This window comes from Citrobacter sp. 172116965, assembly GCF_013458095.1.
GTDB classification, from domain to species: domain Bacteria; phylum Pseudomonadota; class Gammaproteobacteria; order Enterobacterales; family Enterobacteriaceae; genus Citrobacter; species Citrobacter braakii.
On record NZ_CP046673.1, the window covers coordinates 628,799 to 859,484 of the forward strand.

Annotated in this window: 210 protein-coding genes, 3 tRNA genes, 13 pseudogenes and 1 other annotated feature (1 of these 227 only partly in view); of the genes and pseudogenes, 134 read left to right on the forward strand and 92 right to left on the reverse strand. The window is 50.7% G+C overall.

Going from position 1 to position 230,686, the window contains the following annotated elements; genetic code table 11:
- Window positions 1-260 precede the first annotated feature (260 nt).
- From arcA (GPJ68_RS03080) to GPJ68_RS03100, 5 genes are all read left to right on the forward strand, one after another.
- Window positions 261-1,481 carry an arginine deiminase gene (arcA, locus tag GPJ68_RS03080; protein WP_016151497.1) on the forward strand — a complete coding sequence of 407 codons (1,221 nt, stop codon included), beginning with the start codon at window positions 261-263 and terminating at the stop codon, window positions 1,479-1,481.
- Window positions 1,482-1,490: 9 nt separating this feature from the next.
- On the forward strand, window positions 1,491-2,423 hold the full coding sequence (arcC, locus tag GPJ68_RS03085; protein ID WP_019078251.1) for a carbamate kinase: 933 nt from the start codon (window positions 1,491-1,493) through the stop codon (window positions 2,421-2,423).
- A 55-nt stretch (window positions 2,424-2,478) separates the two neighbouring features.
- The gene (gene argF, locus GPJ68_RS03090) at window positions 2,479-3,483 is read left to right on the forward strand and encodes an ornithine carbamoyltransferase (RefSeq protein ID WP_046275811.1); all 1,005 of its coding nucleotides are present in this window, start codon (window positions 2,479-2,481) and stop codon (window positions 3,481-3,483) included.
- A 55-nt stretch (window positions 3,484-3,538) separates the two neighbouring features.
- On the forward strand, window positions 3,539-4,942 hold the full coding sequence (locus tag GPJ68_RS03095) for a YfcC family protein (protein WP_180837111.1): 1,404 nt from the start codon (window positions 3,539-3,541) through the stop codon (window positions 4,940-4,942).
- Between the two features lie 144 nt (window positions 4,943-5,086).
- The gene (locus GPJ68_RS03100) at window positions 5,087-5,566 is read left to right on the forward strand and encodes an arginine repressor (protein ID WP_003839609.1); all 480 of its coding nucleotides are present in this window, start codon (window positions 5,087-5,089) and stop codon (window positions 5,564-5,566) included.
- Here the strand turns inward: GPJ68_RS03100 and GPJ68_RS03105 are convergent.
- Window positions 5,563-5,685, reverse strand: a complete 123-nt coding sequence (locus tag GPJ68_RS03105; RefSeq protein WP_085951096.1) for a hypothetical protein — start codon at window positions 5,683-5,685, stop codon at window positions 5,563-5,565. The genes GPJ68_RS03100 and GPJ68_RS03105 overlap by 4 nt on opposite strands.
- Between GPJ68_RS03105 and pyrL the strand changes: the two genes are divergently transcribed.
- The 4 genes from pyrL (at window position 5,665) to ridA (ending at window position 7,676) form a co-directional block, all read left to right on the forward strand.
- Window positions 5,665-5,766 (forward strand): pyr operon leader peptide, encoded by a 102-nt coding sequence (gene pyrL, locus GPJ68_RS03110; RefSeq protein WP_003025819.1) that lies wholly within the window; start codon window positions 5,665-5,667, stop codon window positions 5,764-5,766. The genes GPJ68_RS03105 and pyrL overlap by 21 nt on opposite strands.
- Before the next feature lie 36 nt (window positions 5,767-5,802).
- On the forward strand, window positions 5,803-6,738 hold the full coding sequence (gene pyrB, locus GPJ68_RS03120; protein ID WP_016151493.1) for an aspartate carbamoyltransferase: 936 nt from the start codon (window positions 5,803-5,805) through the stop codon (window positions 6,736-6,738).
- Window positions 6,739-6,751: 13 nt separating this feature from the next.
- Entirely contained in the window at window positions 6,752-7,213 is a 462-nt protein-coding gene (pyrI, locus tag GPJ68_RS03125; RefSeq protein WP_016151492.1) for an aspartate carbamoyltransferase regulatory subunit, read from the forward strand.
- A 76-nt stretch (window positions 7,214-7,289) separates the two neighbouring features.
- Window positions 7,290-7,676: a 2-iminobutanoate/2-iminopropanoate deaminase gene (ridA, locus tag GPJ68_RS03130; protein ID WP_016151491.1), complete on the forward strand. Its 387-nt coding sequence runs from the start codon at window positions 7,290-7,292 to the stop codon at window positions 7,674-7,676.
- A gap of 60 nt (window positions 7,677-7,736) precedes the next feature.
- On the opposite strand, the gene GPJ68_RS03135 is transcribed toward ridA, so the two are convergent.
- The 3 genes from GPJ68_RS03135 to mgtL all read right to left on the reverse strand — a co-directional run bounded on the left by GPJ68_RS03135 (window position 7,737) and on the right by mgtL (window position 16,181).
- A complete protein-coding gene (locus GPJ68_RS03135) occupies window positions 7,737-12,716 on the reverse strand; it encodes a hypothetical protein (protein ID WP_180837113.1) in 4,980 nt (1,659 codons plus the stop codon).
- A gap of 558 nt (window positions 12,717-13,274) precedes the next feature.
- Entirely contained in the window at window positions 13,275-15,983 is a 2,709-nt protein-coding gene (gene mgtA, locus GPJ68_RS03140; protein WP_180837115.1) for a magnesium-translocating P-type ATPase, read from the reverse strand.
- 144 nt (window positions 15,984-16,127) lie between these two features.
- The gene (gene mgtL / locus GPJ68_RS25320) at window positions 16,128-16,181 is read right to left on the reverse strand and encodes a mgtA regulatory leader peptide MgtL (RefSeq protein WP_223870169.1); all 54 of its coding nucleotides are present in this window, start codon (window positions 16,179-16,181) and stop codon (window positions 16,128-16,130) included.
- 191 nt (window positions 16,182-16,372) lie between these two features.
- On the opposite strand from mgtL, the gene treR reads away from it, so the two are divergent.
- From treR to nrdG, 5 genes are all read left to right on the forward strand, one after another.
- The gene (gene treR, locus GPJ68_RS03145; protein ID WP_047414711.1) at window positions 16,373-17,320 is read left to right on the forward strand and encodes a trehalose operon repressor TreR; all 948 of its coding nucleotides are present in this window, start codon (window positions 16,373-16,375) and stop codon (window positions 17,318-17,320) included.
- A gap of 110 nt (window positions 17,321-17,430) precedes the next feature.
- Window positions 17,431-18,849, forward strand: coding sequence for a PTS trehalose transporter subunit IIBC (gene treB, locus GPJ68_RS03150; RefSeq protein ID WP_104651642.1), 1,419 nt, complete (start codon window positions 17,431-17,433; stop codon window positions 18,847-18,849).
- 49 nt (window positions 18,850-18,898) lie between these two features.
- On the forward strand, window positions 18,899-20,551 hold the full coding sequence (treC, locus tag GPJ68_RS03155; RefSeq protein ID WP_104651643.1) for an alpha,alpha-phosphotrehalase: 1,653 nt from the start codon (window positions 18,899-18,901) through the stop codon (window positions 20,549-20,551).
- Window positions 20,552-20,960: 409 nt separating this feature from the next.
- The gene (nrdD, locus tag GPJ68_RS03160) at window positions 20,961-23,099 is read left to right on the forward strand and encodes an anaerobic ribonucleoside-triphosphate reductase (protein ID WP_016151477.1); all 2,139 of its coding nucleotides are present in this window, start codon (window positions 20,961-20,963) and stop codon (window positions 23,097-23,099) included.
- Window positions 23,100-23,274: 175 nt separating this feature from the next.
- Complete coding sequence (nrdG, locus tag GPJ68_RS03165; protein WP_016151476.1) at window positions 23,275-23,739, forward strand: anaerobic ribonucleoside-triphosphate reductase-activating protein; 465 nt, start codon at window positions 23,275-23,277, stop codon at window positions 23,737-23,739.
- Window positions 23,740-23,760: 21 nt separating this feature from the next.
- On the opposite strand, the gene GPJ68_RS03170 is transcribed toward nrdG, so the two are convergent.
- From GPJ68_RS03170 to tssH, 7 genes are all read right to left on the reverse strand, one after another.
- Window positions 23,761-24,282: a toxin-antitoxin system YwqK family antitoxin gene (locus GPJ68_RS03170; RefSeq protein WP_104651644.1), complete on the reverse strand. Its 522-nt coding sequence runs from the start codon at window positions 24,280-24,282 to the stop codon at window positions 23,761-23,763.
- Window positions 24,282-26,246: a type VI secretion system Vgr family protein gene (locus tag GPJ68_RS03175; RefSeq protein ID WP_104651645.1), complete on the reverse strand. Its 1,965-nt coding sequence runs from the start codon at window positions 26,244-26,246 to the stop codon at window positions 24,282-24,284. Before GPJ68_RS03175 ends, GPJ68_RS03170 begins: the two co-directional genes overlap by 1 nt.
- A 26-nt stretch (window positions 26,247-26,272) precedes the next feature.
- Window positions 26,273-26,554 carry a type II toxin-antitoxin system RelE/ParE family toxin gene (locus tag GPJ68_RS03180; protein WP_016155559.1) on the reverse strand — a complete coding sequence of 94 codons (282 nt, stop codon included), beginning with the start codon at window positions 26,552-26,554 and terminating at the stop codon, window positions 26,273-26,275.
- Window positions 26,544-26,792, reverse strand: a complete 249-nt coding sequence (locus tag GPJ68_RS03185; protein ID WP_016155558.1) for a type II toxin-antitoxin system Phd/YefM family antitoxin — start codon at window positions 26,790-26,792, stop codon at window positions 26,544-26,546. Before GPJ68_RS03185 ends, GPJ68_RS03180 begins: the two co-directional genes overlap by 11 nt.
- A gap of 72 nt (window positions 26,793-26,864) precedes the next feature.
- On the reverse strand, window positions 26,865-27,044 hold the full coding sequence (locus GPJ68_RS03190; RefSeq protein WP_049043256.1) for a hypothetical protein: 180 nt from the start codon (window positions 27,042-27,044) through the stop codon (window positions 26,865-26,867).
- Between the two features lie 125 nt (window positions 27,045-27,169).
- Window positions 27,170-27,682: a hypothetical protein gene (locus GPJ68_RS03195; protein ID WP_180837117.1), complete on the reverse strand. Its 513-nt coding sequence runs from the start codon at window positions 27,680-27,682 to the stop codon at window positions 27,170-27,172.
- A gap of 28 nt (window positions 27,683-27,710) precedes the next feature.
- On the reverse strand, window positions 27,711-29,636 hold the full coding sequence (gene tssH, locus GPJ68_RS03200) for a type VI secretion system ATPase TssH (protein ID WP_304653861.1): 1,926 nt from the start codon (window positions 29,634-29,636) through the stop codon (window positions 27,711-27,713).
- A 98-nt stretch (window positions 29,637-29,734) separates the two neighbouring features.
- Here tssH and GPJ68_RS03205 point away from each other — a divergent pair, with 98 nt between their 5' ends.
- The gene (locus tag GPJ68_RS03205; RefSeq protein ID WP_001339175.1) at window positions 29,735-30,943 is read left to right on the forward strand and encodes an IS4-like element ISVsa5 family transposase; all 1,209 of its coding nucleotides are present in this window, start codon (window positions 29,735-29,737) and stop codon (window positions 30,941-30,943) included.
- Between the two features lie 15 nt (window positions 30,944-30,958).
- Here the strand turns inward: GPJ68_RS03205 and GPJ68_RS03210 are convergent.
- Together GPJ68_RS03210 and gltS are read right to left on the reverse strand one after the other, a co-directional pair.
- Window positions 30,959-31,078, reverse strand: a pseudogene (locus GPJ68_RS03210) (LysR family transcriptional regulator); the annotation flags it as partial.
- A gap of 230 nt (window positions 31,079-31,308) precedes the next feature.
- Window positions 31,309-32,514, reverse strand: coding sequence for a sodium/glutamate symporter (gene gltS, locus GPJ68_RS03215; protein ID WP_000599533.1), 1,206 nt, complete (start codon window positions 32,512-32,514; stop codon window positions 31,309-31,311).
- Window positions 32,515-32,957: 443 nt separating this feature from the next.
- On the opposite strand from gltS, the gene GPJ68_RS03220 reads away from it, so the two are divergent.
- The 3 genes from GPJ68_RS03220 to GPJ68_RS03230 are packed head-to-tail and all read left to right on the forward strand — an operon-like array spanning window position 32,958 to window position 34,351.
- The gene (locus tag GPJ68_RS03220; protein ID WP_000562370.1) at window positions 32,958-33,278 is read left to right on the forward strand and encodes an antibiotic biosynthesis monooxygenase; all 321 of its coding nucleotides are present in this window, start codon (window positions 32,958-32,960) and stop codon (window positions 33,276-33,278) included.
- Window positions 33,271-33,657 carry a hypothetical protein gene (locus tag GPJ68_RS03225; RefSeq protein ID WP_000460651.1) on the forward strand — a complete coding sequence of 129 codons (387 nt, stop codon included), beginning with the start codon at window positions 33,271-33,273 and terminating at the stop codon, window positions 33,655-33,657. Before GPJ68_RS03220 ends, GPJ68_RS03225 begins: the two co-directional genes overlap by 8 nt.
- Before the next feature lie 7 nt (window positions 33,658-33,664).
- Window positions 33,665-34,351, forward strand: coding sequence for a helix-turn-helix transcriptional regulator (locus tag GPJ68_RS03230; RefSeq protein ID WP_001284954.1), 687 nt, complete (start codon window positions 33,665-33,667; stop codon window positions 34,349-34,351).
- Here the strand turns inward: GPJ68_RS03230 and tetR(B) are convergent.
- The gene (gene tetR(B), locus GPJ68_RS03235) at window positions 34,329-34,952 is read right to left on the reverse strand and encodes a tetracycline resistance transcriptional repressor TetR(B) (RefSeq protein ID WP_000088605.1); all 624 of its coding nucleotides are present in this window, start codon (window positions 34,950-34,952) and stop codon (window positions 34,329-34,331) included. The genes GPJ68_RS03230 and tetR(B) overlap by 23 nt on opposite strands.
- Before the next feature lie 81 nt (window positions 34,953-35,033).
- Here tetR(B) and tet(B) point away from each other — a divergent pair, with 81 nt between their 5' ends.
- On the forward strand, window positions 35,034-36,239 hold the full coding sequence (gene tet(B) / locus GPJ68_RS03240) for a tetracycline efflux MFS transporter Tet(B) (protein ID WP_001089072.1): 1,206 nt from the start codon (window positions 35,034-35,036) through the stop codon (window positions 36,237-36,239).
- 112 nt (window positions 36,240-36,351) lie between these two features.
- On the opposite strand, the gene tetC is transcribed toward tet(B), so the two are convergent.
- Entirely contained in the window at window positions 36,352-36,945 is a 594-nt protein-coding gene (tetC, locus tag GPJ68_RS03245; protein WP_000428546.1) for a tetracyline resistance-associated transcriptional repressor TetC, read from the reverse strand.
- A gap of 87 nt (window positions 36,946-37,032) precedes the next feature.
- On the opposite strand from tetC, the pseudogene GPJ68_RS03250 reads away from it, so the two are divergent.
- Window positions 37,033-37,428: pseudogene (locus GPJ68_RS03250) on the forward strand (helix-turn-helix domain-containing protein); the annotation flags it as partial.
- Between the two features lie 30 nt (window positions 37,429-37,458).
- Here GPJ68_RS03250 and GPJ68_RS03255 read toward each other — a convergent pair.
- On the reverse strand, window positions 37,459-38,667 hold the full coding sequence (locus tag GPJ68_RS03255) for an IS4-like element ISVsa5 family transposase (protein ID WP_001339197.1): 1,209 nt from the start codon (window positions 38,665-38,667) through the stop codon (window positions 37,459-37,461).
- A 72-nt stretch (window positions 38,668-38,739) separates the two neighbouring features.
- Here GPJ68_RS03255 and GPJ68_RS03260 point away from each other — a divergent pair, with 72 nt between their 5' ends.
- The 8 genes from GPJ68_RS03260 to GPJ68_RS03290 all read left to right on the forward strand — a co-directional run bounded on the left by GPJ68_RS03260 (window position 38,740) and on the right by GPJ68_RS03290 (window position 45,775).
- Window positions 38,740-39,492: a DUF6387 family protein gene (locus GPJ68_RS03260; protein ID WP_370461185.1), complete on the forward strand. Its 753-nt coding sequence runs from the start codon at window positions 38,740-38,742 to the stop codon at window positions 39,490-39,492.
- Window positions 39,493-39,658: 166 nt separating this feature from the next.
- Window positions 39,659-39,865 carry an AlpA family transcriptional regulator gene (locus GPJ68_RS03265; RefSeq protein WP_024170865.1) on the forward strand — a complete coding sequence of 69 codons (207 nt, stop codon included), beginning with the start codon at window positions 39,659-39,661 and terminating at the stop codon, window positions 39,863-39,865.
- A 21-nt stretch (window positions 39,866-39,886) separates the two neighbouring features.
- Window positions 39,887-40,186, forward strand: a complete 300-nt coding sequence (locus GPJ68_RS25050; RefSeq protein WP_024170864.1) for a hypothetical protein — start codon at window positions 39,887-39,889, stop codon at window positions 40,184-40,186.
- A 295-nt stretch (window positions 40,187-40,481) separates the two neighbouring features.
- Complete coding sequence (locus tag GPJ68_RS03270; RefSeq protein ID WP_180837119.1) at window positions 40,482-41,648, forward strand: site-specific integrase; 1,167 nt, start codon at window positions 40,482-40,484, stop codon at window positions 41,646-41,648.
- A gap of 28 nt (window positions 41,649-41,676) precedes the next feature.
- Window positions 41,677-42,981 carry a site-specific integrase gene (locus GPJ68_RS03275; RefSeq protein ID WP_071562464.1) on the forward strand — a complete coding sequence of 435 codons (1,305 nt, stop codon included), beginning with the start codon at window positions 41,677-41,679 and terminating at the stop codon, window positions 42,979-42,981.
- Window positions 42,978-44,852, forward strand: a complete 1,875-nt coding sequence (locus tag GPJ68_RS03280; RefSeq protein WP_024623157.1) for a DNA-binding protein — start codon at window positions 42,978-42,980, stop codon at window positions 44,850-44,852. Before GPJ68_RS03275 ends, GPJ68_RS03280 begins: the two co-directional genes overlap by 4 nt.
- 14 nt (window positions 44,853-44,866) lie before the next feature.
- Window positions 44,867-45,253, forward strand: coding sequence for a hypothetical protein (locus GPJ68_RS03285; protein ID WP_024623158.1), 387 nt, complete (start codon window positions 44,867-44,869; stop codon window positions 45,251-45,253).
- Between the two features lie 96 nt (window positions 45,254-45,349).
- The gene (locus GPJ68_RS03290) at window positions 45,350-45,775 is read left to right on the forward strand and encodes a hypothetical protein (RefSeq protein ID WP_024623159.1); all 426 of its coding nucleotides are present in this window, start codon (window positions 45,350-45,352) and stop codon (window positions 45,773-45,775) included.
- 53 nt (window positions 45,776-45,828) lie between these two features.
- Here the strand turns inward: GPJ68_RS03290 and GPJ68_RS03295 are convergent, their stop codons facing one another.
- The 5 genes from GPJ68_RS03295 to GPJ68_RS03310 form a co-directional block, all read right to left on the reverse strand.
- On the reverse strand, window positions 45,829-46,143 hold the full coding sequence (locus GPJ68_RS03295) for a hypothetical protein (protein ID WP_032709744.1): 315 nt from the start codon (window positions 46,141-46,143) through the stop codon (window positions 45,829-45,831).
- An 18-nt stretch (window positions 46,144-46,161) separates the two neighbouring features.
- The gene (locus tag GPJ68_RS03300) at window positions 46,162-46,548 is read right to left on the reverse strand and encodes a hypothetical protein (RefSeq protein ID WP_001078959.1); all 387 of its coding nucleotides are present in this window, start codon (window positions 46,546-46,548) and stop codon (window positions 46,162-46,164) included.
- Window positions 46,549-46,589: 41 nt separating this feature from the next.
- The gene (locus GPJ68_RS25055; protein ID WP_007666384.1) at window positions 46,590-46,862 is read right to left on the reverse strand and encodes a hypothetical protein; all 273 of its coding nucleotides are present in this window, start codon (window positions 46,860-46,862) and stop codon (window positions 46,590-46,592) included.
- Window positions 46,863-47,086: 224 nt separating this feature from the next.
- Entirely contained in the window at window positions 47,087-48,316 is a 1,230-nt protein-coding gene (locus GPJ68_RS03305) for a relaxase/mobilization nuclease domain-containing protein (protein ID WP_180837120.1), read from the reverse strand.
- Window positions 48,285-48,722: a hypothetical protein gene (locus GPJ68_RS03310; protein WP_153926992.1), complete on the reverse strand. Its 438-nt coding sequence runs from the start codon at window positions 48,720-48,722 to the stop codon at window positions 48,285-48,287. Before GPJ68_RS03310 ends, GPJ68_RS03305 begins: the two co-directional genes overlap by 32 nt.
- A 357-nt stretch (window positions 48,723-49,079) precedes the next feature.
- Between GPJ68_RS03310 and GPJ68_RS03315 the strand changes: the two genes are divergently transcribed.
- A complete protein-coding gene (locus GPJ68_RS03315; RefSeq protein ID WP_024623163.1) occupies window positions 49,080-49,988 on the forward strand; it encodes a hypothetical protein in 909 nt (302 codons plus the stop codon).
- 12 nt (window positions 49,989-50,000) lie between these two features.
- Window positions 50,001-50,609, forward strand: a complete 609-nt coding sequence (locus GPJ68_RS03320; RefSeq protein ID WP_049102081.1) for a hypothetical protein — start codon at window positions 50,001-50,003, stop codon at window positions 50,607-50,609.
- Between the two features lie 162 nt (window positions 50,610-50,771).
- Here GPJ68_RS03320 and GPJ68_RS24950 read toward each other — a convergent pair whose 3' ends face one another.
- The 3 genes from GPJ68_RS24950 to GPJ68_RS03335 form a co-directional block, all read right to left on the reverse strand.
- Window positions 50,772-51,761 (reverse strand): TOPRIM nucleotidyl transferase/hydrolase domain-containing protein, encoded by a 990-nt coding sequence (locus GPJ68_RS24950; RefSeq protein ID WP_219633471.1) that lies wholly within the window; start codon window positions 51,759-51,761, stop codon window positions 50,772-50,774.
- 91 nt (window positions 51,762-51,852) lie between these two features.
- A complete protein-coding gene (locus GPJ68_RS03330; RefSeq protein ID WP_180837122.1) occupies window positions 51,853-52,347 on the reverse strand; it encodes a hypothetical protein in 495 nt (164 codons plus the stop codon).
- Window positions 52,348-52,359: 12 nt separating this feature from the next.
- Window positions 52,360-53,358 (reverse strand): Abi family protein, encoded by a 999-nt coding sequence (locus GPJ68_RS03335; protein WP_032709747.1) that lies wholly within the window; start codon window positions 53,356-53,358, stop codon window positions 52,360-52,362.
- Window positions 53,359-54,159: 801 nt separating this feature from the next.
- Between GPJ68_RS03335 and hxsD the strand changes: the two genes are divergently transcribed.
- From hxsD to hxsA, 4 genes are read left to right on the forward strand one after another with little or no spacing between them, the layout of a single operon-like run.
- Window positions 54,160-54,435 (forward strand): His-Xaa-Ser system protein HxsD, encoded by a 276-nt coding sequence (hxsD, locus tag GPJ68_RS03340; protein ID WP_023339487.1) that lies wholly within the window; start codon window positions 54,160-54,162, stop codon window positions 54,433-54,435.
- Window positions 54,432-55,820, forward strand: coding sequence for a His-Xaa-Ser system radical SAM maturase HxsB (gene hxsB / locus GPJ68_RS03345; protein WP_180837123.1), 1,389 nt, complete (start codon window positions 54,432-54,434; stop codon window positions 55,818-55,820). The genes hxsD and hxsB overlap by 4 nt, the downstream gene beginning before the upstream one ends.
- Window positions 55,813-56,925 (forward strand): His-Xaa-Ser system radical SAM maturase HxsC, encoded by a 1,113-nt coding sequence (gene hxsC / locus GPJ68_RS03350; protein WP_024623166.1) that lies wholly within the window; start codon window positions 55,813-55,815, stop codon window positions 56,923-56,925. The genes hxsB and hxsC overlap by 8 nt, the downstream gene beginning before the upstream one ends.
- The gene (gene hxsA / locus GPJ68_RS03355) at window positions 56,922-57,602 is read left to right on the forward strand and encodes a His-Xaa-Ser repeat protein HxsA (protein ID WP_074442377.1); all 681 of its coding nucleotides are present in this window, start codon (window positions 56,922-56,924) and stop codon (window positions 57,600-57,602) included. The genes hxsC and hxsA overlap by 4 nt, the downstream gene beginning before the upstream one ends.
- A 127-nt stretch (window positions 57,603-57,729) precedes the next feature.
- Here the strand turns inward: hxsA and GPJ68_RS03360 are convergent.
- Window positions 57,730-58,461, reverse strand: a pseudogene (locus tag GPJ68_RS03360) (IS3 family transposase); the annotation flags it as partial.
- 82 nt (window positions 58,462-58,543) lie between these two features.
- Here GPJ68_RS03360 and GPJ68_RS03365 point away from each other — a divergent pair.
- The 3 genes from GPJ68_RS03365 to GPJ68_RS03375 are packed head-to-tail and all read left to right on the forward strand — an operon-like array spanning window position 58,544 to window position 60,879.
- Window positions 58,544-58,948, forward strand: coding sequence for a transposase (locus GPJ68_RS03365; protein ID WP_003031976.1), 405 nt, complete (start codon window positions 58,544-58,546; stop codon window positions 58,946-58,948).
- Window positions 58,945-59,292 carry an IS66 family insertion sequence element accessory protein TnpB gene (gene tnpB / locus GPJ68_RS03370; RefSeq protein ID WP_021563201.1) on the forward strand — a complete coding sequence of 116 codons (348 nt, stop codon included), beginning with the start codon at window positions 58,945-58,947 and terminating at the stop codon, window positions 59,290-59,292. The genes GPJ68_RS03365 and tnpB overlap by 4 nt, the downstream gene beginning before the upstream one ends.
- Before the next feature lie 48 nt (window positions 59,293-59,340).
- Window positions 59,341-60,879, forward strand: a complete 1,539-nt coding sequence (locus GPJ68_RS03375) for an IS66-like element ISKpn24 family transposase (protein ID WP_004201219.1) — start codon at window positions 59,341-59,343, stop codon at window positions 60,877-60,879.
- Between the two features lie 32 nt (window positions 60,880-60,911).
- Here the strand turns inward: GPJ68_RS03375 and GPJ68_RS03380 are convergent.
- Window positions 60,912-61,303, reverse strand: a pseudogene (locus GPJ68_RS03380) (transposase); the annotation flags it as partial.
- Window positions 61,304-61,380: 77 nt separating this feature from the next.
- Window positions 61,381-62,109: pseudogene (locus GPJ68_RS03385) on the reverse strand (phosphorothioated DNA-binding restriction endonuclease); the annotation flags it as partial.
- Between the two features lie 258 nt (window positions 62,110-62,367).
- Between GPJ68_RS03385 and GPJ68_RS03390 the strand changes: the two are divergent.
- The 3 genes from GPJ68_RS03390 to GPJ68_RS03400 are packed head-to-tail and all read left to right on the forward strand — an operon-like array spanning window position 62,368 to window position 63,641.
- Window positions 62,368-62,817 (forward strand): STM2901 family protein, encoded by a 450-nt coding sequence (locus GPJ68_RS03390; RefSeq protein ID WP_172860604.1) that lies wholly within the window; start codon window positions 62,368-62,370, stop codon window positions 62,815-62,817.
- On the forward strand, window positions 62,811-63,137 hold the full coding sequence (locus GPJ68_RS03395; RefSeq protein ID WP_016155588.1) for a DUF1493 family protein: 327 nt from the start codon (window positions 62,811-62,813) through the stop codon (window positions 63,135-63,137). The genes GPJ68_RS03390 and GPJ68_RS03395 overlap by 7 nt, the downstream gene beginning before the upstream one ends.
- 18 nt (window positions 63,138-63,155) lie before the next feature.
- Window positions 63,156-63,641 (forward strand): type VI secretion system tube protein TssD, encoded by a 486-nt coding sequence (locus GPJ68_RS03400; protein WP_016151545.1) that lies wholly within the window; start codon window positions 63,156-63,158, stop codon window positions 63,639-63,641.
- A 57-nt stretch (window positions 63,642-63,698) separates the two neighbouring features.
- Here the strand turns inward: GPJ68_RS03400 and symE are convergent, their stop codons facing one another.
- A complete protein-coding gene (symE, locus tag GPJ68_RS03405; protein ID WP_104652360.1) occupies window positions 63,699-64,061 on the reverse strand; it encodes an endoribonuclease SymE in 363 nt (120 codons plus the stop codon).
- Between the two features lie 778 nt (window positions 64,062-64,839).
- Between symE and GPJ68_RS03410 the strand changes: the two genes are divergently transcribed.
- The 3 genes from GPJ68_RS03410 to pdxY all read left to right on the forward strand — a co-directional run bounded on the left by GPJ68_RS03410 (window position 64,840) and on the right by pdxY (window position 68,533).
- Complete coding sequence (locus tag GPJ68_RS03410; RefSeq protein ID WP_016155590.1) at window positions 64,840-66,210, forward strand: tyrosine phenol-lyase; 1,371 nt, start codon at window positions 64,840-64,842, stop codon at window positions 66,208-66,210.
- A 188-nt stretch (window positions 66,211-66,398) separates the two neighbouring features.
- Complete coding sequence (locus tag GPJ68_RS03415) at window positions 66,399-67,664, forward strand: aromatic amino acid transporter (protein WP_016151548.1); 1,266 nt, start codon at window positions 66,399-66,401, stop codon at window positions 67,662-67,664.
- Between the two features lie 11 nt (window positions 67,665-67,675).
- Window positions 67,676-68,533: a pyridoxal kinase PdxY gene (gene pdxY, locus GPJ68_RS03420; RefSeq protein ID WP_180837125.1), complete on the forward strand. Its 858-nt coding sequence runs from the start codon at window positions 67,676-67,678 to the stop codon at window positions 68,531-68,533.
- Window positions 68,534-69,004: 471 nt separating this feature from the next.
- Here pdxY and GPJ68_RS03425 read toward each other — a convergent pair whose 3' ends face one another.
- Entirely contained in the window at window positions 69,005-70,558 is a 1,554-nt protein-coding gene (locus GPJ68_RS03425; protein WP_016151550.1) for an L-lactate permease, read from the reverse strand.
- Window positions 70,559-71,138: 580 nt separating this feature from the next.
- Between GPJ68_RS03425 and GPJ68_RS03430 the strand changes: the two genes are divergently transcribed.
- From GPJ68_RS03430 to GPJ68_RS03440, 3 genes are read left to right on the forward strand one after another with little or no spacing between them, the layout of a single operon-like run.
- A complete protein-coding gene (locus tag GPJ68_RS03430) occupies window positions 71,139-71,858 on the forward strand; it encodes a (Fe-S)-binding protein (RefSeq protein ID WP_016155592.1) in 720 nt (239 codons plus the stop codon).
- Window positions 71,859-71,868: 10 nt separating this feature from the next.
- On the forward strand, window positions 71,869-73,296 hold the full coding sequence (locus tag GPJ68_RS03435) for a LutB/LldF family L-lactate oxidation iron-sulfur protein (RefSeq protein WP_016151552.1): 1,428 nt from the start codon (window positions 71,869-71,871) through the stop codon (window positions 73,294-73,296).
- Window positions 73,289-73,981 (forward strand): lactate utilization protein C, encoded by a 693-nt coding sequence (locus GPJ68_RS03440; protein WP_016151553.1) that lies wholly within the window; start codon window positions 73,289-73,291, stop codon window positions 73,979-73,981. Before GPJ68_RS03435 ends, GPJ68_RS03440 begins: the two co-directional genes overlap by 8 nt.
- A gap of 48 nt (window positions 73,982-74,029) precedes the next feature.
- On the opposite strand, the pseudogene gntP reads toward GPJ68_RS03440, so the two are convergent.
- A pseudogene (gene gntP, locus GPJ68_RS03445) lies at window positions 74,030-75,372 on the reverse strand (gluconate permease GntP).
- Between the two features lie 260 nt (window positions 75,373-75,632).
- Here gntP and uxuA point away from each other — a divergent pair.
- The 5 genes from uxuA to GPJ68_RS03470 all read left to right on the forward strand — a co-directional run bounded on the left by uxuA (window position 75,633) and on the right by GPJ68_RS03470 (window position 81,437).
- Window positions 75,633-76,817: a mannonate dehydratase gene (uxuA, locus tag GPJ68_RS03450; protein ID WP_016151555.1), complete on the forward strand. Its 1,185-nt coding sequence runs from the start codon at window positions 75,633-75,635 to the stop codon at window positions 76,815-76,817.
- Window positions 76,818-76,895: 78 nt separating this feature from the next.
- On the forward strand, window positions 76,896-78,371 hold the full coding sequence (locus GPJ68_RS03455; protein ID WP_049269976.1) for a fructuronate reductase: 1,476 nt from the start codon (window positions 76,896-76,898) through the stop codon (window positions 78,369-78,371).
- 221 nt (window positions 78,372-78,592) lie between these two features.
- Window positions 78,593-79,366 (forward strand): Uxu operon transcriptional regulator, encoded by a 774-nt coding sequence (uxuR, locus tag GPJ68_RS03460; protein ID WP_029139754.1) that lies wholly within the window; start codon window positions 78,593-78,595, stop codon window positions 79,364-79,366.
- A gap of 647 nt (window positions 79,367-80,013) precedes the next feature.
- Window positions 80,014-80,223, forward strand: coding sequence for a hypothetical protein (locus tag GPJ68_RS03465; RefSeq protein WP_047358398.1), 210 nt, complete (start codon window positions 80,014-80,016; stop codon window positions 80,221-80,223).
- A gap of 176 nt (window positions 80,224-80,399) precedes the next feature.
- Window positions 80,400-81,437 carry a porin gene (locus tag GPJ68_RS03470; protein WP_172860606.1) on the forward strand — a complete coding sequence of 346 codons (1,038 nt, stop codon included), beginning with the start codon at window positions 80,400-80,402 and terminating at the stop codon, window positions 81,435-81,437.
- A gap of 59 nt (window positions 81,438-81,496) precedes the next feature.
- On the opposite strand, the gene GPJ68_RS03475 is transcribed toward GPJ68_RS03470, so the two are convergent.
- The 4 genes from GPJ68_RS03475 to GPJ68_RS03490 form a co-directional block, all read right to left on the reverse strand.
- Entirely contained in the window at window positions 81,497-81,898 is a 402-nt protein-coding gene (locus tag GPJ68_RS03475; protein ID WP_049269974.1) for a hypothetical protein, read from the reverse strand.
- Window positions 81,899-82,088: 190 nt separating this feature from the next.
- Window positions 82,089-83,276 (reverse strand): MFS transporter, encoded by a 1,188-nt coding sequence (locus GPJ68_RS03480; RefSeq protein WP_115191032.1) that lies wholly within the window; start codon window positions 83,274-83,276, stop codon window positions 82,089-82,091.
- Window positions 83,277-83,373: 97 nt separating this feature from the next.
- Window positions 83,374-84,654: a DUF445 domain-containing protein gene (locus GPJ68_RS03485; protein WP_172860607.1), complete on the reverse strand. Its 1,281-nt coding sequence runs from the start codon at window positions 84,652-84,654 to the stop codon at window positions 83,374-83,376.
- Between the two features lie 75 nt (window positions 84,655-84,729).
- The gene (locus GPJ68_RS03490) at window positions 84,730-85,656 is read right to left on the reverse strand and encodes a LysR family transcriptional regulator (RefSeq protein WP_016151563.1); all 927 of its coding nucleotides are present in this window, start codon (window positions 85,654-85,656) and stop codon (window positions 84,730-84,732) included.
- 219 nt (window positions 85,657-85,875) lie between these two features.
- Here GPJ68_RS03490 and GPJ68_RS03495 point away from each other — a divergent pair, with 219 nt between their 5' ends.
- Together GPJ68_RS03495 and metC are read left to right on the forward strand one after the other, a co-directional pair.
- A complete protein-coding gene (locus tag GPJ68_RS03495) occupies window positions 85,876-87,108 on the forward strand; it encodes a dicarboxylate/amino acid:cation symporter (protein WP_003019196.1) in 1,233 nt (410 codons plus the stop codon).
- A gap of 30 nt (window positions 87,109-87,138) precedes the next feature.
- Window positions 87,139-88,329, forward strand: a complete 1,191-nt coding sequence (gene metC, locus GPJ68_RS03500; protein ID WP_016155600.1) for a cystathionine beta-lyase — start codon at window positions 87,139-87,141, stop codon at window positions 88,327-88,329.
- Window positions 88,330-88,421: 92 nt separating this feature from the next.
- Here the strand turns inward: metC and mdtM are convergent, their stop codons facing one another.
- The 3 genes from mdtM to GPJ68_RS03515 all read right to left on the reverse strand — a co-directional run bounded on the left by mdtM (window position 88,422) and on the right by GPJ68_RS03515 (window position 91,501).
- Window positions 88,422-89,663: a multidrug efflux MFS transporter MdtM gene (gene mdtM, locus GPJ68_RS03505; RefSeq protein ID WP_172860609.1), complete on the reverse strand. Its 1,242-nt coding sequence runs from the start codon at window positions 89,661-89,663 to the stop codon at window positions 88,422-88,424.
- Between the two features lie 323 nt (window positions 89,664-89,986).
- Entirely contained in the window at window positions 89,987-90,637 is a 651-nt protein-coding gene (locus tag GPJ68_RS03510) for a LysE family translocator (RefSeq protein ID WP_047358393.1), read from the reverse strand.
- A 48-nt stretch (window positions 90,638-90,685) separates the two neighbouring features.
- Window positions 90,686-91,501 (reverse strand): AraC family transcriptional regulator, encoded by an 816-nt coding sequence (locus tag GPJ68_RS03515; RefSeq protein ID WP_172860610.1) that lies wholly within the window; start codon window positions 91,499-91,501, stop codon window positions 90,686-90,688.
- Between the two features lie 230 nt (window positions 91,502-91,731).
- Here GPJ68_RS03515 and GPJ68_RS03520 point away from each other — a divergent pair, with 230 nt between their 5' ends.
- Window positions 91,732-92,670, forward strand: a complete 939-nt coding sequence (locus tag GPJ68_RS03520; RefSeq protein ID WP_172860611.1) for an Rpn family recombination-promoting nuclease/putative transposase — start codon at window positions 91,732-91,734, stop codon at window positions 92,668-92,670.
- Between the two features lie 51 nt (window positions 92,671-92,721).
- Here GPJ68_RS03520 and GPJ68_RS03525 read toward each other — a convergent pair whose 3' ends face one another.
- Window positions 92,722-94,134: a PLP-dependent aminotransferase family protein gene (locus GPJ68_RS03525; protein ID WP_172860613.1), complete on the reverse strand. Its 1,413-nt coding sequence runs from the start codon at window positions 94,132-94,134 to the stop codon at window positions 92,722-92,724.
- A gap of 177 nt (window positions 94,135-94,311) precedes the next feature.
- On the opposite strand from GPJ68_RS03525, the gene GPJ68_RS03530 reads away from it, so the two are divergent.
- From GPJ68_RS03530 to tssD, 6 genes and pseudogenes are all read left to right on the forward strand, one after another.
- Window positions 94,312-94,476 carry a DUF1127 domain-containing protein gene (locus tag GPJ68_RS03530; protein WP_064484482.1) on the forward strand — a complete coding sequence of 55 codons (165 nt, stop codon included), beginning with the start codon at window positions 94,312-94,314 and terminating at the stop codon, window positions 94,474-94,476.
- 148 nt (window positions 94,477-94,624) lie between these two features.
- The gene (locus GPJ68_RS03535; protein ID WP_159137116.1) at window positions 94,625-95,089 is read left to right on the forward strand and encodes a MarR family winged helix-turn-helix transcriptional regulator; all 465 of its coding nucleotides are present in this window, start codon (window positions 94,625-94,627) and stop codon (window positions 95,087-95,089) included.
- Window positions 95,090-95,094: 5 nt separating this feature from the next.
- Window positions 95,095-95,271, forward strand: a pseudogene (locus GPJ68_RS25060) (hypothetical protein); the annotation flags it as partial.
- Between the two features lie 151 nt (window positions 95,272-95,422).
- Window positions 95,423-95,854, forward strand: coding sequence for a tlde1 domain-containing protein (locus tag GPJ68_RS03545; protein WP_223870143.1), 432 nt, complete (start codon window positions 95,423-95,425; stop codon window positions 95,852-95,854).
- Window positions 95,854-96,360 carry a hypothetical protein gene (locus GPJ68_RS03550; protein WP_180837127.1) on the forward strand — a complete coding sequence of 169 codons (507 nt, stop codon included), beginning with the start codon at window positions 95,854-95,856 and terminating at the stop codon, window positions 96,358-96,360. Before GPJ68_RS03545 ends, GPJ68_RS03550 begins: the two co-directional genes overlap by 1 nt.
- Window positions 96,361-96,852: a type VI secretion system tube protein TssD gene (gene tssD / locus GPJ68_RS03555; protein WP_016151575.1), complete on the forward strand. Its 492-nt coding sequence runs from the start codon at window positions 96,361-96,363 to the stop codon at window positions 96,850-96,852.
- Window positions 96,853-96,946: 94 nt separating this feature from the next.
- Here the strand turns inward: tssD and GPJ68_RS03560 are convergent.
- Window positions 96,947-97,260 (reverse strand): annotated as a pseudogene (locus GPJ68_RS03560) (SymE family type I addiction module toxin); the annotation flags it as partial.
- Window positions 97,241-97,396: pseudogene (locus GPJ68_RS03565) on the reverse strand (type I restriction endonuclease subunit R); the annotation flags it as partial. The pseudogenes GPJ68_RS03560 and GPJ68_RS03565, both read right to left, overlap by 20 nt.
- 269 nt (window positions 97,397-97,665) lie before the next feature.
- Between GPJ68_RS03565 and GPJ68_RS03570 the strand changes: the two are divergent.
- Window positions 97,666-97,890: pseudogene (locus GPJ68_RS03570) on the forward strand (IS4 family transposase); the annotation flags it as partial.
- A 118-nt stretch (window positions 97,891-98,008) separates the two neighbouring features.
- Here GPJ68_RS03570 and GPJ68_RS03575 read toward each other — a convergent pair.
- Window positions 98,009-98,988: pseudogene (locus GPJ68_RS03575) on the reverse strand (IS5 family transposase).
- A gap of 25 nt (window positions 98,989-99,013) precedes the next feature.
- Between GPJ68_RS03575 and GPJ68_RS03580 the strand changes: the two are divergent.
- Window positions 99,014-100,255 (forward strand): HNH endonuclease family protein, encoded by a 1,242-nt coding sequence (locus GPJ68_RS03580; protein ID WP_255489360.1) that lies wholly within the window; start codon window positions 99,014-99,016, stop codon window positions 100,253-100,255.
- 69 nt (window positions 100,256-100,324) lie between these two features.
- On the opposite strand, the gene yjiA is transcribed toward GPJ68_RS03580, so the two are convergent.
- The 4 genes from yjiA to GPJ68_RS03600 all read right to left on the reverse strand — a co-directional run bounded on the left by yjiA (window position 100,325) and on the right by GPJ68_RS03600 (window position 104,520).
- Complete coding sequence (gene yjiA / locus GPJ68_RS03585; RefSeq protein ID WP_104651993.1) at window positions 100,325-101,281, reverse strand: GTPase; 957 nt, start codon at window positions 101,279-101,281, stop codon at window positions 100,325-100,327.
- Between the two features lie 12 nt (window positions 101,282-101,293).
- Window positions 101,294-101,488, reverse strand: a complete 195-nt coding sequence (locus GPJ68_RS03590) for a YbdD/YjiX family protein (RefSeq protein WP_003830038.1) — start codon at window positions 101,486-101,488, stop codon at window positions 101,294-101,296.
- A gap of 49 nt (window positions 101,489-101,537) precedes the next feature.
- Complete coding sequence (btsT, locus tag GPJ68_RS03595; protein WP_180837129.1) at window positions 101,538-103,688, reverse strand: pyruvate/proton symporter BtsT; 2,151 nt, start codon at window positions 103,686-103,688, stop codon at window positions 101,538-101,540.
- 289 nt (window positions 103,689-103,977) lie between these two features.
- Entirely contained in the window at window positions 103,978-104,520 is a 543-nt protein-coding gene (locus GPJ68_RS03600) for a hypothetical protein (RefSeq protein ID WP_016151578.1), read from the reverse strand.
- Window positions 104,521-104,711: 191 nt separating this feature from the next.
- Between GPJ68_RS03600 and tsr the strand changes: the two genes are divergently transcribed.
- Entirely contained in the window at window positions 104,712-106,373 is a 1,662-nt protein-coding gene (tsr, locus tag GPJ68_RS03605; RefSeq protein WP_016155617.1) for a methyl-accepting chemotaxis protein, read from the forward strand.
- Window positions 106,374-106,412: 39 nt separating this feature from the next.
- Here tsr and GPJ68_RS03610 read toward each other — a convergent pair whose 3' ends face one another.
- The 3 genes from GPJ68_RS03610 to GPJ68_RS03620 all read right to left on the reverse strand — a co-directional run bounded on the left by GPJ68_RS03610 (window position 106,413) and on the right by GPJ68_RS03620 (window position 109,468).
- The gene (locus GPJ68_RS03610; RefSeq protein ID WP_104651994.1) at window positions 106,413-106,928 is read right to left on the reverse strand and encodes a GNAT family N-acetyltransferase; all 516 of its coding nucleotides are present in this window, start codon (window positions 106,926-106,928) and stop codon (window positions 106,413-106,415) included.
- 52 nt (window positions 106,929-106,980) lie between these two features.
- Window positions 106,981-108,342, reverse strand: coding sequence for an MFS transporter (locus GPJ68_RS03615; RefSeq protein ID WP_016155619.1), 1,362 nt, complete (start codon window positions 108,340-108,342; stop codon window positions 106,981-106,983).
- A 211-nt stretch (window positions 108,343-108,553) separates the two neighbouring features.
- Window positions 108,554-109,468, reverse strand: coding sequence for a GntR family transcriptional regulator (locus GPJ68_RS03620; RefSeq protein WP_016151582.1), 915 nt, complete (start codon window positions 109,466-109,468; stop codon window positions 108,554-108,556).
- Between the two features lie 137 nt (window positions 109,469-109,605).
- Between GPJ68_RS03620 and GPJ68_RS03625 the strand changes: the two genes are divergently transcribed.
- A complete protein-coding gene (locus GPJ68_RS03625) occupies window positions 109,606-110,628 on the forward strand; it encodes a zinc-binding alcohol dehydrogenase family protein (RefSeq protein ID WP_019078308.1) in 1,023 nt (340 codons plus the stop codon).
- A gap of 13 nt (window positions 110,629-110,641) precedes the next feature.
- Entirely contained in the window at window positions 110,642-112,087 is a 1,446-nt protein-coding gene (locus GPJ68_RS03630; RefSeq protein WP_019078309.1) for a tagaturonate reductase, read from the forward strand.
- A gap of 106 nt (window positions 112,088-112,193) precedes the next feature.
- Here the strand turns inward: GPJ68_RS03630 and opgB are convergent, their stop codons facing one another.
- From opgB to GPJ68_RS03660, 6 genes are all read right to left on the reverse strand, one after another.
- Window positions 112,194-114,485: a phosphatidylglycerol--membrane-oligosaccharide glycerophosphotransferase gene (gene opgB, locus GPJ68_RS03635; protein WP_104651995.1), complete on the reverse strand. Its 2,292-nt coding sequence runs from the start codon at window positions 114,483-114,485 to the stop codon at window positions 112,194-112,196.
- A gap of 229 nt (window positions 114,486-114,714) precedes the next feature.
- Window positions 114,715-115,206 carry a DUF2501 domain-containing protein gene (locus GPJ68_RS03640; RefSeq protein ID WP_137352594.1) on the reverse strand — a complete coding sequence of 164 codons (492 nt, stop codon included), beginning with the start codon at window positions 115,204-115,206 and terminating at the stop codon, window positions 114,715-114,717.
- A gap of 70 nt (window positions 115,207-115,276) precedes the next feature.
- Complete coding sequence (gene dnaC, locus GPJ68_RS03645; RefSeq protein WP_016155623.1) at window positions 115,277-116,014, reverse strand: DNA replication protein DnaC; 738 nt, start codon at window positions 116,012-116,014, stop codon at window positions 115,277-115,279.
- A gap of 2 nt (window positions 116,015-116,016) precedes the next feature.
- The gene (dnaT, locus tag GPJ68_RS03650; RefSeq protein WP_016151588.1) at window positions 116,017-116,556 is read right to left on the reverse strand and encodes a primosomal protein DnaT; all 540 of its coding nucleotides are present in this window, start codon (window positions 116,554-116,556) and stop codon (window positions 116,017-116,019) included.
- Between the two features lie 123 nt (window positions 116,557-116,679).
- On the reverse strand, window positions 116,680-117,153 hold the full coding sequence (locus GPJ68_RS03655; RefSeq protein ID WP_016151589.1) for a threonine/serine exporter: 474 nt from the start codon (window positions 117,151-117,153) through the stop codon (window positions 116,680-116,682).
- Window positions 117,144-117,920, reverse strand: a complete 777-nt coding sequence (locus GPJ68_RS03660; RefSeq protein ID WP_016155624.1) for a threonine/serine exporter ThrE family protein — start codon at window positions 117,918-117,920, stop codon at window positions 117,144-117,146. Before GPJ68_RS03660 ends, GPJ68_RS03655 begins: the two co-directional genes overlap by 10 nt.
- 458 nt (window positions 117,921-118,378) lie before the next feature.
- Between GPJ68_RS03660 and GPJ68_RS03665 the strand changes: the two genes are divergently transcribed.
- Both GPJ68_RS03665 and bglJ read left to right on the forward strand, forming a co-directional pair.
- Window positions 118,379-119,104, forward strand: coding sequence for a response regulator transcription factor (locus tag GPJ68_RS03665; protein WP_075847910.1), 726 nt, complete (start codon window positions 118,379-118,381; stop codon window positions 119,102-119,104).
- Window positions 119,065-119,742, forward strand: coding sequence for a DNA-binding transcriptional activator BglJ (gene bglJ / locus GPJ68_RS03670; protein WP_029139757.1), 678 nt, complete (start codon window positions 119,065-119,067; stop codon window positions 119,740-119,742). Before GPJ68_RS03665 ends, bglJ begins: the two co-directional genes overlap by 40 nt.
- A gap of 54 nt (window positions 119,743-119,796) precedes the next feature.
- Here the strand turns inward: bglJ and GPJ68_RS03675 are convergent, their stop codons facing one another.
- Window positions 119,797-120,258: a YbaK/EbsC family protein gene (locus GPJ68_RS03675; protein WP_016151593.1), complete on the reverse strand. Its 462-nt coding sequence runs from the start codon at window positions 120,256-120,258 to the stop codon at window positions 119,797-119,799.
- Between the two features lie 365 nt (window positions 120,259-120,623).
- On the opposite strand from GPJ68_RS03675, the gene GPJ68_RS03680 reads away from it, so the two are divergent.
- Window positions 120,624-121,967: a PTS sugar transporter subunit IIC gene (locus tag GPJ68_RS03680; protein ID WP_104651997.1), complete on the forward strand. Its 1,344-nt coding sequence runs from the start codon at window positions 120,624-120,626 to the stop codon at window positions 121,965-121,967.
- A 29-nt stretch (window positions 121,968-121,996) separates the two neighbouring features.
- Here the strand turns inward: GPJ68_RS03680 and fhuF are convergent, their stop codons facing one another.
- Window positions 121,997-122,785, reverse strand: coding sequence for a siderophore-iron reductase FhuF (gene fhuF, locus GPJ68_RS03685; RefSeq protein WP_104651998.1), 789 nt, complete (start codon window positions 122,783-122,785; stop codon window positions 121,997-121,999).
- A gap of 108 nt (window positions 122,786-122,893) precedes the next feature.
- Window positions 122,894-123,970, reverse strand: coding sequence for a GGDEF domain-containing protein (locus GPJ68_RS03690; RefSeq protein WP_104651999.1), 1,077 nt, complete (start codon window positions 123,968-123,970; stop codon window positions 122,894-122,896).
- Window positions 123,971-124,186: 216 nt separating this feature from the next.
- On the opposite strand from GPJ68_RS03690, the gene GPJ68_RS03695 reads away from it, so the two are divergent.
- Window positions 124,187-124,462, forward strand: a complete 276-nt coding sequence (locus GPJ68_RS03695) for a DUF1435 domain-containing protein (RefSeq protein WP_019078313.1) — start codon at window positions 124,187-124,189, stop codon at window positions 124,460-124,462.
- A 39-nt stretch (window positions 124,463-124,501) separates the two neighbouring features.
- Here GPJ68_RS03695 and GPJ68_RS03700 read toward each other — a convergent pair.
- From GPJ68_RS03700 to rsmC, 4 genes are all read right to left on the reverse strand, one after another.
- Window positions 124,502-124,587 (reverse strand) — tRNA-Leu (locus GPJ68_RS03700).
- Window positions 124,588-124,618: 31 nt separating this feature from the next.
- Window positions 124,619-124,704, reverse strand: a tRNA-Leu gene (locus tag GPJ68_RS03705).
- Window positions 124,705-124,732: 28 nt separating this feature from the next.
- A tRNA-Leu gene (locus GPJ68_RS03710) sits at window positions 124,733-124,819 on the reverse strand.
- A gap of 209 nt (window positions 124,820-125,028) precedes the next feature.
- Entirely contained in the window at window positions 125,029-126,057 is a 1,029-nt protein-coding gene (gene rsmC, locus GPJ68_RS03715) for a 16S rRNA (guanine(1207)-N(2))-methyltransferase RsmC (protein WP_016151599.1), read from the reverse strand.
- Window positions 126,058-126,160: 103 nt separating this feature from the next.
- Here rsmC and holD point away from each other — a divergent pair, with 103 nt between their 5' ends.
- The 8 genes from holD (at window position 126,161) to GPJ68_RS03755 (ending at window position 132,671) form a co-directional block, all read left to right on the forward strand.
- Window positions 126,161-126,574 (forward strand): DNA polymerase III subunit psi, encoded by a 414-nt coding sequence (gene holD, locus GPJ68_RS03720; protein WP_003837254.1) that lies wholly within the window; start codon window positions 126,161-126,163, stop codon window positions 126,572-126,574.
- Window positions 126,543-126,989, forward strand: a complete 447-nt coding sequence (gene rimI, locus GPJ68_RS03725; RefSeq protein ID WP_005123887.1) for a ribosomal protein S18-alanine N-acetyltransferase — start codon at window positions 126,543-126,545, stop codon at window positions 126,987-126,989. Before holD ends, rimI begins: the two co-directional genes overlap by 32 nt.
- 14 nt (window positions 126,990-127,003) lie before the next feature.
- Window positions 127,004-127,684: a pyrimidine 5'-nucleotidase gene (gene yjjG / locus GPJ68_RS03730; RefSeq protein ID WP_016151600.1), complete on the forward strand. Its 681-nt coding sequence runs from the start codon at window positions 127,004-127,006 to the stop codon at window positions 127,682-127,684.
- Window positions 127,685-127,776: 92 nt separating this feature from the next.
- Entirely contained in the window at window positions 127,777-129,366 is a 1,590-nt protein-coding gene (gene prfC / locus GPJ68_RS03735; RefSeq protein WP_016151601.1) for a peptide chain release factor 3, read from the forward strand.
- A 306-nt stretch (window positions 129,367-129,672) separates the two neighbouring features.
- Window positions 129,673-130,290: a molecular chaperone OsmY gene (gene osmY / locus GPJ68_RS03740; protein WP_016151602.1), complete on the forward strand. Its 618-nt coding sequence runs from the start codon at window positions 129,673-129,675 to the stop codon at window positions 130,288-130,290.
- A 127-nt stretch (window positions 130,291-130,417) separates the two neighbouring features.
- Window positions 130,418-130,579: a DUF1328 domain-containing protein gene (locus tag GPJ68_RS03745; protein WP_003019081.1), complete on the forward strand. Its 162-nt coding sequence runs from the start codon at window positions 130,418-130,420 to the stop codon at window positions 130,577-130,579.
- 245 nt (window positions 130,580-130,824) lie between these two features.
- Entirely contained in the window at window positions 130,825-131,898 is a 1,074-nt protein-coding gene (locus tag GPJ68_RS03750) for a patatin family protein (protein WP_049040450.1), read from the forward strand.
- Entirely contained in the window at window positions 131,895-132,671 is a 777-nt protein-coding gene (locus GPJ68_RS03755; protein WP_016155630.1) for a metal-dependent hydrolase, read from the forward strand. The genes GPJ68_RS03750 and GPJ68_RS03755 overlap by 4 nt, the downstream gene beginning before the upstream one ends.
- A gap of 32 nt (window positions 132,672-132,703) precedes the next feature.
- On the opposite strand, the gene GPJ68_RS03760 is transcribed toward GPJ68_RS03755, so the two are convergent.
- Complete coding sequence (locus GPJ68_RS03760) at window positions 132,704-133,567, reverse strand: YjjW family glycine radical enzyme activase (RefSeq protein ID WP_180837131.1); 864 nt, start codon at window positions 133,565-133,567, stop codon at window positions 132,704-132,706.
- Entirely contained in the window at window positions 133,539-135,089 is a 1,551-nt protein-coding gene (locus tag GPJ68_RS03765) for a YjjI family glycine radical enzyme (protein ID WP_019078317.1), read from the reverse strand. Before GPJ68_RS03765 ends, GPJ68_RS03760 begins: the two co-directional genes overlap by 29 nt.
- Window positions 135,090-135,350: 261 nt before the next feature.
- On the opposite strand from GPJ68_RS03765, the gene deoC reads away from it, so the two are divergent.
- The 4 genes from deoC to deoD all read left to right on the forward strand — a co-directional run bounded on the left by deoC (window position 135,351) and on the right by deoD (window position 139,825).
- Window positions 135,351-136,130: a deoxyribose-phosphate aldolase gene (gene deoC, locus GPJ68_RS03770; RefSeq protein WP_016155634.1), complete on the forward strand. Its 780-nt coding sequence runs from the start codon at window positions 135,351-135,353 to the stop codon at window positions 136,128-136,130.
- Between the two features lie 179 nt (window positions 136,131-136,309).
- Window positions 136,310-137,632 carry a thymidine phosphorylase gene (deoA, locus tag GPJ68_RS03775; RefSeq protein WP_104652002.1) on the forward strand — a complete coding sequence of 441 codons (1,323 nt, stop codon included), beginning with the start codon at window positions 136,310-136,312 and terminating at the stop codon, window positions 137,630-137,632.
- 50 nt (window positions 137,633-137,682) lie between these two features.
- A complete protein-coding gene (gene deoB, locus GPJ68_RS03780; RefSeq protein WP_016151610.1) occupies window positions 137,683-138,906 on the forward strand; it encodes a phosphopentomutase in 1,224 nt (407 codons plus the stop codon).
- Window positions 138,907-139,105: 199 nt separating this feature from the next.
- Window positions 139,106-139,825, forward strand: coding sequence for a purine-nucleoside phosphorylase (deoD, locus tag GPJ68_RS03785; protein ID WP_000224864.1), 720 nt, complete (start codon window positions 139,106-139,108; stop codon window positions 139,823-139,825).
- A gap of 84 nt (window positions 139,826-139,909) precedes the next feature.
- On the opposite strand, the gene lplA is transcribed toward deoD, so the two are convergent.
- Together lplA and GPJ68_RS03795 are read right to left on the reverse strand one after the other, a co-directional pair.
- Window positions 139,910-140,926, reverse strand: coding sequence for a lipoate--protein ligase LplA (lplA, locus tag GPJ68_RS03790; RefSeq protein WP_104652003.1), 1,017 nt, complete (start codon window positions 140,924-140,926; stop codon window positions 139,910-139,912).
- Between the two features lie 20 nt (window positions 140,927-140,946).
- On the reverse strand, window positions 140,947-141,588 hold the full coding sequence (locus GPJ68_RS03795; RefSeq protein WP_016151612.1) for a YtjB family periplasmic protein: 642 nt from the start codon (window positions 141,586-141,588) through the stop codon (window positions 140,947-140,949).
- A 115-nt stretch (window positions 141,589-141,703) separates the two neighbouring features.
- Here GPJ68_RS03795 and serB point away from each other — a divergent pair, with 115 nt between their 5' ends.
- The 3 genes from serB (at window position 141,704) to nadR (ending at window position 145,433) form a co-directional block, all read left to right on the forward strand.
- Window positions 141,704-142,672: a phosphoserine phosphatase gene (gene serB / locus GPJ68_RS03800; protein ID WP_003829946.1), complete on the forward strand. Its 969-nt coding sequence runs from the start codon at window positions 141,704-141,706 to the stop codon at window positions 142,670-142,672.
- An 83-nt stretch (window positions 142,673-142,755) separates the two neighbouring features.
- On the forward strand, window positions 142,756-144,138 hold the full coding sequence (radA, locus tag GPJ68_RS03805) for a DNA repair protein RadA (protein WP_016151613.1): 1,383 nt from the start codon (window positions 142,756-142,758) through the stop codon (window positions 144,136-144,138).
- Window positions 144,139-144,203: 65 nt separating this feature from the next.
- The gene (nadR, locus tag GPJ68_RS03810) at window positions 144,204-145,433 is read left to right on the forward strand and encodes a multifunctional transcriptional regulator/nicotinamide-nucleotide adenylyltransferase/ribosylnicotinamide kinase NadR (protein WP_016151614.1); all 1,230 of its coding nucleotides are present in this window, start codon (window positions 144,204-144,206) and stop codon (window positions 145,431-145,433) included.
- 99 nt (window positions 145,434-145,532) lie between these two features.
- On the opposite strand, the gene ettA is transcribed toward nadR, so the two are convergent.
- On the reverse strand, window positions 145,533-147,200 hold the full coding sequence (gene ettA, locus GPJ68_RS03815) for an energy-dependent translational throttle protein EttA (RefSeq protein ID WP_003019019.1): 1,668 nt from the start codon (window positions 147,198-147,200) through the stop codon (window positions 145,533-145,535).
- 408 nt (window positions 147,201-147,608) lie between these two features.
- On the opposite strand from ettA, the gene sltY reads away from it, so the two are divergent.
- Window positions 147,609-149,546 (forward strand): murein transglycosylase, encoded by a 1,938-nt coding sequence (gene sltY / locus GPJ68_RS03820; RefSeq protein WP_016155637.1) that lies wholly within the window; start codon window positions 147,609-147,611, stop codon window positions 149,544-149,546.
- Window positions 149,547-149,635: 89 nt separating this feature from the next.
- Window positions 149,636-149,962 carry a trp operon repressor gene (gene trpR / locus GPJ68_RS03825; RefSeq protein ID WP_019078321.1) on the forward strand — a complete coding sequence of 109 codons (327 nt, stop codon included), beginning with the start codon at window positions 149,636-149,638 and terminating at the stop codon, window positions 149,960-149,962.
- A 76-nt stretch (window positions 149,963-150,038) separates the two neighbouring features.
- Here trpR and yjjX read toward each other — a convergent pair whose 3' ends face one another.
- A complete protein-coding gene (gene yjjX, locus GPJ68_RS03830) occupies window positions 150,039-150,554 on the reverse strand; it encodes an inosine/xanthosine triphosphatase (protein ID WP_016151618.1) in 516 nt (171 codons plus the stop codon).
- A 52-nt stretch (window positions 150,555-150,606) separates the two neighbouring features.
- Between yjjX and gpmB the strand changes: the two genes are divergently transcribed.
- On the forward strand, window positions 150,607-151,254 hold the full coding sequence (gene gpmB, locus GPJ68_RS03835) for a 2,3-diphosphoglycerate-dependent phosphoglycerate mutase GpmB (protein ID WP_016151619.1): 648 nt from the start codon (window positions 150,607-150,609) through the stop codon (window positions 151,252-151,254).
- Here gpmB and robA read toward each other — a convergent pair.
- The gene (gene robA, locus GPJ68_RS03840) at window positions 151,251-152,120 is read right to left on the reverse strand and encodes an MDR efflux pump AcrAB transcriptional activator RobA (protein ID WP_104652004.1); all 870 of its coding nucleotides are present in this window, start codon (window positions 152,118-152,120) and stop codon (window positions 151,251-151,253) included. The genes gpmB and robA overlap by 4 nt on opposite strands.
- A 211-nt stretch (window positions 152,121-152,331) precedes the next feature.
- Here robA and creA point away from each other — a divergent pair, with 211 nt between their 5' ends.
- Genes creA through creD form a run of 4 tightly spaced genes read left to right on the forward strand, consistent with a single transcriptional unit; the run spans window position 152,332 to window position 156,356 of the window.
- Window positions 152,332-152,805 carry a protein CreA gene (gene creA / locus GPJ68_RS03845; protein WP_104652005.1) on the forward strand — a complete coding sequence of 158 codons (474 nt, stop codon included), beginning with the start codon at window positions 152,332-152,334 and terminating at the stop codon, window positions 152,803-152,805.
- A gap of 12 nt (window positions 152,806-152,817) precedes the next feature.
- Window positions 152,818-153,507: a two-component system response regulator CreB gene (creB, locus tag GPJ68_RS03850; RefSeq protein WP_104652006.1), complete on the forward strand. Its 690-nt coding sequence runs from the start codon at window positions 152,818-152,820 to the stop codon at window positions 153,505-153,507.
- The gene (creC, locus tag GPJ68_RS03855) at window positions 153,507-154,931 is read left to right on the forward strand and encodes a two-component system sensor histidine kinase CreC (RefSeq protein ID WP_049268612.1); all 1,425 of its coding nucleotides are present in this window, start codon (window positions 153,507-153,509) and stop codon (window positions 154,929-154,931) included. Before creB ends, creC begins: the two co-directional genes overlap by 1 nt.
- Before the next feature lie 57 nt (window positions 154,932-154,988).
- Complete coding sequence (gene creD / locus GPJ68_RS03860; RefSeq protein ID WP_104652007.1) at window positions 154,989-156,356, forward strand: cell envelope integrity protein CreD; 1,368 nt, start codon at window positions 154,989-154,991, stop codon at window positions 156,354-156,356.
- Between the two features lie 60 nt (window positions 156,357-156,416).
- On the opposite strand, the gene arcA (GPJ68_RS03865) is transcribed toward creD, so the two are convergent.
- Window positions 156,417-157,133, reverse strand: coding sequence for a two-component system response regulator ArcA (arcA, locus tag GPJ68_RS03865; protein ID WP_001194359.1), 717 nt, complete (start codon window positions 157,131-157,133; stop codon window positions 156,417-156,419).
- A gap of 95 nt (window positions 157,134-157,228) precedes the next feature.
- Here arcA (GPJ68_RS03865) and yjjY point away from each other — a divergent pair, with 95 nt between their 5' ends.
- The 6 genes from yjjY (at window position 157,229) to thrC (ending at window position 163,495) form a co-directional block, all read left to right on the forward strand.
- A complete protein-coding gene (gene yjjY / locus GPJ68_RS03870) occupies window positions 157,229-157,369 on the forward strand; it encodes a protein YjjY (protein WP_042998021.1) in 141 nt (46 codons plus the stop codon).
- 399 nt (window positions 157,370-157,768) lie between these two features.
- On the forward strand, window positions 157,769-158,455 hold the full coding sequence (locus GPJ68_RS03875; protein WP_075847924.1) for a tRNA/rRNA methyltransferase: 687 nt from the start codon (window positions 157,769-157,771) through the stop codon (window positions 158,453-158,455).
- A gap of 206 nt (window positions 158,456-158,661) precedes the next feature.
- Window positions 158,662-158,788, forward strand: a sequence feature (Thr leader region).
- Window positions 158,667-158,732, forward strand: coding sequence for a thr operon leader peptide (gene thrL / locus GPJ68_RS03880; protein WP_032337689.1), 66 nt, complete (start codon window positions 158,667-158,669; stop codon window positions 158,730-158,732). (Overlaps the previous feature by 66 nt.)
- Window positions 158,789-158,811: 23 nt before the next feature.
- Window positions 158,812-161,274 (forward strand): bifunctional aspartate kinase/homoserine dehydrogenase I, encoded by a 2,463-nt coding sequence (gene thrA / locus GPJ68_RS03885; protein WP_075847926.1) that lies wholly within the window; start codon window positions 158,812-158,814, stop codon window positions 161,272-161,274.
- A 1-nt stretch (window position 161,275) separates the two neighbouring features.
- On the forward strand, window positions 161,276-162,205 hold the full coding sequence (gene thrB / locus GPJ68_RS03890) for a homoserine kinase (RefSeq protein ID WP_016155645.1): 930 nt from the start codon (window positions 161,276-161,278) through the stop codon (window positions 162,203-162,205).
- A 3-nt stretch (window positions 162,206-162,208) separates the two neighbouring features.
- Window positions 162,209-163,495 (forward strand): threonine synthase, encoded by a 1,287-nt coding sequence (gene thrC / locus GPJ68_RS03895; RefSeq protein WP_075847928.1) that lies wholly within the window; start codon window positions 162,209-162,211, stop codon window positions 163,493-163,495.
- Window positions 163,496-163,579: 84 nt separating this feature from the next.
- On the opposite strand, the gene yaaA is transcribed toward thrC, so the two are convergent.
- Together yaaA and GPJ68_RS03905 are read right to left on the reverse strand one after the other, a co-directional pair.
- Window positions 163,580-164,353 carry a peroxide stress protein YaaA gene (gene yaaA / locus GPJ68_RS03900; protein WP_016155647.1) on the reverse strand — a complete coding sequence of 258 codons (774 nt, stop codon included), beginning with the start codon at window positions 164,351-164,353 and terminating at the stop codon, window positions 163,580-163,582.
- Window positions 164,354-164,430: 77 nt separating this feature from the next.
- Window positions 164,431-165,861, reverse strand: coding sequence for a sodium:alanine symporter family protein (locus tag GPJ68_RS03905; protein ID WP_104652008.1), 1,431 nt, complete (start codon window positions 165,859-165,861; stop codon window positions 164,431-164,433).
- Window positions 165,862-166,135: 274 nt separating this feature from the next.
- Here GPJ68_RS03905 and tal point away from each other — a divergent pair, with 274 nt between their 5' ends.
- From tal to GPJ68_RS03920, 3 genes are all read left to right on the forward strand, one after another.
- Window positions 166,136-167,089, forward strand: a complete 954-nt coding sequence (gene tal / locus GPJ68_RS03910) for a transaldolase (RefSeq protein ID WP_016151631.1) — start codon at window positions 166,136-166,138, stop codon at window positions 167,087-167,089.
- A gap of 110 nt (window positions 167,090-167,199) precedes the next feature.
- Window positions 167,200-167,787 (forward strand): molybdopterin adenylyltransferase, encoded by a 588-nt coding sequence (gene mog, locus GPJ68_RS03915; RefSeq protein ID WP_016155649.1) that lies wholly within the window; start codon window positions 167,200-167,202, stop codon window positions 167,785-167,787.
- A 124-nt stretch (window positions 167,788-167,911) separates the two neighbouring features.
- Complete coding sequence (locus GPJ68_RS03920) at window positions 167,912-169,219, forward strand: MFS transporter (protein ID WP_094760794.1); 1,308 nt, start codon at window positions 167,912-167,914, stop codon at window positions 169,217-169,219.
- Window positions 169,220-169,253: 34 nt separating this feature from the next.
- Here the strand turns inward: GPJ68_RS03920 and satP are convergent, their stop codons facing one another.
- Window positions 169,254-169,820, reverse strand: a complete 567-nt coding sequence (satP, locus tag GPJ68_RS03925) for an acetate uptake transporter (protein WP_003018969.1) — start codon at window positions 169,818-169,820, stop codon at window positions 169,254-169,256.
- A 611-nt stretch (window positions 169,821-170,431) separates the two neighbouring features.
- On the opposite strand from satP, the gene dnaK reads away from it, so the two are divergent.
- From dnaK to GPJ68_RS03975, 10 genes and pseudogenes are all read left to right on the forward strand, one after another.
- On the forward strand, window positions 170,432-172,354 hold the full coding sequence (gene dnaK / locus GPJ68_RS03930; RefSeq protein ID WP_016151634.1) for a molecular chaperone DnaK: 1,923 nt from the start codon (window positions 170,432-170,434) through the stop codon (window positions 172,352-172,354).
- A gap of 85 nt (window positions 172,355-172,439) precedes the next feature.
- Window positions 172,440-173,573, forward strand: coding sequence for a molecular chaperone DnaJ (gene dnaJ, locus GPJ68_RS03935; RefSeq protein WP_008786151.1), 1,134 nt, complete (start codon window positions 172,440-172,442; stop codon window positions 173,571-173,573).
- Between the two features lie 190 nt (window positions 173,574-173,763).
- The gene (locus tag GPJ68_RS03940) at window positions 173,764-174,030 is read left to right on the forward strand and encodes a LysR family transcriptional regulator (protein ID WP_180837133.1); all 267 of its coding nucleotides are present in this window, start codon (window positions 173,764-173,766) and stop codon (window positions 174,028-174,030) included.
- A 28-nt stretch (window positions 174,031-174,058) separates the two neighbouring features.
- Window positions 174,059-174,756 (forward strand): IS1-like element IS1B family transposase gene (locus tag GPJ68_RS03945; RefSeq protein ID WP_235611130.1). Its coding sequence is split into 2 segments (ribosomal slippage): window positions 174,059-174,308 and window positions 174,308-174,756, totalling 699 coding nucleotides; the frame shifts between segments, so codons are not numbered across the junction.
- A gap of 15 nt (window positions 174,757-174,771) precedes the next feature.
- Window positions 174,772-175,908 (forward strand): annotated as a pseudogene (locus GPJ68_RS03950) (cytoplasmic protein); the annotation flags it as partial.
- A 118-nt stretch (window positions 175,909-176,026) separates the two neighbouring features.
- The gene (locus tag GPJ68_RS03955; protein WP_046274470.1) at window positions 176,027-177,742 is read left to right on the forward strand and encodes an aryl-sulfate sulfotransferase; all 1,716 of its coding nucleotides are present in this window, start codon (window positions 176,027-176,029) and stop codon (window positions 177,740-177,742) included.
- A 156-nt stretch (window positions 177,743-177,898) separates the two neighbouring features.
- Window positions 177,899-179,065, forward strand: a complete 1,167-nt coding sequence (nhaA, locus tag GPJ68_RS03960; protein ID WP_049042495.1) for a Na+/H+ antiporter NhaA — start codon at window positions 177,899-177,901, stop codon at window positions 179,063-179,065.
- A gap of 38 nt (window positions 179,066-179,103) precedes the next feature.
- Window positions 179,104-180,003 (forward strand): transcriptional activator NhaR, encoded by a 900-nt coding sequence (gene nhaR / locus GPJ68_RS03965; RefSeq protein ID WP_016155652.1) that lies wholly within the window; start codon window positions 179,104-179,106, stop codon window positions 180,001-180,003.
- A gap of 353 nt (window positions 180,004-180,356) precedes the next feature.
- Window positions 180,357-181,838 (forward strand): glycoside hydrolase family 18 protein, encoded by a 1,482-nt coding sequence (locus GPJ68_RS03970; protein WP_019078334.1) that lies wholly within the window; start codon window positions 180,357-180,359, stop codon window positions 181,836-181,838.
- Window positions 181,839-182,096: 258 nt separating this feature from the next.
- On the forward strand, window positions 182,097-182,822 hold the full coding sequence (locus tag GPJ68_RS03975) for a winged helix-turn-helix domain-containing protein (RefSeq protein ID WP_180837138.1): 726 nt from the start codon (window positions 182,097-182,099) through the stop codon (window positions 182,820-182,822).
- Window positions 182,823-183,342: 520 nt separating this feature from the next.
- Here the strand turns inward: GPJ68_RS03975 and rpsT are convergent.
- On the reverse strand, window positions 183,343-183,606 hold the full coding sequence (rpsT, locus tag GPJ68_RS03985) for a 30S ribosomal protein S20 (RefSeq protein ID WP_003018940.1): 264 nt from the start codon (window positions 183,604-183,606) through the stop codon (window positions 183,343-183,345).
- 105 nt (window positions 183,607-183,711) lie between these two features.
- Between rpsT and GPJ68_RS25065 the strand changes: the two are divergent.
- From GPJ68_RS25065 to GPJ68_RS04025, 9 genes and pseudogenes are all read left to right on the forward strand, one after another.
- Window positions 183,712-183,927 (forward strand): annotated as a pseudogene (locus tag GPJ68_RS25065) (DUF2575 domain-containing protein).
- Window positions 183,928-183,934: 7 nt separating this feature from the next.
- Window positions 183,935-184,873, forward strand: coding sequence for a bifunctional riboflavin kinase/FAD synthetase (gene ribF / locus GPJ68_RS03990; protein WP_016155656.1), 939 nt, complete (start codon window positions 183,935-183,937; stop codon window positions 184,871-184,873).
- Between the two features lie 37 nt (window positions 184,874-184,910).
- Window positions 184,911-187,727 carry an isoleucine--tRNA ligase gene (ileS, locus tag GPJ68_RS03995; protein WP_016151638.1) on the forward strand — a complete coding sequence of 939 codons (2,817 nt, stop codon included), beginning with the start codon at window positions 184,911-184,913 and terminating at the stop codon, window positions 187,725-187,727.
- Entirely contained in the window at window positions 187,727-188,224 is a 498-nt protein-coding gene (gene lspA / locus GPJ68_RS04000) for a signal peptidase II (protein WP_003018932.1), read from the forward strand. Before ileS ends, lspA begins: the two co-directional genes overlap by 1 nt.
- Before the next feature lie 117 nt (window positions 188,225-188,341).
- A complete protein-coding gene (fkpB, locus tag GPJ68_RS04005; RefSeq protein WP_003018929.1) occupies window positions 188,342-188,791 on the forward strand; it encodes an FKBP-type peptidyl-prolyl cis-trans isomerase in 450 nt (149 codons plus the stop codon).
- 1 nt (window position 188,792) lies between these two features.
- Complete coding sequence (gene ispH, locus GPJ68_RS04010) at window positions 188,793-189,743, forward strand: 4-hydroxy-3-methylbut-2-enyl diphosphate reductase (protein ID WP_047500149.1); 951 nt, start codon at window positions 188,793-188,795, stop codon at window positions 189,741-189,743.
- Window positions 189,744-189,809: 66 nt separating this feature from the next.
- Window positions 189,810-190,724 carry a ribonucleoside hydrolase RihC gene (gene rihC / locus GPJ68_RS04015; RefSeq protein ID WP_180837140.1) on the forward strand — a complete coding sequence of 305 codons (915 nt, stop codon included), beginning with the start codon at window positions 189,810-189,812 and terminating at the stop codon, window positions 190,722-190,724.
- A 97-nt stretch (window positions 190,725-190,821) separates the two neighbouring features.
- Entirely contained in the window at window positions 190,822-191,385 is a 564-nt protein-coding gene (locus GPJ68_RS04020; protein WP_016151641.1) for a glucose-6-phosphate isomerase family protein, read from the forward strand.
- Window positions 191,378-192,160: a glucose-6-phosphate isomerase family protein gene (locus GPJ68_RS04025; protein WP_047414458.1), complete on the forward strand. Its 783-nt coding sequence runs from the start codon at window positions 191,378-191,380 to the stop codon at window positions 192,158-192,160. The genes GPJ68_RS04020 and GPJ68_RS04025 overlap by 8 nt, the downstream gene beginning before the upstream one ends.
- 41 nt (window positions 192,161-192,201) lie before the next feature.
- Here the strand turns inward: GPJ68_RS04025 and GPJ68_RS04030 are convergent, their stop codons facing one another.
- Genes GPJ68_RS04030 through GPJ68_RS04050 form a run of 5 tightly spaced genes read right to left on the reverse strand, consistent with a single transcriptional unit; the run spans window position 192,202 to window position 196,515 of the window.
- Window positions 192,202-193,020, reverse strand: coding sequence for a PTS system mannose/fructose/sorbose family transporter subunit IID (locus GPJ68_RS04030; protein ID WP_016151643.1), 819 nt, complete (start codon window positions 193,018-193,020; stop codon window positions 192,202-192,204).
- Complete coding sequence (locus tag GPJ68_RS04035; protein ID WP_016151644.1) at window positions 193,020-193,820, reverse strand: PTS sugar transporter subunit IIC; 801 nt, start codon at window positions 193,818-193,820, stop codon at window positions 193,020-193,022. Before GPJ68_RS04035 ends, GPJ68_RS04030 begins: the two co-directional genes overlap by 1 nt.
- 10 nt (window positions 193,821-193,830) lie before the next feature.
- Entirely contained in the window at window positions 193,831-194,325 is a 495-nt protein-coding gene (locus GPJ68_RS04040) for a PTS sugar transporter subunit IIB (protein ID WP_003837349.1), read from the reverse strand.
- An 11-nt stretch (window positions 194,326-194,336) separates the two neighbouring features.
- Window positions 194,337-194,765 carry a PTS sugar transporter subunit IIA gene (locus GPJ68_RS04045; protein ID WP_180837142.1) on the reverse strand — a complete coding sequence of 143 codons (429 nt, stop codon included), beginning with the start codon at window positions 194,763-194,765 and terminating at the stop codon, window positions 194,337-194,339.
- Window positions 194,766-194,769: 4 nt separating this feature from the next.
- Complete coding sequence (locus GPJ68_RS04050; RefSeq protein ID WP_049042500.1) at window positions 194,770-196,515, reverse strand: class I mannose-6-phosphate isomerase; 1,746 nt, start codon at window positions 196,513-196,515, stop codon at window positions 194,770-194,772.
- Between the two features lie 187 nt (window positions 196,516-196,702).
- Here GPJ68_RS04050 and GPJ68_RS04055 point away from each other — a divergent pair, with 187 nt between their 5' ends.
- The 5 genes from GPJ68_RS04055 (at window position 196,703) to caiF (ending at window position 204,183) form a co-directional block, all read left to right on the forward strand.
- The gene (locus GPJ68_RS04055; RefSeq protein WP_016151647.1) at window positions 196,703-197,710 is read left to right on the forward strand and encodes a LacI family DNA-binding transcriptional regulator; all 1,008 of its coding nucleotides are present in this window, start codon (window positions 196,703-196,705) and stop codon (window positions 197,708-197,710) included.
- 133 nt (window positions 197,711-197,843) lie between these two features.
- Entirely contained in the window at window positions 197,844-198,665 is an 822-nt protein-coding gene (gene dapB, locus GPJ68_RS04060) for a 4-hydroxy-tetrahydrodipicolinate reductase (protein ID WP_047358348.1), read from the forward strand.
- 455 nt (window positions 198,666-199,120) lie between these two features.
- Window positions 199,121-200,269 (forward strand): glutamine-hydrolyzing carbamoyl-phosphate synthase small subunit, encoded by a 1,149-nt coding sequence (gene carA / locus GPJ68_RS04065; RefSeq protein WP_003018918.1) that lies wholly within the window; start codon window positions 199,121-199,123, stop codon window positions 200,267-200,269.
- A 17-nt stretch (window positions 200,270-200,286) separates the two neighbouring features.
- Window positions 200,287-203,514, forward strand: coding sequence for a carbamoyl-phosphate synthase large subunit (gene carB, locus GPJ68_RS04070; protein ID WP_016151650.1), 3,228 nt, complete (start codon window positions 200,287-200,289; stop codon window positions 203,512-203,514).
- Window positions 203,515-203,787: 273 nt separating this feature from the next.
- Window positions 203,788-204,183 carry a carnitine metabolism transcriptional regulator CaiF gene (caiF, locus tag GPJ68_RS04075; RefSeq protein ID WP_016151651.1) on the forward strand — a complete coding sequence of 132 codons (396 nt, stop codon included), beginning with the start codon at window positions 203,788-203,790 and terminating at the stop codon, window positions 204,181-204,183.
- A gap of 42 nt (window positions 204,184-204,225) precedes the next feature.
- Here caiF and caiE read toward each other — a convergent pair whose 3' ends face one another.
- The 6 genes from caiE to caiT all read right to left on the reverse strand — a co-directional run bounded on the left by caiE (window position 204,226) and on the right by caiT (window position 211,356).
- Window positions 204,226-204,822 carry a carnitine operon protein CaiE gene (gene caiE / locus GPJ68_RS04080; RefSeq protein WP_104651544.1) on the reverse strand — a complete coding sequence of 199 codons (597 nt, stop codon included), beginning with the start codon at window positions 204,820-204,822 and terminating at the stop codon, window positions 204,226-204,228.
- A 60-nt stretch (window positions 204,823-204,882) separates the two neighbouring features.
- Window positions 204,883-205,668, reverse strand: a complete 786-nt coding sequence (gene caiD / locus GPJ68_RS04085) for a crotonobetainyl-CoA hydratase (protein ID WP_000004376.1) — start codon at window positions 205,666-205,668, stop codon at window positions 204,883-204,885.
- Window positions 205,669-205,722: 54 nt separating this feature from the next.
- Window positions 205,723-207,276 carry a crotonobetaine/carnitine-CoA ligase gene (caiC, locus tag GPJ68_RS04090; protein WP_016151653.1) on the reverse strand — a complete coding sequence of 518 codons (1,554 nt, stop codon included), beginning with the start codon at window positions 207,274-207,276 and terminating at the stop codon, window positions 205,723-205,725.
- Window positions 207,277-207,338: 62 nt separating this feature from the next.
- Window positions 207,339-208,556: an L-carnitine CoA-transferase gene (gene caiB / locus GPJ68_RS04095; protein ID WP_016155668.1), complete on the reverse strand. Its 1,218-nt coding sequence runs from the start codon at window positions 208,554-208,556 to the stop codon at window positions 207,339-207,341.
- 105 nt (window positions 208,557-208,661) lie between these two features.
- Window positions 208,662-209,804 (reverse strand): crotonobetainyl-CoA dehydrogenase, encoded by a 1,143-nt coding sequence (gene caiA, locus GPJ68_RS04100; protein ID WP_003018898.1) that lies wholly within the window; start codon window positions 209,802-209,804, stop codon window positions 208,662-208,664.
- Window positions 209,805-209,838: 34 nt separating this feature from the next.
- On the reverse strand, window positions 209,839-211,356 hold the full coding sequence (caiT, locus tag GPJ68_RS04105; protein WP_016151655.1) for an L-carnitine/gamma-butyrobetaine antiporter: 1,518 nt from the start codon (window positions 211,354-211,356) through the stop codon (window positions 209,839-209,841).
- A 481-nt stretch (window positions 211,357-211,837) separates the two neighbouring features.
- Here caiT and GPJ68_RS04110 point away from each other — a divergent pair, with 481 nt between their 5' ends.
- From GPJ68_RS04110 to folA, 9 genes are all read left to right on the forward strand, one after another.
- Window positions 211,838-212,608, forward strand: a complete 771-nt coding sequence (locus tag GPJ68_RS04110; protein ID WP_104651542.1) for an electron transfer flavoprotein FixA — start codon at window positions 211,838-211,840, stop codon at window positions 212,606-212,608.
- Between the two features lie 15 nt (window positions 212,609-212,623).
- The gene (locus GPJ68_RS04115) at window positions 212,624-213,565 is read left to right on the forward strand and encodes an electron transfer flavoprotein subunit alpha/FixB family protein (protein ID WP_104651541.1); all 942 of its coding nucleotides are present in this window, start codon (window positions 212,624-212,626) and stop codon (window positions 213,563-213,565) included.
- Between the two features lie 49 nt (window positions 213,566-213,614).
- Window positions 213,615-214,901 carry an FAD-dependent oxidoreductase gene (locus GPJ68_RS04120; RefSeq protein ID WP_016151658.1) on the forward strand — a complete coding sequence of 429 codons (1,287 nt, stop codon included), beginning with the start codon at window positions 213,615-213,617 and terminating at the stop codon, window positions 214,899-214,901.
- Window positions 214,898-215,185, forward strand: a complete 288-nt coding sequence (gene fixX / locus GPJ68_RS04125) for a ferredoxin-like protein FixX (RefSeq protein WP_000203736.1) — start codon at window positions 214,898-214,900, stop codon at window positions 215,183-215,185. Before GPJ68_RS04120 ends, fixX begins: the two co-directional genes overlap by 4 nt.
- Window positions 215,186-215,294: 109 nt before the next feature.
- Window positions 215,295-216,638, forward strand: coding sequence for an MFS transporter (locus GPJ68_RS04130; RefSeq protein WP_104651540.1), 1,344 nt, complete (start codon window positions 215,295-215,297; stop codon window positions 216,636-216,638).
- Between the two features lie 90 nt (window positions 216,639-216,728).
- Entirely contained in the window at window positions 216,729-216,962 is a 234-nt protein-coding gene (locus GPJ68_RS04135) for a YgdI/YgdR family lipoprotein (RefSeq protein ID WP_003018880.1), read from the forward strand.
- A 103-nt stretch (window positions 216,963-217,065) separates the two neighbouring features.
- Window positions 217,066-217,596, forward strand: a complete 531-nt coding sequence (kefF, locus tag GPJ68_RS04140; RefSeq protein ID WP_104651539.1) for a glutathione-regulated potassium-efflux system oxidoreductase KefF — start codon at window positions 217,066-217,068, stop codon at window positions 217,594-217,596.
- Window positions 217,589-219,451, forward strand: coding sequence for a glutathione-regulated potassium-efflux system protein KefC (kefC, locus tag GPJ68_RS04145; RefSeq protein ID WP_016151661.1), 1,863 nt, complete (start codon window positions 217,589-217,591; stop codon window positions 219,449-219,451). Before kefF ends, kefC begins: the two co-directional genes overlap by 8 nt.
- A 198-nt stretch (window positions 219,452-219,649) precedes the next feature.
- Window positions 219,650-220,129, forward strand: a complete 480-nt coding sequence (gene folA / locus GPJ68_RS04150; RefSeq protein ID WP_016151662.1) for a type 3 dihydrofolate reductase — start codon at window positions 219,650-219,652, stop codon at window positions 220,127-220,129.
- Window positions 220,130-220,223: 94 nt separating this feature from the next.
- On the opposite strand, the gene apaH is transcribed toward folA, so the two are convergent.
- The 6 genes from apaH to lptD are packed head-to-tail and all read right to left on the reverse strand — an operon-like array spanning window position 220,224 to window position 226,975.
- Window positions 220,224-221,072, reverse strand: coding sequence for a bis(5'-nucleosyl)-tetraphosphatase (symmetrical) ApaH (gene apaH, locus GPJ68_RS04155; RefSeq protein ID WP_016151663.1), 849 nt, complete (start codon window positions 221,070-221,072; stop codon window positions 220,224-220,226).
- Between the two features lie 10 nt (window positions 221,073-221,082).
- Window positions 221,083-221,460, reverse strand: coding sequence for a Co2+/Mg2+ efflux protein ApaG (gene apaG, locus GPJ68_RS04160; RefSeq protein ID WP_003018867.1), 378 nt, complete (start codon window positions 221,458-221,460; stop codon window positions 221,083-221,085).
- A gap of 2 nt (window positions 221,461-221,462) precedes the next feature.
- Window positions 221,463-222,284 (reverse strand): 16S rRNA (adenine(1518)-N(6)/adenine(1519)-N(6))-dimethyltransferase RsmA, encoded by an 822-nt coding sequence (gene rsmA / locus GPJ68_RS04165; protein WP_003018865.1) that lies wholly within the window; start codon window positions 222,282-222,284, stop codon window positions 221,463-221,465.
- The gene (gene pdxA / locus GPJ68_RS04170; protein ID WP_016151664.1) at window positions 222,277-223,269 is read right to left on the reverse strand and encodes a 4-hydroxythreonine-4-phosphate dehydrogenase PdxA; all 993 of its coding nucleotides are present in this window, start codon (window positions 223,267-223,269) and stop codon (window positions 222,277-222,279) included. Before pdxA ends, rsmA begins: the two co-directional genes overlap by 8 nt.
- Window positions 223,269-224,555: a peptidylprolyl isomerase SurA gene (gene surA, locus GPJ68_RS04175; protein ID WP_047498346.1), complete on the reverse strand. Its 1,287-nt coding sequence runs from the start codon at window positions 224,553-224,555 to the stop codon at window positions 223,269-223,271. The genes pdxA and surA overlap by 1 nt, the downstream gene beginning before the upstream one ends.
- 53 nt (window positions 224,556-224,608) lie before the next feature.
- Entirely contained in the window at window positions 224,609-226,975 is a 2,367-nt protein-coding gene (gene lptD, locus GPJ68_RS04180) for an LPS assembly protein LptD (RefSeq protein ID WP_104651538.1), read from the reverse strand.
- Between the two features lie 343 nt (window positions 226,976-227,318).
- Here lptD and djlA point away from each other — a divergent pair, with 343 nt between their 5' ends.
- Complete coding sequence (gene djlA / locus GPJ68_RS04185; protein ID WP_046276044.1) at window positions 227,319-228,134, forward strand: co-chaperone DjlA; 816 nt, start codon at window positions 227,319-227,321, stop codon at window positions 228,132-228,134.
- A 94-nt stretch (window positions 228,135-228,228) separates the two neighbouring features.
- Here the strand turns inward: djlA and rluA are convergent, their stop codons facing one another.
- Together rluA and rapA are read right to left on the reverse strand one after the other, a co-directional pair.
- Entirely contained in the window at window positions 228,229-228,888 is a 660-nt protein-coding gene (rluA, locus tag GPJ68_RS04190) for a bifunctional tRNA pseudouridine(32) synthase/23S rRNA pseudouridine(746) synthase RluA (RefSeq protein WP_104651537.1), read from the reverse strand.
- Between the two features lie 11 nt (window positions 228,889-228,899).
- Window positions 228,900-230,686: the 3' portion of an RNA polymerase-associated protein RapA gene (gene rapA, locus GPJ68_RS04195; protein ID WP_104651536.1), read on the reverse strand. 1,120 nt of this gene lie beyond the right edge of the window; only the last 1,787 of its 2,907 coding nucleotides appear in the window; the start codon falls outside the window, past its right edge; it ends in the stop codon at window positions 228,900-228,902.

Genomic DNA, 230,686 nt, shown 5'->3' on the forward strand with positions numbered 1-230,686 from the left:
AATTAACACAGTTAAATAACAAGACATATTCCTGAGTAGTAATTCAATTATTCATGTTTTTATTTTTTAAATTCTCAGAGCCATCTCATAAATTAAACAACAAATGCCAAACATCGACCTGACTGTGAAATGAATCACGTTTCTATATCAGATAAGATCTAAATATAGATTCTGAAATCAGCTGAAAAACCATGACTGCAATAAACATTATTTGCAGGCACCTCCTCTTTATTTTTTAAAATTGTATTAAAGGAATAATGATGGAAAAGCATTATGTCGGATCTGAAATCGGTCAATTACGTAGCGTAATGCTACATCGCCCTAACCTCAGCCTAAAAAGGCTGACGCCATCAAATTGCCAGGAATTGCTTTTTGATGATGTTCTTTCGGTAGAACGTGCAGGAGAAGAGCATGACATTTTCGCCAACACGTTACGTCAACAGGGAATTGAGGTTCTGTTACTCACTGATTTATTGACACAAACTCTGGATATCCCCGATGCCAAAAGCTGGCTACTGGATACACAAATTTCTGATTATCGGCTTGGCCCCGCTTTCGCCACGGATATTCGCGCCTGGCTTGCAGATATGCAGCACCGGGAGCTCGCCCGACATTTAAGCGGTGGGCTGACATACGGAGAAATTCCTGCCTCAATCAAAAATATGGTGGTCGATACTCACGATATTAATGACTTTATTATGAAGCCATTACCAAACCACTTATTTACCCGCGACACCTCATGCTGGATATATAACGGCGTATCCATTAATCCGATGGCAAAAACTGCACGTCAACGAGAAACTAATAACTTGCGGGCGATTTACCGTTGGCATCCACAATTTGCCGATGGTGATTTTATTAAATATTTCGGCGATGAAAATATTAATTACGACCACGCCACATTAGAAGGTGGAGATGTACTGGTCATTGGTCGCGGCGCAGTTCTCATCGGTATGTCGGAACGTACCACGCCGCAGGGCATTGAGTTCCTTGCCCAGTCGCTATTTAAGCATCGCCAGGCAGAACGCGTCATCGCAGTCGAACTGCCGAAACATCGCTCCTGTATGCACCTCGATACCGTCATGACCCACATCGATATCGATACCTTCTCCGTCTACCCGGAAGTGGTGCGCCCGGATGTCCAGTGCTGGACCCTGACACCAGACGGGCGCGGCGGCCTGAAACGCACCCAGGAAAGTACGCTGGTACATGCCCTCGAAAAAGCACTTGGCCTCGACCAGATCAATCTGATCACCACCGGTGGCGACGCCTTCGAAGCTGAACGCGAACAGTGGAATGACGCGAACAATGTTCTGACGCTGCGCCCCGGGGTTGTGGTGGGCTACGAACGTAACATCTGGACCAACGAAAAATACGACAAAGCTGGCATCACTGTTTTACCCATTCCTGGCGACGAACTGGGACGTGGGCGCGGCGGTGCGCGCTGCATGAGTTGCCCACTGGAACGCGACGGTATTTAAGGAGACGTTATGGAAAACAAACCTACCCTGGTTGTGGCGCTGGGCGGCAATGCACTACTCAAACGTGGCGAACCACTGGAAGCCGACATCCAACGCAAGAATATTGAGCTGGCGGCAAGAACTCTCGCTCAACTCACGCAGCAGTGGCGCGTAATTCTGGTACACGGCAATGGCCCGCAGGTTGGACTTTTGGCGTTACAAAACAGTGCTTATGCCAACGTCACCCCCTATCCGCTCGATATTCTCGGCGCAGAAAGTCAGGGAATGATTGGCTATATGCTGCAACAGGCCCTGAAAAACCAGCTCCCACAGCGTGAAATTAGTGTCCTGCTGACTCAGGTTGAAGTCGATGCCCACGATCCGGCCTTCAGCAATCCCACCAAATATATCGGGCCGATTTATGACGAACCCCAGGCCCACGCGTTACAGGCGGAAAAAGGCTGGGTTTTCAAAGCCGATGGTAAAGCGTTCCGCCGTGTTGTGCCCTCTCCACAACCCAAACGAATCGTGGAAAGTGACGCCATTCGCACACTGATCGCCCGCGATCATCTGGTTATCTGCAACGGCGGTGGCGGCGTACCGGTGGTGGAAAAAGCCGATGGCTACCACGGTATTGAAGCGGTGATCGACAAAGATCTCTCCGCCGCCCTGCTCGCCAAACAAATCCACGCCGATGCGCTGCTGATCCTGACCGATGCCGATGCGGTGTATCTCGACTGGGGCAAACCTACCCAGCGCCCGCTGGCCCAGGTTACGCCGGAAAGGCTCAGCGAAATGCAATTCGACGCCGGTTCAATGGGCCCCAAAGTCACCGCCTGCGCGGAATTTGTCTCTCACTGTCACGGGATTGCTGGCATCGGCTCGTTGGCTGACGGTTCGGCCATTCTCGCTGGTGACAAAGGCACGCTAATTCGGCGCGAAGCCACTGATGTTAACGCTTAAGGCTTTTTTTGCTGGGTAAAGCGAAGCCTTATCCAGCCTACATAAGGATATTTTCATGACTGTTAACCTGAAAAATCGCAATTTTCTCAAATTGCTGGACTACACCCCAACGGAAATCCAGTACCTGATCGATCTGGCTATCGAGTTAAAAACGGCGAAAAAAGCCGGGCGCGAAAGGCAAACGCTGGTCGGTAAAAATATCGCGCTAATCTTCGAAAAAACGTCAACTCGCACCCGCTGCGCCTTTGAAGTCGGCGCTTTCGATCAGGGCGCACAGGTGACCTACCTTGGCCCAAGCGGCTCGCAGATTGGTCATAAAGAGTCGATGAAAGATACCGCCCGCGTGTTAGGTCGCATGTATGACGGTATTGAATACCGCGGCTACGGCCAGGAGATCGTGGAAGAACTGGGGCAGTTCGCTGGTGTGCCGGTCTGGAACGGGCTGACGAATGAATTCCACCCTACGCAGATCCTCGCGGATCTGATGACCATGCTGGAACACGCCCCGGGTAAAACCTTACCCGAACTGAGCTTCGCTTACCTCGGTGACGCCCGCAATAACATGGGCAATTCGCTGATGGTCGGCGCGGCGAAAATGGGGATGGATATTCGTCTGGTCGCACCGAAATCCTTCTGGCCGGACGAGGCGCTGGTTGCCGAATGCCGTGAAATCGCCAGCGTGACGGGCGCGCGCATTACGCTCACAGAGGATGTTGAGGAAGGTGTTTACGACGTGGACTTTCTCTACACCGATGTCTGGGTTTCGATGGGGGAACCCAAAGAGGCGTGGGCAGAACGCGTCAGCCTGATGACGCCTTATCAAATTAACCAGCAGGTCATCGATGCGACCGGCAATCCCAATGTGAAATTCATGCACTGCCTGCCCGCCTTCCATAACGAGCACACCACAGTGGGCCGTGAAATCGAAGCGGCTTACGGCCTGAAAGGGCTTGAAGTCACGGAGGAGGTATTTGAGTCAGCGCATTCCATCGTCTTCGACGAAGCAGAAAACCGGATGCATACCATTAAAGCGGTCATGGTAGCGACACTCGGCGACTAACCCCAGCGGGCATGTGTCGCCTGGCGGCATATGCCCAAGCTATCCGGAGAACATCATGGGCAAATTCAAATTTCCCAGCGCGTATACCATCCTGTTTATTCTCATTGCGCTCGTCGCCGTTATGACCTGGATTGTCCCTGCCGGGAAATACCAGATGGCGATGAATGCCACCCTGGGCAAAGAAGTGCCGGTTGCCGGTACCTATGCCCCAACAGAGGCGCATCCACAAGGTTTAACGGCTGTACTGCTGGCTCCGATTGACGGGCTTTATAACCACGAAACCTACACCGCAGGCGCGATTGATGTGGCGTTGTTTGTCCTGATTATTGGCGGGTTTCTCGGCGTGGTAAACAAAACGGGCGCCATCGACGCCGGCATCGAACGCGTGACGGTCAGGCTGAACGGCAAAGAAGAGTGGATGATCCCCATCCTGATGGGACTTTTCGCCGCCGGAGGCACGATTTACGGCATGGCGGAAGAATCACTTCCTTTCTACACCTTATTGGTTCCGGTCATGATGGCTGCGCGCTTTGATCCACTGGTTGCTGCTGCAACCGTTTTGCTTGGCGCAGGCATCGGCACCCTCGGTTCAACAATCAACCCTTTCGCAACAGTTATCGCCGCTAACGCCGCCGGGATCCCCTTCACCCAGGGAATGCTGATGCGCATTCTGCTACTGGTCGTCGGCTATGTAATCTGTGTGGTATGGGTCATGCGCTATGCACGGAAAGTTCGCAGCCATCCTGAGCTTTCCATCGTGGCCGATAAAATGGAGGAAAACCGTGCCCATTTTCTCGGTAGTCGCGCCAATACCAATCTTGAATTCACGGCTACGCGTAAGTGGATCCTGCTGATATTCGCCGCCGCCTTTGCAGTGATGATTTATGGCGTCGCGGTGCTCGGCTGGTGGATGGCTGAAATATCTGGGGTTTTTCTGGCATCTGCGATTATCGTCGGCGTAATTGCCCGCATGAGTGAAGAAGCATTCACCAGTACCTTCATTGACGGGGCTCGGGATCTGCTCGGCGTGGCGCTGATTATCGGCATTGCGCGCGGTATCGTCGTGGTGATGGACAACGGCATGATCACCCACACCATTTTGCACAGCGCCGAAAATTTAGTCTCCGGTCTGTCCACCACCATTTTCATCAATGTGACTTACTGGCTGGAAGTCTTGCTCTCCTTCCTGGTCCCTTCCTCGTCTGGCCTGGCGTTGCTCACGATGCCCATTATGGCCCCGCTGGCTGACTTCGCCCATGTGCAAAGGGATCTGGTCGTCACAGCGTATCAATCCGCTTCCGGCATTGTGAATCTGATTACCCCCACCTCAGCGGTTGTGATGGGTGGGTTGGCCATCGCTCGTGTTCCTTATGTGCGCTACCTGAAATGGGTCGCACCACTGCTGCTAATTCTGACGGTGCTGAACATGGTTGTTCTGAGTATCGGCGCGATGCTGTAGTCCTGTTGGCCGTCGGATCCCGACGGCTTTTTTGAGCGCGCTCTCGTTTTTCTGCACAACCGCCCGTTTGAGCCGTTATTGATACTGCAAATGTGGTGAATTTCGCCATCGCATTGATACAAATGATAAATTTAGGGTGTTTTTATGAAGGAATTCGATGATTACTCGACCAAAGAGCAGAAACAGTTGGCGATTTGTCAGCGCCTGATTAGCGAAAAAAGCTACCTGTCTCAGGAAGCGCTTCGCCGCGATCTACAACACCATGGTTTCACCGGGATTAGCCAGTCAACGGTATCTCGTCTGCTGAAACTGCTCGGTGCTATAAAAATAAGAAATACAAAAGGGCAAAAAATTTATTCTGTAAATCCGCAATCACGACCCGCGCCTGATGCTGCCCGATCGATTGCTGAAATGGTGGTCAGCGTGGAACACAATAGCGAGTTTATCCTCATCCACACGGCGGCTGGCTATGGTCGCGCCGTAGCCAGAATCCTCGATTATCACGCGTTGCCAGAAATTCTCGGCGTCATTGCCGGTAGCAGTATTGTCTGGGTCGCGCCGCGGGTGGTACAGCGAACGGGCCTGGTCCACAAGCAGATTAATTATCTATTCAAAATGAATTAAAATTCATAAGAACCGTTTGCGATGAATAAATAGTGCATTTTTCGCTTGATCCCATAACGGAGCTGAGTATAATCGCGGACAATTTGCCGGGAGGATGTATGGTTCAGTGTGTACGACATTTTGTCTTACCGCGTCTGAAAAAGGACGCTGGCCTGCCGTTTTTCTTTCCGTTGATCACCCATTCCGAGCCCCTCAATTGAGGGGCTTTTTTTTTGCCCAGGCGTCAGGAGATAAACATGGCTAACCCGCTCTATCAAAAACACATCATTTCCATAAACGACCTCAGCCGCGATGACCTTAATCTGGTCCTCGCGACGGCGGCGAAATTAAAAGCTAACCCGCAGCCAGAGCTGTTAAAACATAAGGTCATCGCCAGCTGCTTCTTTGAAGCGTCAACCCGCACCCGTTTATCTTTTGAAACCTCTATGCACCGTCTGGGCGCCAGCGTGGTGGGTTTCTCTGACAGCAGCAACACGTCGCTTGGCAAAAAAGGCGAAACTCTGGCCGACACCATTTCCGTCATCAGCACCTATGTCGACGCCATCGTGATGCGTCATCCGCAGGAAGGCGCCGCGCGTCTGGCAACGGAGTTCTCCGGTAACGTGCCGGTACTGAACGCCGGCGACGGTTCCAACCAGCATCCCACCCAAACGCTGCTGGATCTGTTTACCATTCAGGAAACGCAGGGTCGCCTGGACAATCTGCAAATCGCCATGGTGGGTGACCTGAAATATGGCCGCACCGTCCACTCCCTGACCCAGGCGCTGGCAAAGTTCGAAGGTAACCGCTTCTACTTCATCGCCCCGGACGCGCTGGCCATGCCGCAATACATTCTGGATATGCTGAATGAAAAAGGTATCGCCTGGAGCCTGCATGGCACTATCGAAGAGGTAATGGCGGAGGTCGATATCCTCTACATGACCCGCGTACAAAAAGAGCGTCTGGACCCGTCCGAATACGCCAATGTGAAAGCACAGTTTGTTCTGCGTGCCAGCGATCTGAACGGTGCCAGAGCGAACATGAAGGTGCTGCATCCGCTGCCGCGCATCGATGAAATCACCACCGACGTCGACAAGACGCCGCACGCCTGGTATTTCCAGCAGGCTGGCAACGGCATCTTCGCCCGCCAGGCGTTACTGGCACTGGTACTGAATAGCGAACTGGCACTGTAAGGGAGAAAAAGAGATGACACACGATAACAAACTGCAGGTTGAAGCCATCAAACGTGGCACCGTGATTGACCATATTCCCGCACAGGTTGGTTTTAAGCTGCTGACGTTGTTCAAACTGACTGAAACCGACCAGCGTATCACCATCGGGCTGAACCTGCCGTCTGGCGAGATGGGCCGTAAAGACCTGATTAAAATCGAAAATACGTTCCTGACCGACGAGCAGGTAAACCAGCTCTCCCTGTACGCTCCGCAGGCAACGGTAAACCGCATTGACGATTATGACGTGGTGGGTAAATCACGTCCGAGCCTGCCTGAACGTATCGATAACGTGCTGGTTTGCCCGAACAGCAACTGCATCAGCCATGCTGAACCAGTATCGTCCAGTTTTTCAGTGAAAAAGCGCGCTGACGACATCGCACTCAAATGCAAATACTGTGAAAAAGAGTTTTCGCATTATGTGGTGCTGGCCAACTAATTGGTGTTGGTAATGATTTCCCGGCTCCCTATAATGGCCGGGAACATTCTATTACCGCTGTAATTCAGGAGAAATCATGAGCAAGACTATCGCGACGGAAAATGCACCAGCAGCAATCGGCCCATACGTTCAGGGCGTTGACCTGGGTAGCATGGTAATCACTTCCGGTCAGATCCCGGTCGATCCGAAAACCGGTGCCGTATCGGAAGACGTGTCCGCTCAGGCGCGTCAGTCGCTGGAAAACGTACAAGCTATCGTTGAAGCAGCAGGCCTGAAAGTGGGCGACATCGTAAAAACTACCGTCTTCGTTAAAGACCTGAACGATTTCGCAACCGTAAACGCGACCTACGAAGCATTCTTCACCGAGCACAACGCCACCTTCCCGGCGCGTTCTTGCGTGGAAGTTGCCCGTCTGCCGAAAGACGTGAAAATCGAGATTGAAGCGATCGCCGTTCGTCGCTAAGCGTAAAAAAACCGCCGGAAATCACTCCGGCGGTTCCGTTTTTACTCACTCAGGCTGTTATCAGAAATTGTGTTTAATATTCAGCATAAAGCCCTTGTCGCTGATGTTGTCCTCTTTCCAGTGGAAAGCGTCCAGCCCGGCGCTGGTGTTACCGGCGTTATACTTCACACCCACCTGTGCCATGCTGTTGATGCTGCCACCTTTCTGACCGTCGTCAACGTTGAAGCTCTGACCTGCTGCCCCCTGCAGGGACGCTTTTTTGCCAGTACTGACGTAGCTCAGGTTCGGGCCGCCTTCCAGCGTCGCCGTTGCTGCCCAGCCATCCTTACCGGCATAGCTCAGCTTCATACCTACCACTGAATCAACCGCCGTTTCCGTGCTGCTGTTCATGTTCAGGTTAAAGTCGCCAGCACCGCGCTCCTGATAACCGTCTTCCATGGTGTGACGCAGTTTCAGACCAGCATATGGCACAACATCCAGCCCTTCGCTGACGGCGAAGGTTTTACGACCCTCGGTACGCAGCTCCAGGTATTGCTGACGGCTGTCCGCCAGCGCCTGTTTGTTGACATCACCGTAGTTAATGCCGCGTTTGCTGTCGAGCTGATGTACGTCGTAACGCAGGGCGTTGTTCCAGGAGAGACCTTCCTCACCGAGCGGCATGGCGTGCTCCAGACCCAGGAACTGGCTGTAACCGCCGGTGATACCGTCGCTGCCGGAAGAGACATTGCCTTTACCGTCCAGACGGGCAATACCGTACTCCATGGTCAGCGACTGATTATCGCCAAAGCCCAGTTTCTGACGCAGAGCCATCATGTCGTACTGAGTGTCTTTACCCAGTTCGGCACGCTGGTCACCTTTCGCCACCAGGTTAAACGACAGACCGTTACCCAGTTCCGGCGCGGCATCCGCCAGCATATCGAAGCGGTTGCTGAGTCTGCGGGCGTCGCGGGAGACGTTCACAGCCTTGTTGCCGCTGATTTGCTTCATCGCCTTCGTCACGTCGGCAGAGGTCTTCAGGTTCAGACTACTGAACAGCTCGTTGTTGGTGTAGGCGGCATCCAGCGCGCCAGCAACACCGCTGACGCTGCTGTCGGTCACCACGTCGGTGTAGGCGTTTTTGGTCATGGTGACGTCCACGTTGCCGTTCGCGTCTTTCTGACCCTGCGCGCTCCACACCACGCTTTCAGAGGTGATGTTTTCCAAGCCTTCCACATCAGCCCCGGTAAAGACGTTGTCGAAGGTCTGAGTCGTGGCAGCCGTACCTGCGGTGAAACCGGTATCCACGCTGACAGAATCCAGTGCCAGGGCGTTATTACCCGCATTAAGCGTACCGACAGAGCCGCTGGCGCTGGTACCCAACACATAACCACTCACACGCTGAACAGAAGCGGGGGCAGAATTGCTGTCAGTTGGCGCAGAACCCATATGCGTATCATCTGACGACATTGCGCCGCCGTTCAGATTAATGGTGCCGCTGTTATGGATAGTGCCTGTGCCGTCGTTGTAAAACGCCTGACCGTTGTCGGCATTAATATTGATGGTGCCATCGTTGTACGCAACACCGCCCTTATACACCGCCATTCCGACCAGCGGTTTAGTTGCATCATAGAACTCGTTTTTTTCGAGATTAATGGTGCCCTGGTTAATAATCGTGTTATTCGCGCCAGTTGCAGCCATGCCTGCACCCGCATTATAAATAGTGATGGTGGCGTCACTGTGGTTAACTGCCGAACCGCCTCCGCCACTCATTTCTAAATTTCCCACCCCCATACCGATGGCAAAATCGACTGCCCTTGTGGAGGATACACCAGCGCCTATAACAGTTGTGTCATTTGCATCTTTCCAGAGCCCATCCGCAGTAATCGTTCCGTTGTTACTGGCTGTTGACCCATAGGCGTGCATTGCTTCACCGCGACCATATAAAGCCAGCTCGCCATTGTTAATAGATTCGCTTCCGCTCATCCCACTCATAAGGGTTATGGCATAGCTGTCATTGTTGAAATTTTGCCCCCCCGTAGAGGTCCCAGGCATATACTGCACAGTGTCCTGAGCACGCACATATCCAGTGATATCTCCGTTATTCACACCGTGTGACCCACCCGTGGACAGCATGCCGAGTGTCGTTTCTCCGCCATTACTTACTAAAGTCGTTTCTCTTTCAAGAGTCACGGAACCGTCATTCGTAAAGGATGAAGCACCTCCCAGGAAACTTAAAGTTAAGTCACTTAGGTTGATCGTTCCTTTATTGGTCGCCGTACTGCCACTTCCCAGCATGATCAGAGCATTATCGCCAATACGCCAATAAGAATTCATACTTTCGATGTTGCTAGTGACAGTGGCACCTTCACTAATTTCAAGATAACCCTGATTGGTTACGTTAAATATGCTTTCAAACGTTGTCGCGTAGTTACCATTGATGGATGAGTCACCATGCAGGTAAAGCGATGATTTACCGTTAACGGTGACTGCTGAGCCACCACTATTGCCACCAGTAATACGTCCTTCTCTGCCGTCAATTTGATTGACTTCACCAGTAAGCTCAATCCCCCCCAACAGATCGACACGGTTATTGTCACCGCTGACAACTACCCCACGAATGGCTTCTACGGCACCATCGCGTTGCAGCTCAGCATGAGCAAACGACTCAGTATCCACAATGACCTGAAGATGTCCGTCCAGCACCACCGTGTTACCGCTACCGCTGACGTTAATCCCGTACGATGGGGTAACGAAATAGTTCTTCGCCTGTGGGGATTTCTGGTCTTTATCCACCACCATATCGCCTGTCAGCGTCACCGTATTGGCTTCGCCGGAAACGTTGACCCCGGTAGCCTTATTACCGGTGATGCTCATCTCTTCAGACGCCAGGTTAATGGTGTTTGATTTACCCGTCACGTTCAGACCGGTGGAGAAATCACCCACTACCATTTTACCGTTCTGGTTAATGGTATTGTTATTACCGGCAACATCCACCCCGGTGCTCGGTTTGGTACTGTCGGTACTGCCTGCGGTCATTTCCCCTGCGTTGTTCAGGGTGTTGCCGTCACCGCTGACTTTTGCCCCCGTCGCACCGTCAATGACTTTGCTGGCGCCATCGTTATTAATGGTGTTGTTATTACCCGCGACATCAGTACCGGTCGAGCCTTGCCCTTCTGCGGTGGTGGTGCCTTTGTTGTCAATGGTGTTGCCGCCACCGTCCACGCTAGTGCCGGTGCCGCCAGCAGTTGCGCTGGTATCACCTTCGTTGTTGATTTTGTTGCCGTCGCCGGTTACGTCAGTACCGGTGGAGCCAGTCCCATCAGCCGTAGTTTGACCTTTGTTGTCGATGGTGTTGTCGTTGCCGTCCACGCTGGTGCCGGTGCCGCCATTGGCTGCGCTGGTGCCACCTTCATTGTTGATTTTGTTACCGTCGCCGGTTACGTCAGTACCGGTGGAGCCAGTCCCATCAGCCGTAGTTTGACCTTTGTTGTCGATGGTGTTGTCGTTGCCGTCCACGCTAGTGCCGGTGCCGCCATTGGCTGCGCTGGTGTCGCCTTCGTTGATGATTTTGTTGCCGTTACCGTCTACATCCGTACCGGTAGAGCCTGCGCCATCGGCAGTGTTGTTACCCTTGTTGTCGATGGTGTTGCCGTTACCGTCAGCTTTAGTGCCGGTACCACCGCCAGTGGCGCTGTTGTCACCGGTGTTGTTAATGTCGTTGCCGTCGCCGGTCACGTCTGTACCGGTGGAGCCTTCACCGTCTGCGGTGTTTTTGCCGCCGTTGTTGATGGTGTTGTCGTTGCCGTCCACGCCGGTGCCGGTACCGCCGTTGGTGCCGCTGTTATCACCGGTGTTGTTGATGTCGTTGCCGTCGCCAGTCACGTCTGTACCGGTGGAGCCTGCACCGTCGGCGGTGTTGTTGCCACCGTTATCAACTGTGTTGCCGTTGCCGTCCACGTCTGTGCCGGTGCCGCCGTTGGTGGCGCCGTTGTCGCCGGTGTTGTTGATGTCGTTGCCGTCGCCGGTCACGTCTGTACCGGTGGAGCCTTCACCGTCTGCGGTATTTTTGCCGCCGTTGTTGATGGTGTTGTCGTTACCATCCACGCCGGTGCCAGTGCCGCCGTTGGTGCCGCTGTTATCACCGGTGTTGTTGATGTCGTTGCCGTCGCCGGTCACGTCTGTACCGGCGGAGCCTTCACCGTCTGCGGTATTTTTACCGCCGTTGTTGATGGTGTTGTCGTTGCCGTTCACGTCGGTGCCGGTGCCGCCGCCAGTAGCGCCGGTGTCACCATTCACATTAATATCGTTACCATCGCCGTTGATAATCGTCCCGGTATCGCCCGGGCCGCCTGCGGTGGAGCCACCATCAACTGTTTTCTGCTGCCCGTCGCCGTCAATAACCGTGGTGTCTGGCCCCGCAAGAGTAAGCTTTCCTGCGCGGTTGTACGACCAGAACAGGTTGTTACTGCCGTACGTTCCCTGCATCACCAGCGCATTGCCCATCACGTTCAGGCTGGTCACGGTCAGGGTTTTGCCGTCCGGCGCGGTCAGCAGGTAGCCGTCGCCCTGCTTGGTAATGGCGAAGGTGGTATTGGTATAAGTGACGCCGTTCACCACCAGCGAGGCAAAGGTCAGGGTTTTCGCGCCCCGGTCAAGGGTAACGCCATTGTCATAAACGGAGGGGGGGGTATCAGGTGTAACGGGGTCCACCGGATCGACAGGTGTTACCGGGTCCACAGGTGTTACCGGGTCCACAGGCGTTACTGGATCAACAGGCAACCCGGAGGACGAATGGCTGCTGCCGCCGCCGCCGCTCGCCGCGATACCCACCGTGGCGGCCACAGCAGCGATACCGCCCACCGCCCATGCCCAGCCCTGCTCTAAAACGCTTTCGGTGGCTTTCTGGCACTCCGGCGACAGTTTGGCCAGCTCAGCCTGAGAAAGGCTGCTGATATTTTCGGGACACTGCTTTTTTTTGTCTTCGTTGTTGTTAAGATCGGCGGCAAATGTATTACCGCTTAATGCCAGGGCAATACAAAATGAAATAGCTTTCCTTTGCATAATGTGAGTCTCTCTGATGTGAGCGAAATGATATAGATAAAACGACATAGCGACGAAACACGCCGCCGCAGATTCTCCGAATCTGTAATACAGCGGCACCATATAAATAAATTTATATAGAAGCGAGTATATCCAAAGACATATTTCATAACAACGAATCACCGCCATGAATATATATCTCAACGTATTGTTTTTATTGGGATTGATAAAAATAAGAATAAAGGAATCATTAAAAAAAACATAAAATACAACATGTTGCAATCATAGATTTTTATGTAAATTTTTTAATTCTCGATATTTTGCGGAATGAATGGAGGGGGAGTGCTAAGGCATATCTTATAAATTATAATTTTTAATGTATGAATATTAAAAAACAATATTCTACGTGAATTTATTCACTTATCATTCACATTTATCGAATTAATTATCTTTTAACAGAAATAATAATACGCATGAATTTTCTGCGGCACGAATCATCGGGCGATACCGATATTCCTCCTGCGCCAGGTTACAGCTGCGTTGGCTTTTTAAGGGGCCAACGCAGCCGATATCTTGTGCTTACTGCCAGCCGTAGCGGCGGCTATAAAAACCTTTCACGAGCTGGGTTAATGTCATGTAGCCCGCCAGAATCGCAATCAGCCACGGGAAGTAGCTCAGCGGCAGCGCCTGCAATTGCAGATAGTTGGCCAGCGGGGAGAACGGTAATGCAATGCCTACCACCATGACCACCAGCGTCATCAGCATCAGCGGCCATGCGGCGCGGCTTTGGATGAACGGCACGCGGCGGGTACGGATCATATGCACAATCAGCGTTTGCGACAGCAGGCCTACCACGAACCAGCCAGACTGGAACAACGTCTGATGTTCTGGCGTATTCGCATGGAAGACGAACCACATCAAGCAAAATGTCAGAATGTCGAAGATCGAGCTGATCGGTCCAAAGAAGATCATAAAGCGCCCCAACTCGCTGGGATTCCAGCGCTGCGGCTTTTTGATCTGCTCTTCGTCGACGTTATCAAACGGAATCGCCACCTGGGATACATCGTACAGCAGGTTCTGAATTAGTAAGTGCAGCGGCAACATCGGCAGGAACGGTAAGAAGGCGCTCGCCACCAGCACGCTAAACACGTTACCGAAGTTAGAACTGGCCGTCATTTTGATATACTTCAGCATGTTAGAAAAAGTACGGCGTCCTTCGATCACCCCTTCTTCCAGCACCATCAGGCTCTTTTCCAGCAGGATGATATCAGCCGCTTCACGCGCAATATCAACCGCGCCGTCAACGGAGATACCAATGTCCGCCGCACGCAGCGCCGGGGCATCGTTAATGCCATCCCCCATAAAGCCAACCACATGACCTTCGCGCTTGAGCAGCGTGACAATGCGCTCTTTGTGCATCGGTGTCAGACGAGCAAACAGCGTGGTGCGCTGGGCCAGCGTTGCCAGCTCATCGTCGCTTAACCCTTCAATGCTGCTGCCGATAACCACATCGCCCGCATCCAGCCCTACTTCATGACACACTTTCGCCGCCACCAGCTCGCTATCGCCAGTCAGGATTTTCACCGTAATACCGCTGGCTTTCAGCGCTTTGAGCGCTGGCGCGGTGGTCTCTTTCGGCGGATCGAGGAACGCAATATAGCCTTCGAGGATCAGATCTGATTCATCAATACGCTGGTAATCACCCTCACGCGCAGGCAGGTATTTCGTCGCCACCGCCACCACGCGCAGCCCCTGGCGGTTCAGCGTATCCGTGACGCGCTTCACCCGACGCAGCATGTTGTCATCTAACGGGACAACCTCACCGCTGTAGCGCACCTGGGTGCAGACGCTGAGGATCTCCTGCAGCGCGCCTTTGCACACCAGCTGATGCACATCGGTTTCTTCAGCGACCACCACCGACATGCGGCGGCGTTCGAAGTCAAACGGGATCTCATCAATTTTCTGCCAGCGGGTAGAGAGCTGGCGGGCTGATTCTTCGTCCACGCCTTCCAGCACTGCCGTATCCAGCAGATTCTTCAACCCGGTCTGGTAATGACTGTTCAACCACGCAGAATGCAGGACGTGCTCGCTGGGCTTACCAGATATATCTGTATGATTCTCAAGTACAATTTTGTCTTGTGTCAGGGTGCCCGTTTTATCGGTACACAGGATATCCATCGCGCCAAAGTTCTGAATGGCGTCGAGGTGTTTGACGATGACCTTTTGTTTTGACAGCTTCACCGCCCCGCGCGCCAGCGTCGAGGTGACGATCATCGGCAACATTTCCGGGGTCAGCCCCACCGCGACAGACAGGGCAAACAGCGCCGCTTCCCACCAGTCGCCTTTGGTATAGCCGTTGATGATGAGCACAATCGGCGCCATCACCAGCATAAAACGGATCAGCAGCATGCTGACGCGGCTGATCCCTTTCTGGAAAGCATTCTGCTCGCTTTCCTGCTCGCTGACACGGCCCGCCAGTTGCCCGAACCAGGTATTGGCTCCGGTCGCAATCACGATGGCCTGCGCCGTGCCGCTCACCACGTTGGTGCCCATAAAGCACAGGGTATCGCATTCGAGCGGGTTGCTTTGCTGCGGGTCGCGGCTGGTTGCGACTTTCTCCACCGGCAGCGATTCACCGGTCAGCGAAGCCTGGGCCACGAACAGGTCACGAGCCTGCACCACACGCAGATCGGCCGGGATCATATCCCCTGCCGCCAGCTTAATGATATCGCCGGGAACTAACTGGTCGATCGGCAGTTCAACCCAGCCGTTCTCTCCTTTCTCGTTGATAACGCGCAGCACCGTAGCGGTGTTACTGACCATCGCTTTCAGCGCATCTGCCGCTTTGGTGGAACGCGCCTCCTGCACAAAATTCAGCAGCGTAGAGATGACGACCATCAGAGCAATGACGCCAGCGGCAAACAGATCTTCGGTGGCATAGGAAATCGCACCGAGGATGGTCAACAAAATATTAAACGGGTTGCGGTAGCAGACCCACAGATGCACCCACCACGGCGACGGCTTCTGCGCCGACAGTTGGTTCTCACCATGTAATTCGCGAGCGTTTTCCACTTCTGCGGCGTTTAATCCTTCCGGGTGCGCGCCAAACGTTTTCCACAGCGCGGCTTCGTCCATCAGCGCCATTTTCAGACAATGTTCGCTCAGCGATGGTGGGATCGGCGTGCTGGCAACGGTCTGGGCATTAGGCAACGGATCGCGATGCACCAGACGATGTGGTAAATGGCGGTTTAGCCGGGCAAATAGCTGGCGAGTAATATTTTTGAACATAGGCAGTCCCTCTGCGCCAGTCTCAACAGGCGCAGTAAATCCTTCAGGCGTGGCAAAGCCTTACCTGATGGCAATATTAAATTCACAACAGGGACGTCAGAACGTCACTGTCTTACTGCTCCGGTAAGACAGTGAAAGACAGGCTTACCGGAAAGGGGAGTTTCTCCATCTCGGGAGAGGGGTGGGATCGGGATCCATATAGCCTCCGGTAAGTGAATGATTTGCGCTGCGGATTATACGCAGAAAACCATAAGGTTTGTGGCAATTATGGCAGTATGATAAACCATGGAAACTAAACCAAACGTATACCAGACTTTGCCCATTGCGCTGCGCTTGAGTAAAGTTATTCTCTATTTGGCATAACTTCACACGCAACACGGGAAAACAGGATGCAAAACCGGCTGACAATTAAAGACATCGCCCGCTTAAGCGGTGTGGGAAAATCAACCGTTTCCCGTGTGCTTAACAATGAAAGCGGCGTGAGCGAACGCACCCGCGAACGCGTTGAAGCGGTGATGAATCAGCACGGTTTTTCCCCTTCCCGCTCCGCACGCGCCATGCGTGGACAAAGTGACAAGGTGGTGGCGATCATCGTCACGCGTCTGGACTCGCTTTCGGAAAATCTCGCCGTGCAAACCATGCTGCCCGCCTTTTATGAGCAGGGTTACGACCCGATCATGATGGAAAGCCAGTTCTCGCCCGAGCTGGTTGAAGAGCATCTCGGCATGCTCAGACGCCGCAATATTGACGGCGTGGTGCTGTTTGGTTTTACCGGCATAAGTGAATCCATGCTCGCCTCCTGGCAGGATTCGCTGGTGCTGCTGGCAAGAGATGCCAAAGGCTTTGCCTCCGTCTGCTATGACGATGAAGGCGCCATTCGCACCCTGATGCAGCGTTTATACGATCGCGAGCATCGCCATATCAGCTTTCTTGGCGTTCCCCATAGCGACGTGACCACCGGTAAGCGCCGCCATGAAGCCTACCTGGCGTTCTGTAAGAACCACAAACTGCATCCTGTAGCCGCGCTACCGGGTCTTGCCATGAAGCAGGGTTATGAGCAGGCCGCCAACGTCATCACCCCGGAAACCACTGCCTTAGTCTGCGCGACGGATACCCTCGCCCTTGGTGTCAGCAAATATCTGCAAGAGCAGCGAATTGAGAATCTACAGCTGGCGAGCGTGGGCAGTACGCCGCTGATGAAATTCCTCCATCCGGAAATTATCACCGTCGATCCAGGATATGCCGAAGCCGGACGACAAGCGGCCTCGCAGCTGATCGAGCAGATCAATGGCCGTAGCGAACTACGACAAATCGTTATTCCTTCCACCCTCTCCTGATCGCTTTCTGAGCGTTAATTTGTGATCTTCGCTGCGTTTCGGGAACGTTCCCATTTTTAAATTTTCATCGACGATATACTCTGGCGGCAGGTCAACAATAGGGCTTAATAATGAGCAAAATTAAACAAGCAGACATCGACCGGCTGATTGAGCTGGTAGGCGGGCGCGACAATATCGCCACGGTAAGTCACTGCATTACTCGCCTGCGTTTTGTGCTGAATCAGCCTGCGAATGCCAGGCCAAAAGAGATCGAACAGTTGCCGATGGTCAAAGGCTGCTTCACCAACGCCGGGCAGTTTCAGGTGGTGATTGGCACCGAAGTGGGCGATTACTACAAAGCGCTGCTGGCGACAACCGGTCAGGCCAGCGCCGACAAAGAGCAGGCGAAAAAAGCCGCGCGGCAGAATATGAAATGGCACGAACAGCTGATTTCTCATTTTGCGGAGATCTTCTTCCCGCTGCTGCCAGCGCTGATTAGCGGCGGCTTGATCTTGGGGTTCCGTAATGTGATTGGCGATCTGCCCATGAGCAACGGGCAGACGCTGGCGCAGATGCACCCTTCGCTGAAAACCCTTTACGACTTCCTGTGGCTAATTGGCGAAGCGATCTTCTTCTATCTGCCGGTCGGGATCTGCTGGTCAGCAGTGAAGAAAATGGGCGGAACGCCGATCCTCGGTATTGTGCTGGGTGTGACCCTGGTTTCACCGCAGCTAATGAACGCCTATCAACTCGGTCAACAGGTACCGGAAGTGTGGAACTTCGGCCTGTTCAGCATTGAGAAAGTGGGCTATCAGGCACAGGTTATTCCGGCACTGCTGGCCGGTCTGGCGCTCGGGTTTATTGAAACACGCATGAAACGCATCGTCCCGGATTATCTGTATCTGGTGATCGTCCCGGTGTGCTCGTTGATCCTCGCGGTATTCCTCGCGCACGCCTTTATTGGTCCGTTTGGCCGCATGATCGGCGACGGTGTCGCGTTTGCGGTCCGTCACCTGCTGACCGGCAGCTTTGCCCCGATTGGCGCAGCGCTGTTCGGCTTCCTGTATGCCCCGCTGGTGATAACCGGCGTGCATCAGACCACGCTGGCTATCGACATGCAGATGATTCAGAGCATGGGCGGTACGCCGGTATGGCCGCTGATCGCACTGTCGAATATCGCTCAGGCCTCTGCGGTAGTCGGGATCATCATCTCCAGTCGCAAACACAATGAACGTGAAATCTCCGTTCCTGCCGCGATCTCCGCCTATCTCGGGGTCACTGAACCTGCCATGTACGGGATCAACCTGAAATACCGCTTCCCGATGCTGTGCGCGATGATCGGTTCCGGTCTCGCCGGACTGCTGTGCGGCCTGAACGGTGTGCTGGCGAACGGAATTGGCGTCGGCGGTTTGCCAGGCATCCTCTCCATCCAGCCGACTTACTGGCAGGTATTTGGCATGGCAATGGTCATTGCGATTGTTATCCCCATGGTACTGACCTCATTCGTTTATCAGCGTAAACACCGTATGGGCACACTACAAATTGTCTAACTTTTCTTCGGGGCGCAGTTGCGCCCCATCGTATTTCCAGGAAACAACCATGAATATTCCCCACTGGTGGCAAAACGGCGTCATCTATCAGGTTTACCCCAAGAGTTTTCAGGACACCACCGGCAGCGGCACCGGCGATTTACGCGGCGTGACGCAGCGCCTCGGCTATCTGCAAACGCTGGGGGTTGATGCCATCTGGCTAACGCCGTTCTATATTTCGCCGCAGGTTGATAACGGCTACGACGTCGCGGATTACATGTCTGTCGATCCGGCCTACGGAACGCTTGCAGACTTTGACGAACTGGTGGCGCAGGCGAAAGCGCGCGGCATCCGTATTATTCTCGATATGGTGTTTAACCACACTTCAACCCAGCACCCCTGGTTTCGCGAGGCGCTGGATAAAGACAGCCCGTATCGTCAGTTTTACCTCTGGCGTGACGGTACGCCAGACAGTCTCCCGAATAACTGGCACTCCAAATTTGGCGGCAGCGCCTGGGGCTGGCACGCCGAAAGCGAGCAGTACTATCTGCACCTCTTTGCTCCGGAGCAGGCAGACCTGAACTGGGAGAACCCGGCGGTCCGCGCCGAGCTAAAAAAAGTGTGCGAGTTCTGGGCCGATCGCGGCGTGGACGGACTGCGTCTCGACGTGGTGAATCTTATCTCTAAAGATCAGGACTTCCCGAGCGATCCCGACGGCGATGGGCGGCGTTTTTATACCGACGGCCCGCGCGCGCATGCGTTTTTACGTGAAATGAATCGCGACGTCTTCACGCCCCGCGGCCTGATGACGGTCGGAGAAATGTCCTCCACCACGCTGGAAAACTGCCAGCAGTACGCCGCACTCGATGGCAGCGAACTGTCGATGACCTTCAACTTCCACCACCTGAAAGTGGATTACCCCAACGGTGAGAAGTGGACGTTAGCCAAACCCGACTATGTGGCGCTCAAAACCCTGTTTCGCCACTGGCAACAAGGCATGCACAATCAGGCCTGGAACGCGCTGTTCTGGTGTAACCACGACCAGCCACGCATCGTGTCACGTTTTGGCGATGAAGGTAAATACCGCGTTCCGGCCGCAAAAATGCTGGCGATGGTGCTGCACGGTATGCAGGGCACGCCCTACATCTACCAGGGTGAAGAGATCGGCATGACCAATCCGCACTTCCGCCAGATTACCGATTACCGCGATGTGGAAAGCCATAACATGTTTGCCACCCTGAACGGCCAGGGGCGCGATGCGCAAGAGCTGCTGGCGATCCTCGCTTGTAAATCGCGCGATAACAGCCGCACGCCGATGCAGTGGGATGCCAGCAAACACGCGGGCTTCACCCAGGGTGAGCCGTGGATCAATCTGTGCGACAACGCAGCGGATATCAACGTGACGGCAGCGCTGCGCGATACCGACTCGGTGTTCTATACCTATCAGAAGCTGATCGCATTGCGTAAAGCAGAGCCGGTTATCACCTGGGGCGACTATCAGGATCTGCTACCGGGCAGCCCGCATCTGTGGTGCTATCAACGTGAATGGCAAGGACAGCGGCTACTGGTCATTGCTAATCTGAGCGATACCTTCCAGAGCTGGCAGCCGACCCAGACCGACGGCAACTGGCAGGTGCTGATGCACAACTATGCCGAGGTCGCCAGCCAACCCACAGACATGACGCTGCGTCCTTTTGAAGCCGTCTGGTGGTTGCAAAAATAGCTTGCAATTATGTTCAGGCCCGGTACGCATAACGCTGCCGGGCTTTGATGCATACGCCCAGCTTACCTTTCTGTTTTTGTTGAATAATTAATCAGAATTTTCTGCCCACAATTTACAATCGGCTGTAGTGCCCGTCATCTGTACGCTCCGATTTTTACTTTGCGCTACATCAAATAAATCGTAAACATCCTTGATGCAAATCACTACATATAGAACTTAAAATGCACGCCGACCCAATATGTTGTATTAATCGACTACAATTGCTACAACTACAGTGCACCGCTTCACGGTGGAATTGTGGATAAAGTGGGTCAGGATTGCGGGAAGTCATTGGCAATAGAGATGAATAAAGCCCTGATGGCCTCCCCAACCTCTGTGGATAACCTGTTCTTATAAATATGGAGTGATCATGACACCGCATGTGATGAAACGAGATGGCTGTAAAGTGCCGTTTAAATCAGAGCGCATCAAAGAAGCCATTCTGCGTGCAGCTAAAGCAGCGGGAGTCGATGACGCAGATTACTGTGCCACCGTCGCAGAAGTCGTTAGTAGCCAGATGAATGAGCGCAGCAAGGTCGATATCAACGAGATCCAGACAGCGGTAGAAAACCAGTTAATGTCTGGCCCGTACAAACAACTCGCCCGTGCGTACATCGAATATCGCCACGACCGTGATATCCAGCGTGAAAAACGTGGCCGTCTGAACCAGGAAATTCGTGGTCTGGTTGAGCAAACCAACTCTGCTCTGCTGAATGAAAATGCCAACAAAGACAGCAAAGTGATCCCGACCCAGCGCGACCTGCTGGCCGGTATCGTTGCCAAACACTATGCGCGTCAGCACCTACTGCCGCGTGATGTCGTCCAGGCGCACGAGCGTGGTGATATTCACTATCACGATCTCGACTACTCTCCGTTCTTCCCAATGTTTAACTGCATGCTGATCGACCTGAAAGGCATGCTGACGCAGGGCTTTAAGATGGGTAACGCGGAGATTGAACCGCCAAAATCCATCTCTACCGCGACCGCCGTCACCGCGCAAATTATCGCGCAGGTCGCCAGCCATATTTATGGCGGCACCACCATTAACCGTATTGATGAAGTTCTCGCGCCGTTCGTTACCGAGAGCTTTAATAAACATCGTAAAACCGCTGAAGAGTGGCAGATCCCGGACGCCGACGGTTATGCCCATTCCCGTACCGAGAAAGAGTGCTACGACGCATTCCAGTCTCTCGAGTATGAAGTGAACACCCTGCATACCGCCAACGGTCAGACGCCGTTCGTGACCTTTGGTTTTGGCCTGGGAACCAGCTGGGAATCGCGTTTGATCCAGCAGTCCATTCTGCGTAACCGTATTGCCGGCCTGGGTAAAAACCGTAAAACCGCGGTGTTCCCGAAACTGGTGTTCGCGATTCGTGACGGTCTGAACCACAAGTTTGGCGATCCGAACTACGACATCAAACAGCTGGCACTGGAGTGCGCGAGCAAGCGTATGTATCCGGACATCCTGAACTACGATCAGGTGGTCAAAGTGACCGGCTCGTTCAAAACGCCAATGGGCTGTCGCAGCTTCCTCGGCGTGTGGGAAAACGAGAACGGCGAACAGATTCACGACGGACGTAACAACCTCGGCGTTATCAGCCTCAACCTGCCGCGTATCGCGCTGGAAGCGCATGGCGATGAAGCCACCTTCTGGAAACTGCTCGACGATCGTCTGGTGCTGGCGCGTAAAGCGCTGATGACCCGCATTGCGCGCCTGGAAGGCGTTAAGGCTCGTGTGGCGCCAATTCTGTATATGGAAGGGGCCTGCGGCGTGCGTCTGAAAGCGGACGATGATGTGTCAGAAATCTTTAAAAATGGTCGTGCATCCATCTCTCTGGGCTACATCGGTATTCACGAAACCATCAATGCGCTGTTTGGCGACAAGCATGTGTATGACAGCGAGCAGCTGCGCGCCAAAGGTATCGCCATTGTGGAACGCCTGCGTCAGGCGGTCGATCAGTGGAAAGACGAGACTGGCTACGGCTTTAGCCTGTACAGCACGCCAAGTGAAAACCTGTGCGACCGTTTCTGCCGTCTGGATACCGCCGAATTTGGCGTGGTCCCGGGCGTGACCGACAAAGGCTACTACACCAACAGCTTCCATCTCGATGTGGAGAAGAAGGTTAACCCGTACGACAAGATCGATTTCGAAGCGCCGTACCCGCCGCTGGCAAGCGGGGGCTTCATTTGCTACGGCGAATACCCGAATATTCAGCACAACCTGAAAGCGCTGGAAGACGTCTGGGATTACAGCTATCAGCACGTGCCGTATTACGGGACCAACACGCCAATCGATGAATGCTACGAGTGCGGCTTTACTGGTGAGTTTGAGTGCACCAGCAAAGGCTTTACCTGCCCGAAATGTGGTAACCACGACGCCGCGCGCGTATCGGTCACCCGCCGCGTCTGCGGTTATTTAGGCAGCCCGGACGCACGTCCGTTTAACGCCGGTAAGCAGGAAGAAGTGAAGCGCCGCGTTAAGCATTTAGGGAACGGGCAGATCGGTTAATTTAGACGATTTTATTGCCCGGCGATGCGACGCTTTTCGGGCCATTATTTCCGCAACGCAATTCACGTCATAGCAAGGCAGCAAATGAGTAAGTCCCGGGGAGCTTACATAAGTAAGTGACTCGGGCGCACGAACGCAGCTATGGCGCGAATTGATAAACGGATGAGAAGCGCAAATGAATTACCATCAGTATTACCCTGTCGACATCGTTAATGGTCCCGGTACTCGCTGTACCCTGTTTGTTTCAGGATGCGTGCATGAATGCCCCGGTTGCTATAACAAAAGCACCTGGCGGCTCAATTCCGGCCAGCCGTTTAGCAAAGAGATGGAAGACAAGATCATTGCCGATCTGAACGACACGCGTATTCACCGTCAGGGGATCTCGCTCTCCGGCGGCGATCCGCTGCATCCACAAAACGTGCCGGATATTCTGCAACTGGTGCAGCGCATTCGCGCTGAGTGTCCGGGAAAAGACATCTGGGTGTGGACCGGCTACAAGCTCGATGAACTCGATGCCGCGCAAATGCAGGTGGTGGATCTCATCAACGTGCTGGTCGATGGCAAATACGTGCAGGATCTTAAAGACCCGGCGCTAATCTGGCGCGGTAGCAGTAATCAGGTTGTACATCATTTGCGTTAACACGCGCTCTGGAGAGGCTTTTCACAGCCTCTCCGTCCATTTACTCATTCGCGATTGCGCTTTACCACGGGCATCAATGGCACGCCCATCCGGTAGCCAGCGCTCCACTTCTCCCTTCTGTTTTCCCTGTTCATAAGATTGCCGCTGGGCTGGCGCGCCGTCCGGGTAAAACTGCTCGCTGAGCGAGTGACGCAACCCGTGCCGCCACTGTTCGCGTATCTGCAACTGGCCGGAAGGATAAAAGCTGCAGCATTCACCGTGCAGTTGACCATCAAGCCACTGCTCTTCACGTAAGAGCGTCCCTTCTTGCGAGAAGTAGCGGGCCACACCGTCCGGCCTGCCCTCACAGTACGCCTGCTGCATGGCAAGCTGCCCGTTAGGGTACCAGCGCTCCATCACGCCGTGCAGCACGCCCTGCCGATAGCGCAGCACCGCCAGCAGGCGTCCGTACTCTTCAATCCGCGTCTCGCCGTTAAGCTGACCGCCGTTAAGTTCGGCCTGTAGCCGGACGCTATCCTGCTGATGTTCCATCATCTCGCGCATCAGTTAATTTTCACCATCCCGCCTTTGATGGTCAACATGCCACCGCCGTCCACTGTCTGGGTGGCGCTGGCCTTGCTGGTAAGCGTGGCTTTTGCTTCGTGGGTTATCGTCGCGGCTTTTTGCGTCAGCGAGGCTTTGGCTTCGCTGGCGATGTTGGTGGCGTCCAGTTTCAGACCCGATGCGGCGCTGGCGCTGAGATCCGCCCCGCTTTTCACTTTCAGGGTTTTGCCGCTCTCCAGGGTAAGCGAACCGCTGACCTTAATCGTCAGATTGCCGTCGACATTAAGCGTATAATCCCCTTTCACCTTGTGCGTCTCGTTGCCGTCCACTGCCAGTTCCTGATCGCCCTTCACCGTCACGCTGCGTTTGTCTTTCACCTCCAGCGTGTCGCTGCCCTTCTCAATCTTGACCGTGCGGTTACCCTTTTTCAGGGTGACGGTTTCGTTGCCCTCTTCAACGGTACGTGTGCGGTCGTTTTTGACGTTCTGAATATCGTCATGGCTGATAGTCGTTTTGCTGTCGTTGAGCACCGTAAGTTGGAAGTCTTTCTGCGCCTGCATCGCCAGCAGCTCGGCATCTTTTTTGTCGTCAAAGCGCAGTTCGTTGAAGCCTTTTTCACTTTTGGTTTTAATGCCCGACTGGGTTTGATTCGCCGGAAGTGCGTACGGCAGTGCATTCGCGCCGTTGTACACACAGCCGGTAATGAGCGGCTTATCCGGGTCGCCATCGATAAAGCTCACCACCACTTCCTGGCCGATGCGCGGGATAAACTGCGCGCCGAAGCCGTTGCCGCTCCAGGCGGTGGCGACCCGCAGCCAGCAGGAGCTGGTTTCGTCGTTTTTGCCCTCTCTGTCCCACGGGAACTGCACCTTCACCCGACCAAGCTTATCAGTCCAGATTTCTTCTCCGCTTTTACCCACCACCACCGCTGTTTGCGTATGCATAAAAGGCTGCGGCGTCACGGCGAGCGGACGGTACGGCGTGGCCTTCGGGATGGCGGTAAAGCGGTTGCGATAGCGCTCGCCGTCGTATTCGTGGCTGACGGCGATGACCAGCCAGTCGATGTTCAATGCTTTGTCATCGTGATCGGTCAAAGTAAACCAGTGCCCGGCGGTCAGCGCCGCGCAGTCGCTTTCGCCGACCAGCTGTTTCGCCTGCGCCTTCAGGGCGTTAACTTTCCACGCCGCCAGCGCGTCGCCTTCGGCTTTAACGCTAAAACGCCCCGGATGCTGATACTGCATACCACCCTTCTTCTCACCAGCCTGCGCGAACAGCGCCGCTTTCGGTTGCTCGTAGTTATAGTCGCTGCTCTGGAAGCCCTGCGCGGTGGCCTGCAAACGCAGCTCTGCCGAACGAATCATTCCGGTTTCCCGTGCGCCGCTTGCTGCGGCCTGATACTTGACCTTTTTCTCACCCGTTATCGGCGGGAAAGCGCTGTTATCATCCGCCAGCACCAGCGTGTGCTTACCTGCCGTGTGGGTAAAGAACCAGAAAATGCCCTCCTGCTCCAGCAGCCGCGAGACAAAATTAAAATCGCTCTCGTTGTATTGCAGGCGGTATTCGCGCTTTGCCGGTTTGGTTTTCAGTTGAAATTTGTAGTCGGTAAACCCGGCGTCCTTAAACACCTTCTCGACGATCTCCTGCGCGCTGAGGTTCTGAAAAACGCGGTTGTTGCTGGCAAGCGTCAGCCACCACAGCCACGGACGAAGCACAAACTGATAGCGATCGGCGTTGCTGGTCGCCGGAAGCTGGTGCGCTTCGGCAATCAGCCCGTCATAGTCGGCGTTGTTGATGGTGGCGGTCAGATGGGTTGCCAGCACAGCATCAAGCGTTAACGGCGCGGAGGTGGTCGCGGCGACAGTGGCGGTGGTCAGCGCGTTAAGTTGGGAATCGGTGTGCACAGTGGCGGCGGTAAGGCCGGTTAGGGTTGGAGCGGTGAGTTTGATGATGGTGGTGTCGGGCATGGGAAATTCCTTTTTCAACGATAGCGCTAGCGCCGGTTAGCCTGATGATAAACCTCATCGCCATCACGTCTGCCTACTGCGATCACAAGAACGACAACCTGCTCGTCCTCGACCTGATAGACCAGACGATACCCAGCACTGCGTAGCTTGATTTTGTAACGATGTAATTTGCCGGAAAGGCGGGCAGCAGGAACATGGGGATTTTCCAGCCGCTCCGCCAGTTTCTTTTTGAACTGCTCGCGTAATGTGGGTGAAAGCTTGCGCCACTCCTTGAGCGCAACATCTAAAAACTCCAGGTTATAGGTCATTTAAAGATACCTTTATTCGCTTTCCACCTTCTCGCTCGTCGGCGATGCGGTTCAGCTCGGCATCCTCAGCCAGCTCCAGCAAATATGCATAGACCGCAGGCGGCACGCAGTAAAACGCAGGCTCATTGCGGTTCAGAATCGCCACCGCTTCACCTTCCCCGGCGTTGACTGTCCCCATTGGGTTACGTTTCAGGTCGGTGATACTGGCAGCGGTTTTGGTCAGGATATGAAATGGCATGGTCTTTTCCTCGTTGATGAGGTTTTAGTATAAACCATTAAAAGCGTCTTTATAAGCATCATTAAAAATGCTTTAAATCCCCCAAAACCATGACATTATGGTCTGTTGCCTGGTTAACGGCGCGGAGATGGTTACGGCGACGGTGGCGGTGGCGGTGGTCAGGCCGTTAAGTTGGGAGTCGGTTTGTGCGGTAGCGGCGGTAAGACCGGTTAGGGCCGGAGCGGTGAGTTTGATGATGGTGGCGTCGGGCATAATAAATTCCCATTCTATTTGTAGAGTATTTATTGGTCGATTGAATTATGTTAAACAACTAAAAAAATGTAGAAACACTGCAAATCATTTCCGGATATTGAAGAAATTCGCATCTATTTATATAATTAATATAAAGAATTATTGCGTATTGTTATTTCTTTAAACGCTGTTATTTCTCCAACTCCACTGCAATCCATGGTTAATGTTTGTTCTTCGCCTGAGTTATTATGATAACAATCCCATTTGTTTGTATTTCTTATACGCGTGTCATTATTAATATAATATCTCATTAACAATTTCTCAACATCAACGTCAAAAAATTTACTTCCAATAGTGAATGATATTTTCCCATCATCCCCAGGCAATATAGACGCACCATTAACTTGAGTCTTAACTATATATATTTTTATTTGATCTATTTCCTGAACAAAACCCATGTGATTTATAGCCATCAATCGAGAAGCAAAACGCTCCTTTAAATCAGCGGAAGTTCCTATATAACATCCACGACTTAAATTCACCTTATTCCAAATAACATATACCCCCTTCTCCTTCGGTATTGCCGGCTTATATTCCAACATGTCAGTAGCATTCACCACCAAGCCATGCATTGATTTAAAATTAAATTTTATTATCATTACTATTTTCCCCTGCGAGTTATTTTTCTTAAATCACTTCCCCAACAACCAGATTCTCAACATCCCTGGCCCCCACTCCCTTACACTTCTCCATTACCCTCCCAACTAACCCCTCATCCATATTCAGCCTCTCCCCTGTCGCCACCAAATATCGCTGCGATAACTTTTCCAGCTTCGCCAGCACAATCCCTTTTAATATTTCTTCATCCAATGCCCGATAAGCCACCGTGGTCATTCGCGCTAAAAACGCCGGACGGAAATGACGCAACAGCTCCTCACGCAATGCCTCATTAAACCGCTCGCTGTTTAATTCAGCCGCAGGCGTGTCGAGAATCAGCTCCGCGCCGACGTTGCTGGTCGCCAGCATCACCGTGTTTTTGAAATCAACAATCAGCCCGGTGCCGTCTTCCATTACGCCTTTGTCGAAGACGTTATAGAACGCCTCCAGCACGTCCGGGTGCGCCTTTTCGATTTCGTCGAGCAGTACCACCGAATAAGGTCGACGGCGCACCGCTTCGGTTAACGCCCCGCCGCTGCCGTAGCCCACGTAGCCCGGCGGCGCGCCTTTCAACTGGCTGACGGTGTGCGCCTCCTGGTACTCAGAAAGATTAATAGTGATCAGATTGCGTTCACCGCCGTACAGGGCGTCGGCCAGCGCATAGGCGGTTTCGGTTTTGCCGACACCGGTTGGCCCTACCAGCAGGAACACGCCGACCGGCTTTTGCGGGTCGGTCAGACCGCTGCGATAAGCACGCAGCCGTTGGGCGATGGTCTCCAGCGCCGCCTGCTGCCCCATCACCCGCTCGCTCATTCGCTCAACCAACGTGCGCAGGGCGTGGGCTTCGTCGGTCAGCATCTGGCCGATAGGGATACCGGTCCAGCCGCCAATCACCGCCGCTACCGTGGCGGTATCCACGCAGTCCGGCACCAGCGGCACTTCGTCGCGCAGTTGGGCAGCGGCGGTTTCCAGTTTGCCGATCAGCGCCGCGCACTCCACCAGCTCTTGCTCCAGTTCCTCATCATCGTCCAGCCGTTCGCTGAGATCCAACATCCGTTGACGAGCGGCCAGCAGTTCACCGACCCGCTGGCGCTCGTCCTGCCAGCGTCCTTCCACTTCCCGCGCCTGAAGCTGGAGTTTTTCCGCCTGCACCTCCAGTTCACACAGTCGGTCGTGATGATCGACGCCGACCAGCAGCTCGCGATTCAGACGTTCACTCTCTTCTTCGATCGCCGCCTGCTGCTGACGAATTTCTTCAAGCGCGGGCGGCACATCATGCTGCGCCAGCGCCACTCTTGCGCAGGCAGTGTCGAGCACGCTAATGGCTTTGTCCGGCAATTGACGCCCGGAGATGTAGCGCTGGGAGAGGCGCACCGCTTCGCGGATCGCGGTATCCAGAATTTGCACACCGTGATGCGCCTCCAGCTTGTCGGCCACCGCGCGCAGCATGATCACCGCGCTATTTTCGTCCGGCTCTTCAATCTGGATACGCTGAAAACGTCGGTCCAGCGCCGGATCCTTCTCGAAATATTTTTTGTACTCCTGCCATGTGGTGGCGGCGATGGTGCGCAGTTCCCCACGCGCCAGCGCCGGTTTCAGCAGGTTGGCGGCATCACTGCCCCCCTCGGCACCGCCCGCGCCTATCAGCGTGTGGGCTTCGTCGATAAATAAAACGATCGGCTGCGGGGATTTTTTTACCGCGTCGATTACGCCGCGCAAACGCTGTTCAAACTCGCCTTTCACGCCCGCTCCCGCCTGCAACAAGCCAAGATCGAGAGCCAGCAGAGCGACATCACGCAACGGCGGCGGCACGCTGGCTTCGGCAATGCGTCGCGCCAGCCCTTCGGCAACGGCGGTTTTGCCCACACCTGGCGCCCCCACCAGAATCGGGTTGTTTTGCCTGCGACGCAGCAGGATGTCGATACACTGGCGGATCTCCGCGTCGCGCTGATGAATCCCCTAATGATTTTTATCAAAATCATTAAGTTAAGGTAGATACACATCTTGTCATATGATCAAATGGTTTCGCCAAAAATCAATAATCAGACAACAAAATGTGCGAACTCGATATTTTACACGACTCTCTTTACCAATTCTGCCCCGAATTACACTTAAAACGACTCAACAGCTTAACGTTGGCTTGCCACGCCTTACTTGACTGTAAAACTCTCACTCTTACCGAACTTGGCCGTAACCTGCCAACCAAAGCGAGAACAAAACATAACATCAAACGAATCGACCGATTGTTAGGTAATCGTCACCTCCACAAAGAGCGACTCGCTGTATACCGTTGGCATGCTAGCTTTATCTGTTCGGGCAATACGATGCCCATTGTACTTGTTGACTGGTCTGATATTCGTGAGCAAAAACGACTTATGGTATTGCGAGCTTCAGTCGCACTACACGGTCGTTCTGTTACTCTTTATGAGAAAGCGTTCCCGCTTTCAGAGCAATGTTCAAAGAAAGCTCATGACCAATTTCTAGCCGACCTTGCGAGCATTCTACCGAGTAACACCACACCGCTCATTGTCAGTGATGCTGGCTTTAAAGTGCCATGGTATAAATCCGTTGAGAAGCTGGGTTGGTACTGGTTAAGTCGAGTAAGAGGAAAAGTACAATATGCAGACCTAGGAGCGGAAAACTGGAAACCTATCAGCAACTTACATGATATGTCATCTAGTCACTCAAAGACTTTAGGCTATAAGAGGCTGACTAAAAGCAATCCAATCTCATGCCAAATTCTATTGTATAAATCTCGCTCTAAAGGCCGAAAAAATCAGCGCTCGACACGGACTCATTGTCACCACCCGTCACCTAAAATCTACTCAGCGTCGGCAAAGGAGCCATGGGTTCTAGCAACTAACTTACCTGTTGAAATTCGAACACCCAAACAACTTGTTAATATCTATTCGAAGCGAATGCAGATTGAAGAAACCTTCCGAGACTTGAAAAGTCCTGCCTACGGACTAGGCCTACGCCATAGCCGAACGAGCAGCTCAGAGCGTTTTGATATCATGCTGCTAATCGCCCTGATGCTTCAACTAACATGTTGGCTTGCGGGCGTTCATGCTCAGAAACAAGGTTGGGACAAGCACTTCCAGGCTAACACAGTCAGAAATCGAAACGTACTCTCAACAGTTCGCTTAGGCATGGAAGTTTTGCGGCATTCTGGCTACACAATAACAAGGGAAGACTCACTCGTGGCTGCAACCCTGCTTACTCAAAATCTATTCACACATGGTTACGTTTTGGGGAAATTATGAGGGGATCTCTCAGTGCTCAGCATGTTTGAGTGCTTTACTCGCCGCGGGTTGAGAAATATGTAAAACTTCAGCCGCACGCGTTAAGGAACCACAAGTCATTACAGCATAAAAGATATCGAGATGTCTTAATTTCATTCCATGTAGCCTACTGATTATTTATTTCTACGGACTATTCTAACGAATAAAGTATAAATAATCAGATATACTCGTCATAATTCAAATTTTGGTTTAGTTGTCACGAGAATTAATTCGTAAACGTGCAAGCTAAATAGATTGACTAGGGGAATATACGGGGTAAGAAAGCGGCTCGGCATACTGCCCTATAATAAATTGTTAGGAGAAGTACGCCGAGTAGTGTGTAGCTATTAGGTAAAGTATGTACCAATTTCAATAAATATTTTAATTAAGATACTGTTTGAAATATCAACAATAAAGGCACCGACCATAGGAACGACAAGGAAAGCTTTATGTGATGGTCCAAATGCTTTTGTGACTGTTTGCATATTCGCAATTGCTGTTGGTGTTGCTCCCATACCAAAGCCACAGTGACCCGCGCTGATCACGACAGCATCATAATCTTTGCCCATCATTTTGAAGGTGACAAAGCAGGCAAATAGCACCATGACAACAGTTTGTACAGCAATGATAATTAATACTGGCCCTGCCATGCTTGCCAATTGACCAAATTTTAATGACATTAACGCCATTGCCAAGAAAAGCGATAAAGCAACGCTACCTAATACATCGACGGTCGGCTCAAACACTTCGTGTTTAAATACATGAGTCAGTGTATTACGGATAATAATACCGACAAATAAACACCAGACAAAAGTAGGCAGTTGCAGAAAAGTATCTTTAAACAATGCACTGATATAGCCACCAACAACAATACAGATAATCAGCATTGAAATGGTTTCAATAACGTTATTTGCATTGATTTTTCTTTTGACGCTTGGTTGCTCAAAAGCTTCAACGATAGTGTCGCGCTCTTGCTCGGTTGTTTTAGGAATAGAGACCTTTTTCAAAAGATGACGGGCAACAGGGCCGCCAACTAAACCACCCAACACTAATCCAAGTGTTGCACAAGCCATCGCTAATTCAACGGCGCCTGTTACACCATATTTATCAGCGAGAATAGGGCCCCATGCTCCGGCATTACCATGACCACCTGTTAGAGTAATTGAACCTGCAATTAAGCCAATAAATGGACTTTCATTCATCATGACAGCCATACTCATGCCGACAGTATTTTGAATGGCGATTAGGATCGTTACTGCAATAGTTAATAGAACTAACGGCTTTCCTCCTTTAATCAGTCGAGAAAAGTCAGAACTTAGCCCGATAGAGGAAAAGAATGTGAGCATTAATAAACTTTGCAATGAAGCATCAAAAGTAAACGAATAACCTGATGTTTTATCAATAATTAACAGAACAATTGCAACAATAAAGCCACCAACGACGGCTTCTGGTATGTGGTTTTTTTGTAGGAACGGGGTAAATTTTACGACAAACATTCCTATGAGTAGCGCGATACATGCGACTAATAATGTATAACTGGCATCTAGGATCATTTTTTTACCTCTATTAGTTTACCAGAATTTTCACTATAACAATTTAACAATAGTGAAAAATGAAGTTACTTTGGTTAACTAATCTTTAACAATGAGTTTTATTAGGGTATCCATAACTTTTAGTTAATAGGGTCATAATTTTAGTGTGATCTTAATCATGAAATATTAAAAAGATTAAAATAACAACAATGGTATTTAATGATGGGTAAACCTAAATACCATGCGGGATCCGCACTATTTTCGGTGATAGCAAAAAATAAAAAAGTATAAATAATAAACAAAATTATAAGAGAAGGAGAACATGATAAGCGCAGGCCGAGCAATTTAAAGAAGTGTGATATACAACATAAAACAGCAGCATGACCTTTCTATATTTCGTTGCTTATCGAAGTGTTAATTTTCGGGTGGATTACTCTGTTTGTTGATTAATAACGGAGAAAAATATGATTGCTGTAATATTTGAGGTGCAAATACAACCCGACCAACAAACTCGCTATTTGACTTTAGCTGAGGAGTTAAGACCACTATTAAGTCATGTAGCTGGTTTTATTTCAATTGAACGTTTTCAAAGTCTAGCTACAGAAGGAAAAATGTTATCGCTATCTTGGTGGGAAAACGAATACGCAGTTCTGCAATGGAAAAATCATGTTTTACATGCGAAAGCTCAACAAGAAGGGCGAGAGTCAATATTTGATTTTTACAAAATTAGTATTGCTCATATTACTCGCGAATATTCATTTAAAAAGGACAAGGATAATGTTTGATGTTCACGTTGTTTTAGATAATCAAATAGGACAATTAGCATTACTAGGAAAAACATTAGGTAATAAAGGTATTGGATTGGAAGGGGGAGGGATATTTACGGTTGGTGATGAATGCCATGCTCATTTTCTTGTTGAACAAGGAAAGGAAGCTAAAATAGCGCTAGAGCAAGCTGGACTGTTAGTACTTGCGATCCGGACACCATTAATTCGTAAGTTAAAACAGGAAAAACCGGGGGAACTTGGCGAAATAGCACGAGTATTGGCGGAGAATAACATTAATATTTTAGTGCAATACAGTGACCATGCTAACCAACTGATATTAATAACGGACAATGATAGTATGGCTGCATCTGTTACGCTCCCTTGGGCAATAAAGTGAACTTGCGATGGCTAATTTAATACGAAAAGAGGTTACCTTTGAGTCCTCAATAGCCGCGATAGGGGCGGCTATGTCTGACATTTCACGAGTTAAAATACTCAGTGCTTTGATGGATGGGCGAGCTTGGACGGCCACTGAGCTAAGTTCTGTGGCGAATATATCAGCTTCAACGGCGAGCAGTCATTTATCTAAATTATTAGATTGCCAGCTAATCACAGTAGTAGCTCAAGGCAAGCATCGTTATTTTCGGCTAGCAGGAAAAGATATTGCTGAATTGATGGAAAGTATGATGGGGATCTCCTTAAACCATGGCGTACATGCCAAAGTTTCCACGCCAGTGCATTTACGAAAAGCACGTACTTGCTATGATCATTTAGCTGGCGAAGTTGCCGTTAAGATCTATGATTCCCTTTGTCAACAGCAATGGATCACTGAAAATGGTTCAATGATCACATTAAGTGGTATTCAATATTTTCATGAAATGGGAATTGACGTTCCTTCCAAACATTCACGTAAAATCTGTTGTGCGTGTTTAGATTGGAGTGAACGCCGTTTCCATTTAGGTGGGTACGTTGGAGCCGCATTATTTTCGCTTTATGAATCTAAAGGGTGGTTAACTCGACATCTTGGTTACCGTGAAGTTACCATCACGGAAAAAGGTTATGCTGCTTTTAAGACCCACTTTCACATTTAAGTTGTTTTTCTAATCCGCATATGATCAATTCAAGGCCGAATAAGAAGGCTGGCTCTGCACCTTGGTGATCAAATAATTCGATAGCTTGTCGTAATAATGGCGGCATACTATCAGTAGTAGGTGTTTCCCTTTCTTCTTTAGCGACTTGATGCTCTTGATCTTCCAATACGCAACCTAAAGTAAAATGCCCCACAGCGCTGAGTGCATATAATGCATTCTCTAGTGAAAAACCTTGTTGGCATAAAAAGGCTAATTGATTTTCGAGAGTTTCATACTGTTTTTCTGTAGGCCGTGTACCTAAATGTACTTTTGCTCCATCGCGATGACTTAGTAAAGCACATCTAAAACTTTTAGCGTTATTACGTAAAAAATCTTGCCAGCTTTCCCCTTCTAAAGGGCAAAAGTGAGTATGGTGCCTATCTAACATCTCAATGGCTAAGGCGTCGAGCAAAGCCCGCTTATTTTTTACATGCCAATACAATGTAGGCTGCTCTACACCTAGCTTCTGGGCGAGTTTACGGGTTGTTAAACCTTCGATTCCGACCTCATTAAGCAGCTCTAATGCGCTGTTAATCACTTTACTTTTATCTAATCTAGACATCATTAATTCCTAATTTTTGTTGACACTCTATCATTGATAGAGTTATTTTACCACTCCCTATCAGTGATAGAGAAAAGTGAAATGAATAGTTCGACAAAGATCGCATTGGTAATTACGTTACTCGATGCCATGGGGATTGGCCTTATCATGCCAGTCTTGCCAACGTTATTACGTGAATTTATTGCTTCGGAAGATATCGCTAACCACTTTGGCGTATTGCTTGCACTTTATGCGTTAATGCAGGTTATCTTTGCTCCTTGGCTTGGAAAAATGTCTGACCGATTTGGTCGGCGCCCAGTGCTGTTGTTGTCATTAATAGGCGCATCGCTGGATTACTTATTGCTGGCTTTTTCAAGTGCGCTTTGGATGCTGTATTTAGGCCGTTTGCTTTCAGGGATCACAGGAGCTACTGGGGCTGTCGCGGCATCGGTCATTGCCGATACCACCTCAGCTTCTCAACGCGTGAAGTGGTTCGGTTGGTTAGGGGCAAGTTTTGGGCTTGGTTTAATAGCGGGGCCTATTATTGGTGGTTTTGCAGGAGAGATTTCACCGCATAGTCCCTTTTTTATCGCTGCGTTGCTAAATATTGTCACTTTCCTTGTGGTTATGTTTTGGTTCCGTGAAACCAAAAATACACGTGATAATACAGATACCGAAGTAGGGGTTGAGACGCAATCGAATTCGGTATACATCACTTTATTTAAAACGATGCCCATTTTGTTGATTATTTATTTTTCAGCGCAATTGATAGGCCAAATTCCCGCAACGGTGTGGGTGCTATTTACCGAAAATCGTTTTGGATGGAATAGCATGATGGTTGGCTTTTCATTAGCGGGTCTTGGTCTTTTACACTCAGTATTCCAAGCCTTTGTGGCAGGAAGAATAGCCACTAAATGGGGCGAAAAAACGGCAGTACTGCTCGGATTTATTGCAGATAGTAGTGCATTTGCCTTTTTAGCGTTTATATCTGAAGGTTGGTTAGTTTTCCCTGTTTTAATTTTATTGGCTGGTGGTGGGATCGCTTTACCTGCATTACAGGGAGTGATGTCTATCCAAACAAAGAGTCATCAGCAAGGTGCTTTACAGGGATTATTGGTGAGCCTTACCAATGCAACCGGTGTTATTGGCCCATTACTGTTTGCTGTTATTTATAATCATTCACTACCAATTTGGGATGGCTGGATTTGGATTATTGGTTTAGCGTTTTACTGTATTATTATCCTGCTATCGATGACCTTCATGTTAACCCCTCAAGCTCAGGGGAGTAAACAGGAGACAAGTGCTTAGTTATTTCGTCACCAAATGATGTTATTCCGCGAAATATAATGACCCTCTTGATAACCCAAGAGGGCATTTTTTACGATAAAGAAGATTTAGCTTCAAATAAAACCTATCTATTTTATTTATCTTTCAAGCTCAATAAAAAGCCGCGGTAAATAGCAATAAATTGGCCTTTTTTATCGGCAAGCTCTTTTAGGTTTTTCGCATGTATTGCGATATGCATAAACCAGCCATTGAGTAAGTTTTTAAGCACATCATCATCATAAGCTTTAAGTTGGTTCTCTTGGATCAATTTGCTGACAATGGCGTTTACCTTACCAGTAATGTATTCAAGGCTAATTTTTTCAAGTTCATTCCAACCAATGATAGGCATCACTTCTTGGATAGGGATAAGGTTTTTATTATTATCAATAATATAATCAAGATAATGTTCAAATATACTTTCTAAGGCAGACCAACCATTTGTTAAATCAGTTTTTGTTGTGATGTAGGCATCAATCATAATTAATTGCTGCTTATAACAGGCACTGAGTAATTGTTTTTTATTTTTAAAGTGATGATAAAAGGCACCTTTGGTCACCAACGCTTTTCCCGAGATCTCATCTATTGAAACAGCTTGATAGCCTTTTTCAACAAACAATATTCGTGCTGAGTTAACCAGTGATTGATAGGTACTCTTAAAATTTTCTTGTTGATGATTTTTATTTTCCATGATAGATTTAAAATAACATACCGTCAGTATGTTTATGGTATCATGATGATGTGGTCGTGACAATCTTAAGAACATTTAGGTTATTTTATGTATATTGAACAGCATTCTCGCTATCAAAATAAAGCTAATAACATCCAATTAAGATATGATGATAAGCAGTTTCATACAACGGTTATCAAAGATGTTCTATTATGGATTGAACATAATTTAGATCAGTCTTTACTGCTTGATGATGTGGCGAATAAAGCGGGTTATACCAAGTGGTATTTTCAGCGGCTGTTCAAAAAAGTAACAGGGGTCACACTGGCTAGCTATATTCGTGCTCGTCGTTTGACGAAAGCGGCTGTTGAGTTGAGGTTGACGAAAAAAACTATCCTTGAGATCGCATTAAAATATCAATTTGATTCCCAACAATCTTTTACACGTCGATTTAAGTACATTTTTAAGGTTACACCAAGTTATTATCGGCGTAATAAATTATGGGAATTGGAGGCAATGCACTGAGAGATCCCCTCATAATTTCCCCAAAGCGTAACCATGTGTGAATAAATTTTGAGCTAGTAGGGTTGCAGCCACGAGTAAGTCTTCCCTTGTTATTGTGTAGCCAGAATGCCGCAAAACTTCCATGCCTAAGCGAACTGTTGAGAGTACGTTTCGATTTCTGACTGTGTTAGCCTGGAAGTGCTTGTCCCAACCTTGTTTCTGAGCATGAACGCCCGCAAGCCAACATGTTAGTTGAAGCATCAGGGCGATTAGCAGCATGATATCAAAACGCTCTGAGCTGCTCGTTCGGCTATGGCGTAGGCCTAGTCCGTAGGCAGGACTTTTCAAGTCTCGGAAGGTTTCTTCAATCTGCATTCGCTTCGAATAGATATTAACAAGTTGTTTGGGTGTTCGAATTTCAACAGGTAAGTTAGTTGCTAGAACCCATGGCTCCTTTGCCGACGCTGAGTAGATTTTAGGTGACGGGTGGTGACAATGAGTCCGTGTCGAGCGCTGATTTTTTCGGCCTTTAGAGCGAGATTTATACAATAGAATTTGGCATGAGATTGGATTGCTTTTAGTCAGCCTCTTATAGCCTAAAGTCTTTGAGTGACTAGATGACATATCATGTAAGTTGCTGATAGGTTTCCAGTTTTCCGCTCCTAGGTCTGCATATTGTACTTTTCCTCTTACTCGACTTAACCAGTACCAACCCAGCTTCTCAACGGATTTATACCATGGCACTTTAAAGCCAGCATCACTGACAATGAGCGGTGTGGTGTTACTCGGTAGAATGCTCGCAAGGTCGGCTAGAAATTGGTCATGAGCTTTCTTTGAACATTGCTCTGAAAGCGGGAACGCTTTCTCATAAAGAGTAACAGAACGACCGTGTAGTGCGACTGAAGCTCGCAATACCATAAGTCGTTTTTGCTCACGAATATCAGACCAGTCAACAAGTACAATGGGCATCGTATTGCCCGAACAGATAAAGCTAGCATGCCAACGGTATACAGCGAGTCGCTCTTTGTGGAGGTGACGATTACCTAACAATCGGTCGATTCGTTTGATGTTATGTTTTGTTCTCGCTTTGGTTGGCAGGTTACGGCCAAGTTCGGTAAGAGTGAGAGTTTTACAGTCAAGTAATGCGTGGCAAGCCAACGTTAAGCTGTTGAGTCGTTTTAAGTGTAATTCGGGGCAGAATTGGTAAAGAGAGTCGTGTAAAATATCGAGTTCGCACATCTTGTTGTCTGATTATTGATTTTTCGCGAAACCATTTGATCATATGACAAGATGTGTATCCACCTTAACTTAATGATTTTTACCAAAATCATTAGGGGATTCATCAGTACAGAGCTTGCCTTTAGAGAAGCGATTTTCGACAGTGTAAATTTTGGTTGGGAAGATGATAATCAAAATTTAAGGTCTATCCTTGAAGGTAATCCTATTTTAAGCATACAAGATAATAATCATGGTCATTTTGGCAAGGGCCAAAGACATGTTGCGCAGGTTAGCTTTGGTGATATAAAAAAATTAGAGAACAAGTTAATAATGTTTAGCATGGATTTTTTTGAAGAAAATGGCGATTTCAAAAAAGAGTTGAAAAAGAAGCCAATTACAAAAACTATGAGGGACTTTTTTCTTAACCAAAATAGCAGCAAGATGTATGTTTCATTTGATTTAGGAATGTCCAGCGATGAAGAAATTATAACAGCCTTACAAACGATGCTACCAGATCTTAGAAAAGAATATGAAATTGAGCCAGTGAAAACAGAAAAAATTGGACTTGCAAAAATAAGAAAACTTGTCGATTACAATATTATCCCAATGATGGATTTATTGATTTGGGCAAAGTTTAAAAAAGTAAAAATCTCAAATATGGTCTTGTCTCGTGTCTTGTATCCCGACTTTACAAATGAGATCAGAGGAGAAGATCACATTAAAGATACAGACAGGCCTGTTGCAGAGAAGTCATTGAATGGCGAAACAACCCGTAGTCTGGAATATTTTATCAGCAAAAACAGCCATCTCCGCAACATACCGATTTCGGAACTCGGATCTTTCTAGTTGTAAATCATCATGTTAATTGTCAAGGGGAGGGCGTAAATATTTTTCTTCCCCGGAATTTCCTTTCATTCTTCCCTCATCTAACTTTTCAGTTATCAGCATTCCCTTCATAGATACGAATCTGTGTGGCTAATATCTTCGTAACGGAAGCGGAGGAGACAGCCAAATGAGTACAACTAATCAAAGCTTAATTCGTTTACCAGAAGTCTTGAAACGAACTGGTTTCGGCAAGGCCTGGATTTATCGTCTGATCAGTGAAGGTCGGTTTCCGGCCCCCGTTAAGATCGGTGTTCGTGCCGTTGCTTTTGTCGAGAGTGAAGTTGACGAGTGGATTCAATCAGTTATCGAATCAAGCAGAATTAATGTTGCTTAATTAAACCTGGGAGAGATTTTTATGAATATCGAAGAATTTGTGAGTGAAGATAACCATATGTGCAATTTATGCGGAGATCGGTTTTACAAGATCTTTGACCAAGAAGTGATTTATGACTTACCCAATAACGAGTTTAATAAAGAAATAATTTACTGGCTCAGTCAGTACCTTGTAGGAAATTTGAGAGAACCTTTAGACTCGATCTCTGAGCTTAATGCTTCCAAACAGATATATGTTTACGAGACCTGGTTCTCGCTAATTAAATGCCCTGATGAAATGAAACTCTTGGCGAAGCGGATAATTCTATATCTGTTGGATTAAGAAATATTTATGAAAATGTAAAGTTTGGCTGCATATTTTTGCTTAAAACTTTACAGAATAACTTACATTATTTTTATGATCGTTTATTAGCAAGGCAGTGAGATAGTTTTCGAGGTATTAGGTGTACATAATATTAACTAGATCTACCAGATGATAATTTGACAGGAATAAACATCTATCTCACTGTTTTAATTTAACTAAATGGCTTAATCAATTCAAATAAATTTGTAAATCTACGAAATGCTTATTATTAATATATTGGAATTATACTTTTTGTAAAGTTTAGGAGGAAAATATGCGTAGTATTTGTGTGGATTCTTTTATGTTCGAAAATGGTGAGAGATATTGTCATATCGTAAATAAAAATACTGGTGAACCATTGTATTATCCTAACTTGTATATAACAACACAGGTCAGGAATCGGTCAGAGTCTATATCAACAATGAAGGTTATTGCCGGTAGCATTTCATTGTTATATCGATTCTTTATGAGGAAAGAGATCAATATTGATGAAAGAATTCAGAAAAGGATATTTCTGGCTCCTCATGAAATTGAAGATTTGATCGAATTCACTTCATTCAATTTTCGAGATGGCGAGAATGATAATTTTAGAAGTTCAAATGTCAAAAAACCAACTAAGTACTTTCGGATAACAACCATAGCTAACTATCTGGAATGGCTGTGCAAAATACATCTTTCTCATACAGGACAGAAGGATACTCTCAAATATATTTTAGATTTCATTAACAACATAAAACGAAAGAAACCGAGAAATAATGATAAATATAATATGGATATAGAAAAAAGTTTAAATAATGAACAATTGGATTCTTTGTTTAGCATTCTTGCACCGGGTAGCAAATTAAATCCTTTTTCAGAAAAAGTGCAAAAAAGAAACAATCTAATATTCCTGCTATTACACTGCTTTGGCCTGAGAGCAGGTGAACTTTTGAATCTGCGAATTGGTGATATAGATTTTGCAGAATCGACAATTGCAATAAGAAGAAGAGCAAATGATAAAACAGATCCGCGAGTGTATCAGCCTTTAGTTAAAACTTGTGAGAGGAAATTAATTGCTGATAAAAAGCTCATGTTTGAAATTTCAGATTATATTCTGAATGATCGAAGAAACATAAAAAATTCTAACAAACATGATTTCCTGTTTATTACTTATAAGGAAGGAAAAACTCAAGGGCAACCTATTTCATTTTCTTCATATCACAAAGTGGTGAGTGTTGTTCGTCAATCCTCCTCACTTCTAGGGGGATTGACAGGTCACAAACTCAGACATACATGGAATTATGAGTTTTCGAAAGCAATAGACAAGAATCAGGACATATCCGATGAAAAAGAGCAACAAATCCGTTCTTATCTCATGGGATGGCGACCGGGTTCAGAAACTTCAATGATTTATAATCGCAGGCATATTTATGAGCTATCGAAAAAAACTGCACTTGAATAACAAGAGCAACTATTCAAAGGAGAATTTGATGAATAATTTAATTAAAAATAAATCTGATAAAATGTCTTTGCATGAACATAAAATCGTCAGTTCGATTGAAAATAACGGAATCAATCTTACAAACTTAATATATGCTATGAACGAAAATTTGGTTTGTGGGTTTGTATATACAGTACAATATTATTTTAATAGCAACAGCTATTTGTATGTGAAAAATATTGTTAGAAATATGGAGAGTCTTATCCGTAAACTATCTCCTACTCATATTGATGATAAGGTTCTAATTGAATATCAAAATAAGAAATTATCAAAAGCCTCAGCATCATTTCGCGTTTTACGACCATTTTTGATTAAATGGTTTGAGTTAGGATATCCGGGAATAGATGAAAGTGCGGTAGAACTGTTAAAGCATTTGGACCTAAAAATAAAAAAATCTGGTCAGTCTGTGCTTCAAGATGATCCAACAGAGGGACCATTAAATAAAGAAGAACATACTTCTTTGATTAAGGCTATGAATCATGCATATAGAAAAGGTGAACTGTCACTGCCACATTATGCAATATCACTATTGATCAGTCTTACAGGTAGAAGACCTCAGCAGTTAGTTATGTTGAAATATAAAGACCTTCTTCAAAAGAACTTAGATAATGGCAAAGTAGAATATGTAATTTCAGTGCCACGAGTAAAACAACGGGGTAAAGAACTACGATATCGAGAACTTGCAATAATATCAGAGGTTGCATCAATTGTTCAATTGCAAGCTAATCAATCAGTGAAACTTGTTGAGCAAGCTCTTGGAAAAACTCTTGATGATTATTCTAAACGAGAAGTTCCTATTTTCTTAAATGAGGAAAAACTCTCTGATTTATCCATAACAGGTTCAATTCTTCTGGAATATAATAAATTATATGCGAAGCCTACAATTGCTAATGTAGCATTGAAAAGTATTGTTAATAATGGGAATGTAATATCCAACCGTACCGGTTCGATACTAAATATTACTCCTCGTAGGCTTCGTTATACAATAGCAACTATGCTGGCTAAGAATGGGCATAATGTTAATACTATATCTGAATTATTGGATCATTCATCTACTTCAAGTGCGGGGATTTATATTAAAAATCATGCTGACAGTGTTGAAAGGATTGATTCCGCTGTTTCAGAACAATTGTCATTTGTCGCTGATATTTTTATGAACGGAATCAAATCGAAAAAGAGTAGTCATTTCAAATTTTTTTCTTCAAGTAGATGCCAGAGTCAGAATTCAGGATTTCCTTGCAATCAATGTATATTTTTTATTCCGATAGATCGCAGTGAGGTGAATCAACTATGAATAATATTATTTTGTTCAAATCAAAAAAACATATTCTTGTAGAAGAAAATTATAATGAGTTCATAAAATTTTGTCGCTATCAACTGTCCGGACTAACCCAAACTCAGGATTGGGAGCAGTATGCCTGGAAAGGATATGTCACATTTAGAAAAATAGGGATTGGAAATAAAATCTTTGATTCCATTGATGCAATGCACGAAGATTATATCAATTTTGCGAAAGCATATATCAGATATCAACACACATTGAAACCATTGAAAAATTATGGGGTTATTATGATGGCCTTGCGATGTCTCGAACAGGCCCTTTTGCAGGTTCAGAACACTGGTCTCATTTATAATGTTACAGCCGTTGTTTTCGATGAGGCAATGCAGATCGGGAGTAAATATTTTGAAGGTAACGTTTTGGCTAAATGTGGAATACAGCTTGAAAAAATATCAAAGTTTCTGTGTGAACATAATCTTGTGAAGTCAGGATATATCTCATGGAAAAACCATGTAAAACAGAAAGTCAAAAACAATTATCTTCCTGAGATTGAGGATTATCACCGAAGCGATAAGTTACCAGATGAAGAAGCATTGCTCGCTATTGCTGATATTTTTTCTCAAAATGATGAGTTACTGAGTCCAAGGGATAAGTTCACCAGTTCAGTATTTGCACTTCTACTTTGTTGTCCGAGCAGAATTTCTGAAATTTTAGCCTTACCTGCTGATTGTGAGATTACACAAATAGATGGCAAGGGTATCGAAAGATATGGATTGAGATTTTATTCGGTAAAAGGGTATGGCCCTAATATCAAATGGATTCCACGGGTTATGATACCAGTTGCAAAGAAAGCGATTAGAAGATTACTTTCCTTATCACAAAATGCAAGAGCACTTGCTCACTGGTGCGAAAAGTACCCGGATAAATTTTACCGACATGAGCTTTGCCCAACAGTTGATGAAAAAGCTAAATTGACCGTTGTACAAGTTTGCCATGCACTGGGGTATAATTTATTTGATCATAAATCATGTGTTTTAAAAATTAAAAGAACGAGTTTGGATGGTGGGAAAAGTTTCTTAAACCACAATGATTACAACTATTCATTGAGTAATTTGTGGGAAATTATTAGTTCTAATTTTAGCAGAGACTTTCCATGGTATGATAAAGAAAAATCCATAAAATTTAGCAATGCTTTATGCTTGCTCAATACTGATCAATTTTCTTTATCAAGAATGACTTCAATTTTCATATTTTACAAACCTACTAAAAGTTTCTTTTTCAGTGACATACAAAGTAAAAAAAGCTATGAGATGAATTATAAAAATATATTTTCCCGATATGGGTATTATGATGGTGAAGGTAAACCACTACTTATTCGCTCACACCAGCCACGGCACCTTTTAAACACAATAGCCCATTATGGTGAAATGTCTGAACTGGATATAGCTAAATGGTCTGGTCGTATCAATGCGAATCAGAACAGAGTTTATAACCATGTGTCAGAAGAAGATATGTTAGATAAAATCAAAGCTATTGAATTGAATAGGAGTAATTACTGTCAAAGGGAGTCAATACCCACAAATGAATTGACAATTGATTTTGATAACCTTAATCAAGGTGCAATACACTTAACTGAATTTGGTTACTGTGTACATAACTATTTAATCAATCCTTGTGCAAAAATTAATCATCTTATTGAATGTGATAATGAAATACCGGACATTAACTCAGTAGATAGAATTAGACTGCAATCTGTCCGAGAGAAAGTAATGCAATTAAAGAGAATAACTCAGATCGCTTTTGAAAATGGTGACTATGGTGCTGATAAATGGTTACAACACCACGAAAAAAACTTGGAAAGAATTAATAAGCTTTTGAATAATTAAAACAGGAGATACTGATGGCAAAACATTTGAACAGGAGTGAAATAAAGGCAATTAAAAACATTATACTGACTTGGGACGGTAAAATCACATGGAGTGATTTATGTGAATCAGTTTATAAGAATCTAAACAGAACTATCACAAGGCAATCTTTAAGTGCTCATGATGAAGTTGTTGAAGCATATAGAACAAAGAAAAATTTGTCCAATTTGAAAAAATCTGGTCTAAAGAAACCAGCTAACTTAACTATTGCGGCACAACAAATAATAAACCTTAAAGCCGAAAATGAAATGTTGAAAAAACAGAACAATAGATACAAAGAGCAATTTAGCTATTGGCAGTACAATGCTTATAGACACGGCCTTACTATGGAACAGTTGAATAGGCCATTTAATAAAAAATAATATTTGATAGGTTACACCTATTGACAAGTTAAATAAATGCGATAAATATAAATATATGGTCAGGAAGACTATTTAACTAATGCAAGGATGCATTTTATGGACAAGAACATTATCTATCCAGAGTTTACTCTGGAAGAGCAACTTATCATTATCGTCGATAAATATATCTCAAAACGATACCAGCCAGGTGATAAAAGTTTCTCATATCAACTTTACCTAATTTTTGTGGGATACCATTTAAAATATTTCTACCCTAAAAGGATTTATTCCAAATCCAATCGTAATATTGATAACATAATGACTATGTTTAGCTCGGTATACAAAAGTCTGACAAGCAATCTTCTACAACGATTAAATAACAAGGAAGGAGTTATTAGGGAACTAAACTCGCTTGTTAATTACATAGATAACAATCAAGAAAAAGCAGAGGAAATCTATGCTACTGTCAGAGCACAATATGAAATGAAAGTAATTGAGAAAGAGTTAACCCATGAAGTTCGCGTAAGAACCGTCAGGTTATAGGCAATAAAAAGCCCCTAAGCAGGGGCTAAAAAAAGACTTAGTGATACAGGCTACTACTGAACTTCTTTCCAGATACCATCTGCTTTCACAAGCTTAACAGGCTTTGTCTGTTTCATATTACTAATAGAGGCATCGACAATGCAGTTATAAACATTGTTTGCTTCTTCTGTGCAGCTAACTTTCTTCACATAATCGATTCTTAAAAGATCCTTTTCTGAAACTCTTGAATCAAAAGCTTTCATATTGGCATTTGATTTATCTACAACACTTTTGAAAGCATTGTATATATCGTCTTGCGATGGTTCACTGTTACATGCGGTTAGAAGAAATGAGGTAAGAATAACTGTGAGGATTGAGTATATTTTCATTTTCTTATCCAAAAATAATTAATTAAGAATACCAGTTTTGGTGTTGTTGTTATCAGAGGAGAAAGTCCATTTACTAACGGTCTCTCCCTTGAAGTCGATCTCAAGAGTTTTAGACTGAGTCTGAGAACCGCCAGTAAACAGCCCCACAACAGGAATGAAAGTCGTTGCATTGAACTGATTGTTAGACATGAAATATTTCCATTGCTCATTTCCGTCATCAAGTGTGGTTCTTGTATCAGGCTCACCTAACTTAGTGAGTAATTCCGTCTTAGTTGTTTTGTTTTTAATGATCTTTGACTGGAGGCTTTGTGGTGTTTCGTTTTTAAGGTTCTGGTTCCCTGATGTTGAACAGCCAGAAAGCAGGAAGACAATAATAAAAAAAGAGGACGTTATAAATCGGTTCATTTACTTTCTCATTTTATGTTTGCGGTTGTGTGAAATTAATTTCACCGTATAAAAACAACTCTGTCTGCATACATTCTTTTGATTTTATAGATAAGAATAATGATGCTTACGAAAAACGTAATGACTGATACAAGAGTGCTGCCGGTCCACGAAAATGCTAACCACGCGAGACCAAATGCCACGAATTGAAACAGGAATGCCACACTGAGCGGGCTTTCACCGTAAGCGACCTTTGCATGACAGCCTTTGCAAATCCGCACACCATGAGGACTTTGTGTAAAGCAGAACGGGCACTTTATTGTTTCGTTTTCCATAGCTATCCCAATCTGGAAGATTAAATGGTGCGTTTACAGAGATTCTCGATGACCGACTCGCTTTAGTAAAATTGCTTGTACCGATCGATGGTTGTTACTTGATAGGTGTTATCTATCATAACTAGTTTATCGATCTGTAATAACGATCAATATTTTCTTGACTAAACACAAATCTATTACTAGAGAATAGAGTGTGGTTACGAAAAGTGTTTACAACTAGCTGTCTATAAACGGATTTTTCTCGCCTTGTTTAAAGGTTTCATTGCGGAGATATTTGAGAAGGTCATATGGGTTTTGTGAAGAATGCTCTTCCCATAGCTTCTGAGAAGCTCTGCGAGCCTTCTGAGAAATGGAATCCAGCCGATAAGCCTGAGATGCTTTTGCTGTTGTACTGAGTTTTTTTGAAGAATCTTTTCTACGATTTCGTTTCTTCTGTCTTCTTTGAGTCGTAGTTCGAGTTCAGCAATTTTTTCACTGATACTTTCCTTTCTCTCAGTGTTTTTCAAAACTGTTGCAGGAGCAGGAGCAGGAGCAGGAGCAGGAGCAGGAGCAGGAGCAGGAGCAGGAGCAGGAGCAGGAGCAGGAGCAGGAGCAGGAGCAGGAGCAGGAGCAGGAGCAGGAGCAAGGGGGTCTTTTGGTGGTATGCCGGTTCGCATAGCTTCTAAGTGGTCGGGGTCGTAGTTAAGCCGATTACTGAGATTTGCCCAAGAATAGCTTTTACCCAATTGCGAAGCTTTGAAAGCAATATCGCGGTAAGAAAATGAGAAGCCGTTCATTTTCCCGGTAGAAGCGACATTCGCCGTCCAGCCGACTTCTGCTTCTTCCAGCCTCTTGATAAAAGTTAAAAGATCAGGTGTATCTGCCAAACTTTTATCAATTATCTGTTGGAGAGCTTCTTTGGGGGAGGGAAGGCCAGTTCGTTCTGATAACATCTGTTCGTTGCGAGAGATTCTCTTCCGCTTTGGTTTTGTATTTGAGAGGGATGATGCTGCCTTGGTCACTGTAAGAGCATGATCGATTTCGAGTTCAGTGATGATCCTAGTACTGATAAGGTTCTCATTCCTGCCAAGGTAAAGCTTACCACCGAGCATGTCGATTCTGCTTGCGATAATGTGGATATGCTGGCCTCCGTCGTCATGAAGCACATAGCAACGAAGATGAGTATCACTGAACCCCATCCTCTTCATATAGTCGTCAGCTATGGTTACCCATTGGTCATTCGATAATGATTCACCATCAGGTAAGCGAAGTGAGTTGTGCCAAACCGGTTTCTGAACATCTGGCCGAAGCTGTTTTGTGTCATTGAATTCGAAAATCAGTTCAAGAACAGATCCACTTAACATGTTACCGCCAATTACGACTGGATCGCTTTTATGATGTGCTCCCGGTTGCAATACATAACGAACAACACCAGCGAATCTCTTACCCCTCTTGATCTTCCGCATACCCTTCACGATATATACTCCCAACATCAGTTCTTAGAAGGTTATTGCGAAGCTCTACGAGTAGTCGCTTCACTGCGAAAAGCTCTGTATGAGTAAGCTGGCTATCTTTGCTCTTACCATCGATATGGATCGCAACTCGATTTAGCTTTTGTGATATGTCAGTTAAAGCTTTCCAGGCTTCGGTATTGATAGTTGGTATAACAGGAGGTGATTTTTGAAGTAATACCATACGGAGCCATTCACCTTTACTGTATATTTTACGCTGAGAGTTGAGTATATCTAATTCTTTTTCATTCAACCTTACACTAATACAGTGAGTTCTCAAACTTGTAATGCTTTTAGTCTCAATATCCTTATCTTTTTTATCAAAGTGAAATTTTCCATTACTGCTTTTATTATTTTTATCTTGTCTCATTATATAAACTCCTTTTTATATTTTCAATAATCCTAATTAATTGTGATGATAATATAAAGTATAGTTTAAATAATAGCTTGTCAATAATGTGTAATTAATTATACTTAGTAATGATTTCGAATTAAGCACATAATTATTTTCATAGTATGTTATTCACAATAGAGACATATCACAGCAATCGATAAGGTTAGTACAAGTAAAAATGTTTACCATTGATCTTAATGATGTTATAAATAATCCTCTGGATGAAAATTGACATACTTTGATCGAAAAAGACTACGCAATATTTCTCGTTGGTAATTATTAGCTTGCTTATTGTTGTGTTTATCAAGCTATGACCTTCTACAAGGATATATAATGTACTCATTAGCCCCTTACTTTATCCGTTGCTACAACAAGAATAATGAATCGAAAAATGTTGAAGAACGTTACGATTTTTTGAACAGAATAGGCCAGTATGATTTATTCTCTTTACTCGAACAATTTATGTTGTTGCATAAAGATTTTGAAAAAATTGACGATAGCAAAGAAACATATAAGTTTCATCATGTCACTTCGAAACCTAAAGAAAGATTCATTTCGGGCTGGATGAGTTTAGGCCATTATGGTATTAAAAATGATATTATTAATACTGATGATAATCAATTAGCTTTCTCTAAGGAAGAAAATCATGCTGATGTCAAAAACTATTATTTCCGGTTTTATATTCCTTTAGAGTCAAGAAAGGGTATCTGTCTATTATATGCTTATAAGAAGGATGGTATAAAATCGATTTTCCAGACAGAGTTCTCTAAGTTTTTCAATGCCATGACAAATAAAAACATTCAAATAAATCCACTTACATATGATAAAGCCGTGCTTCCCTGGCTGGAAGCCGAAACAAAAGAAATAAGAGTTATTGGATTTACTGCCCCCAGGTCTATTGAAGATAGTATTTCATCGCTTGGTGACATTGATAGAGAATATGTTTTAAAACCGAAAAAGAATGGTACCTTTGGTAAATTTAAAAAGTTCAAAAATAAAGGGAGTGAGCAAGGCAAACTGATCGAGATGTTGAGTGAAGAATCAACTCAAATTAAAGTTAAAGTTGTTATGGAAGGGGGAACTAAAACTTTCAATGTTGGGAAATCAGAAAGAAGCACTATGTGCCAAATTGAGATTGATTTAGAAAAGGTTAAAGTAATTGCGGGTAATCCTGAGTTTGACTCATTGGATTCCTGGGCATCTGATTTAATAAAAGACTTACGTAAACAAATTGGTCTATAAAGGGCTTCTATAATGAGTAATAAAATTAACATATTATGTATTGTGAAAGCACACTTCAATACATTGAAAGATATTTCAAAGAAAGGAATATCAAAGTTAGATATTACTACGTTTATTATTATGCCAATATCACTGTCTCTCTTTTCGGCTTATAAAAACTTCAATCTTAATAAAGACCTTGATTCCCTTTTAGTGAATTTTGGAGCTATTTTTACGGCTTTATTGCTTTCTGTTATTGTATTGATTTATGATCAAGAGAATAGAACTATAGAAAAGGTTAGAAATAATGCCGATAGTGTTGGTGAGGTTTCTCAAAATAAATTACTTTTATTGAAGGAACTATATCATAACATTTCTTATGCGATTCTATGCTCACTCGCCTTGGTAGTTTTAACTTTTATACATTCAACTCTTCCTCCAGTGACTCCAGAAATAATAGATAACAGCCGGGTTTTTATAGATTACAAAATTAGAGGTTTTAGTATAAACTTTAGTTTTACATTTACATGGGCAACAACAATAATATCTCCATTGATAATATTTGTAACTGCAAATATCGTCCTTACAATAGTAATGATAGTAAAACGGCTCTATCTCATTTTGATAAATAATACAAACTGAAATTTTCCATTTTGATGAAGATTGAAAAAAAATATCGAATGGTGAAAAGGATAAATAATATTATTACTGCTTATTTCTTTTTCAATCGAAGAGCGGAAAAAGCAAGACGACCAAAAGAAGCTCCGCTTCTTTTGGTTAGCTCTTGCTTTTATTATGAGTTTTTTATTTTTTTATATATTTGCTTTTGCTGCAAAGCAGTAGGGCTTTATCAAAAACATCCTTAATTTCGTGAGGGATTTTATCAATAGGTAATTTAAATGCCATCATTTTAGCAAACTTAACCTTATCAAATTTCTCTTTTTTCTTTGAAAATAATACTTTGCTTATGCTTCTTGCAAAATCCTTAGACTGCTCTATATCATCTTTGATAATATCTTCACCGTTAGGGTGTAATGCATTTAAGACCGTCAGCGATGTCTCTAGATCAAATAAATCCTCGAATGCACCATGCGCAATATAAATTAATCTATATTTGTCTAGTTTGTCAGTTATAATCCTCTGGATTTCTTCTTTTTCTTTAACTGCATCAGAGTCAAGTAAGCAAACCATTTTAAGATCTGGATATTTTTCCTTAAATGATAAAAAGTCACTAAGTACTTTTTGTTTCGATTTACAATTATATACTTTTATTTTTTTTGCTTTAAGGTTTATGTCAGCTCTTAATGCTATTATAGGTATAAATATTTCCTCGCTCTCACCTTCTACAAGAATTAGACAATCTGGTCTATTTGCACTATTTATTGTTTTTTCGAAATTGTTTATTTCTTCTATTACATTTTCCATAAACGAGCTAACATACTGCTCGAAATAGAAAAGACCAACAATTTTATGAAGTTCTTTGTTCTCGCAAAGAAGTTTTATTCTGACAGCATCCTTTGGTATTTTAACATCGCTTAACTCCCCGCAACACGGACAAATGAATGTGTCATTTAATTCCCCTTCGTACTTTTCAGAATCTATTTCTATTTTAGAAATTTCATCTCTATGAGTTTTGAAGTATTCATTTTCGAATGTTTTATTCCATCCTATACCTTGTAATAAATGATGGTCTATGTAATAAAATCCATTATTAAGTATTGGTGGGATATTTATTAGGTTCAGAGTTTCACTAAACTTCGGGTTTAAAATACCGTTCAATTCCATCAGTTCCATCTCTATTTTCTTTTGATATCGGTCAAAGAAAATAAATAATTCTTCCAATGGTGGTATATTTATTATGTTAAATATGAGGCCCAGTATTTCTTTATTTTTTTTGGGGTCTTAAACTTACAGGAATCATTTGTATTGCTTTAACTATGATTTGATTTGATTCTGGTGCAAGTTTCTCAATAACCTTGTCAAGATCTGATTCTAGAATGGAATTATTAATGTTATATTTTTCTTGTAATAGCTCAACATCTCTTTCATTTTTTTCCTGACCTGAACTTAACCAAAGAAAGAAAGAATAGGGAGTTGTTTCTATATGCCAAGTAAATTCATAGTTGTATTCAGGTAAATAAAAATCATAAAGAGAATCAATTACTAATTTCCATAGGCTCTTATAAATATAGTGTTTGTCGGTAATTAAAAAGCTTTCTTTAATACCATCAAAATCTTCTACTATAAGTCCTAACATATGGTCAATATTGTTTTTGTAATAACGGTTTTGGGTTGTGTCTAATATTTGGTTTATTATGCGAAATAGATCTGGGGTAAAGATTTTTTTTAGATCTATATAATCGTTTAATATCTGGTTCATACTCTACCCTTATTATAATAATGTTACTTTTTTTGCAATGTAAAACTTTCCTTTGTCATTTCTTATCACGAATGGTTCAAAGGTAACTATATCGCCAACTTTAAGTGGGCCTATTTTTATTCTAATTTCGTTATCCATTCTAAATTTTATCTTTTTATCGTCGGAATCTCTTAATTTATTGTTTTTAATATATGTTGCATTAGAGTTGACAGATGTCACTTCCCCTTTGAAAATTGTTTCTTTTCTATTTGCTTTTACAAATTCTGGAATGTCGATGACGCTGACTTTTGTAATGTCTGTTATTAGTTTTGTATAATTATCTATTGTAGAGGTTTTGCATAAATCCTCTAATAAAACTTTACCTTCAATTAATTCTATAAGTTTTAAGTTATCAATGTGTATGCTTTTTGCTACTTCAAGACATGATTTATAATTATCAATGACTTTATTTATTAGTCCGTCTTGGTTTAATGCATTTTTATCTTTCCATATGACTTCGTGGTGGGATATTCTATTTCTGAGTATATTTACTACTGATATGTTTTTATATATTTCCCCAATTGATAAATCTGTATCTGGAAATATATCATCTTTATATGTCGGCCATAGTTGTAGCGAGCCTTCGTTCGATTCATTGTGTTCTTGTGAGCAAATATTTGCCCAAAATCCAAACGGAAGTAATGCAATTAAATCGTCAGTAGTGTAATTGTTTTTTTTATGACATTTGCCGTATGCGTATTCAATCTGTTTCCTAGATTCATTATTTTCATCAAGACTTCGAAAGTAGGATATAAAACCCTCACCACTCAAGGTTGGTTTTTTTTCATTGATTGTATTCATAATAGAATTTCTTAATGAAACTTCAATTATATGAATGATTGAATTGAATACATTGCTTAATTTTTGATTCCAAATGTATAGACCAAGGCATTGCTCTTCTGTAGTTGCATTGAAGTATGTTTTATAAACATTTAATCTCTTTGGTGATATTAATTTTACAATATTATCCATTACACTTCCCTTCAAGTATTGATTGAATGTTTTTTGAACGATATATAAAAATTTGTGCATCTACTATATATCTTTTTTTGCTGGTATGTATATGTTTGTAAGGGGTTTTGCTGTAACTAAGGTCACTATCTAAACAGACGTTTGGAATTCCGCAGTGGTTGTACCTTTTGGATTGCATATTAGACATCCATACTTCCAGATGTCCACGCATGGGTTTAAAATGTGATGTGTTGACATAAGTGCTATTACATTTAAACCATTCAAAGCTTTACGATATTTAAGTTTCGTTACTCAACAATGTCTTTTCTCCCTACTTGACATCGTAAGGAGTTTCACATATGATGTATCTACACCACAGGATTTAAGGTGTATCAAAGTTGATAGGGCTACGTCCCGAATTTTTCATGAAAAGCCTCTTATGAGGCTTTTCGATTTTCTGTATCTATTATTAGCTCTTCTGACTTCCTTGTACAGCTAAGTCTATCTTTCTGCAAATCCTAAACTTCCCCGGCACTATTCGTTTAAATACGATTGCAACATTCAATCATTTCTTGTAACTCATGCGTGTATCACAGCCAATGAAGTGATTTTTTTGTCATGATTTTCAATTAACTATGTTCAGTAAAGTAATGCTGCATCATGTGAGTGCTTGATTCGATTAATTTCTAGTTGAACTGAATCTCAGAATTTTGACATACTCAGTAACATGTTTTGAAAGGTGTTATATCATTAATCTATAAGAAAAATCCCTAAATGGAATAAGTTTCTTTCCGTTATTATTTCTTTTGTAAGGTAATGGCGATGTGGGAAAAGATATTACAAAAAAATCTTTATTCTGAATGGGTTATCCGAAACACCCTATACTGGATGACTCCTGTAAGTCCATGGAAACTTGAAGAAAACACATCCTCGTGGATTATCTTCTTTGAGATAGAAGATCCTGAATGTGAGTTTGAATTCGAAAGGCTGTTAAACGATTTTAGCCTGCGTGAGAAACTTCACCATCAAACTGGTCAGTTGCGTGATGCCATTATCAGCAAGGTTCTCCGAAGCATAGATGACAGGCTTGCAAAATGAGACTCATGCCTTTTAACTTCGACAGGATGCCTGACGGCCGGGTATTCATCAGCAACCTCGCTGGCTTTCATCATTTTGTAGGTGAGCAAGAATTTTTCGATCTCGTAAACGGTCATATCAGCCTGGAGCAGTCCTCATCGCTTGAAAGCAAACTTTTCGTTTGCGGAGAGGAATCTTCATCTGTTACCCCTCATGCACTAAGTTCGGCTTTTGCCAAACGACTCATGAATGAACTGGCGGTCAGGCCAATCTTCATGATTGTACCTACTCTTCGTTGTGATCATACTTGCAAATATTGCCAGGTCAGTAGGGCATCGGTCACAGCTTATGGTTATGATCTCAATCCTGAACTGATACCGCAAATTGTCAACACTATAAAGAAACTGGGTACACCTCCCTATAAAATAGAAGTACAGGGCGGTGAAGCACTTCTCCGGTTCGATCTTGTCCAGTCAATCTATCACGAGTGCGAGATTTCATTGGGTAGTGGTGCTTTCGAAATGGTAATAGCTACAAGTCTGTCATTACTCGATGAAAGCATCCTCTCATGGGTTAAAGAGCGGAATATCACCTTCTCTGTCTCTCTTGATGGGAATGAAGCCGTCCATAACAAGAATCGCCTTCTTACTGACTTTCAGGCTCACAACAAAGCAGTAACAGGTATTCGGAAAATCACAGAAGAGCTTGGAGCAAACCGGGTTGCAACTGTCACCACTGTTACTAAGGAACTGACAAAGGAGCCAGCTTCCATAGTAGATGCTCATCTGTCTCTGGGTCTTACAGACATGTTTATCAGGCCTGTTAGCCCTTATGGGTTTGCTCAGAAGCAGAGCTTCACTTTTTCAATGCCAGAGTATTTTGCTTTTTATAAAGAGTTGATGCAGGAAGTGTTGATTCAGAATGAAAAGGGAATACCTGTCATTGAGCACTCGGCTGCTATTCATCTCAAGCGAATTTTCAATCCAGGCTTCAGTGGTTATGCTGATCTAAAATCGCCAAGCGGAGTCGTGCTGAACTGCATCCTGTTCAATTATGACGGTAAAGTCTACGGTAGTGATGAAAGTCGTATGCTTCAGAAAGTAAACCCGGAAGCAGATTTCAGTGCAGGAGAGTTTGCCTCACTCTCATTTATTAGCAACGAATTCTACCGTTCCGCTCTCTCATCTTCATTTAACTTCGCCATGCCAGGTTGTGACACCTGTGCATACCAGCCTTTCTGTGGAGCAGATCCTTGCCAGAACATTAGTGTTCATGGCGAACCTGTTGGTGACAAGAGTCGTTCTACTTTCTGCCAGTATCACAAAGGTATGTTCCGCTTCCTTCTGAATGAAATCTCTCAGGATGGACCGATGGCAAAGATGCTTAAAGGGTGGGTTTATGTCTGAGGTGCTGAGAAACGACATTTTCAGATTTACGGCAGATCTGCCAGTTCAGCAAGGTTTCTATCGCTTGTGCAAATCTAAGCCCGAAAATCCTCAATTCTATCTGCCAAATTTACTGGTCAGTGAAACTGAACTCGATTCCAGACTTCCTGCATATTTTGCAGACTACGTTGTGAGCACTAATCTTTTCAATTCCATAGAAGATGGTGATATAGGGATTGTTAACAACGGAAACATGATTAGGGTGATTTTGTCACGGAGAGCAAACCATAACACTGTTCTGGTAACTGAAAGGTGCAATAACAGTTGCCTTTTTTGTTCTCAGCCTCCTAAGACAGGAAACGATGACTGGCTTCTTAACCAGTCAGCACTTGCCATCGCCTCTTTCTCCCTGAATGGTGTAGTAGGAGTGAGTGGGGGAGAACCTCTACTGTATGGCGAAGATTTCCTGCAATTTCTGGACTTCATAATCGAAAACTCACCTGAGACAGCTTTGCATGTTTTGACAAATGGACGAAAGTTTGCAGATGTCAGTTTTACTGAACAGATGAAAGAGCGAAGCGAAAAGCTCAAAATAACTTTCGGTATTCCGCTTTATTCTTCAAGGTCGTCAGTTCATGACTATCTGGTTGGAAGCGAGGGGGCATTTGATGAGACAGTTAGGGGGCTTATCAATGCCGGTAACTCAGGAATCAACATTGAGTTAAGAATCATTCCTACACTGGCTAACTATATGGAACTGGACAAAATCATAGAGTTCGCTGGTCGCGTGTTCTCCAATATCAACCAGATTTCTCTTATGGGGTTAGAATCCATTGGCTGGGCACGTAAAAACTGGTCATCAATCTTCATTGAGCATGATAGCTATAGTGAGAAAATTCTCTCTGCCATAGGAACAGCACAAAGGTCAGGTATCCCCCTGACAATCTTCAATTACCCATTGTGCCATCTTCCTGAAAGAGCTTGGAGATTTGCTACTCAGTCAATTTCTGACTGGAAAAATTACTATCCCAAAGAATGTGATGAATGTACTCAGAAGTCTTACTGTGCTGGTTATTTCAGTTCATCAAAAGGCCGTTTTCATCAACCACCGAGACCAATTTTATGAAAAAATTTAATTTCGCTGCTCTGCTTCCGGGATTTTTAGCACTCAATAATTCTGTATGGGCAAGTGATTCTTCCACTGGAGCGAGTGATTTGCCAGGCATGACTCTTAATGAGCATGATTTAGTCATAGCTCCACTTAACACGGAAGTACCTTTCTACATTGCAGGGCACCGTAGTCATAGCTCCCATCGAAGCCATAGTTCTCATAGATCTTCGTCTGGTGGTGGGTACTATGGTGGAAGCACTCCTTATTATCCTAAAACATACAGTTCACCAAGCTCATCAGGTTCATCCAGTTCAGGGACAAGTTCGTCATCGTCTTCTTCATCTATTCGTTCGCTTCGCTCTAATGACATGGATACCTCTACGACCACAAACTCTAATGGAACGAATGGAACGAATGGAACGAATGGAACGAATGGAACGAATGGAACGAATGGAAATAACCGTTCAAGTAGTGGGGTGGCTTCTGATACTGAAAAGCGTAAACGTTTAATCATGCGAGTACAGTTTGCGTTACTCGATAAGGGGTTCTATAACGGCAATATAGACGGAAGCATGGGACCTGCGACACGAACTGCTATCAAGAATTACAGAATTGCAAACGGACTCCCCACACCGGCAAGGGAAACCTTGGATACACAGTTGCTAAATTCATTGAATATATTGGCTCGATAAGACATTTTTATGAACTTGCACACTTACAATTTCACTCTTACACAGTAAAAATACAAAAGGCTATATAATGTCAGTGAGTTATAATATTTACAGGATGCCATGTAAGCTCTTTGTAAATAGACCCGTTTTAGTTCCATGCATTTTTTGAGATCCCGGCCAAATAATGGTGCTGTCGGTATTCCTCCGGTGTCATATTGTTCAGTGATTCATGCGGGCGTTCACAGTTATATTCTGACAACCATTTCTCCGTGATTTCCCGCACTTCATTCAGCGTTCTGAACAGATAAAAATCGAGTATTTCTGTACGGTATGTCCGGTTAAAGCGCTCAATGAAAGCGTTCTGCGTAGGCTTACCTGGCTGGATAAACTCCAGTTTTACTGCATGTTTCTCTGCCCATTCAGCCAGTGCCAGAGAGATAAATTCCGGACCATTATCCATGCGCAGCATGACCGGATAGCCGCGATTTGCCGCAATCCTGTCGAGTACACGGACCACTCGCTGAGCTGGCAGATTCAGATCGATTTCAATCGACAACGCCTCACGGTTAAAGTCATCAACGACATTGAACGTGCGAAAACGACGGCCACAGATCAGGGCATCATGCATAAAGTCGACAGACCAGCTCTGGTTCAGCGCTTCAGGTGTGGCCAGTGGCGAGGGATTACGCACCGGCAACCGCTGTTTGCCCTTACGACGAAAGTTCAGCTTCAGCAGACAGTAAATACGGTGGATCCTTTTGCGATTCCACGGGTGTCCCTGCCGCCTCAGAACCTGAAAAAGTTTCGGAAAACCGTATCGTGGATATCGCTCTGCCACTGCCTGCAACGTGACAATAACGGGTTCGTCACGCGTGGTGTCCGTAAGCGTCGTCTCAGCACCGTCTGGCAGATCCTGAAATTCCTGAGAGGATAATGGACACCAAATATGGTGGACGCTATCCATGAAATCATTAACCGCAGTGCGTAAAAAAAGCCCTAATTATCCCGTTGAGTTCAAAATCAAAATGGTTGAACTCTCGCATCGACCAGAGATCTCCGTAGCGCAACTCGCTCGTGAGCATGGGATCAACGATAATTTGCTGTTCAAGTGGCGCCAGTACTGGCGCGAAGGAAAACTACGTCCTCCTTCAACAACAGAAAACAACGTGCCTGAGCTGCTCCCGATAACACTTGATGCCGAAGATGTTGTCCCTGCAACCTCCCCCCGGTCACAACCTGTAGCTGCTGCGGCACCTGAATCACTCAATATCAGCTGTGAAGTGACGTTCCGGCACGGATCACTCCGTCTGAATGGTGCCATCAGCGAAAATATCCTGAACCTGCTGATACGGGAGCTCAAACGTTGATCCCATTACCATCAGGGACAAAGATCTGGCTGGTCGCTGGCATCACCGATATGAGAAACGGCTTCAACGGCCTGGCGGCAAAGGTGCAGACGATGCTGAAAGACGATCCGATGTCAGGTCACGTTTTTATCTTCCGTGGGCGTAATGGCAGTCAGGTAAAGCTCCTCTGGTCTACCGGCGATGGACTGTGTCTGCTGACCAAACGGCTGGAGCGCGGCCGCTTCGCCTGGCCGTCAGCCCGGGATGGCAAAGTGTTCCTCACACCGGCACAGCTGGCGATGCTCCTTGAAGGTATCGACTGGCGGCAGCCTAAAAGACTGCTTACGTCACTGACTATGTTGTAGGCCTCTTTATCCTGGTCGACGCTGAATGAGCCTGGTAATATACCCGGTATGAACAGCTTACTTCCTGACGATATCGATGAACTGAAACGTCTCCTTGCCGAACAGGAGGCGCTGAACCGTGCCCTTCTGGAAAAGCTGAACGAGCGTGAACGCGAAATAGATCACCTGCAGGCGCAACTGGATAAGCTGCGCCGGATGAACTTCGGCAGCCGCTCCGAAAAAGTCTCCCGCCGTATCGCGAAGATGGAAGCCGACCTTAAGCAGTTGCAGAAAGAAAGCGATACCCTTACCGGCCGGGTGGATGACCCGGCCGTGCAGCGCCCGCTGCGGCAGACCCGTACCCGCAAACCGTTCCCTGAATCACTTCCCCGTGACGAAAAACGGCTGCTGCCGGCAGCGTCATGCTGCCCGGAATGTGGTGGTGCGCTGAGTTACCTGGGTGAAGATGCCGCCGAACAGCTGGAGCTGATGCGCAGCGCCTTCCGGGTTATCCGGACAGTACGTGAAAAGCATGCCTGTACTCAGTGCGATGCCATCGTGCAGGCCCCCGCGCCTTCACGGCCCATCGAGCGGGGTATCGCAGGACCGGGGCTGCTGGCCCGCGTGCTGAGTTCAAAGTATGCAGAGCACACCCCGCTGTACCGCCAGTCTGAAATATACGGCCGCCAGGGTGTGGAGCTGAGCCGCTCACTGCTGTCGGGCTGGGTGGATGCGTGTTGCCGGCTACTGTCACCGCTGGAAGGGGCGCTTCAGGACTATGTGCTGACTGACGGTAAGCTCCATGCTGATGACACGCCTGTCCCGGTGCTGTTGCCAGGTAATAAGAAAACGAAGACCGGGCGGTTGTGGACGTACGTTCGTGACGACCGTAACGCCGGGTCAGAGCTGGCGCCGGCAGTGTGGTTCGCTTACAGCCCGGACAGAAAAGGTATCCACCCGCAGAGCCATCTCGCTGGCTTCAGCGGTGTTCTGCAGGCGGATGCGTACGCCGGGTTCAACGAACTGTACCGCAATGGACAGATAACGGAAGCTGCCTGCTGGGCTCATGCCCGCCGCAAGATCCACGATGTGCACGTTCGCACCCCGTCAGCGCTGACGGAGGAAGCCCTGAAACGGATCGGTGAGTTATATGCCATCGAGGCGGAAATAAGGGGGATGCCGGCGAAGCGACGCCTTGCAGAACGTCAGCAAAAAGCTAAACCGCGGCTGAAATCCCTGGAAAGCTGGCTGCGTGAAAAGGTGAAAACGCTGTCGCGACACTCAGAACTGGCGAAAGCGTTCACGTACGTACTGAACCAGTGGCCGGCGCTGGCTTACTATACTGACGACGGCTGGGCCGAGGCAGATAACAACATAGCTGAGAATGCGCTACGGATGGTCAGCCTGGGCCGCAAAAACTACCTGTTCTTCGGTTCGGATCATGGAGGAGAGCGGGGAGCGCTGCTGTACAGCCTGATCGGGACATGCAAACTGAACGGAGTGGAGCCAGAAAGCTACCTTCGCCATGTGCTTGATGTTATAGCTGACTGGCCGATAAACCGGGTCAGCGAACTACTCCCCTGGCGCGTAGCACTGCCAACTGAATAACACATCCCCGTCAATACGGTTCTCGCTGCACGCTTACTGGTGTCCGGACGGTAATGGTAAACCGTTCTGCTCAGGTTCAGACTCCGGCAGGCCTGACGGATACTGAGTCCGAACGTCGTTATCAGATGAGTGACCAGCGCACGCTTACAGGCTGGTTTTAAAGCTTTTTTTCGATAACGTCTTTCAGCGCCCGGTTCTCAAGGCTCAGGTCGGCAAACATCTGTTTGAGACGTCGGTTCTCGTCCTCAAGATCCTTGATCTTTTTAATATCAGAAGCCTCCATGCCGCCGTATCTGGACTTCCAGTTGTAGTAGGTGGCTTCAGAGATACCGGCCTCCCGGCAGACATCTTTAACAGTTCGTCCGGCTTCAACCGACTTAATCACAGCGATGATCTGATGCTCAGTAAAACGGGCTTTACGCATAGCGATCTCCTTCGTTGGCAGATTGATTATGCCGGATGATCTCTAAATGTGAATGGCACGATTATGCGGGATGTTTACACCTGAACCCGCATACTCTCATCCAGCCCAATCGAACCTTTATCAAAAGCTTTATGGTGGATTGCACACAGCGCCAGTCCGTTTGAAATCTCGCACGGGCCACCATGCTGTTTCCATTTGATATGGGCCGCTTCAAGCGCAACTGAAGTGCTGTCGTGGCGCATATTGAAGCCACAAATGGCGCATTCATAGTTATAAGCACGCAGAACCTGCTGGCGGAACAACGGGTCCCGCTGTTTGCGGATTTGCAGGATATCAAACCCCAGTTCATCCGCGATTTCTTCCTGAATGCTTTCGGTGAAGTGCGCTTCGAGGATTTGCTGGGCCAGGGCGTTGATGAGGTTCTTGTTCTTTTTCAGCAGGGCAAAATGTTGTTCATCAAAGCCTCCGGCAACGTTATGCGTCACCAGTTCTCCGGCAGGGGGCTGTTTACTGCTGCCGGATGTTGAGCACTGCTCGGCGTTTTGTAGCTCCCAGAACCCATCGCCCTGTAAGCGCCAGAAGGGCATATCCGGGCGGTACTGCGCGCGCTGTGGTCCAAATCGTTCCAGCAGGCTATGCAACGGGTCGCGAACCTCCGAACCGTAGTCAAACAGGCGACCGTGACCCTGCTGATAACCCGCCAGCACATGAAGCAGCAGCAAAGGTTTGTGCGGCGCACGCTGCTCGCCTTTACGCCAGATGGTGATGTCGGCAATTGCCTGCTGCAGGGTTTTACTGGAAGTCATTGATTTCATTATCAGGTAAATAATTGCGATGATGCTCGCAAAATATCACCTGATCAAGCAAAGACGGGTTGATGCGCTATCGACGTCACTTATTGGTATCAATTTGATAAAGCACTATGCGTGGCATGTTGTCTGACATCAACGACATCACTTTTATGTTTTCTGAAAAACACATATGCCACGGCAGTTACCGTTCCCCCACCAGGGTACGCAGGAGTACGATAAGCATGCAAATTATTGCATATCGAAGGATCTCTAGTGGACACAGTAGAGGAACTCAACGGAACATACTTTTATAAAGGGGTCTGTAACATTTCTGCAGGTGAGCTATTTTTCTGGATTTTTCTCGACAAAATTGATGAACAATTTGGGGGAATTAAAGATGTGGTAGAAATGTCATGTATCATTCTTGGGCTACCATTGTTGAAAACACGGGGTAAGCCATATGGGGCAACACAAGGCACATCAATTGCCTCCAAATATTCTCGTGAGTTTCTTAACGTAACATTGTCCGTCAGGCTTCCTACCATCACCAATGCCAGTATCAAATATTTAAAACCAATGATGACTAACAATCTGGGGGCATTCGTTGGACGAACAATTCCTGTGATTGGTTGGGCATTACTCGCAAGTGATGTCGCCCAAATTGTCTATAAAACGGTGAATACCTACAACACCATTGCCAGAGAGGAAGATCGCGTATGGTGACGGATAACGAGGTATTAGAATTTTTTCGGGGAGAGTTATCTCTCGCGGTAACGTTTACTTTCAAGCCTATCCCGATTGAACTTGATACGCCGCTGCAAGGTTACGCTGAATGGGATGAATTACCGTATGCCATTGATGATTTTGGAGAGAAATATAACGTTGATGTTTCTGTGATTGATTTCGAGGCCTATTACCCGTGGGAAAGAGAATCGGTCTATCGAAAATGGTTTACCAAAGAACCCATCAAGCAAGTGTCAAAACCGCTTACTGTGCGTATGTTCGCAGAATCAGCCAGAGCAGGCCGCTGGTTATATGATTGATTACAAGGAGGGTTGAAAATGGCTGTACCCGTTCATTTATTTTTAAAAGACGATGGTGGCGCGATGATTCGTGGAGGCTCGGATGTCCAGGGACGTGAAGGCAGTATTGAGTTACGTGGTTTAACACATAACCTTAGCATTCCAACCGATGGTGCCACTGGAAAGCTAACCGGCACACGCCAACATGGCCCATTTCTTTTTGACAAAGAGATCGATTCCTCCAGCCCATACCTTTACAAAGCAGTTGCGACAGGTCAGACACTTCAAAGTGCGGAACTTAAGTTCTATCACATAAACGACGCAGGCCAGGAAGTGGAATATTTTAATACCCTGCTTGAAGGTGTAAAAGTTGTATCAGTGACACCAATCGTGCATGACACACGTACGGTAACGGGAACCGGGCATTTGGAAAGCGTACAACTGCGCTATGAAAAAATCACCTGGTGTATTGTAGATGGCAATATTCAATATACCGACGCCTGGAACGAACGTACTACGGCATAACAAAGATGACGCAATACATCCTAATAAAGGCGCCCACAGGCGCCTTTAGCAAGACCGTTACCCCTTCGACCCTTTCCCCGCAATCACCCCGATAAACTCCAGCACCTGCTTTTGCTTACGCGCGGAGAGCTTTTCCACGGCGCGCAGGGATTTCATCAGTTCTGACTCTTCGGGTTCGGGCGTGCGGGCGGTTAACACAATGCAGCCTTGCATGACGCGCACATCGATGCGGGTGCCGGTGTCGAATCCGGCGGCTTTAAGCCACTGGCCCTTCATCACGATGGACGGAAACTGGACGTACTTCACCGGCGAACGGCTGTAATCAGGATAACCGCTCGCATAACCCACCTTCAGGCAACGGTTATCTGCGACGTACACTTCTGGATCAAATGAAACTGCAATACAATGCGTATCAGTCATGGTGACTATTCTCCGATAATAGTTACTGCGATTAGCGATGCGGAGGTGTTGGCGCACCTTCGCATCGCGCTAATAAAACCCCTGTAAATTACCCCAGTAATTGGCGGGAAGTCCAGATGTAAATAAGATGAAATAAGCGCGATTAGCACGCTTTCGGAATAAATAGAAATCCTCTCTATCCCAATAAACATAGTATTATTCACAGTATAAATTCATTCCTGTCCCATCCTCCTGATACCTGCCATTTCCAGAAAATAACGCCCATCTGTATCAGGCCAAAAATGCGATCTAACTCACTGAAGCAAATAGCAAACTCTGAAACAAAGCCGTTTTGTACACTTTGCTTTACACTTTTAGTGATGTGAATCACAAATATAAACTCGTGAAGTGATCCGACTCTCACAAAATGGGGTGTACTCATTCAGCAATACAGTATGAGCACAGCCTGGAAAGTTAAGTTTTCAGTATTTCCCCTCTCCACGGGGGCACCATCGCAAATGGCAAATCAACACGCAAAAAAAAACTTGTTGAATATGAACGGGTAAAAAAACGACGTGTGATTTGCATCACCTACATTTACAGCTTTTTAAATTATTGCCAGTGATTAATGTTGACCAGGCTATTTCCATAATCAATTAAATCTTGCATAGTGCCTCCACATTATTTCTCCCCCTGACTCAGGAGGCGAATAGTTATATTTCATCAGACTTTATTGATGAACCAGGTATGCTTTACTTCACATTAATACGTACATGACCACTGTTACTGGAGAAACAAAATGAATTATCCGGCAGAACCCTTCCGTATTAAAAGCGTTGAAACTGTATCTATGATCCCGCGTGATGAACGCCTTAAGAAAATGCAGGAAGCGGGATACAATACTTTCCTGTTAAATTCGAAAGATATTTATATTGACCTGCTGACAGACAGTGGCACCAACGCAATGAGCGACAAGCAGTGGGCCGGAATGATGATGGGTGATGAAGCCTACGCGGGCAGCGAAAACTTCTATCATCTGGAAAGAACCGTGCAGGAACTGTTTGGCTTTAAACATATTGTTCCTACTCACCAGGGGCGCGGCGCAGAAAACCTGTTATCGCAGCTGGCAATTAAACCGGGGCAATATGTTGCCGGGAATATGTATTTCACTACCACCCGTTATCACCAGGAAAAAAATGGTGCGGTGTTTGTCGATATCGTTCGTGACGAAGCGCACGATGCCGGTCTGAATATTGCTTTTAAAGGTGATATCGATCTTAAAAAATTACAAAAGCTGATTGATGAAAAAGGCGCCGAGAATATTGCCTATATTTGCCTGGCAGTCACGGTTAACCTCGCAGGCGGGCAGCCGGTCTCCATGGCTAACATGCGCGCGGTGCGTGAACTGACTGCAGCACACGGCATTAAAGTGTTCTACGACGCTACCCGCTGCGTAGAAAACGCCTACTTTATCAAAGAGCAAGAGCAGGGCTTTGAGAACAAGAGCATCGCAGAGATCGTGCATGAGATGTTCAGCTACGCCGACGGTTGTACCATGAGTGGTAAAAAAGACTGTCTGGTGAATATCGGCGGCTTCCTGTGCATGAACGATGACGAAATGTTCTCTTCTGCCAAAGAGTTAGTCGTTGTCTACGAAGGCATGCCATCTTACGGCGGCCTGGCCGGACGCGACATGGAAGCTATGGCGATTGGTCTGCGCGAAGCCATGCAGTATGAGTACATCGAGCACCGCGTGAAGCAGGTTCGCTATTTGGGCGACAAGCTGAAAGCCGCTGGTGTACCGATTGTTGAACCGGTGGGCGGTCACGCGGTATTCCTTGATGCGCGTCGCTTCTGCGAGCATCTGACGCAGGACGAGTTCCCGGCGCAAAGCCTGGCTGCCAGTATCTATGTGGAAACCGGCGTACGTAGTATGGAGCGCGGAATTATCTCTGCGGGCCGTAATAACGTGACCGGTGAACACCACAGGCCGAAACTGGAAACCGTGCGTCTGACTATTCCACGCCGCGTTTATACTTACGCGCATATGGATGTAGTGGCTGACGGTATTATTAAACTTTACCAGCACAAAGAAGATATTCGCGGGCTGAAGTTTATTTACGAGCCGAAGCAGCTCCGTTTCTTTACTGCACGCTTTGACTATATCTAAATAATAATTATGGCCCCATCTCAGGATGGGGCTTTTTTGTATTTCTTTTCCATGAACAGGAAGCCTTTGCGGTGCCCGTTACCGTGACATAACTACAAAAGTAAACCCTGACTCCGACATTTTTATTATCCGCATGATGTACAAATGACAGCTGTAATTATAACGAATAGTCTACAGGAACATTTATCATGGATATTAATGCCATTGAGCGACAGAGTAGTACCCCCGGACTGATTAGCGGAACCATGTTGGTTATCGCGACCGTAGTGGGTGGAGGGATGTTTTCCCTGCCGATTGCGATGGCTGGCGTATGGTTCCCCGGTGCGTCAGTTATTCTTCTGTTTATCGCCATCATGATGTTATTAACCGGTCTGATGCTGGTCGAAGTTAATCTGCATTATGGCGCCGGTGCCAGTTTTAATACCTTTACTCAGGATTTATTAGGCCGAAAGTGGAATATTGTGGTCGGTATCGCTTTCGGCTTTGTGCTGTATATTCTGACCTATGCCTATATCTCTGGTTCGTCGGCGGTGATGGCGCAAACCGTGTTCAAATACAGCGGCGTGCGCTTTCCGGCGAATATCTCGGTGGTGATCGTCAGTATGCTGGTCGGGGCGATTGCCTGGTACAGCTCCTTGTTGGTTGGACGTATTACTACCGTGTTGATCATCGGTAAGTTTATCGCGTTCTTTGCCACCTTCTCTGGCCTGGTGGGTCATATCGAAGTGGCGAAACTCGTCGACAGCGTGGCGGTGGCGCTGCCCAATTCGCAGTACCTGCCGTATATCCTGATGACGTTGCCGTTCTGCATTATCTCGTTTGGTTTTCACGGTAACGTGCCGAGCCTGGTTAAGCTGTATGGCACGAGCGGGATCTCAAATATTACGCGTTCGATTATCATCGGCACGCTGTTTGCCCTGCTGCTGTATATCTTCTGGCTGGGCGTCACGATGGGCAACATCAGCCGTTCCTCATTCCCGCCAATTATCGCCAAAGGCGGCAATATCGACGTGTTTGTCGAGGCTATCAGCGGGCTGTTCACCAGCCGTTATATGGATCTGATCCTGACCTTCTTCGGCAACTTTGCGGTAGCCAGTTCCCTGCTGGCGGCGACGCTTGGCCTGTTCGATTACATCGCCGACCTGTTTCACTTCCCGGATGACGGCATGGGGCGCCTGAAAACCGCGCTGGTGACCTACTTCCCGCCAGCCGCCGTGTGCTTCTTCTTCCCGAACGGGTTTGTCCACGCCATTGGTTACGCCGGTCTGGCCTTTACCATCTGGAGCGTGATCCTGCCGCCGTTCCTGGTGAAAGCGGCGCGGAAACGTTTTCCGACCGCCAGCTATACCGCGCCGTGTAATAACACCGTGCTCAATCTGGTCATTGTCTGTGGGGCGGTTGTCTATCTGACGGTTGTTCTGGACGTATTTGGTCTGCTGCCAACGTTTCGCTAGACGGAGTCAAAATGAAAAACGTGTTGTCTGTTCAGTCGTCAGTCGTTTATGGCTATGCCGGAAATAAAGCCGCCGTGTTGCCGATGCAGCTCTCGGGGATCGATGTCTGGCCGTTTTACACCGTACAGTTTTCCAACCACACCCAGTACGGGATGTGGCAGGGCATGGCGATGCCGCACGGCGAGCTGAGCGCCATCATCAGCGGGCTGGATGATCTGCAAAAACTGGCGCAATGCGATGCCGTGCTGTCCGGGTATCTCGGGGACAAACGCCATTGCGAAGAGGTGAAGCTCGCGGTCACCACCATTCGCCAGCGTAATCCGCAGGCGCTCTATTTTTGCGATCCGGTGATGGGCGACCCGCAAAAAGGCTGCATCGTCGCGCAGGGCGTGGAGTCCTTTTTTGTCGATGACGCCATTCAACTGGCTGATGTGATGGGGCCGAATCTCTATGAGCTGGGCGTGCTGACGGGCAGACAACTACGTAGTTTTGACGAGGTGGTGGAAGCGGCGCAGCAGCTGGTGGCGTGGGGCGTGAAGAAGGTGCTGGTGAAACATCTCGGCGACTGCTCGCGCGACAAACAGGCGTTTGAAATGCTGCTGGTGACGGCGGAACAGACATTACACATCGCCCGGCCGCTGTATACCTTTGCCAAAATGCCGGTGGGCGTTGGGGATCTGATTTGCAGCGTGATGCTGGCTTCACTGCTCAACGGTTATGAGGACAAGCAGGCGCTGGAGCGGACCACCAGTGTCGTCGACGTGGTGATGCGGCTGACGAAAGAGCACGACTCGTATGAACTGCGGCTGATAGACGCGCGTCACCAGATAATGGAGCCGCAAATTCGCTATCTGGCAACGGTGCTGTAGCGCCGCAAGGAGGCTCTATGTTTCTGACACTGCTACGATTTCAGCATCCGCTGATCTACCGTTTTGCATGGCTTCGTCTGTGGGTCAGGGTGTTAAGAGCGTGTGGGCTGCGTAAGTGAAAGGGGAGAACATTTTTCTCTGCTGCCGGATGCGGCGCTTGCGCCTTATCCGGCCTACAAATGAGCGTGAAACGTAGGCCCGATACGCGAAGCGCCATCAGGCATTAGCGCCAGGCATTACACGCGGAAGTAGCGTGGTGGGATCAACGCGGAAAAGGCGTCGAACTTCTTCACCATCTTTTTCCAGAACAACATAACAACAATCCTCGATTTGAAACATCGGCGCTATTTTAGTCAGCGCCGACAAATCGTAAAGCCAGTCGCTTCGTTTCGATCCTGAAGCGGTGTAAACCTTTTTGGTCACCGCGTCGTCAAATACGGTTGCCGTGAATTTGACGGGGTTGACAATGGATTACGCCATAAACCAGTAATAAAAGAGACCGACTTTCAGGCCAAGGATCACAATGTAGGCGCAGCAGTATTTCATGGTGCCAGACATTATCTGGTTGGCCTGTCCGTCCATTTTGGTGGCTGAAACCGCAATGGCGATACTCTGCGGCGAAATCATTTTCCCCCCCGTTGCGCCAGAAGTATTCGCCGCCGCGAGCCAGTTGGGATCGATATGCAGTTTACTGGCGGCAATGGTTTGCAGTTTGCCGAACAAAATATTCGAGTTGGTATCGCTGCCGGTAACAAACGTGCCCAGCGCGCCAATCACTGGGGCGAGGAAGACGTAGGAACTGCCGGTCAGATCGACAATCGACTGGGCCAGCGTGGAGATAATCCCGCTGAGATCCATCACCGTGGCCAGCGCGACAATCGCCATAATCGCCACAATGGAATTTTTAAGCTGGAAAATGGTTTTGATAAACACTTCCAGCATCCCGCGCGCGGACGCTCCCTGAATAAAACCGCCGATAAGGGTCGCAAAGATGATCAGCATCCCCGGCGTGGTCACCCATTCAACTTTCAGCGCCAGCGTGTTGCCGTCGGCGAGCGTGAAATGCAGCACCGAGGCCAGTTGGGACGCCGCGCCTTTGATCGTCGGGAACAGCGGTGAGCACAGCAGGATAAAAACAAAAATAAACAGATAGATAGAGCCTACGCGGAACAACACTTTTGCCGAGCGCGGCGTGGTTTCGCGGGTATGGCTGACCTCAATGCGCCACTCGGGATCGGTTTTCCCTTTGCGCAGGCGGCTGACCATCGCCACGGCAAACAGGCTGACCAGGCTACCGGCAAAGGCGGGCAATTCCGCGCCAAGATGAATGGCGACAAAATATTGCGGAACCAGCGTGGTGATGCCGCAAATCAGCGTGATCAGAAATACGCCACGAATGGCTTTCAGGCCGCCGCCAATAATGCAGACAATGACAAACGGCAGCAGGATATTAAACAGCGCGAGCTGCAGAATAATGGTTCCGCCTAAGGTATACACCGGCAGATTAACCTGTTCCGCCAGAATAGAAACCGGGATCCCGACCGCGCCGAACGCGGTGGGAACGGTATTCGCCACGAGAGAAGCGATCGCCGCCTTCAGCGGGTTGAATCCCAGCGCAATAAGAATGCCGATCGGAATGGCGACCGCCGTGCCATAACCTGCCGCGGCTTCAAGGAATCCGCCGAAGCACCATGAAATCAGTAGCACCTGAATACGCTTATCTTCGCTAATGCTGGCGAGAATATCGCGCAGAATATCCAGCGCTTTGGTTGCCTGCATGACGTTATAACTGAAGATGGCGCCGAGGATCACAATCACAATCGGCCATAACCCTTTCAGGGCGCCATAGCCTATCGCGGCTTTCAGATTCTGTACGGGCATTTCCCAGAATATGGCCGACAGCGCGGCAGTGAATACCAAAGAGATCAACACGGAATAATGGATGGGCATTTTCAATTTCAATATTAAAAATACCATCAGTAGTAAAGGAGAGAGTGCCAGGGCAAACATAAAATATTCGTTCATTGCTATTCCTGATTGGTTCATTAAACCTGATTTATATTTATGGTGGGGAGGCTACATTGCTGGGTTAATAAAGTATGTAAACTGAATCGCTTCAGTGAATAAAGTAATTATGATTTGTAGTTTTGTAACTATTGTAATCTTTTAATTAAAATCCAATGCCAGGCAAATATACTTAAGAGTAAGCTGAATACCTATAAATAGTTATATGATAACCTTTTTAATAATGCTGGTGATGAGAATAGTAAGCACCTGAAACTGTTTTTAAGGTGTTCATAACGCTGTGGTTTTAAATATAAAAATGTGAGCGAGACCGAAAGAAATAAACCTGGTTGTTGCATATGGGGGTTGATTAGGGGATTATTTGGTTTTGTCATACAAATGAAAATACAGACATATGCGACTGTCCTGACTTAAGAAGCGGAGAGTCGGCATCAAAGGAAAACGACCCGAGCATCACCATGAACCCAGGTATTAGTAAAAACAGCAAATAGAAAAACTGGGCGTGAAATACGGCTGAACCTTTGCTTGATATCGCGATATCAAGCGCAATAAACAGAAATGAAGCAATGGAGTAGTTATTGTGAATGTAAATTTCTTTGTTACCTGCATTGGTGACGCACTGAAATCACGGATGGCACGAGACTCCGTATTGCTGCTGGAAAAACTGGGTTGTCGCGTTAATTTCCCCGAGAAGCAAGGGTGTTGCGGTCAGCCAGCCATCAACAGCGGTTACATCAAAGAGGCGATCCCTGGGATGAAAAACCTGATCGCCGCCCTGGAAGACAACGACGATCCGATTATCTCGCCAGCAGGCTCCTGTACCTACGCGGTAAAAAGCTATCCGACGTATCTGGCCGATGAACCGGAATGGGCACTGCGTGCCGAAAAGGTTGCCGCGCGTATGCAGGATCTCACCTCCTTTATCGTCAACAAGCTGGGCGTGGTGGACGTCGGCGCCAGCCTGCAGGGCCGCGCTGTCTATCATCCCTCTTGTAGCCTGACTCGAAAGCTGGGGGTGAAGGAAGAGCCGCTCACGCTGCTGAAAAACGTGCGCGGGCTGGAGCTGCTGACGTTTGCCGATCAGGATACCTGCTGCGGCTTTGGCGGGACGTTCTCTGTCAAAATGGCCGAGATATCCGGCGAGATGGTGAAAGAGAAAGTCTTACATTTGATGGATGCGCAGCCGGAATATTTGATTGGCGCAGACGTCAGTTGCCTGCTGAACATTGGCGGTCGACTGCAACGGGAAGGCCAGCCGGTCAAAGTGATGCATATTGCTGAAGTGCTGATGAGCCGCTGAGGGGAAAGAGATGTCGATAAAAACCAGCGATGTAGAATTTAAACTGCGCATTCGTCAGCAGATAGAAGATCCGATCATGCGCAAAGCCGTGGCCAATGCGCAGGAGCGTATTGGCGCAAATCGACAAAAAATGGTCGATGAGTTAGGCCACTGGGAAGACTGGCGCGATCGTGCCAGCCAGATCCGCGATCACGTGCTGAGCAACCTCGACGCTTACCTGTATCAACTCTCCGAGAAAGTGACGCAAAACGGCGGCCACGTCTATTTCGCCAAAACCAAAGAAGAGGCCACCGCCTACATTCTGCAGGTCGCGCGCAGCAAAAACGCGAAGAAGGTGGTGAAGTCCAAGTCGATGGTGACCGAGGAGATCGGCGTCAACCATGTCCTGCAGGATGCGGGAATCCAGGTGATCGAAACCGATCTCGGGGAATACATCCTGCAATTGGATCAGGATCCACCTTCGCACGTCGTGGTCCCGGCTATTCATAAAGATCGCTATCAGATCCGCCGCGTGCTGAACGAGCGTCTGGGGTATGACGGCCCGGAAACCCCGGAAGCCATGACCTTGTTCATTCGCCAGAAGATCCGCGAGGATTTCCTGAGTGCCGAAATCGGTATTACCGGCTGTAACTTTGCCGTGGCGGAAACCGGTTCAGTATGCCTGGTGACCAACGAAGGCAACGCGCGCATGTGCACCACGCTGCCGAAAACGCACATTGCGGTGATGGGCATGGAGCGTATCGCGCCGACCTTTGCCGATGTGGATGTGCTGATCACCATGCTGGCGCGCAGCGCCGTGGGCGCTCGTCTGACGGGCTATAACACCTGGCTGACCGGCCCGCGTGAGGCGGATAACGTGGACGGACCGGAAGAGTTCCATCTGGTGATTGTCGATAACGGTCGCTCGCAGGTGCTGGGCTCTGAGTTTCGCGATGTGCTGCGCTGCATCCGCTGCGGGGCCTGTATGAACACCTGCCCGGCGTATCGCCACATCGGCGGACACGGCTATGGCTCGATCTATCCCGGCCCTATTGGCGCGGTGATTTCTCCACTGCTCGGCGGCTATAAAGATTTTAAAGACCTGCCGTACGCCTGTTCCTTATGCACGGCCTGCGACAGCGTCTGCCCGGTGCGTATTCCGCTGTCAAAACTGATCCTGCGTCATCGTCGGGTGATGGCCGAGGAGGGCATTACCCCGAAAGCCGAGCGACGGGCGATCAAAATGTTCGCTTATGCCAATAGCCATCCGGGGCTGTGGAAAGTCGGAATGATGGCGGGCGCGCATGCGGCAAGCTGGTTTATCAATGGCGGGAAAACCCCGCTCAAGGTTGGCGCGATTGGTGACTGGATGGAGGCGCGCGATCTGCCTGATGCTGACGGCGAGAGCTTCCGCAGCTGGTTTAAGAAACATCAGGCGCAGGAGAAAAAGAATGGATAACCGTACCGCGTTTTTAAACACCATCGCCCAGGCGCTGGGTCGCCCGCCGCGTTTCGAACCGCAAGCGGATGCCGCGCCGGTTAACAATTATGCCAACGAGCGCCTGACCGAACTTAGCCCGCAGCAGCGCTGCGATGCGTTTATCCAGTTCGCCAGCGAAGTGATGCTGGCCCGCTGTGAACTGACTCGCGAGGACCAGGCCGCAGAAGCAGCGCTACGTCTGTGTGAAGAATTGGGTCAGCCGGTAGTGCTGAGCGGCGACAGCCGACTGGTGGCGCTGGGCATCACCGAACGCTTGCAGCAGGAATGCAACGCCGTGGTCTGGGATCCGGCGCGAGGCAGCGAAAATATTACCGAGGCCGAGCAGGCGAAAGTCGGCGTGGTGTATGCCGAGTATGGCCTGACTGAGTCCGGCGGCGTGGTGCTGTTTTCCGCGCCGGAGCGCGGGCGTTCTTTGAGCCTGTTGCCGGAGTCCTCGATTTTCGTGCTGCGTAAAAGCACCATCCTGCCGCGAGTGGCGCAACTGGCAGAAAAACTGCATCAGAAAGCGCAGGCCGGTGAGCGTATGCCGTCGTGCATTAACATTATCAGTGGACCCAGCTCGACGGCGGATATTGAGCTTATCAAGGTGGTTGGGGTGCATGGCCCGGTGAAGGCGGTGTATCTGATTATTGAGGATTGTTAAGGCAGGAGAAAGAACCGCTCTGGGCTGTGGGCCAGAGCGGTATCGACGTTATGCAATCATGCTGATGATCAACACGATTACCAGGCCAACCACGGAGTTCACCAGCTCCAGCAGACCCCAGGTTTTCAGCGTATCCTTCACCGACAGGTCAAAGTAGCCTTTGAACAGCCAGAACGAGGCATCGTTGATATGGGTCAGGGTGTTGGAGCCAGCCGCCGTCGCCAGTACCAGCAACGCCGGATCGACGCCCACCAGTTGACCGGTTGCCGGGTCGAGAATGGCTGCGCTGATAATCCCCGCCGCCGTCATGGCTGAGACCACGCCCTGACCGGTTGCCAGACGAATAAGCACGGTTATCAACCACGCCATGATGTACGGAGAAATATTGCCGTGCGACATCAGCATACCGATGGTATCGCCAATGCCGGTATCAATAATGGTCTGCTTCAGTACGCCGCCCGCGCCGATGATCAGGATCACCATGGCGATGCTTTTCACCGCGTTTTCAAAGGCGTTCATCACCCACTGCATGTCGTGACCACGCGCGGTACCAAACAGCACGAAGGCGACAATCATGGCGATAAACATCGCAATTGGCGAGGAGCCTAAGAAGTTGACCACTTCCCACGCCTGCGTTCCTTTCACCAGCCAGATGTTGGCGATGGTGGTGGAGATCATGATGATCGCCGGGATCAGCGGAACCAGAATAGAGATGCCGAAAGACGGTAGATTGTTCTGGTCAACCGGTACGTCGCCTTCATGAATGACGGCGTCGGGCGATCGAGGTTACCGAGGAACTTCGGCAGGATAAGCCCGGCGCAGATCACGCTCGGAATAGTCACCAGAATACCGTAGATGTAGACCATACCCATGTCAGCGCCGTAGGCGTTAACCAGCGCGACCGGACCAGGCTGCGGTGGGAACAGAGAGTGGGCGGTGGTGGCGGCGGCAACGGCAGGAATCGCCAGCTTGAGGAACGGGATCTTCGCTTCTGCGGCAATGACGATCACCAGCGGCGCCAGCATAATAAACGCCACTTCATAGAACATCGCCAGGCCAAAAATCAGACCAATAATGATCACCGAAAGCTGCACATAGCGCAGACCGAGTCGCGCCAGCAGCGTATGAGCAATCTGATGCGCCGCTCCGGAATCGACCATCAGCTTACCGATGACTGCCCCGAATACCACGATAATCGCCAACTCACCCAGCGTGCTGCCAAAGCCGGATTTCATGGTGTGCAGCAGCGCCATTAAGTCCATACCCGCCAGCATGCCGACCGAGAGCGCCGCCAGCAGCAGGGCGACCATCGAGTTTATTTTGAATCTTAGATTGAGCACCAGCATCAGACCGATGCCGAATACGACCCACAGAATATTGAGAACATGCATATAACGTCTACCTTTATTGGTTGAACTATTATGATTTTGGTTGAGATGTTATCTGCATTGGTTAACCATTGATGCGATGAATGTCACATTGCGTTACATGTTTACATCTTTACTGCGCTTCCTGGCCGCAAAATGGCGATCTAATCAGCAAAAATCGTGATTTGGTTAACCAATTCATTCCTTCAGGTTGACATGTCATACCAAAAGGAGGAATTTATGTGCCATATCGTCGAGTCCATAACGTAAATGAGGAATAAAAGATGGAACAGACATGGCGCTGGTATGGTCCTAACGATCCGGTCACCTTAGCGGATGTACGTCAGGCGGGTGCCACGGGCGTGGTCACCGCCTTGCACCATATCCCGAACGGGGAAGTGTGGACGGTTGATGAGATCCTAAAACGCAAAGCCATTATTGAGCAGGCGGGCCTGGTCTGGTCGGTCGTCGAAAGCGTACCGATCCACGAAGACATTAAAACCCGTTCTGGTAACTATCAGCAGTGGATCGCCAACTACCAGCAAAGCCTGCGTAACCTGGCCCAGTGTGGCATTCGTACCGTGTGCTACAACTTCATGCCGGTTCTCGACTGGACCCGTACCGACCTGGAATACGTCCTGCCGGACGGCTCCAAAGCGCTGCGTTTTGACCAGATTGAATTCGCCGCCTTTGAGCTGCACATCCTCAAACGTTCGGGCGCGGAAGCGGATTACACCGCCGAAGAGATTGCTCAGGCGAATGAACGCTTCGCCACCATGAGCGATGAAGACAAAGCGCGTCTGACCCGCAATATCATCGCCGGTCTGCCGGGCGCGGAAGAGGGCTATACGCTTGACCAGTTCCGCCAGCATCTTGCGCGTTATAAAGATATCGATAAAGCCGCACTGCGCGAGAACTTTGCCGTCTTCCTGAAAGCAATAATTCCTGTGGCGGAAGAAGCAGGCGTGCGGATGGCAGTACACCCGGACGATCCGCCGCGCCCAATCCTCGGCCTGCCGCGCATTGTTTCCACCGTGGAAGATATGCAATGGATGGTCGATACGGTCAACAGCATGGCGAACGGTTTTACCATGTGCACCGGCTCCTACGGTGTCCGGGCGGACAACGATCTGGTCGACATGATCAAACAGTTTGGCCCACGCATTTACTTCACCCACCTGCGCTCCACGCTGCGTGAAGATAACCCGAAAACCTTCCATGAAGCGGCGCATCTTAACGGCGACGTCGATATGTACGAAGTCGTGAAAGCGATCGTTGAGGAAGAGCAGCGCCGTAAAGCCGAGGGTAAAGAGGACCTGATCCCAATGCGTCCGGACCACGGCCATCAGATGCTTGACGATCTGAAAAAGAAAACCAACCCAGGCTACTCCGCGATTGGTCGCCTGAAAGGGCTGGCGGAAGTGCGTGGCGTTGAGATGGCTATCCAGCGCGCTTTCTTTAGCCGCTAAAGCGAGTTGCCGGTCACCTGTCTGGCCGGCTTTTTCTTTTCTCTTCCGTTGGTCATTCAACGGGTTCTGGAGTTCACGATGACAACGACAATTGCCAATAGCAACCTGCCGGTTGCTCGCCCTGCATGGGACAGCTCGCGCCTGCAATCCCGCATTGTTCACCTGGGATGCGGCGCATTTCACCGCGCGCATCAGGCGCTGTACACCCATCATCTGCTGGAAACCACCGACAGCGACTGGGGGATCTGTGAAGTTAACCTGATGCCGGGTAACGATCGCGTCCTGATTGAAAACCTGCGCAAACAGCAACTGCTGTATACCGTGGCGGAAAAAGGCGCGGACAACACCGTGCTGAAAGTGATTGGCTCGATGAAAGAAGCGTTGCACCCGGAGCTTGACGGCTGTGATGGTATTTTACAGGCTATGGAGCGCCCGCAGACGGCAATTGTCTCGCTGACGGTCACGGAAAAAGGCTACTGCACCGATGCTGCCAGCGGACAGTTAGATCTCAATAACCCGCTGATTAAACACGATCTGGCGAATCCAGGCGCGCCGAAATCGGCGATTGGTTACATCGTACAGGCGCTGCATCTGCGTCGTGAGCAAGGGCTTGCGGCCTTTACCGTGATGTCTTGCGATAACGTGCGTGAAAATGGTCATGTGGCGAAAGTCGCGGTGCTGGGTCTGGCGCAGGCGCGCGACCCGCAGCTGGCGCAGTGGATTGAGGCTAACGCCACTTTCCCGTGCACCATGGTAGACCGCATTGTTCCGGCGGCGACGCCAGAAACGTTGCAAGAGATTGCCGACCAGTTGGGGGTGTACGATCCGTGTGCTATCGCCTGTGAGCCATTCCGTCAGTGGGTTATCGAAGATAACTTTGTCAACGGTCGCCCTGACTGGGACAACGTTGGTGCGCAGTTCGTTGCCGATGTGGTACCGTTTGAAATGATGAAACTGCGTATGCTCAACGGCAGCCACTCTTTCCTCGCGTATTTGGGCTATCTCGGCGGCTATGAAACTATCGCTGATACCATGACAAATCCGGCGTATCGCAAAGCGGCGTTCGCGCTGATGATGCAGGAGCAAGCGCCGACGCTGTCGATGCCGGAAGGCACCGATCTTAACGCCTATGCGACGCTGCTCATTGAGCGTTTCAGCAACCCATCACTGCGTCACCGCACCTGGCAGATTGCGATGGACGGCAGCCAGAAATTGCCGCAGCGCCTGCTGGATCCGGTGCGTCTGCATCTGCAAAACGCCAGCGACTGGCGTCACCTGGCGCTGGGCGTGGCGGGCTGGATGCGCTACACCCGTGGCGTGGATGAACAGGGGCAGGCCATTGATGTTGTCGACCCCTTGCTGGCTGAGTTCCAGCGCATTAACCAACAGTTCCAGGGGGCCGAACGCGTGACGGCGCTGCTGGGGCTGAGCGGCATTTTTGGCCATGATCTGGCGGAAAACGCTGATTTTGTGGAGACAGTTATCGCGACGTATCAACAGCTGTGTGAACACGGTGCACGCGAGTGCGTTGCGGCGTTAGGCGCTGACGCATAATCCCCGAAGTATGACGGGTCAATCAAAATGCTGATTTGGTTGACCCGTTTTCTGTTTTTGGCTTCCCGCAAATGCTATAGTTCAGGCGAAAAAACGTTTTTTGTAGGCTTGATAAGATGCGTCAGCGTCGCCATCAGCCAACGGCACAGGTGTCGGATGGCAGCGCATGTGCCTTATCCGGCCTACGGATCTGAATTGACGCATCTGACGGACATAACACGATGAAATCGAACACTTCTCAACAAAGACCCTACCAGGAAGTGGGTGCAATGATCCGCGATCTGATTGTCCAGACGCCGTACCAGCCCGGGGAGCGTTTGCCGCCGGAACGTGAAATTGCTGAGATGCTCAATGTCACTCGCACGGTGGTTCGCGAAGCGTTAATTATGCTGGAAATTAAAGGTCTGGTGGACGTGCGTCGCGGCGCCGGGATCTACGTACTCGACAATGCAGATGCGCAGACCATCGACAGTACGGATGTCAATCATTGCAATGACGCGGGTCCGTTTGAGCTGCTGCAGGCGCGACAGCTGTTGGAAAGCAATATCGCCGAATTCGCCGCGCTGCAGGCTACCCGTGAAGATATCGTTAAAATGCGCCAGGCGTTACAGCTGGAAGAGCGGGAGCTGGCCTCCAGCGAAGCGAACGGTTCTGAAAGCGGCGACATGCAGTTCCATCTCGCCATAGCCGAAGCCACGCATAACAGCATGCTGGTGGAGCTGTTTCGCCAGTCATGGCAGTGGCGTGAAAACAACCCGATGTGGATCCAGCTCCATAGCCACCTTGACGATACCCATTACCGTAAAGAGTGGATGGGTGACCACAAACAGATCCTGGCGGCATTAATCAAAAAGGATGCCCGCGCAGCCAAGCTGGCAATGTGGCAGCATCTGGAAAACGTCAAACAGCGCCTGCTGGAGTTTTCAAATGTTGATGACATCGACTTTGATGGTTATCTGTTTGATTCCTGGCCGCTGGATAAAGTTAACGCCTGATTTTCCTTTCTCTCCCATGCGGGCTGTTGCAGCCCGCGCGACACTTTTCAGCACAAAAGTTTATTGCATAACAACGCTTTTTTCTCGTCATGAACGTCACGTAAAAAAAGGTTTCCATCACCTCAGATGATGATTTTTCCTCCGTCGTTACGCGGTGAAAATTGATTTATATCAATTAAAAACAACTTATTTTTGCATGCGAAAAAATGCATTGTTTACCTTATTTTTACCTTTCCGTGCTTATTTTTAGACAAAACGGGCCTGTGTTAAGTGAGAATCAAACTGATTTCCGCGGTGGTCAGAGCGAGGCTGCCCGGAATAACAGTGCATAAAAACAGGCGCTTCACGGAAATGTAGACATTAATAACGGCACGTAACTTATTGGCTGTAATGATGTTTTGATTTGAGGTCATGTTTATTGTCAATAGTTCTGGCTTTTTTAATCAAATGAATAAAAGTGAATATATGTAAAGTTAAAATTACACATTATTCTATAATCAAGTTATCTTTCATTTGAAATGCTGTTCCAGTTTTTTGTCCGTTATTAACAGTTTCATTACTATTGTCACTGTATTTTGCCGTTGACATGTTTTTACACTGACTGCATATTTCATCGCCATAAGCGTGTTTGCGTTCAGGAGATGATAATGCCCTCTCGAGATTACCCCGATATTAGAAAGGCCAGGGGTACCCGTTCAAAAGATATGGTTCTTTTAAGTGCCCGTGTCGATACCTCTCTGTGGGAATATGTTCGTACGCTGGCATTTGAAACCCGTAAAAGTAAACAAGATATTATTGCCGAAGCAATAATGTTATATCGCTCTGTTAATGAGAGCGTAAGCGAAGAATCCAAGTAATTACTCTCTGTTCGGGTTTTATTTAACCCAAAATGATATGTGTCTTGCCACTTTATTATTACCTTCATTGGTGTGTTAGAGGTTTTCCCCTTTTCCATAGGGGGCTTTTTTATGCGGGTATTCTGCCTTCATAACAAAGTTGATAGCAAAATTCACAATTAAAAGTGAGTAATAACATGAAAAAGTCAGCAATGGCATTAGCTGTAATGGTATTAGGGGTAACCTCCGTTCATGCAGCGGAAATTTATAATAAAGATGGCAACAAACTGGATCTGTACGGCAAAGTAAAAGCGGTCCATTCCTGGACTGGCGGCACCGATGCCGACGGTACATACGCGCGTCTGGGTTTTCGCGGTGAGACACAAATCAACGATCAACTGACCGGTTATGGCCAATTTGAAAGTCAGTTTGATGCCTCTAAAGCAGAAGGTTCTCAGAATGGCGTCAATACACGTCTGGCGTTTGCTGGCCTGGATTATGGCCATGACGTTAGCTTTGACTACGGTCGTAACTACGGTATTGCTTACGACGTGGGAGCTTACACTGACACTCTTTCAGAGTTCGGCGGCGACTCTTTTGAAGATGCTGACCGCTTCCTTACTTCACGTACTTCTGGCGTTGCAACACTCCGCACCAAAAATCTCTTTGGAGCCGTTGATGGTCTGAACATTGGTGCGCAATACCAGGGTAAAGGTGATGCCAACTCGGAAGACCCGACAAAACCTAATTTGACTAAGCAGCACGGTAACGGCTACGGCTTCTCCCTGGGCTATGACAACATTGCGGATTCCGGCGTGTCTGCTATTGCGACCTACACAAATAGTTCAATCACAGCAGCCCAAAAGAAAGGCAATAAAGACGGTAAATGGGATGGCGAAAACGCAGAGTTCTGGGGCGCGGGTCTGAAATATGATGCTAATGCCATCTACGTCGCGACCATGTACGGTGAGTCCCACAACCTGATTCAGGATGCGGATAAAGCTGAGCACTTTGAAGCAATGGCTGCGTATGTGTTTGATTTTGGTCTGCGTCCGAACGTGGGTTACGTTCACGCGCGTGACAACAACAATAATGACCTGACTGAATACGTAGCGTTGGGCACGGATTACTACTTCAACAAAAACATCGTGGCTGATGTGGGTTACAAAATTAACCTGCTCGATGCCAAAGACGACGACAACCAGGTTGTTGCAGGTCTGACCTATCAATTCTAATTTGTTGTACTAGCATAAAAGGCGTCTTAGTTAAGACGCCTTTTTTACCTCTGCCGTGTTTAAACTGGCTGACTCTCTTTCACCTGTACACCGCTAAACAGCCATTGCCAGATGCCCACTTTTACCCATGCGACCACGCAGAGAATCAGGTAAAAAAGTGGATTATGCGTAATGGTAACGTACATGACCTCCATTAAATCCACATGCAAATTTCCGGCAATTGCCATATTGATAACAAAAATTGAGGCTACCGCGCTGGCCAGTAAAATAAATACGGCCTGAAGCTGGGTTATCTCTGGTAACCTGCCAGAGGCCCATTGCCATAAAAATGTTGTTGTTAACAGGAATATAAGAAACAATCCTAACGCGCCAAACAGGCCAAAGTCTTTATAATCCTTTAGCGTGCCAATTAAACCCACCAAAATAATTAACCCCAGTAGTATTTTTTTAAACCATGACATGTACTTTTCCCGAAGATAGTGTTGATGCTGAGTTAATATGTCCATTTTTACGCATTTTAAATTGAGTTTATAAATGAACAGCCGGGAATTATAAATTGTCTGGCGGGTAATTGCTGATTATTTGTGGTTTATTAAATGTTGACATTTGATTGCGGACTAATCCTAAGATACCTGTTTATAAGGTTGTCGATTATACCCTTTTGGGGGAGGCGAAACGCTGTTTGTATAATTGTGTGAGGCTGATCAGTGCCGCAATAAACAAGGCGACGGCACCGCATAGCGTGGCATTAACGATCGCTTGAGCGCCGCTTCCCAGCAGGCTGGTTAATAGCGGCCCGAGTATTTGACCAATGCCGTAAGTCAGGGTGACCAGGCCCAGCAGATTAATATTGCGCGGTACGCTAAGTTGACGGGCGAGCGGCATGACCAGCGAAGTGGTCCCCATAAACGTTGCGCCAAAACCCACGCTGCTTATCACCAGCAGCGGCAAGGAGTCGCTGGCGAGTGTCATGACCACGCAAGCGCTTTGGATCAGTAAATTCGCCGTCAGGCATTGCAATACCCCCCAGCGTCGGGCAGCCCACAGCCAGGCGAAACAACCCGGAATAATCGATATGCCGACCAACGACCAGAGATGGGCCGTCAGCAGCGGCGACCCGGCACTTTTCGCCATCAGTGGCAGGTATGTAGCGACAATGATGTAGCCAAATCCGGCCAACCCATACAGTAGCGCCAGCAGCCACCAGGACATAGGCTGATGCTCTGTTTTTACCGGTGTGGCGGCGGGAAGCGCATGGTCGCGAGATGGCAAGAGCATAACGAGTAGCACAAAGAATACAGCGGAAGCTGCCGCTGCCCCCAGCCAGAGCGTGTGCGATGACAGCGCAAAATGCAGACCGCTGATGACATATTCATTGCCCAGCAAAATGCCTGCGCCAACGCCGGAGAACAATGCGGCGATCACGAAGGGATGCCGGGTATGATGCAGGACGATCATCGAACCAAAAATCATCATACCGGCACTGGCGACGCCTGCCAGAAAACGGATCAGCATCACCAGCGCGGGTTGCTTAACGCTTGCCATTGCCAGAATCAACGCTGCGGTAGCGAGCGCAGAAGTTAACAACATCGGGCGTAAACGTGAGGGAAGATGGAAGAGCCCGAAGGAGAAGAGCAGGCTTCCCGCCAGATATCCGGCGTAGTTGGCGCTGGCAATCCAGGAGAGCTGGTCAAACGTAAACTGACCTTCCGACAGCAGTACCGGGAGCATCGGCGTATACAGAAAGCGTCCAATTCCCATGCCCAGCGTTAAGACCAGCATGCCAAAGAGCGCGACGCTGATGGCATGACGATTTGAATCGGGGCTTCCCTCGGACATACGGACTCTCATTTCACGCTGTTAGGTTGATAATTGTTATATTACATGGGCAAATGATAATGAAAAGTAAAATAAAAATAGGCGTTTTACTTTCTCCTTAAAAATTCGCCAGTGTCAGCAGGGAAGGAATTTGTGACAACAGATATAACACCAGCCCAATAGAACCGCCGACCAGCGTGCCGTTGATGCGGATAAACTGTAAATCTTTACCGATGTTTAGCTCAATTTGCTGCGACATATCGCGCGCATCCCAGCTTTTCACCGTGTCGCTGATGTGGCGCGTCAGGAAGGTGGCGAACTCCGGCGCAACTTTATACGCGGCCTGCTCCAGATGCCCATTCAGTGAGGCGCGCAGGGCGCTGTCGGCAACCAGTGTTTCGCCGAACCACTGTCCGGCGCTGGCGATGCGCTGCTTCACGCGCGAATCGTCAGCGTTAATGTCGGTTTTCACCCACTGGCGCAGGTCTGCCCACAGTTCGCCAAGATAACGGTTGAAGGCTTCGTCTTCCTTCAGATAGTTTTTCATGCTTTCGGCCCGCACGGCCATCTCCGGATCGTGTTTGAGCTTATCGATTAGCTTAAACGTGGCGCGATCGAAGGCGTGGCGGATCTGATGCGCCCGATCGTGGCTGATGTCATCCAGTAAGGAATTAACGGCATCAGACACCAGTTCGGCGCTGTGCTCGCCCAGCCATTCAGTCGGCAGGATCTTCGCTTTCAGCGGATGCTCGGTCTCCAGCCAGTGCACGATCTGTCGGGCGATAAACGCCCGCGAGCTGTCGCGCTGGAGCAGGGCGATAAGTTGGGCGATCAATGTGTCGAGCAACACCTGATGGCGGTTGTTTTTGGTCATGCTTTCCAGCATCAGCGCGCTGGTACCGGAGAGATCGACCTTGTCGATGGCTTTGTGCACTGCCCGCTTGATCAGCCGCTGAATGCGGGCGTCGTCGGTGAGTTCGAGAAAACCGCTCATGAGCTGCAGCAGATGCTGGCCAATTCGCTGGGCGTTTTCCGGTTGGCTGAACCAGCTACCAATCAACAACGCCGGTTCATGGCGGCGGATCAGGGCGATCAGGGACTGGGTGTCGAGAAATTTTTCCTGCACAAACTGACCGAGATTCTCCCCGATCCGATCCTTATTGCGCGGGATAATCGCCGTATGTTGCGAGATGAACGGGATTGGTACCCGACGAAAAAGCGCCACCACGGCGAACCAGTCCGCCAGCGCGCCGACCATCGCCGCTTCGGCGATCGCTTTGATCCCGAGCACCCAGAAGTTAGGCGGCAGAAACAGCGTGATGACGAAGGTAGCGGCGGCAATCAGCAGCAATGAGAGCGCCAGTCGCTTGGCGCGTTTGAGTTCAGCAATTTTATTCATAGGCTTAAGGATAGAGCCAGACGGGGGGATCGCGCAAAAAATGTGGAGCGCCTCCCATTTTCAGACGTGCAAAGCTTACTCTGGGATCCAGTTGTCCCAGGCGGGTAAGGGGCCGAGTTCCGCCACCAGAAAATCGATAAACGATCGCACCTTCGGATTGCTGTACTTACTGGGAAAATAGAGCGCATACAGGGCGTGGGTTTCGCAGGTGATGGTGCCGTCGAGCATCAGCGGCGTTATCTCTTCTTTTTGAATATGATCGCCAATCAGATAGGTGGGCAAATACGCCACTCCCTGATCTTCTAACACCGATTTCAGCAATACCAGACTGCTGTTGGCCTGGATAGGCATATGCAGTTTTAACTGATGCAGACGATCCTGTTCATCCGCCACCTTCAGCACCGGCGTGAGACCTGGGTAAACCAGGCAATCATGATTGACCAGATCGCTACGACGCTGGGGCATGCCTTTTTTGGCAAGGTAGCCGGGTGAGGCGCAGTACGCCCAGCGGACAGGCACCAGCTTGCGCATTGCGTAGTTCTGCGGTGGTGCGGTGGAGATTCGCAGGGCGATGTCGAAATCTGTTTCGTTCAGATTCACGAAGTTATCGTTGAGATCGATATACAGATTCACATCTGGGAACTGGGAACGATATTTATCCACCAGGTTCACCAGCCGGGAATAACCAAACGCAATTGAGCAGGTTATGCGTAATTCACCTTGCGGGCTGTGGTAATAACCGGAGGTGGTATTCAGCGTTTCATCGAATTCTTTCAAAAGCTTATTGGCGCGGTTAAAGAGATATTGCCCGGCATCGGTCAGGGTAATACTGCGGGTGGTACGTTTAATTAATGTCGTGCCTAACGTATCTTCCATTGCCGCCAGGCTTTTGCTGACCGCAGATGGCGAGACGTTGAGCTGCGCCGCGGCTTCTGACAATCCTCCGCAGTCGACGATTTTAATGAAAAACTCCAGATGCTTGAGTGAAATCGGCGTACTCATAGTTTCCTTTTATTCACAAGTGATTTGCAAAAACGGTACGAATAGGCCGTTACATTCGCGTTTTAAACATGCAACTATTGAATCACAGGAAACAACTTGCTGGCAAAATGAAAAAATAACAACTTAGGTGAGTTACGTCACAAAATAAAAGGAGGCGAAACGGAAACTCATCACATTGTGAATTTAATCTCATTAAATATTATTCTAAAGGTACCGATTATGTGGTCACGACTCGAACCCTACAGATCGTCGATTATTTTATTAGTTGCTCTGGTGATTGGCGGCTTATTAGGTATTTATGCCCCCTCGTTTGCAAGTAAACTCCAGCCAATCGGCCAGATATTCTTAAATCTGCTATTTATGATTATTGTGCCGCTGGTGGGGATCAGCGTCATGTCTTCGATCGCCAGTATGACCGACCTGAAAAGGCTGGGGCGCATTATGGCGATTATCTTTATTGTTTCGATCGCAATGGCCTTTATTCCGGCTGCCGGGATCGTCGCGCTGGCGCTATGGTATAACCCGGCGCAGGGTGTCACTATCGATCTTTCGCAGTCGGTGCAGGCGGGCAGCGGTAAGATGGATTTTGTCAGCATGATCACGACCAGCGACTTTATCGGACTGTTTTCTAAGTCCAATATTTTGGCGCTGATTGTGATGGCGATTATTGCTGGTGTGGCGATTGGTCAATCGGATCAGGCCGGTAAGCGCATTGCGTCGCTGCTGGAAGATGCCAATACCGTGATCATGAAGATCGTCTCAATCATTATGAAGGTCGCACCGATTGGCCTGGGCTGCTATTTCGCTGCCACTATGGCCAGTCAGGACTCTGCACTGCTGTTAACCTTTGCTCGCGCCATCGGCCTGTTCATGGTGGCCACGCTGGTCTACTTTGTTTTTGGCTCGATTCTCTATTCGTATATTGGCGGCGGTATTCCGGCGGTCAAAGCCTTCTGGCGTAATGCGATTGAACCGTCTGCGACTGCGCTGGGGACCTGCTCTTCGCTGGGGACTCTCCCGGTGACGCTGCGTGCCGGTAAGGCGATGGGGATTAACCCGGAAATCGTTGATGTCTCCATTCCGCTACTGGTTAACCTGAACAAAGGTGGCGTGGCGATGATTGCCGCGCTGAAAATTGTCTTTATCTATTCCGTGCTGGGCATGGAGTTCACCACCGAGACCTTCTTCCTGACCATGCTGATTGCGGTGCTCTCCGCCATTATCGTCGGCGGCGTACCGGGCGGGGCATTCCTCGGTGAAATCTTTATCGTCACTACGCTGGGCCTGCCAATGGAAGCGATCCCGATGTTGGTAGTGCTGGGCACGATTACCGATGCGCCTGCCACACTGATTAACGTTATCCATGATTTGAATGCGGCGCAGATTGTTGAACGGTTCGCTGGAAAAAAGCAGACCAACACTGAAATAAACTCTACTGCTGCGGTGGTATAGGTTTCACACGGATTAAGAACAGGAGATGTTATGAAAGACGCAATGAAGCTTGAGACGCAATTGGTTGTTGCGGGTCGCGACAAACGCTACACCCAGGGTGCGGTGAATCCGGTTATCCAGCGCGCCTCTTCACTGGTGTTTGATACCGTGAAAGACAAAAAATTCGCCACCGCCAATCGCGCAAATGGCGAGCTGTTTTACGGTCGTCGCGGAACCTACACCCACTTTGCCTTCCAGAAGGCAATGAGCGAACTGGAAGGCGGCGTTGGCTGCGCGCTTTACCCGTGCGGCGCTGCGGCGGTGACCAATGCGATTCTGGCGTTTGTCCAGGGTGGCGATCATATTTTGATGACGGGCGCGGCCTACGAGCCAACCCAGGATTTTTGCAATAAGATCCTGAGTAAATTCAATGTGGAAACAACGTATTACGATCCGTTGATTGGTGCTGGTATCGTTGATCTTCTGCGTCCGGAAACGAAAGTTGTATTCCTCGAATCGCCAAGTTCGATCACCATGGAAGTCCAGGATGTACCGGGGATGGTGAAAGCTATCCGCGCGGTTAATCCGGAGATTGTCATTATGATCGACAACACCTGGGCGGCGGGTGTGCTGTTCAAAGCGCTGGAATATGGCGTGGATATTTCCATTCAGGCGGGAACGAAGTACACCATCGGTCATTCGGACGGCATGCTGGGCACGGCGGTGTCCAACGCTCGTTGTTGGGATCGTCTGCGCGAGAACTCCTATTTGATGGGGCAAACGCTGGATGCCGATACGGCCTACAACGGCAGCCGTGGATTGCGCACCCTGGCGGTACGTCTTAAGCAGCATCAGGAGAGCAGCATCCATATTGCCCGCTGGCTGTCGGCAAGGCCGGAAGTGGCGCGGGTGAATCATCCGGCATTACCGGAATGCCCGGGGCACGAGTATTTTCAGCGTGACTTTGCCGGAAGCTCAGGCCTGTTCTCGTTTGTGCTGAAAAAGAGACTGACCGACGAGCAGATGGCGAATTTCCTCGATAACTTCTCACTGTTCCATATGGCCTATTCGTGGGGCGGATTTGAGTCGCTTATTCTGGCGAATCAGCCGGAAGAGCTGAACAGCATTCGCCCAGCCGGAGAGGTAGATTTCAGCGGCACCCTGGTCAGGGTGCATATTGGCCTTGAGGATATTGGCGACCTGATTGCCGATCTGGAAGCAGGGTTTGCGCGCATTGCTTAAGATAATGTGATGGTTGCCGGATGCGGCGCAAGCGCCCTATCCGGCCTATCACTACGACATAGGCCGGATAAGCGTCAGTGCCATCCGGCAGGTTAGTTTTCAGTGGCTAACGTTGTTGTTTCATGCTGGCGAACCCGCTTCAGTAAGCCTGCCAGGGTAAAGACGACAGCAATACCCGCCGCAACCGCCAGCAGATGAAACGAAATCCTGCCGCCGTTAAACCACAGCCAACGTCCGATTTCGACAGAAACCGCCATCACCGTCAGGATGACCATATTCAGCGACGCCGAGACCGTACCCTTCGGTAAGTTGTTGGAAAACAGCGTAAAGCGGAACAGCGTCGGAAAGATCATACCAATGCCAAACGCATACAGGCTGGTTCCCAGCACCGACCACAGCCAGACGTGTGGCCACAGCAAATTGCCGGCAATCAGCACCGCCAGTCCGCTCAGTTGAATGGGTGCCGCCCGCCAGATAAAACGTGGCTGGGTTGGATCCTTCACAAAACGAACAACCACCATATTGGCGACGATCACCGCGCCAAACACCGGTGCCTGCGCCCAGGCGAACTCTGATGTGCTCATACCGCCAGCGTCGATCAGGATCACCGGCGAGACCGCCACCCAGCTCATCATCGGGATATAGCTTAACGACAGCGTGGCTGCGCCAAACAAGAACACCCGGTTACGGAAAACGTCGCGGAAATCACGCAGTACGCCGCGTGCACTGAACGGCACCGCGCCGCGCTTAACGGTTTCCGGCATTGCTAACGCTAGCCCTATCAGGGCGATAAACCCCATGGCGGCGATAATGGCAAACAGGACTTTCCAGTGTACAAAGTGCATCAGCGCTGCGCCGGAGAGCGGGCCGATAACTGGCGCAACCAGCACAATGGAGGTGATTATCGCCATTAACTTAATGGCCTTCGTTTGCCCAAACGCCTCCTGCACCGTGACATAGCCAACGGTAGCGATAAAGCAGATGCTGGTGCCCTGTACAAATCGGGCGACCAGAAATTGCGTCATTGAGGTGGTCAATAGCGTGGCAGCGCAGGCGAGCGTAAAGATTAATGCCCCCGCAATCAGCACCGGTCGACGGCCAATCCGGTCGGAAAGCGGTCCCAGCAGCCATTGCAGCGCCATGCCGCCAGCCAGATAGAGGCTCACCGCAGCGGGGGCCAGGCTGACGTCGGCGTTGAAATCACGCACCACATTGATGATGCCTGGCTGGATCAGGTCCGTCGACAGATAAGCGGCGAAGTCATATAAAATCAACGCGACAGGAAAAAATAGCGTCGTGGTGCGTTGGGAGAAAAACGCGAGAATCCGTTGCATAAAACAGCTCCTTTTCGGGAGAAAACCCTCAACGGGAATAGCGAAATTCAATACCGTCTTTGAGACGTCAGACCGATGACAGAAAAAAGCAGACTGCAAATGTACTGAATTTCATGTAATCAAAAACGCTGCCTGCGCGAGGCGCAAACAGGAGAAACGTTTTCAGACTCGAGTCAGAAAACGTAACGATTACAGGTAACAATCAGCACATCGCACCTCGGGAAGAATTGGTTGAATGGATAATAGCCACCCAAAGTGTAATGCGGATTGGATATTAATTAAACGAGTTTATCCGCTTTATTTGCAGAAAATCGTCACGCTTATCAGAAAGTGACGCTCTGCAGAAAACGCAGCGCGATTGCACAACCGAAGACGATCAATACGCCGCCGGCGATACGCTCGATCCACAATATCCCTCTGGTTAACCGTCGCTGGATCTGCGGTAAGCCGATGAACATCACGATCAGCAGATCCCAGAACAACACCACGCTGGTCATCCAGATCCCGCTCATGGTTTGTTGCAGCAGCGTCACCGACGGGCCGAGCAGGGCGGTCATCAGCGCCAGATAGAACAGCGCATTTTTTGGGTTGAGCAGCGACGAACCTAATCCCAGCAGCAGCTGTTTGCCAAATCCTGGACAGGTAGACTGGGCGTCTGCTCCGGTCAGGGTTTGCGGGCGGCTGCGTATCAGTAGGCTGCCAATCCATAATAAATAGAGCGCGCCCAGCAGCTCAATAACCGTAAACAGCAGGGGAAGCTGGCGCAGGATCCCCCAACCAATAATCGCCAGCAGGATATACAGCCCGTTGCCGATAGCGATCCCCACGCACAGCCCGGCGCTGCCGCGCATTCGGTAACGTACGGCGTAACCGACCAGTAAAAAGAAGTCCGGCCCTGGGCTGAGTAGTGCAACAAAATGCGCCAGCGCCAGCGCGGGAAAAGCAGACGGAAAAAGTTCAGCAAGCAGCGACATAGCGACCTCAGAAAATGAAACAGAGATCAGCGTACGCCTGACGCAACGCTAATTATTGTCTGATATTGATCGTCCCAGTGCGTACTGACGCGGTGTGGCTGCTGTGTAGCGAACAAAGGTGCGATGGAAATGGCTCTGGTCGGCAAACCCGCTCTGGTAGCCGACATCGACAATCTCGTCCCCGGCCCGTAACCGCTGACGGGCATAGTCAATCCGCATCATGTTCAGATAATTTCCCGGCGTCAGCCCGATGTCCTGCTTAAAGGTCCGAATCAGCGTCTCTTTACGCATGTGACACTCATCTGCCAGCTCATCCAGCGAGGGTGGGGAGTGCAGACTGGACTGCAACCGCTCGCGCATATACTGGCTGGTGACGCTTAGGTTTTCCGGTGTTACCGACTGCAATGGCAGCGAGCGCAGCAATGCTTGTGCGGCATCAGTTATCTGCGTCGTTTGCCGTTGCGGCATGAGCGCCACAAGGTGCATGTAGCACTGGAATAATTGCGGATCGCGGATAACAGGAGTGCGCGTGCAAAGCCGTTGATTGCTGTTCAGCGCTGGCAGATGGGCAAGGCACCACCGGGCATCAAGATAAAGCATGTGATAGCTGCGAAATTGCCCGTTGACGGGATTACAGCTGTGAGGTGCCAGTGGTGGGATCACAATGAGATCGCCCACCTTCAGATGGTATTCCTTGTCATCGCACAGGCAGCAGGTTCCTCCCTCGAGAATTGCCCCAATCGAGAGCTGAGAGTGGTGATGGCGCTTATAGGCCTGCTGACTTTGCCAGGTGCTGCGCAGCTCCAGCCACGGCAGTTGCTCATCACGCCAGAACGATTGTGGAATATCTCGGGTATGCGTCACATCGTGTCCTCCATGAAAGTGATGATTTGTTATAGCACAGGCCCTGCGGTGAAAAAGCGGGAATGTGCATTGAGGTCGTGATTCTGCGTGATACGTTCCAGACAAATGCAGACGTTACAAAGGGGCGTTTTTATCCCGGAAATCGCCTCGCAAAGAGAGAAAGTTACAGGTGAGAGTGTGGTTTACCAGCGCTACAGTCACGGCATCTTATTTCCAGGTGATGGATCGCCATGAACAAAGCACCGACTTCCACCCCGCATGATGCGGTCTTTAAAACGTTTTTGCGCCACCCTGAGACAGCTCGGGATTTTCTACAAATACATCTTCCCGCTTCGCTGCGCGAACTTTGCGATTTTCAGACGCTGAAACTCAAGCCGGATAGCTTCATTGAAGAGGATTTACGCGCGCACTATTCCGATGTGCTGTGGTCCGTGAAAACGACGGAAGGTGATGGCTATGTCTATGTGGTGATTGAACACCAAAGCACACCGGATGCGCATATGGCATTCAGGTTGATGCGTTACGCGGTAGCGGCCATGCAGAAGCATTTAGATGCCGGGCATCAGCAATTACCGCTGGTGGTGCCGATGTTGTTCTATCACGGTGCGAAAAGCCCGTATCCTTATTCCCTATGTTGGCTGGACGAGTTTGCTAACCCGAAGCTGGCTCGTCAGCTGTATGCTGTGGCGTTTCCACTGGTGGATATTACAGTTATCCCGGATGACGAAATTGTGCAGCATCGACGTATGGCGCTGCTGGAGTTAATCCAAAAACATATTCGTCAGCGCGACCTTATGGGGCTGGTCGAGCAAATTGTTTCCCTGCTACTTACCGGACTGACTAATGACAGCCAGATAAAGACGCTGTTTAATTATATTTTACGAACTGGCGATGCGCCTCGATTCAGTGAGTTTATTCGTGAGGTTGCCGAACGTTCACCGCAGTATAAGGAGCATTTGATGACGATCGCCGACAGATTGCATGAGGCAGGGCTACAAAAAGGCAGGCTGGAAGGGTTACAGGAAGGACGACAAGAAGGGCTTATAGAAGGACGACGTGATGAGGCGCTCCGTATTGCCCACACTATGCTGGCAGACGGTATTGATATCTGCACGGTACAAAAAATTACCCGGCTTTCCGCAGAAGATATTCAGGGTTTAAGTCATTAGATATGAGTTAAATCGCATAATCGCCTGGCCGAAATCACCGGGCGGTCCGGTTTACTCTATCGCCATCTTTACCGCCTCGCCGAGCTTTTGCATCACTTCCTGATGCTTCTCGTTTGGCGGCAACGCGCAGTTAATGCGCACGCAGTTGCGGTATTTTCCGGATGCGGAGAACAGCGATCCCGGTGCGACCTGGATTTTCAGGCGACAGAGCTGCTTAGCGACGCAGACCATATCGACCTGGAGCGGCAGCTCGACCCACAGCATAAAGCCGCCTTTTGGTCGGGTGACGCAGATCCCGCAGGGAAAATATTCCCGTACCCAGCAGGTGTAGATCTCCATATTACGCTGATAAATCTGGCGCATACGCCGGATATGCCGATGGTAATGACCTTCGCGCACAAAGGAGGCTGCTGCCAGCTGCGTAGCGGGAACGTTAGTACCAATGACGGCGTACTTCATGTGTAGCAGTTTGTTGTAATAGCGACCGGGAACCACCCAACCCACGCGCAGTCCGGGGGCTACGGATTTGGTAAACGAACTGCAGAGTATTACCCGGCCGTCACTGTCCCAGGAGTGGATCGTACGCGGGCGCGGATACTCTGTGGCCAGTTCGCCATACACATCATCTTCAAAAATGACGATGTCGTGACGCTGGGCGAGGGCGAGCACCGCCCGCTTACGCGCATCCGGCATAATGAACCCGAGAGGGTTGTTGCAGTTGGGTACCAGCAGCACGCCTTTGATCGGCCACTGATCCAGCGCCAGCTCCAGCGCTTCAATGCTGATCCCGGTATCTGGATCGGTTGGGATCTCAATCACCTTGATCCCCAGGCCGCGCAGTAGCTGCATTGTGCCGTAGTAGGTGGGGGATTCAACGGCGACAATGTCCCCTGGCTGACAAACCGCCAGCAGCGCCAGCGACATTCCGCTCTGGCTCCCGTTGGTTATCACAATATCATCGGCGTTGAGGACTGAACCGCTATCCAGCATCAGACGGGCGATCTGCTGGCGTAGATCCTGGCTGCCGGGAAGCTTGTCGTACCCCAGCACTGCCTTCAGGTTATGCTGCACTACGCGGCTGAGTTCGCGCCAGAGCGGTTTCAGGCTCGGTTGACTGACATCTGGCGCGCCGCTGCTGAAGGGGATCACAGATTTATCGCTATGCCCTTTTAGCATATCCAGCACCAGATCCCACTGCGTTATCTCGACCGGACGCTGCACCGGGCGCGACATCGGCGGCACGGGCGGCTGTGCCTTTTGTGGTGCGACAAAATAACCGGAACGCGGCTGCGGGGTGATCAGCTGTCGCTGTTCCAGCATCTGATACGCCTGCTGGACGGTGCTGATACTGACCCCGTGCTCCTGACTCAGGTTACGTACCGAAGGCAGTTTTTCGCCATGGCGATACAACCCCTGCTCAATGCGTTCGGCCAGCAGATTGGCCAGATGTTGATAACGCGTCATGCTGTATCCCTCATGGGTACCATACAGATTAAAAAACCAGTACAGATTGGCGTGAAAAAAGCGATGCAGAACTCTTTTTAACCAATCTGTATGTTAAATAAAAGTACTTTGTGAGTCTGTATTGCTTAGGGCCAAATCCGTGAAGATAAAGCCTCAGACAAGGCGGGGAGGCAAGGTATGGAATTTCATGAGAATAAAGCAAAGCAGCCATTTATTGGGTTTGTTCTGATCTGGCGGGCATATAAGGCGTGGAGGTTACGGGCGCAAACGCGGCGCGTATTGCAACAGATGAGTAATGAGCGGCTGCGGGACGTCGGGCTGCGACGCGATCAGATAGAGTGATTTTCTTCCATCGACAGAGGCTGGAGGGTTATCACCCGGCCTCTTTTTATATTCACATTATTTATCAATTCATGCTTCTGGATAGCCTGTTTCTTGATACTTATCCTGATAAGTATTATTTTCTTCTCAGCAATGAGGGGAAAGTAAGATGACGGAAGATGAACTGTTTGCCCGCCGTCCGATGGGGATGCGCATGGCAATGGTGGTGCGCCAGTGGCGAGCCATTATTGATGCTGCCATCACCGATACTGGCCTGACGCAGTCAAGCTGGACGGTACTGATGCAACTGTATCAACTGGGAGACAACGTCTCGGTCAGTGAACTGGCACAAATACAGGGCATTGAACTGCCGCCGCTGATGCGCACCCTTTCGCAGTTGGAAAAGCAGGGCTATCTGCTGCGTTCCACATCGCCTTATGACAAACGCATCCGTCTGCTAACGCTGACAGCGCAAGGCCGCTCAAGGCTTGAAGAACTTAATCGGGTGATTGAGACATATCAACATCGCGTCACCTGCACCATTCCTGAAGCGGAGCTTGCCTCCTTCAGCGCGACCTTAAATCAACTCGCCTGCAATTTGCGGACAATCCGCGAAGAAGACAATCAACACTAAAAACTATGAGGACCCCAGAACAAAAATTTGCCCGTTGGGTAAGGGTGAGTATTGCCGCTTTCCTGGTAATATTCGCCTGGTTTATTGTTGCCGATATCTGGATCCCGCTGACGCCGGACTCCACGGTGATGCGCGTGGTAACGCCCGTTTCCTCACGCGTATCCGGTTACGTCGCGCTGGTGGCAACGCTAACGATGGTATTTCTGGTACACCGGGTGTTTTCAGATTGCCTGCTGCTTCCCCGTTATCTAATTATTCAGAATACGATTTATTTGTTCGAGAAATAAAGATGTATGAATTATAAATATTTTGAATTTTAATAATTGTGACTTTATGAACATATTTAATTTTACAATTAAATATGATAAGCATAATTATTATATTTTAAAGGATGTAAATCATATGACATGGGAATATAAAGTATCGACAGGTATACTAAGCCATAACGGTAAATTAATTGCTTATTGCTACAGTGGTGCTGGTGAATCAAAGGATAAACCGAACTGTGAACACATACGTAACAAGGGCCCCATTCCACGAGGCGTTTATTTTATTGCTGGATGGAATAATCATAAAAGTCCCGCCGCTATTATCCTCGAACCTATTGCAGGGACAAATACTTTTGGCAGAGATCATTTCGAAATTCATGGTGATAAAAAAGGGCAGCCACCGGGAACGGCATCTGCAGGATGTATAATTATGAATGGACAAGATAAGCGCCAAACCATTTACGATTCGGGTGACACAATTTTGGTGGTAAGATAATGAAATTTATTTTTATCTCCTTTCTATTTATTCTTTCGGGTGCTCCCTGTGCTGCAGTGCATACTGCAGCACAGGTTCTGCAGATGATAAATGAAAAAGGAGCAAATACCGTTGTACACGAACTTTATGATGGCAGTGAGTCAGAATGGTGGAACCATATTATTCCTGAAATTAGCAAAGGTAATAATGACTGGTTAACGGTAGCAAGTGCTCTTGAATCCGGAGTTGATGCCAGTACGGCGGAAGATTTACAGGGGGCGGTCTCTGAAGCCATTCCACATAACCCAGTTGGTGTTCTGGCTATCCTCAACGATAACAGACCATTGCTGAATATTGAGAAGATATGCGCATTTACCTCTTACCCTGAGTCAGAAGAAGAAATGAATAAGCTATTTGTTAATTCCATCAGGGAAATGTATAAGGTCAAAACGACAGAAGGGAAGCGGTGTATTGCGGTTATGATCAATAATGTTGAGAATTCTATTCCATTTAACAAGGATTTATAAATGGCTATCCCCGGATATATGTCATTAATCGATGATGCTGGTAATATTATCAAAGGTAGTGTAATGGTAAAAGACCGTGAAAATCAGATCGAGATTTTAGGTCTGTATCATAATGTGAGCTACAACTCTGATTTGCATAATGGGAGGGTGTTGAATAAACGCCAACATCGTCCATTTTTAATTGAAAAGGAAATTGATGCTTCAAGTGTGCTTTTGTACAAATCATTAAGTACCGGAGAAACATTAAGGAAAGCGGTTATTGACCTCTATCGAATAAATTATGCTGGTCAGGAAGAGGTCTATTTTACGATAACCCTGGAAAATGTGAAAGTCGTTACGCTTTTTTCACTGATGCACGATGTTAAAGATCCTTATTACGAAAAACAGACCCATCTTGAACTTGCTCAGCTCCGTTACAAGAAGATTACCTGGCACTATCATGATGGGAATATAGTCCACTATGATGATTGGGATTATCGCTTAGGGTCTTGAGTAAACGGCTCCGGATAAAATGATCTTACCCAGAGCTGTAATGCAATCAATACACGGCGCTTATACTCATGAGCGCTGACTGGCATCCGGGCGTTTATTTCTGCCTGACAGGCTTCGCCGAAATTACGTCGATAAACTCCTGCACCTGCACCTGCACCTGCACCTGCACCTGCACCTGCTGTTGCTTAGTTGCTTACGTGCGGACAGCTTGCACACCCGACGCAGCGAATGTAATAACGCTAGTTCTTCCGGCTCCGGCAGCTTGGCCATCAGCACAATGCAGCCGGGCATCACTCTGACATCGAATTTGCAGCCGGTGGTGAAACCGGCTGCCTCCAGCCACTGGCCTTTCATAATAATTGCCGGAACATGCGTGTAATCCGGATAACGCGACTTTGCCGCGTACGATGACCTTGCTGTCCCGGAGTTTGATCTCTTGTCTGATTTGCGTTGTGTCGTTCCAGCCTGCATCAAGGATGGCGGGCATAACGCGTTTGGTGATGATGTCTGCTTCCGTCAGGGTTCTAAGGTTCAGGTCAGACATGTCCGTTCTCTACCGATAACGGGGGATAGCTTAACTTGACAGTTGTTATAAAAATCATGAAGAACATGGAGATACAAATCTTCTAAGGTTGCCTTTCTGTAGATCAAGAAAGATAATGTAGCCATTAACTATTAATTTGGATGTGAAAATGGAAGCTAAAGACTGATGAATCCCCTAATGATTTTGGTAAAAATCATTAAGTTAAGGTGGATACACATCTTGTCATATGATCAAATGGTTTCGCGAAAAATCAATAATCAGACAACAAGATGTGCGAACTCGATATTTTACACGACTCTCTTTACCAATTCTGCCCCGAATTACACTTAAAACGACTCAACAGCTTAACGTTGGCTTGCCACGCATTACTTGACTGTAAAACTCTCACTCTTACCGAACTTGGCCGTAACCTGCCAACCAAAGCGAGAACAAAACATAACATCAAACGAATCGACCGATTGTTAGGGAAGGTGCGAATAAGCAGGTCATTTCTTCCCAAGCTGACTCGCTGATTAAAATTTCGCGGATCTGGGCCGATTTTTTTCCCGCAAACACATCGAATCAGCCTATTTAGGCTATTTTTTCCACCATTTCTGGCGTTATTTCCGGTTTTTACTGAGATCTCTCCCACTGACGTATCATTTGGTCCACCCGAAACAGGTTGGCCAGGGTGAATAACATCGCCAGTTGGTTATCGTTTTTCAGCAGCCCTTTGTATCTGGCTTTCACGAAGCCGAACTGCCGCTTGATGATGCGAAACGGGTGCTCCACCCTGGCACGGATGCTGGCTTTCATGTATTCGATGTTGATGGCCGTTTTGTTCTTGCGCGGATGCTGCTTCAAGGTTTTTACCTTGCCGGGACGCTCGGCGATCAGCCAGTCCACATCCACCTCGGCCAGCTCCTCGCGCTGTGGCGCTCCTTGGTAGCCGGCATCGGCTGAGACAAATTGCTCCTCTCCATGAAGCAGATTACCCAGCTGATTGAGGTCATGCTCGTTGGCCGCGGTGGTGACTAGGCTGTGGGTCAGGCCACTCTTGGCATCGACACCAATGTGGGCCTTCATGCCAAAGTGCCACTGATTGCCTTTCTTGGTCTGATGCATCTCCGGATCGCGTTGCTGCTCTTTGTTCTTGGTAGAGAGGGGGCCTCAATGATGGTGGCATCCACCAAAGTGCCTTGGGTCATCATGACGCCTGCTTCGGCCAGCCAGCGATTGATGGTCTTGAACAATTGACGTGCCAGTTGATGCTGCTCCAGCAGGTGGCGGAAATTCATGATGGTGGTGCGATCCGGCAGGGCGCTATCCAGGGATAATCGGGCAAACAGGCGCATGGAGGCGATTTCGTACAGGGCATCTTCCATGGCACCGTCGCTCAGGTTGTACCAATGCTGCATGCAGTGAATACGCAGCATGGTCTCCAGCGGATAGGGCCGTCGGCCATTGCCCGCCTTGGGATAAAACGGCTCGATGACAGCGGTCATATTCTGCCATGGCAGAATCTGCTCCATGCGGGAGAGGAAAATCTCTTTTCGGGTCTGACGGCGCTTAGTGCTGAATTCACTATCGGCGAAGGTGAGTTGATGGCTCATGATGTCCCTCTGGGATGCGCTCCGGATGAATATGATGATCTCATATCAGGAACTTGTTCGCACCTTCCTTAGCAATGCGGAAGTTATTAGGGATTACTTAGCGAAGTTATCAGATGATGAATTGAGGTTATTGGCTAAATATATATTACAAAATGTATATATAGTGTTTGTGCAAACTGATGATTTTGCATCATCATTCCGGTTATTTAATGTTCTAAATAGTCGGGGATTACCTCTGAGCAATGCAGATTTATTGAAAAACGCGCTTTTTGAGTCTGCGGCTGCACATAATAAAAAATCTGAACAAATTGAGTCGGCATGGTCCCAAATTGAGGATATGGTTGGTGTTAGAAGGCTTGATAAGTTTCTTACACTTCACAAACTTTCAGAGAAGAAAGATCGTGACAGGGTATTACAAAAAGGATTTGAATCCTTTATTGAGAATTTACAAGAAAATTTTGATGGCGATGCTATCGCGATGTCGCTGATGTTAGTCAGTTCTGCTAAAAATTACTCTAAAATACTGGAGAATGATTTTGAACATTCTTCTATTCGAAGGAAAATAGCTTCCCTGAGTAATCTTGGAGTAGATGAATGGATCCCTCCTGCCTTAGCCTTCCTGAACCGAATGGTTCGTACAGAAGAGTTTACATTAGAAGAATTTTCTCAGTTTATTACCTGCTTTGAAAAAGTATATATGCATGGTTGGTTGAAAAAACAGATTAAAAGCCAAAGAGAGATGGTTTGTTATTCTGCGCTTGTTGCCATAAATAATGGTATGCCTCTTCCTTCTATAATTAATCAAATTAATCAGCATGCGGATAATGAAGGATTTATTACTGCACTTGATGATGATTTATATGAACCAAGGCCTAATCAGGTTAATTTAATTAAAGCGATTTTACTTCGTCTTGACATGGAACAGCAAGACGAGAGTGTAATTAAAACTTATACAGGAAGAATAACTATTGAACATATTCTCCCTCAGGCTTTGGTGAATGAATATTGGATTAATCGATTTGAACCACATGAACATGTTTACTGGTTGCATAAAATAGGTAATTTGACTCTTATTAGCGGTACTAAAAATTCAGAAGCGCAGCATTCTGACTTTATTAAGAAAAAATCTATTTATGAAAAATTGAATAGCAAAAGTTCATTTGATCTCACAAAAGATGTATGTAAATCAGCCGAATGGGGATTGTCCGAGCTTAAAATACGGCATGAAAATATGAAGTCTCAATTAAAACAACTTTGGCTAGTATAACCTTAGTGTGAAATTTACACATGCCACGTTACAGGCATGTGTAAATATGAATAATGTGAAATAGCAGAGTTACTTCTTCAATCCCGCAAACGCGGCTCGGATCTCGTCTTCCGGCAGATTAATGCCGATAAATACCAGCGTACTGTGCGGTTGCTCATCGCCCCACGGGCGATCCCAGTCGGCGCTGTACAGACGCTGAACGCCTTGGAACAGCAGGCGGTTCGGCTCGTCTTCAATCCACAGCATGCCTTTGTAGCGCAGCAGCTTCTCGGCGGATTCCAGCAGCAGATTTTCCATTACCCGTGACACGTCACTGATGTTTACCGGGTAATCCAGCTCGACGACGATCGAGGAGATATCGTTTTGCTTATCGGCGATAAAGTGGAAGCGTGGTTTGGCGCTGACCACGTTCTCCTCGAGCATGAAACCGTTGGTATCGAACAGCAGGGAGAGGTCGATATCACCATGCGTGACGGTATAAACCGGGGCGCGGGCGTTGATGCGCGCCAGGCGCTCACGCAGTTTCTCGCTTTCACCCGCCACGTCGGTTTTGGTCAGCAGGATGCGGTCAGCGTAGCCCACCTGCGACTGGGCTATGGTGAACTGGTTCATCTGCTCGTCGGCATGTACCGCATCAACCAGCGCAATCACACCGTCCAACAGGTAGCGTTCGCAAATCACTTCATGGGAGAAAAAGGTCTGAATAATCGGGCCGGGGTCGGCCATGCCGGTGCACTCGATCACCAAACGGTCGAAATGGATGGCGCCTTTGTCGAGGTTGTCGAGCAGATCTAACAGTGCGTCTTCCAGCTCACTGGAGCGGGTACAGCAAATGCAGCCGTTGGTCAGGGTTTTGATCTGCGTGGCGCGGTCGCCAATCAGCTGATCGTCCACCGAGACTTCGCCGAATTCGTTTTCGATAACGGCAATCTTATAGCCGTGCTGCTCGTTGAGAATATGGCGCAGCAGGGTGGTTTTACCCGCGCCAAGAAAACCGGTGAGTAGGGTAACTGCAATCGGGGTCATTCATTTCTCCTTCTAACAGCAACTGCTTCCGCCGCTACCGTAGCGGGCTTCCTGGCGCTCGCGGAAGAATTCTTCGTAGGTCATGTACGGCTTATCGGGATGGTTGGTCTTCATGTGCTCGACGTAGTTGTCGTAGTCCGGAATGCCAATCAGCATCTTTGCCGCCTGACCGAGGTATTTTTTTGCCTGACCTAAAGTACCAAACATAAACAATCCTGATAAGCGAAAAGCCCCGCCGAAGCGGGGCTGAATACGGTTAGTGATGTGAAGAGGTCTTCACGCCGCCTTCCGGCACCGGTACATACGGCGTCTCTTTATCAGAGCGACCGTTGATGGCGCGGGCTTTCTGCCAGGTACGGAACCCGTAGAAAATGATGCTGTACACCACCACCAGGAACAGAATACTCAGGCCTGCGTTGGTGTAGTTGTTGACAACGATGTGGTTCATGTTGGCAATCTGCTGAGCGGTCAGTTCGCCGCCGTTAGCAATCTTCTCTTTGTACTGATTCGCCATGAAGAAGAAGCCTTCCATCTGCGGGTTGGTGCTGAACAGTTTCAGACCCAGCGCCCAGGTGGTGCAGATAAGCAGCCATACAGCCGGAACAACGGTAACCCAGATGTATTTGGTACGCTGCATTTTAACCAGTACCACGGTGCCCAGAACCAGTGCCACGGCAGCCAGCATCTGGTTAGAGATACCGAACAGCGGCCACAGGCTCTTAACGCCGCCCAGCGGGTCAACAACACCTTGATACAGCAGGTAACCCCACAGGCCTACGCAGCCCGCAGTACCGATGATACCCGCAACCAGAGAGTCGGTTTTTTTCAGGAACGGAACGAAGTTCCCCAGTAAATCCTGCAGCATAAAGCGGCCAGAACGGGTACCGGCATCCAGTGCAGTCAGGATGAACAGCGCTTCAAACAGAATACCGAAGTGGTACCAGAAGCCCATATCAGCCATCGGCAGCACTTTGTGGAACACGTGAGCGATACCAACGGCCAGCGTCGGCGCGCCACCTGCGCGGTTCAGAACGGACGGTTCACCGATGTCTTTCGCGGTCTGCAGGATCTGCTCAGGCGAAATGACGAAGCCCCAGGAGCTGACGGTCGCCGCCGCATGTGCGGTTACGTCTTTCAACTGCGCCATAATCAGCGGGGCGTTCTCGCCGCTCATTTCATGCAGGTTCGGCATGGTGATGCCAAGGCCTGCTGGCGGGGTGTTCATTGCGAAGTACAGACCCGGTTCGATAATGGACGCGGCAACCAGCGCCATAATCGCCACGAAGGATTCCATCAGCATGGCGCCGTAACCGATAAAGCGCGCGTCGGTTTCACAGGCCAGCAGCTTCGGTGTGGTACCAGAAGCGATCAGCGCGTGGAAGCCAGAGACCGCACCACACGCGATGGTGATGAACAGGAACGGGAACAGAGCGCCTTTCCACAGCGGGCCAGTACCATCAACGTACTGAGTCATCGCCGGCATTTTCAGTTCCGGGTTGAGGATAACGATCCCCACCGCCAGACCGACGATAACGCCGATTTTCAGGAAGGTAGCCAGATAGTCGCGCGGCGCGAGGATCAGCCATACCGGCAGCAGCGCAGAGATAAACGCGTAGCCGATCAGGGTAAAGGTAATGGTGGTGTCTTTAAAGGTCAGCGCCGGGCCCCAGTACGGGTCGTGAGCAATCACGCCGCCGAAGTAGATAGACGCAACCAGCAGCACAATACCAATCACCGACACTTCGCCCACACGACCCGGTCGCAGGAATCGCATGTAGATCCCCATGAATAGCGCGATAGGTACGGTTGAGCAGACGGTGAACACACCCCACGGGCTTTCAGCCAGCGCTTTCACCACGATCAGCGCCAGTACCGCGAGGATGATGATCATGATTAAGAAGCAGCCGAACAGCGCAATGGTTCCCGGGATCGGGCCCATCTCTTCTTTGATCATCTCACCCAGAGATGCGCCGTTACGGCGTGAAGAGATAAACAGCACCATGAAGTCCTGCACCGCACCGGCCAGCACGACACCCGCCAGCAGCCACAGCGTACCGGGCAGATAGCCCATCTGCGCGGCCAGTACCGGCCCAACCAGCGGACCTGCACCTGCGATAGCGGCAAAGTGGTGGCCAAACAATACGTTACGGTTGGTTGGAACGTAGTTCAGACCGTCATTGTTGATGACCGCCGGCGTGGCACGCGTCGGGTCAAGTTTCATCACCTTTTGGGCGATGTACAGACTGTAGTAACGATAGGCCACCAGATAAACAGAAACTGAGGCGACCACGATCCACAGGGCACTGATGTGCTCACCCCGACGTAATGCCACTACCGAGAGGCAGAATGCACCGATGATTCCGAGAATCACCCAGCGTATGTGCTTGAATATCTTTTTCGTATCCATAGTAAAACCTGGTATCTAATTAATAATTGGCCGAAGCCGCGTGGGTTTGATCTTGTGTTTGAGGAGGTAAATTGACTGCTATGTTGGGGGGATCTTGCCAGAGAAATACGCGCGTAAAGTAAGGTAAATAAGTGAGCGGTTGTATGTCAGCTTAAGCGGTCCCAAGTGTCAGTGAGCGGTAAGTAATGGGGGTGAGTGGGGGAATTTATGTGATTGAGATCACGGCATTATAGCGTTCGCCCATCTACATGCCGTGTTTTCCAACTGATGAAGCATCTCACTGAGATACTTAGATCACGATATAACAGTAAGGCGTTTGTTCGATGTCTTTAAGCAGCACATGTTTCTTACGTGATTTAGTCAGGTAATATTTTTCATCCAGATAATAGTCAATCAGTTCATCGAGGCGCTCTTTGTCTATGCGGGGTGTTACTCCTAACGTCCAGAAGCTTCGTAGCTCTAATTCCGAACGTTTGATTTTTGCGCTTTTAACCAAATCCGCAATCATATTTCTGACGCAGCTTGTCGGATCCTGGTTCTGCTTGAGCTCAAGCGCAATGTAGCTGTCCTGCGTCCAGCCTTTTTTCCGCAATAAGAAATCTGCACGCACAGACAAACGCTGTGGATTTTTCCGCAGATCGCAAGCGAGGGTCTGTTCACGCCACCATTCATGACCTGTCGAAGCCAACAGATTGGCAAATTCTATCTGCATCCACACTTCCCAACCGGAGATGTTGTACTGATCGATGATATTGAGCTTTTGACGAACATCTTCACGTTCAAAAAAGTGGTGTGCGAGAGTGGATAGGTGATCAAAATCGCGATTCAACATAGAAGCATCCTTTTCTTAAAAAACGGGAATCCTACACCTAATGCGCAACAGAACGACAGATTTTTTGCGTAATTTGTCATAGGGAACGGGATTTAATGTGAAAACGATAATTCTGTGGCAATTGCTGACACCATAAAGTTTTCTCTTTCCAGGCCGAAAACCAGAGTATCTGTCTAGCGGAAAGAGAAAACATGTTAAAACGAATGAAGATTGTTACCAGCTTACTGCTGGTATTGGCGCTATTTGGCCTTTTACAGCTCGCCTCCGGCGGCTTGTTTTTTAACTCACTTAAGAATGACAAAGAGAACTTTACCGTTCTGCAAACCATTCGCCAGCAACAGTCTGCGCTGAACGCCACTTGGGTTGAGCTGCTGCAAACGCGTAATACCCTGAACCGGGCGGGTATTCGCTACATGATGGATCAGAGCAATATCGGCAGCGGTGCGACCGTTGCTGAGCTGATGCAGGTAGCCAGCACGGCGCTGAAACTGACGGAAAAAAACTGGGCGATTTACGAGTCGCTCCCGCGCGATCCGCGTCAAAGTGAAGCCGCGTTCCAGGAGATCAACCGCACCTATGATATCTATCACGGCGCGCTAGCGGAGCTGATCCAGTTACTGGGTGACGGGAAGATCAATGCGTTCTTTGATCAACCCACGCAAAGCTATCAGGATGGTTTTGAGAAGACATACATCAACTACATGCAGCAGAACGATCGTCTGTATGACATTGCGGTAGCAGATAACAACAGCTCTTACAGCCAGGCGATGTGGGTACTGGTCTGCGTGCTGATTACCGTACTGGCGGCAATTATTGCGGTCTGGTTCGGCATCAAACTGACTCTTATCTCCCCAATGAACCGTCTGATCGACAGCATTCGTCATATCGCCAGCGGCGACCTGGTGAAGCGTATTGAGGTGGAAGGTTCCAACGAGATTGGCCAACTGGCGGAAAGCCTGCGTCATATGCAGGGTGAGCTGATGAACACCGTAGGTGATGTGCGTAACGGTGCCAACGCGATTTATAGCGGGGCCAGCGAGATTGCGATGGGCAACAACGATCTCTCCTCGCGTACCGAGCAGCAGGCTGCATCTCTGGAAGAAACCGCAGCCAGCATGGAACAGCTGACGGCGACCGTGAAGCAGAACGCCGAAAACGCGCGTCAGGCTAGCCATCTGGCCCTGAGCGCTTCTGAAACCGCGCAGAAAGGCGGCAAAGTGGTGGATAACGTGGTGCAAACCATGCGCGACATCGCTTCCAGTTCGCAGAAAATCGCCGACATTATCAGCGTCATCGACGGCATTGCCTTCCAGACCAACATTCTGGCGCTCAACGCCGCGGTAGAAGCCGCGCGTGCGGGCGAGCAGGGCCGTGGTTTTGCGGTGGTTGCGGGTGAAGTTCGTAACCTGGCCCAGCGTAGTGCGCAGGCCGCGCGCGAGATCAAGAGCCTGATTGAAGACTCGGTCAGCCGTGTGGATGTGGGTTCAACGCTGGTAGAAAGCGCTGGTGAAACCATGGATGAGATCGTCAATGCGGTAACCCGCGTGACCGATATCATGGGTGAAATCGCCTCTGCTTCTGATGAACAGAGCCGCGGTATCGACCAGGTCGGTCTGGCCGTTGCTGAGATGGATCGTGTGACGCAGCAGAACGCCTCGCTGGTGGAAGAATCCGCCGCCGCCGCTGCGGCGCTGGAAGAGCAGGCCAGCCGTCTGACCCAGGCCGTTGCCGTGTTCCGTATTCAGCATGACCAACAGCGCGCGCGTGACGTTGCTGCCGCTAAACCGGTTTCAACGGTCCAGCCGCGAAAAGCTGCGGTAACGGATGCCGGGGATAACTGGGAAACGTTCTAAGTTGGTAATGCCCGATAAGGCGTAGCCGCCCGCGGGCAATTAACGCAGCATCAGGCGCATGGCGCAGCGTAGTTCGTACGTCTGCCCGTGCGCCGCTTCGTCTTCTCTTTTCTGGCGCAGCAGTGCAGGAAGCGCCTCGTCAGCCAGCATTTCAAACCCCAATCGTGCGTACAATGGCGCATTCCACGGCACATCGCGAAAGGTGGTCAGCGTGAGCGATGTATAACCTTTCTCGCGCGCCTGTTCGGCAACATAGCCAATCAATCTGCGACCAATACCTTTTCCCTGCCACTCCAGATGCAGTGAAAGTTCAGCAATAAACAGCGATGACCCCAGCGTTTCGGCAACTAAAAAACCGACCGGATGCTCGTCGACCTGCGCCAGCCAGCTCATGCCAGCGGCGACAAATGCCCGATGCTGGTCAGCCGATATAGTCTGGTCGTCAGCAATCCACGCCAGTTCGGGGATGAGTAAAAAACGTTGCCCCGCAGATCGTTCGATGGCGGGAAGAGCGGCAGTTTCTGCCAGAGTGGTGGAGCGTAAGGTGATGTTCATTTGTCGAGCATAACATGCCCGATAAGCGCGGTGTTATCGGGCATCATGAGGATTAATCTTTACGCGGATCGCTGATGGGTTGGCGCACCAGGAAGATGTAGGCGAGGGCTCCCACCATGGTGACGCAGCCACAAATGATCAGCGCCAGACGGAAAGAGTTGGTGGTATCAACAATAAATCCGGTGACGATTGGTGCAAACGACGCGCAGATAAAGCTGGCAAAGTTCTGGATACTGCCCACGGAGGCGGTCATGCGTGAGGCGACGGCTACGTGGATCAGGCCCCAGCACGAGGTGCCGGCGAAGTGGATACAGAACAGCGCCATACCGATCAGTAAGACGGCGGCCATCGACGTTGTGGCCTGCGGCACGATGAAAGTGAAGGCCGCAGAACAGAACATCCCGGCGATAATACAAATCTTACGGCTCTTAATCGGTGCCATACCGCCTTTCACCAGCCAGTCGGTGACAAAACCGTTAATTAACATGCCGGCTGCGCCAAACAGGAATGGGATCGCTGCCATTAATCCGGTGCTTTTTAAATCCAGGTTGTAGGAGGTTTGCAGGTAGCCTGGCAGCCACGCCAGATATAACCACGCGGTGTAGTTGATGCCGCTAAAGCCCAGCATCATGCCCCACATAGTGCGGTTGCGGAACAGGCTGCGCCATTCGGCAAAGCTCAGCGGATCGCGGCGGGCATTGACGCTACCGGCGTTCAGATATGCTTGTTCAGTAGCGCTCAGCGCAATCTGCTCGCGGTTGCGATACAGCATGTACCAGCCGATGGCGAGGAAAATACCCAGCACGCCGATGGTAATAAACATCCAACGCCAGCCCATCACCAGCATCATGGCAGCCAGAATCGGCGGGCTAATGGCAACACCGATGGTGGAAGCGGCGTTGAATAACCCCATTGGGCGGCCGCGCTCTTTGATGTTAAACCAGTCGTTGATGACCTTTACGCCGCACGGGTTCATGGGCGCCTCACCAATCCCCATCCCGATACGCACGAGAACAAACTGAGTGAAGCTGTGAACCATGCCAGACATCGCCTGAAACAACGACCAGAAGAACATCCCCAGCCCCAGCATAATGCGCGGACCTTTGCGATCCAGCAGCGGGCCGCAGGGCAGCTGTGCAATACCGTAAGCGAGAGAAAACACTGACAGCAGTACGCCGATTTGCGTGGCGCTCAGCCCCAGTTCTTCACGAATCGTTAAGTTGGCGACCGACAGTGAACTGCGGTCGAGATAATTAATCACCGCAGCAAAAAATAATAAAATCATTGCTGTGGTCTGAATACGTTTTATTCGGCTACTGCGTTGCACCATGCCCTCAGGCGGAACGTTAATATCCGCAGATGACGACGTGCCAAACGAAGAACTCGGGTCGAGGGTAATATTATTTTTTTCCACGCCGGACTCCTGAACCTCAATAATTTATTTTCACACAGCCGGGCTGTGCAGTATTGAAAAATACCAGTGATGAATCAATTTGCTCATCACCGCTCACAAAAGTTTTTAATGCAGTCGACTTAGCGTGAGCATAGGCAAGCGGTATTTTTCCGGCGTTTTTATTTTTATAAAATCGTGCTCCCGGTAATGGTTTGCTGTTTTTTATCGGTACTTAATGAGCGGCGCTATGGCTTTGGTTGATGGAGCGAATCATCGATTGTTTGGCTGAATTCAAATGGTTACAGAGCGCCAGGGTGGCATCCAGGTCGCTGCGGCAAATCAGTGCGCTGAGGATGGTCATATGCTCATCAATGGCAATGATATTGCGCTGCTTGAGGTCGCTTTCATCCCACTGATAATGAAAGTGGAAAATCACGGAGATGATTTCAAGTGATTGATTAAAAAATATATTATCTGCTGCGGAGAGGAGTAAAGCATGAAACTCACGGTCTAACTGCGAGAACATACGAAAGCTGCTGCCGATGCTGTCGCGCAGGACCCGGTGACGCTCCAGCAGTGTTTTAGCCTGCAGCCAGCGCGGGTCATCGTCGGGCAGATTGAGAAAATGCTGCAGGGAATGGGTTTCCAGCATCTCTCTGAGTTCAAACAGCTGTTCCGCATAGGCCTGATCGAACTGCTTCATGCTCCAATGGCCGCGTTTTTCGTTTTTGATCAGATTGTAACGTTCGAATTTTAAAAGATATTCTCTCACCACCACCGGGCTGACCCCTGCAGCTCTGGCAAGCTGTAGTTCGGAGAAACTCTCCCCTGCGCGTAGCTGACGCTGGTTGATCATGGTGAAAAAAGCCTGCTCAAAAATCCGGTTTTGCTCAGTCATGGAGGCGGTGGTACAGGCAAAACCGTCGTCATGGTCGGGTTTACGTACGATGACATAGTGGCTGCCGACCTGGGTCAGCACGCCGCACTCGCCTAAGTGGCTCAGCATATGGCGCACGGTGGTGCGGCTGATGTTGTACATCTCCGCCAGCGCGCTTTGCGACGGGAGGGGGGAAGGGATATGACCACGCGCCATATCATCGATTATCTGGTTAATCACATTGTGGCGTAAGTTCTGTGAACGGCTCATGGCTTCTCCTTTTTGCGTATTAAAACCCGATTTAAAACATTTTTATGCGCTGGGATTCACAGATTGTGTTTCTGCTTTCTCCGGCTTTTTTATTTTCGTTGATATCTGAGGCAACAAAAAAACAGGAGAGCAGAATCATGTCTACGATGAATACGTTGATTTGCCAGGAACCTAAAAAATTAGTCTGGAAAGAGCGTGAAATACCTATTCCGGGTGAGGGTGAAGCATTAATAAAAATTAAATCAGTCGGGATTTGCGGTACCGATATTCATGCCTGGGGTGGCAATCAGCCATTTTTCAGCTATCCACGTGTACTGGGTCATGAAATATGTGGGGAAATTGTCGGGCTGGGCAAAAATATACAGAATCTGAAAAATGGTCAGCAGGTGGCGGTTATTCCTTACGTGGCCTGCCAGCAGTGTCCGGCCTGTCTGAGCGGGCGCACTAACTGCTGCGAGAAGATTTCGGTGATTGGCGTGCATCAGGATGGCGGCTTCAGCGAATACCTGTCCGTACCGGTCACCAACCTGTTGGATGCGCAGGGAATTGATCCGCAGGCGGCGGCGCTGATTGAGCCTTATGCCATTAGTGCGCATGCGGTACGCCGGGCGGCGGTGGCTCCGGGTGAGCAGGTGCTGGTGGTCGGTGCCGGTCCGATTGGTCTGGGCGCGGCGGCGATTGCCAAAGCCGATGGCGCACAGGTGGTGGTCGCCGATACCAGTCCGGCTCGCCGGGAGCATGTGGTTTCCCGGTTGGGGCTCCCGGTTATCGATCCGTCTGCTGAAGATTTTGATGCGCAACTGCGTGACCAGTTTGGTGGTTCGCTGGCGCAAAAGGTCATTGATGCCACGGGCAATCAGCATGCGATGAACAACACGGTGAATTTGATTCGCCATGGTGGCAGCATTGTTTTCGTTGGGCTATTCAAAGGCGATTTGCAGTTCTCCGATCCGGAGTTCCACAAAAAAGAGACCACCATGATGGGCAGTCGCAACGCCACACCGGAAGATTTCGCCAAGGTGGGCCGCCTGATGTCGGAAGGCAAACTGACCGCCGACATGATGCTCACGCACCGTTACGCGTTTGCCACACTGGCAGAAATCTACGAACGGGATGTGATTAACAACCGTGAGCTGATTAAAGGCGTGATCACGTTCTGAGAGGGGAAATGCGATGAAGACATTGAATCGACGTGATTTTCCGGGAACCAGTTACCCAACGCGCGTGATCCAGTTTGGTGAAGGGAATTTCCTGCGGGCGTTTGTCGACTGGCAACTGGATATCCTCAACGAGCAAACCTTTTTGAACGCTGGCGTGACCATCGTTCGCCCGATCAATAGCGATTTTCCACCGTCGCTGAATACCCAGGACGGGCTGTATACCACGCTTATTCGCGGGCTAAACGCGCAGGGCGAAGCGGTGAGCGAGGCGCGGCTGATCCGTTCGGTGAATAACGAAATCAATCCGTATCAGGACTTCGCGGCGTATCTGGCGCTGGCCCACAATGCGGATATTCGCTTTGTGTTTTCAAATACCACCGAAGCCGGAATTAGCTATCACGCGGCAGACCGGGTCGATGATGCGCCGCCGGTAAGCTTTCCGGCTAAACTGACGCGTCTGCTGCTGGAACGTTTTAATCATTTTGAGGGCGCAGTGGATAAGGGCTGGGTCATTATCCCGTGCGAGCTTATCGACTATAACGGTGAGGCGCTCAAAACGCTGGTACTGCGGTATGCACAGGAGTGGCAGCTTCCCCCGGCGTTTGCCGACTGGGTGGCGACGGCAAACACCTTCTGTTCCACGCTGGTCGACCGCATTGTCACCGGCTACCCGCGAGAAGAAGCCGCCGCGCTGGAAGCTTCGCTTGGCTATCACGATGCGTTTCTCGATACCGCGGAGCATTTTTACCTGTTTGTGATTCAGGGGCCGCAGTGGCTGGCCGAGGAGCTGAATCTGGCGCAGTGCCCGCTGAACATACGGGTAGTGAGCGATATCAAACCGTACAAAGAGCGTAAGGTCGCCATTCTCAATGGCGCGCATACGGCGTTGGTGCCGGTGGCCTGGCTGTGTGGCCTGGAGACTGTCGGCGAAGCGATGCAGGATGCCGATGTCCGTCACTTTATCGAGCGGGCGATTAGCGAGGAAATTATACCGGTATTGGATCTCCCGGCGGATGAACTGCGTGAATTTGCCGACGCGGTGAGTGGGCGTTTTCAAAACCCCTACATTCGTCACCAGTTGCTTTCCATTGCGCTTAACGGGATGACCAAATTCCGTACCCGAATTTTGCCGCAACTGCTGGCGGGCCAGCAAAATGGGCGCTGGCCCGTGCGGTTAACGTTCGCCCTCGCGGCGCTGCTGGCGTTTTATCGCGCAGAGCGGGAGGGAGAACGCTATCCGATACAGGATGATGAGCAGTGGGTTAGCCTGTATGCCAGTCTGTGGCCGCGAGTTGGCAAAGATTTAACGCTGCGTGAACTGGTGGATACTGTGCTCGGCGATGCGGCGCACTGGGGTGAAGATTTGACGTTGCTGCCCGGGCTTGCCGGGCTGGTGACGGCAAACCTGGAAATGATTCTGGTGCAGGGTATGCGCCAGGCAGTGAAAAGTCTGGAATAAGGTTGCCATGCAGCGCCCGGTGTGGTGTTGGGCGCTGTTTTTTTTTCAGACAATAAATGCGGCTAGCTGTAAGACTGATAAGCGAAGCGCCATCAGCCATTTCATGTTACGAGCCCTGAGCGACCACTTTGATTTCAACCATCCCGATCCCCAGTTTACGCGGCGAGTGGCCGAGAATATTGCCCTCGTTGGTGGCGACCGGATCGGGCGGGACAATCACCAGCGTATCGGCATCCGCCGGGTTATCAAAATGCAAGGTAGTGGTAGTGACATCATGGCCTAACACCAGCGTCTGTTCCTCGTGGCCAACGCGTACGGGAATAGGGCGATTGGCGTTGTCGCCGAAGGCTTTCGCTGTAATGACCAGATCGAATTTCTTCGGCAGCGGGGCCTTGTACTCGATGGTCACCTCTTTGCTGAGCTGCGCATTGGACCAGCGTCCCCAGGATTCGGGGCGTGAAATGCCGCTAAACTGTTTAACCTCTTCCGGCGCGCCCGCCACGTTGAAGACGAAGCTGTCGGCTTTGTAGCGAATGTCGTTATCGACAATTTTCAGCGTATCAACGTTACCTTTGTAGCGCTCCATGTCGATCACCGTGTCTTTAAACACGGTTTTACTTTTCCATTTGGCTTTGTCGACGTACTGCACGATTTGCTGTCCGCCTAACTGGCCTTGCGATACGCACCAGTCGGTGGAGAGCGCCAGCTCCGGGGCCCATAGCTGCGCCATTTTGTAGCAGCGATCAACCCAGACAAAGTTATCTCGCGGCGCGAAATCTGCCAGTTGGAAGCGCAGCGGGGCCGAGTATTCGCTTTCCGGCAGCGGCTCGACGCGTTTGTCCGATACGCGCAGCAGCAACGGCAGGCGGAAATGGCTGCCGGAGAAAGAGATCATGTTTTTGTCCTGGTCGACGGTGAACTCTTTCATCTCTTTCGGGAAATTCCACAGGCGGATGATATCGGGCTTCCACGCCAGCATTTTTTCTTTGATGTTCAGGAACACTTCAGACACGGATTCGCTCGACAAACTGCTGCGGCCAAGACCGATAAAGTTATCGCCACCGAGAATATCCAGTACCGTTGCCCCGTTATCCATCGTGTTACGCTTCACCGCCAGCGTCTCCTGCTGTGGCTGGTCGCCGCGCAGCACGAAGAACAGGTTGTTGCGATCCTGCTTGTTCAGATACTTCCATGCGGTGTTGTTCATCGCCAGATGATCGGAAGAAACCACGATAACGGTATCTTTGAACCACGGTGAGGCTTTGATCTTATTGATAAATTCGGCAATGTTTTCCTGGCTGCAGCTGACCGCGCTGAAGGATTGGTTGGCCTTCCCGTCGATGTCATAACGTTTACGGTTGCAGCTACGTGAGATAAATCCATCTGGATGATGGGTATCCACGGTCAGCGTAAATAGTGAAAAGCGCTGGCCCGAACGTGAAAGCTCTTCGAATTTTTTCCACGCTTCATCCAGCACGGTATCGTCGTAGAAGCCCCAGTCGTTGCGATAGGCCGGGTCCGCAACCACGCTTTTTAACTCTTCCGCACCGTAGAGATGATCAAAACCGTGAGATTTCAGGAACACGTCTTTGCCGGCAAAGCGCAGGTTGGCTCCCTGCACAAAGTAGTTTTGATAGCCGGAGTTTTTCAGGATATCGCCCAGACAGATATTGTTGGGGAAGAAGCTGGAGACCGACGCCGAGGCGTTGCCTTCAAACGGCGCAAACAGCGGAATACCGCACTGGGAGGCGACCATGCCAGCGATGGTGTAATCGGTACCCGGCAGTTGCATGGTATTGCTGAAATCCAGCCCTTCGTTTTTCAACGCACCGAGTTCCGGGGTCAGATCCGGGAACGCGTCATTGTTAAAATAGGTGCGCTCGAGGCTTTCGCCATAGATATAAACCAGATTCAGCTTCGGGTTGGGAATCGTTTTTGACGGCTCTTTATAATAGGTTGGGAAATCCGGATCGCCATCGCGCGACTGCGACTTTACCAGTTCGGTTATCTGGTGAAACGCCGGGCTGGCATCTACGGAGGCCAGCGCCAGCAGCAGGGCCAGCAGACTGTAACCCACATGATGCGGATGATGGCGACGGCGGCGCAGAATCCAGCCGAGAGCGACAAAAACGGTCGTCAGGACCAGCGCAATCCCGACACCAGGTAAGATATATTTTCCAATTCCCGCGCCGGTCAGGCTGTTGGTCAGCGTGTACAGAACCGCGTCATTGATACCGTCGCCGGTGAAATAGTCACTGGCATACAGCGTGATATTCAAGACAATAAAAATCCCCAGCACCGTTAACGTGGCAGCAAACCACCAGGTATTGCGACCCGCTTTCCAGGCGTAAATCAGCACTGAAGCGAGAAACAGAGTGATGGAGATGAGTTCTGACAACGATCGATCCTCAGTAAACCGGGCAAACGCCTGGCAGGCTAATGATTTGGGGAAAGCACAATGTAATAGCGATGTTGCATTGCTGCAATTGTAGTGACATTAAATTACGTTGTTATTCAGAATTGGTTTAGATATGCGTGTTTTTTGCGGGGATTTACTGATTATTTGACGTGTGAATTTTATGGGGAGCAGGTTGATGCCGCGCAGGATATACGCGGCATGTCGTGCGTCAGGAAATGAAGTTCATACCCTGTTTTAACACCAGATCGCAGGCCTTGGTTTTTACCTGCTTCGCCAGCGAGCTGTTGCCAATTGTGTTCAGGTCCAGTTGTTGACCATCTTTGGCGTTGAGCAGCCCCTGAATGCCGTCCATATAGTTGGTGTCTTGTTTCTGCTCCGGAGCACTGAGGCCCAGTTTATCCAGCACCTGGTTTTTGACGTTTTGCGTGTCGGTGACCGAGGCCAGTTTCTGTTTCGCGCAATATTCCAGGATCCCGGCGGCGTTATTCATGCTGCTGGAGGTCAGCGACTGATTGCTGCCATTCAGTAGACTGGTCAGGGAAGAGAGTGACGAGCCGCCCTGCGAGCCGGAGCTTTGTTTGCTCAGTTCGCTGGCCGCGCTGGAGAGCGAATCCTGCCAGGAGGCGGCGAAAACGCTGGTCGAGATGAGCGTGCTGGCGGCAAGCGCACCGCACAGCAGACGTTTGGTTGTTTTCATCATTATATGCAACTCGTGTTATGCCTTTTCAGCGCAGTATAGCGCCGGCAGTCTTAGGAGTGGTCCTAATACGTTAATACTCTTTACCGGTTACCCGACTACGGTAGCTTTCCCAGTTAAAAATCACCCACAGGCTGTTGCCAAGGCGCATACGGTCCATTACCCGCTCGCCCAGCAGTTTGTTCATTTCATCCATATTGCTGTTGGTCAACATACCGGTCGGGCGTTTTGAAGACGAGCGGCGATCGACGATCTGGTTGATGATCACCTTTTCATAGCGGGATTCGGTCTGCACGCCGATTTCGTCGATCACCAGCAAATCGACATTACTGAGATCGTTGAGTAGCTGTTCTTCGCTGGTTTCACGGTTGCTGAAGGTATCTTTCATGGCTGACATAATGTCCGCAACGGTGATAATCAGCACCGATTTGCCGCGCAGCAGCAGTTCGTTGCAGATAGCGGCGGCCAGATGGTTTTTGCCGGTGCCGGGCTTGCCAGAGAAAATAAAGCTGGCGATGTTGCCGTCAAACTCTTCAACGTACTGGCGAGCTTTGCTCAGGGCGTTCATCTGACCTTCGCATTCCACCCGATAGTTATCGAACGAACAGTTCTGATGCAGTGGACGAATACCGGAACGGTTGAATGTGCGCTGCATTTTCATAGCCCGGTTTTCACGGGCCAGCGCTGCGGCGCGAATTTCACCTTGCTCTTTTTGCCATGCCAGCAGCTCCTCACCCGTTTTAAAGGCTGGCTCGACATTAGCCGGCATCATTTTTTGCAGACGTTTCATCAGGTCGCCAACGTTTTTCATCGTTATCCTCTAAAACCCGGTGGAATATGGTTGTCAGGCTCGCTGACACTGTTCACATCGCGCTTCGGCATTCCGCCATTGCTGGCCCGGCCAATCTGGATGCTGCGTGCCAGTTTTTGCTGCCACTGAATATGGTGAAAGACTTTGCCTTCGGCCTGCCAGTAGGCGACAAATGAGGCCAGTTCCTCGGCGGTGACCGGTTCTCTTAACGCCACGCCCCACAGGGCGGCCTGGCGCTGAAAGTCGGCATCGGGCTGCCAGTCAGCGTACATCGCAAATTTCCCCATTGGCACGACAACAGGAGCGGTTTGCGGCTCTTCATAAAATTGTGCATCCAGCGTCACATCGCTTCCCGGGCGTGACAGCTTCTCTTCAAGCGCCAACAACTCGGCCAGTCGTGCAGGCGTCACCGCGTAAAATGCTGGCGCGTTGTTGGCGAATACGGCTACGGCACCGCCCGCAGACCTGGCCAGCACCGTATGGTGATCGTGTAGTAAGGCGTCAATGCTAGTGACGTCCGGCGTCAAAATTTTGCTGGGCATAATGTTTCTCAATACTGAACAACAACCGAGAAGGGGACTGCTTTTATAGTAACACAGAGAAGAAGGAGAGCAGCAGATGAGGGGGCGATTCCCCTCTCTGCGAGGAGCTAACAAAGCGTGCCGCTAAACACGCGGGCGTTTGCGATACAGCCATAATCCCGGTACGGATAGCCCGATAGAGAGCGCTCCGACAATCGATGAGGCTTTCAGGAAATTGGTCAACAGCGTGATCATCAGCGCTTCGCTGTAGCCAAAATGGCCGATTTTTACCGCCGAGATCATGGCGGTATAGGCCGAGATCCCAGGGAACATGGGGATTACTGCCGCAACGGTGAAGACTTTCGGGTGCGCCAGATACCAGCGTGACCACTGGATCCCAATGCAGCCCACCAGTAGCGACGCCATAAAAGTTGACCATTCGATATTAAATCCAGCGCTCATCATCACCATTCGTGAACCGTGGCCGAGTGCGCCGAGTAACGCGCACCAGGGGAGCGCCCGATGTGGTACGTTAAATACCATGGCAAAACCAAGCGCCGGAATCGCCGACAGGATCATGTCCTGCATTAGCGCCAAAATGAAATCGATCACGCCCATCCGCGCAGCCCCCATAAGGTCATCGACATGACTACGCCAATGCAGGTCGCCAGCGTCAGCAGACTGGCAATAGCCCAGCGAGCGAGCCCAGTATTAATGTGTCCCTTAAACATATCCGCGACGGAGTTGATCAACGGAAAACCCGGAACCAACAGCAGCACGCTGGCGGCCATGGCGATGGTTGGAGTGTGGTTAAACGTCGGCAACGTCAGCAGCAGACCAGAAATCGAGGTTGCCACAAACGCAGTAATGCAGAAGTTGATTTGCGGGTGCAAATGCCGGGACGCCAGAATCTGGCGAATATACATTGCCACCATACTGGCGAAAAAGGTGATCACCGCGCCATCCCATCCGCCATTATTGAGTTTACAAAAGCAGGCGCAGGACAAGCCGACCATAAAGGCGACCAACCATCTTGGATAGCGCAGCGGTTTAATCTGGCTAAAGCGTTTCTCAACGCCTTTAACATCCAGCAGTTTGTGTTCCGCCAGAATAACGATGTGCTGCACCTCCGTCACGACGTGCATGTTAATTCCGCGATCCTGATTTTTTCGCGTTGAAGTCAGGCACTGCCCGTCTTTAATGGTGGTCAGGACGATGGCGTTAGAGGAGATAGCGCTTTCTACGCTATCCATGCCAAGCGCCAGCCCGAGGCGGGTGGATAGCTCGTCAACCAGCGCACTTTCTGCCCCATGCTGAAGTAAAAAAAGACCGCATTGAATACATAACCGTGTAACCGTTCGCTGTGACGACTGCTCTGTTTGCATGACTCGCTCTGACTGAAAAGGATCTCTTTGCGTGGCGGATGTCTTCTTTTTATCATGAAGCATGATCCTGTTGGCTCTGGCTAAGATCAATCTTTGCGTCGAAAAAAGATGCAGATCGTACGTCTGATGCGTTTGCACACCTCACTTGCTTATCAATAAAGACAGCGCTTATGAAAATGTAATGTTATTTATCAGGATGGAAAATACGTAAGCAACGCTAACGATCTATTGTAGTTCTTTTAATTGTACAAAGAGTGTATTCATGAGTAATTATTGGCATGATGGTTCAATAGTTTGATGCTACTGGGATTGTAGCGGTATAACTTTGTTTATAAATAAAAGCCAAGGATAAACAATTCACCTCGTCTATTGTTTAGGGTTTCCTGTTAATTAATACTTTTAATTTATCAGGGGATTTTTAATAAGTGCGAATACGGACTGGTGAGTGTGGAGGAGATATGTTGCCAGGACGCTGCAAAAACGCAATTATTATTAGTAAATTACCGATCGTACAAACCGGACTTAAAGGTGTAATGCAGGGGCAGTTCGCTGATTATGAACTTACCTACTGCCGCACCGTCGAAGAATTGACGTTGCTGCAGCTGCGTTGTGCCGATTTGGTGATTGCTGATTTATCCGGAGACTGTAATCATCCACGTTCAGTCTGCGAACAGTATTATTCTTTATTATCTCAATACCGCGATATTCACTGGGTATTTCTCGTTTCTCGTGTTTTTTATCCGCTGGCCATTGAATTGCTGATGTGTCCTGTCAGTTCGCTGTTATCTGATGCCGAGACGATTGAAAGTTTGGTGAATGTTATTCACGCAGGAAATAGCCGTGCCGAGAGAATTAGCAAGTCGCTGCTCTCTCCGCCCGTGATGCCAGAATTAGCAGACCATAGCGCCCGCTCAATTGTACTTACCCTCTCGGAGAGGAAAGTGCTGAGACTCCTGGGAAAAGGTTGGGGAATTAATCAGATTGCGACATTGCTGAAGAAAAGCAATAAAACGATCAGCGCCCAAAAGAACAGCGCTATGCGTCGCTTGTCGATACATAGCAATGCAGAAATGTACGCCTGGATAAACAGTTCTCAAGGATCGCGAGAATTGAATTTACCTTCAGTTTATGGAGAAACCACGGAATGGAAAGCCGAAGCATCAAAAGAAACGTTGCGCTGGTAGAGAAGTGCGCGATGAGTAGCGTCGGTATTAAGAGCCTGTTTAATACCATGCCGGATAACCAATACGAACTACATATCTTTTCGAGCCAGCCTGCATTTAGTCAGGTTATGTTAAAAACGTCGTTTTCGGCGGTTATTTTCTCCCTCTCTGCAATCAGAACCGATCGCAGGGCCGGGTTAGCTTATCTGACGGAACTGGCTGTAAATTTTCCGCGTATTCGCCGGGTGGTGATTGCTGATGATGACGCTGAAGCGCGATTAATCGGCTCTTTGTCACCGTTGCCGTTAGATGGCGTTGTGAGCAAATCTTCTTCATTAACGGTACTGCAGGACGCGTTATTTACGGTATTGAACGGCCCCAACCGGGGAACCGAAGGTTCTAAAAACCATTGGTATATCAATCAAAGCCGTATGCTCAGTCCAACAGAACGAGAAATACTGCGCTTTATGTCGAATGGCTATTCAATGCCGCAGATCGCTGCTCAGTTAGAGCGGAATATTAAAACCATTCGGGCACATAAATTTAATGTGATGTCCAAGCTGGGCGTGAGCTCAGATGCCGGACTGCTGGATGCTGCAGATATCCTGCTGTACCTGCGTGCAGGTGAACCTGCACCTTTTCTACAGGCGGCTTCTTAGCGGGTAATGTTAGATCGTTTCGTTCCGGGTTTCGTTATCGGTACGGAACGTGAATCATCCCTGACACACATCCACCCAGGTGGCGGAAGTCAGCTCAGCCATCCTTTCTGGCGTGATACGAACGGCGCTGTGGATGGCGCCTGCGGCGGGAAGCACTTCAGCGTAATGCTTCAACGAAACATCGCAGTACACCGAAATCGGCGTTTCCAGTCCGAAAGGGCAAACGCCGCCAACGGGATGGCCCGTCGCGTTCACTACTTCATCGCTACTCAACATACGGGCTTTGGCACCGAAAGTGCTCTTTAGCTTTTTGTTATCCAGTCGGGCATCACCTTTGGCGACGACCAGAATAATGTCGTTCTTGACCTTCAGCGAAAGCGTTTTCGCGATCTGGCCTGGTTCGACGTTATGGGCTTTCGCTGCCAGATCGACGGTAGCTGTGCTCTGATCTAATTCGATAATCTCAATATCTGGTGCATATTGCGCTAAAAATTGGCGTACTGATTGCAAACTCATTCTTCTCTCCAAATCGCCTACAGGCAGCTCCATCCAGCAGAAAACCGCATGGCGTAATTTGTCATAGGGGCAAGCTCGCTGTAAATATTTTAATGTAACAACATGGCAACATTGGCAGTTTTTCGATCGTCTTCACAATCAAAGAAACCGGTTACAGTAACCGGTTGCAGAATGCTCAAATGGGGATTAATACTGAAGTTGTCACTTCCTCTGTATTACATAATAAGAGCCATCTATGAAACTGAACTCAAAATGCAGTAGCGCTGGCGTTCCTCCTGGCACGGTTGCGAAAAGCAGTAAGGGGCTTTACGTGGTGGTGTTGATACCAGCACGGTTGCAGGGTTTTGCACAACGGGAGAACGGCTATGTCAACTAATCATGCTGTGTTTAATGTGATTTTCCGCTTCGTTGAAAATTACGTCAGCCCTGTTGCCGGGCGCATCTCTTCACAACGTCATGTGATGGCTATCCGTGATGGGTTTATTTCGGCGATGCCCTTTATGATTGTAGGCTCGTTTCTGCTGGTTTTCGCCTATCCACCTTTCTCTCCGGATACCACCTGGGGGTTTGCACGTGCGTGGCTGGATATGGCGAAACAGTTTGAAGGCCAAATCCTCACACCGTTTGATATGACGATGGGGATCATGTCAGTCTACATATGTGCGGCTATCGCTTATAACCTGGGCAAGCACTATGTGAAGTCGCATCAGCTAGATCCCTTCATGTGCGCGATGCTATCGATCATGGCTTTTTTGCTGATTGCTGCACCGAAAACCAAAGGCACTATGCCGGTTGATAGCCTGGGCGGTACGGGGATTTTCACTGCCATCCTGGTGGCTATTTACTGCGTTGAAATGATGCGCTTCCTGAAGGCGCACAACATCGGCATTCGTTTACCCGATCAGGTGCCGCCGATGATCAAAAACTCCTTCGATCTGCTGATCCCTGTGCTGGTGGTGGTACTGACCCTGTACCCGCTGAGTCTGGTGATTCAGTCGCAGTTTGACATGCTGATCCCGCAGGCCATCATGGCCATCTTTAAACCACTGGTGTCTGCAGCGGATTCTCTGCCAGCGATACTGCTGGCGGTGCTGATCGGCCATCTGCTGTGGTTTGCGGGTATTCATGGCGCGGCAATTGTGTCGGGAATGCTGCAAATGTTCTGGCTCACCAATCTCGGGATGAACCAGTTGGCGCTGGCGCAGGGCGCGCCTTTACCGCATATCTTTATGGAAGCGTTCTGGACGTTCTTTATTGTGGTTGGAGGTTCCGGCGCGACGATGGGGCTGGTGATTTGCTATCTGCGTAGCCGCTCGGCCCATCTGCGATCGATCGGGCGTTTGAGCGTTGTCCCGAGCATTTTTAATATTAACGAACCGGTGATTTTCGGTACGCCGATTGTCATGAACCCAGTGTTCTTTATTCCCTTCCTGCTGGCCCCTATGGTGAACGCAGTGCTGGCCTGGGCGGCGATGAAGCTGGATTTAATTGGGCGGGTGATTTCAGTGGTTCCCTGGACGGCCCCGGCACCGGTTGGCGCGGCATGGGCGTTAGGCTGGGATTATCGTGCGGCCATTCTGGTTGTCCTGCTGGCACTGGTGTCTGCCGTCATCTACTTCCCATTCTTTAAGGTTTACGAAAAGCAGCTATTAGCGCAGGAAAAAGAAGAAGCACTGCGTATAGAAGAAGAAAATCAGCAGGTTGCATAACTGACGGGCGAGGGGCTACGGCTCCTCGCTTACTTCAGCGTGCAGTCACCGCATTGCTGGACATCGGGCAGGCGATAGCGCTGGCAGCAGGTTCTGCGCACTAACAGTCCCTCGCGCGGAACAACGGTACGCCACAGGGGATTATCCTGACCGCAGGAGAGTTGCTTATCAAAAAAACAGGTCTGGCGCAGTGTGGTCAGCAGTTCTTCACCTAATAAGGGCTTCATTTCCGTTAAATACCAGTGAATTAAATATCCGGTGTTGCTCCAGATAAGCTTCGCATTGATCTCGCCTGTCGCTTCCAGCGCCTGCACAACCGGCGTCAGCGCCGAGAGAATCAGTGTTTCCATGCGTTGCTGAGGAGACTGGGCCGTGACCTGGTGATCCTGATGCACGTCGATCCAGAAGCAGGCAGCACGGCCTGTTTCGTGGAATTCTACGTGCATGTGTTCAGGAGAGACGTCGATGGCCTCTTTTTGCGTCAGCAGGGCCACCATGAGCGGAGGCATCATCAGGCCGATATACCACTGCGCCCAGAGAGAAATCAGCGGCTTATTTTCGCGTGGCAGCGTGGGCTGATTGCGATAAATATGGTCTGAATAGACAGCCAGCAATGAACTTAGCGTCGTTGATTGCGTCCATTCATGTAGCGTCATCGCACCTGGCACGGGCGTTTCGTCAAGACGAATGAAGTCCAGCAGGTGCTCACGGGTGTTGGCTATCGTTGCGCGTACGGCAGCAGCCAGCGAGGGCATCTTTGCAGGCAGAGGGCTACGCCAGATGACATCTTCAACGATCGGTGCGGAACGATAAGCCATGTCGATATAAGGATGTTAATCTTAATGATAATGATTGCTAATCCTATAATTGACATTGAGCGATGGCAAGATCTTTGTCGCCATCCCGGGCCACACCGCACAGATAGCTCAGGCAGAAGGGCAGTTTACCCGCAGGTCATCGCTGACCAGCGTACTGTTGCGCCCAAGGCTCTTGGCCTCATAAAGGGCTTTATCCGCTCGGGCAACAGCGGCATCAATATCCTGCTCGACCAGAGGCGCAATACCAATACTCACGGTTACGTTGGTTGCCACGCTCTCGTTAAACATGTGAGGAATTTTAAGGTCGTACACCTTCTGGCGAATACGTTCGGCGGCAGCCTGGGCCTGCTGGGGATCGACCGCGGTCAGCAAAACCATAAACTCTTCCCCACCAAAGCGCGCCACCACGTCCCGGGAGCGCACGGAGTCACGAATCGCGGCAGAGACGCGGATCAGCGCCTGATCTCCCATCATATGACCGTAGTGATCGTTATAGGCTTTGAAATGGTCGATATCCAGTAGCAAGACGTAGTGCTTCGCGTTGCTCAAGGCCAACAGCGTATCGAGTCGGTGTTGCAACCCCCGGCGATTGTACAAACCGGTTAGCGGGTCGAGCATGCTGAGCCCGTTCAGGGTTTCCCGTTCCTCCAGCAGTTTGTACATCAGCTGCTGGGCGAAGCCATCGTAGCGCTTTTGTATCACATGCTGGATGGCGATCCCGGCCATGGGCAGCGCCATAAAATAGATAATTCGCAAACCATGCTCGCTGCCATTCAGCCATAAACAGACGGCGACGGAAGGCAATGAGTGAAGCGTAAACGCGATGATATTATTGGCAAAAGCGATAGATCCAATAAACAGCACGCTGAGAAGCGCGATTAATAGAAAATAATAATCATTATGACCCAGTGCGTTATATTTCAGGAAAATATGTAATGCCCATAGCAAACCAAAAACGGTTGAAATAAAAGGAAGATTAATTCTTTTATCCACATATTTCCTATGCCATGCCAGCAACAATGTACTCATCACGAGAATCAGCAATGCCGGTACTGACAACGCTTTGACGGCAAACAGGGGAAAAAAAAGCGTAAACAGTGCGGAGGCTGCGTTGAGCAGCAGAAACAATCGTAAAGAGAGTTGGTATTTTTTGGTGCGCAGAGCTCGCCAGGATTGTACTGTCATAGGTAAATATTGTTAGTTATCTGCAATGTACGAAGGTGTGTTGGTAAATAAAACAAATAACGAACGGGGTATCATTCGCAGAGGTTTTTATTGTTTTTAGTTGAAAAGCTAACCGGCGAGCAATTTATCACCTTAAATTATTCATGTCATCAATCGTTAAGTAAAACTCATATAATTGATAGTGCCTCCCAGCTGACAAATGAGAAAATTTATCATATGATATTGGTTATCATTATCAATGTCATAGGTGGTACCATGTTGCAACGTACGCTGGGCAGTGGATGGGGGGTTCTGCTGCCGGGAATACTGATTGCCGGGATGGCATTTAGCGACCTGTCGGTCTACGTATGGAAGGCGATGATTGTATTAGGATTACTGTTGACTTCACTCATGCTGTACCACAAGCGTTTGCGGCATTTTGTCCTGTTGCCTTCATGTGCGGCGCTGATCGGCGGCATTGTTCTGGTGATGATGAACGGGAATCAGGGATGAACAAAACAGGGAAGAAAATCGAGAGGGAAATAAGATAATTGGTGCGAGGGGGGGGACTCGAACCCCCACATCCTAAGGACACTAACACCTGAAGCTAGCGCGTCTACCAATTCCGCCACCTTCGCACAGTCATCTTATTTTTTGATATCGCCTCGTTGGTGCGAGGGGGGGGACTCGAACCCCCACATCCTAAGGACACTAACACCTGAAGCTAGCGCGTCTACCAATTCCGCCACCTTCGCCCAGTGCGAGCAATATCAACGTGGATTATGGTGCGAGGGGGGGGACTTGAACCCCCACGTCCGAAAGGACACTAACACCTGAAGCTAGCGCGTCTACCAATTCCGCCACCTTCGCATACCATCGACACTCAAAAAAGTATCGTTACCACGGAGGCGCATTCTAGTGATTTTCAACTTTTCGTCAATAGTTAATTGCCCTGGACGCGCTTAATTGATGTAAAAATGGGCGCTAGACGCAGGCCGTGTAAACGAAGTACCACCCCGCATTTAGCAAACCCTGCCGGATGGCGGTGCAGGCACCTTATCCGGCATGGGATGGCCGTTCTACTTCTTCGCCTGACGCGTCATGATGGTGCGATAGACCTTGAAGCGACCGGTCTGCGCGATAACTTCGTGGAAGCCAAACACTTCATCCAGTACCTTCGGATAAGGCAGGAAGGCGTTCGCCACGATACGCAGTTCACCGCCGCTGTTGAGGTGGCGCACTGCACCACGAATCAGCGTTTGCGCGGCATCGAGGCTGGTCTGCATCCCGTCGTGGAACGGTGGGTTGGAGATGATCATATCAAAGCGACCCGTCACGTCAGAAAAGACGTTACTGGCGATTACGTCTCCTTCAATACCGTTGGCAGCAAGCGTTGCGCGGCTGGCTTCAACGGCGGCGGCACTAACATCGCACAGGGTTAAGCGCACTTTTGGCGAGTGGCTGGCTAAGGCGACGGAGAGTACACCTGCACCGCAGCCGACATCCAAAACTTTGCCTTTGGTGTGCGGCGTCAGCGTGGAGAGCAGCAGTTGGCTGCCAACATCGAGGCCGTCACGGCTGAATACGCCCGGCAGCGTTTTGATGGTCAGATTTTCGGTCTGGTATTCATCCCAGTATTTTTCTGCATCAAAGACCGGCTGTTTTTCCAGACGACCATGGTACAGGCCACAGCGACGCGCGCTGTCGACTTTGTTCAGCGGCGCGTATTCGGCCAGCATCTGCTCTGCGCTACGAACGCCGCTGCGGTTCTCACCAACAACAAAAATATCGGTGCCCACCGGTAACAGCGACAGAATGTTCATCAACTGGAACTGGGCTTCCGGCTTATTCTTCGGCCAGTAGTAGATTAGCGTATCACTATCGGCAACGTCATCGGCTTGGGCAACGAGGCTAAAGCGAACGTTGTCGCCCATCTGGCGGTTAAGCACCTGCCAGTGGTGAAGCTGCTGAGTGTGCGCACGGCTGGCGGCGCATTCAAAATGGGCAGGCAGGTCATCCTGCAAATCACCGGCAAACAGAATACGGCTTTGTTCGAAATCATCACTGTGGCGCAGCAAGACTTCACTTGCCGGGGTAAAAGCAGACATGGAGTGCTCCTTAAATTGTACAGCGGGGGATTATAGTTGTTTGATGGCACGGATTCGACAAATTTGCTATATTTGCGCCCCTGATAGACAGGAGTGTTTCGCTATGACATCCCGACGAGACTGGCAGTTACAGCAATTGGGCATTACGCAGTGGTCATTGCGTCGTCCCGGCGCACTGCAGGGCGAGATCGCGATTTCAATTCCTGCGCACGTCCGTTTGGTGATGGTTGCTGCACAATTACCCGCACTAACTGAACCGTTGATGAGCGATATTTTACGCGCATTAACCGTCAGCCCGGATCAGGTTTTACAACTGACGCCTGACCGCGTCGCCATGCTGCCGCAGGGCAGTCGCTGTAATAGCTGGCGGCTGGGAACCGAAGAGCCGCTGCTGCTGGAGGGCGCTCAGGTCGAGAGTCCTGCGTTTAATGAATTACGGGAAAACCCCGCGGCCCGCGCCGCGTTATGGCAACAAATCTGCGCATATGAACACGATTTCTTCCCTCGAACCGACTGATTTACCTGCAGCATTTCAGATTGAAAAACGCGCTCACGCTTTTCCGTGGAGTGAAAAAACATTTGCCAGCAACCAGGGCGATCGCTACCTCAATTTTCAGTTGAGGGTTGACGACGTAATGGCCGCCTTTGCGATTACACAGGTCGTGCTGGATGAAGCTACGCTGTTCAATATTGCCGTCGATCCTGACTTTCAGCGCCGGGGCCTGGGGCGTGAGCTACTGGAATACCTGATCGATGAGCTGGAAAAGCGTGGCATTTTGACACTGTGGCTTGAAGTGCGCGCCTCAAATGCTGCCGCTATCGCGCTGTACGAAAGCCTGGGCTTTAACGAGGCGACAATCCGGCGCAATTACTATCCGACGGCCGATGGTCATGAAGACGCCATTATAATGGCATTGCCAATCAGCATGTAAGACAAGGTGTAATGATGAAGAAGTGGGACTGGATTTTCTTTGATGCCGACGAAACGCTGTTTACGTTTGACTCGTTTACCGGCTTACAGCGGATGTTTCTCGACTATAGCATTACCTTTACCGCTGAAGATTTTCAGGACTACCAGGCCGTAAATAAACCGCTGTGGGTGGATTATCAAAACGGTGCGATTACCTCATTACAACTCCAGCACGCTCGTTTTCAGAGCTGGGCTGAACGCCTGAAGGTTGAGCCAGGCCAGCTTAATGACGCCTTTATCAATGCGATGGCGGAGATTTGCTCGCCGTTGCCAGGGGCGGTTTCTCTGCTCAATGCGATTCGTGATAAAACAAAAATCGGTATTATTACTAACGGCTTTACGGCGTTGCAGCAAATCCGCCTTGAGCGGACGGGGCTGCGCGACTATTTTGACCTGCTGGTGATTTCTGAGCAGGTTGGCGTGGCAAAACCCGATCCCCGTATTTTTGACCATGCGCTGGAGCAGGCGGGCAATCCTGAGCGTTCCCGCGTACTGATGGTGGGCGACACCGCAGAGTCCGATATTCTTGGCGGCATTAACGCCGGGCTATCCACCTGCTGGCTAAATACGCACCACCGCGAGCAGCCTGCGGGCATTCAGCCGACCTGGACCGTAGCGTCATTAAGTGAACTGGAGCGGCTCCTGTGTAAACACTGATTGCCTCCCCCCCGTTGATGGGTAAAATAGCCGCAATTTTTCGTATTCAACTTGCACGGCCTGTTGCCGTGCTTACCTAAGAAGATTTGACTATGACGTTGTCTCCTTATTTGCAAGAGGTGGCCAAACGCCGCACTTTTGCCATTATTTCTCACCCGGATGCCGGTAAAACGACAATTACTGAAAAGGTACTGTTATTCGGACAGGCGATTCAGACCGCCGGTACGGTAAAAGGCCGAGGCTCCAGCCAGCATGCGAAATCTGACTGGATGGAAATGGAAAAACAGCGTGGTATCTCCATTACCACCTCTGTGATGCAGTTTCCATATCATGACTGCCTGGTAAACCTGCTGGACACCCCAGGGCACGAAGACTTCTCTGAAGATACATACCGTACTCTGACGGCGGTGGACTGCTGCCTGATGGTCATCGACGCCGCAAAAGGTGTTGAAGACCGGACCCGTAAGCTGATGGAAGTTACCCGTCTGCGTGATACCCCGATCCTGACCTTTATGAACAAACTCGACCGTGACATCCGCGATCCGATGGAGCTGCTGGATGAAGTCGAGAATGAACTGAAAATCGGCTGTGCGCCGATCACCTGGCCGATTGGCTGCGGTAAGTTGTTCAAAGGCGTCTATCACCTATATAAAGACGAAACTTACCTGTACCAGACGGGTAAAGGCCACACCATTCAGGAAGTGCGCATTGTTAAAGGTCTGAACAACCCGGAACTCGATGCCGCCGTGGGGGAAGACCTGGCGCAGCAGCTGCGTGACGAACTGGAGCTGGTGCAGGGCGCGTCTAACGAGTTCGACCATGAGCTGTTCCTCGCGGGCGAAATCACCCCGGTATTCTTCGGTACCGCGCTCGGTAACTTCGGCGTTGATCATATGCTGGATGGCTTAGTGGAGTGGGCGCCTGCGCCGATGCCGCGTAAAACCGACACCCGTGTCGTTGAAGCCTCAGAAGAGAAGTTCACCGGCTTTGTGTTTAAAATTCAGGCCAACATGGACCCGAAACACCGTGACCGCGTGGCGTTTATGCGCGTGGTGTCCGGCAAGTACGAGAAAGGTATGAAAATGCGCCAGGTGCGCATTGGTAAAGACGTGGTTATCTCCGATGCGCTGACTTTTATGGCCGGTGACCGTTCTCACGTGGAAGAAGCGTATCCGGGCGATATTCTGGGTCTGCACAACCACGGCACTATCCAGATTGGCGATACCTTTACCCAAGGCGAAATGATGAAGTTCACCGGTATTCCGAACTTCGCGCCGGAGCTGTTCCGTCGTATTCGTCTGAAGGATCCGTTGAAGCAGAAACAGCTGCTGAAAGGGCTGGTTCAGCTGTCCGAAGAGGGCGCAGTGCAGGTTTTCCGTCCGATCGCTAATAACGATCTGATCGTGGGCGCTGTTGGTGTGCTGCAGTTCGACGTGGTGGTTTCACGACTGAAGAGCGAATACAACGTTGAAGCGATTTATGAGTCGGTCAACGTAGCGACAGCACGCTGGGTAGAGTGTTCTGACGTGAAGAAATTCGAAGAATTCAAGCGTAAAAACGAAATTCAGCTGGCGCTGGATGGCGGCGATAACCTCACCTATATCGCGCCGACCATGGTTAACCTGAATCTCACCCAGGAACGTTACCCTGACGTTCAGTTCCGCAAAACGCGCGAACACTAATCGACCTTCAGGGCACGGTATCCGCCGTGCCCTACAACTTTTCCTGTCTTTTAAATCCCTTGCGGAATGTTCTTAAAAGCTCTCGTTTTTCTTTTGTTTGCACGTTTTTTAGTCAATCTGGACTGCGATCACGAAATCCTGAACTATATTTAACAATGTGATGACATAAATGTCGGCGTTAAATGCTTTTTAGGCTGCCTGTTGCAGCTTCTATTGCTGATATTTATTCCATTTACAAGATTAGTTGCTGGCTCAAGCCGTTTTACGGCAGAGCGCAGCTTTTAGCAAACATACAGGAATACATCGATGACAATGACAGGACTTAAGATTTCTAAAACGCTGCTGGCCGTGATGCTGACCTCCGCTGTTGCAACGGGTTCTGCTTATGCAGAAAACTCCACGACGGATAAAACGCAATCCGGCGTCGAAAGTGCGGGGCAGAAAGTCGATAGCTCCATGAACAAAGTCGGTAATTTCATGGATGACAGCACCATCACTGCGAAAGTAAAAGCCGCGCTGGTGGATCACGATAGCATTAAGAGCACCGACATTTCCGTTAAAACCGACCAGAAGGTGGTGACGCTAAGCGGGTTTGTTGAAAGCCAGGCACAGGCCGAAGAGGCAGTTAAAGTCGCCAAAGGCGTTGAGGGTGTGACCTCTGTTAGCGACAAACTGCACGTACGTGATAGCAAAGACACTTCTGTAAAAGGCTATGCGGGCGATACGGCAATCACCAGTGAGGTAAAAGCCAAGCTGCTGGCCGATGATATTGTCCCTTCCCGCAAAGTGAAAGTTGAAACCACCGATGGCGTGGTACAGCTTTCAGGAACCGTTGAATCACAGGCTCAAAGCGATCGTGCTGAGAGCATCGCCAAAGCGATTGATGGCGTGAAAAGCGTCAAAAACGATCTTAAAACTCACTAATTAGACTTAATTCGTCCTCCCGACGTTTGTCGGGAGGCGTGTTGTGCACCACACTGAAAATATCGCCGATGGGCAGCCTGAGTGCTCATATCAAGCGGTGACATTAACTATGGTAAAGGAGAAGCGCATGTTTCGATGGGGCATCATATTTCTGGTTATCGCGTTAATTGCCGCTGCACTGGGTTTTGGTGGACTGGCGGGTACCGCTGCTGGCGCAGCGAAAATTGTTTTTGTGGTGGGGATCATTCTGTTTCTGGTCAGCCTGTTTACAGGTCGTAAACGGCCCTAGCGACATCCCCTTTATTCTTCAAGTTAAAGGTGCGCTGGCTACGCGTGCTCGCCCGTATCACTTACCAGAGTAAGCAGATCGGGATTTACGCCCTTGCCGCCTTCTTGTGACTCGAATTATTTTGGGGATTAACCGTAAAGATAACTTGCTACTAAGCCAGTCCACCGGACTGGCTTTTACGGTTTTAGCATCAGGCAATTTGCGTTACTTTGTTGTTCTATTACAAAAACAACAGGAAGGCAGAGGTGGGGCAGAGAATACCCGTCACGCTCGGCAATATTGCGCCGTTATCGTTACGTCCGTTTCAACCAGGCAGTATGGCGCTGGTGTGTGAGGGCGGCGGACAAAGAGGCATCTTCACCGCTGGCGTACTGGATGAATTCATGCGCGCGCAGTTCAATCCTTTTGATCTCTTCTACGGGACCTCCGCTGGTGCGCAAAACCTTTCAGCCTATCTTTGTAACCAGCCGGGTTACGGTCGTAAAGTCATCATGCGTTACACTACCCGACGTGAATTTTTTGACCCGGTGCGCTTTGTGCGCGGGGGAAACTTAATCGATCTCGATTGGCTGGTGGATTCGACCGCGTCCCAGATGCCGCTGGCGATGGATAACGCCGAGCGCCTGTTTGCCGCAGGGAAATCGTTTTATATGTGCGCCTGTCGGGGCGATGACTACACGCCAGGCTATTTTTCGCCGAACCGGCAAAACTGGCTCGATCTTATTCGTGCCTCCAGCGCGATTCCCGGGTTCTACCGCGCAGGGGTTGCGCTGGATGGTGTGAATTATCTCGATGGGGGAGTCAGCGACGCCATTCCCGTGCAGGAAGCGGCGAAGCAGGGGGCAAAAACGCTGGTGGTTATCCGCACCGTGCCTTCGCAAATGTATTACACCCCGCAGTGGTTCAAGCGTATGGAACGCTGGCTGGGCGAAAGCAGCCTGCAACCGCTGCTGAATCTGGTCCAGCACCATGAAGCCAGCTATCGCGCGATTCAGAGTTTTATTGAGAAACCGCCGGGTAAGCTGCGTATCTTTGAGATCTACCCGCCCAAACCGCTCCATAGCATGGCATTAGGAAGCCGTATTCCGGCGCTGCGGGAAGATTACAAGACCGGACGCCTGTGTGGTCGTTACTTCCTGGCAACCGTCGGCAAGCTGCTGGCGAAAAATACGCCGTTGCCTCGTCAGACGCCGAAGATTGTGGTGCCGGGACCGGTCGTGGTTCCTCCCGCGCCGGTGGCTAACGACGCTCACGCCCCCGTGGTGACCAATGCGCCTCAGGCTAACGACACGACGTTTAATAACGAGGATTTGGCGTGAGTTATCGTTTTATTGATACGCATTGTCACTTTGATTTTCCGCCGTTTACGGGCGATGAATCTGCCAGTATTCAGGGCGCGGCTGACGTCGGCGTGCAAAGCATTATCGTTCCGGCCACCCAGGCGGCAAATTTTTCCCGTGTACTGGCGTTAGCGGAAAATTACCCTCCATTGTTTGCCGCCCTGGGGCTGCATCCCATTGTTATTGAGCAACATAGCGATGACTGCCTGGAGCAGTTGCAGCAGGCGCTGGATAAGCGTCCGCAAAAGCTGGTGGCGGTAGGTGAGATTGGGCTGGATCTTTATCGGGACGATCCGCAATTCGACAAGCAAGAGCGGCTGCTGGAAGCGCAGCTTAAGCTGGCGAAGCGTTACGAGCTGCCGGTGATCCTGCATTCGCGGCGCACTCATGACAAGCTGGCGATGCACCTGAAACGCCATGCTTTACCGCGAACCGGCGTGGTGCATGGATTTTCCGGGAGCGTGCAGCAGGCCGAACGTTTTGTGCAACTGGGCTACAAAATTGGCGTGGGCGGCACCATTACCTATCCGCGCGCCAGTAAAACCCGCGAGGTAATGGCGCAACTGCCGCTGGACTCACTGCTGCTGGAAACTGACGCGCCGGATATGCCGCTCAACGGCTTTCAGGGACAGCCGAATCGCCCGGAGCAGGTGGTCAGAGTCTTTGATGTCCTCTGCGAGCTGCGCCCGGAACCTGCGGATGTTATCGCTGATGCGCTGTATCGCAATACGACGGCGTTATTTGATTTTTAATTGCCGGACGATGGATACGTCGCATCCGGCAATTACAGGTACAGCGCCGGGAAGATCAAATTATCCACTCCGCGCTCGCGCAATCCTTGCGCCAGTTGCTCCACATCCTCAGGCGTGGCGCTCGGCCAGTCCTTCGCTTCGCCGTACACCCCGTGCGCATGAAAGGCATTTAGCCGCACCGGTACATCACCTGAACGTTTGATAAACGCCGCCAGTGCATCGATATGCTGTAGATAATCCACGTGGCCAGGAATAACCAGCAGGCGCAGTTCCGCAAGTTTTCCCTGCCCGGACAAAAAGGTAATGCTTTGTTTAATCAGCGTGTTATCGCGGCCTGTCAACTGTCGATGACACGCGCTATCCCAGGCTTTTAAATCGAGCATTACGCCGTCGCATACCGGCAGTAGTTTTTGCCAGCCGGTTTCGCTCAGCATGCCGTTGCTGTCTACCATGCAGGTCAGGTGTTGCAGCTGCGGATCGGTTTTGATCGCGTTAAACAGCGCCACGATAAACGGCAACTGGGTGGTCGCTTCGCCGCCGCTGACCGTAATTCCTTCAATAAACAGCACCGCCTTGCGAATATGCTGCAGCACTTCATCAACGCTCAGGGTTTGCGCCATCGGCGTGGCCTGCTGTGGGCACATGTGCAGGCAGGTATCGCACTGCTGACATACGTCGTATTGCCATCTCACTTTCCCCGCACTCAGGCTCAGCGCTTCATGCGGGCAATGCAGGATACATTCCCCGCAGTCGTTGCAGCGTCCCATCGTCCACGGATTGTGGCAATTTTTACAGCGCAGGTTACATCCTTGCAGAAACAGAGCCAGGCGACTGCCCGGCCCGTCGACGCAGGAGAAAGGAATGATCTTACTTACTGAAGCGCATCTGCTGTTCATGGCTAATCACGCGAGGTTGTCGTTCCAGAATGCGCGTATTGCGCGCGGCTTCTTCGCCCAGCCAGGTGGTGTTGGTGCGTGAACCTTCGGCGCGATATTTTTCCAGATCCGACAGGCGTACCATATAGCCGGTGACGCGGACCAGATCGTTACCACTCACGTTGGCGGTAAACTCACGCATCCCAGCTTTAAACGCCCCGAGGCACAATTGCACCAACGCCTGAGGATTGCGCTTGATGGTTTCATCCAGCGTGAGAATGTCGCTGATCCCCGCGTGATAATACGCATGATGCGGCGCGACGGTTTGCAGGTGAGTGATCGGATCCGGCTCATCGCCATAGGGCAGACGCGCGCCCGGCGTGGTGCCGATGTCTGAACTGATCCCTGACTGTGCGTGCAGCATTGCGCGCTGCTTCCAGCCAAATTTCACCGGGGTACTTTCTACAAACTCCGCCAGTTGGGCGCTGATGCGATACCCTAGCTGATTGGCGACCTCATCTTTTCCGTAGCGAGCATTCTGCCCCGCCTTATCGCACAGCAGATTCACCGCCTCCGCCAGGCCATACATGCCGAACATAGGGACAAAACGTTCGGGATCAATCAACCCTTCCTGCACCAGGAAGCTATTCTCAAAGAAATGTGATTTTTCATAGAGGAATTCACATCGTGAATCAATGATGGCGATTTGCTGCTGGCAATAGTGCGGTAGGGTGCGCGTAAAGAAGTCATCGACAGAGGTGCTGCGCTCTGCGATGGCTTTCAGATTGAGCCTGACCAGCGTGCTTCCACCCCCGGCGAGCGGCAATGAGTTGTAACAGCTGACGACGCCATACTGACCTTTTGTGAAAATTTTATCATTTTCGGGGCCGTTGGAAATGTGCGGCTTACTGCACTCGCAGATATTTTGCGCCACGTTGAGCAGCAGGTCGTCAGGTGTAATTTGCGGATCATAAATGAACGTCAGATTAGGCGAAACCTGCTTTAACTCTGCGTCTGCGCGTAAAATTGCACGAGTGACAGGCGTATCTGCGGGGCCGATATTGGCATGCATAAATGCGTCTGGCAGGGTTCTGTCGAGATAACGCCAGAAACGTTTTATTCGAATATCGATCTCATCTTGTGTTAGAATTCTAACATACGGTTGCAACAGAACGTCGAGCTGGCCGAGATAGACCGGCATCGAGGTGACTGACGGAACGTGGTGATACAGGATGGTGAGTAAGGATAACGCGTCATCAAGATCCCTGGCTCCTTCCAGTTCCAGCCATGAGGAACCGTTGGCCAGAAAACGCGCGTAGTCGGGTAAAACATAGCGCGGTTTGAACGGGGCATGACCTTCATACATATCGCAGATCACCCCGTCATCCAGCGCCTGGCGAGCCTCAGCAGGTAGTTGCGGGTAAGGCAGCGCGTTTTCAGCCTCCAGCGCCAGGAAGTGGCGTTTCTGCTCAGGGCTGAGCACCGGACTGGTCACGATTTGTTGGCAACGCTGTTGCAGCGCGAGTTCGCTTGAAGTGGGCATCGTTGATTCCTTTTTATCCCGAAGGTGTAACGCCATTGTAGAAAGCAACGCCGCCACAACCTTTGATCCGGATGCGCCTGATGCCACCGCATCCCTTCTTGAAAGGTGATTTATTTGAAGTAGATCTCATTTGAGTAATGCAAATCTGTATGTGGTTTTCATTAACTGTGATGTATATCGAAGTGTAATAGCGAGTGGATGTTAGAATACTAACAAACTCGCAAGGTGAAATTTTATACGGCGATGCCGTTGGAGAATGTTATGACCGATTTAACAGCAAGCAGCCTGCGTGCACTGAAACTGATGGATCTGACCACTCTGAATGACGACGACACCAATGAAAAAGTGATCGCGCTGTGTCATCAGGCGAAGACTCCGGTAGGCAACACTGCCGCTATTTGCATCTATCCGCGTTTCATCCCTATCGCGCGTAAAACGCTGAAAGAGCAAGGCACTCCGGACATCCGTATTGCAACCGTGACCAACTTCCCGCACGGCAACGACGACATCGAGATTGCGCTGGCTGAAACCCGCGCGGCGATTGCCTACGGCGCGGATGAAGTTGACGTGGTGTTCCCTTACCGTGCCCTGATCGCCGGTAACGAGCAGGTTGGTTTTGATCTGGTTAAAGCATGTAAAGATGCGTGTGCGGCGGCAAACGTGCTGCTGAAAGTGATCATCGAAACCGGTGAGCTGAAAGAAGAGAGTCTTATCCGTAAAGCGTCTGAAATCTCCATCAAAGCGGGTGCTGATTTCATCAAAACCTCTACCGGTAAAGTGCCGGTAAATGCGACGCCGGAAAGCGCACGCATCATGATGGAAGTGATCCGCGACATGGGCGTTTCTAAAACTGTAGGTTTCAAACCGGCAGGCGGCGTGCGTACCGCAGAAGATGCACAGCAGTTCCTGGCGATTGCCGACGAACTGTTTGGCGCTGACTGGGCCGATTCCCGTCACTATCGTTTTGGGGCATCCAGCCTGCTGGCGAGCCTGCTGAAAGCGCTGGGTCACGGCGACGGTAAGAGCGCAAGCAGCTACTAATTACTCGTCATACTTCAAGCCGCAGGTGCGTTAGCTGCACTCCCTCACCCCAGTCACTTACTGTAGTAAGCGCCTGGGGATGAGCTTCCTTGCCGCTTCCTGCGACTCGAATTGTTTAGAGTAATCATTCATTGCAGTGGGTTTTCCGCTGCATTTAACCTGATTTATCGGGGGTTACCATGTTTCTCGCACAAGAAATTATTCGTAAAAAACGTGATGGTCATGCGCTGAGCGATGAAGAGATTCGTTTCTTTATCAATGGGATTCGCGACAACACCATCTCTGAAGGGCAAATCGCCGCCCTGGCGATGACCATTTTCTTCCACGATATGACAATGCCTGAGCGTGTTTCGCTGACCATGGCAATGCGTGATTCAGGAACCGTGCTGGACTGGAAAAGCCTGCAACTGAACGGCCCGATTGTGGATAAACACTCTACCGGCGGCGTGGGTGACGTAACCTCACTGATGTTAGGCCCGATGGTCGCTGCATGCGGCGGCTATATTCCGATGATCTCCGGGCGTGGTCTGGGGCATACCGGCGGTACGCTCGATAAACTGGAAGCCATCCCAGGGTTTGACATCTTCCCGGACGACGCGCGTTTCCGTGAAATTATTAAAGACGTGGGTGTGGCGATTATTGGGCAAACCAGCTCGCTCGCACCGGCGGATAAACGTTTTTATGCCACCCGCGATATTACCGCGACGGTGGATTCCATCCCGCTGATTACCGGCTCTATCCTGGCGAAAAAGCTGGCGGAAGGGCTGGATGCGCTGGTGATGGATGTGAAAGTAGGCAGCGGCGCCTTTATGCCGACCTATGAGCGTTCTGAAGCGCTTGCCGAAGCGATTGTCGGCGTGGCGAACGGGGCGGGTGTACGTACCACCGCGCTGTTAACCGATATGAACCAGGTACTGGCATCCAGCGCAGGTAACGCGGTAGAAGTCCGCGAAGCGGTGCAGTTCCTGACAGGTGAATACCGCAATCCACGTCTGTTAGACGTCACGATGGCGCTGTGCGTGGAAATGCTGATCTCCGGCAATCTGGCGAAAGACGATGCCGAAGCCCGTGCGAAATTGCAGGCGGTGCTGGATAACGGCAAAGCGGCAGAGATTTTTGGTCGCATGGTTGCAGCGCAGAAAGGCCCGACCGATTTCGTCGAAAATTATGCGAAGTACCTGCCGACGGCAATGCTCAGCAAAGCGGTATATGCTGATACCGAAGGTTTTGTCAGCGCTATGGATACCCGTGCGCTGGGAATGGCGGTTGTTTCCATGGGCGGCGGTCGTCGTCAGGCTTCGGACACCATTGATTACAGCGTTGGCTTTAGCGACATGGCGCGTCTGGGCGACAGCGTAGACGGACAGCGTCCGCTGGCGGTGATCCACGCCAAAGACGAAGCCAGCTGGCAGGAAGCGGCGAAAGCGGTCAAAGCGGCAATTAGCCTTGACGATAAAGCGCCAGAAATTACACCGACAGTCTATCGTCGTATTACCGAATAACTGTATACTGATCTGATCGCTTTTTTGCGGCGCAGATGTTGGAGAACAAGATGAAACGTGCATTTATTATGGTGCTGGACTCCTTTGGTATTGGTGCGACTGAAGATGCGGATCGCTTTGGCGACGTAGGCTCAGACACTATGGGACACATTGCAGAAGCCTGTGCGAAAGGCGAAGCTGACAAGGGTCGCAAAGGTCCACTGAATCTGCCTAACCTGACCCGTCTGGGCCTGGTGAAAGCTCACGAAGGTTCTACCGGTAAAATTGCTGCTGGTATGGACGGTAACGCGGAAGTGATTGGTGCCTACGCCTGGGCGCATGAACTCTCTTCCGGGAAAGACACGCCGTCTGGCCACTGGGAAATCGCGGGTGTTCCGGTTCTGTTTGACTGGGGTTATTTCTCCGATCATGACAACAGCTTCCCGCAGGAACTGCTGGATAAACTGGTCAAACGTGCCAACCTGCCGGGCTACCTCGGCAACTGCCACTCTTCCGGTACCGTGATCTTGGATCAACTGGGTGAAGAGCATATGAAAACCGGCAAGCCGATTTTCTATACTTCCGCAGACTCCGTGTTCCAGATTGCCTGTCACGAAGAGACTTTTGGCCTGGATAAACTCTACGAACTGTGTGAAATCGCTCGTGAAGAACTGACCGAAGGTGGTTACAACATCGGTCGTGTTATCGCGCGTCCGTTTATCGGTGATAAAGCGGGTAATTTCCAGCGCACCGGTAACCGTCACGATCTGGCCGTTGAGCCGCCAGCACCGACTGTGCTGCAGAAACTGGTCGACGAGAAAGACGGTCACGTGGTTTCCGTCGGTAAAATCGCGGATATCTACGCTAACTGTGGCATCACCAAAAAAGTGAAAGCTACCGGCCTGGACGCGCTGTTCGACGCCACCATCAAAGAGATGAAAGAAGCGGGTGATAAGACCATCGTCTTCACTAACTTCGTTGATTTCGACTCTTCCTGGGGACATCGTCGCGATATCGCTGGTTACGCTGCAGGTCTGGAACTGTTCGACCGCCGTTTGCCTGAACTGATGGAACTGGTGGGTGAAGATGACATTCTGATCCTGACCGCTGACCACGGCTGTGACCCGAGCTGGACCGGCACTGACCACACTCGTGAGCACATTCCGGTGCTGGTTTACGGCCCGAAAGTGAAACCAGGCTCTTTAGGTCACCGTGAAACTTTCGCGGATATTGGCCAGACGCTGGCGAGCTACTTTGGTACATCGCCGATGGACTACGGTAAAAACATGCTGTGATACCCGTTGTCTTTCGCGCTGTAGATGCGTTGACTTCATTCGCTCACCCCGGTCACATAGGTAATCTATGCTCCCGGGGGTTCCGAATTCGTCGCCTTCCTACAACGCGAAATCCTTAGGGTATTTGAATTCGTTTCGTCGGTTGGGTAAGGCATTGCTACCCCCCCGACAAAAACAATAAATCAAAAGGGAACTGAAGATGGCAACTCCACATATTAATGCAGAAATGGGTGATTTCGCTGACGTCGTATTGATGCCGGGCGACCCGCTGCGCGCAAAGCATATTGCTGAAACTTTCCTCGAAGATGTTCGTGAAGTGAACAACGTTCGCGGCATGTTAGGTTTCACCGGTACTTACAAAGGCCGTAAGATCTCCGTTATGGGTCACGGGATGGGTATCCCGTCCTGCTCTATCTACACCAAAGAGCTGATCACCGATTTTGGCGTGAAGAAAATCATTCGCGTAGGCTCCTGCGGCGCTGTGCGTATGGACGTTAAACTGCGTGACGTGGTTATCGGTATGGGCGCCTGCACCGACTCCAAAGTAAACCGTATCCGTTTTAAAGATCATGACTTCGCAGCTATCGCTGACTTCGACATGGTGCGTAATGCAGTTGATGCGGCAAAAGCGCTGGGCGTAGACGCGCGCGTGGGCAACCTGTTCTCCGCTGACCTGTTCTACTCTCCGGACGGCGAAATGTTCGACGTAATGGAAAAATACGGCGTGCTGGGCGTGGAAATGGAAGCGGCGGGTATCTACGGCGTTGCGGCTGAGTTTGGTGCGAAAGCGCTGACCATCTGCACCGTGTCCGACCATATCCGTACTCACGAGCAGACCACTGCCGCTGAACGTCAGACGACCTTCAACGACATGATCAAAATCGCACTGGAATCCGTTCTGCTGGGCGATAAAGAGTAAGTGTTGTGATGCCCGGTAGCGCTGCGCTTACCGGGCTACAATCGATGTATGCCGGACCGCCATCCGGCATTTTCAGGCCAGCGTTTAGCTCACCGCACTGGCAATCCACGCTGACAGCTCGCGTAACTCTTTCTCCTGCTGTGGGAAATCAACCAGCAGCGCTTCGCACTCCTGTTGCAGCATATCCGCACGGTACAAACACCCCTGCAGACGACCCGCCAGCGCTTCTAACGGCGCGGGATTGAGGCTGTCGGTAAAGACCTGCGTACGGGTGATATGACCTTTTTCCACGTCGAAATGCAGCTCAACGCCGCCCCAGGTGAAACGCTCGTCCAGAAGATGCGAGAATGCAGGCGCCTGACCAAAATTCCACTCCCAACTGCTCTGACGGGCAAAGGTTTCGGCAAAGTTCGGCAGATCCGGGGTTTTGTCCGGCGAGATAATTTCCGCTTCGACACGTTCGCCGTAGTGGGCAAAAAAGGCTTCCGTGATGGCCTGACAGACCTGTTGATGGGTGATGCCCGGCAACAGCTCCGTTAGATTCGCTACGCGTGAGCGAACCGAGGTGATGCCTTTGGCGGCGAGTTTCTTTTTATCCGGATTGAGATAGTTTTCCAGGCGGCTGAGATCGGCGTTCAACAACAGCGTGCCGTGGTGGAATCCGCGGTCTTTCGTTTCCCGATAAGCAGAGCCGGAAACTTTGCGATCGCCGTCTGGCGTTTTCACGACCAGATCGTTACGCCCGGAGGCGTCGGCGTCTACGCCCAGCGCGTTCAGGGCATGGAGGACAATAGCGGTAGAGATGGTTTTGTCGTACTCCGGTTTACCGGCCATAAAGGTAAAGCAGGTATTGCCTAAGTCATGGAACACCGCGCCGCCGCCGCTGCTGCGACGGGCGAGCCGCACGTTGTCTTCCTCCATACGGCGGGTATTACACTCTTTCCACGGGTTTTGCGCCCGGCCAATCACCACCGTATCGGCGTTACGCCACAAGAACAGGACGCGCTGCGTGGCGGGCATCTGGCGAAAAATGCACTCTTCGACCGCGAGGTTAAACCACGGATCGTAAGAGTCTGAGATAAGCAGGCGTAGTGTCGTCATGGTCGATTTCCTTTCTGTTATTACTCTTTCTTCTCGTTATCTTCTTCCTGTACCGGTTTGTTGGCGGTCAGCAGGAAAGGGGATTGCTGCCAGCGGGTGCGCTTGCCTTGCAATAAGGTACGGGTGAGCACCACGCCAATTGCCAGTGACAGAAGCAGCATTAGGCGTAAGATGTTGGTGGTGTTATCCACCTGCTTGGCTTCGGTGGCGAGCGTGTGGGTATCCAGCGTCAGGCGTAGATAGCCCAGTGGACCATTTCTTCCCTGAATGGGCTCGACAATCTGCTGGTTAAAATAGCCCCCGGCTTTTTTGCCGTCCAACGCCAGTCGGTCACGAACGTTGACGCTCTCACCGGTGCGTGTAATCAGGTCTCCCTGTTCATCGTAGACCCCCGCATCCAGAATACGGCTACTTTCCGTGAGCTGCGAGAGTACCGCTTTAATGCGCTTTTCATCCGGCGTTTCGGTACGCATCAGCGGGGCGACGTTCAAGGAGACCTGGCGAGCCAGCGTGCGCGCCAGCTCTTCGAGCTGCGGATTACGCTGCTGTTGGTGGCTTTGACTAAACCAGGACGCGCCCTGCATCAGAGCAACGAGCAGCGCAAGGCAGGACAATACAATCACTGCACGATGAAGTCGGAATTTCAGTTTTGTGCGAGCCATATTCCACCTGCTGAAAATTTGAGACTTAATGTTGCCAGAAGCGCTGGTTACAGGGTAGCCTCATGCGTTATTTTCCCCTGATGATTCCGACCCGAACGATTTTACAGGAGCTTTAATGCCTAACATTACCTGGTGCGATCTACCTGAAGATGTTTCTCTGTGGCCAGGTCTGCCTCTCTCTTTAAGCGGTGATGAAGTCATGCCGCTGGATTACCACGCGGGCCGCAGTGGCTGGCTGCTGTACGGTCGTGGGCTGGATAAACAACGGTTAACGCAATACCAGAGCAAACTGGGTGCGGCGATGGTGATCGTGGCGGCGTGGTGCGTTGAGGATTATCAGGTGATTCGTCTGGCGGGCTCGTTAACGCCGCGTGCGGCAAAACTGGCGCATGATGCCAAGCTGGATGTTGCGCCACTGGGTAAAATTCCGCATTTGCGCACGCCGGGTTTGCTGGTGATGGACATGGATTCAACGGCTATCCAGATCGAGTGTATTGATGAAATTGCCAAACTGGCGGGAACCGGCGAAATGGTTGCCGAAGTCACCGAACGCGCGATGCGCGGCGAGCTGGACTTTACCGCCAGCTTGCGCAGCCGCGTGGCGACGTTGAAGGGCGCTGATGCCAATATTTTGCACCAGGTGCGCGAAACGCTACCACTGATGCCTGGCCTGACTCAGCTGGTGTTAAAACTGGAAACGCTCGGCTGGAAAGTGGCAATTGCCTCCGGCGGTTTTACCTTCTTTGCCGATTATCTGCGTAACAAACTACGTCTGACGGCGGCTGTGGCAAACGAGCTGGAGATCATGGATGGTAAATTCACCGGCAACGTGATCGGCGATATCGTCGATGCCCAGTACAAAGCCAACACCCTGACCCGCCTGGCGCAGGAGTATGAGATCCCGATGGCGCAGACGGTGGCGATCGGCGATGGCGCCAACGATCTGCCGATGATCAAAACGGCTGGACTGGGTATAGCGTATCATGCCAAACCCAAAGTGAATGAAAAGACGGAGATTACGATCCGTCACGCTGACCTGATGGGCGTGTTCTGCATTCTCTCTGGCAGCATGAACCAGAAATGATTTAATTGCCTGATGGCAAAGTGACCGTAGGCCGGATAAGCGCCCACGCTGTCCGGTAAACGCGCTAACGAAAGAGGTAAAACGTGGCCAAAGCTCCAAAACGCGCCTTTGTTTGTAACGAATGCGGGGCCGATTACCCGCGCTGGCAAGGGCAATGCAGCGCCTGTCAGGCCTGGAACACCATTACCGAGGTACGCCTTGCTGCGTCACCAACGGTGGCGCGTAACGAGCGGCTCAGTGGCTATGCCGGGAATGCGGGCATCGCAAAAGTGCAGAAGCTGTCTGATATCAGCCTTGAAGAGTTGCCGCGTTTTTCCACCGGATTTAAAGAGTTTGACCGCGTGCTGGGCGGCGGTGTGGTGCCAGGCAGCGCCATCCTGATTGGCGGTAACCCCGGCGCAGGGAAATCAACGCTGCTGCTGCAAACGCTGTGCAAGCTCGCTGAGCAGATGAAAACCCTGTACGTCACCGGCGAAGAGTCTTTGCAACAGGTGGCGATGCGCGCGCATCGACTCGGTCTGCCGACGGCGAATCTGAACATGCTGTCGGAAACCAGTATCGAACAAATTTGCCTGATTGCCGAAGAAGAACAGCCGAGGCTGATGGTTATCGACTCCATTCAGGTGATGCACATGGCGGATATTCAGTCTTCGCCGGGCAGCGTGGCACAGGTGCGCGAAACCGCGGCTTACCTGACCCGCTTTGCCAAAACGCGAGGCGTGGCGATTGTCATGGTCGGCCACGTCACCAAAGACGGCTCGCTGGCCGGTCCAAAGGTGCTGGAGCACTGTATTGACTGCTCGGTTCTGCTCGACGGCGACGCCGATTCCCGTTTCCGTACTCTGCGTAGCCATAAAAATCGCTTTGGCGCGGTGAATGAGTTGGGCGTCTTTGCCATGACCGAACAGGGGCTGCGCGAAGTTAGCAACCCTTCCGCTATCTTCTTAAGCCGTGGCGATGAAGTCACCTCCGGCAGTTCGGTGATGGTGGTCTGGGAAGGTACGCGCCCGTTGCTGGTGGAGATTCAGGCGCTGGTCGACCATTCGATGATGGCGAATCCGCGTCGTGTGGCGGTCGGTCTGGAGCAGAACCGTCTGGCGATTCTGCTGGCCGTGCTGCATCGTCACGGCGGCTTGCAGATGGCGGATCAGGACGTGTTCGTCAACGTGGTCGGCGGTGTGAAGGTTACCGAAACCAGCGCCGATCTGGCACTGCTACTGGCAATGGTTTCCAGCCTGCGCGACCGACCGCTGCCGCAGGACTTAGTGGTCTTTGGCGAAGTGGGACTGGCGGGCGAAATCCGTCCGGTACCCAGCGGCCAGGAGCGTATTTCCGAAGCGGCGAAGCACGGCTTTCGTCGGGCGATTGTTCCTGCCGCCAACGTGCCGAAAAAAGTGCCGGAAGGGATGCAGGTCTTTGGCGTTAAGAAGCTTACGGATGCTTTAAGCGTGTTTGACGACCTATAATAAAATACCCGCCGTCTTTCCGGCGGTATTGGGTATTACGTTTATTTTTACAGCAGGAGGCTCTTGTGTCATTTGATTATCTGAAAACTGCCATTAAGCAAAAGGGCTGTACCCTGCAACAGGTGGCAGATGCCAGTGGCATGACCAAGGGATATTTAAGTCAACTGCTGAATGCCAAAATTAAAAGCCCCAGCGCGCAAAAGCTGGAGGCGTTGCACCGGTTTCTCGGGCTGGAGTTTCCGCGCCAGCAGAAGAATATCGGTGTGGTATTCGGTAAGTTTTATCCGCTGCATACCGGCCATATCTATCTTATCCAGCGCGCGTGTAGTCAGGTCGATGAACTGCATATCATCATGGGGTATGACGACACGCGCGATCGCAGCCTGTTTGAAGACAGTGCTATGTCGCAACAGCCCACGGTGCCCGATCGTCTACGCTGGCTGCTGCAAACCTTTAAGTATCAGAAAAATATCCGTATTCATGCCTTCAACGAAGAGGGTATGGAGCCGTATCCACACGGTTGGGATGTGTGGAGCAACGGGATCAAAACGTTTATGCAGGAGAAAGGGATCCAGCCTAACTGGATTTACACCTCTGAAGAGTCAGATGCCCCGCAGTATCTGGAACATCTGGGGATCGAAACCGTGCTGGTGGATCCCAAACGAACGTTTATGAACATCAGCGGCGGGCAAATCCGTGAGAACCCGTTTCGCTACTGGGAGTATATTCCTACAGAAGTGAAGCCGTTTTTCGTGCGCACTGTGGCGATCCTCGGCGGAGAGTCGAGCGGAAAATCGACGCTGGTGAACAAGCTCGCCAATATCTTTAACACTACCAGTGCGTGGGAATATGGGCGTGATTACGTCTTCTCCCATTTGGGCGGTGATGAGATGGCGTTGCAGTATTCCGACTACGATAAAATCGCCCTGGGACAAGCCCAATACATTGATTTTGCTGTCAAGTATGCCAATAAAGTGGCGTTTATCGACACCGATTTCGTTACCACTCAGGCCTTCTGCAAAAAGTATGAAGGGCGTGAACACCCGTTTGTGCAGGCCCTGATTGACGAGTATCGCTTTGACCTGGTGATCCTGCTGGAGAACAATACTCCATGGGTGGCGGATGGCTTACGCAGTCTCGGCAGTTCGGTTGACAGAAAAGCGTTTCAGTCGCTGCTGGTCGAGATGCTGCAGGAAAACAATATCAATTTTGTGCACGTTCAGGAACCCGACTATGACGGTCGATTTCTGCGCTGCGTGGAGTTGGTGAAAGAGTTGATGGGCGAGCAGAGATAGCGTAAATGCCGGATGGCGTTGCGCTTATCCGGCCTACAAGTCGCACTAACCTCGTAGGCCGGATGAGGCGTAACGCCGCCATCCGGCGCTTAACGGTAATTACTTAGAAATACGCTTGTACTTAATACGCTTCGGCTCCAGCGCATCTGCGCCCAGCGTGCGTTTCTTGTACTCTTCGTATTCGGTAAAGTTACCTTCGAAGAACTCAACCTTACCTTCATCCTGGTAATCCAGGATGTGGGTCGCGATACGGTCGAGGAACCAACGGTCGTGCGAGATGACCATCGCGCAGCCCGGGAACTCCAGCAGGGCGTTTTCCAGCGCGCGCAGGGTTTCGATATCCAGGTCGTTGGTTGGTTCATCAAGCAGCAGCATGTTGCCGCCAACCTGCAGCAGCTTCGCCAGGTGCAGACGACCGCGCTCACCGCCGGAGAGTTCGCCTACGCGTTTACCCTGATCAACACCTTTAAAGTTGAAGCGGCCTACGTAGGCGCGGCTTGGCATCTCGGTGTTGCCGATCTTCATGATATCCAGCCCGCCGGAAACTTCTTCCCACACGGTTTTGCTGTTGTCCATGGCGTCACGGAACTGGTCAACGGAAGCCAGCTTGACGGTTTCACCCAGTGTGATGGTGCCGCTGTCTGGCTGTTCCTGACCGGACATCATACGGAACAGGGTAGATTTACCCGCGCCGTTCGGACCGATGATGCCGACGATAGCGCCTTTCGGTACGGAGAAGCTCAGGTCGTCAATCAGAACGCGATCGCCGTAGGATTTACGCAGATTGGTGACTTCAACGACTTTATCACCCAGACGTGCTCCAGGTGGGATAAACAGTTCGTTGGTTTCGTTACGCTTCTGGTATTCGGTGTTGTTCAGCTCTTCAAAACGTGCCAGACGGGCTTTACCCTTAGACTGACGGCCTTTAGCGCCCTGACGCACCCACTCCAGCTCTTTCTCAATGGATTTACGGCGAGCCGCTTCCTGAGACGCTTCCTGCGCCAGACGCTGATCTTTCTGCTCCAGCCAAGAGGAGTAGTTGCCTTCCCATGGAATACCTTCGCCGCGGTCAAGCTCCAGAATCCAGCCCGCAACGTTGTCGAGGAAGTAACGGTCGTGGGTAATCGCCACCACGGTGCCTTCGAAGTCGTGCAGGAAGCGTTCCAGCCACGCAACGGATTCGGCGTCCAGGTGGTTAGTCGGTTCGTCGAGCAGCAGCATGTCTGGTTTTTCCAGCAGCAGGCGGCACAGCGCGACGCGGCGGCGTTCACCACCAGAGAGGTTCTCAATTTTAGCGTCCCAGTCCGGCAGACGCAGGGCGTCAGCGGCACGCTCAAGCTGCACGTTCAGGTTATGACCGTCGTGCGCCTGAATGATCTCTTCAAACTTGCCCTGTTGCGCAGCGAGTTTATCGAAGTCGGCGTCCGGCTCGGCGTACTTTGCGTACACTTCATCCAGACCTTTCAGCGCGTTAACCACTTCGGCAACCGCTTCTTCCACGGATTCACGAACGGTATGTTCCGGGTTCAGTTTCGGTTCCTGCGGCAGGTAACCGATTTTAATGCCAGGCTGTGGGCGAGCTTCACCTTCGATATCGGTATCAATGCCGGCCATGATGCGCAGCAGGGTCGATTTACCCGCGCCGTTCAGACCAAGAACACCGATTTTGGCGCCAGGGAAGAAGCTCAGTGAGATGTTTTTAAGAATATGACGTTTCGGCGGAACGACTTTGCCGACACGATGCATGGTATAAACAAATTGGGCCACGTTGGACTCGCCTCTTTATTTATCCCGTCATACTTCAAGCTACAGATGCGTTGGCTGTGAGTTACTCGGCTCATCCATGAGCCTCGCCCTTGCGGGCCGCTGCTCCGCAGCGTTCAAATCTGTTCCTGACAGATTTGTCGTTCCCCCCAGTCACGCACTATGTACGCTCAGGGGATTTACTCCCTCGCCGCCTTGCTGCAACTTGAATTATTCAGGGCTAATTATTGGTAAATAGTTATCAAAGGCGAAGTGTAGCCTTTTTCATTGCCCAATCCCAGCCAGCAGATCTCACTCGCAACAAAAGTAAAAAAGTGTCCGTGACGTGGCGCATTCTGCAATGTCTGGTTAGCATGAACTAATTAAGCGGCATGATGCTGCACAGACGTAACATGAGAAGAGGAAGAGCTTGTGGACAAAGCCAATCAATTTACCTGGCGCCTGCTGGCGGCCAGCGTATGTCTGCTGACGGTCAGTCAAGTGGCGCGAGCCGATTCCCTGGATGAGCAGCGCAGTCGCTATGCGCAAATTAAACAGGCCTGGGATAACCGACAGATGGATGTCGTAGAGCAGATGATGCCCGGCCTGAAGAATTATCCTCTGTATCCTTATCTGGAATATCGTCAGATTACTGACGATCTGATGAATCAGCCCACCATTACCGTTACCAATTTTGTGCGCGCCAACCCGACGCTGCCCCCCGCGCGTACTCTGCAATCACGTTTCGTGAATGAACTGGCGCGACGGGAGGACTGGCGTGGACTACTGGCGTTCAGCCCAGAAAAACCGGGTACCACGGAAGCGCAATGCAACTATTACTTTGCGAAATGGAGCACCGGGCAAACCGAAGAGGCCTGGCAGGGCGCGAAAGAACTGTGGTTGAGCGGGAAAAGCCAGCCCAACGCCTGTGACAAATTATTCGGCGTATGGCGCGCCTCAGGAACTCAGGATCCGCTGGCGTATCTGGAGCGTATTCGTCTGGCGATGAAAGCCGGGAATACCGGTCTGGTCACGGCGTTGGCTGGACAAATGCCCGCGCAATACCAAACTATCGCTTCGGCGATCATCGCGCTGGCCAACGATCCGAATTCGGTGATGACCTTTGCACGCACCACTGGCGCGACGGATTTCACCCGACAGATGGCGGCGGTGGCTTTTTCCAGCGTGGCGCGTCAGGACGCGGAAAATGCCCGCCTGATGATCCCGTCTCTGGCGCAGGCGCAACAGCTGAATGACGAGCAAACCCAGGAGCTGCGCGACATCGTCGCCTGGCGTCTGATGGGTAATGACGTTACCGATGAGCAGGCCAAATGGCGCGATGACGCCATTATGCGCTCGAATTCCACCTCGCTTGTGGAGCGCCGTGTGCGCATGGCGCTGGGAACCGGCGATCGTCGTGGTCTGAATACCTGGCTGGCGCGTCTGCCAATGGAAGCAAAAGAGAAAGATGAGTGGCGATACTGGCAGGCGGATCTGCTGCTTGAGCGCGGGCGCGAGGCGGAAGCCAAAGAGATCCTGCACCAGCTCATGCAGCAGCGCGGTTTCTATCCGATGGTGGCGGCACAGCGTCTGGGTGAAGAGTACGAGCTGAAAGTGGATAAAGCCCCGGCAAACGTTGACTCTGCGCTGACTCAGGGACCGGAAATGGCACGTGTGCGCGAGCTAATGTACTGGAACCTGGACAATACCGCGCGCAGTGAATGGGCGAATCTGGTCACCAGTCGCACGAAGTCTGAGCAGGCTCAGCTGGCGCGTTACGCGTTCAACAATCACTGGTGGGATCTGAGCGTACAAGCGACGATCGCCGGTAAGCTGTGGGATCATCTGGAAGAGCGTTTCCCACTGGCCTACAAGGATCTGTTTACACGCTACACCAGCGGCAAGGATATTCCGCCAAGCTATGCGATGGCGATAGCGCGTCAGGAAAGCGCCTGGAACCCGAAAGTAAAATCGCCGGTTGGTGCCAGCGGGCTGATGCAGATTATGCCGGGCACGGCGACGCATACGGTGAAAATGTTCACGATTCCAGGTTACAGCAGCCCGAGCCAACTACTGGATCCTGATACCAACATCAACATTGGTACCAGCTATTTACAGTATGTCTATCAGCAATTCGGCAATAACCGCATTTTTGCGTCGGCGGCCTATAACGCTGGACCGGGGCGCGTTCGCACCTGGCTTGGCAATAGCGCGGGTCGTATCGATGCTGTCGCGTTTGTCGAAAGCATTCCATTCTCTGAGACGCGTGGCTACGTGAAGAACGTGCTGGCTTACGATGCGTACTATCGCTATTTCCTTGGTGATAAGCCGGAGTTGATGAGCGACGCAGAATGGCAACGTCGTTACTGATCGTGTCGGTTGTGTTATGCTATCGTACTCGTTAAAGAGTACAAAAGGGGGAGGCAAGCACGCTTCCCCCGCAACGATGGCGATAACTTATGACTCAGCAATCACCCTATTCGGCAGAGATGGCAGAACAGCGTCACCAGGAGTGGTTACGTTTTGTCGATCTACTTAAACACGCCTATGAACAAGACTTACACCTGCCCCTGCTCAATTTGATGTTAACGCCGGATGAGCGCGAAGCGCTGGGCACGCGCGTGCGTATCATTGAAGAGCTGCTGCGCGGCGAGATGAGTCAGCGCGAGCTTAAAAACGAGCTCGGGGCGGGGATCGCCACCATTACACGGGGGTCGAACAGCCTCAAATCTGCACCGGTGGATCTGCGTCATTGGCTGGAGCAGGTGCTGCTAAAAAATGCCTGATGGCACTTCGCTTATCAGGCCTAAGGATGTGGCGCGGTTGTGGCCGGATAAGGCGAAGCCGCCATCCGGCACAACGCTATAAATACACTGCGTTATGAAACGGGCTGAGCGCCAGAATCACCGCCTGGTGGTATACGCTTGAGCGCGTCAGCTTGCCCGCGGTAAAGACGCCGATAGCGCCCTCTTTACGGCCAATCTCATCAATACCCGTGTAGTCCGACATCACCGGACCGAGCGCTTCGCCCTGACGGACTCTGTCGAGAATGACAGCTGGCAATGGCAGCGTGGCTGAACGGGCTTCGCCGCGCTGGACGCCATTATCAATCACCACCCAACTGAAGGTCGCATCGTCGTCAATTCCCGCTTCAATAGCGACCCAGAAATCAGCCTGCGGGTGCAGACGGCGCGCATTATCAACGCGATTTCGTGCGCCAGTGCGCGTTTCCTGGTTTCCGAAAGGTTGTTCCGGCACGCCACTCTCGACGGCGACGGGTTCAATATGGCAGGATCCTTCCCCGAAAATCTCTTCAAATGCCCGCAGAATTGCCTGAATTTTGGCAGGATTGGTGGTCGCAGAGATAACCTTGTGCATAATTAAGCTCAGTTTGAAAATTCATCGCATCGCAGTATAACGGAAAAAAAGCATGTTACAGGTATACCTTGTTCGCCATGGCGAAACGCAGTGGAACGCCGAGCGACGTATTCAAGGCCAGTCAGACAGCCCACTGACCGCTAAAGGTGAACAGCAAGCCATGCAGGTGGGCGAACGCGCCCGCACGTTTGGTATTACGCATGTCATCAGCAGCGATTTAGGTCGTACACGACGCACCGCAGAAATCATCGCCCAGGCCTGTGGCTGTGATATCACCTATGACTCACGTTTGCGCGAGCTGAATATGGGCGTGCTGGAGCAACGCCATATCGATACGCTGACGTCGGAAGAAGAGGGCTGGCGTCGCCAGTTGGTGAACGGTACGGTGGAGGGGCGTATTCCGGAAGGGGAATCAATGCAGGAACTGAGCGATCGCGTCCATGCGGCGCTGGCATCCTGTCTGGAGTTGCCGCCGGGGAGTCGTCCGCTGCTGGTCAGTCACGGTATTGCACTGGGTTGTCTGGTGAGTACGATTCTGGGATTACCGGCATGGGCTGAACGTCGCCTGCGTTTGCGCAACTGTTCTATTTCTCGCGTCGATTACCAGGAAAGTTTGTGGCTGGCGCCGGGATGGGTAGTTGAAACGGCAGGGGACATCTCACATCTGGACGCCCCTGCGTTAGACGAACTGCAGCGCTAGCGGCGAATCGGAATCAGGAATTCGCAGCGCAGGTTGATCGGGCGATCTCCCGCTTTGGCATCTTCTGCCGGGTAGTATCGCTCGATATCCTGCCCTTTACGGCGCGTCAGGTTCAGCATTGGCATGCATGTGCCGTAAACCGTCAGGATAAACTCCTGTACACCGGTCCCCAGCCCTTCATAGGTAAACATCACATACTCGCCGCCCTGTAGCAGGATAGGCTGTGCCGACGGCACATAACCATTGGCCTGTTCCGGCGTCAGTGCTGTGGTGTAAAACACTTCCTGCTCATCATCTTTTTCAATGCTCGGACGCGTTTCGTTCAGCCCGTACAGCACCGGTGGGATCGCAGGAGCCTGGCTAAGGAAGTCGCGCCAGAACTGAATTCGCATTTCATGACGGAAATCTGAAATCTGCTCCAGCGAGCAGGAATAGCTTTGCGTGGTGCCAAGCAGTTGCGTATCTTCCAGCGTGACAAACTCGTACGCAGGCATGGCAAATTCACCCAGTCGCATAGGCGGGCGAATACCAAACGCGCTCCATTCCGGCGAACGGCGATACAGCGCAGGCGTCTGGGAAAACTGTTTCTTGAACGCGCGGGTAAAGGTTTGTTGAGAGTCAAAGCGATATTGCAGCGCAATATCCAGAATTGGGCGTGCAGTCAGGCGCAGCGCCACTGCGGATTTCGATAAACGACGGGCGCGGATATAGGCGCCAATAGCATGGCCCGTCACGTCCTTAAACATTCTCTGCAGGTGCCACTTGGAATAGCCTGCTTTTGCCGCCACATTGTCAAGCGACAAAGGCTGATCCAGATGACCTTCCAGCCAGATTAATAGGTCGCGAATAATGCCAGCCTGATCCATAAAATATCCTCATCCTTTCAACAACGAGTACCTGACGTCAGGTATGAGGATAATAGCATTTTTTGCTGTTTTAGCATTCAGTGTTTTTTTTGCTCATAAATGCCTTTTTCGATCATTCGAAAGCGTGATTATTGTAATCCTGTGATCTGTATACGTTTTATCTTAGAATGTCGAATAATTACACAGAGTAACTTTTAAAAATGGTAACAATATGAAATATAAGAGCTTAATCATTTCCTCAATTCTGCTGATGTTAGCGCAGGTCGCCCATGCGGAGCAGATTGGATCTGTCGATACGGTGTTCAAAATGTTTGGGCCGGATCATAAAATTGTGGTCGAAGCGTTTGACGATCCAGATGTTACCAACGTGACCTGCTACGTGAGCCGGGCGAAGACCGGCGGCATCAAAGGTGGGCTGGGGCTGGCGGAAGATACCTCCGATGCCGCCATTTCCTGTCAGCAGGTGGGGCCGGTAGGACTGAGCGACAGAATCAAGAACGGCAAAGCGCAGGGCGAAGTGGTATTTAAAAAACGTACCTCGCTGGTGTTTAAATCCTTACAGGTCGTGCGTTTTTACGACGCGAAACGTAATGCCCTGGCCTATCTGGCCTATTCAGATAAAGTGGTCGATGGATCACCCAAAAATGCCATCAGCGCGGTGCCCATCATGCCGTGGCGGGAATAACAAGGAACCAAAATGCAACAACCGTTGATCTGGTTGGTTGAGGATGAGCAGGGCATCGCCGATACGCTCATCTACATGCTGCAGCAGGAAGGTTTTAGCGTGGAAGCGTTTGAGCGCGGGTTACCTGCGCTGGAGAAATCTCGCCAGCGTTGTCCTGATGCAATCATTCTGGATGTCGGACTACCGGATATCAGCGGTTTTGAACTGTGTCGACGCCTGCTGGAGCGGCATCCAGCGTTGCCGCTCCTGTTTCTGACCGCGCGTAGCGATGAGGTGGATCGCCTGCTGGGGCTGGAAATTGGCGCGGATGACTATGTTGCCAAGCCTTTCTCACCGCGCGAGGTGTGCGCCCGCGTGCGTACGCTGCTGCGGCGGGTGCAGAAATTCTCTGCCCCTTCATCGACGACGCGTTGCGGCGATTTTGAACTTAATGAGCTGGCCGCGCAGATTACCTGGTTCGGCAAGCCGTTAAACCTGACGCGCTATGAATTTCTGTTGCTGAAAACGCTGCTGTTGTCGCCGGGGCGCATTTACTCACGCCAGCAGTTGATGGATTTAGTCTGGGCCGATGCACAGGACACCTTTGACAGAACGGTCGATACCCACATTAAAACGCTGCGCGCCAAGCTGCGGGCTATCAACCCTGAGCTTTCCCCCATCAATACGCATCGCGGTATGGGATATAGCCTGAGGAGCGTCTGATGCGCATTGGCATGCGTTTGTTGCTCGGCTATTTTCTGATTGTTGCCGTCGCCGCCTGGTTCGTTTTGTCGATCTTTGTACAGGAAATTAAACCAGGCGTCCGCCGGGCGACCGAGGGCACTTTGATTGATACCGCCACGCTGCTGGCTGCGCTGGCGCGCGATGACTTGCTCTCTGACTCTCCCGCCAACGGCAAGCTGGCGCAGGCATTTTCGCAACTGCATAACCGCCCATTCAGCGCCAATATCAGCGGCATTAACAAAGTCCGTAATGAATACCATGTCTACATGACGGACGCGCAGGGTAAGGTGTTGTTTGATTCCGCAAACCAGGCTGTCGGTCAGGACTATTCTCGCTGGAACGACGTGTGGTTAACCCTGCGTGGGCAATATGGCGCCCGCAGTACGCCGCAAAACCCGAACGATCCGGAAAGTTCAGTGATGTACGTGGCCGCGCCGATCGTAGACGGCGGACGTATTATCGGAGTGCTTAGCGTCGGTAAACCGAACGCGGCGATGGCGCCGGTGATTAAACGCAGTGAACGGCGGATGCTGTGGGCCAGCGCCGTATTGCTGGGCATTGCCTTAGTGATTGGCATCGGGATGGTATGGTGGATAAACCGCTCCATCGCCCGGCTGGCGCGCTATGCCGACTCCGTTACCGAGAATCGCCCCGTCCCACTGCCTGATTTAGGCAGCAGCGAGCTACGTAAACTGGCGCAGGCGTTGGAAAGTATGCGACTGAAGCTGGAGGGCAAAAACTACATTGAGCAGTATGTTTATGCGTTAACGCATGAACTGAAAAGTCCGCTGGCGGCCATTCGCGGCGCGGCTGAGATTTTGCGCGAAGGTCCGCCGCCGAACGTGGTTGCGCGCTTTACCGATAATATCCTGACGCAAAATGCGCGCATGCAGGCGCTGGTCGAAACCCTGTTACGCCAGGCGCGGCTGGAGAATCGACAGGACATTACGTTGACGCCAGTGGCGGTAGATGCGCTGTTTGCTCAGCTCAAAGAGGCACGCAGCGTGCAACTGGCGGCAAAAAACATCACGCTTACCATTATGCCTTCATCGCTTAGCGTCGCCGCCGATCCTGCGTTACTGGAGCAGGCAGTGGGGAATTTGCTCGACAACGCTATCGACTTCACGCCACAGGACGGGACGATTACGCTGAGCGCGCATCAGCAGGATGAACTGGTCACGTTGCAGATAATCGACAGCGGCAGCGGGATCCCCGACTTCGCGTTGCCGCGTATTTTTGAGCGTTTCTATTCGCTGCCCCGTGAAAATGGGCATAAGAGCAGCGGTTTAGGGCTGGCGTTTGTCAGTGAGGTTGCGCGACTGCACGAGGGGACGGTGACATTGTGCAACCGACCACAAGGCGGCGCACAGGCCTCGTTTACGCTTCACGGTCACTTCACATAACTTCAAATTCTCCGCACATAGCTGTTCTACCTTGCTGATATTGCAAAGGAGAACGCTATGTTTAAATCACCCCTGTTTTGGAAAATAGTCACCTTAGGTGGCGCAATACTGCTGCTGTTAATCCCGCTGACGATGGTCAGGCAGATCATCGTGGAGCGATCGGATTACCGCGAAGAAGTCGAAGATGCTATCCGACAGAGCACCAGCGGGCCGCAAAAGATGGTAGGACCGCTGATAGCCATTCCGCTAACGGAACTTTACACCTCACTGGAGGATGGCAAAGAAATCCAGCGTAAGCGTAGCTATATCCATTTCTGGCTGCCGGAGTCGTTGGTAGTTGAGGGGAATCAGAACGTTGAAGCGCGTAAAATCGGTATTTATGAGGGCCAGGTCTGGCACAATGATGTTTCGGTGAAGGCTGAGTTTAACGCCGAACGCTTGAGTGATTTAAATCATCCTAATATCAGCATTGGCAAACCGTTTATTGTGGTTGGCGTGGGGGATGCGCGCGGGATTGGCGTGGTAAAAGCGCCGCAGGTCAATGGAACGTCGCTGGCCGTTGAGCCTGGGACGGGGCTGGATGGACGTGCGCAGGGGATCCACATTCCGCTACCCGATGCGAGCTGGGCTGAGCAAAATCTGAGCATGGCGTTATCGCTTAATTTGAGCGGAACCGGCGATTTCTCCGTCGTTCCGGTTGGGCGTAACAGTGAAATGACCTTAACCAGCAACTGGCCACATCCCAACTTTCTTGGGGACTTCCTCCCGGCTAAGCGCGAAATTAGCGAATCAGGATTCAAGGCTCAGTGGCAAAGCAGCTGGTTTGCGAACAACCTCGGCGAGCGCTTTAACGACGAAAAGATTGGTTGGCTGGGCATGCCAGCGTTTAGCGTCGCCGTCGCCACGCCAGCAGATCAGTATCAGTTAACGGACAGGGCAACAAAGTATGCCATCCTGCTGATTGTGCTGACCTTTATGTCTTTCTTCGTCCTTGAAAGTATGACCAATCTGCGCTTGCACCCGATGCAGTATCTGCTGGTGGGGCTATCGCTGGTAATGTTTTATCTGCTGCTGCTGGCACTGTCGGAACACATTGGTTTTACGGCGGCGTGGATTACGGCAAGTCTGGTGGGGGCGTTGATGAACGGTGTGTATCTGCAGGCGATATTGCAGGGCTGGCGGAACAGTATTTTGTTCACCGTGGCGCTGCTGGGGCTGGATGGTGTGATGTGGGTGCTGCTACGTTCACAGGATAGCTCTTTACTGCTGGGAACCGGCGTGCTGTTGTTCGCGCTGTGTGGGGTAATGTTCCTGACGCGTCATCTTGACTGGCACTCGCTGGCACAGCCAAAAACAAAGCCAAAATCTACAGAACTTCCAGAGCTTCAGCCTGCGCAGAGCGACGAATTTCGCTTGTGGAAATAGAGCGGTAGGGAAATGAAAAACGGCGCATAAAGCGCCGTTTTTATACCAGTGAGGATTGAATTAATCCTGCAGGTCGCCGCAGAAACGGTAGCCTTCACCGTGAATGGTGGCGATGATTTCTGGCGTATCCGGCGTTGATTCGAAATGCTTACGAATGCGGCGGATCGTCACGTCAACGGTACGGTCATGCGGCTTCAGTTCGCGACCGGTCATTTTTTTCAGCAGTTCTGCGCGAGACTGGATTTTGCCCGGATTCTCACAGAAGTGAAGCATGGCGCGGAATTCGCTGCGTGGCAGTTTATACTGCTCACCGTCAGGACCAATCAGAGAGCGGCTGTTGATGTCCAACTCCCAGCCATTGAACTTGTAGCTTTCGACGCTACGGCGTTCTTCGCTGACAGTACCCAGGTTCATGGTACGGGACAGCAGGTTACGAGCACGGATAGTCAGTTCGCGCGGGTTAAACGGCTTGGTGATGTAATCGTCTGCGCCGATTTCGAGGCCGAGAATTTTATCGACTTCGTTATCACGGCCCGTCAGGAACATCAGCGCAACGTTAGCTTGTTCGCGAAGTTCGCGCGCTAACAGCAGGCCATTTTTCCCAGGCAGATTGATATCCATAATCACAAGGTTGATATCATATTCAGAGAGAATCTGATGCATTTCCGCGCCATCTGTCGCTTCGAATACATCATAGCCTTCTGCTTCGAAAATGCTTTTCAACGTGTTGCGTGTTACTAACTCGTCTTCAACGATAAGAATGTGCGGGGTCTGCATGTTTGCTACCTAAATTGCCAACTAAATCGAAACAGGAAGTACAAAAGTCCCTGACCTGCCTGATGCATGCCGTAAATTAACATGATCGGCGTAACATGACTAAAGTACGTAATTGCGTTCTTGATGCACTTTCCATCAACGTCAACAACATCATTAGCTTGGTCGTGGGTAGTTTCCCTCTGGACCCGACAGTGTCAAAAACGGCTGTCATCCTAACCATTTTAACAGCAACATAACAGGCTAAGACATGCCGGACACCCAATAAAACTACGCTTCGTTGACATATATCAAGTTCAATTGTAGCACGTTAACAGTTTGATGAAATCAACGTATCCAAATGTTTGCTTTCATCACAAAATTGCAATATTACAACTAGTTGCACGAGCAAATTAATAAATGTAATGAATCCAACCGGTGCGATCCATTTTAAATTAAATTATCATGGATAAACAGAGGGATATGCAACTTTTGTTAACATAAAAAGCAATAGTACACACGGGAAATAGTTTAGCATTTTTTAATGGATGCGAAATGCTTTTTCAGTGATTTCTGTTAAAAATATGTAAATTCGCACTGCGTAATATGTTGAAGCACGTCACATTATTCCTTGCAGACTGGCCAAAAAGAGTATCGAAATGCGTTTAACAATTATTCTGGTTGCCCCCGCCAGAGCGGAAAATATTGGTGCGGCTGCCCGCGCTATGAAGACCATGGGGTTCACCCAATTACGCATCGTTGACAGCGAAGCCCACCTGGAACCCGCCACGCGATGGGTCGCGCATGGTTCTGGCGATATTATTGATAATATTAGCGTTTTTTCAACGTTGGCGGAGGCGCTGTACGACGTAGATTTTACCGTCGCGACCACTGCGCGTAGTCGGGCGAAGTTCCATTACTACGCTACCCCGGTCGAACTGGTTCCTCTGCTGCAGGAAAAATCAACGTGGATGGATCACGCCGCGCTGGTATTTGGTCGTGAAGATTCAGGGCTGACCAACGAAGAATTGGCCCTGGCGGATGTACTCACCGGTGTACCTATGGTGGCTGACTATCCTTCACTCAATTTGGGGCAGGCGGTGATGGTGTATTGCTATCAATTAGCAGGTTTAATACAACAACCCGTCAAAAACATTGAGGTGACGGATGAGCTTCAGCTACAGGCATTGCGCGCGCGCGTTTTGCGTTTATTAGCCACGCTGAACGTTTCTGACGACATCAAGTTGACGGACTGGCTGCAACAGCGAATGGGTCTGTTAGGACAGCGAGATACGGCAATGTTGCACCGTTTTTTACATGATATAGAAAAAAACATCACGAAATAAAGTATCGAACTGTTTTTATTGTATGGTGTTTTATTCTGGATTCAAGTAGGGCTGACATACTGTATTGGTCGAAACTAAAAGGGCAAGCAGTCGCTCATGAACAAGTTTCGGAATGTGACCAATTTAAAAATTTATTGACTTAGGTCAGCAGATACTTTAACCCTAAAAGAATACAGGACAGATAATAAATAATTACAGAGCACACAACATCATGAAACGCATCAGCATCACCATTACCACAACCATCACCATTACCACAGGTAACGGTGCGGGCTGACGCGTACAGGAAACACAAGAAAAAGCCCGCACCTAAACAGTGCGGGCTTTTTTTTCGACCAAAGGCAATGAGGTAAACCATGCGAGTGTTGAAGTTCGGCGGTACATCAGTGGCAAATGCAGAGCGCTTTCTGCGGGTTGCCGATATTCTGGAAAGCAATGCCAGACAGGGGCAGGTCGCGACCGTTCTTTCTGCCCCCGCAAAAATTACCAACCATCTGGTGGCGATGATTGAGAAGACCATCGGTGGTCAGGATGCTTTAGCCAATATCAGCGACGCCGAACGCATTTTCTCTGAGCTGTTGGTGGGTCTTGCCGCCGCGCAACCGGGTTTCCCGCAGGCTCCGCTCAAAGCCTTTGTTGAACAAGAGTTTGCACAGATTAGGCACGTCCTGCACGGTATCAGCCTGCTGGGTCAGTGCCCGGACAGCATCAATGCCGCGCTTATTTGCCGTGGTGAAAAAATGTCGATCGCCATCATGGCTGGCCTGCTGGAAGCGCGCGGGCACAACGTGACGGTCATCGACCCGGTAGAGAAATTGCTAGCGGTAGGCCATTACCTCGAATCTACCGTTGATATCGCCGAATCTACGCGCCGCATTGCCGCCAGCCGTATTCCTGCGGACCATATGATTCTGATGGCAGGATTTACCGCCGGGAATGAGAAAGGTGAGTTAGTGGTGCTGGGGCGTAATGGCTCTGACTACTCTGCCGCCGTACTGGCCGCCTGTTTGCGCGCCGATTGTTGTGAGATCTGGACCGATGTCGATGGCGTATATACCTGCGATCCGCGCCAGGTACCCGACGCCCGACTGCTGAAGTCGATGTCTTATCAGGAAGCGATGGAGCTTTCTTACTTCGGCGCTAAAGTGCTGCACCCGCGCACCATTACCCCTATTGCCCAGTTCCAGATCCCGTGCCTGATTAAAAATACCGGCAATCCACAAGCGCCCGGCACGCTTATCGGTGCCAGCAGTGATGATGACGATTTGCCGGTAAAAGGGATTTCTAACCTCAATAACATGGCGATGTTTAGCGTCTCCGGCCCTGGGATGAAAGGCATGGTGGGGATGGCGGCGCGAGTTTTTGCCGTGATGTCGCGCGCGGGAATCTCGGTGGTGCTGATCACCCAATCCTCTTCTGAATATAGCATCAGCTTCTGCGTCCCGCAGGGCGACTGCGCGCGTGCGCAACGCGCCATGCAGGATGAATTCTATCTCGAATTGAAAGAAGGCTTGCTGGAGCCGCTGGCGGTGACTGAGCGTCTGGCGATCATCTCGGTCGTTGGCGATGGTATGCGCACGTTGCGTGGCATCTCGGCGAAATTTTTTGCCGCGCTGGCTCGCGCGAACATCAATATCGTGGCAATCGCCCAGGGCTCGTCTGAGCGTTCCATTTCGGTTGTGGTGAACAACGATGACGCGACCACTGGCGTGCGAGTGACCCATCAGATGCTGTTCAACACCGATCAGGTGATTGAAGTATTTGTCATTGGCGTTGGCGGCGTGGGCGGTGCGCTGCTGGAGCAGCTTAAACGTCAGCAAACCTGGCTTAAAAAGAAGCATATCGATCTGCGCGTGTGCGGCGTGGCGAATTCGAAGGCCCTGCTGACCAACGTCCATGGTCTGAATCTCGAAAACTGGCAGTCGGAGTTGGAAAGCGCGAAAGAGCCTTTCAACCTGGGGCGCTTAATTCGTCTGGTGAAAGAATATCATCTGCTCAATCCGGTGATTGTCGACTGTACGTCAAGTCAGGCGGTCGCGGATCAGTATGCGGATTTCCTGCGCGAAGGCTTCCATGTGGTCACGCCGAACAAAAAGGCCAACACGTCGTCGATGGATTACTACCATCAGCTGCGTTTTGCTGCGGCGAAGTCTCGTCGTAAATTCCTGTACGACACCAACGTAGGCGCGGGCTTGCCGGTAATTGAGAACCTGCAAAATCTGCTCAGCGCGGGCGATGAACTGCAACGTTTCTCCGGTATTCTTTCTGGTTCGCTGTCGTTTATTTTCGGCAAGCTGGATGAAGGCATGAGCTTCTCCGAGGCCACCACCATGGCGCGTGAGCTGGGCTATACCGAACCCGATCCGCGTGACGATCTATCCGGTACGGACGTGGCGCGTAAGCTGCTGATCCTGGCCCGTGAAACCGGTCGTGAGCTGGAGCTTTCTGACATTGTCATTGAGCCGGTCCTGCCAAAAGAGTTTGATGATTCCGGTGATGTTTCCGCGTTTATGGCGAAATTGTCGCAGCTGGATGACGCCTTTGCCGCGCGTGTGGCGAAAGCCCGTGATGAGGGGAAAGTATTACGCTATGTTGGCAATATTGAAGAGGATGGCGTCTGTCGCGTAAAAATAGAAGCAGTAGACGGCAACGATCCGCTGTTCAAAGTGAAAAACGGTGAAAACGCGTTGGCGTTTTACAGCCACTATTATCAGCCGCTACCGTTGGTTCTGCGCGGATACGGCGCGGGTAACGACGTGACGGCGGCGGGCGTATTTGCCGACCTGCTACGTACCCTTTCATGGAAGTTAGGAGTCTGACATGGTGAGAGTTTATGCCCCGGCTTCCAGCGCCAATATGAGCGTCGGGTTTGATGTGCTCGGAGCAGCGGTAACTCCGGTGGACGGTTCGCTGTTAGGCGATGTGGTATCCGTTGAGGCGGCTGACCATTTCAGCCTTAACAACCTTGGTCGCTTTGCCAATAAGCTGCCGCCTGAGCCGCGAGAAAATATTGTCTACCAGTGCTGGGAGCGATTCTGTCAGGAGCTGGGTAAAAGCGTTCCGGTGGCGATGACGCTGGAAAAAAATATGCCGATTGGCTCCGGGTTAGGCTCCAGCGCGTGTTCCGTTGTAGCGGCGCTGGTCGCCATGAACGAGCATTGCGGTAAACCGCTCAACGATACGCGCCTGTTGGCGATAATGGGTGAGCTGGAAGGGCGTATCTCCGGCAGTATTCATTACGATAACGTCGCCCCGTGCTTTTTGGGCGGCATGCAGTTAATGATCGAAGAAAACGGCATTATCAGCCAGCAGGTGCCAGGCTTTGATGAGTGGCTGTGGGTCCTCGCGTATCCGGGGATTAAAGTGTCGACGGCAGAAGCGCGGGCGATTTTACCTGCGCAGTATCGCCGCCAGGACTGTATCGCCCACGGGCGGCATCTGGCTGGGTTTATCCATGCCTGCTATTCCCGTCAGCCAGGGCTTGCCGCGAAGCTGATGAAAGATGTCATTGCTGAGCCGTACCGTACCCGCCTGCTGCCAGGCTTTAGCCAGGCGCGTCAGGCGGTAGCGGAAATCGGGGCGCTGGCCAGCGGTATCTCCGGTTCGGGGCCGACGCTGTTCGCTTTGTGCGACAAGCCGGATACGGCGCAGCGTGTAGCAGACTGGCTGGGTAAAAATTATCTGCAAAATCAGGAAGGCTTTGTTCATATTTGCCGGTTGGACACGGCGGGCGCACGGGTACTGGGATAATCAATGAAACTGTATAATCTGAAAGATCATAACGAACAGGTCAGCTTTGCACAGGCCGTCACGCAAGGGCTTGGCAAGAATCAGGGATTGTTTTTTCCGCACGATTTGCCGGAATTCAATCTGTCAGAAGTCGATGAGATGTTGAACCAGGATTTCGTTAGCCGCAGCGCGAAGATCCTTTCCGCATTTATCGGTGATGAAATCCCACAGGAGATTCTGGAACAGCGCGTGCGCGCGGCGTTTGCCTTCCCGGCACCGGTTGCTCAGGTTGCCGCGGATATCGGCTGTCTGGAGCTGTTCCACGGCCCAACGCTTGCATTTAAAGACTTTGGCGGGCGCTTTATGGCGCAGATGCTGACGCATATCAGCGGCGACAAACCGGTCACCATTCTGACGGCGACCTCTGGAGACACTGGTGCGGCAGTCGCACATGCCTTTTATGGCCTGAAAAATGTGCGCGTGGTGATCCTTTATCCGAACGGCAAAATTAGCCCATTACAGGAAAAACTGTTCTGTACACTAGGTGGCAATATTGAAACCGTGGCGATTGATGGCGATTTTGATGCCTGTCAGGCGCTGGTGAAACAGGCGTTTGATGACGAAGAGCTGAAGGTAGCTTTGGGGCTGAATTCGGCTAACTCAATCAACATCAGCCGTCTGCTGGCGCAAATCTGTTACTACTTTGAGGCCGTGGCTCAACTGCCGCAAGAGGCGCGTAATCAACTGGTTATTTCCGTTCCCAGCGGCAACTTTGGCGATCTGACTGCCGGGCTGCTGGCAAAATCACTGGGCTTGCCGGTTAAGCGTTTTATCGCGGCGACCAACGTCAACGATACGGTTCCACGCTTTCTTGCACAAGGTGAGTGGGCGCCGAAAGCGACACAAGCGACGTTGTCGAATGCGATGGATGTCAGCCAGCCGAATAACTGGCCGCGTGTGGAAGAACTGTTCCGCCGTAAAATCTGGCGTCTGAATGAGCTGGGTTATGCCGCTGTTGACGATGCCACTACTCAGGACACGATGCGTGAGCTGCATGAGATGGGGTACACCTCAGAACCGCATGCGGCGGTGGCTTACCGTGCGCTGCGTGACCAACTGAACCCTGGCGAGTACGGCCTGTTCCTCGGTACTGCGCATCCGGCCAAGTTTAAAGAAAGCGTTGAAGAGATTCTTGACCTGACGCTGGCTCTGCCAAAAGCGCTGGCGGAACGCGCGGACCTGCCGCTGCTTTCTCATCACCTGCCTGCTGATTTTGCTGAACTGCGCAAGCTGATGATGGCCCGCGGTTAACGGTTGTGCCCGCTGGCGCTTTGCTTAGCGGGCCTACAAAACCTGTCGGCCGGATCGGGCGTTCGCCGCCATCCGGCCTTTTTACTACTGCTCCTGGCGCTTAAACACCAGTTCGCCATTTCCTGACGCTTCTTCATCAAAGAAATAGCCTTCGCTGTTAAAGGCGGTCAGCTGTTCTGGCTGCGTTAGGCGGTTCTCAATAATGTAGCGACTCATCAGGCCGCGCGCTTTTTTGGCATAGAAGCTGATGACTTTGAACTTACCGTTCTTCTCGTCGAGGAAGACCGGTTTGATAAGCTCCGCATTGAGCTTTTTCGGCTTCACGGATTTAAAATACTCATCCGAGGCGAGGTTAATCACTACGCTGTCGCCTTGCGCTTCCAGCGCTTCGTTAAGTTTATCGGTGATGGTATCTCCCCAGAACTGGTAGAGATCTTTACCTTTCGCATTGGCCAGACGAATACCCATCTCCAGACGGTAAGGCTGCATCAAATCCAGCGGACGCAAAACGCCGTACAGCCCGGACAACATCCGTAAGTGTTGCTGAGCGAAGTCGAAATCCGCTTCGCTGAAGGTTTCAGCCTGCAGTCCGGTATACACGTCGCCTTTAAATGCCAGAATGGCCTGGCGCGCGTTTTCCGGCGTGAAGTCAGGCTGCCAGTCATGGAAACGCGTGGCGTTCAGATCCGCCAGCTTGTCGCTAATTCCCATCAGCTTGCCAATTTGCGGAGCAGAGAGTTGGCGCGCCACGTGAATAAGCTGCTGAGAGTGATCCAGCAGTTCGGGCAATGTATGACGCGTCGTTGCCAGCGGACTTTGGTAGTCGAGCGTTTTTGCAGGTGAAATCAGAATCAGCATATCCAGTCCTTGCAGGAAATTTACTGCGACTTTAGCAAAAAAAACGACAGAATTGATCGATGGTTGCGATTGCCGCGCTATCCGCGCGGCGTCTCATCCCAGCTTTCGGGCGCAAGTTGTTGTCTGATATCAGGATAACGGCGCGGATCGAATTCTGGGCGCACCCCGAGTTTGCGTTGGCGTAGATAGTCGCAGGCGATAGTCTGCACAACCGGTGAAAGCAGCAGAATCGCCGTCAGGTTAGTGATGGCCATACACGCCATAATGATGTCCGCCAACTGCCAGACCAGCGGAACGCTGACTAACGTTCCGCCGATAACGGTGCTAACGGTGGCGATCCTTAATAGCCAGACGACGCGGATATTGTCCAGCTTCAGGAAAACGAGGTTATTTTCCGCATAGATGTAGTTGGCTACGATAGAGCTAAAAGCAAACAGAATCACAATTAACGCCACGAATCCGGCACCCCATTCTCCCGTTACTGAAACCATCGCTTTCTGGAGTAACTGGATGCCTTCCATCGGTACATAGCTGGCGTCATTACCCGCCAACAGAACAATCATCGCGCTGGCCGTACAGAGAATCAGCGTATCAACTAATACTCCGATCATTTGCACAATGCCTTGTGCCGCAGGATGCGGAGGCCAGGATGCTGCTGACGCGGCCGCGTTCGGAGTTGATCCCATTCCGGCCTCATTAGAAAACATACCGCGTTGGAAGCCGCTGGCAATGGCCTGGCTTAGTGTATACCCGGCGGCACCGGCTGCGGCTTCCTGCCAGCCAAAGGCACTTTTTATAATGGTCATGATAATGCCGGGGAGCTGTCCGAAATGCCACAGACAGATGACGATGCTGCAACCGACCCACAACAGCGCCATCATCGGAACGAACCATTGCATCAGGCGGGCAACGCCTTTAATGCCGCCAATGATTGCCAATAATGACACTATTGCCAGTGCGATACCGGTGAAGAGGGGAGGGATATCAAAAGCAAAGGTCAGCGCATGAGAGACCGAATTAGCCTGAACGCTGTTAAAAATCAGACCATAAGCAATGAGTAAAAAGATGGCAAAAAGAACGCCCATCCAGCGCATGCCCAGCCCACGCTCCATATACCACGCAGGACCGCCGCGAAACTGTCCCTTGCTGTCGCGCTCTTTATACAGTTGGGCAAGAGAGCTCTCGGCAAATGACGTCGCCATACCAATGATCGCCGAGACCCACATCCAGAACACGGCTCCCGCGCCGCCAGCGGCAATCGCCAACGCCACGCCCGCCAGATTTCCGCTACCGATACGTGCGGCAAGACTGGTGCATAAAGCCTGAAAGGAAGTTAAACCGCCCGGCTGCGGGCTGATGCTGTTTTTAAGACTTTTGCCAAACTGGCGAATATAGCGAAACTGAATAAACCCTGTACGCCAGGTGAACCAACATCCTGCGCCAAGCAGGAGGTAGATCATCACCGATCCCCAGAGTATTTCATTAATAAATGAGAAAAAATCAGGCATTAACATCCCTCTTGTTGATGCCGGTAAGCGCGAAGATTCCCGTGTAAGCGCTACCAATAATCGACCAGTATATACCTTATAAGGTGATTGATTGCGGGAGTTTATCATAACAATCGTTATATCCCTTAATTGCGCATCACAGGCTTGGCGATGCGTAATCAGGGCTGAGCGGCTGGTCGGACAATCCAGGCGGTTGCGCTGAGAGTGCGTCGTGCTATCATCAGGGAAGATCGGTTACATCCCCCTAACAAGCTGTTTAAAGAGAATCGCTATCATGACGGACAAATTGACCTCCCTTCGTCAGTTCACCACAGTAGTGGCCGACACCGGAGACATCGCGGCAATGAAGCTGTATCAGCCTCAGGATGCCACAACTAACCCTTCTCTCATTCTTAACGCAGCGCAGATCCCGGAATACCGCAAGCTGATTGATGACGCTGTAGCCTGGGCTAAGCAGCAGAGCAACGACCGTGCGCAGCAGGTCGTCGACGCGACCGACAAGCTGGCAGTAAATATCGGTCTGGAGATCCTGAAACTGGTCCCAGGTCGTATCTCCACTGAAGTTGACGCTCGTCTGTCCTACGACACCGACGCGTCCATCGCTAAAGCAAAACGCCTGATCAAAATGTACAACGATGCTGGCATCAGCAACGATCGCATCCTGATTAAACTGGCTTCAACCTGGCAGGGCATCCGTGCCGCTGAGCAGCTGGAAAAAGAAGGCATCAACTGTAACCTGACTCTGCTGTTCTCCTTCGCGCAGGCGCGTGCATGTGCAGAAGCTGGCGTATATCTGATTTCTCCGTTCGTTGGCCGTATTCTTGACTGGTACAAAGCCAATACCGACAAGAAAGAGTATGCACCGGCAGAAGATCCGGGTGTGGTTTCCGTAACGGAAATCTACGAGTACTACAAACAGCACGGTTACGAAACCGTAGTTATGGGTGCGAGCTTCCGTAACATCGGCGAAATCATTGAGCTGGCAGGCTGCGATCGTCTGACGATTGCTCCGGCACTGCTGAAAGAACTGGCGGAAAGCGAAGGTGCTATCGAACGTAAACTGTCTTTCTCCGGCGAAGTGAAAGCGCGCCCTGCACGCATCACCGAAGCTGAGTTCCTGTGGCAGCATAACCAGGATCCGATGGCTGTAGACAAACTGGCGGACGGTATCCGTAAGTTTGCTGTAGACCAGGGTAAACTGGAAAAAATGATCGGCGATCTGCTGTAATCATTAGTGCGTGGCCCTGATATGGGTCACGCTACCTCTTCTGAAACCTGTCTGTCCTTCCCTTCGCAGTGTATCATTCTGTTTAACGAGACTGTTTAAACGGAATAATCATGAATACTTTACGCATTGGCCTGGTTTCCATTTCTGACCGTGCTTCCAGCGGCGTTTACCAGGATAAAGGTATCCCGGCCCTTGAAGAGTGGCTGGCGTCTGCCCTTACCACCCCTTTTGAGCTGCAAACGCGGTTGATCCCGGATGAACAGGCGATCATCGAACAGACCTTATGCGAGCTGGTAGACGAAATGAGTTGTCATCTGGTGCTGACTACCGGCGGAACGGGTCCGGCCCGTCGTGACGTAACGCCTGATGCGACGCTTGCCGTAGCCGACCGTCAGATGCCGGGCTTTGGTGAACAGATGCGCCAGATAAGCCTGCACTTTGTGCCAACGGCGATTCTTTCCCGTCAGGTTGGCGTGATTCGCAAGCAGGCGTTGATCCTGAATCTGCCTGGGCAGCCAAAATCGATCAAAGAGACGCTGGAAGGTGTGAAAGATGCCGACGGTAAGGTTATCGTGCCGGGTATTTTTGCAAGTGTACCGTATTGTATACAGCTATTAGATGGGCCGTATGTGGAAACCGCACCGACTGTTGTAGCATCTTTTCGTCCTAAAAGCGCAATACGCGATACAAAAGCCTGAAAGTAGCCCGATCGTGACATAAGTGCCAATGACAGTGGAGTATTGAATTGTTTACGATATAGTAATTTTTGCTTTACATATATCAACGAACAGATTCAATTACTTCACTGACTCATGGTTTGCTATGTCACAACACACTCGACCGCTGAATCGCCAGGATTATAAAACCCTTACGCTTGCTGCCCTTGGTGGTGCGCTTGAGTTTTATGATTTCATTATCTTTGTCTTCTTTGCCGCTGTTGTTGGCGAGCTCTTCTTCCCCGCAGACATCCCTGAATGGCTACGTCAGGTGCAAACCTTCGGCATTTTTGCCGCCGGCTATCTGGCGCGTCCGCTGGGGGGCATCATCATGGCGCACTTTGGCGATCTGGTCGGGCGCAAGAAAATGTTCACCCTGAGCATTTTGCTGATGGCGATACCGACGCTGGCGATTGGTCTGTTGCCTACCTACGCCTCAATGGGGATCCTCGCGCCGCTGCTGTTACTTCTGATGCGTATTTTGCAAGGCGCTGCCATCGGCGGAGAAGTTCCGGGCGCGTGGGTGTTCGTGGCGGAGCATGTACCGGAGCGTCGCATCGGCATTGCCTGCGGAACGCTGACTGCCGGCCTGACGGTGGGAATTCTGCTGGGGTCGGTGGTTGCGACGCTGGTGAACACCAGCCTGACGCAGCAGGCGGTGCATGATTACGGCTGGCGTATTCCTTTCCTGCTGGGGGGCGTGTTTGGGCTGGTGGCGATGTACCTGCGTCGCTGGCTGCAGGAGACGCCCATATTTCTCGAAATGCAGCAGCGTAAAGCGTTGGCGCAAGAGCTACCGGTGAAGTCAGTGGTGAGCAAACATAAAAAAGCGGTGGTTATTTCAATGCTGCTGACCTGGCTGCTTTCAGCCGGGATTGTGGTGGTGATCCTGATGTCACCAGTCTGGTTGCAGAAGCAGTATGGCTTTGCGCCGGCGCTAACGTTACAAGCCAACAGTGTCGCTACCATTATGCTGTGCGTCGGTTGTCTGCTGGCCGGGTTTATTGTCGACCGGGTCGGCGCCAGCAAAACCTTTATTGTCGGCAGCCTGCTGCTGGCCTGTTCAAGCTGGTTTTTCTATCACCTGACCGGCAGCTATCCCCAGCATTTGTTCCTGTTATACGGGCTGGTGGGGTTATGCGTTGGCGTGGTGGGGGCTGTGCCTTATGTGATGGTGCGGGCGTTTCCGGCGGAAGTCCGCTTTACCGGAATATCCTTTTCTTACAACGTGTCGTACGCCATTTTTGGTGGTCTGACGCCAATCGCCGTCACGATGTTAATGAGCGTGTCGCCGATGGCTCCGGCCTGGTATGTGCTGGCGTTATCGCTGGTAGGGCTAGGTTTGGGGATTTGGCTGCGACAGGATCTTTATCATCGCGATTCAAGCGTACAGGCAGAGTTACAGCGCTTGTAAGGAATATCCCCCCGCCAGGGGGGATAGCATCAGATTAGTGCGCTTCACCAATCGGCAGGATGGTACGGCCAAATTGTTCGTTCAGCACTTCACCCATCGCCAGGTAAATGGCGCTTGCGCCACACACTAAGCCTACCCAGCCAGCAACGTGAATGATCGCTTCGTTACCCGCAATGTTGCCCACGGCCAGCAGGGCGAACAGCACTGTCAGGCTCAGGAACACGAACTGCAGCATGCGCGCCGCTTTCAGCGTACCGAAGAACATGAACAGAGTGAACACACCCCACAGACCGAGGTAAGCGCCCAGGAACTGACCATTGGTTGCATCCGCCAGGCCCATTTTCGGCATCAGCAGGATCGCAACCAGCGTCAGCCAGAACGAACCGTAGGAGGTAAAGGCGGTTAAACCGAAGGTGTTGCCTTTTTTATATTCCAGCAGTCCGGCAAAAATTTGCGCGATACCGCCGTAGAAAATGCCCATCGCCAGAATAATAACGTCCAGAGCGAAGAAACCCGCGTTGTGCAGGTTAAGCAGAATGGTGGTCATGCCAAAGCCCATCAGGCCCAGCGGTGCCGGATTAGCCAACTTAGTGTTGCCCATAATTCCTCAAAATCATCATTGATTGAATGGTGAAATAGTTTCCCCGAATAACGATCGCTGTCTTCGGGGCGCGGCATGATAATCAGGGGAGAGGGCACTGTCTATGATCTAACGAAGGGAAAATGAATTATTTTCCCTGTGATGGGCATCACGCTAGCCAGTTACGGCGGTGCTGCTCAGCAGAAGGCCCATAAGCAGGCTGGCGGAAAGGGTTAACACAGATTTCATGGAGTTTCTCTTTGACGGCTGCAAAAGTGTGTGACTTCAGACCATATTACCGTCGTCATAAAAACGATTCATGCTCGTAATCTTTTATTTTTATTACAATTTTTATGTGAATAGCTTTCCTGATTTAATTGGTTGTATGAATTAATTCTGGTTGGCGACTATTCATTTTTATCTCTTTTTGCCTTTTTTCTGTGAATTTATTGCCACAAGGCTAAAAAAATTTTTCATGCCCCCCTTGATGACGTGGGTTACGACCCCATCTTGTAGACAACCGCAGTGGTGAGTCTGAAAAAAAACGATTCAGGGTAGTTGAAACCGCACGTTTCGCCCTTATTACAGATTCACAACCACATGATGACCGAATTTTTAGTGGAGACGTTTAGATGGGTAAAATTATTGGTATCGACCTGGGTACTACCAACTCTTGTGTAGCGATTATGGATGGCACTACTGCACGTGTGCTGGAGAACGCCGAGGGCGATCGCACTACGCCTTCTATCATTGCTTATACCCAGGATGGTGAAACTCTGGTTGGTCAGCCGGCTAAACGTCAGGCAGTGACAAACCCGCAAAACACCCTGTTTGCGATTAAACGCCTGATTGGCCGCCGCTTCCAGGACGAAGAAGTGCAGCGTGATGAAGCCATCATGCCGTACAAAATCATCGGTGCTGACAACGGTGATGCATGGATTGACGTAAAAGGTCAGAAAATGGCACCGCCGCAGATTTCTGCTGAAGTGCTGAAAAAAATGAAGAAAACGGCTGAAGATTACTTGGGTGAACCGGTAACTGAAGCAGTTATCACCGTACCTGCATATTTTAACGATGCTCAGCGTCAGGCAACCAAAGACGCCGGCCGTATCGCAGGTCTGGAAGTAAAACGTATCATCAACGAACCAACCGCAGCTGCACTGGCTTACGGTCTGGATAAAGAAGTCGGCAACCGTACTATCGCGGTTTATGACCTGGGTGGTGGTACTTTCGATATCTCTATTATCGAAATCGACGAAGTTGACGGTGAAAAAACCTTCGAAGTTCTGGCAACCAACGGTGATACCCACCTGGGTGGTGAAGACTTCGATAGCCGTATGATCAACTACCTGGTTGACGAATTTAAGAAAGATCAGGGTATCGACCTGCGTAACGACCCGCTGGCGATGCAGCGTCTGAAAGAAGCCGCTGAGAAAGCGAAGATCGAACTGTCTTCCGCTCAGCAGACCGACGTGAACCTGCCGTACATCACTGCAGACGCGACTGGTCCGAAACACATGAACATCAAGGTGACCCGTGCGAAACTGGAAAGCCTGGTTGAAGACCTGGTTAACCGTTCTATCGAGCCGCTGAAAGTTGCTCTGCAGGATGCTGGTCTGTCTGTTTCCGACGTTCAGGACGTTATCCTGGTCGGTGGTCAGACTCGTATGCCGATGGTACAGAAGAAAGTAGCTGAGTTCTTCGGTAAAGAGCCGCGTAAAGACGTTAACCCGGACGAAGCTGTGGCAATCGGTGCTGCCGTTCAGGGTGGTGTATTGACCGGTGATGTGAAAGACGTGCTGCTGCTGGACGTTACCCCGCTGTCTCTGGGTATCGAGACCATGGGTGGCGTGATGACTGCACTGATCGCGAAAAACACCACTATCCCGACCAAGCACAGCCAGGTGTTCTCTACCGCTGAAGACAACCAGTCTGCGGTAACCATCCACGTGCTGCAGGGTGAACGTAAACGTGCCGCTGATAACAAAGATCTGGGTCAATTTAACCTGGATGGCATCAGCCCGGCTCCGCGCGGTATGCCGCAGATCGAAGTTACTTTTGACATCGATGCCGACGGTATCCTGCACGTTTCCGCGAAAGACAAAAATAGCGGTAAAGAGCAGAAGATCACCATCAAGGCTTCTTCTGGTCTGAACGAAGAAGAAATTCAGAAAATGGTTCGCGAAGCAGAAGCGAACGCAGAATCTGACCGTAAGTTTGAAGAGCTGGTTCAGACCCGTAACCAGGGTGACCATCTGCTGCACAGCACTCGCAAGCAGGTTGAAGAAGCAGGCGACAAACTGCCGGCTGATGACAAAACTGCCATCGAGTCTGCACTGACCGCGCTGGAAACTTCTCTGAAAGGCGAAGACAAAGCGGATATCGAAGCGAAAATGCAGGCGCTGGCACAGGTTTCCCAGAAACTGATGGAAATCGCTCAGCAGCAGCACGCACAGCAGCAGGCTGGCGCAGCAGGTGCTGATGCTTCTGCAAACAACGCGAAAGATGACGACGTTGTCGACGCTGAGTTTGAAGAAGTGAAAGACAAAAAATAATCGCCCTTTGAACGGGTAATTACTGGCACGGGCGAAGAGGTTTCCTCTCCGCCCGTGCACGCATGTTAGGGGCAGATAAAAAGAGATGGCTAAGCAAGACTATTACGAGATTTTAGGCGTTTCCAAATCAGCGGAAGAGCGTGAAATCAAAAAGGCCTACAAGCGCCTGGCCATGAAATATCACCCGGACCGCAACCAGGGTGATAAAGAGGCCGAAGCCAAGTTTAAAGAGATCAAAGAAGCGTACGAGATTCTCACCGATGCGCAAAAACGTGCGGCTTATGATCAGTACGGCCATGCAGCGTTTGAGCAAGGCGGTATGGGCGGCGGCGGCGGTTTTGGCGGCGGGGCCGACTTCAGCGATATCTTTGGTGACGTGTTTGGCGATATCTTTGGCGGCGGTCGCGGTCGTCAGCGCGCCTCACGTGGTGCTGATTTACGTTACAACATGGATCTCACTCTGGAAGAAGCCGTGCGTGGCGTCACCAAAGAGATCCGTATTCCGACGCTGGAAGAGTGTGATGTTTGCCACGGCAGCGGTGCGAAGGCGGGCACGCAACCCCAGACCTGTCCAACCTGTCACGGTTCTGGTCAGGTGCAGATGCGTCAGGGCTTTTTTGCCGTACAGCAGACCTGTCCACACTGTCAGGGCCGCGGTACGTTGATTAAAGACCCGTGCAACAAATGCCATGGTCATGGCCGCGTTGAGAAGAGCAAAACGCTGTCCGTTAAGATCCCGGCTGGGGTTGATACTGGCGACCGTATTCGTTTAGCGGGTGAAGGTGAAGCCGGTGAACATGGCGCGCCAGCAGGCGATTTGTACGTTCAGGTGCAGGTAAAACAGCACCCAATTTTCGAACGTGAAGGCAATAACCTGTACTGCGAAGTGCCGATTAACTTTGCGATGGCAGCGCTGGGCGGCGAGATTGAAGTGCCGACGCTGGACGGTCGTGTGAAGTTAAAAATCCCGGGCGAAACGCAGACCGGCAAACTGTTCCGCATGCGTGGTAAAGGCGTTAAGTCAGTACGCGGCGGCGCACAGGGCGATCTGCTGTGCCGTGTGGTGGTTGAAACCCCGGTAGGCCTCAACGACAAGCAGAAGCAGTTGCTGAAAGATCTGCAGGACAGCTTTGGCGGCCCGACCGGCGAGCAAAACAGTCCGCGCTCTAAAAGCTTCTTCGACGGTGTGAAGAAATTTTTTGACGATTTGACGCGCTAATTTACAGCTGTCTTATTAATTAAAAGGCCTTGGATTGAAGAATCCTGGGCTTTTTATTTTTGTATCGAATACAAAAATAATGAGTTAGATATAAAGAATAAATCTTCAGGAAAAATGATGAGAAATGATTTTTTAAAATAAAGATTTTCTTCTATTTTTTGCTCAGTTAATAGAAGAAAAGGTGAGTGAAATGCTTGTGCGCGAAAATGATTTTGACTTCAATTTAATTAAGATATTTAATGCCGTTGTGGAATCCGGAAACGCTTCTCGAGCTTCCGAGAGATTATCCATAACACCAGCTGCAGTTTCTCAGGCGTTAAGTCGATTACAGAATATTTATTCATTTAAACTTTTTGAACGAACCCGAAAAGGGTTGACGCCTACGAAAAAAGGATTGGAACTCCATAAGGCCTATAGCCATGTTGTGAATGGTGATGCTGCCAACTTACTGATTTAGTGTATGATGGTGTTTTTGAGGTGCTCCAGTGGCTTCTGTTTCTATCAGCTGTCCCTCCTGTTCAGCTACTGACGGGGTGGTGCGTAACGGCAAAAGCACTGCCGGACATCAGCGCTATCTCTGCTCTCACTGCCGTAAAACATGGCAACTGCAGTTCACTTACACCGCTTCTCAACCCGGTACGCACCAGAAAATCATTGATATGGCCATGAATGGCGTTGGATGCCGGGCAACCGCCCGCATTATGGGCGTTGGCCTCAACACGATTTTCCGCCATTTAAAAAACTCAGGCCGCAGTCGGTAACCTCGCGCATACAGCCGGGCAGTGACGTCATCGTCTGCGCGGAAATGGACGAACAGTGGGGATACGTCGGGGATAAATCGCGCCAGCGCTGGCTGTTTTACGCGTATGACAGGCTCCGGAAGACGGTTGTTGCGCACGTATTCGGTGAACGCACTATGGCGACGCTGGGGCGTCTTATGAGCCTGCTGTCACCCTTTGACGTGGTGATATGGATGACGGATGGCTGGCCGCTGTATGAATCCCGCCTGAAGGGAAAGCTGCACGTAATCAGCAAGCGATATACGCAGCGAATTGAGCGGCATAACCTGAATCTGAGGCAGCACCTGGCACGGCTGGGACGGAAGTCGCTGTCGTTCTCAAAATCGGTGGAGCTGCATGACAAAGTCATCGGGCATTATCTGAACATAAAACACTATCAATAAGTTGGAGTCATTACCGGATTTTTGTTCCCCATCATTTCTGAGTACTCGCTCAATCTCTTCCGTCAGTCGGCAAACCAGGCCTGGAAGGGATTGATTAAAGCTTGTCCTGGCTGCGGTAGTTCATCACTGAAAAAATATGGATTTTCCGCTCAAAGAGAGGCGCGACTTTACTGCCTTGAGTGCCACAAAACGTTTGTTTCCCCGGGAGAACATAAGGCAGATATCCGTCAGGAAAACCTTGCCAGACTTATCCAGGAAGGCGCTTCGTTGTCTGATATTAGAGCGACACTTTCATTAGACAGCACGGGTCTAAACCGTGCGCTACAAAAATTATCCCGCAAGGTAAATGAGGCTGAACGAGAGTTCGTTTTTCCTGCGTTTGATCTGGCGATGAGTACGTGCGCTTTTCGGGTTAAATTTAATGGCGGCGACAACAGTTTGTATGTTCTGGTTACGGCAGAAGAGAGCAGTGGCAGGGTTATCGCTGTGACAACTAATTATTCCACGCAGCCTGTCGAAAACGAATATCAGTACATTTCTGAATACGAGGAACGTCTGCCGCCTGGGACGTTAGCGCATCTTGTCCAACGCAAAGAACTCATGACGATGCGGCGAAATACCCTATTTGATATCGACTATGGTCCCGCCACGCTTTACAAAAACGATCCCGGGATGTTGGTAAAACCAGTTCTTCCCGCGTACCGGCATTTTGAGCTGGTCAAAGAGCTTACGGATGAGCACTCCCTCAATGTTCAGCACGACATCGATCATGAGTGTTTTATATTAGGAGGATGTATGATGGCTAATCTGCAATCTGTGCGGCAAGGTCGTTGTCATATATCATTTGTAAGAGAAATGGGGGTTTCACCTCCGGATAAAGACTTTCCTTATCGAGTGTTCTTTAGTGGCGGAATACGCAATAATGTCTGGCGAGCCTTCTCAACACGCGGTTACTCTAAAGCCGTATGTAACCTCACAGGAAATAAAAAAACGAGTATGCTACGCTACGCTACCTTAACGGGCAGCACTAAATTTATTCAGTTTTTGCATACGCATCCGTTTTTCTTTCAGCTTAGTCGCCTGTCTCCTGCCAATGTTACGGTCGTACTGAATTATTTAAAATTTGAATATAATAAAAATATAATGCGATAACGGAATGTTTTTATTGATATTAATTGATACTTTTTGATTGCCTGATTGATACATCCCCAGTGTATTTATTTTGTTGTTCCGCTGTGGAACGATGAAATGAATACATTGGACACGCATAATGAAAAAGATTATTTCCCCCGATATTAAGTTGCCTACACCTCGTCCCGCTGTTAATCAGGAGATTGACAGCAATAATGAGATGGTTCTCAGTCATACAGCTGTTTATCAAGATTGTCTGGCTCGGATCACTGATGAGAATACGTTGGAAAATGCGGTCATTGTTCTAAACCCTTATGGTACAGCCCCTTTAAGTGCATATGCCGGTGTTTGGAGTGCTGAAGAACGTACTGTAACGCTGAAAATTCAGGATCTGGCGCAAAGCGCGATACAAGTCGTGCAAGATTTTACGTTGAATGTGGGGGCGAATCTGCTGCCTGTACTTGGCCTAGTGGCAGATGTCGATAACCAACTGGCTATTTTGGTTGATGAAGTCGTTATCGCCACTTATACGATAGCAACCCAACCTTTACCTGCAACGGATTCTGCAGATGTGCAGTTAGGGTTTCCTGTTATCAATGTGACTCAACCAGTGACTGACGCTGACCTGATTGCGCCGGGCTGCTATTTCATTACGCATTTCGACCGCTATAACTACGCTCTGGATCAGGATGGTGTGGTGCGTTGGTACGTGACACAGGACTTCCCGTCATTCAATTTGGTGCGCATTGATAACGGTCATTTCCTGGCTACATCAGAAGCTAAAAACACCTACCTTGAGATGTATGAGTTCGACATGATGGGACGGCTGTATACTTTTTATATTCTGGATAACCAATTCCACCACTCAATTTGGCAATGGGACAGTAATACCATCGTCGCGCCTTCCGAATATACCTCGGGCAGACCAGATTCACTGAAGACTAATGAAGATGGCGTCTCAGTTGTGGATTTATCTACCGGGCTGGAAATTGCCTATTACGACATGGCCGCTATTCTTGATACCTCACGTACAGCGAGACCAACGGGGACGGCACCTGGTGAAGATCCGACCGCTCAGGACTGGCTGCATATCAACCAAAGCTATGTTAATGAAACGAATAGTTTGCTGATCGCTTCAGGGCGTCATCAGAGCGCTGTTTTTGGCATCAGCCTCGAGACTGAATCGCTGCAGTTTATTATGTCCACGCATGAAGATTGGAGCGAGGAGTATAAGCCTTACCTTCTGACTCCGGTCGACAGTGATGGTGTCCCTCTTTATGACTTCAGCAATCAGGATGATGTGGATGCGGCAAACCGTGATTTTTGGTCGTGGGGACAACACAATGTGACTGAAGTGGCTAATGACGAACCAGGAATGGTCGAATTTATGGTATTCGACAATGGTAACTATCGCTCTCGTGTTGATAGTAAAAGCCTGCTTCCACCAGATAATTACAGCCGGGTTGTACACTTTATCGTTGATTTGAACGCAATGACGGTAATGCGCCCTTTTGAATACGGTAAGGAGTTGGGAGCTCGCGGTTATAGTAGTTGTGTAAGCGCCAAAGAGGTGTTGCAGAATGGCAACATCGTTGTGCATTTCGGCGATTGCACATTTGACGAAAATGGCCGAGCTATCTCTTGCCAGCCGGGGGATAGCGACATTATTGACCCGCAGGAAGGAAATGAAGCATTGGGGAATTTGCTTCTGCAAGAAATTGAACCGGTAACCAAGTCGGTGCTTTTTGAGGCGACAATGACCTCTGGTTACTATAAAAACGAGGAAGTGAATGGCGTAGGCTATCGCTATGACATCACCAGTTTCCGCGTTTATAAAATGGGACTGTATGCCTGATTAGGTCTCAGTGTTTTGCGCTCTATGCCCGACATCTGTTCGGGCTTTTTTGTTCGTAAAAACCGATCTATTCATCATGAATAATCTAATTTTAACGAGTTTTTTGAAGGTGTAAGATAGTATTTACGAAGTATTCACCCAATAGAGAGAATAAAAGTGAAACATCTGCATCGTTTTTTTAGTAGTGACGCCTCGGGGGGCATCATTCTGATCATCGCTGCCGTGGTTGCTATGCTGATGGCAAATATCGGGGTTACCAGTGGATGGTACCACGCCTTTCTGGAAACGCCCGTTCAACTGCGGGTTGGCGCGCTTGAGATCAACAAAAATATGCTGCTGTGGATCAATGACGCGTTGATGGCGGTGTTCTTCCTGTTGATCGGTTTGGAAGTGAAGCGCGAGTTAATGCAAGGTTCGCTGGCCAGTCTGCGCCAGGCGGCGTTTCCGATCATTGCCGCTATCGGGGGCATGATTGTCCCGGCGCTGCTGTATCTGGCATTCAACTATGCTGACCCTATCACCCGTGAGGGTTGGGCGATCCCGGCGGCAACAGATATCGCTTTTGCATTAGGCGTGCTGGCGCTGTTGGGCAGCCGTGTCCCACTGGCGTTGAAAATCTTCCTGATGGCGCTGGCGATAATCGATGACCTCGGCGCTATTGTGATCATCGCGTTGTTCTACACCAGCGATCTCTCGCTGCTGTCGCTGGGCGTTGCCGCGTGCGCGATCCTTATCCTGGCAGCATTGAATCTGTGCGGTGTAAGACGTACCGGTATTTATATTCTGGTTGGCGTAGTGCTGTGGACGGCCGTACTGAAGTCTGGCGTGCATGCAACTCTGGCGGGCGTGATCGTCGGTTTCTTCATCCCGTTGAAGGAAAAACACGGGCGTTCGCCGGCGAAGCGTCTGGAGCATGTTCTGCACCCGTGGGTGGCATACCTGATCCTACCGTTGTTTGCCTTCGCTAACGCGGGCGTCTCACTGCAGGGCGTCACCATTGATGGACTGACTTCGGTGTTACCGCTGGGGATCATTGCTGGCCTGTTAATCGGGAAACCACTGGGTATCAGCCTCTTTTGCTGGCTGGCGTTACGCTTCAGGATGGCGCAATTGCCGGAGGGAACGAATTTCCAGCAAATTATGGCGGTCGGTATTCTGTGCGGCATTGGCTTTACGATGTCGATTTTCATCGCCAGCCTGGCGTTTGGGACCGTCGATCCTGAGCTGATTAACTGGGCGAAACTGGGGATCCTGATCGGTTCTTTGCTGTCGGCGGTAATAGGTTACTGCTGGTTACGCACCCGGTTGAACGCAGCAGCCTGACGGGATAACCCTTTCGTGACAATTTTCAGGGAGAGTGTATGTCTCATATAAACTACAACCACCTGTACTACTTTTGGCATGTATATAAAGAAGGATCGGTGGTTGGTGCAGCAGAGGCGCTTTATCTGACACCGCAGACCATTACCGGGCAGATTAAAGCGCTTGAGGAACGCTTACAGGGAAAGTTGTTCAAGCGGAAGGGGCGTGGACTGGAGCCCAGCGAATTAGGCGAATTGGTTTTTCGTTATGCGGATAAGATGTTCACGTTAAGCCAGGAAATGCTGGATATCGTGAACTATCGCAAAGAGTCGAATTTACTGTTCGATGTCGGCGTGGCGGATGCGTTGTCCAAACAGCTGGTTAGCAGCGTGCTGAATGCTGCAGTCGTTGAAGATGAACAAATCCATCTGCGTTGTTTTGAATCAACGCACGAGATGCTGCTGGATCAGCTCAGCCAGCATAAACTGGATATGATTATCTCCGACTGCCCGATCGATTCTACGCAGCAGGAAGGGTTGTTCTCAGTGCGGATTGGCGAATGCAGCGTGAGCTTTTGGTGCACCCAGCCATTGCCTGAGAAACCATTTCCGGCCTGCCTCGAAGAGCGTCGATTGCTGATCCCTGGGCGCCGTTCGATGCTCGGGCGTAAGCTGTTGAACTGGATTAACTCACAAGGGCTGAACGTTGAAATCCTTGGCGAGTTTGATGATGCCGCGCTGATGAAAGCGTTCGGCGCAACGCATAACGCTATTTTTGTTGCGCCTACGCTTTATTCCCACAATTTCTATGCCGATGATTCAATTGTTGAAATTGGACGCGTAGAGAATGTGATGGAGGAGTATCACGCCATATTTGCGGAAAGAATGATCCAGCATCCAGCGGTGCAGCGTATTTGCAATACTGATTACTCGGCACTATTTATTTCTGCGGGTAAATAATCAAGGCGCACTCGTCATACTTCATATTGTGGGGGGGTTACTCGGCCAGTCGGTACACTGCACCCTGCCACCTTGTGGCAGGGTCACTGGTGAGTGCTGAGCAAAGTGGATGCACCGACGCAAAAGATGTAGCAAATCAAACAGAAAGAGATTTTCTGAGACCCTCCAGCTCGCTTCTTACCCTATCTCATAATCTGTTTTATACAGAAAATGAGATCTCATCAAATCGATATCTCATGGTTTCAAAGCGTTTGTGATTAGCACCCCTCGCATAATGGGAGCATTACATAGGTGTCCCACCGGACGGATGGGACACACTATTTCTTCTATGACTCATTAACGAGGTAAGCATTATGACTAACAGCAAACTGGTACAAAATGATTCGCTCAGTACAAAAGAGTACGAGCAGAACGGATTTGTGGCGGCCACGGAAACCAATGAGTTTAGCTATACATCGGCGCGTGTTGCGAAGGTAGCCTATAACGAGTACAAGCCCAACGAGTTTAAAGTGTCCGGTTACTGGACTGACTGGTCGCAATATGACGGCCGTCTCGATGGTGATTTCGCGCCTTCCAGCTGTGGGCGCGGCGTTGACCTGGCGTTATTAGACCCCTTTGCTTACGATAAAATTACGCTGGGTTTCTGCGGGATTGTCGGCGATACCGGCGAGAAAGCGACGACCATCAACAATGCCGCAGTCGACTTCCAGCGTACGCAATGGCAACCCACTTTTGTCGATGCGTGGGGAGATGTTGCCTCCTATCGCAACTGCGGCTTTGCGGGCTGGGTAAGCAATGATTACATGGCGCTTTTCCATCAGTACGATGCACAGGGCGTTCTGGGGGGGTTACGCGATGTACAGAAAAAGAACCCGAATCTCCATCTTTCAATGAGTATTGGCGGATGGACCATGAGCCAGGCGTTCCACTTTATGGCTAAGGATCCACATAAACGCGCGCTATTCTGCGACGGCCTGACCGATCTGTTCACCCGATTCCCGATGTTTAGCGAAATCGATCTGGATTGGGAATATCCGGGGGCACCGGGAAATACCGGTAATACCTACGATGATACTGACGCACCAAATTTTGCTGCCTTGATTAAGGATGTGAAAGCCGCGCTGAATAAAATCAATCGCAGTGATGTGAAAATTAGCGTTGCCGCGGCTGGTGACATCGAGAAACTGAAAAAAGCCAATATTCCAGCGCTCATTGATGCGGGGGTCTGGGGCATTAATTTAATGACCTACGACTTCTTTGGTACGCCGTGGGCTACCGAGCTGGCGCATCATACCAATCTCTACCCGAATGGCAGCGCGAATAACTGGAGCGTAGAGACCGCCGTTAATTATCTGGAGTCGATTGGGGTGCCGCTTAAACAGGTCTTTATCGGTTATGCCGGTTATAGCCGTAATGCTCATGATGCGACGATCCAGAGCGTATCTCCGCTGAAAGGAACTTACACGCCAGGATACGGCACGACGGTCGGAACATTTGAATCCGGCTCAACGGAATGGTACGACCATATCGCAAATTATCTTGATCTGGAAAACCAGACCGGTCGCAATAATTTTATTGTTTACACCGATGAAGTGGCGGATGCGGATTTCCTGTATAACCCACAGTCTAAAGTCTTTATGTCGCTGGATACCCCGCGCACCGTGAAGGCCAAAGCCGAGTACGTAAAATCCCGCGGCCTGGGTGGCCTGTTTACCTGGACGGCGGATTTGGATCGCGGTCCGCTGGTGAATGCGGCTCGCGAAGGGCTGGGCTGCGAAATGACGCGGCAAACTGTTGATATGAGACCGTTCTATTTTAAAGGTATTACGAAGTAAGCGCTCATGTCCCCCTGTAAAGGGGGACATTTTCGGCTGTCTCAATCGTGTAAAAAACATAGATAAGTAAATAAATATTGTGTATCAGGTGAATTATTATTTTGGATTGAATAAGTAAATTTATATTACATTTTATGACATTGCCTTCTTATTTTTAGATTTTTTTATGGTTTTTTACATCAGGTTTGACAATTCTCTCAGTTAGATGATTATTTTTGGTACTAAAATAACGCATCTCAATAGTTAATGGATTTTCAAATGGTTACATCATTCATGATTGGAAATGATTTATTGTTTGATACAAGTGAAATGGTTCTTCATCATCTTAAGGATGGGGAAAGTATTCATTTATCCGGCGTGAAAGGTCGCTGTTTGAAGTGTCTCATCTCACATACCCAACAAGATATAACGACAAAAAAGCAAATTTTCGATGAGGTATGGGGACAATTTGGTTTATTCGCCAGCGATAGTACGTTATTGCAGACGATTTATGCCTTGCGGCGGGATTTGCGGGATATAGAGATGACGGATTTAATCGTTACCCATCCCCGACTGGGCTACCAGATCAATCCGGCCTATAGCGTTACACCGGTTGCTGAATTAGGCGCTGAAAAAAATGAACCTGCTGCCACTGAGGTATTTTCCTGTCCTTCTGACACTGATATTCTCAGTGCCCATTATGAAATTCAGAAAAAAACCGAAGGCAAAAAAACAGACGTTGCCGTTAATCTCTCCCTGCATAAGGCGAGGGTTATTTTAGCGTTCCTGACATTTGTATTGACTACAGTATTAGTACTCCTGACAGTGTTTTTCTACAGGGAAGAGTTACGTCTTCATAATGGCGGAAAAAACTTGTATTTAAATCCTGAAACGGGAAAAGATGGTCATGGACAAAAAGGATTTATCCTGTGTCAGTGTAATAAATATGATACAAGCGAAAATTGCAAAAATCATGAATATATATGTAAAAAAGTGACTTCATGATATTTTTCGTTACGTAATGCAACTTAAGTTTATTATGCGTTTGGTGGATAAGGTGAGAGCGGCATCTTGCCACCGAAAAGCTCGGTTAACCGTCGTTCGGCAAGATGATGCGTCCAGTGATGAGTCGGTTAGATGAAATAATGCCTCAAGCGGTTCATCACGGAATTTCCAGCAGGTCTTATTAATAGAGTTGACAGCCAGAGATCCACCCAGAACAAGCTCGAGTTTTGTCACCGCATCGGTGATGTAGAGATCACAATGAAGCCCATTCCGATAATTAACCAGATAACAAGTTCCGTGGAGAGTTTATGCTTTCTGATACTGGCTTTATCTGTGGGGCGAAGGACCTGAGAGACATTCAGGAGGTATTGAGTGCCGAAAAGAGGAAAGAGATTCGGGTTCAGCCCAAATTGTATCGCATAGCGACAGGTTGAAAGTATGAAAAAGCCCCATCAAAAATGATGGGGCTTATTGTGCTACGCTTGCGCGGTTTTTTCACAAAGCAACAACAATCAGGCGATTAAGCCAGTTTGTTGATCTGTGCAGTCAGGTTTGCTTTATGACGTGCAGCTTTGTTTTTGTGGATCAGACCTTTAGCAGCCTGACGGTCCACGATCGGTTGCATTTCGTTAAATGCTTTCAGTGCAGTAGCTTTGTCGCCAGCTTCGATAGCTGCGTATACTTTCTTGATGAAAGTACGCATCATAGAGCGACGGCTAGCGTTGTGCTTGCGGGCCTTTTCAGACTGAACGGCGCGCTTCTTAGCTGATTTGATATTAGCCAAGGTCCAACTCCCAAATGTGTTCTATATGGACAATTCAAAGGCCGAGGAATATGCCCTTTTAGCCTTCTTTTGTCAATGGATTTGTGCAAATAAGCGCCGTTTAAATTGCAGCACTCGTTGCGTAGTGATGGCGCAGGATTCTACCAGCTTGCGGGGCGTGAATACAGCCTTTCCACGAGAAAAATTGCATTGGTGTGCCCGTGAAGGGCGTCAATTTGTTTCATAACGATGAAAACCATCCTCTTTCTGTTTCGTAGAAACAATCGCCGGTTAACGTTGAACGCGGTACAGGGTATACTTTCACGATTTTCACTGTTTTGAGCCAGACATGAAGCTGATACGAGGCATACATAATCTCAGTCAGGCCCCGCATGGGTGTGTGCTGACTATTGGTAATTTCGACGGCGTGCACCGTGGCCATCGTGCGTTGCTGCAGGGCTTACGGGAAGAAGGGCGCAAACGCAATTTACCGGTGATGGTGATGATTTTCGAGCCGCAGCCGCTGGAGCTGTTTGCGACGGACAAGTCACCTGCGCGCCTCACCCGCCTGCGGGAAAAACTGCGTTATCTGGCGGAGTGCGGCGTTGATTACGTGCTGTGCGTGCGTTTTGACAGGCGCTTCGCTGCATTAACGGCGCAGACCTTCATCAGCGATCTGCTGGTGAAGCGCCTTGGTGTACAATTTCTTGCCGTTGGCGATGATTTCCGCTTTGGCGCTAGCCGTGCGGGCGATTTCTTGTTATTACAGGAAGCGGGCGCTGAGTATGGTTTTGATATCACCAGCACCCAAACCTTCTGTGAAGGCGGTGTGCGCATCAGCAGCACCGCGGTACGTCAGGCGCTGGCGGAAGATAACCTGCAACTGGCCGAAAGCCTGCTTGGGCATCCTTTTACTATCTCAGGACGCGTAGTTCACGGTGACGAGTTAGGGCGCACTATCGGTTTTCCGACGGCAAACTTACCGCTTCGTCGCCAGGTTTCTCCGGTGAAAGGGGTTTATGCGGTTGAAGTAATGGGGCTGGGTGACAAACCTTTCCCCGGCGTCGCCAACATCGGCACACGCCCGACGGTAGCAGGCGTACGCCAACAGTTGGAAGTGCATCTATTGGACGTTGTAATGGACCTGTATGGTCGCCATATAGATGTAGTACTGCGTAAAAAAATACGCAGCGAACAGCGATTTGCCTCGCTGGATGAACTAAAAGCGCAGATTGCGCGTGATGAGTTGACTGCCCGTGAATTTTTTGGGCTAACAAAACCGGCTTAATGCCTATACGAGTTTTAAATACGGAACCGAGAATCTGATGAGTGACTATAAATCAACCCTGAATTTGCCGGAAACAGGGTTCCCGATGCGCGGCGATCTCGCCAAGCGTGAACCGGGAATGCTGGCGCGTTGGACTGATGATGACCTGTACGGCATCATTCGTGCGGCCAAAAAAGGCAAAAAAACCTTCATTCTGCATGATGGCCCTCCTTATGCGAATGGCAGCATTCATATTGGTCACTCGGTTAACAAGATTCTGAAAGACATTATCGTGAAGTCCAAAGGACTCACGGGATTCGACTCGCCTTACGTTCCGGGCTGGGACTGCCACGGTCTGCCTATCGAGCTGAAAGTAGAGCAGGAATACGGCAAGCCGGGCGAGAAGTTCACCGCCGCTGAGTTCCGCGCCAAATGCCGTGAATACGCAGCGACGCAGGTTGACGGTCAGCGTAAAGACTTTATCCGTCTTGGCGTGCTGGGCGACTGGTCGCATCCGTACCTGACCATGGACTTCAAAACTGAAGCCAACATCATTCGTGCGCTGGGTAAAATCATCGGTAACGGTCACCTGCACAAAGGTGCGAAGCCGGTGCACTGGTGCGTTGATTGCCGTTCCGCGCTGGCGGAAGCGGAAGTTGAGTATTATGACAAAACCTCCCCGTCCATCGACGTTGCGTTCCACGCCGCCGATCAGGACGCGGTAAAAGCGAAATTTGGCGTTTCTGACGTCAATGGCCCGATCTCACTGGTTATCTGGACTACCACCCCGTGGACGTTACCGGCGAACCGCGCAATCTCTCTGGCGCCTGATTTTGACTATGCGCTGGTGCAGATTGACGGGCAGGCTGTGATTCTGGCGAAGGATCTGGTTGAAAGCGTCATGCAGCGTATTGGTGCGGCTGAATACACTATTCTGGGCACCGTAAAAGGCGCCGAGCTGGAACTGCTGCGCTTTACCCATCCGTTTATGGGCTTTGACGTGCCGGCTATTCTTGGCGATCACGTTACGCTGGATGCGGGTACTGGTGCGGTCCATACCGCCGGCGGCCACGGTCCGGATGACTACGTCATTAGCCAGAAATACGGTCTGGAAATCGCTAACCCGGTTGGTCCGGACGGCGCATATCTGGCGGGTACCTATCCGGATCTGGACGGTGTGAACGTCTTTAAAGCCAACGACAAAATCGTTGCGCTGCTGAGCGATAAAGGCGCTCTGCTGCACGTTGAGAAGATGCAGCACAGCTACCCGTGCTGCTGGCGCCACAAATCGCCGATCATCTTCCGTGCGACTCCGCAGTGGTTCGTCAGCATGGATCAGAAAGGTCTGCGTGCGCAGTCGCTAAAAGAGATCAAAGGCGTGCAATGGATCCCGGATTGGGGTCAGGCACGTATTGAATCGATGGTTGCCAACCGTCCTGACTGGTGTATCTCCCGTCAGCGTACGTGGGGTGTGCCGATGTCTCTGTTTGTTCACAAAGACACCGAAGAGCTGCATCCGCGTGCTATCGAACTGATGGAAGAAGTGGCCAAACGCGTTGAAGTTGACGGCATCCAGGCGTGGTGGGATCTCGATCCGAAAGATATCCTCGGCGATGAAGCTGACCAGTATGTCAAAGTCCCGGATACGCTGGACGTGTGGTTCGACTCCGGTTCAACCCACTCATCCGTTGTGGACGTGCGTCCTGAGTTTGCAGGCCATGCGGCAGATATGTATCTGGAAGGTTCTGACCAGCACCGCGGCTGGTTCATGTCTTCTCTGATGATCTCCACTGCAATGAAGGGCAAAGCGCCATACCGTCAGGTACTGACCCACGGTTTCACCGTTGATGGTCAGGGTCGTAAAATGTCCAAGTCTATCGGTAACACCGTAAGCCCGCAGGACGTAATGAACAAACTGGGCGCGGATATTCTGCGTCTGTGGGTCGCTTCTACCGACTATACCGGCGAAATGGCCGTTTCTGACGAAATCCTGAAACGTGCTGCCGACAGCTATCGTCGTATCCGTAACACCGCACGCTTCCTGCTGGCGAACCTGAACGGGTTCGATCCGGTAAAAGATATGGTGAAACCGGAAGAGATGGTGGTGCTGGATCGCTGGGCGGTAGGTTGTGCACAAGCGGCGCAGGAAGAGATCCTGAAAGCTTATGAAGCCTATGACTTCCACGAAGTAGTACAGCGCCTGATGCGTTTCTGCTCCGTAGAAATGGGTTCGTTCTACCTCGACATCATCAAAGACCGTCAGTACACCGCGAAAGCGGACAGTGTGGCGCGTCGTAGTTGCCAGACTGCGCTGTTCCATATTGCAGAAGCGCTGGTTCGCTGGATGGCGCCGATCATGTCCTTCACCGCCGATGAAATCTGGGGTTACCTGCCGGGCGAGCGTGAGAAGTACGTCTTTACCGGTGAATGGTACGAAGGTCTGTTTGGCTTAGGCGAAACCGAAGCGATGAATGACGCCTACTGGGACGAGTTGCTGAAAGTGCGCGGCGAAGTGAACAAGGTCATCGAGCAGGCGCGTGCGGATAAGAAAGTCGGTGGTTCGCTGGAAGCAGCGGTTACTCTGTACGCTGAACCAGAACTGGCGGCGAAACTGACCGCGCTGGGCGAAGAGTTGCGCTTTGTTCTGCTGACCTCCGGTGCGACGGTTGCGGATTATGCAGCGGCTCCTGCTGACGCTCAGCAGAGCGAACTGCTTAAAGGTCTGAAAATCGTACTAAGCAAAGCCGAAGGTGAGAAATGTCCGCGCTGCTGGCATTACACTACCGATGTCGGCCAGGTGGCGGAACATGCAGATATCTGCGGACGCTGTGTCAGCAACATCGCCGGTGATGGCGAACAACGTAAGTTTGCCTGATGAGTAAGCCTCTATGTTCAACAGGACTACGCTGGCTGTGGCTGGTGGTAGTCGTGCTGATTATCGATTTAGGCAGCAAATACCTGATCCTCCAGAACTTTGCTCTGGGGGATACGGTGTCGCTGTTCCCGTCGCTTAATCTGCACTACGCGCGTAACTATGGTGCGGCGTTTAGCTTCTTAGCCGACAGCGGTGGCTGGCAACGTTGGTTCTTTGCCGGTATCGCCATTGGTATCTGCGTTATCCTGATGGTGATGATGTATCGCTCGAAGGCGACGCAGAAGCTAAACAACATCGCGTATGCGTTAATCATTGGCGGTGCGCTGGGCAACCTGTTCGACCGCCTGTGGCACGGCTTCGTGGTTGATATGATTGACTTTTACGTCGGTGACTGGCATTTCGCGACATTCAATCTTGCCGATACGGCGATCTGTATCGGTGCGGCATTGATTGTCCTCGAAGGCTTCTTACCGTCGAAAGAGAAAAAAGCCGCATAAAAAAATGCCGGATGGCGCTATGCTAATCCGGCTTACAATATACTGCGATTCTTGTGGGCCCGGTAAGCGTAGCGCTATCGGGCAAACAGGCGGCAGCAATTTTAAAGAGCAACCTGCATGTCTAAATCAGTACAGAGTAACAGTGCGGTGCTGGTGCACTTCACCCTTAAGCTCGACGATGGCTCCACCGCAGAGTCAACCCGCAATAACGGCAAGCCTGCGCTGTTTCGCCTGGGCGACGGTTCTCTGTCTGAAGGACTGGAACAACACCTGCTGGGGTTAAAAGAAGGTGATAAAACCACTTTTGCTCTGGAGCCGGATGCCGCCTTCGGCGTGTCCAGCCCGGACTTAATTCAGTATTTCTCGCGTCGGGAATTTATGGACGCGGGCGAGCCAGAAATTGGCGCTATCATGCTCTTTACCGCAATGGACGGCAGTGAGATGCCTGGTGTGATCCGCGAAATCAACGGTGACTCGATCACGGTTGATTTCAACCATCCGCTGGCCGGGCATACCGTTCATTTTGATATTGAAGTGCTGGAAGTCGAACCGGCACTGGAGGCGTAAAATGCAGATCCTGTTGGCCAACCCGCGCGGTTTTTGCGCTGGCGTAGACCGCGCTATCAGCATTGTGGAAAACGCGCTGGCTATTTACGGCGCACCGATTTATGTCCGTCATGAAGTGGTGCATAACCGCTATGTGGTGGATAGCCTGCGCGAGCGCGGCGCTATTTTTATTGAGCAAATCAGCGAAGTACCGGATGGCGCGATCCTGATTTTCTCCGCTCATGGCGTGTCTCAGGCGGTGCGTAACGAAGCCAAAGGCCGCGACCTCACGGTTTTTGATGCGACCTGCCCGCTGGTAACGAAAGTGCATATGGAAGTTGCCCGCGCTAGCCGTCGTGGTGAAGAGTCAATTTTAATTGGTCACGCCGGGCATCCGGAAGTTGAAGGCACGATGGGCCAGTACAGTAACCCGCAGGGGGGAATGTATCTGGTCGAATCACCTGAAGATGTGCTGAAACTGAATGTAAAAAATGAAGGCAAATTGTCCTTCATGACGCAGACTACTCTCTCCGTTGATGACACCTCTGACGTTATTGACGCGTTGCGAAGCCGTTTCCCGAAAATTGTCGGGCCGCGCAAAGACGATATCTGTTATGCCACGACCAACCGTCAGGAAGCGGTCCGTGCGCTGGCGGAGCAGGCCGATGTTGTGCTGGTGGTCGGCTCGAAAAACTCTTCTAACTCCAACCGTCTGGCTGAACTGGCCCAACGAATGGGGAAAGCGGCGTATCTGATTGACGATGCGACCGATATCCAGGAAGCGTGGGTGAAAGAAGCCAGGTGCGTGGGCGTGACGGCCGGTGCCTCGGCGCCTGATATCCTGGTGCAAAACGTGATTGCTCGCCTGCAGGAGCTTGGCGGTGGGGAAGCTATTCCGCTGGAAGGGCGTGAAGAAAACATCGTTTTCGAAGTACCGAAAGAGCTGCGTGTGGATGTTCGTGAAGTAGAGTAAGTCTTTCCGGTTACGATTATGAGAAGATGCCAGACTTAACGTCTGGCATTTTTTTATGGAGAAACCATGCGCTTACCGATCATTCTTGATACCGATCCCGGCATTGATGATGCTGCCGCTATTGCCGCCGCGCTGTTTGCCCCTGAGCTGGATCTGCAACTGATGACCACGGTAGCAGGTAATGTGTCGGTGGAAAAAACCACCCGTAATGCATTGCAACTGCTGCACTTCTGGAATGCGGATATTCCACTGGCGCAGGGGGCATCGATGCCGCTGGTGAGACCGCTACGAGATGCCGCTTCCGTACACGGTGAATCAGGTATGGAAGGGTATGAATTTGTCGAACATGACCGCCAGGTGATGGCAAAACCTGCCTTCCAGGCCATTCGCGATGCGTTGATGCATGCCCCGCAGCCTGTGACGCTGGTGGCAATTGGCCCCCTGACCAACATTGCGCTGCTGCTGACTCATTATCCTGAATGCATATTCAACATTCACCGTCTGGTGATTATGGGCGATTCTGCCGGGCGCGGGAACTTCACGCCAAACGCCGAGTTTAATATTGCTATTGATCCCGAGGCCGCCGCAAAAGTCTTCCAGAGCGGGCTGGAGATTGTGATGTGCGGGCTGGATGTCACTAATCAGGCCATGCTCACCCCTGACTATCTGGCGACGTTGCCGCAGCTTAACCAGACGGGAAAAATGCTGCACGCGCTGTTTAGCCATTACCGTAGCGGCAGTATGAATACGGGGCTACGAATGCACGACCTGTGCGCTATTGCCTGGCTGGTGCGCCCGGAACTGTTTACCCTGCAGCCGTGCTTCGTGGCGGTTGAAACCCAGGGTGAATATACCTCGGGTACGACGGTGGTGGACATTGAAGGACGTTTAGGGCATCCGGCAAATGCCCTGGTCGCGCTGGGGCTGGACGTTGAGGGGTTCCAGCAGTGGGTGGCAGAGGTACTGACGCTGGCACCTTGAGGCTGTGATCCGGCCCGCAATATGCAGATAGCGATAGCAGGTTAATCGATTAATCTGCTAATCTGATCCTGTTGTTCTCCTCGGGCCGGAGACACATATGAACCTTTCTTTTATCCAGCCACCGCAGGTGGCGTGGGCAAGCGGCGCTTTAGCTGATGGCCTGTTATTGCGTAAATCCACCCGTATTGAGGATCTTCCAGACGTTTTTGCCGATGAACACGCCCGTCAACAGCTGGCTGGCGAGCAGGTCGTGTATGACGTCGAGATGCTGGATACCTCTCCCGCTGAAGGTGAACTCTACACCGGCGTTACCCATCTTTACCCTGGCCGGGTCGGCTGTGAGTATTTTATGACTCGCGGGCATTTCCATGCGCGCCGCGAACAGGGGGAAGTCTATTTTGGTCTGCGTGGCACCGGTTTGCTGCTGTTGCAAACTGAGCAGGGCGACGCGAGGCTGGAAAAAGTATTCGCGGGATCTGTCCACATTATCCCCGGCTTTACCGCGCATCGGTTAATCAACACCGGGGAAGAGGTTCTGTCGGCGCTCGCCGTATGGCCAGGGATTGCGGGTCATGATTATGCAGCGCTCGCCAGCGGCTTCAGAATAAGGGTCTTTGAGGAAAATAAGACGGTTCAGGCGAAGGAGGTACAGAATGGGTGACTTAGCGCATTCTTACGGCCTGGATATGACGGTCCATCATCACCCGCTTGGTTTTAGCTATGGGGATGAGGTTACCGGGCCGATGCCGGAGATTCGTCAACTCGACCAGATTCGCGCCTCGCTGCGCGATCCGCACTGTGAAGGGCCGCAAGAGGTGTATGCCATAGCGATGGATGTGGCGCGAATGCAGGATCGCGAAGAGTTGAAAAAGCGGATGCTGTTGTTTGGCGTGGTGACCTATGCGGCGGGACGGCTGGGAGAAGAGCCGGTGCGTAGTCAGGGACATATTCATCGTATTAGTCAGCACAGCGGCTGGTCTCCGCCGGAGCTTTATGAAATCTGGCAGGGAAAAGCGATCATTTATATGCAGGAATATGTTGAGGACGACCCAGGCCGCTGTTTTGCTGTAATTGCCGGACCCGGTGAGAAAGTGTTGGTACCACCCGGTTGGGGGCATGCGACTATATCCGCAGACCCGGATGTACCGTTAACCTTTGGCGCGTGGTGCGATCGTGAATATGGTTTTGAGTACGACGCCGTGCGTGCGCATAAAGGACTGGCATGGTATCCGCTGCTGCAGGGCAACAACGTTATCTGGCAGCATAATCCGCGTTACATCCCTGGACGACTGCAGGCTGTTACGCCCAGACAATATACGGAATTCTCGATTACCTCCGCACCTGTTTATCAGCAATTCATCGAGGACCCGGCACGTTTCCAATTTATCTCACGCCCGGACAAGCACCCCGAGCTATGGCAAAACTTTCATCCATAAAAAAACCGGGGCATAGCCCCGGTTGTACCGTTTTCTTTGTGTTATCCCGCAAACAGGCCCGTGGCGACGCCGAGGGCGGCCAGTATCAACAGTAAAATCATCGCTTTCACTGGTGACACACCGCGCTTGGCCATCAGATACCAGGTACCAAGCACCACAATCAGCGGCAGTAACTGCGGGAAGATACCGTCCAGCATCTGTTGAACATGGATATTCACCCCATCTTTGGTAATAAACTCCAGTCCGGTGCCAAGTTTAACGTAGCTGGCCGCCACGCCCCCCATGACAAACACACCCAGCAGCGATAACGCTTCACGCAGACGGGCAGACTTGCTGCTCACCAGCATTTCCACCGAGCCAGAACCCATTTTGTAGCCTTTCAGGAACAAGAACCACGAACCGGGAATGATGATGGCCAGCCAGGCAACGGTATAAAACAGCGGCCCGAGAATGTTACCGCCGGCCGCCAGGGCCATGCCGATGCTGAGCAGGATAGGGATCAGCATGCCAGGGATCATTGAATCGCCGATCCCGGCAATAGGGCCCATCAGGCCAACCTTCAGGGTATTGATTGTCTCCCCATCGATCGGCTCACCGTTCGCTTTTTTCTCCTCCAGCCCCAGCACCATGCCGTTTACGATCGCGCCTATCTGGGGTTCCGTATTATAGAATGAGGCATGACGGCGCAGCATTTCAGTACGTTGGGCTGCGTCGGGATAGAGCTTTTTCGCCACCGGAAGCATACTCAGACAAAAGCCAAAAGATTCCAGACGTTCAAAACTCATCGATGACAAGTTGTGCATCATCCATGCGCGCCAGCAGCGGCGAAGATCTTTACGCGTAAGTGTACGTTCTTCCATCAGAATTCATCCTCATCATCATCGGCTACCGACTTTGCATTCGCGGCCTGCGGCGGTTCCGGTTTATAGTTGTAATGGATCAACGCCAACAGCGAACCGACGATCACTAGCGCGACCATGTTGAGTTTTAAAAATACGATGCAGACAAAACCGACGAGGAAGTAGATCAGCATGGTGTAGTTTTTGATGATCTGCTTTAGCAAAATCGCGATCCCGACGGCGGGTAAAATGCCGCCCAGTACGTTCATCGTTGACAGAACTATTTTCGGCAAGCTGTCCATAAAACCGCTGATGTATTGCGCGCCGAAGTAAACCGCAATAAAAGTCGGTACAAAACGCAGGACAAAGTTTGTCACCTGTGGCCAGATGGCGCTATTCAGGTAAATACCGCGTTCGTCGCCCCGTTCCAGCGCCACATCTGCCCGGTGATTCCAGAAAGAGTTCAGTACCATCATCGCGTTAAACAAAATGGTTCCGGCGATACCGATGGTCGCAGCCAGCGCGACCGCGACCTCGGGGCCTTTTCCTGAAAGGATCCCTAGGGCGATTGCGGGGTAAGCAACAAAGTTGAGATCGGCCGGCATCGAACCGCCAGGCGTTACCATCGCGATATACACCGCCTGAACCGCGACGCCAATCATGATCCCGGTTTTAATGTCGCCAAGAATTATCCCGACCAGCATTCCGGAAATCAGCGGGCGGGTGATCAGATACCAGCCGCCGGTCAGCCCCAGAAGCCAGGGACTGCTGAGGGCGCCGAGATAGCAAAGTATGCCAATCAACGTAGCTTCGATAATCATCGTGCGCTCCTTATTTCAGCTTCTGACGTGCGTCCTGCCAGCTGTAGCAACTGGCATCAGGAACCAGGCGAAACTCAACCAGGTGCCCATGTTGCGTCAGCCAGTCAAAGGCGGCAATTTCATCCCCGTTGACCGACTGATTCGGGCCGATGGTGGTGGTATCAGCACGCGCGCTCATCGGACCTACATTAATCTTGCCGTTGGCATTTTTCAGGCTGATACCTGCTTCTTCAATGCGTTTGAGCGTGACGGGTGATTTGCCAATGACGAAATAACGTTTCTCGCTGGCAATGACTTTTGGCAATTTTTCAATCGCGGTGGCCGTATCAAACAACCAAACTTTGGTGTCCTGTACGGCGCCTTTCATCACCGAAGAGAGCAAAGGGTCGGCCGCGACGGCGTCGTCTATAGCGACGATCCCATCACAGGGCAGCTCTTTGGCCCAACGTGTCACGAGCTGCCCATGGATTACGCGGTCATCGATACGTACAAAAGAAATACTCATAGTGGTTTCCTTTAAAAATCGTCGGACTGAACGGATAAAACCGGGGTGGCTTTAATCAGCGTGGGTATCGTCAGCGCCAACAGCTCGACGGTTGCGGCGTGAACATCCGTTAAATGGCAAATCTCCTCGCTTTGTAACAGCATCGGGAAATTGACCCCCGCTACGACGGCAACGGGAGGAACCGTTTGTGAAGAAAAAGCATGATGGCAGGCGACATTCCACGGCGTACCGCTTTGCATGTCACACAGCACCAGTACGCCGTCAGCGTCTTTTCCGGCACTGGTGAGAACCTGAGAGAACGTCGCTTTAAACCCTTCGATACCTGCCTGTTCACTCAGCGTAACGGGGTAAACATGCGGTAATTCTCCATAAACCATACGACCGCTGGCGAGAAGCGCGTCCGCCAGGGGACCATGCGTGGCAACAATTACGTTAATCATGCGCTTATCCTCTAACCCAGGCTTTAATCGTGGCGAGCTGTTGACCGACGCCTTTGCCAAACGGTGAAATACGATATTCTCCGACGGCGGCAGGGATGATAAAGGTCTCTGCATAGTTGACGACAAACGGGGGAAACGCACCGCTCGGGCTTTCAACAACGGCCTGCGCTCCTTCGACCAGGTTCAGGACGTTGACGCCGCCATGGGTATGGTGAGTGACCGGTGCCGTAAACCAATGGCGACGCGTTTCGATAAATTCGCGTTCGTGCATTCCGGTTCTTTCTTCCCGCCAACCCTCTCCTTCAGCCAGGGGTTCAATACGGTTGACGAGGTTGTCGTGCACCCATTGCGTGTCGCGCTGCCAGTCAATAACCTGCTGACCGTGATCCAGATGCACCGGACGCGGTAAGCCGTCTAACCCTAAGCGGCCCCAATCCCACAGCTTGAAGGTGAAGATATAGGGCGTTGCGCTGATCTCCAGCACCATGGTTCCTGCACCCGAGCAGTGTACGGTTCCGGCAGGGATCAGGAAGTGATCGTGTTTATGTGCGGGGATCTGGTTAACGAATCGTTCATCATCAAAGGTTTTTTCGCCACGACCCGCGGCCCGGAGGTCGTCGAGCATATCCTGCGGTGCGATCCCGGTTTTGGTCCCGAGATACACCACGGCGTCCGGCTCGGCTTCGAGAATGTAATAACTCTCATCCTGGGTATAGTGCATACCAAACTGCTGTTGAATGTACTCAGTGAGCGGATGAACCTGAAAACTCAAATTCTGGCCGCCAATAGTGTCGAGGAAGTCAAAACGGATCGGGAATTCCGCGCCAAAGCGCGCGTGAACTTTTTCACCCAGCAGGGGGCGGGGACAGGTCAGCACCAGATCCTGAGAGGGGATCTCGATCCGCACGTTGCCAAAACGCAGTAACAGGCTGTTTTCCTCGGGCACGCAATCAAAACACCACGCGTAATTGGGGGCTGAGGGATCGAGATCGAAGCGTTGTTTCATCCATTGCCCGCCCCAGACGCCTGGGTCAAAGAAAGGGGCAACGCGAAACGGTTGTTCGGTGGTTTGTTGCAGACCGGCGCGTAACGCGTCGCCGCTGACCATCGCGGGACTATTTTCTACCGTGGTATCGAGCAAATAATCGGCGCGTTTGAGTAACGGCGTTTTGTGTTTGTCGAATACCCGCCATTCAATGAAAAAAGCACGTTTGTAACGACGAAGAATATCTTCATCCTGGTTTTCTGCACCCCAGTTACCCAGCCCGTTATGACGCATACGCTGTTGAATTTCCCAGCGCGGAAGATCGGCATAAACCAGTACGTCACCAGGGTGTGCCAGCGCAGCGCCCGAGCCGTACACCACAACCAGCCCTGCGGTAACGGCATCAATCTGTTGGCGGAGTTGGCTGAGTTTGTCGCTATCAAAAAATTCATCCAGGTGATGACAGGAGAGAACGCCGAATACGCGATCGTCGGTAAGGTTACGCGCCAGTAAATCATGCAGGGCCTGCTCATCGCGGCGGGCGGATTCAATATTTAGCACCAGTGCGGTATCTAATGTCGTAACAAGCTGTTGCTCCAGCTCGTCAAGCCGCACGCCCGGATAGCAATCCACGATCAATACGGTTTTGGCGGCGGTAGAAACCCTGGTGTTAAGCACTGAATGAATTGACGACCAACCCTGCCAGGCGTGGTTGTCATAGCCCTGAACGTTAACCTCAGGGAATTTATTATAGGTTGTACGCATATTCTGTCTCCGTGTTGGCTTATTTAAGATTAATCGATTAACCTTATTTTCATAGTGTGGTTAACGCGATTAACCCGCCATAATCAGAATCCAGTGCGGTGAAATGCACGTTAGCGTGATGTGAATCACACGTAAAAAGGCAATATTTCGGTTATTCGATTAACCTTCGAAATAAACAGGAGAGGTCATGACTACAGTCACGCTGGCGCAGGTTGCTGAACGCGCGGGAGTCTCCACGGCAACCGTTTCAATGGTGTTGCGTAACCGGGGGCGCATTTCTCAGGCCACACGTGACAGGGTGCTCAAAGCGCTGGATGATGCCGGCTACGTTTATAATCAAACCGCCGCTAACCTGCGTAACCGGAGCAGTAATCAGGTCGGATTGTTGTTACACGATATCACTAACCCTTTTTACGGTGAGATGACTGCAGGGCTAAGCCATGAGATGGAGCGGCATGACCTGCTTCTGTTTCTGGCAAACAGTGAAGAGTCAGGAGAAAGGCAGCAAAAATTTGTCGACTCGTTGATGCGCAATAATGCCTGCGGCATGGTGCTCTGCGCGGCGCGCGAAACACCGACCTCCTTCTTCGAGGCGCTGAAAAGGCGCAATATTCCCGCCATCATGGTGGTTCGCCCTCTTAGCGATCCTGATTTTGATTTTGTGGGAACCGATAACTTTCTCGGTACGCAAATGGCCACCACCCATTTAGTCAAAATGGGGCATAAGAATATTGCGTTTATCGGTGGTAGCCCAAGTTCCGGGAGCCGGGCACAGCGTATCGGTGGATTCACCAGCACGTTGCTGGAGCAGGGAATATCGCCGAATCCGCAATGGATAGTGGCGACGCAGGCCAGCCAAATTGACGGCGCAAAAGTGGCAGAGTCGCTTCTTATGCGGTTCCCGGAAATTACCGCCGCCGTTTGTTATCAGGATATTGTGGCGCTTGGGGTTATGCAGGCATTACGTAAAATGGGGCGTGAACCAGGGCGCGATTTTGCGCTGGTGGGGTTCGATGACATCACCGAAGCTGCGCTGGTACAACCTGCGCTCACCACCGTGTCGGTGGCCGCAAAAGAGATAGGTCGCAAGGCTGGGGAGCTACTTTATAGTCGCATTCAGGGAAATGACGAACCTCCGAAACGCATTATTCTGCCACCTGCGCTGGTGGTCAGAGAATCATGTGGTTTTCGCTGATCGTCATGCCTTTTACTGATATCTCTCCCTGTTTATCATTAAATTCTAATTATCGACGTTTTCGGCTGGCGGCGCAGCGATGTGCTGGTTAATCTGAAAACGATTTACGTAAAATTAACAAAAGAGAATAGCTATGCATGATGCACAAATCCGCGTTGCCATCGCGGGAGCCGGAGGGCGCATGGGGCGTCAGTTGATTCAGGCCACTCTTGGCATGGATGGCGTACAGCTCGGCGCGGCGCTGGAGCGCGAAGGTTCTTCTTTGCTGGGAAGCGATGCGGGAGAATTAGCGGGAGCCGGTAAAACGGGCGTTACCGTGCAAAGTAGTCTTGAGGCGGTGAAAGATGATTTTGATGTTTTCATCGATTTTACTCGCCCGGAAGGCACGCTGGCGCATCTGGCGTTTTGCCGCCAGCACGGTAAAGGGATGGTGATTGGCACCACTGGCTTTGATGACGCGGGCAAACAGGCTATTCGTGATGCTGCGCAGGACATTGCTATCGTTTTCGCCGCGAACTTTAGCGTTGGCGTTAACGTCATGCTTAAGCTGCTGGAGAAGGCGGCGAAAGTGATGGGTGATTACACCGATATTGAGATTATTGAAGCCCATCACCGTCATAAAGTGGATGCGCCGTCAGGCACTGCGCTGGCGATGGGGGAGGCGATTGCCGGGGCGCTGGATAAAGATTTAAAAGAGTGTGCCGTCTATTCGCGTGAAGGTTACACCGGTGAGCGCGTACCCGGTACGATCGGTTTTGCCACGGTGCGGGCGGGAGATATCGTTGGTGAGCATACCGCGATGTTTGCCGATATTGGCGAGCGCATTGAGATCACGCATAAAGCCTCCAGCCGCATGACCTTTGCCAATGGCGCAGTACGATCGGCAATTTGGCTGAAATCAAAGTCAAACGGTCTTTTTGATATGAAAGATGTGCTTGATTTACGCAATTTATAACTTTTATTACCCTTCGTGATGTGGTTATTGTAATCATAACTATTTGATTACATGGGGCAATATTTTATTGCCCTTTTATTTTTCGCTTTTTAATTTGATTTTTTATTTAATGACCTATTTGTTTATGTTTTGCAGGGTTATTTTGTTATTTCAATGTAAATTTTGACCAAATGGTCCACTTTTATCTATCGCGCTTCCTGTTTTTACACTCTTTATCTTCCGCAAGCGTTTTCCACCCCAAGTTAGCTGATCTTTTTGCCTGTTAAATCGTGTGTTTTATCCCAGTGGCGTAAAATAATAATAAAAAATGCCCTTTTGGGTAGACTTTTACGTGGGCTATCTCTAGAATGCCGCCGTTTGCCAGAAATCCATAGGTAAGCAAATTTGCATTGATTCATGTGGTGTTAATGAATTAATATGCAAATAAAGTGAGTGAATATTCTCTGGAGGGTGTTTTGATTAAGTCAGCGCTATTGGTTCTGGAAGACGGAACCCAGTTTCACGGTCGGGCCATAGGGGCAACAGGTTCGGCGGTTGGGGAAGTCGTTTTCAATACTTCAATGACCGGTTATCAAGAAATCCTCACTGATCCTTCCTATTCCCGCCAAATCGTCACTCTTACTTATCCTCATATCGGTAATGTCGGCACTAATGAAGCCGATGCAGAATCTTCTCAAGTACATGCGCAAGGCCTGGTCATCCGCGACCTGCCGCTGATTGCCAGCAACTTCCGCGATACCGAAGACCTCTCTTCTTACCTCAAACGCCATAATATTGTGGCAATTGCCGATATCGATACCCGTAAGCTGACGCGTTTGCTGCGTGAAAAGGGCGCTCAGAACGGCTGCATTATCGCGGGTGATAACCCGGATGCGGCGCTGGCGCTGGAAAAAGCGAAAGCCTTCCCAGGTCTGAACGGCATGGATCTGGCGAAAGAAGTGACCACCGCGGAGCCTTATAGCTGGACACAAGGTAGCTGGACGCTGGCCGGTGACCTGCCGGAAGCTAAATCCGCCGATGAACTGCCGTTCCACGTAGTGGCCTACGATTTTGGCGCTAAACGTAACATTCTGCGTATGTTAGCGGATCGCGGCTGCCGCCTGACGGTTGTGCCGGCGAAAACCTCTGCTGAAGATGTTCTGAAGATGAATCCGGACGGTATCTTCCTGTCCAACGGTCCTGGCGATCCGGCGCCGTGCGACTACGCGATTACCGCGATTCAGAAATTCCTCGAAACCGATATTCCGGTATTTGGCATCTGCCTCGGCCATCAACTGCTGGCGCTGGCAAGCGGTGCGAAGACCATTAAGATGAAGTTTGGCCACCACGGCGGCAACCATCCGGTAAAAGATATTGATAACAACACCGTGATGATCACCGCTCAGAACCACGGTTTTGCGGTCGATGAGGCCTCCATGCCTGCCAACCTGCGCGTGACCCACAAGTCGCTGTTCGACGGCACCCTGCAGGGGATTCATCGTACCGACAAACCGGCGTTCAGCTTCCAGGGGCACCCTGAAGCAAGCCCGGGTCCACACGATGCTGCGCCGCTGTTCGACCACTTTATCGAGTTAATTGAGCAATACCGTCAGTCCGCGAAATAATCAGGAGTAAAAGAGCCATGCCAAAACGTACAGACATAAAAAGTATCCTGATTCTGGGCGCGGGTCCGATCGTTATCGGTCAGGCGTGTGAGTTTGACTATTCCGGCGCGCAGGCGTGTAAAGCCCTGCGTGAAGAGGGTTACCGCGTTATTCTGGTGAACTCCAACCCGGCGACCATCATGACCGACCCGGAAATGGCCGATGCCACCTACATCGAGCCGATTCACTGGGAAGTGGTACGCAAAATCATTGAGAAAGAGCGCCCGGATGCGGTGCTGCCAACCATGGGCGGTCAGACGGCGCTGAACTGTGCGCTGGAGCTGGAACGCCAGGGCGTACTGGCTGAGTTCGGCGTGACCATGATTGGCGCGACGGCGGATGCTATTGATAAAGCGGAAGACCGTCGTCGCTTCGACATCGCGATGAAAAAAATCGGTCTCGATACCGCACGTTCAGGCATCGCTCACACCATGGAAGAAGCGCTGGCGGTTGCCGCTGACGTCGGCTTCCCGTGCATTATCCGTCCGTCCTTCACCATGGGTGGCACCGGCGGCGGTATCGCCTACAACCGCGAAGAGTTTGAAGAAATTTGCGAACGCGGTCTGGATCTTTCCCCAACCAACGAACTGCTGATTGATGAATCGCTGATTGGCTGGAAAGAGTACGAGATGGAAGTGGTGCGTGATAAAAACGACAACTGCATCATCGTCTGCTCCATCGAAAACTTCGACGCGATGGGCATCCATACCGGTGACTCCATCACCGTTGCGCCAGCCCAGACGCTGACCGACAAAGAATATCAAATCATGCGTAACGCCTCGATGGCGGTACTGCGTGAAATCGGCGTTGAAACCGGTGGTTCTAACGTCCAGTTTGCGGTAAACCCGAAAAACGGCCGTCTGATTGTTATCGAGATGAACCCGCGCGTCTCCCGTTCCTCGGCGCTGGCGTCCAAAGCAACCGGCTTCCCGATTGCTAAAGTCGCAGCCAAGCTTGCGGTAGGTTACACCCTCGACGAACTGATGAACGACATCACCGGCGGGCGGACTCCGGCTTCGTTTGAGCCGTCCATCGACTACGTTGTGACGAAAATTCCACGCTTCAACTTCGAGAAATTTGTTGGCGCTAACGACCGTCTGACCACCCAGATGAAATCTGTCGGTGAAGTGATGGCGATTGGCCGCACCCAGCAGGAGTCTCTGCAAAAAGCGCTGCGCGGTCTGGAAGTGGGCGCGACCGGCTTCGACCCGAAAGTAAGTCTGGATGACCCGGAAGCGCTGACCAAAATCCGCCGCGAGCTGAAAGACGCGGGCGCCGAGCGTATCTGGTACATCGCCGATGCTTTCCGTGCTGGCCTGTCCGTCGATGGCGTGTTCAACCTGACCAACATCGACCGCTGGTTCCTGGTGCAGATTGAAGAACTGGTGCGCCTGGAAGAAAAAGTCACAGACCTTGGCATCAACGGCCTCGACGCTGACTTCTTGCGCGTACTGAAGCGCAAAGGTTTCGCCGATGCGCGTTTGGCGAAACTGGCCGGCGTACGCGAAGCGGAAATCCGCAAGCTGCGTGACCAATATAACCTGCACCCGGTCTACAAGCGCGTGGATACCTGCGCGGCAGAATTTGCCACCGACACCGCTTACATGTACTCCACTTATGAAGACGAGTGCGAAGCGAATCCAACTCAGGATCGCGACAAGATTATGGTGCTGGGCGGTGGTCCAAACCGTATCGGTCAGGGCATTGAATTCGACTACTGCTGCGTACACGCCTCGCTGGCGCTGCGCGAAGACGGTTACGAGACCATCATGGTCAACTGTAACCCAGAAACCGTTTCTACCGACTACGATACTTCCGACCGTCTGTACTTCGAGCCGGTAACGCTGGAAGACGTGCTGGAAATCGTGCGCATCGAGAAGCCGAAAGGCGTTATCGTGCAGTACGGCGGCCAGACTCCGCTGAAGCTGGCGCGCGCGCTGGAAGCGGCAGGCGTGCCGGTTATCGGCACCAGCCCGGATGCTATTGACCGTGCGGAAGACCGTGAACGCTTCCAGCAGGCGGTTGACCGTCTGAAGCTGAAACAACCGGCTAACGCCACCGTGACCGCCATTGAAATGGCGGTTGAGAAGGCGAAAGAGATTGGCTACCCGCTGGTGGTGCGTCCGTCCTACGTTCTCGGCGGCCGCGCGATGGAAATCGTCTACGACGAAGCCGACCTGCGTCGCTACTTCCAGACCGCGGTCAGCGTTTCTAACGATGCGCCGGTACTGCTGGACCGTTTCCTTGATGACGCGGTAGAAGTGGACGTGGACGCCATCTGCGACGGCGAAATGGTGCTGATTGGCGGTATCATGGAGCACATCGAACAGGCGGGCGTGCACTCCGGTGACTCCGCATGTTCTCTGCCTGCGTATACCCTGAGCCAGGAAATTCAGGATGTGATGCGCCAGCAGGTGCAGAAACTGGCCTTCGAACTGCAGGTTCGCGGTCTGATGAACGTCCAGTTTGCGGTGAAGAATAACGAAGTTTACCTGATTGAAGTGAACCCGCGTGCGGCGCGTACCGTTCCGTTCGTCTCCAAGGCAACGGGCGTACCGTTGGCGAAAGTTGCAGCGCGCGTGATGGTCGGGAAAACGCTGGCACAGCAGGGCGTCACCAAAGAAGTTATCCCGCCGTACTACTCGGTAAAAGAAGTGGTGCTGCCGTTCAACAAGTTCCCGGGCGTTGATCCGCTGTTAGGGCCAGAAATGCGCTCTACTGGTGAGGTGATGGGCGTGGGCCGTACCTTCGCGGAAGCGTTCGCCAAGGCACAGCTCGGCAGCAGCTCCACCATGAAAAAACAGGGTCGTGCGCTGCTCTCCGTTCGCGAAGGCGATAAAGAGCGCGTGGTTGACCTGGCGGCGAAGCTGCTGAAGTTTGGTTTCGAGTTGGATGCGACGCACGGCACCGCGATTGTGCTGGGCGAAGCCGGTATCAATCCACGTCTGGTGAACAAGGTGCATGAAGGCCGTCCGCACATTCAGGACCGTATCAAGAATGGCGAGTACACTTACATCATCAACACTACCGAAGGCCGTCAGGCGATTGAAGACTCCAAGCTGATTCGCCGCAGCGCACTGCAGTACAAAGTGCATTATGACACCACCCTGAACGGCGGTTTCGCAACGGCGATGGCGCTGAATGCCGATGCTACCGAGAAGGTGACCTCGGTTCAGGAAATGCACGCGCAGATCAAAAAGTCATAAAAAAAAGGTCCGGTGATAATTGCGCTAACCGGGCCTGCAATATAATTGGGAAAGGGTTTCTGTAAAGAAACCCTTTTTTTATCTCTCATAAGGTCATTCCTGGCCAACCGCGCTTTCATAACCACATTTTCAATGTAATAAGCACGATGTTGCTCACACTAATCAACATTCAAGTCGCATACTATCCATTATATCCACAATTTTAATGTGGCTTAGTTTTTATTAATTTAGACAGGCCGTAGCCAGATTTTTAATTTGTGAAATGGTGTGCTTATGTGTGAAAAATATGTTGAAAGACCGCTTTATTTGTTAATTGCTGACTGGATGATGGCTGAAGATCGTTGGATCACAGCAAAGGAAATTTCCCGCCATTTTGATATTGAACACTGCAAAGCAATTAATACGCTCTCTTATATTCTGTCGGAAGTGGGAGAAATTGTTTGTGAAGTTAAGATGATCCCTAATCAAATTGCAGGCCGCGGCTGCCAGTGCCAGCGTTTGGTGAAAGTCATTAGTATTGATTCTCATCTCTACAGACGATTGAATCACAATTTGCAGGAAAAAAAGGTGAGTGTGGCGAAAACGCCGCGACTGCCAGCGGTTCCCCCAACAGAGCTTAACCGTGAGCAGAAATGGCAGATGATGCTCTCCAAGAGCATGCGTCGATAATGGTGATTTGCCGGATCGGCGTGAGCGCTTCTCCGGCATAAATTACCGTGCTGATTTTGGCTTTACGTCCGTCGTGCCTTTCAGGCGCGGTCGGTTTTTTTCGACCTGCGTTAATGGCAAGGTTTCGTGTAGTCCTGTTTGGCAGCGGATTGCAAGGTCCTGATATTCTTTGGTGTTCAGCCGTTTCCAGTACAGCTCCTGGTCCGTGACTTCACGCAGTACGCGAACCGGTGAACCAACCAGCATCTGCCTTGCCTCTCCCTGAAATCCGGCTTTGACAAAGCTCATGGCGGCGACAATGCTCTCTTCGCCAATCACCGCACCGTCCATAATCACGCTGTTCATGCCAATCAGTGCATCTCTGCCCACCACGCAGCCGTGCAGAATTGCGCCATGGCCGATGTGTCCATTCTCATGCACGATAGTATCGGTGTCGCAATAGCCGTGCATGATGCAGCTATCCTGCAGGTTAGAACCGGCTTCCAGAATCAGGCGACCATAGTCACCGCGCAATGAGGCGTGTGGACCAATATAAACCCCGGCCCCCACAATGACATCGCCAATCAGCACAGCGCTGGGATGGACATAGGCATCCGGATGTACCACCGGAATCAGGCCCTCAAAGGCGTAATAGCTCATTGTCTTATCTCGGTTTTATTGCCGGATTGCGGCGTAAATACCTTATCCGGCATAGGCACATTAACGACCTTTCCATACCGGATCGCGTTTTTCCGCAAATGCCTGTGGTCCTTCGAGCGCATCTTCCGAGTGCAGCACCGATGGATAGTGCTTCAGCACACCGCTGCGGATGTACCGGTAGCCTTCTTCCACCGGCATTTCGCTGGTCGCACGGTAAATCTCTTTCAGCGCGGCGATAGCCAGCGGGGCGCTATTCACCAACTGCTGCGCCAGTTCGCGCGCGCTATCCATCAGTTCGCTCTGGCTGACAACGCGGTTGACGATGCCCCAGCGCAGTGCTTCTTCGGCGCTCATTCGTCTGCCGGTCATCACCATTTCGTTAACGATTGCCGGTGGCAGCAGTTTAGGTAAACGCAGTACGCCGCCGCTGTCAGGCACGATCCCGAGTTTTGCTTCCGGCAGCGCGAAGCTGGCATTTTCCGCACAGACGATAAAATCCGCCGCCAGCGCCAGCTCAAAACCGCCGCCAAACGCGTAGCCGTTTACCGCGGCGATGACCGGCTTATCGAGGTCGAAAATTTCGGTTAAACCAGCGAAGCCGCCTGGGCCAAAATCGGCATCTGGCGCTTCACCTTCGGCCGCCGCTTTTAAGTCCCAGCCCGCAGAAAAGAATTTCTCTCCGCCGCCGGTGATAATTGCTACGCGTAATTCCGGGTCATCACGAAAATTAAGAAAAGCTTCCCCCATTGCAAAGCTGGTTTTAGCGTCAATGGCATTGGCTTTAGGCCGGTCAAGGGTAATTTCCAGGATCGGGCCGTTACGGGTCAGATGTAATGATTCACTCATAGTTCATCTCCAGATAATTAGGTTTCCCGGCCGGAGGAATTCCGACCGGAAGGGTTATTTCAGATTTTTTTTGATTATTTTTCCTGAACAATTGCGCGGCAGGTCGGTTCTTATCTCCATAAAAGAAGGAACCTTGAATTTCGCCATATTGTTTTCGCAGAAGCTGAAGAACTCAGCTTCGCTTAATGTTTCACCCTCATTAAGGACGACAAAAGCTTTAATGGCTTCATCGCGGATCGAGTCTTTAATACCGACAATCACAATGTCCTGAATTTTCGGATGCGCAGAAATAATATTTTCCAGCTCGACGCAGGAGACATTTTCCCCACCGCGTTTAATCATGTTGCAGCGTCTGTCGACGAAATAAAAAAAACCGTCCGCATCCTGGTAACCCGAATCACCGGTATGTAACCACCCTTCAGGTTCCAGCGCTTTGGCAGTAGCGTCGGGTTGCGCGTAGTACTCTTTGAAGATTGTTTTTCCCGGCACGCCTTTAATGCAGATTTCGCCAATTTCTCCGGCGGGCAGGGGACGGTTGTGATCGTCACGGATTTCGGCTTCATAGCTAAAACCCACGCGACCAATAGAAGGCCAGCGCCGTTTGTCTCCAGGGCGATCGCCAATAATGCCCACGATGGTTTCGGTCATACCGTAGGAGGTCAGTAGTCTGACGCCAAAGCGTTCGATAAAGGCATCTTTTTCCTGTTCGGATAAATTGAGATAGAACATCACTTCGCGCAGGTGATGCTGTCTGTCCGTTGGGGCTGCGGGTTGGACCATCAGCGTTCTGATCATCATCGGGATGCATTCGGTGACCGTCGCCTGATATCTACGCACCTGATCCCAGAACGCCCTGGCGCTGTACTTCTCCACCAGCACAAAGGTGCTGCCTGCGGAGAAGGCGGCCATGGCAGCCGTACACTGACAGTCGATATGAAAAGCGGGCATCACCGTCATATAGACGTCATCATCGCGCAGAGCGATTTGCCAGGAGGTGTAGTAGCCCGCAAAGCGCAGGTTGTAGTGGGTAATCACCACCCCTTTAGGCCGCGAGGTGGTGCCTGAGGTAAACAGAATTTCCGCCGTATCGTCAGTGGATAACGCAGGCGTATAGCACAGATTAGTCGACTGGCGGGCTTGCAGTTGGGTAAAGTGGCTCACGCCGTCGTCAACCGGAAGCTGCTCGCCAATCAGACAGATATGATTAAGCGGAGTGGTATTTTCCAGCCGTATCTGGCGGTACATAGGATAAAACTCGGCACTGGTGACCAGCAGGCTCACCTGGCTGTTTTGCAGGATCCAGGCGCTCTCTTCGCCCAGCAAGCGGGCATTAATCGGCACCATAATGGCACCAATTTTTGCCAGTCCAAACCAGCAAAAGATAAATTCCGGACAGTTATCCAGATGCAGTGCGACCTTGTCGCCCTTGCGGATCCCTAAGGAATGGAAAAGGTTCGCCGTGCGGTTTATCTCTTCATTGAGCGAGGCATAGCTATACTGCCGAACGATTCCTTCGCAGGATTCGAAAATTAACGCCGTTTTATCTCCGTACACCCCGGCCAGGTCGTCCCACATCTGACGTAAGTTTTGTCCGCCAACGATATCCATAATGCTTTATCCACTGAAATCAGGCGTGAGCGCTAACCAACCAGCAGGTCAGCGCGTCGCGTTTATTCCTCAACTCTGGCCAGGCCTTTGCCGACCAGCTCATTTATGTCTGCTTCGCTATAACCAATGTTTTTCAGAATGGCGGCGGTATCCATGCCGTGTGACGGCATGCCACGCCAGATTTTCCCTGGGTTGTTTTTAAATTTCGGCATGATGTTCGGCCCTTTGCAGGTGCGGCCGTCCATCGTTTGCCACTGAGTAATGGATTCACGGGCAACGTACTGCGGGTTGCCTTCCAGTTCAGGAATGGTCAGTACCTTCGCGCAGGCGATATTCAGCTCAGCAAAGCGCGCCTGGACTTCGGCGATAGTGTGCGTTGCCAGCCAGGCATCCAGTTTCTCTTCCACGAGCGGGCCGTAAGGGCATTCCACGCGATGGATAAGCTGGGTACCTTCCGGGACTTCCGGTGTGCCAAGAATGTGGGCGAGGCCAATATCATTGAAGCACTCGTTGATTTGCGTGATGCCGACCAGCTCCATGACGATATAGCCATCGGCGCATTTATAGAGACCGCAGCCAGCGTAATACGGGTCTTTGCCTTTGGTCATGCGTGGACAAATTTCGCCGCCGTTGAAGTAGTCCATCATGAAGTACTGACCCATACGCAGCATCACTTCGTACATGGCGATATCAATGCTTTCACCCTTACCCGTTTCGCGTACTTTGTGCAGGGCTGCCAGCGCTGCTGTCGTTGCGGTCATCCCGGAGAAGTAATCGGCGGTGTACGGGAAGGCCGGCATCGGCTGATCAACATCACCGTTTTGGATCAGATAGCCGCTGAACGCCTGCGCGATGGTGTTATATGCCGGAAGATTGGTGTACTCCTCGGTACCAAACTGGCCGAAGCCGGAAAGGTGGGCGATAACCAGTTTTGGGTTATGTTCCCACAGCACGTCATCGGTAATGCCGCGGCGAGCAAAGGCCGGGCCTTTACTGGCTTCAATGAAAATATCGGTGGTTTCCATGAGCTTCAGAAACGCTTCCCGGCCTTCATCTTTGAAAATATTCAGCGACAGGGCGTGCAGGTTGCGGCGTGAGAGCTGTGGATAGTTAGGTTGCACGCGGATGGTATCGGCCCATGCGACGTTTTCAATCCAGATAACCTCAGCACCCCATTCGGCGAACATCTGTCCGGCGAACGGGCCGGCAATTTCGATCCCTGAAAAAACCACGCGTACCCCGGCAAGTGGGCCAAAGGTTGGCATTGGTAAATGATTCATAATTTTGCTCCTGGCATTTTTTGTAGGCCCGGTAGGCGCAGCGCCACCGGGCATGTTGCCGGATGGCGGCGTAAACGCCTTATCCGGCCTACGAATCGTGCTGAATTAGCGGTATTGCTTGAGTACCGCACGACCCAACGTCAGGATCTGCATTTCATCAGAGCCACCAGAAACACGGTCAACGCGCAGATCGCGCCAGAAACGCGTGATGCGATGGTTACCCGCGATACCTACACCGCCCAGCACCTGCATGGCGGTATCGACCACTTCAAACGCGGCGTTGGCGCAGAAGTATTTGCACATTGCCGCATCGCCCGAAGTGATGGTGCCGTTATCCGCTTTCCATGCCGCTTCAAGCAGCATGTTTTTCATGGAATTCAGTTTGATCGCCATATGCGCGAACTTCTCCTGAATCAGCTGGAAGCGGCCGATCGTTTCGCCAAACTGCACGCGCTGATTGGCGTAGCGCGCGGCGTCTTCAAAAGCGCACATTGCCGTACCGTAGTTGGTCAGCGCGACGAGGAAACGTTCATGATCGAACTCTTCTTTCACGCGGTTGAAACCATTACCTTCCCGACCGAACATGTCTTTCTCGTCCAGTTCAACGTCGTCAAAGGTGATTTCACAGCAGCTATCCATGCGCAGACCGAGTTTCTCCAGCTTGTTGACCTTGATACCCGCTTTGCTCATGTCAACGAACCACTCGGTGTAAACAGGTTTATCCGGCGATGCACCATCTCTCGCCATAACCACGATGTACGGGGTATAGGCGCTACTGGTGATAAAGCACTTACTGCCATTAAGATAAACCTTACCATTTTTACGTGTATAAGTGGTTTTCAGGCTGCCAACATCCGATCCCGCTCCCGGTTCGGTGATGGCAGAGTTCCACATCTGCTTACCGGTTCCCTGGAACGCCATGATTTTATCGATTTGTTCCTGAGTCCCTTCACGCAGGAACGTGTTAAAACCGCCCGGTAACTGGTACAGCACATAGGTTGGTGCGCCCAGGCGTCCGAGTTCCATCCAGACTGCAGCGACGGTAACAAAACCCGCTTCCAGTCCACCGTGTTCTTCCGGAATCAACAGGCTATCGATGCCCATATCCGCCAGTGCTTTAACAAAACGCTCAGGGTAGACGCTGTCACGATCGCACTCGGCAAAATAAGCTTCCCAGTTCTCACTGGCCATCAATTCACGAATACCGGCGACAAACAGCTCCTGCTCGTCATTTAAGTTGAAATCCATCTTTCAGCCTCTTGATCAATTGGGTTAATTAGAATTACTTGTCTTTCCAGTGCACTTTGGCGTCTTTAATAAAGGACAGCGTCACCATGATGTTGACGAAGAACAGCGGGCATCCTCCGGCGATAATCGCGGTCTGAATCGGCTTCAGCCCACCCAGCGCCAGCAGAACGATACCGATGATGCCGACCAGAACGGACCAGCCGATACGCACTAACAGCGGCGGTTCTTCACCATCGCGGACTTCACGACAGGTGGACATCGCCAGGGTGTAAGAGCAGGCGTTAATCAGCGTCACGGTGGCAATAAAGCAGAGGATGAAGAATCCCCACATGGTGGCGGTGCTGAGCGGTAGAGCAGCCCAGGTTTCGATAATGGCGCGCGCCACACCGTGTTGTTCAATCAGCTGCGGGATATTGAGAACGTTTTTATCCATCAGCAGCAGCGTGTTGCTGCCAAGGACTGTCCACAGGATCCAGGTCGACGCGGTCAGGCCCAGCACCATCCCGAAGCACAGTTCACGGACGGTACGACCACGAGAAATACGGGCCAGGAAGATACTCATCTGGATGGCGTAAATGACCCACCACGCCCAGTAGAAGACGGTCCAGCCCTGTGGGAAGCCGCCTTTACCGATGGCATCGGTATAGAACAGCATGCGCGGCAGATACATCAACAGCATGCCGACGGAGTCGGTGAAGTAGTTCATGATGAAGCTGGCGCCGCTGACGATAAATACCCAGCCCAGCATCAGGAAGCTCAGATAGCTACGCACGTCGCTGGCGATCTTGACCCCTTTTTGCAGGCCGCAGGCCACGCAAATGGCGTTCAATATGATCCAGCAGGTAATGATGATTGCGTCGAGTTGCAGCGTATGCGGAATACCGAACAGATACTGCATGCACTCGGTTACCAGCGGAGTGGCCAGACCGAGGCTGGTACCCATCGCGAAGATCAGCGCCACCAGATAGAAGTTATCGACGATGGTGCCGAACAGCCCTTTCGCATGCTTCTCGCCCACTAACGGTACCAGCGTGGAGCTGGGACGGATGACGTCCATCTTGCGCACAAAGAAGAAGTAGGCGAAAGCCACAGAAAGGAAACTGTAGGTTGCCCACGGCAACGGTCCCCAGTGGAACAGGCTGTACGCCAGGCCCAGCTCTTTCGCGCCCGTGGAGTTAGGCGCGAGAGCAAACGGCGGGGTGGAGATGTAGTAGTAGATCTCGATGGAACCCCAGAACAGCACCGCGGCGGATGTACAGGAAGCGAACATCATAAAAATCCAGCTGGTGGTACTAAACTCTGGTTTTTCGTCGCCTAATTTCTTTTTGGCATACGGGCCAAAGACCAACCAGAACCAGCCGAAGAGCATGACGACCATATACCATTCAAATGCCCAGCCCCAGACATTGGTGACATAACTGAATACCGCATTAATAACGACGTTAGCGGCATCGAGATCTCTTACAGTTAGCCAACAAAGTATCCCAACTATTATTAATGGCGGAAAAAAAACCTTCGGTTCAATTCCCGATTTTCTCTTTTCATTTTTCATAAGTGAATTCCAGTGTGAAAACGAAACTTATTTAGCGTGCCCGTGCATGATCGTTTGTTTATTTATTATTAATGATTTGTTGATAACTTTTTAACCTCTGGGAGCGCCACAGTGAGTAACCCATAATGAGTATTCATATCGGGTGGTTCTGTTATCTTCGTCACACTTTTTTATGCTGAGTAATTCGCTCAAAAATTTGATATTTTTTGTTTGTAATCAATTGGTTGGCTGTGGTTTTTTAACTTTTTTAAGTGACTGGCGTTCAATATTGTTGAACCCGCAGACAATATTGAAAATTTTCATATTTGACGTGATTCTTTCAATATTGGTGAGGTGCATAACACTATTGAAAGTTACGAATTTCAATGTGTGACATTTTCAATATTGGTGATTAAGGTTTTATTTCCGAATTAAAGAGCGTGATATCTGTATTTAACACTGCCGATATAAATACGTTTCCTTCATGATTTCTGGAGATGCAATGAAGATAATTACTTGCTACAAATGCGTACCTGATGAACAGGATATTGCGATTAATAATGCTGATGGTTCACTCGATTTCAGCAAAGCGGATGGCAAAATAAGCCAGTATGATCTGAATGCGATCGAAGCGGCTTGTCAGTTGAAACAACAGTCAGGAGAGGCCCTGGTTGTGGCCATGAGCGTCGGCGGCAAAGCGCTGACCAATGCAAAAGGGCGAAAAGATGTGCTTTCCCGTGGCCCAGATGAACTGATTGTTGTTATTGACGAGCAATTTGAGCAGGCGCTGCCGCAACAAACTGCCAGCGCGCTGGCTGCCGCCGCGCAAAAAGCAGGTTTCGATCTGCTTATTTGCGGTGACGGTTCTTCCGATCTTTATGCTCAGCAGGTTGGTCTGCTGGTGGGCGAAGCGCTGAACGTTCCGGCGATTAACGGCGTGAGTAAAATCCTCTCTCTTACCGACAGCACTCTGACGGTAGAGCGTGAACTGGAAGATGAAGTCGAAACTCTGAGCATTCCGCTTCCGGCGGTGATCGCGGTCTCAACGGACATCAACACCCCACAAATCCCTTCCATGAAAGCCATTCTTGGCGCGGCGAAAAAACCGGTTCAGGTCTGGTCGCCGGCAGACATTGGCCTGAACAGCGCGCAGGCATATTCCGAACAACACGTTGCTGCACCGAAGCAGCGCGAGCGTCAGCGCGTTGTAATTGAAGGTGACGGTGAAGAACAGATTGCCGCGTTTGTCGAGAATCTTCGCAAAATCATTTAATTATCAGGGGATGTTATGAACAAATTTTCCAGTATCTGGGTATTCAGCGATACCCCTTCTCGTCTGCCGGAACTGATGAATGGTGCGCAGGCTTTAGGTGAAAAAGTTAACACGTTTGTGCTGAGTGAAGCGGACTGCGCGACGGCATGCCATTTAGGCGCAGATGATGTCTGGTTACTCAGCGGTAAACCAGATGACCGTATGGTCGAAGACTACGCTGATGTGATGGCCGAAACTATTCGTCAGCACAGCGAGGGCGGGGCGGTGCTGCTGCCGAATACGCGTCGCGGCAAGCTGTTAGCGGCAAAACTGGGTTTTCGCTTGTCGGCAGCGGTCTCCAACGACGCCAGTGCAGTCGCCGTACAGGATGGAAAAGCGGCGGTAAAACATATGGTCTACGGCGGCCTGGCGATGGGGGCAGAAACAATCGCTTCGCCGTTCGCCGTGATAACGCTCAGCAGTGGAACGTTTGACGCGCAGCAACCGGATACCGCCCGCAGCGGCGAGGTGCACACCGTGTCATGGCAGGCTCCAGCTATAGCCGTTACTCGTACGGCAACTCAGGCACGTCAGAGCAACAGCGTCGACCTCGACAAAGCCCGTCTGGTGGTTAGCGTGGGACGCGGGATCGGCAGCAAAGAAAATATCTCGCTGGCGGAGGCGCTGTGCCAGACGATTGGTGCCGAGCTGGCGTGCTCCCGTCCGGTGGCGGAAAACGAGAAGTGGATGGAGCACGAACGCTACGTCGGCATCTCCAACCTGATGCTCAAGCCGGAACTGTATCTGGCCGTGGGGATCTCCGGGCAGATCCAACATATGGTCGGCGCCAACGGCGCGCAGACGATTTTCGCCATCAACAAAGATAAAAATGCGCCGATCTTCCAGTATGCGGATTTTGGCATCGTTGGCGATGCGCTGAAGATCCTGCCTGCGCTGACGGCTGCTTTAGCGCGTTAAACCATTTCGGGCAGGATGCGAAGGTGTCCTGCCGCTGACAGGAGTACGTATGTCCGAAGATATCTTTGATGCCATCATCGTGGGTGCAGGTCTGGCGGGTTCGGTTGCGGCGCTGGTGCTGGCTCGGGAGGGCGCACAGGTGCTGGTTATCGAGCGCGGCAATTCTGCTGGCGCGAAGAATGTCACCGGTGGGCGCATGTATGCGCATAGCCTGGAGAACATCATTCCCGGCTTTGCTGAGCAGGCCCCCATTGAACGCATCATCACCCACGAAAAACTCGCCTTTATGACCGACAAAGGGGCGATGACCATCGACTATTGCAACGGCGAAGACGCCAAATCGTCGCAAGTTTCTTACTCTGTCTTACGCAGTAAATTTGACGCCTGGCTGATGGAACAGGCCGAAGAGGCGGGCGCTCAGCTCATCACCGGTATCCGCGTGGATAACGTTGTGCAGCGCGAGGGCAAAGTCGTGGGCGTGGAAGCCGATGGCGATATTCTGGAAGCCAAAGTGGTGATCCTTGCCGACGGAGTGAATTCTCTGTTGGCTGAAAAGTTGGGTATGGCAAAGCGCGTCGAGGCATCGCATGTTGCCGTCGGCGTAAAAGAGCTGATCGAGTTGCCGAAATCGGTAATTGAAGATCGTTTCCAGTTACAAGGGAACGAAGGGGCTGCCTGTCTGTTTGCCGGATCGCCCACCGATGGGTTGATGGGCGGTGGCTTTCTCTATACGAATGAAACGACCCTTTCTCTGGGACTGGTCTGCGGCCTTCATCATCTGAAAGATGCGAAAAAATCGGTTCCGCAAATGCTGGAAGATTTCAAACAGCATCCGGCGGTTGCCCCGCTGATCGCCGGTGGCAAGCTGGTGGAATATGCCGCGCACGTCGTACCGGAAGCCGGTATCAACATGCAGCCAGAACTGGTGGGGGACGGCGTACTGATTGCTGGTGACGCTGCCGGAATGTGTATGAACCTCGGCTTTACCATTCGCGGTATGGATCTCGCCATATCCGCAGGTGAAGCGGCGGCGAAAACGGTACTTTCCGCAATGAAGCGCGACGATTTTAGCAAGCAGTCGCTGGAGGAATACCGTCAGCATCTGGACGAAGGCCCGATGCGCGATATGCGCATGTATCAAAAGCTACCCGCTTTTCTTGATAACCCACGCATGTTTACCGCTTATCCGGAAATGGCGGTCAGTATTGCGCGCGACCTGTTCACCGTGGATGGTTCGGCACCGGTGCCAATGCGTAAAAAAATCCTGCGCCATGCGAAGAAAGTGGGCTTCATCAACCTGATGAAAGATGGCCTGAAAGGAGTGACCGTATTATGACATCTCCCGTCAACGTGGACGTCAAACTGGGCGTCAATAAGTTCAATGTGGATGAAGACAGTCCGCATATCATTCTCAAAACCGATCCTGATAAACAGGCGCTGGAGGTGCTGATTAAGGCCTGTCCGGCTGGCCTGTATAAAAAGCAGGATGACGGTAGCGTACGTTTTGATTATGCCGGATGCCTGGAATGCGGAACGTGCCGCATTCTCGGACTGGATACAGCGCTGGAAAAATGGGAATACCCGCGTGGGACATTTGGTGTGGAGTTCCGCTACGGCTAAACCTGGTGCCGGATGGCGGCTTCGCCTTATCCGGCCTACAGGAACAATGCGTAGGCCTGATAAGCGTAACGTCATCAGGCATTAAGTTAAAATAAAACAGGACATAACCATGCAGCAGCCCAGGAACTTTGATGACATCAAATTCACCTCTATTCACCGCCGGATAATGCTGTGGGGAAGCGGTGGGCCGTTTCTGGATGGTTATGTGCTGGTGATGATTGGCGTGGCACTGGAACAGCTCACGCCAGCATTGAAACTGGATGCACAATGGATTGGTCTGCTGGGCGCCGGTACGCTCGCGGGTCTGTTTGTGGGGACGTCGCTGTTTGGCTACATTTCCGACAAGGTCGGGCGGCGCAAAATGTTCATTATCGATATTATCGCCATTGGCGTGATATCGGCGGCAACCATGTTTGTCTCCTCGCCCGTTGAGTTGTTGGTAATGCGCGTGCTGATCGGCATTGTAATTGGTGCCGACTACCCGATCGCCACCTCGATGATCACCGAGTTCTCCAATACCCGCCAGCGCGCTTTCTCCATCGGTTTTATCGCCGCTATGTGGTATGTCGGCGCCACCTGTGCCGATCTGGTCGGATACTGGTTGTATGATGTTGAGGGCGGATGGCGCTGGATGTTGGGCAGCGCGGTGATCCCATGTATTTTGATCCTGATTGGGCGTTTCGATCTTCCTGAATCGCCGCGCTGGCTGCTGCGTAAAGGTCGGGTGAAAGAATGTGAGGAGATGATGATCAAACTGTTCGGCGAACCGGTGGTGTTCGACGAAGAAGCGCCGCAGGAGACGCGCTTTCTTCAGCTATTTAATCGCCGTCATTTCCCGTTTGTACTGTTTGTCGCCGCTATCTGGACTTGTCAGGTGATCCCGATGTTTGCCATTTATACCTTTGGTCCGCAGATTGTGGGGCTACTGGGGCTTGGTGCCGGGAAAAACGCCGCGTTGGGAAATGTGGTAATCAGCTTGTGCTTTATGTTGGGGTGCATTCCTCCCATGTTCTGGCTCAATAGCGCGGGCCGACGGCCGCTGTTAATTGGCAGCTTCATTATGATGACGCTGGCGCTGGCCGTGCTGGGGTTAATCCCTGATATGGGCGCGTGGCTGGTGGTGCTGGCGTTTGCCGTATACGCGTTTTTCTCCGGGGGACCCGGAAACCTGCAATGGCTATACCCTAACGAACTGTTTCCCACCGATATTCGTGCGTCTGCCGTCGGGGTGATTATGTCCTTAAGCCGTATCGGCACCATTGTTTCAACCTGGGCGCTGCCGGTGTTCATCACCAAATACGGGATCAGTAATGTCATGCTGATGGGGGCGGGCATTTCGCTGATTGGCCTGCTCGTGTCCATCGCTTTCGCCCCGGAAACGCGAGGTCTGACGCTGGCGCAAACCAGCCAAATGACGATCCGCAGTAAACCCGTGACCAGGGCGGGTTATTAGGAGTGTTCTGTATTTTCCCTGCAACTCAGTCAGTTAGCCTACAGTTAACGGGTATATCACTGAAAACGACTGAAAAGCAGGGAGAACACCATGCAAAAACATATTCTGATCACCTCTATTTTTACCGCAGCAGCACTGTTCACCGTAGCCGGTTGCTCCTCGAACCAGGCAGTTAAAACTACCGATGGCAAAACAATCGTGACCGACGGCAAACCGCAAGTCGATGATGATACAGGCCTGGTGTCGTACAAAAATGCGCAAACGGGTAAGACGGAACAAATTAACCGCGATCAGGTTAAAGATATGAGCGAACTGGATAACTAGTTCAGTTTTCTCCATTCAACCACTCAATAATATTGACTGTTAGCCTGCGGATTAACTGACTAAACTCACTGTTATTACAATAATGCAGTGAAACAGGCTAATCATGATCCTCATCATTTATGCGCATCCCTATCCGCAGCACTCGCATGCGAATAAGCGGATGCTTGAACAGGCAAGGACGCTGGAGGGCGTGGAGATCCGCTCGCTCTACCAGCTCTACCCCGACTTCAATATCGATATTGCCGCTGAACAGGATGCGCTGGCGCGCGCTGATTTGATTATCTGGCAGCATCCTATGCAATGGTATAGCACACCTCCCTTACTCAAGCTGTGGATGGATAAGGTCCTTTCACACGGTTGGGCGTATGGCCACGGCGGGACAGCGCTCCACGGTAAACATCTGCTGTGGGCAGTGACGACCGGCGGCGGCGAAAACCACTTTGATATTGGCTCCCATCCCGGATTTGATGTGCTTTCCCAGCCCTTACAGGCAACGGCGCTCTACTGTGGCCTCAAATGGCTGTCGCCGTTTGCGATGCACTGTACGTTTATCTGTGATGATGAAACTCTGCAGGCGCAGGCGCGTCATTACAAACAGCGTCTGTTGGAGTGGCAGGAGGTTCATCATGGATAACCATACGCTAATACAGGCGCTGATTTATCTCGGATCGGCGGCGCTGATTGTCCCCATTGCCGTGCGACTGGGGCTAGGGTCAGTGCTGGGGTATCTCATCGCAGGGTGCATTATTGGACCATGGGGCCTGAGGATGGTGACCGACGCTGAATCAATCCTGCATTTTGCGGAGATCGGCGTGGTGCTGATGCTGTTTGTCATCGGTCTGGAGCTGGATCCGCAACGTTTGTGGAAACTACGGGCCTCGGTGTTCGGTGGTGGTGCGCTGCAGATGGTGGTTTGCGGCGGTCTGATTGGTTTGTTCTGTATGTTCCTCGGCCTGCGCTGGCAGGTAGCGGAACTGATCGGCATGACGCTGGCGCTTTCCTCCACGGCTATTGCTATGCAGGCGATGAATGAAAGGAACCTGATGGTTTCGCAAATGGGACGCAGCGCGTTTGCCGTGCTGCTGTTCCAGGATATCGCCGCTATTCCTCTGGTGGCGATGATCCCATTACTTGCGGCGAGTGGCGCATCGACAACGCTTGGGGCGTTTGCGCTCTCCGCCCTTAAAGTGGCGAGCGCCCTGGTGCTGGTGGTGTTGCTGGGGCGTTATGTTACGCGTCCAGCCTTGCGTTTTGTCGCTCGTTCTGGCCTGCGGGAAGTATTCAGTGCCGTTGCGCTGTTCCTCGTTTTTGGCTTCGGTCTGCTGTTGGAAGAGGTTGGACTGTCGATGGCGATGGGGGCGTTCCTGGCTGGCGTGCTGCTGGCAAGCTCTGAGTATCGTCACGCGCTGGAAAGCGATATCGAGCCATTTAAAGGGCTGCTGCTGGGACTGTTTTTCATCGGCGTCGGGATGTCTATCGACTTTGGTACGCTGATTGATAATCCCTTGCGCATTATCATTCTGTTGGTCGGTTTCCTGGTTATCAAAACTGTCATGCTGTGGCTGATAGCGAAACCCTTACAGGTGCCGAACAAGCAGCGCAGATGGTTTGCCGTGTTATTAGGGCAGGGCAGTGAGTTTGCCTTTGTGGTGTTTGGCGCGGCGCAAATGGCAAACGTGCTTGATCCTGATTGGGCGAAATCTCTGACGCTGGCGGTGGCGCTGTCGATGGCGGCGACGCCGATTTTACTGGTAATTCTGACGCGTCTGGAAAAATCGGCGACCGGTGAAGAGCGGGAAGCAGATGAAATCGACGAGGAACAACCTCGGGTGATCATCGCCGGGTTTGGGCGATTTGGTCAGATAACCGGTCGTCTGTTGTTGTCGAGCGGGGTCAAAATGGTGGTTCTTGATCATGACCCCGACCATATCGAAACGCTGCGTAAATTCGGCATGAAGGTTTTCTATGGCGATGCGACGCGGATGGATCTGCTGGAGTCTGCCGGGGCGGCTAAAGCTGAAGTTATTATTAACGCCATTGACGATCCGCAAACCAGCCTGCAACTGACCGAAATGGTGAAACAGTATTTCCCGCATCTGCAAATTATTGCCCGTGCGCGCGATGTGGATCATTACATCCGCCTGCGCCAGGCTGGCGTGGAGATGCCGGAACGTGAAACCTTTGAGGGCGCGCTGAAGACCGGACGTCTGGCACTGGAAGGTCTTGGGCTTGGACGCTATGAAGCGCGTGAGCGGGCCGATGTATTCCGCCGCTTCAACACGCTGATGGTTGAGGAGATGGTGAAAGGGGAAAATGACGCAACGTCCCGCGCGGCGGTATATAAACGCACCAGCGAAATGCTGAGTGAAATTATTGCGGAAGATCGTCAGCACTTATCATTAATTCAACGCCATGGCTGGCAAGGCACGGATGAAGGTAAGCATACGGGCGACGTCGCCGATGAGCCGGAAGTGAAACCGTCAGCATAGGGTAAAAAATGTGATGTTCTGCAAACTTTACTGCTAATTGGCTGTTTTTGAACTACTGTAATGCTGGCGTACCACCTTAAATAGGTCGGTTCGCCAGCAGAACGGAAAATTTTCATGCTCATCCTCTTTCCGCCAGTCGACGAAAGATTGCGCTTTCCGTATAGTGGCGACAATTTTTTTGTATCCGGGAAACATTCAATGATCAGTCTGATTGCGGCGTTAGCGGTAGATCGCGTCATCGGTATGGAAAATGCCATGCCATGGAACCTACCTGCCGATCTCGCCTGGTTTAAACGTAATACCTTAAACAAGCCGGTTGTCATGGGACGCCACACGTGGGAATCCATCGGGCGACCGTTGCCAGGGCGTAAAAATATCGTCATCAGCAGCAAGCCTGGCACCGACGATCGCGTGCAGTGGGTGAAGTCTGTTGAGGAAGCGATCGCGGCCTGTGGCGATGAACCTGAAATTATGGTTATTGGCGGTGGGCGTGTGTATGAGCAGTTCCTGCCGAAAGCGCAGAAACTGTATCTGACACACATTGATGCGGAAGTTGAAGGGGATACGCATTTCCCGGACTACGAACCAGATGACTGGGAATCGGTGTTCAGTGAATTCCACGATGCTGACGCGCAAAACTCCCACAGCTACTGCTTCGAGATTTTGGAACGTCGTTAATGTGGATGCCTGATGGCGTTGCGCTAATCAGGCCTACAGATTGCACATTCGTTTGCCGGATAAGGTGTAAGCACCGCCATCCGGCAGACGACTATCAGGCGTTGACGGCCTCGCCGGGATCCAGATTCAGATGGCGATTTGATGGCTGTACAAAGTACTGTTTGTCTTCCCAGCGCAGACAGGTGAGATCCCCGCCCCAGCAACACCCCGTATCTAACGCGTAAATACCTTCTGGTGTACCTTTGCCCTCCAGCGATGCCCAGTGCCCGAATGCAATGCTATAGGCTTCACTGACCGGTCCAGGAATGGCAAACCACGGCTTCAGCGGGGCAGGCGCATCTTCTGGCGACTCTTTGCTGTACATGTCCAACTGACCATTGGGGAAGCAGTAACGCATGCGGGTAAACGCGTTGGTAATAAAACGCAGGCGCGCCAGCCCCGTCAGCTCCGGGGTCCAGTTATTTGGCATGTCGCCGTACATGGCATCAAGAAAGAATGGATAAGAGTCGCTCGACAGCACGGCTTCAACGTCGCGAGCACAGTCCTTCGCCGTCTGCAGATCCCACTGTGGGGTAATCCCTGCATGCGCCATGACCAGTTTCTTCTCTTCATCAACCTGCAACAGCGGCTGACGACGTAGCCAGTTAAGCAGCGTGTCAGCATCCGGTGCCTCAAGCAGCGGCGTGAGCCGGTCTTTCGGTTTATTACGGCTGATGCCAGCAAACACGGCCAACAGGTGTAAATCGTGATTACCGAGGACTAACCGCACGCTGTCGCCCAGCGATTTAACGTAGCGCAAAACGTCTAACGACCCCGGCCCACGCGCGACCAGATCGCCGGTGAGCCATAAGGTGTCTTGTTCTGGATTAAAGTCAACCTGGTGCAGCAAGGCTACCAGTTCATCGTAACAACCGTGAACGTCGCCAATGAGGTATGTTGCCATAGCTATTGTTTTAATGAATGAGTGTAGGAACGGCGAGTCGGAACACGGGAATGTCGATGGTAAAGGCGATCCCTTGCTCATCGATCATTTCGTAATGACCCTGCATGGTGCCCAGCGGTGTTTCAATCACCGCACCGCTGGTGTACTGGTACTCTTCGCCAGGTTCGATGTGGGGCTGAACGCCCACCACGCCTTCGCCCTGAACTTCGGTTTCACGGCCATGACCATTGGTGATTAACCAATAACGCCCCAACAGCTGCACAGGCGCTCGCCCCAAATTGCGGATAGTCACGGTATAAGCAAAAACGTAACGTTCATCATCAGGTGAGGATTGCGCCTCAATGTAGACGCTTTGTACCTGAATGCACACTCGGGGCGAATTGATCATGTTTAACTCTCCTTCGATGGCGCGTTTTCTGACAGATAGTTAGCCATCCGGCAGTATTGCGCGACAGAGATATTTTCCGCTCGCATCGCCGGATCAACGCCCAGCTCTGTCAGTACTTCAACGCTAAACAGGTTGCCGAGACTATTACGTACCGTTTTGCGACGCTGATTAAACGCTTCAGTGGTAATACGGCTCAGCACACGAACATCTTTAACGGGGTACGGCATTGTCGCGTGAGGGACCAGACGTACCACGGCGGAATCGACTTTAGGCGCAGGCGTAAATGCGGATGGCGGCACTTCAAGTACCGGGATCACATTGCAGTAATACTGCGCCATGACGCTTAATCGACCATACGCTTTACTGTTTGGCCCTGCAACCAGACGGTTAACCACCTCTTTTTGCAACATGAAATGCATGTCGGCGATGGCATCAGTATAGGAAAAAAGATGGAACATGAGCGGCGTGGAGATGTTATACGGCAGGTTGCCGAATACGCGCAGCGGCTGACCCATCGTTTGTGCGAGTTCGCCGAAGTTCATGGTCATGGCATCTTGCTGATAAATCGTCAGCTTCGGCCCTAAAAACGGGTGTGTTTGCAGGCGGGCGGCGAGATCGCGGTCCAGCTCAATGACCGTGAGCTTGTCCAGGCGTTCGCCTACAGGTTCGGTCAACGCTGCCAGGCCCGGGCCGATTTCGACCATAGCCTGACCTTTCTGCGGGTTGATAGCAGAGACAATACTTTCGATCACAAACTGATCGTTGAGGAAGTTTTGCCCGAAACGTTTACGGGCTAAGTGGCCCTGATGGACTCGATTATTCATTGGTATTAACAATCATTTTGATGGCGAGATTAAGCGCCGTAATAAAACTGCCGACATCTGCTTGCCCACGACCCGCAAGTTCAAGCGCGGTGCCGTGATCGACGGATGTGCGAATAAAGGGCAGGCCCAGCGTGATATTCACACCGCGACCAAATCCCTGGTATTTTAGCACGGGGAGACCCTGATCGTGGTACATTGCCAGCACGGCATCCGCGTGGTCGAGATATTTGGGCTGAAACAGCGTATCTGCGGGCAGCGGGCCGTTTAATTTCATCCCCTGCGCACGCAGTTCATCAAGGACCGGAATGAGGGTGTCTATCTCTTCCGTTCCCATATGACCACCTTCACCGGCATGCGGGTTAAGACCGCACACCAGAATATGCGGATCGGCAATGCCAAACTTGGTGCGCAAATCATGATGCAAAATACCGATCACTTCTTTAAGCAGAGCAGGCGTAATGGCGTCGGCAACGGCTCTGAGCGGCAAATGAGTGGTTGCCAGGGCAACGCGCAGCGCTTCAGTCGCCAGCATCATGACGACTTTCTTCGCCTGTGAGCGCTCTTCAAAAAACTCGGTATGTCCGGTAAACGGGACGCCTGCGTCATTGATTACGCCCTTGTGTACCGGACCGGTAATCAGCGCCGCAAACTCACCTTGCAGACAACCATCGCAGGCGCGAGCCAGCGTATCCACCACATATTGTCCGTTCTCTACCGCCAACTGACCCGCGATAACAGGTGCCCGCAGCGCAATCGGCAACAGCGTCAACGTACCTGCTGATTGCGGTCTGGCTGGGGTATCTGGAGAGTATGGGAGGAGTGAAAGCGGTAAACCGAGCATTGCTGCCCGGTCACTGAGGAGTGCGGCATCCGCGCAGACAACGAGTTCTACAGGCCACTCACGTTGGGCGAGCTGAACCACCAGGTCCGGGCCAATCCCGGCGGGTTCGCCGGGAGTGATCACAACGCGTTGAATACGAGTCATTAGTTGCTCAGAACTTTAACGTAGGCGCTGGCGCGCTGTTCCTGCATCCAGGTCGCAGCTTCTTCCGAGAATTTACGGTTCATCAGCATACGATAAGCTCTGTCTTTCTGCGCCGCGTCAGTTTTATCAACGTTACGCGTGTCCAGCAGCTCGATCAGATGCCACCCGAAAGAGGAGTGCACCGGGGTACTCATCTGGCCTTTCTGAAGTTTGGTCAGCGCATCGCGGAAAGCGGGATCGAAAATATCCGCTGCAGCCCAGCCCAGATCGCCGCCCTGGTTGGCAGAACCCGGATCCTGAGAAAACTCTTTAGCCGCTGCCGCGAAGGTTGTTTTACCGCTCTTAATATCAGCTGCGATTTGTTCCAGCTTCAGACGCGCCTGTTGATCGGTCATGATCGGCGATGGCTTGAGCAGAATATGGCGGGCATGAACTTCAGTCACGGAGATGCTCTGGCTTTGACCACGCATATCGTTGACTTTCAGGATGTGGAAGCCGACACCAGAACGAATTGGGCCGATGATATCGCCCTTTTTCGCGGTGCTTAGCGCCTGGGCAAAGATGCCTGGCAGCTCCTGAATACGTCCCCAACCCATCTGGCCGCCTTTCAGCGCCTGCTGGTCAGCGGAATAGGTGATAGCCAGTTTGCCGAAATCGCTACCGTTACGCGCTTCATCAACAACAGAGCGCGCCTGACTTTCAGCCGCGTTAACTTGGTCAGAAGTTGGGTTTTCCGGTAATGGGATCAGAATGTGGCTCAGGTTCAGCTCGGTGCTGGCATCGTTTTGGTTGCCGACCTGCTGCGCCAGAGCATCCACTTCCTGAGGCAGGATAGTAACGCGACGGCGAACTTCGCTGTTACGCACTTCAGAGATGGTCATCTCTTTGCGGATTTGGTTACGATAGGTCGAATAGCTTAAGCCATCCTGTGCCAGACGGCTGCGCATCTGATCCAGCGTCATGTTGTTTTGCTTGGCGATGTTGGCAATTGCCTGATCCAGTTGCTCGTCAGAGATTTTAACACCCATCTTCTGACCCATCTGCAGGAGGATTTGATCCATGATCAAACGTTCCAGGATCTGATGACGCAGCGTGGCGTCGTCCGGTAATTGTTGACCAGCCTGACCCGCATTAAGTTTTACTGACTGCATTAAGCCATCGACGTCGCTTTCCAGAACGACGCCGTTATTGACGACGGCTGCGACTTTATCGACTACCTGTGGGGCAGCGAAACTGGTATTCGCGATCATGGCGATACCGAGAAGCAGCGTTTTCCAGTTCTTCATACTTTTTCCATTTCAATTAACCGCAAAGCGGATTACGTTGTAAATCAATCAGATCATAAAGAGCTTTGATACGGTAAAATGTTCGAACGTAACATTTGGTTGGTGCCGAGACCGTAGTTGGAACTCAGGCCGCGTAGTTCGATATTAAAGCCGATCGTGTTGTCATAAATCGCGTGCTGCTGTTTGTCATCCCAGCCGTTCAGCTTACGTTCGTAGCCGAAGCGAATGGCGTAACAGCAGGAGTTGTACTGCAGACCCAGCATGGAATCCGCTTCTTTGTTCACGTTGGTATCAAAGTAGTAAGCCCCGACAATCGACCAGCGGTCGGCGATCGGGAAGCTTGCTACCGCGCCCACCTGTGAAATCCCGTTTTCATATTGTGGTTTAGTCACATCACGGGAAGGCACTGCAGCCTGAATATACTCCGGGCTGGCATAACGGTAGTTCAATTGCAGCATACGGTTTTCGTCGCGACGATATTCGATGCTGCTGTTGCTGGTTGCAACGCTGTCCAGACGGGTATCGTACTGGATCCCACTGCGTAAACCCCAGCGATCGGAGATGCGCCAGTAGGTGTCACCTGCCCATACCAATGAGCCCGTTTTGTCATCATTCTCCCATTCGATATGGTCATCGCCGGTGCGAGACTCAGTGAAATAGTAGATTTGACCCACAGAAATATTAAAACGTTCAACGGCTGCGTCATCATAAACGCGAGATGTGACCCCGGTCGTGACCTGGTTGGCAGACGCGATGCGGTCCAGACCGCCATAGGTACGATCACGGAACAGGCCGCTGTAGTCAGATTGCAGCAGGGACGAGTCATAGTTATAGATATGACTTTGGTTGCGATACGGTACATACAGGTACTGCGCGCGCGGCTCAAGCGTTTGGGTATAGCCCGGCGCCAACATGTTCATATCGCGCTCGAAGATCATCTTGCCGTCAACTTTAAACTGCGGCATGACGCGGTTGGCGGAATCATCGAGCTTGTTAACGTTACTCGGGTTGTTGTTGTACCAATCCAGGTTAGTTTGCTGATAGTGCGTTGCCAGCAGCTTCGCTTCGGTATTGATACTTCCCCAGTTATTCGACAACGGCAGATTAATTGTTGGTTCAAGGTGAACACGCGTCGCTTCTGGCATGTAGTCCTTGGTATTAACGAAATGGACCGCCTGCCCATAAATCCGGGTATCAAACGGGCCCACATCATTCTGGTAGTAGTTGACGTCTAACTGTGGCTGAGCGGAATAACTACTTTTGTTCTGGTCATCAAGGACCTGGAACTGCTTGGTCGAAACCGTAGCGTCAAAGTTTTGTACCGCGTAGCCGACGCTGAATTTTTGCGTGGCGTAGCCGTCGGTACTGGAACCGTATTTATTATCAAAATCATTAAAGTAGCTGGTGTCGCTGACCTTGGTGTAGTCAACGTTGAAACGCCACACCTGATCCATTACACCGGCGTGTTGCCAGTAGAACAGCCAGCGACGTGAATTATCATCTTTCTTATGAGTGTCATCATCCTCGTACACTTTATCGGAATTCAGATAGTCGAACTCCATCAGACCTGCACCCGCCTGGGTGAGGTAGCGGAATTCGTTCTCCCACATGATACCGCCACGACGGTGCATATAATGCGGCGTGATGGTGGCGTCCATATTGGGCGCAATGTTCCAATAATACGGGAGATAGAACTCAAAATAGTTGTTGGTAGAGTATTTTGCGTTCGGGATCAGGAAACCAGAGCGACGCTTATCGCCGACGGGTAACTGTAAATAAGGACTGTAAAAGACCGGAACCGGACCCAGTTTAAAACGGGCGTTCCAGATCTCTGCGACCTGTTCTTCACGGTCGTGAATGACTTCGCTACCGACGACGCTCCAGGTATTGGAACCTGGCAGACAGGAGGTGAAGCTACCGTTTTCCAGAATGGTATAGCGGTTTTCCCCACGCTGCTTCATCAGATCGGCTTTTCCGCGCCCCTGACGGCCTACCATCTGATAATCACCTTCCCAGATGTTGGTATCTTTGGTATTCAGATTAGACCAGCCCTTCGGCCCCTTCAGAATAACCTGATTGTCATCATAATGGACATTGCCCAGCGCATCGACGGTACGAACTGGCTCCGGCTGGCCTTCTGCCTGCTTCTGATGAAGCTGCACTTCGTCGGCCTGCAGGCGGCTGTTACCCTGTGCGATGTCCACATTGCCGGTAAACACCGCGTCATCCGGGTAATTCCCTTTCGCGTTGTCAGCAGTGATGGTGACGGGTAATTCATTAGTCTCGCCCTGTACCAGAGGACGGTCATAGCTTGGCACGCCCAGCATACACTGTGAGGCGAGATCGGCTGCCAGACCCTGATGGCTATAGAGGGCGCTGGCAATCATGGTGGCCAGAAGAGTGGGAATACGTTTTTTCATACGTTGTATTTATTGTTCCATCATCAGTAGCGTCGCGCGTGACAAACGGTCACAGCCTAACTTATCTCATCTTCACTTCGCTAGTATTAATCCTGCCCATTTTATCCCGCCACCTTTCAAGCTGCATCTTCGTTCCAGATGAATTGGTCACTGCGTTGCCGCCTTGTTGCAACTCGAAATCCAACGGGTATAGCGTTTGTGGTGTTAGGCACGGCATAGAATGACAGGTATGATAATGCAAATTATAGGCGATGTCCCACAATTGACCGCAGCCGTAAATCGGTAAAAGCACCTTATATTGTGGGACATATCCTGGCTGAGAGCAGAAAGATTTGGGGAGTCTATGCAGTATTGGGGAAAGATAATTGGTGTCGCCGTGGCCTTAATGATGGGCGGCGGCTTCTGGGGTGTGGTTCTGGGCCTGTTAGTTGGCCACATGTTCGACAAAGCCCGCATGCGCAAAATGGCGTGGTTTGCCAACCAGCGCGAACGCCAGGCGCTGTTTTTTGCCACCACTTTTGAGGTGATGGGGCATCTGACCAAATCCAAAGGTCGCGTCACGGAAGCCGATATCCATATCGCCAGTCAATTGATGGATCGAATGAATTTGCACGGCGACTCGCGTACCGCCGCGCAACATGCCTTCCGGGTGGGAAAATCGGACAATTACCCATTACGTGAAAAAATGCGTCAGTTTCGCAGCGTCTGTTTTGGTCGCTTCGATCTGATCCGCATGTTTCTGGAGATTCAGATCCAGGCGGCTTTTGCCGATGGGTCGTTGCATCCGAACGAGCGTGAAGTGCTGTATGTGATTGCTGAAGAGTTGGGGATCTCACGTACCCAGTTTGATCAGTTTCTGCGCATGATGCAGGGCGGCGCTCAGTTCGGCGGCGGATATCAGCAGCAGTCCGGCGGCGGTGGCTGGCAGCAGACGCAACGCGGTCCGACGCTGGAAGACGCCTGCAATGTGCTGGGTGTGAAAGCGACCGATGATGCGACCACCATTAAGCGCGCATACCGTAAGCTGATGAGCGAGCACCATCCGGACAAACTGGTGGCGAAAGGCCTGCCGCCAGAAATGATGGAAATGGCGAAGCAAAAAGCGCAGGAAATTCAAAAAGCTTACGAGCTAATTAAAGAACAGAAAGGTTTTAAATAATCGTTATGCCGGGTGGCAGCTAGCGCCTTATCCGGCCTACGTTAATGACTGTAGGCCGGGCAAGCGAAGCACCCGGCCTAAATGGGGCCTGCGTTTAAAAATCTGCCGGAACTTTAAACGTCATACTGTTGCCGTATTCGGGATGCGTGATAGTTAACATCTCTGCGTGCAGCAGCAGGCGCGGCGCTAACGCCAGGGCCTGTGGCGGGGCGTAGAAGCGGTCGCCCAGGATCGGATGCCCTAATGCCAGCATATGCACACGCAACTGGTGGGAGCGTCCGGTAATGGGTTTGAGCACGACCCGGGCGGTGTTATCTTCCGCAAACTCCACCACTTCATACTCGGTCTGCGCCGGTTTTCCGGTCTCATAACACACTTTCTGCTTTGGCCGATTCGGCCAGTCGCAAATCAGCGGTAAATCAACCAGCCCCTCGGCCGGAGCGGGATGTCCCCAGACGCGTGCGACATACTGTTTCTTCGGCTCGCGTTCGCGAAACTGGCGCTTTAGCTCGCGCTCTGCCGCTTTAGTTAGCGCCACTACAATCACGCCGCTGGTTGCCATATCCAGACGATGTACGGATTCAGCTTGCGGGTAATCGCGCTGAATACGCGTCATCACGCTGTCTTTGTGTTCATCCAGACGACCCGGCACGGACAACAAGCCGCTCGGCTTGTTGACCACCATAATGTGCTCATCCTGATACAGGATAACCAGCCAGGGTTCCTGCGGCGGATTATAGTTTTCCATCCCCATGTCAGGCTCCGTTACTGATGCGTCACGACGATCAGGCGCAGGGCATCCAGACGCCATCCCGCCTGATCCAGGCTTTCCATCACCAGCTGACGATTGCTTTCAATGGCGCTGAGTTCGTCATCACGGATGTTCGGGTTAACGGCACGCAGCGCTTCCAGACGGGAGAGTTCAGCCGTCAGCTTCTCGTCCGCTTCTTTGCGCGCCGCGTCGATCAGCGCGCGGGCCGATTTTTCTACCTGCGCTTCACCGAGTTGCAGAATGGCATGCACATCCTGCTGTACGGCGTTGACCAGTTTACTGCCGGTGTGGCGGTTAACGGCGCTGAGCTGACGGTTAAAGGTTTCGAATTCAACCTGCGCGGCAAGGTTGTTGCCGTTTTTGTCCAGCAGCATGCGTACCGGGGTTGGCGGCAGGAAGCGGTTTAACTGCAGCTGTTTTGGCGCTTGCGCTTCAACGACGTAGACCAGTTCAACCAGCAGAGTACCGACCGGTAATGCTTTGTTTTTCAGCAAAGAAATGGTGCTGCTTCCTGTGTCGCCGGAGAGGATCAGATCCAGACCATTACGGATCAGCGGATGCTCCCAGGTAATAAACTGCGCGTCTTCACGCGACAGGGCAACATCACGCTCAAACGTAATGGTACAGCCATCTTCCGGCAGCCCTGGGAAATCCGGCACCAGCATATGATCGGACGGTGTCAGTACGATCAAATTGTCGCCACGGTCATCCTGATTAATACCAACGATATCAAACAGGTTCATGGCGAAGGCGATCAGGCTGGTATCGTCGTCCTGTTCTTCAATACTCTCAGCCAGCGCCAGCGCTTTTTCGCCGCCGTTAGAGTGGATCTCCAGCAGGCGATCGCGACCTTGCTCCAGCTGCGCTTTCAGCGCGTCATGCTGTTCGCGACAGGTTTTGATCAGATCGTCAAAGCCATCGGTGTTTTCTGGCTCAGCCAGGTAGCCGATCAGATTGTTATATACCGTGTCATAGATGGTACGTCCGGTCGGGCAAGTGTGTTCGAACGCATCCAGACCTTCGTGGTACCAACGCACCAGCACGGATTGCGCGGTTTTTTCCAGGTATGGAACGTGGATCTGGATATCATGCACCTGACCAATACGGTCCAGACGGCCAATACGCTGTTCCAGCAGGTCCGGATTGAAAGGCAGATCAAACATCACCAGATGGCTGGCGAACTGGAAGTTACGCCCTTCGGAGCCGATTTCAGAGCACAGCATCACCTGGGCGCCGCTATCTTCTTCGCTAAACCAGGCCGCAGCGCGGTCACGTTCAATGATCGACATCCCTTCATGGAATACGGCGGCGCGGATACCTTCGCGCTCGCGCAGAACCTGCTCCAGCTGAAGCGCAGTGGTGGCTTTCGCGCAGATAACCAGAACTTTTTGCGAGCGGTGGCTGGTCAGGTAGCCCATCAGCCATTCCACGCGCGGGTCAAAGTTCCACCAGGTGCCGGTGTCGCCTTCGAATTCCTGATAAATCTGCTCCGGGTAGAGCATGTCGCGCGCGCGGTCTTCCGCACTCTTACGCGCGCCCATAATGCCGGAGACTTTAATGGCCGTCTGGTATTGGGTTGGCAACGGCAATTTGATGGTATGCAGCTCGCGTTTAGGGAAGCCTTTCACACCGTTACGGGTATTTCGGAACAGCACGCGGCTGGTGCCGTGGCGGTCCATCAGCATCGAAACCAGCTCCTGACGCGCGCTCTGGGCGTCTTCGCTGTCGCTGTTTGCCGCCTGCAGTAACGGCTCAATGTCCTGTTCGCCAATCATGTCAC

Excerpts from the sequence above, each read along its gene's own strand:
- arcA (WP_016151497.1), top strand. The coding sequence starts at position 261 with ATGGAAAAGCATTATGTCGGATCTGAAATCGGTCAATTACGTAGCGTA.
- arcC (WP_019078251.1), top strand. The coding sequence starts at position 1,491 with ATGGAAAACAAACCTACCCTGGTTGTGGCGCTGGGCGGCAATGCACTA.
- argF (WP_046275811.1), top strand. The coding sequence starts at position 2,479 with ATGACTGTTAACCTGAAAAATCGCAATTTTCTCAAATTGCTGGACTAC.
- GPJ68_RS03095 (WP_180837111.1), top strand. The coding sequence starts at position 3,539 with ATGGGCAAATTCAAATTTCCCAGCGCGTATACCATCCTGTTTATTCTC.
- GPJ68_RS03100 (WP_003839609.1), top strand. The coding sequence starts at position 5,087 with ATGAAGGAATTCGATGATTACTCGACCAAAGAGCAGAAACAGTTGGCG.
- pyrL (WP_003025819.1), top strand. The coding sequence starts at position 5,665 with ATGGTTCAGTGTGTACGACATTTTGTCTTACCGCGTCTGAAAAAGGAC.
- GPJ68_RS03105 (WP_085951096.1), bottom strand. The coding sequence starts at position 5,685 with ATGTCGTACACACTGAACCATACATCCTCCCGGCAAATTGTCCGCGAT.
- pyrB (WP_016151493.1), top strand. The coding sequence starts at position 5,803 with ATGGCTAACCCGCTCTATCAAAAACACATCATTTCCATAAACGACCTC.
- pyrI (WP_016151492.1), top strand. The coding sequence starts at position 6,752 with ATGACACACGATAACAAACTGCAGGTTGAAGCCATCAAACGTGGCACC.
- ridA (WP_016151491.1), top strand. The coding sequence starts at position 7,290 with ATGAGCAAGACTATCGCGACGGAAAATGCACCAGCAGCAATCGGCCCA.
- GPJ68_RS03135 (WP_180837113.1), bottom strand. The coding sequence starts at position 12,716 with ATGCAAAGGAAAGCTATTTCATTTTGTATTGCCCTGGCATTAAGCGGT.
- mgtA (WP_180837115.1), bottom strand. The coding sequence starts at position 15,983 with ATGTTCAAAAATATTACTCGCCAGCTATTTGCCCGGCTAAACCGCCAT.
- treR (WP_047414711.1), top strand. The coding sequence starts at position 16,373 with ATGCAAAACCGGCTGACAATTAAAGACATCGCCCGCTTAAGCGGTGTG.
- treB (WP_104651642.1), top strand. The coding sequence starts at position 17,431 with ATGAGCAAAATTAAACAAGCAGACATCGACCGGCTGATTGAGCTGGTA.
- treC (WP_104651643.1), top strand. The coding sequence starts at position 18,899 with ATGAATATTCCCCACTGGTGGCAAAACGGCGTCATCTATCAGGTTTAC.
- nrdD (WP_016151477.1), top strand. The coding sequence starts at position 20,961 with ATGACACCGCATGTGATGAAACGAGATGGCTGTAAAGTGCCGTTTAAA.
- nrdG (WP_016151476.1), top strand. The coding sequence starts at position 23,275 with ATGAATTACCATCAGTATTACCCTGTCGACATCGTTAATGGTCCCGGT.
- GPJ68_RS03170 (WP_104651644.1), bottom strand. The coding sequence starts at position 24,282 with ATGCGCGAGATGATGGAACATCAGCAGGATAGCGTCCGGCTACAGGCC.
- GPJ68_RS03175 (WP_104651645.1), bottom strand. The coding sequence starts at position 26,246 with ATGCCCGACACCACCATCATCAAACTCACCGCTCCAACCCTAACCGGC.
- GPJ68_RS03180 (WP_016155559.1), bottom strand. The coding sequence starts at position 26,554 with ATGACCTATAACCTGGAGTTTTTAGATGTTGCGCTCAAGGAGTGGCGC.
- GPJ68_RS03185 (WP_016155558.1), bottom strand. The coding sequence starts at position 26,792 with ATGCCATTTCATATCCTGACCAAAACCGCTGCCAGTATCACCGACCTG.
- GPJ68_RS03190 (WP_049043256.1), bottom strand. The coding sequence starts at position 27,044 with ATGCCCGACGCCACCATCATCAAACTCACCGCTCCGGCCCTAACCGGT.
- GPJ68_RS03195 (WP_180837117.1), bottom strand. The coding sequence starts at position 27,682 with ATGATAATAAAATTTAATTTTAAATCAATGCATGGCTTGGTGGTGAAT.
- GPJ68_RS03205 (WP_001339175.1), top strand. The coding sequence starts at position 29,735 with ATGTGCGAACTCGATATTTTACACGACTCTCTTTACCAATTCTGCCCC.
- gltS (WP_000599533.1), bottom strand. The coding sequence starts at position 32,514 with ATGATCCTAGATGCCAGTTATACATTATTAGTCGCATGTATCGCGCTA.
- GPJ68_RS03220 (WP_000562370.1), top strand. The coding sequence starts at position 32,958 with ATGATTGCTGTAATATTTGAGGTGCAAATACAACCCGACCAACAAACT.
- GPJ68_RS03225 (WP_000460651.1), top strand. The coding sequence starts at position 33,271 with ATGTTTGATGTTCACGTTGTTTTAGATAATCAAATAGGACAATTAGCA.
- GPJ68_RS03230 (WP_001284954.1), top strand. The coding sequence starts at position 33,665 with ATGGCTAATTTAATACGAAAAGAGGTTACCTTTGAGTCCTCAATAGCC.
- tetC (WP_000428546.1), bottom strand. The coding sequence starts at position 36,945 with ATGGAAAATAAAAATCATCAACAAGAAAATTTTAAGAGTACCTATCAA.
- GPJ68_RS03255 (WP_001339197.1), bottom strand. The coding sequence starts at position 38,667 with ATGTGCGAACTCGATATTTTACACGACTCTCTTTACCAATTCTGCCCC.
- GPJ68_RS03260 (WP_370461185.1), top strand. The coding sequence starts at position 38,740 with ATGATTTTTACCAAAATCATTAGGGGATTCATCAGTACAGAGCTTGCC.
- GPJ68_RS03265 (WP_024170865.1), top strand. The coding sequence starts at position 39,659 with ATGAGTACAACTAATCAAAGCTTAATTCGTTTACCAGAAGTCTTGAAA.
- GPJ68_RS25050 (WP_024170864.1), top strand. The coding sequence starts at position 39,887 with ATGAATATCGAAGAATTTGTGAGTGAAGATAACCATATGTGCAATTTA.
- GPJ68_RS03270 (WP_180837119.1), top strand. The coding sequence starts at position 40,482 with ATGCGTAGTATTTGTGTGGATTCTTTTATGTTCGAAAATGGTGAGAGA.
- GPJ68_RS03275 (WP_071562464.1), top strand. The coding sequence starts at position 41,677 with ATGAATAATTTAATTAAAAATAAATCTGATAAAATGTCTTTGCATGAA.
- GPJ68_RS03280 (WP_024623157.1), top strand. The coding sequence starts at position 42,978 with ATGAATAATATTATTTTGTTCAAATCAAAAAAACATATTCTTGTAGAA.
- GPJ68_RS03285 (WP_024623158.1), top strand. The coding sequence starts at position 44,867 with ATGGCAAAACATTTGAACAGGAGTGAAATAAAGGCAATTAAAAACATT.
- GPJ68_RS03290 (WP_024623159.1), top strand. The coding sequence starts at position 45,350 with ATGGACAAGAACATTATCTATCCAGAGTTTACTCTGGAAGAGCAACTT.
- GPJ68_RS03295 (WP_032709744.1), bottom strand. The coding sequence starts at position 46,143 with ATGAAAATATACTCAATCCTCACAGTTATTCTTACCTCATTTCTTCTA.
- GPJ68_RS03300 (WP_001078959.1), bottom strand. The coding sequence starts at position 46,548 with ATGAACCGATTTATAACGTCCTCTTTTTTTATTATTGTCTTCCTGCTT.
- GPJ68_RS25055 (WP_007666384.1), bottom strand. The coding sequence starts at position 46,862 with ATGGAAAACGAAACAATAAAGTGCCCGTTCTGCTTTACACAAAGTCCT.
- GPJ68_RS03310 (WP_153926992.1), bottom strand. The coding sequence starts at position 48,722 with ATGAGACAAGATAAAAATAATAAAAGCAGTAATGGAAAATTTCACTTT.
- GPJ68_RS03315 (WP_024623163.1), top strand. The coding sequence starts at position 49,080 with ATGTACTCATTAGCCCCTTACTTTATCCGTTGCTACAACAAGAATAAT.
- GPJ68_RS03320 (WP_049102081.1), top strand. The coding sequence starts at position 50,001 with ATGAGTAATAAAATTAACATATTATGTATTGTGAAAGCACACTTCAAT.
- GPJ68_RS24950 (WP_219633471.1), bottom strand. The coding sequence starts at position 51,761 with ATGGAACTGATGGAATTGAACGGTATTTTAAACCCGAAGTTTAGTGAA.
- GPJ68_RS03330 (WP_180837122.1), bottom strand. The coding sequence starts at position 52,347 with ATGAACCAGATATTAAACGATTATATAGATCTAAAAAAAATCTTTACC.
- GPJ68_RS03335 (WP_032709747.1), bottom strand. The coding sequence starts at position 53,358 with ATGGATAATATTGTAAAATTAATATCACCAAAGAGATTAAATGTTTAT.
- hxsD (WP_023339487.1), top strand. The coding sequence starts at position 54,160 with ATGTGGGAAAAGATATTACAAAAAAATCTTTATTCTGAATGGGTTATC.
- hxsB (WP_180837123.1), top strand. The coding sequence starts at position 54,432 with ATGAGACTCATGCCTTTTAACTTCGACAGGATGCCTGACGGCCGGGTA.
- hxsC (WP_024623166.1), top strand. The coding sequence starts at position 55,813 with ATGTCTGAGGTGCTGAGAAACGACATTTTCAGATTTACGGCAGATCTG.
- hxsA (WP_074442377.1), top strand. The coding sequence starts at position 56,922 with ATGAAAAAATTTAATTTCGCTGCTCTGCTTCCGGGATTTTTAGCACTC.
- GPJ68_RS03365 (WP_003031976.1), top strand. The coding sequence starts at position 58,544 with ATGAAATCATTAACCGCAGTGCGTAAAAAAAGCCCTAATTATCCCGTT.
- GPJ68_RS03375 (WP_004201219.1), top strand. The coding sequence starts at position 59,341 with ATGAACAGCTTACTTCCTGACGATATCGATGAACTGAAACGTCTCCTT.
- GPJ68_RS03395 (WP_016155588.1), top strand. The coding sequence starts at position 62,811 with ATGGTGACGGATAACGAGGTATTAGAATTTTTTCGGGGAGAGTTATCT.
- GPJ68_RS03400 (WP_016151545.1), top strand. The coding sequence starts at position 63,156 with ATGGCTGTACCCGTTCATTTATTTTTAAAAGACGATGGTGGCGCGATG.
- symE (WP_104652360.1), bottom strand. The coding sequence starts at position 64,061 with ATGACTGATACGCATTGTATTGCAGTTTCATTTGATCCAGAAGTGTAC.
- GPJ68_RS03410 (WP_016155590.1), top strand. The coding sequence starts at position 64,840 with ATGAATTATCCGGCAGAACCCTTCCGTATTAAAAGCGTTGAAACTGTA.
- GPJ68_RS03415 (WP_016151548.1), top strand. The coding sequence starts at position 66,399 with ATGGATATTAATGCCATTGAGCGACAGAGTAGTACCCCCGGACTGATT.
- pdxY (WP_180837125.1), top strand. The coding sequence starts at position 67,676 with ATGAAAAACGTGTTGTCTGTTCAGTCGTCAGTCGTTTATGGCTATGCC.
- GPJ68_RS03425 (WP_016151550.1), bottom strand. The coding sequence starts at position 70,558 with ATGAACGAATATTTTATGTTTGCCCTGGCACTCTCTCCTTTACTACTG.
- GPJ68_RS03435 (WP_016151552.1), top strand. The coding sequence starts at position 71,869 with ATGTCGATAAAAACCAGCGATGTAGAATTTAAACTGCGCATTCGTCAG.
- GPJ68_RS03440 (WP_016151553.1), top strand. The coding sequence starts at position 73,289 with ATGGATAACCGTACCGCGTTTTTAAACACCATCGCCCAGGCGCTGGGT.
- uxuA (WP_016151555.1), top strand. The coding sequence starts at position 75,633 with ATGGAACAGACATGGCGCTGGTATGGTCCTAACGATCCGGTCACCTTA.
- GPJ68_RS03455 (WP_049269976.1), top strand. The coding sequence starts at position 76,896 with ATGACAACGACAATTGCCAATAGCAACCTGCCGGTTGCTCGCCCTGCA.
- uxuR (WP_029139754.1), top strand. The coding sequence starts at position 78,593 with ATGAAATCGAACACTTCTCAACAAAGACCCTACCAGGAAGTGGGTGCA.
- GPJ68_RS03465 (WP_047358398.1), top strand. The coding sequence starts at position 80,014 with ATGCCCTCTCGAGATTACCCCGATATTAGAAAGGCCAGGGGTACCCGT.
- GPJ68_RS03470 (WP_172860606.1), top strand. The coding sequence starts at position 80,400 with ATGAAAAAGTCAGCAATGGCATTAGCTGTAATGGTATTAGGGGTAACC.
- GPJ68_RS03475 (WP_049269974.1), bottom strand. The coding sequence starts at position 81,898 with ATGTCATGGTTTAAAAAAATACTACTGGGGTTAATTATTTTGGTGGGT.
- GPJ68_RS03480 (WP_115191032.1), bottom strand. The coding sequence starts at position 83,276 with ATGTCCGAGGGAAGCCCCGATTCAAATCGTCATGCCATCAGCGTCGCG.
- GPJ68_RS03485 (WP_172860607.1), bottom strand. The coding sequence starts at position 84,654 with ATGAATAAAATTGCTGAACTCAAACGCGCCAAGCGACTGGCGCTCTCA.
- GPJ68_RS03490 (WP_016151563.1), bottom strand. The coding sequence starts at position 85,656 with ATGAGTACGCCGATTTCACTCAAGCATCTGGAGTTTTTCATTAAAATC.
- GPJ68_RS03495 (WP_003019196.1), top strand. The coding sequence starts at position 85,876 with ATGTGGTCACGACTCGAACCCTACAGATCGTCGATTATTTTATTAGTT.
- metC (WP_016155600.1), top strand. The coding sequence starts at position 87,139 with ATGAAAGACGCAATGAAGCTTGAGACGCAATTGGTTGTTGCGGGTCGC.
- mdtM (WP_172860609.1), bottom strand. The coding sequence starts at position 89,663 with ATGCAACGGATTCTCGCGTTTTTCTCCCAACGCACCACGACGCTATTT.
- GPJ68_RS03510 (WP_047358393.1), bottom strand. The coding sequence starts at position 90,637 with ATGTCGCTGCTTGCTGAACTTTTTCCGTCTGCTTTTCCCGCGCTGGCG.
- GPJ68_RS03520 (WP_172860611.1), top strand. The coding sequence starts at position 91,732 with ATGAACAAAGCACCGACTTCCACCCCGCATGATGCGGTCTTTAAAACG.
- GPJ68_RS03525 (WP_172860613.1), bottom strand. The coding sequence starts at position 94,134 with ATGACGCGTTATCAACATCTGGCCAATCTGCTGGCCGAACGCATTGAG.
- GPJ68_RS03530 (WP_064484482.1), top strand. The coding sequence starts at position 94,312 with ATGGAATTTCATGAGAATAAAGCAAAGCAGCCATTTATTGGGTTTGTT.
- GPJ68_RS03535 (WP_159137116.1), top strand. The coding sequence starts at position 94,625 with ATGACGGAAGATGAACTGTTTGCCCGCCGTCCGATGGGGATGCGCATG.
- GPJ68_RS03545 (WP_223870143.1), top strand. The coding sequence starts at position 95,423 with ATGAACATATTTAATTTTACAATTAAATATGATAAGCATAATTATTAT.
- GPJ68_RS03550 (WP_180837127.1), top strand. The coding sequence starts at position 95,854 with ATGAAATTTATTTTTATCTCCTTTCTATTTATTCTTTCGGGTGCTCCC.
- tssD (WP_016151575.1), top strand. The coding sequence starts at position 96,361 with ATGGCTATCCCCGGATATATGTCATTAATCGATGATGCTGGTAATATT.
- GPJ68_RS03580 (WP_255489360.1), top strand. The coding sequence starts at position 99,014 with ATGAATATGATGATCTCATATCAGGAACTTGTTCGCACCTTCCTTAGC.
- yjiA (WP_104651993.1), bottom strand. The coding sequence starts at position 101,281 with ATGACCCCGATTGCAGTTACCCTACTCACCGGTTTTCTTGGCGCGGGT.
- GPJ68_RS03590 (WP_003830038.1), bottom strand. The coding sequence starts at position 101,488 with ATGTTTGGTACTTTAGGTCAGGCAAAAAAATACCTCGGTCAGGCGGCA.
- btsT (WP_180837129.1), bottom strand. The coding sequence starts at position 103,688 with ATGGATACGAAAAAGATATTCAAGCACATACGCTGGGTGATTCTCGGA.
- GPJ68_RS03600 (WP_016151578.1), bottom strand. The coding sequence starts at position 104,520 with ATGTTGAATCGCGATTTTGATCACCTATCCACTCTCGCACACCACTTT.
- tsr (WP_016155617.1), top strand. The coding sequence starts at position 104,712 with ATGTTAAAACGAATGAAGATTGTTACCAGCTTACTGCTGGTATTGGCG.
- GPJ68_RS03610 (WP_104651994.1), bottom strand. The coding sequence starts at position 106,928 with ATGAACATCACCTTACGCTCCACCACTCTGGCAGAAACTGCCGCTCTT.
- GPJ68_RS03620 (WP_016151582.1), bottom strand. The coding sequence starts at position 109,468 with ATGAGCCGTTCACAGAACTTACGCCACAATGTGATTAACCAGATAATC.
- GPJ68_RS03625 (WP_019078308.1), top strand. The coding sequence starts at position 109,606 with ATGTCTACGATGAATACGTTGATTTGCCAGGAACCTAAAAAATTAGTC.
- GPJ68_RS03630 (WP_019078309.1), top strand. The coding sequence starts at position 110,642 with ATGAAGACATTGAATCGACGTGATTTTCCGGGAACCAGTTACCCAACG.
- GPJ68_RS03640 (WP_137352594.1), bottom strand. The coding sequence starts at position 115,206 with ATGATGAAAACAACCAAACGTCTGCTGTGCGGTGCGCTTGCCGCCAGC.
- dnaC (WP_016155623.1), bottom strand. The coding sequence starts at position 116,014 with ATGAAAAACGTTGGCGACCTGATGAAACGTCTGCAAAAAATGATGCCG.
- dnaT (WP_016151588.1), bottom strand. The coding sequence starts at position 116,556 with ATGCCCAGCAAAATTTTGACGCCGGACGTCACTAGCATTGACGCCTTA.
- GPJ68_RS03655 (WP_016151589.1), bottom strand. The coding sequence starts at position 117,153 with ATGGGCGTGATCGATTTCATTTTGGCGCTAATGCAGGACATGATCCTG.
- GPJ68_RS03660 (WP_016155624.1), bottom strand. The coding sequence starts at position 117,920 with ATGCAAACAGAGCAGTCGTCACAGCGAACGGTTACACGGTTATGTATT.
- GPJ68_RS03665 (WP_075847910.1), top strand. The coding sequence starts at position 118,379 with ATGTTGCCAGGACGCTGCAAAAACGCAATTATTATTAGTAAATTACCG.
- bglJ (WP_029139757.1), top strand. The coding sequence starts at position 119,065 with ATGGAAAGCCGAAGCATCAAAAGAAACGTTGCGCTGGTAGAGAAGTGC.
- GPJ68_RS03675 (WP_016151593.1), bottom strand. The coding sequence starts at position 120,258 with ATGAGTTTGCAATCAGTACGCCAATTTTTAGCGCAATATGCACCAGAT.
- GPJ68_RS03680 (WP_104651997.1), top strand. The coding sequence starts at position 120,624 with ATGTCAACTAATCATGCTGTGTTTAATGTGATTTTCCGCTTCGTTGAA.
- fhuF (WP_104651998.1), bottom strand. The coding sequence starts at position 122,785 with ATGGCTTATCGTTCCGCACCGATCGTTGAAGATGTCATCTGGCGTAGC.
- GPJ68_RS03690 (WP_104651999.1), bottom strand. The coding sequence starts at position 123,970 with ATGACAGTACAATCCTGGCGAGCTCTGCGCACCAAAAAATACCAACTC.
- GPJ68_RS03695 (WP_019078313.1), top strand. The coding sequence starts at position 124,187 with ATGATATTGGTTATCATTATCAATGTCATAGGTGGTACCATGTTGCAA.
- rsmC (WP_016151599.1), bottom strand. The coding sequence starts at position 126,057 with ATGTCTGCTTTTACCCCGGCAAGTGAAGTCTTGCTGCGCCACAGTGAT.
- holD (WP_003837254.1), top strand. The coding sequence starts at position 126,161 with ATGACATCCCGACGAGACTGGCAGTTACAGCAATTGGGCATTACGCAG.
- rimI (WP_005123887.1), top strand. The coding sequence starts at position 126,543 with ATGAACACGATTTCTTCCCTCGAACCGACTGATTTACCTGCAGCATTT.
- yjjG (WP_016151600.1), top strand. The coding sequence starts at position 127,004 with ATGAAGAAGTGGGACTGGATTTTCTTTGATGCCGACGAAACGCTGTTT.
- prfC (WP_016151601.1), top strand. The coding sequence starts at position 127,777 with ATGACGTTGTCTCCTTATTTGCAAGAGGTGGCCAAACGCCGCACTTTT.
- osmY (WP_016151602.1), top strand. The coding sequence starts at position 129,673 with ATGACAATGACAGGACTTAAGATTTCTAAAACGCTGCTGGCCGTGATG.
- GPJ68_RS03745 (WP_003019081.1), top strand. The coding sequence starts at position 130,418 with ATGTTTCGATGGGGCATCATATTTCTGGTTATCGCGTTAATTGCCGCT.
- GPJ68_RS03760 (WP_180837131.1), bottom strand. The coding sequence starts at position 133,567 with ATGAACAGCAGATGCGCTTCAGTAAGTAAGATCATTCCTTTCTCCTGC.
- GPJ68_RS03765 (WP_019078317.1), bottom strand. The coding sequence starts at position 135,089 with ATGCCCACTTCAAGCGAACTCGCGCTGCAACAGCGTTGCCAACAAATC.
- deoC (WP_016155634.1), top strand. The coding sequence starts at position 135,351 with ATGACCGATTTAACAGCAAGCAGCCTGCGTGCACTGAAACTGATGGAT.
- deoA (WP_104652002.1), top strand. The coding sequence starts at position 136,310 with ATGTTTCTCGCACAAGAAATTATTCGTAAAAAACGTGATGGTCATGCG.
- deoB (WP_016151610.1), top strand. The coding sequence starts at position 137,683 with ATGAAACGTGCATTTATTATGGTGCTGGACTCCTTTGGTATTGGTGCG.
- deoD (WP_000224864.1), top strand. The coding sequence starts at position 139,106 with ATGGCAACTCCACATATTAATGCAGAAATGGGTGATTTCGCTGACGTC.
- lplA (WP_104652003.1), bottom strand. The coding sequence starts at position 140,926 with ATGACGACACTACGCCTGCTTATCTCAGACTCTTACGATCCGTGGTTT.
- GPJ68_RS03795 (WP_016151612.1), bottom strand. The coding sequence starts at position 141,588 with ATGGCTCGCACAAAACTGAAATTCCGACTTCATCGTGCAGTGATTGTA.
- serB (WP_003829946.1), top strand. The coding sequence starts at position 141,704 with ATGCCTAACATTACCTGGTGCGATCTACCTGAAGATGTTTCTCTGTGG.
- trpR (WP_019078321.1), top strand. The coding sequence starts at position 149,636 with ATGACTCAGCAATCACCCTATTCGGCAGAGATGGCAGAACAGCGTCAC.
- yjjX (WP_016151618.1), bottom strand. The coding sequence starts at position 150,554 with ATGCACAAGGTTATCTCTGCGACCACCAATCCTGCCAAAATTCAGGCA.
- gpmB (WP_016151619.1), top strand. The coding sequence starts at position 150,607 with ATGTTACAGGTATACCTTGTTCGCCATGGCGAAACGCAGTGGAACGCC.
- robA (WP_104652004.1), bottom strand. The coding sequence starts at position 152,120 with ATGGATCAGGCTGGCATTATTCGCGACCTATTAATCTGGCTGGAAGGT.
- creA (WP_104652005.1), top strand. The coding sequence starts at position 152,332 with ATGAAATATAAGAGCTTAATCATTTCCTCAATTCTGCTGATGTTAGCG.
- creB (WP_104652006.1), top strand. The coding sequence starts at position 152,818 with ATGCAACAACCGTTGATCTGGTTGGTTGAGGATGAGCAGGGCATCGCC.
- creC (WP_049268612.1), top strand. The coding sequence starts at position 153,507 with ATGCGCATTGGCATGCGTTTGTTGCTCGGCTATTTTCTGATTGTTGCC.
- creD (WP_104652007.1), top strand. The coding sequence starts at position 154,989 with ATGTTTAAATCACCCCTGTTTTGGAAAATAGTCACCTTAGGTGGCGCA.
- arcA (WP_001194359.1), bottom strand. The coding sequence starts at position 157,133 with ATGCAGACCCCGCACATTCTTATCGTTGAAGACGAGTTAGTAACACGC.
- yjjY (WP_042998021.1), top strand. The coding sequence starts at position 157,229 with ATGACTAAAGTACGTAATTGCGTTCTTGATGCACTTTCCATCAACGTC.
- GPJ68_RS03875 (WP_075847924.1), top strand. The coding sequence starts at position 157,769 with ATGCGTTTAACAATTATTCTGGTTGCCCCCGCCAGAGCGGAAAATATT.
- thrA (WP_075847926.1), top strand. The coding sequence starts at position 158,812 with ATGCGAGTGTTGAAGTTCGGCGGTACATCAGTGGCAAATGCAGAGCGC.
- thrB (WP_016155645.1), top strand. The coding sequence starts at position 161,276 with ATGGTGAGAGTTTATGCCCCGGCTTCCAGCGCCAATATGAGCGTCGGG.
- thrC (WP_075847928.1), top strand. The coding sequence starts at position 162,209 with ATGAAACTGTATAATCTGAAAGATCATAACGAACAGGTCAGCTTTGCA.
- yaaA (WP_016155647.1), bottom strand. The coding sequence starts at position 164,353 with ATGCTGATTCTGATTTCACCTGCAAAAACGCTCGACTACCAAAGTCCG.
- GPJ68_RS03905 (WP_104652008.1), bottom strand. The coding sequence starts at position 165,861 with ATGCCTGATTTTTTCTCATTTATTAATGAAATACTCTGGGGATCGGTG.
- tal (WP_016151631.1), top strand. The coding sequence starts at position 166,136 with ATGACGGACAAATTGACCTCCCTTCGTCAGTTCACCACAGTAGTGGCC.
- mog (WP_016155649.1), top strand. The coding sequence starts at position 167,200 with ATGAATACTTTACGCATTGGCCTGGTTTCCATTTCTGACCGTGCTTCC.
- GPJ68_RS03920 (WP_094760794.1), top strand. The coding sequence starts at position 167,912 with ATGTCACAACACACTCGACCGCTGAATCGCCAGGATTATAAAACCCTT.
- satP (WP_003018969.1), bottom strand. The coding sequence starts at position 169,820 with ATGGGCAACACTAAGTTGGCTAATCCGGCACCGCTGGGCCTGATGGGC.
- dnaK (WP_016151634.1), top strand. The coding sequence starts at position 170,432 with ATGGGTAAAATTATTGGTATCGACCTGGGTACTACCAACTCTTGTGTA.
- dnaJ (WP_008786151.1), top strand. The coding sequence starts at position 172,440 with ATGGCTAAGCAAGACTATTACGAGATTTTAGGCGTTTCCAAATCAGCG.
- GPJ68_RS03940 (WP_180837133.1), top strand. The coding sequence starts at position 173,764 with ATGCTTGTGCGCGAAAATGATTTTGACTTCAATTTAATTAAGATATTT.
- GPJ68_RS03955 (WP_046274470.1), top strand. The coding sequence starts at position 176,027 with ATGAAAAAGATTATTTCCCCCGATATTAAGTTGCCTACACCTCGTCCC.
- nhaR (WP_016155652.1), top strand. The coding sequence starts at position 179,104 with ATGTCTCATATAAACTACAACCACCTGTACTACTTTTGGCATGTATAT.
- GPJ68_RS03970 (WP_019078334.1), top strand. The coding sequence starts at position 180,357 with ATGACTAACAGCAAACTGGTACAAAATGATTCGCTCAGTACAAAAGAG.
- GPJ68_RS03975 (WP_180837138.1), top strand. The coding sequence starts at position 182,097 with ATGGTTACATCATTCATGATTGGAAATGATTTATTGTTTGATACAAGT.
- ribF (WP_016155656.1), top strand. The coding sequence starts at position 183,935 with ATGAAGCTGATACGAGGCATACATAATCTCAGTCAGGCCCCGCATGGG.
- ileS (WP_016151638.1), top strand. The coding sequence starts at position 184,911 with ATGAGTGACTATAAATCAACCCTGAATTTGCCGGAAACAGGGTTCCCG.
- lspA (WP_003018932.1), top strand. The coding sequence starts at position 187,727 with ATGAGTAAGCCTCTATGTTCAACAGGACTACGCTGGCTGTGGCTGGTG.
- fkpB (WP_003018929.1), top strand. The coding sequence starts at position 188,342 with ATGTCTAAATCAGTACAGAGTAACAGTGCGGTGCTGGTGCACTTCACC.
- ispH (WP_047500149.1), top strand. The coding sequence starts at position 188,793 with ATGCAGATCCTGTTGGCCAACCCGCGCGGTTTTTGCGCTGGCGTAGAC.
- rihC (WP_180837140.1), top strand. The coding sequence starts at position 189,810 with ATGCGCTTACCGATCATTCTTGATACCGATCCCGGCATTGATGATGCT.
- GPJ68_RS04020 (WP_016151641.1), top strand. The coding sequence starts at position 190,822 with ATGAACCTTTCTTTTATCCAGCCACCGCAGGTGGCGTGGGCAAGCGGC.
- GPJ68_RS04025 (WP_047414458.1), top strand. The coding sequence starts at position 191,378 with ATGGGTGACTTAGCGCATTCTTACGGCCTGGATATGACGGTCCATCAT.
- GPJ68_RS04030 (WP_016151643.1), bottom strand. The coding sequence starts at position 193,020 with ATGGAAGAACGTACACTTACGCGTAAAGATCTTCGCCGCTGCTGGCGC.
- GPJ68_RS04035 (WP_016151644.1), bottom strand. The coding sequence starts at position 193,820 with ATGATTATCGAAGCTACGTTGATTGGCATACTTTGCTATCTCGGCGCC.
- GPJ68_RS04040 (WP_003837349.1), bottom strand. The coding sequence starts at position 194,325 with ATGAGTATTTCTTTTGTACGTATCGATGACCGCGTAATCCATGGGCAG.
- GPJ68_RS04045 (WP_180837142.1), bottom strand. The coding sequence starts at position 194,765 with ATGATTAACGTAATTGTTGCCACGCATGGTCCCCTGGCGGACGCGCTT.
- GPJ68_RS04050 (WP_049042500.1), bottom strand. The coding sequence starts at position 196,515 with ATGCGTACAACCTATAATAAATTCCCTGAGGTTAACGTTCAGGGCTAT.
- GPJ68_RS04055 (WP_016151647.1), top strand. The coding sequence starts at position 196,703 with ATGACTACAGTCACGCTGGCGCAGGTTGCTGAACGCGCGGGAGTCTCC.
- dapB (WP_047358348.1), top strand. The coding sequence starts at position 197,844 with ATGCATGATGCACAAATCCGCGTTGCCATCGCGGGAGCCGGAGGGCGC.
- carB (WP_016151650.1), top strand. The coding sequence starts at position 200,287 with ATGCCAAAACGTACAGACATAAAAAGTATCCTGATTCTGGGCGCGGGT.
- caiF (WP_016151651.1), top strand. The coding sequence starts at position 203,788 with ATGTGTGAAAAATATGTTGAAAGACCGCTTTATTTGTTAATTGCTGAC.
- caiE (WP_104651544.1), bottom strand. The coding sequence starts at position 204,822 with ATGAGCTATTACGCCTTTGAGGGCCTGATTCCGGTGGTACATCCGGAT.
- caiD (WP_000004376.1), bottom strand. The coding sequence starts at position 205,668 with ATGAGTGAATCATTACATCTGACCCGTAACGGCCCGATCCTGGAAATT.
- caiC (WP_016151653.1), bottom strand. The coding sequence starts at position 207,276 with ATGGATATCGTTGGCGGACAAAACTTACGTCAGATGTGGGACGACCTG.
- caiB (WP_016155668.1), bottom strand. The coding sequence starts at position 208,556 with ATGAATCATTTACCAATGCCAACCTTTGGCCCACTTGCCGGGGTACGC.
- caiA (WP_003018898.1), bottom strand. The coding sequence starts at position 209,804 with ATGGATTTCAACTTAAATGACGAGCAGGAGCTGTTTGTCGCCGGTATT.
- caiT (WP_016151655.1), bottom strand. The coding sequence starts at position 211,356 with ATGAAAAATGAAAAGAGAAAATCGGGAATTGAACCGAAGGTTTTTTTT.
- GPJ68_RS04110 (WP_104651542.1), top strand. The coding sequence starts at position 211,838 with ATGAAGATAATTACTTGCTACAAATGCGTACCTGATGAACAGGATATT.
- GPJ68_RS04115 (WP_104651541.1), top strand. The coding sequence starts at position 212,624 with ATGAACAAATTTTCCAGTATCTGGGTATTCAGCGATACCCCTTCTCGT.
- GPJ68_RS04120 (WP_016151658.1), top strand. The coding sequence starts at position 213,615 with ATGTCCGAAGATATCTTTGATGCCATCATCGTGGGTGCAGGTCTGGCG.
- fixX (WP_000203736.1), top strand. The coding sequence starts at position 214,898 with ATGACATCTCCCGTCAACGTGGACGTCAAACTGGGCGTCAATAAGTTC.
- GPJ68_RS04130 (WP_104651540.1), top strand. The coding sequence starts at position 215,295 with ATGCAGCAGCCCAGGAACTTTGATGACATCAAATTCACCTCTATTCAC.
- GPJ68_RS04135 (WP_003018880.1), top strand. The coding sequence starts at position 216,729 with ATGCAAAAACATATTCTGATCACCTCTATTTTTACCGCAGCAGCACTG.
- kefF (WP_104651539.1), top strand. The coding sequence starts at position 217,066 with ATGATCCTCATCATTTATGCGCATCCCTATCCGCAGCACTCGCATGCG.
- kefC (WP_016151661.1), top strand. The coding sequence starts at position 217,589 with ATGGATAACCATACGCTAATACAGGCGCTGATTTATCTCGGATCGGCG.
- folA (WP_016151662.1), top strand. The coding sequence starts at position 219,650 with ATGATCAGTCTGATTGCGGCGTTAGCGGTAGATCGCGTCATCGGTATG.
- apaH (WP_016151663.1), bottom strand. The coding sequence starts at position 221,072 with ATGGCAACATACCTCATTGGCGACGTTCACGGTTGTTACGATGAACTG.
- apaG (WP_003018867.1), bottom strand. The coding sequence starts at position 221,460 with ATGATCAATTCGCCCCGAGTGTGCATTCAGGTACAAAGCGTCTACATT.
- rsmA (WP_003018865.1), bottom strand. The coding sequence starts at position 222,284 with ATGAATAATCGAGTCCATCAGGGCCACTTAGCCCGTAAACGTTTCGGG.
- pdxA (WP_016151664.1), bottom strand. The coding sequence starts at position 223,269 with ATGACTCGTATTCAACGCGTTGTGATCACTCCCGGCGAACCCGCCGGG.
- surA (WP_047498346.1), bottom strand. The coding sequence starts at position 224,555 with ATGAAGAACTGGAAAACGCTGCTTCTCGGTATCGCCATGATCGCGAAT.
- lptD (WP_104651538.1), bottom strand. The coding sequence starts at position 226,975 with ATGAAAAAACGTATTCCCACTCTTCTGGCCACCATGATTGCCAGCGCC.
- djlA (WP_046276044.1), top strand. The coding sequence starts at position 227,319 with ATGCAGTATTGGGGAAAGATAATTGGTGTCGCCGTGGCCTTAATGATG.
- rluA (WP_104651537.1), bottom strand. The coding sequence starts at position 228,888 with ATGGGGATGGAAAACTATAATCCGCCGCAGGAACCCTGGCTGGTTATC.